This is a genomic window from Mesorhizobium sp. M0074, from assembly GCF_040322975.1.
Taxonomy (GTDB): Bacteria; Pseudomonadota; Alphaproteobacteria; order Rhizobiales; family Rhizobiaceae; genus Mesorhizobium.
Map to the genome: position 1 here is coordinate 1 of NZ_JAMYUM010000003.1, position 223,922 is coordinate 223,922.

General features: G+C 61.9%; 219 protein-coding genes, 3 tRNA genes and 4 pseudogenes (1 of these 226 running past the window's edge). 114 read left to right on the forward strand and 112 right to left on the reverse strand.

Annotation, left to right across the window (positions count from 1 at the left end; genetic code table 11):
* The 3 genes from NKJ73_RS05115 to NKJ73_RS05125 form a co-directional block, all read left to right on the forward strand.
* Positions 1-786 (forward strand): DMT family transporter (locus NKJ73_RS05115; RefSeq protein WP_352568578.1); only part of this gene is annotated, 786 nt, incomplete at its 5' end.
* A gap of 2 nt (positions 787-788) precedes the next feature.
* Positions 789-1,580 (forward strand): ATP12 family chaperone protein, encoded by a 792-nt coding sequence (locus NKJ73_RS05120; protein ID WP_352568579.1) that lies wholly within the window; start codon positions 789-791, stop codon positions 1,578-1,580.
* Positions 1,581-1,765: 185 nt separating this feature from the next.
* Entirely contained in the window at positions 1,766-3,652 is a 1,887-nt protein-coding gene (locus NKJ73_RS05125; RefSeq protein ID WP_352568580.1) for an MFS transporter, read from the forward strand.
* An 84-nt stretch (positions 3,653-3,736) separates the two neighbouring features.
* Here NKJ73_RS05125 and NKJ73_RS05130 read toward each other — a convergent pair whose 3' ends face one another.
* On the reverse strand, positions 3,737-3,931 hold the full coding sequence (locus NKJ73_RS05130; RefSeq protein WP_352568581.1) for a DUF2735 domain-containing protein: 195 nt from the start codon (positions 3,929-3,931) through the stop codon (positions 3,737-3,739).
* A gap of 317 nt (positions 3,932-4,248) precedes the next feature.
* Between NKJ73_RS05130 and NKJ73_RS05135 the strand changes: the two genes are divergently transcribed.
* Positions 4,249-5,289, forward strand: a complete 1,041-nt coding sequence (locus NKJ73_RS05135) for a glutamine synthetase beta-grasp domain-containing protein (RefSeq protein WP_352568582.1) — start codon at positions 4,249-4,251, stop codon at positions 5,287-5,289.
* A 120-nt stretch (positions 5,290-5,409) separates the two neighbouring features.
* On the opposite strand, the gene glnA is transcribed toward NKJ73_RS05135, so the two are convergent.
* Together glnA and NKJ73_RS05145 are read right to left on the reverse strand one after the other, a co-directional pair.
* The gene (glnA, locus tag NKJ73_RS05140; RefSeq protein ID WP_352457514.1) at positions 5,410-6,819 is read right to left on the reverse strand and encodes a type I glutamate--ammonia ligase; all 1,410 of its coding nucleotides are present in this window, start codon (positions 6,817-6,819) and stop codon (positions 5,410-5,412) included.
* Between the two features lie 54 nt (positions 6,820-6,873).
* The gene (locus NKJ73_RS05145) at positions 6,874-7,212 is read right to left on the reverse strand and encodes a P-II family nitrogen regulator (protein WP_019857988.1); all 339 of its coding nucleotides are present in this window, start codon (positions 7,210-7,212) and stop codon (positions 6,874-6,876) included.
* A 357-nt stretch (positions 7,213-7,569) separates the two neighbouring features.
* Here NKJ73_RS05145 and NKJ73_RS05150 point away from each other — a divergent pair, with 357 nt between their 5' ends.
* Complete coding sequence (locus NKJ73_RS05150) at positions 7,570-9,099, forward strand: NAD(P)H-hydrate dehydratase (protein ID WP_352568583.1); 1,530 nt, start codon at positions 7,570-7,572, stop codon at positions 9,097-9,099.
* A complete protein-coding gene (locus NKJ73_RS05155; protein ID WP_352568584.1) occupies positions 9,096-11,099 on the forward strand; it encodes a hypothetical protein in 2,004 nt (667 codons plus the stop codon). The genes NKJ73_RS05150 and NKJ73_RS05155 overlap by 4 nt, the downstream gene beginning before the upstream one ends.
* 44 nt (positions 11,100-11,143) lie before the next feature.
* Here NKJ73_RS05155 and NKJ73_RS05160 read toward each other — a convergent pair whose 3' ends face one another.
* Positions 11,144-12,214 (reverse strand): M48 family metallopeptidase, encoded by a 1,071-nt coding sequence (locus NKJ73_RS05160; protein ID WP_352568585.1) that lies wholly within the window; start codon positions 12,212-12,214, stop codon positions 11,144-11,146.
* A 7-nt stretch (positions 12,215-12,221) separates the two neighbouring features.
* Positions 12,222-13,754, reverse strand: coding sequence for an acyl-CoA carboxylase subunit beta (locus NKJ73_RS05165; RefSeq protein WP_352568586.1), 1,533 nt, complete (start codon positions 13,752-13,754; stop codon positions 12,222-12,224).
* Positions 13,755-14,141: 387 nt separating this feature from the next.
* Here NKJ73_RS05165 and NKJ73_RS05170 point away from each other — a divergent pair, with 387 nt between their 5' ends.
* Entirely contained in the window at positions 14,142-15,560 is a 1,419-nt protein-coding gene (locus tag NKJ73_RS05170) for a DEAD/DEAH box helicase (protein ID WP_352568587.1), read from the forward strand.
* Positions 15,561-15,698: 138 nt separating this feature from the next.
* Here the strand turns inward: NKJ73_RS05170 and NKJ73_RS05175 are convergent.
* Positions 15,699-15,815, reverse strand: a pseudogene (locus tag NKJ73_RS05175) (alpha/beta hydrolase); the annotation flags it as partial.
* 28 nt (positions 15,816-15,843) lie between these two features.
* Positions 15,844-16,665 (reverse strand): SDR family oxidoreductase, encoded by an 822-nt coding sequence (locus NKJ73_RS05180; protein ID WP_352457508.1) that lies wholly within the window; start codon positions 16,663-16,665, stop codon positions 15,844-15,846.
* A 215-nt stretch (positions 16,666-16,880) separates the two neighbouring features.
* On the opposite strand from NKJ73_RS05180, the gene NKJ73_RS05185 reads away from it, so the two are divergent.
* From NKJ73_RS05185 to NKJ73_RS05210, 6 genes are all read left to right on the forward strand, one after another.
* On the forward strand, positions 16,881-17,915 hold the full coding sequence (locus tag NKJ73_RS05185; protein ID WP_352457507.1) for a cysteine synthase A: 1,035 nt from the start codon (positions 16,881-16,883) through the stop codon (positions 17,913-17,915).
* Entirely contained in the window at positions 17,915-18,658 is a 744-nt protein-coding gene (locus tag NKJ73_RS05190; RefSeq protein ID WP_352568588.1) for an alanyl-tRNA editing protein, read from the forward strand. Before NKJ73_RS05185 ends, NKJ73_RS05190 begins: the two co-directional genes overlap by 1 nt.
* A gap of 35 nt (positions 18,659-18,693) precedes the next feature.
* Positions 18,694-19,545 carry a 3-mercaptopyruvate sulfurtransferase gene (gene sseA, locus NKJ73_RS05195; RefSeq protein WP_023675104.1) on the forward strand — a complete coding sequence of 284 codons (852 nt, stop codon included), beginning with the start codon at positions 18,694-18,696 and terminating at the stop codon, positions 19,543-19,545.
* A gap of 5 nt (positions 19,546-19,550) precedes the next feature.
* Complete coding sequence (locus tag NKJ73_RS05200) at positions 19,551-20,114, forward strand: GNAT family N-acetyltransferase (protein WP_352448953.1); 564 nt, start codon at positions 19,551-19,553, stop codon at positions 20,112-20,114.
* Between the two features lie 150 nt (positions 20,115-20,264).
* A complete protein-coding gene (dapB, locus tag NKJ73_RS05205; protein ID WP_352568589.1) occupies positions 20,265-21,071 on the forward strand; it encodes a 4-hydroxy-tetrahydrodipicolinate reductase in 807 nt (268 codons plus the stop codon).
* 76 nt (positions 21,072-21,147) lie between these two features.
* Positions 21,148-21,615 (forward strand): DUF1203 domain-containing protein, encoded by a 468-nt coding sequence (locus NKJ73_RS05210; RefSeq protein ID WP_352457506.1) that lies wholly within the window; start codon positions 21,148-21,150, stop codon positions 21,613-21,615.
* 248 nt (positions 21,616-21,863) lie between these two features.
* Here NKJ73_RS05210 and ald read toward each other — a convergent pair whose 3' ends face one another.
* Complete coding sequence (gene ald, locus NKJ73_RS05215) at positions 21,864-22,979, reverse strand: alanine dehydrogenase (protein WP_023675100.1); 1,116 nt, start codon at positions 22,977-22,979, stop codon at positions 21,864-21,866.
* 157 nt (positions 22,980-23,136) lie between these two features.
* On the opposite strand from ald, the gene NKJ73_RS05220 reads away from it, so the two are divergent.
* Entirely contained in the window at positions 23,137-23,610 is a 474-nt protein-coding gene (locus NKJ73_RS05220; RefSeq protein ID WP_352568590.1) for an Lrp/AsnC family transcriptional regulator, read from the forward strand.
* A gap of 13 nt (positions 23,611-23,623) precedes the next feature.
* On the opposite strand, the gene NKJ73_RS05225 is transcribed toward NKJ73_RS05220, so the two are convergent.
* Positions 23,624-24,280, reverse strand: coding sequence for a 5-formyltetrahydrofolate cyclo-ligase (locus NKJ73_RS05225; RefSeq protein ID WP_352568591.1), 657 nt, complete (start codon positions 24,278-24,280; stop codon positions 23,624-23,626).
* 180 nt (positions 24,281-24,460) lie between these two features.
* Between NKJ73_RS05225 and NKJ73_RS05230 the strand changes: the two genes are divergently transcribed.
* The 18 genes from NKJ73_RS05230 (at position 24,461) to NKJ73_RS05315 (ending at position 41,682) form a co-directional block, all read left to right on the forward strand.
* A complete protein-coding gene (locus tag NKJ73_RS05230) occupies positions 24,461-25,726 on the forward strand; it encodes an NAD(P)/FAD-dependent oxidoreductase (RefSeq protein ID WP_352568592.1) in 1,266 nt (421 codons plus the stop codon).
* A gap of 131 nt (positions 25,727-25,857) precedes the next feature.
* Complete coding sequence (locus NKJ73_RS05235) at positions 25,858-27,837, forward strand: bifunctional 2',3'-cyclic-nucleotide 2'-phosphodiesterase/3'-nucleotidase (RefSeq protein ID WP_352568593.1); 1,980 nt, start codon at positions 25,858-25,860, stop codon at positions 27,835-27,837.
* Between the two features lie 367 nt (positions 27,838-28,204).
* Positions 28,205-28,339, forward strand: coding sequence for a hypothetical protein (locus NKJ73_RS05240; protein WP_292655342.1), 135 nt, complete (start codon positions 28,205-28,207; stop codon positions 28,337-28,339).
* A gap of 103 nt (positions 28,340-28,442) precedes the next feature.
* Positions 28,443-28,730, forward strand: a complete 288-nt coding sequence (locus tag NKJ73_RS05245; protein WP_254817185.1) for a Dabb family protein — start codon at positions 28,443-28,445, stop codon at positions 28,728-28,730.
* A 96-nt stretch (positions 28,731-28,826) separates the two neighbouring features.
* Positions 28,827-29,714: a VOC family protein gene (locus NKJ73_RS05250; protein WP_352568594.1), complete on the forward strand. Its 888-nt coding sequence runs from the start codon at positions 28,827-28,829 to the stop codon at positions 29,712-29,714.
* Entirely contained in the window at positions 29,711-30,562 is an 852-nt protein-coding gene (gene kdsA / locus NKJ73_RS05255) for a 3-deoxy-8-phosphooctulonate synthase (protein ID WP_352568595.1), read from the forward strand. The genes NKJ73_RS05250 and kdsA overlap by 4 nt, the downstream gene beginning before the upstream one ends.
* A gap of 122 nt (positions 30,563-30,684) precedes the next feature.
* Complete coding sequence (locus NKJ73_RS05260) at positions 30,685-31,050, forward strand: PRC-barrel domain-containing protein (protein WP_352568597.1); 366 nt, start codon at positions 30,685-30,687, stop codon at positions 31,048-31,050.
* A 413-nt stretch (positions 31,051-31,463) separates the two neighbouring features.
* Positions 31,464-32,738, forward strand: coding sequence for a phosphopyruvate hydratase (gene eno / locus NKJ73_RS05265; protein ID WP_352568598.1), 1,275 nt, complete (start codon positions 31,464-31,466; stop codon positions 32,736-32,738).
* 135 nt (positions 32,739-32,873) lie between these two features.
* Positions 32,874-33,194, forward strand: a complete 321-nt coding sequence (locus NKJ73_RS05270; protein ID WP_352523806.1) for an FtsB family cell division protein — start codon at positions 32,874-32,876, stop codon at positions 33,192-33,194.
* Between the two features lie 170 nt (positions 33,195-33,364).
* Positions 33,365-34,405, forward strand: a complete 1,041-nt coding sequence (gene pdhA / locus NKJ73_RS05275) for a pyruvate dehydrogenase (acetyl-transferring) E1 component subunit alpha (protein WP_352568599.1) — start codon at positions 33,365-33,367, stop codon at positions 34,403-34,405.
* 15 nt (positions 34,406-34,420) lie between these two features.
* Positions 34,421-35,824 carry a pyruvate dehydrogenase complex E1 component subunit beta gene (locus NKJ73_RS05280; RefSeq protein ID WP_352568600.1) on the forward strand — a complete coding sequence of 468 codons (1,404 nt, stop codon included), beginning with the start codon at positions 34,421-34,423 and terminating at the stop codon, positions 35,822-35,824.
* An 18-nt stretch (positions 35,825-35,842) separates the two neighbouring features.
* Positions 35,843-37,219 (forward strand): pyruvate dehydrogenase complex dihydrolipoamide acetyltransferase, encoded by a 1,377-nt coding sequence (locus NKJ73_RS05285; protein WP_352568601.1) that lies wholly within the window; start codon positions 35,843-35,845, stop codon positions 37,217-37,219.
* Between the two features lie 17 nt (positions 37,220-37,236).
* On the forward strand, positions 37,237-37,656 hold the full coding sequence (locus NKJ73_RS05290) for a hypothetical protein (protein WP_352568602.1): 420 nt from the start codon (positions 37,237-37,239) through the stop codon (positions 37,654-37,656).
* Positions 37,653-38,291, forward strand: a complete 639-nt coding sequence (locus tag NKJ73_RS05295; protein ID WP_352568603.1) for an SGNH/GDSL hydrolase family protein — start codon at positions 37,653-37,655, stop codon at positions 38,289-38,291. Before NKJ73_RS05290 ends, NKJ73_RS05295 begins: the two co-directional genes overlap by 4 nt.
* A gap of 12 nt (positions 38,292-38,303) precedes the next feature.
* Complete coding sequence (gene lpdA / locus NKJ73_RS05300; protein ID WP_352568604.1) at positions 38,304-39,749, forward strand: dihydrolipoyl dehydrogenase; 1,446 nt, start codon at positions 38,304-38,306, stop codon at positions 39,747-39,749.
* A 98-nt stretch (positions 39,750-39,847) separates the two neighbouring features.
* Positions 39,848-40,105 (forward strand): GlsB/YeaQ/YmgE family stress response membrane protein, encoded by a 258-nt coding sequence (locus NKJ73_RS05305; RefSeq protein ID WP_023675081.1) that lies wholly within the window; start codon positions 39,848-39,850, stop codon positions 40,103-40,105.
* A 137-nt stretch (positions 40,106-40,242) separates the two neighbouring features.
* A complete protein-coding gene (gene lipA / locus NKJ73_RS05310) occupies positions 40,243-41,208 on the forward strand; it encodes a lipoyl synthase (protein WP_023675080.1) in 966 nt (321 codons plus the stop codon).
* A gap of 12 nt (positions 41,209-41,220) precedes the next feature.
* Positions 41,221-41,682, forward strand: coding sequence for a type II toxin-antitoxin system RatA family toxin (locus NKJ73_RS05315; RefSeq protein WP_023675079.1), 462 nt, complete (start codon positions 41,221-41,223; stop codon positions 41,680-41,682).
* On the opposite strand, the gene NKJ73_RS05320 is transcribed toward NKJ73_RS05315, so the two are convergent.
* Both NKJ73_RS05320 and NKJ73_RS05325 read right to left on the reverse strand, forming a co-directional pair.
* On the reverse strand, positions 41,658-42,167 hold the full coding sequence (locus tag NKJ73_RS05320) for a CinA family protein (RefSeq protein ID WP_352568605.1): 510 nt from the start codon (positions 42,165-42,167) through the stop codon (positions 41,658-41,660). The two genes, NKJ73_RS05315 and NKJ73_RS05320, sit on opposite strands and share 25 nt — an antisense overlap.
* Positions 42,164-43,384 carry a bifunctional 2-C-methyl-D-erythritol 4-phosphate cytidylyltransferase/2-C-methyl-D-erythritol 2,4-cyclodiphosphate synthase gene (locus tag NKJ73_RS05325; protein WP_352568606.1) on the reverse strand — a complete coding sequence of 407 codons (1,221 nt, stop codon included), beginning with the start codon at positions 43,382-43,384 and terminating at the stop codon, positions 42,164-42,166. The genes NKJ73_RS05320 and NKJ73_RS05325 overlap by 4 nt, the downstream gene beginning before the upstream one ends.
* A 180-nt stretch (positions 43,385-43,564) precedes the next feature.
* On the opposite strand from NKJ73_RS05325, the gene dusB reads away from it, so the two are divergent.
* The 8 genes from dusB to hflX all read left to right on the forward strand — a co-directional run bounded on the left by dusB (position 43,565) and on the right by hflX (position 53,686).
* On the forward strand, positions 43,565-44,590 hold the full coding sequence (gene dusB / locus NKJ73_RS05330) for a tRNA dihydrouridine synthase DusB (RefSeq protein ID WP_352568607.1): 1,026 nt from the start codon (positions 43,565-43,567) through the stop codon (positions 44,588-44,590).
* Positions 44,587-45,729: a two-component system sensor histidine kinase NtrB gene (locus NKJ73_RS05335; protein WP_352568608.1), complete on the forward strand. Its 1,143-nt coding sequence runs from the start codon at positions 44,587-44,589 to the stop codon at positions 45,727-45,729. Before dusB ends, NKJ73_RS05335 begins: the two co-directional genes overlap by 4 nt.
* Positions 45,726-47,186, forward strand: a complete 1,461-nt coding sequence (gene ntrC / locus NKJ73_RS05340; RefSeq protein ID WP_254817199.1) for a nitrogen regulation protein NR(I) — start codon at positions 45,726-45,728, stop codon at positions 47,184-47,186. The genes NKJ73_RS05335 and ntrC overlap by 4 nt, the downstream gene beginning before the upstream one ends.
* A 128-nt stretch (positions 47,187-47,314) precedes the next feature.
* On the forward strand, positions 47,315-49,600 hold the full coding sequence (locus NKJ73_RS05345) for a sensor histidine kinase NtrY-like (protein ID WP_352502927.1): 2,286 nt from the start codon (positions 47,315-47,317) through the stop codon (positions 49,598-49,600).
* Positions 49,590-50,951 carry a nitrogen assimilation response regulator NtrX gene (gene ntrX / locus NKJ73_RS05350; protein WP_023675072.1) on the forward strand — a complete coding sequence of 454 codons (1,362 nt, stop codon included), beginning with the start codon at positions 49,590-49,592 and terminating at the stop codon, positions 50,949-50,951. The genes NKJ73_RS05345 and ntrX overlap by 11 nt, the downstream gene beginning before the upstream one ends.
* Positions 50,952-51,039: 88 nt before the next feature.
* Positions 51,040-51,903 carry a D-amino-acid transaminase gene (locus tag NKJ73_RS05355; protein WP_352568610.1) on the forward strand — a complete coding sequence of 288 codons (864 nt, stop codon included), beginning with the start codon at positions 51,040-51,042 and terminating at the stop codon, positions 51,901-51,903.
* Positions 51,904-52,048: 145 nt separating this feature from the next.
* Positions 52,049-52,294, forward strand: a complete 246-nt coding sequence (hfq, locus tag NKJ73_RS05360) for an RNA chaperone Hfq (RefSeq protein ID WP_006202172.1) — start codon at positions 52,049-52,051, stop codon at positions 52,292-52,294.
* Positions 52,295-53,686: a GTPase HflX gene (hflX, locus tag NKJ73_RS05365; protein WP_352568611.1), complete on the forward strand. Its 1,392-nt coding sequence runs from the start codon at positions 52,295-52,297 to the stop codon at positions 53,684-53,686.
* Between the two features lie 6 nt (positions 53,687-53,692).
* On the opposite strand, the gene mazG is transcribed toward hflX, so the two are convergent.
* Together mazG and NKJ73_RS05375 are read right to left on the reverse strand one after the other, a co-directional pair.
* A complete protein-coding gene (mazG, locus tag NKJ73_RS05370; protein WP_352568612.1) occupies positions 53,693-54,517 on the reverse strand; it encodes a nucleoside triphosphate pyrophosphohydrolase in 825 nt (274 codons plus the stop codon).
* A 139-nt stretch (positions 54,518-54,656) separates the two neighbouring features.
* A complete protein-coding gene (locus tag NKJ73_RS05375; RefSeq protein WP_352568613.1) occupies positions 54,657-55,841 on the reverse strand; it encodes an amino acid aminotransferase in 1,185 nt (394 codons plus the stop codon).
* 218 nt (positions 55,842-56,059) lie between these two features.
* Between NKJ73_RS05375 and NKJ73_RS05380 the strand changes: the two genes are divergently transcribed.
* From NKJ73_RS05380 to NKJ73_RS05395, 4 genes are read left to right on the forward strand one after another with little or no spacing between them, the layout of a single operon-like run.
* Positions 56,060-56,593: a sigma-70 family RNA polymerase sigma factor gene (locus NKJ73_RS05380; RefSeq protein ID WP_502896622.1), complete on the forward strand. Its 534-nt coding sequence runs from the start codon at positions 56,060-56,062 to the stop codon at positions 56,591-56,593.
* Complete coding sequence (locus NKJ73_RS05385; RefSeq protein ID WP_352448928.1) at positions 56,590-57,363, forward strand: anti-sigma factor family protein; 774 nt, start codon at positions 56,590-56,592, stop codon at positions 57,361-57,363. Before NKJ73_RS05380 ends, NKJ73_RS05385 begins: the two co-directional genes overlap by 4 nt.
* Positions 57,364-57,387: 24 nt before the next feature.
* Entirely contained in the window at positions 57,388-58,095 is a 708-nt protein-coding gene (locus NKJ73_RS05390) for a Bax inhibitor-1/YccA family protein (RefSeq protein WP_352568614.1), read from the forward strand.
* Between the two features lie 32 nt (positions 58,096-58,127).
* Positions 58,128-58,682, forward strand: coding sequence for a DUF2076 domain-containing protein (locus tag NKJ73_RS05395; RefSeq protein ID WP_352568615.1), 555 nt, complete (start codon positions 58,128-58,130; stop codon positions 58,680-58,682).
* A gap of 102 nt (positions 58,683-58,784) precedes the next feature.
* Here NKJ73_RS05395 and NKJ73_RS05400 read toward each other — a convergent pair whose 3' ends face one another.
* The 9 genes from NKJ73_RS05400 to NKJ73_RS05440 form a co-directional block, all read right to left on the reverse strand.
* Entirely contained in the window at positions 58,785-59,375 is a 591-nt protein-coding gene (locus tag NKJ73_RS05400) for a hypothetical protein (protein ID WP_352568616.1), read from the reverse strand.
* Positions 59,376-59,570: 195 nt separating this feature from the next.
* Positions 59,571-60,389, reverse strand: coding sequence for an MBL fold metallo-hydrolase (locus tag NKJ73_RS05405; protein WP_352568617.1), 819 nt, complete (start codon positions 60,387-60,389; stop codon positions 59,571-59,573).
* Positions 60,390-60,392: 3 nt separating this feature from the next.
* Positions 60,393-61,187 carry a TatD family hydrolase gene (locus tag NKJ73_RS05410; RefSeq protein WP_352456774.1) on the reverse strand — a complete coding sequence of 265 codons (795 nt, stop codon included), beginning with the start codon at positions 61,185-61,187 and terminating at the stop codon, positions 60,393-60,395.
* Complete coding sequence (metG, locus tag NKJ73_RS05415) at positions 61,187-62,737, reverse strand: methionine--tRNA ligase (RefSeq protein ID WP_023675060.1); 1,551 nt, start codon at positions 62,735-62,737, stop codon at positions 61,187-61,189. Before metG ends, NKJ73_RS05410 begins: the two co-directional genes overlap by 1 nt.
* Positions 62,738-62,890: 153 nt before the next feature.
* Entirely contained in the window at positions 62,891-63,946 is a 1,056-nt protein-coding gene (locus tag NKJ73_RS05420; RefSeq protein ID WP_023675059.1) for a DNA polymerase III subunit delta', read from the reverse strand.
* The gene (gene tmk / locus NKJ73_RS05425) at positions 63,943-64,617 is read right to left on the reverse strand and encodes a dTMP kinase (protein WP_352448921.1); all 675 of its coding nucleotides are present in this window, start codon (positions 64,615-64,617) and stop codon (positions 63,943-63,945) included. The genes NKJ73_RS05420 and tmk overlap by 4 nt, the downstream gene beginning before the upstream one ends.
* Positions 64,618-64,681: 64 nt before the next feature.
* Entirely contained in the window at positions 64,682-65,812 is a 1,131-nt protein-coding gene (locus tag NKJ73_RS05430; RefSeq protein ID WP_352568811.1) for a D-alanyl-D-alanine carboxypeptidase family protein, read from the reverse strand.
* 131 nt (positions 65,813-65,943) lie between these two features.
* Positions 65,944-67,167: a septal ring lytic transglycosylase RlpA family protein gene (locus tag NKJ73_RS05435; RefSeq protein ID WP_352568618.1), complete on the reverse strand. Its 1,224-nt coding sequence runs from the start codon at positions 67,165-67,167 to the stop codon at positions 65,944-65,946.
* 273 nt (positions 67,168-67,440) lie between these two features.
* Entirely contained in the window at positions 67,441-68,172 is a 732-nt protein-coding gene (locus NKJ73_RS05440; RefSeq protein WP_352568619.1) for a hypothetical protein, read from the reverse strand.
* A 460-nt stretch (positions 68,173-68,632) separates the two neighbouring features.
* Here NKJ73_RS05440 and NKJ73_RS05445 point away from each other — a divergent pair.
* From NKJ73_RS05445 to rimO, 4 genes are all read left to right on the forward strand, one after another.
* Positions 68,633-68,722 (forward strand) — tRNA-Ser (locus NKJ73_RS05445).
* A 282-nt stretch (positions 68,723-69,004) separates the two neighbouring features.
* Positions 69,005-69,412 carry a DUF930 domain-containing protein gene (locus NKJ73_RS05450; protein WP_352456770.1) on the forward strand — a complete coding sequence of 136 codons (408 nt, stop codon included), beginning with the start codon at positions 69,005-69,007 and terminating at the stop codon, positions 69,410-69,412.
* A gap of 171 nt (positions 69,413-69,583) precedes the next feature.
* The gene (locus tag NKJ73_RS05455) at positions 69,584-70,243 is read left to right on the forward strand and encodes a TerC family protein (protein WP_352568620.1); all 660 of its coding nucleotides are present in this window, start codon (positions 69,584-69,586) and stop codon (positions 70,241-70,243) included.
* Between the two features lie 152 nt (positions 70,244-70,395).
* Entirely contained in the window at positions 70,396-71,709 is a 1,314-nt protein-coding gene (gene rimO, locus NKJ73_RS05460; RefSeq protein WP_352568621.1) for a 30S ribosomal protein S12 methylthiotransferase RimO, read from the forward strand.
* A 63-nt stretch (positions 71,710-71,772) separates the two neighbouring features.
* Here the strand turns inward: rimO and NKJ73_RS05465 are convergent, their stop codons facing one another.
* The 8 genes from NKJ73_RS05465 to NKJ73_RS05500 all read right to left on the reverse strand — a co-directional run bounded on the left by NKJ73_RS05465 (position 71,773) and on the right by NKJ73_RS05500 (position 80,048).
* Complete coding sequence (locus NKJ73_RS05465) at positions 71,773-72,840, reverse strand: BMP family ABC transporter substrate-binding protein (RefSeq protein WP_352568622.1); 1,068 nt, start codon at positions 72,838-72,840, stop codon at positions 71,773-71,775.
* Between the two features lie 47 nt (positions 72,841-72,887).
* On the reverse strand, positions 72,888-73,862 hold the full coding sequence (locus NKJ73_RS05470) for an ABC transporter permease (protein ID WP_352568623.1): 975 nt from the start codon (positions 73,860-73,862) through the stop codon (positions 72,888-72,890).
* Positions 73,862-74,974 (reverse strand): ABC transporter permease, encoded by a 1,113-nt coding sequence (locus tag NKJ73_RS05475; RefSeq protein ID WP_352568624.1) that lies wholly within the window; start codon positions 74,972-74,974, stop codon positions 73,862-73,864. The genes NKJ73_RS05470 and NKJ73_RS05475 overlap by 1 nt, the downstream gene beginning before the upstream one ends.
* A complete protein-coding gene (locus NKJ73_RS05480) occupies positions 74,971-76,563 on the reverse strand; it encodes an ABC transporter ATP-binding protein (protein ID WP_502905364.1) in 1,593 nt (530 codons plus the stop codon). The genes NKJ73_RS05475 and NKJ73_RS05480 overlap by 4 nt, the downstream gene beginning before the upstream one ends.
* A gap of 152 nt (positions 76,564-76,715) precedes the next feature.
* Positions 76,716-77,693, reverse strand: a complete 978-nt coding sequence (locus NKJ73_RS05485) for a quinone oxidoreductase family protein (protein ID WP_352456767.1) — start codon at positions 77,691-77,693, stop codon at positions 76,716-76,718.
* An 18-nt stretch (positions 77,694-77,711) separates the two neighbouring features.
* Positions 77,712-78,488 (reverse strand): phosphatidylcholine synthase, encoded by a 777-nt coding sequence (gene pcsA, locus NKJ73_RS05490; RefSeq protein WP_502896505.1) that lies wholly within the window; start codon positions 78,486-78,488, stop codon positions 77,712-77,714.
* Positions 78,489-78,523: 35 nt separating this feature from the next.
* Entirely contained in the window at positions 78,524-79,138 is a 615-nt protein-coding gene (locus NKJ73_RS05495; RefSeq protein ID WP_352471871.1) for a DUF1326 domain-containing protein, read from the reverse strand.
* A gap of 13 nt (positions 79,139-79,151) precedes the next feature.
* Entirely contained in the window at positions 79,152-80,048 is an 897-nt protein-coding gene (locus NKJ73_RS05500; protein ID WP_352456764.1) for a DUF2182 domain-containing protein, read from the reverse strand.
* Between the two features lie 103 nt (positions 80,049-80,151).
* On the opposite strand from NKJ73_RS05500, the gene NKJ73_RS05505 reads away from it, so the two are divergent.
* Together NKJ73_RS05505 and hspQ are read left to right on the forward strand one after the other, a co-directional pair.
* Positions 80,152-81,360, forward strand: coding sequence for a UbiH/UbiF family hydroxylase (locus NKJ73_RS05505; RefSeq protein WP_352568627.1), 1,209 nt, complete (start codon positions 80,152-80,154; stop codon positions 81,358-81,360).
* Between the two features lie 221 nt (positions 81,361-81,581).
* On the forward strand, positions 81,582-81,905 hold the full coding sequence (hspQ, locus tag NKJ73_RS05510; protein WP_023675043.1) for a heat shock protein HspQ: 324 nt from the start codon (positions 81,582-81,584) through the stop codon (positions 81,903-81,905).
* Positions 81,906-82,028: 123 nt separating this feature from the next.
* On the opposite strand, the gene NKJ73_RS05515 is transcribed toward hspQ, so the two are convergent.
* Positions 82,029-82,658 (reverse strand): invasion associated locus B family protein, encoded by a 630-nt coding sequence (locus tag NKJ73_RS05515; RefSeq protein WP_023675042.1) that lies wholly within the window; start codon positions 82,656-82,658, stop codon positions 82,029-82,031.
* Positions 82,659-82,889: 231 nt separating this feature from the next.
* Here NKJ73_RS05515 and NKJ73_RS05520 point away from each other — a divergent pair, with 231 nt between their 5' ends.
* Complete coding sequence (locus NKJ73_RS05520) at positions 82,890-84,710, forward strand: extracellular solute-binding protein (protein WP_352568628.1); 1,821 nt, start codon at positions 82,890-82,892, stop codon at positions 84,708-84,710.
* Between the two features lie 23 nt (positions 84,711-84,733).
* Complete coding sequence (locus NKJ73_RS05525) at positions 84,734-85,411, forward strand: DsbA family oxidoreductase (protein ID WP_352568629.1); 678 nt, start codon at positions 84,734-84,736, stop codon at positions 85,409-85,411.
* Between the two features lie 6 nt (positions 85,412-85,417).
* Here NKJ73_RS05525 and NKJ73_RS05530 read toward each other — a convergent pair whose 3' ends face one another.
* A complete protein-coding gene (locus NKJ73_RS05530; protein WP_352568630.1) occupies positions 85,418-85,852 on the reverse strand; it encodes a hypothetical protein in 435 nt (144 codons plus the stop codon).
* Positions 85,853-86,481: 629 nt separating this feature from the next.
* Here NKJ73_RS05530 and NKJ73_RS05535 point away from each other — a divergent pair.
* The gene (locus NKJ73_RS05535; RefSeq protein ID WP_352568631.1) at positions 86,482-88,371 is read left to right on the forward strand and encodes an ABC transporter ATP-binding protein/permease; all 1,890 of its coding nucleotides are present in this window, start codon (positions 86,482-86,484) and stop codon (positions 88,369-88,371) included.
* Between the two features lie 271 nt (positions 88,372-88,642).
* Entirely contained in the window at positions 88,643-90,007 is a 1,365-nt protein-coding gene (gene mgtE / locus NKJ73_RS05540) for a magnesium transporter (protein WP_352568632.1), read from the forward strand.
* A 57-nt stretch (positions 90,008-90,064) separates the two neighbouring features.
* Here mgtE and gor read toward each other — a convergent pair whose 3' ends face one another.
* The 3 genes from gor to rpiA all read right to left on the reverse strand — a co-directional run bounded on the left by gor (position 90,065) and on the right by rpiA (position 92,867).
* Positions 90,065-91,453, reverse strand: coding sequence for a glutathione-disulfide reductase (gor, locus tag NKJ73_RS05545; protein ID WP_352568633.1), 1,389 nt, complete (start codon positions 91,451-91,453; stop codon positions 90,065-90,067).
* A 117-nt stretch (positions 91,454-91,570) separates the two neighbouring features.
* On the reverse strand, positions 91,571-92,149 hold the full coding sequence (locus NKJ73_RS05550) for a DUF2059 domain-containing protein (RefSeq protein ID WP_352568635.1): 579 nt from the start codon (positions 92,147-92,149) through the stop codon (positions 91,571-91,573).
* The gene (gene rpiA / locus NKJ73_RS05555) at positions 92,136-92,867 is read right to left on the reverse strand and encodes a ribose-5-phosphate isomerase RpiA (RefSeq protein WP_352456755.1); all 732 of its coding nucleotides are present in this window, start codon (positions 92,865-92,867) and stop codon (positions 92,136-92,138) included. The genes NKJ73_RS05550 and rpiA overlap by 14 nt, the downstream gene beginning before the upstream one ends.
* Positions 92,868-93,011: 144 nt before the next feature.
* Here rpiA and NKJ73_RS05560 point away from each other — a divergent pair, with 144 nt between their 5' ends.
* Positions 93,012-93,695: a phosphoglycolate phosphatase gene (locus tag NKJ73_RS05560; protein ID WP_352568636.1), complete on the forward strand. Its 684-nt coding sequence runs from the start codon at positions 93,012-93,014 to the stop codon at positions 93,693-93,695.
* A 100-nt stretch (positions 93,696-93,795) separates the two neighbouring features.
* Positions 93,796-93,870 (forward strand) — tRNA-Val (locus NKJ73_RS05565).
* A gap of 277 nt (positions 93,871-94,147) precedes the next feature.
* Here the strand turns inward: NKJ73_RS05565 and NKJ73_RS05570 are convergent.
* On the reverse strand, positions 94,148-94,813 hold the full coding sequence (locus NKJ73_RS05570; RefSeq protein ID WP_156948025.1) for a hypothetical protein: 666 nt from the start codon (positions 94,811-94,813) through the stop codon (positions 94,148-94,150).
* 643 nt (positions 94,814-95,456) lie between these two features.
* Here NKJ73_RS05570 and NKJ73_RS05575 point away from each other — a divergent pair.
* Together NKJ73_RS05575 and NKJ73_RS05580 are read left to right on the forward strand one after the other, a co-directional pair.
* Entirely contained in the window at positions 95,457-95,708 is a 252-nt protein-coding gene (locus NKJ73_RS05575; RefSeq protein WP_023675031.1) for a PepSY domain-containing protein, read from the forward strand.
* Between the two features lie 125 nt (positions 95,709-95,833).
* Entirely contained in the window at positions 95,834-96,310 is a 477-nt protein-coding gene (locus NKJ73_RS05580) for a hypothetical protein (RefSeq protein WP_352568637.1), read from the forward strand.
* A gap of 11 nt (positions 96,311-96,321) precedes the next feature.
* On the opposite strand, the gene NKJ73_RS05585 is transcribed toward NKJ73_RS05580, so the two are convergent.
* Entirely contained in the window at positions 96,322-98,226 is a 1,905-nt protein-coding gene (locus NKJ73_RS05585; RefSeq protein ID WP_352568638.1) for a L,D-transpeptidase family protein, read from the reverse strand.
* 220 nt (positions 98,227-98,446) lie between these two features.
* Positions 98,447-99,193 (reverse strand): 3-oxoacyl-ACP reductase family protein, encoded by a 747-nt coding sequence (locus NKJ73_RS05590; protein WP_352568639.1) that lies wholly within the window; start codon positions 99,191-99,193, stop codon positions 98,447-98,449.
* A gap of 98 nt (positions 99,194-99,291) precedes the next feature.
* Here NKJ73_RS05590 and NKJ73_RS05595 point away from each other — a divergent pair, with 98 nt between their 5' ends.
* Positions 99,292-99,906 carry a TetR/AcrR family transcriptional regulator gene (locus NKJ73_RS05595; protein WP_352568640.1) on the forward strand — a complete coding sequence of 205 codons (615 nt, stop codon included), beginning with the start codon at positions 99,292-99,294 and terminating at the stop codon, positions 99,904-99,906.
* Positions 99,907-99,940: 34 nt separating this feature from the next.
* Here NKJ73_RS05595 and NKJ73_RS05600 read toward each other — a convergent pair whose 3' ends face one another.
* Positions 99,941-100,849: an alpha/beta hydrolase gene (locus NKJ73_RS05600; RefSeq protein WP_352568641.1), complete on the reverse strand. Its 909-nt coding sequence runs from the start codon at positions 100,847-100,849 to the stop codon at positions 99,941-99,943.
* A gap of 47 nt (positions 100,850-100,896) precedes the next feature.
* On the opposite strand from NKJ73_RS05600, the gene NKJ73_RS05605 reads away from it, so the two are divergent.
* Positions 100,897-101,349 (forward strand): MarR family winged helix-turn-helix transcriptional regulator, encoded by a 453-nt coding sequence (locus NKJ73_RS05605; RefSeq protein ID WP_352456748.1) that lies wholly within the window; start codon positions 100,897-100,899, stop codon positions 101,347-101,349.
* Positions 101,350-101,376: 27 nt separating this feature from the next.
* On the opposite strand, the gene NKJ73_RS05610 is transcribed toward NKJ73_RS05605, so the two are convergent.
* The gene (locus tag NKJ73_RS05610; RefSeq protein WP_023675024.1) at positions 101,377-101,988 is read right to left on the reverse strand and encodes a pyridoxamine 5'-phosphate oxidase family protein; all 612 of its coding nucleotides are present in this window, start codon (positions 101,986-101,988) and stop codon (positions 101,377-101,379) included.
* A gap of 159 nt (positions 101,989-102,147) precedes the next feature.
* Between NKJ73_RS05610 and NKJ73_RS05615 the strand changes: the two genes are divergently transcribed.
* Positions 102,148-102,576 (forward strand): nuclear transport factor 2 family protein, encoded by a 429-nt coding sequence (locus NKJ73_RS05615; protein ID WP_352568643.1) that lies wholly within the window; start codon positions 102,148-102,150, stop codon positions 102,574-102,576.
* A 24-nt stretch (positions 102,577-102,600) separates the two neighbouring features.
* Here NKJ73_RS05615 and NKJ73_RS05620 read toward each other — a convergent pair whose 3' ends face one another.
* Positions 102,601-102,954 carry a gamma-butyrobetaine hydroxylase family protein gene (locus tag NKJ73_RS05620; protein ID WP_352456745.1) on the reverse strand — a complete coding sequence of 118 codons (354 nt, stop codon included), beginning with the start codon at positions 102,952-102,954 and terminating at the stop codon, positions 102,601-102,603.
* A gap of 199 nt (positions 102,955-103,153) precedes the next feature.
* Between NKJ73_RS05620 and moaA the strand changes: the two genes are divergently transcribed.
* The gene (gene moaA, locus NKJ73_RS05625) at positions 103,154-104,149 is read left to right on the forward strand and encodes a GTP 3',8-cyclase MoaA (RefSeq protein ID WP_352568644.1); all 996 of its coding nucleotides are present in this window, start codon (positions 103,154-103,156) and stop codon (positions 104,147-104,149) included.
* Positions 104,150-104,729: 580 nt separating this feature from the next.
* On the opposite strand, the gene NKJ73_RS05630 is transcribed toward moaA, so the two are convergent.
* Complete coding sequence (locus NKJ73_RS05630) at positions 104,730-105,521, reverse strand: hypothetical protein (RefSeq protein ID WP_352568645.1); 792 nt, start codon at positions 105,519-105,521, stop codon at positions 104,730-104,732.
* Between the two features lie 135 nt (positions 105,522-105,656).
* On the opposite strand from NKJ73_RS05630, the gene NKJ73_RS05635 reads away from it, so the two are divergent.
* From NKJ73_RS05635 to NKJ73_RS05685, 11 genes and pseudogenes are all read left to right on the forward strand, one after another.
* On the forward strand, positions 105,657-106,013 hold the full coding sequence (locus NKJ73_RS05635) for a hypothetical protein (protein WP_023675018.1): 357 nt from the start codon (positions 105,657-105,659) through the stop codon (positions 106,011-106,013).
* A 122-nt stretch (positions 106,014-106,135) separates the two neighbouring features.
* Entirely contained in the window at positions 106,136-107,056 is a 921-nt protein-coding gene (locus NKJ73_RS05640; protein WP_352568646.1) for a DMT family transporter, read from the forward strand.
* Between the two features lie 58 nt (positions 107,057-107,114).
* Positions 107,115-107,744: a molybdenum cofactor guanylyltransferase MobA gene (gene mobA, locus NKJ73_RS05645; RefSeq protein WP_352568647.1), complete on the forward strand. Its 630-nt coding sequence runs from the start codon at positions 107,115-107,117 to the stop codon at positions 107,742-107,744.
* Complete coding sequence (mobB, locus tag NKJ73_RS05650; RefSeq protein ID WP_023675015.1) at positions 107,741-108,250, forward strand: molybdopterin-guanine dinucleotide biosynthesis protein B; 510 nt, start codon at positions 107,741-107,743, stop codon at positions 108,248-108,250. The genes mobA and mobB overlap by 4 nt, the downstream gene beginning before the upstream one ends.
* 213 nt (positions 108,251-108,463) lie before the next feature.
* Positions 108,464-109,246 carry an ABC transporter substrate-binding protein gene (locus NKJ73_RS05655; RefSeq protein ID WP_023717637.1) on the forward strand — a complete coding sequence of 261 codons (783 nt, stop codon included), beginning with the start codon at positions 108,464-108,466 and terminating at the stop codon, positions 109,244-109,246.
* A 118-nt stretch (positions 109,247-109,364) separates the two neighbouring features.
* The gene (locus NKJ73_RS05660; protein WP_352568649.1) at positions 109,365-110,078 is read left to right on the forward strand and encodes an ABC transporter permease; all 714 of its coding nucleotides are present in this window, start codon (positions 109,365-109,367) and stop codon (positions 110,076-110,078) included.
* Complete coding sequence (locus tag NKJ73_RS05665; RefSeq protein ID WP_023675012.1) at positions 110,075-110,902, forward strand: ABC transporter permease; 828 nt, start codon at positions 110,075-110,077, stop codon at positions 110,900-110,902. Before NKJ73_RS05660 ends, NKJ73_RS05665 begins: the two co-directional genes overlap by 4 nt.
* Before the next feature lie 58 nt (positions 110,903-110,960).
* Positions 110,961-111,836, forward strand: a pseudogene (locus NKJ73_RS05670) (NAD(P)-dependent oxidoreductase); the annotation flags it as partial.
* Positions 111,837-111,845: 9 nt separating this feature from the next.
* On the forward strand, positions 111,846-112,550 hold the full coding sequence (locus NKJ73_RS05675) for a DNA alkylation repair protein (RefSeq protein WP_254817259.1): 705 nt from the start codon (positions 111,846-111,848) through the stop codon (positions 112,548-112,550).
* Positions 112,510-113,091 carry a GNAT family N-acetyltransferase gene (locus NKJ73_RS05680; protein WP_352568650.1) on the forward strand — a complete coding sequence of 194 codons (582 nt, stop codon included), beginning with the start codon at positions 112,510-112,512 and terminating at the stop codon, positions 113,089-113,091. The genes NKJ73_RS05675 and NKJ73_RS05680 overlap by 41 nt, the downstream gene beginning before the upstream one ends.
* Before the next feature lie 68 nt (positions 113,092-113,159).
* Positions 113,160-113,732, forward strand: coding sequence for a DUF3299 domain-containing protein (locus NKJ73_RS05685; protein WP_352568651.1), 573 nt, complete (start codon positions 113,160-113,162; stop codon positions 113,730-113,732).
* Positions 113,733-113,743: 11 nt separating this feature from the next.
* On the opposite strand, the gene NKJ73_RS05690 is transcribed toward NKJ73_RS05685, so the two are convergent.
* From NKJ73_RS05690 to NKJ73_RS05705, 4 genes are all read right to left on the reverse strand, one after another.
* Complete coding sequence (locus NKJ73_RS05690; protein ID WP_023675006.1) at positions 113,744-114,235, reverse strand: Lrp/AsnC family transcriptional regulator; 492 nt, start codon at positions 114,233-114,235, stop codon at positions 113,744-113,746.
* A gap of 201 nt (positions 114,236-114,436) precedes the next feature.
* Complete coding sequence (locus NKJ73_RS05695) at positions 114,437-115,054, reverse strand: uracil-DNA glycosylase family protein (RefSeq protein ID WP_502905365.1); 618 nt, start codon at positions 115,052-115,054, stop codon at positions 114,437-114,439.
* Positions 115,055-115,067: 13 nt separating this feature from the next.
* A complete protein-coding gene (locus tag NKJ73_RS05700) occupies positions 115,068-115,679 on the reverse strand; it encodes a glutathione S-transferase (RefSeq protein ID WP_352568652.1) in 612 nt (203 codons plus the stop codon).
* A 41-nt stretch (positions 115,680-115,720) separates the two neighbouring features.
* Entirely contained in the window at positions 115,721-116,344 is a 624-nt protein-coding gene (locus NKJ73_RS05705) for a thermonuclease family protein (RefSeq protein ID WP_352568653.1), read from the reverse strand.
* 75 nt (positions 116,345-116,419) lie between these two features.
* On the opposite strand from NKJ73_RS05705, the gene NKJ73_RS05710 reads away from it, so the two are divergent.
* On the forward strand, positions 116,420-117,934 hold the full coding sequence (locus NKJ73_RS05710; RefSeq protein WP_352568654.1) for a sensor histidine kinase: 1,515 nt from the start codon (positions 116,420-116,422) through the stop codon (positions 117,932-117,934).
* A gap of 4 nt (positions 117,935-117,938) precedes the next feature.
* On the opposite strand, the gene NKJ73_RS05715 is transcribed toward NKJ73_RS05710, so the two are convergent.
* Positions 117,939-118,937, reverse strand: a complete 999-nt coding sequence (locus NKJ73_RS05715; protein ID WP_352568812.1) for a nicotinate-nucleotide--dimethylbenzimidazole phosphoribosyltransferase — start codon at positions 118,935-118,937, stop codon at positions 117,939-117,941.
* Positions 118,938-119,134: 197 nt separating this feature from the next.
* Between NKJ73_RS05715 and NKJ73_RS05720 the strand changes: the two genes are divergently transcribed.
* A complete protein-coding gene (locus tag NKJ73_RS05720) occupies positions 119,135-119,368 on the forward strand; it encodes a DUF1289 domain-containing protein (RefSeq protein ID WP_352568655.1) in 234 nt (77 codons plus the stop codon).
* Positions 119,369-119,381: 13 nt separating this feature from the next.
* Complete coding sequence (locus NKJ73_RS05725; protein ID WP_023674999.1) at positions 119,382-120,086, forward strand: TIGR02281 family clan AA aspartic protease; 705 nt, start codon at positions 119,382-119,384, stop codon at positions 120,084-120,086.
* Between the two features lie 8 nt (positions 120,087-120,094).
* Here NKJ73_RS05725 and dusA read toward each other — a convergent pair whose 3' ends face one another.
* Together dusA and NKJ73_RS05735 are read right to left on the reverse strand one after the other, a co-directional pair.
* A complete protein-coding gene (gene dusA / locus NKJ73_RS05730) occupies positions 120,095-121,087 on the reverse strand; it encodes a tRNA dihydrouridine(20/20a) synthase DusA (protein ID WP_352568656.1) in 993 nt (330 codons plus the stop codon).
* 196 nt (positions 121,088-121,283) lie between these two features.
* Positions 121,284-121,955: a GntR family transcriptional regulator gene (locus NKJ73_RS05735; protein ID WP_352568657.1), complete on the reverse strand. Its 672-nt coding sequence runs from the start codon at positions 121,953-121,955 to the stop codon at positions 121,284-121,286.
* A gap of 140 nt (positions 121,956-122,095) precedes the next feature.
* Between NKJ73_RS05735 and NKJ73_RS05740 the strand changes: the two genes are divergently transcribed.
* From NKJ73_RS05740 to NKJ73_RS05775, 8 genes are all read left to right on the forward strand, one after another.
* The gene (locus NKJ73_RS05740) at positions 122,096-122,683 is read left to right on the forward strand and encodes an amino acid synthesis family protein (RefSeq protein WP_023674996.1); all 588 of its coding nucleotides are present in this window, start codon (positions 122,096-122,098) and stop codon (positions 122,681-122,683) included.
* Positions 122,676-124,475, forward strand: a complete 1,800-nt coding sequence (locus NKJ73_RS05745; protein ID WP_352568658.1) for an alpha/beta fold hydrolase — start codon at positions 122,676-122,678, stop codon at positions 124,473-124,475. Before NKJ73_RS05740 ends, NKJ73_RS05745 begins: the two co-directional genes overlap by 8 nt.
* Before the next feature lie 5 nt (positions 124,476-124,480).
* Positions 124,481-125,539, forward strand: coding sequence for an LLM class flavin-dependent oxidoreductase (locus NKJ73_RS05750; RefSeq protein ID WP_023674994.1), 1,059 nt, complete (start codon positions 124,481-124,483; stop codon positions 125,537-125,539).
* Positions 125,536-127,011, forward strand: a complete 1,476-nt coding sequence (locus NKJ73_RS05755; RefSeq protein WP_352568659.1) for an aldehyde dehydrogenase — start codon at positions 125,536-125,538, stop codon at positions 127,009-127,011. The genes NKJ73_RS05750 and NKJ73_RS05755 overlap by 4 nt, the downstream gene beginning before the upstream one ends.
* A gap of 83 nt (positions 127,012-127,094) precedes the next feature.
* On the forward strand, positions 127,095-128,114 hold the full coding sequence (locus NKJ73_RS05760) for an ABC transporter substrate-binding protein (RefSeq protein WP_352568660.1): 1,020 nt from the start codon (positions 127,095-127,097) through the stop codon (positions 128,112-128,114).
* A gap of 66 nt (positions 128,115-128,180) precedes the next feature.
* On the forward strand, positions 128,181-129,041 hold the full coding sequence (locus tag NKJ73_RS05765) for an ABC transporter permease (RefSeq protein WP_352568661.1): 861 nt from the start codon (positions 128,181-128,183) through the stop codon (positions 129,039-129,041).
* Between the two features lies 1 nt (position 129,042).
* Positions 129,043-129,843, forward strand: a complete 801-nt coding sequence (locus NKJ73_RS05770; protein WP_023674990.1) for an ABC transporter permease — start codon at positions 129,043-129,045, stop codon at positions 129,841-129,843.
* The gene (locus NKJ73_RS05775; protein ID WP_352568662.1) at positions 129,840-130,916 is read left to right on the forward strand and encodes an ABC transporter ATP-binding protein; all 1,077 of its coding nucleotides are present in this window, start codon (positions 129,840-129,842) and stop codon (positions 130,914-130,916) included. The genes NKJ73_RS05770 and NKJ73_RS05775 overlap by 4 nt, the downstream gene beginning before the upstream one ends.
* A 587-nt stretch (positions 130,917-131,503) precedes the next feature.
* Here the strand turns inward: NKJ73_RS05775 and NKJ73_RS05780 are convergent.
* The 4 genes from NKJ73_RS05780 to NKJ73_RS05795 form a co-directional block, all read right to left on the reverse strand.
* Positions 131,504-132,541 carry a phosphatidylglycerol lysyltransferase domain-containing protein gene (locus NKJ73_RS05780; RefSeq protein ID WP_352456718.1) on the reverse strand — a complete coding sequence of 346 codons (1,038 nt, stop codon included), beginning with the start codon at positions 132,539-132,541 and terminating at the stop codon, positions 131,504-131,506.
* A 273-nt stretch (positions 132,542-132,814) separates the two neighbouring features.
* Positions 132,815-133,537: a glycosyltransferase gene (locus NKJ73_RS05785; protein WP_352568663.1), complete on the reverse strand. Its 723-nt coding sequence runs from the start codon at positions 133,535-133,537 to the stop codon at positions 132,815-132,817.
* Between the two features lie 89 nt (positions 133,538-133,626).
* Positions 133,627-134,418 (reverse strand): glycosyltransferase family 2 protein, encoded by a 792-nt coding sequence (locus tag NKJ73_RS05790; RefSeq protein ID WP_352568664.1) that lies wholly within the window; start codon positions 134,416-134,418, stop codon positions 133,627-133,629.
* 113 nt (positions 134,419-134,531) lie between these two features.
* Complete coding sequence (locus tag NKJ73_RS05795; RefSeq protein ID WP_210164203.1) at positions 134,532-135,587, reverse strand: glycosyltransferase family 4 protein; 1,056 nt, start codon at positions 135,585-135,587, stop codon at positions 134,532-134,534.
* Here NKJ73_RS05795 and NKJ73_RS05800 point away from each other — a divergent pair.
* Positions 135,504-136,901 carry a glycosyltransferase family 2 protein gene (locus NKJ73_RS05800; protein ID WP_156937290.1) on the forward strand — a complete coding sequence of 466 codons (1,398 nt, stop codon included), beginning with the start codon at positions 135,504-135,506 and terminating at the stop codon, positions 136,899-136,901. The genes NKJ73_RS05795 and NKJ73_RS05800 overlap by 84 nt on opposite strands.
* A gap of 30 nt (positions 136,902-136,931) precedes the next feature.
* Here NKJ73_RS05800 and NKJ73_RS05805 read toward each other — a convergent pair whose 3' ends face one another.
* The 12 genes from NKJ73_RS05805 to NKJ73_RS34210 all read right to left on the reverse strand — a co-directional run bounded on the left by NKJ73_RS05805 (position 136,932) and on the right by NKJ73_RS34210 (position 148,186).
* Positions 136,932-137,627 (reverse strand): sulfotransferase family protein, encoded by a 696-nt coding sequence (locus NKJ73_RS05805; protein ID WP_352568665.1) that lies wholly within the window; start codon positions 137,625-137,627, stop codon positions 136,932-136,934.
* Positions 137,628-137,641: 14 nt separating this feature from the next.
* A complete protein-coding gene (locus NKJ73_RS05810; RefSeq protein WP_352568666.1) occupies positions 137,642-138,436 on the reverse strand; it encodes a sulfotransferase domain-containing protein in 795 nt (264 codons plus the stop codon).
* Positions 138,437-138,737: 301 nt separating this feature from the next.
* Positions 138,738-139,916 carry a glycosyltransferase family 9 protein gene (locus NKJ73_RS05815; RefSeq protein WP_352568667.1) on the reverse strand — a complete coding sequence of 393 codons (1,179 nt, stop codon included), beginning with the start codon at positions 139,914-139,916 and terminating at the stop codon, positions 138,738-138,740.
* Complete coding sequence (locus NKJ73_RS05820) at positions 139,906-141,093, reverse strand: glycosyltransferase family 9 protein (RefSeq protein ID WP_352568668.1); 1,188 nt, start codon at positions 141,091-141,093, stop codon at positions 139,906-139,908. The genes NKJ73_RS05815 and NKJ73_RS05820 overlap by 11 nt, the downstream gene beginning before the upstream one ends.
* Positions 141,094-141,102: 9 nt before the next feature.
* Complete coding sequence (locus NKJ73_RS05825) at positions 141,103-142,284, reverse strand: glycosyltransferase family 9 protein (RefSeq protein ID WP_352568669.1); 1,182 nt, start codon at positions 142,282-142,284, stop codon at positions 141,103-141,105.
* 6 nt (positions 142,285-142,290) lie between these two features.
* Positions 142,291-144,003, reverse strand: a complete 1,713-nt coding sequence (locus NKJ73_RS05830) for an ABC transporter ATP-binding protein (RefSeq protein ID WP_352568670.1) — start codon at positions 144,001-144,003, stop codon at positions 142,291-142,293.
* A gap of 312 nt (positions 144,004-144,315) precedes the next feature.
* Complete coding sequence (locus NKJ73_RS05835; RefSeq protein WP_352568671.1) at positions 144,316-144,858, reverse strand: class I SAM-dependent methyltransferase; 543 nt, start codon at positions 144,856-144,858, stop codon at positions 144,316-144,318.
* Between the two features lie 465 nt (positions 144,859-145,323).
* The gene (locus NKJ73_RS34205; RefSeq protein ID WP_023674976.1) at positions 145,324-145,578 is read right to left on the reverse strand and encodes a DUF6894 family protein; all 255 of its coding nucleotides are present in this window, start codon (positions 145,576-145,578) and stop codon (positions 145,324-145,326) included.
* A 113-nt stretch (positions 145,579-145,691) separates the two neighbouring features.
* The gene (locus tag NKJ73_RS05845) at positions 145,692-145,916 is read right to left on the reverse strand and encodes a hypothetical protein (RefSeq protein WP_352568673.1); all 225 of its coding nucleotides are present in this window, start codon (positions 145,914-145,916) and stop codon (positions 145,692-145,694) included.
* A 263-nt stretch (positions 145,917-146,179) separates the two neighbouring features.
* Complete coding sequence (locus NKJ73_RS05850; protein WP_352568674.1) at positions 146,180-146,347, reverse strand: hypothetical protein; 168 nt, start codon at positions 146,345-146,347, stop codon at positions 146,180-146,182.
* Between the two features lie 452 nt (positions 146,348-146,799).
* On the reverse strand, positions 146,800-146,982 hold the full coding sequence (locus tag NKJ73_RS05855) for a hypothetical protein (protein WP_352568675.1): 183 nt from the start codon (positions 146,980-146,982) through the stop codon (positions 146,800-146,802).
* A 535-nt stretch (positions 146,983-147,517) separates the two neighbouring features.
* Entirely contained in the window at positions 147,518-148,186 is a 669-nt protein-coding gene (locus NKJ73_RS34210; RefSeq protein ID WP_502896931.1) for a DUF982 domain-containing protein, read from the reverse strand.
* Here NKJ73_RS34210 and NKJ73_RS05865 point away from each other — a divergent pair.
* From NKJ73_RS05865 to otsB, 4 genes are all read left to right on the forward strand, one after another.
* A complete protein-coding gene (locus tag NKJ73_RS05865) occupies positions 148,076-149,137 on the forward strand; it encodes a glycosyltransferase family 4 protein (protein WP_352568676.1) in 1,062 nt (353 codons plus the stop codon). The genes NKJ73_RS34210 and NKJ73_RS05865 overlap by 111 nt on opposite strands.
* Before the next feature lie 47 nt (positions 149,138-149,184).
* Positions 149,185-151,347: an amylo-alpha-1,6-glucosidase gene (locus NKJ73_RS05870; RefSeq protein WP_023674970.1), complete on the forward strand. Its 2,163-nt coding sequence runs from the start codon at positions 149,185-149,187 to the stop codon at positions 151,345-151,347.
* Positions 151,348-151,526: 179 nt separating this feature from the next.
* Positions 151,527-153,308: an alpha,alpha-trehalose-phosphate synthase (UDP-forming) gene (locus NKJ73_RS05875; RefSeq protein WP_023674969.1), complete on the forward strand. Its 1,782-nt coding sequence runs from the start codon at positions 151,527-151,529 to the stop codon at positions 153,306-153,308.
* Positions 153,305-154,066: a trehalose-phosphatase gene (otsB, locus tag NKJ73_RS05880; RefSeq protein ID WP_352568677.1), complete on the forward strand. Its 762-nt coding sequence runs from the start codon at positions 153,305-153,307 to the stop codon at positions 154,064-154,066. The genes NKJ73_RS05875 and otsB overlap by 4 nt, the downstream gene beginning before the upstream one ends.
* Positions 154,067-154,087: 21 nt before the next feature.
* Here otsB and NKJ73_RS05885 read toward each other — a convergent pair whose 3' ends face one another.
* The 3 genes from NKJ73_RS05885 to NKJ73_RS05895 are packed head-to-tail and all read right to left on the reverse strand — an operon-like array spanning position 154,088 to position 157,014.
* Positions 154,088-154,759 (reverse strand): ABC transporter ATP-binding protein, encoded by a 672-nt coding sequence (locus tag NKJ73_RS05885; RefSeq protein ID WP_352568678.1) that lies wholly within the window; start codon positions 154,757-154,759, stop codon positions 154,088-154,090.
* Positions 154,756-155,997: an ABC transporter permease gene (locus NKJ73_RS05890; RefSeq protein ID WP_352568679.1), complete on the reverse strand. Its 1,242-nt coding sequence runs from the start codon at positions 155,995-155,997 to the stop codon at positions 154,756-154,758. Before NKJ73_RS05890 ends, NKJ73_RS05885 begins: the two co-directional genes overlap by 4 nt.
* A 6-nt stretch (positions 155,998-156,003) precedes the next feature.
* Entirely contained in the window at positions 156,004-157,014 is a 1,011-nt protein-coding gene (locus NKJ73_RS05895; RefSeq protein ID WP_502898067.1) for an efflux RND transporter periplasmic adaptor subunit, read from the reverse strand.
* A gap of 145 nt (positions 157,015-157,159) precedes the next feature.
* Here NKJ73_RS05895 and NKJ73_RS05900 point away from each other — a divergent pair, with 145 nt between their 5' ends.
* From NKJ73_RS05900 to NKJ73_RS05910, 3 genes and pseudogenes are all read left to right on the forward strand, one after another.
* Entirely contained in the window at positions 157,160-157,843 is a 684-nt protein-coding gene (locus NKJ73_RS05900; protein WP_502898068.1) for a TetR/AcrR family transcriptional regulator, read from the forward strand.
* Positions 157,844-157,870: 27 nt separating this feature from the next.
* Positions 157,871-158,263, forward strand: coding sequence for an MmcQ/YjbR family DNA-binding protein (locus NKJ73_RS05905; RefSeq protein WP_352568681.1), 393 nt, complete (start codon positions 157,871-157,873; stop codon positions 158,261-158,263).
* Positions 158,264-158,458: 195 nt separating this feature from the next.
* Positions 158,459-159,909: pseudogene (locus NKJ73_RS05910) on the forward strand (NCS1 family nucleobase:cation symporter-1).
* Between the two features lie 30 nt (positions 159,910-159,939).
* Here the strand turns inward: NKJ73_RS05910 and NKJ73_RS05915 are convergent.
* From NKJ73_RS05915 to tpiA, 5 genes are all read right to left on the reverse strand, one after another.
* Complete coding sequence (locus NKJ73_RS05915) at positions 159,940-160,479, reverse strand: DUF1697 domain-containing protein (protein ID WP_352568682.1); 540 nt, start codon at positions 160,477-160,479, stop codon at positions 159,940-159,942.
* An 11-nt stretch (positions 160,480-160,490) separates the two neighbouring features.
* Positions 160,491-162,119: a CTP synthase gene (pyrG, locus tag NKJ73_RS05920; RefSeq protein ID WP_023674960.1), complete on the reverse strand. Its 1,629-nt coding sequence runs from the start codon at positions 162,117-162,119 to the stop codon at positions 160,491-160,493.
* 147 nt (positions 162,120-162,266) lie between these two features.
* On the reverse strand, positions 162,267-163,388 hold the full coding sequence (locus NKJ73_RS05925) for a L,D-transpeptidase (protein WP_352448838.1): 1,122 nt from the start codon (positions 163,386-163,388) through the stop codon (positions 162,267-162,269).
* A gap of 199 nt (positions 163,389-163,587) precedes the next feature.
* A complete protein-coding gene (gene secG / locus NKJ73_RS05930) occupies positions 163,588-164,040 on the reverse strand; it encodes a preprotein translocase subunit SecG (protein WP_352568683.1) in 453 nt (150 codons plus the stop codon).
* Positions 164,041-164,203: 163 nt separating this feature from the next.
* The gene (gene tpiA / locus NKJ73_RS05935) at positions 164,204-164,971 is read right to left on the reverse strand and encodes a triose-phosphate isomerase (RefSeq protein WP_023674957.1); all 768 of its coding nucleotides are present in this window, start codon (positions 164,969-164,971) and stop codon (positions 164,204-164,206) included.
* Between the two features lie 142 nt (positions 164,972-165,113).
* Between tpiA and NKJ73_RS05940 the strand changes: the two genes are divergently transcribed.
* The 5 genes from NKJ73_RS05940 to NKJ73_RS05960 are packed head-to-tail and all read left to right on the forward strand — an operon-like array spanning position 165,114 to position 170,544.
* Positions 165,114-167,006 carry a SurA N-terminal domain-containing protein gene (locus tag NKJ73_RS05940; protein ID WP_352448836.1) on the forward strand — a complete coding sequence of 631 codons (1,893 nt, stop codon included), beginning with the start codon at positions 165,114-165,116 and terminating at the stop codon, positions 167,004-167,006.
* Positions 167,003-168,013, forward strand: coding sequence for an anthranilate phosphoribosyltransferase (gene trpD, locus NKJ73_RS05945; RefSeq protein ID WP_352568684.1), 1,011 nt, complete (start codon positions 167,003-167,005; stop codon positions 168,011-168,013). The genes NKJ73_RS05940 and trpD overlap by 4 nt, the downstream gene beginning before the upstream one ends.
* A gap of 4 nt (positions 168,014-168,017) precedes the next feature.
* Entirely contained in the window at positions 168,018-168,830 is an 813-nt protein-coding gene (gene trpC / locus NKJ73_RS05950; protein ID WP_352568685.1) for an indole-3-glycerol phosphate synthase TrpC, read from the forward strand.
* 2 nt (positions 168,831-168,832) lie between these two features.
* The gene (gene moaC / locus NKJ73_RS05955) at positions 168,833-169,339 is read left to right on the forward strand and encodes a cyclic pyranopterin monophosphate synthase MoaC (protein ID WP_352448833.1); all 507 of its coding nucleotides are present in this window, start codon (positions 168,833-168,835) and stop codon (positions 169,337-169,339) included.
* Positions 169,339-170,544: a molybdopterin molybdotransferase MoeA gene (locus NKJ73_RS05960; protein WP_352568686.1), complete on the forward strand. Its 1,206-nt coding sequence runs from the start codon at positions 169,339-169,341 to the stop codon at positions 170,542-170,544. The genes moaC and NKJ73_RS05960 overlap by 1 nt, the downstream gene beginning before the upstream one ends.
* A 7-nt stretch (positions 170,545-170,551) precedes the next feature.
* Here NKJ73_RS05960 and NKJ73_RS05965 read toward each other — a convergent pair whose 3' ends face one another.
* Together NKJ73_RS05965 and kynU are read right to left on the reverse strand one after the other, a co-directional pair.
* On the reverse strand, positions 170,552-171,382 hold the full coding sequence (locus NKJ73_RS05965) for a hormone-sensitive lipase (protein ID WP_352568687.1): 831 nt from the start codon (positions 171,380-171,382) through the stop codon (positions 170,552-170,554).
* 96 nt (positions 171,383-171,478) lie between these two features.
* A complete protein-coding gene (kynU, locus tag NKJ73_RS05970; protein ID WP_352568688.1) occupies positions 171,479-172,726 on the reverse strand; it encodes a kynureninase in 1,248 nt (415 codons plus the stop codon).
* 447 nt (positions 172,727-173,173) lie between these two features.
* Between kynU and lexA the strand changes: the two genes are divergently transcribed.
* On the forward strand, positions 173,174-173,908 hold the full coding sequence (gene lexA, locus NKJ73_RS05975; RefSeq protein WP_023674949.1) for a transcriptional repressor LexA: 735 nt from the start codon (positions 173,174-173,176) through the stop codon (positions 173,906-173,908).
* Here lexA and NKJ73_RS05980 read toward each other — a convergent pair.
* Positions 173,902-176,367: a ComEC/Rec2 family competence protein gene (locus NKJ73_RS05980; protein ID WP_352568689.1), complete on the reverse strand. Its 2,466-nt coding sequence runs from the start codon at positions 176,365-176,367 to the stop codon at positions 173,902-173,904. The genes lexA and NKJ73_RS05980 overlap by 7 nt on opposite strands.
* 96 nt (positions 176,368-176,463) lie before the next feature.
* Here NKJ73_RS05980 and gltX point away from each other — a divergent pair, with 96 nt between their 5' ends.
* Positions 176,464-177,885 carry a glutamate--tRNA ligase gene (gene gltX, locus NKJ73_RS05985; RefSeq protein ID WP_352568690.1) on the forward strand — a complete coding sequence of 474 codons (1,422 nt, stop codon included), beginning with the start codon at positions 176,464-176,466 and terminating at the stop codon, positions 177,883-177,885.
* A 179-nt stretch (positions 177,886-178,064) separates the two neighbouring features.
* Positions 178,065-179,393, forward strand: a complete 1,329-nt coding sequence (gene gltA, locus NKJ73_RS05990) for a citrate synthase (RefSeq protein ID WP_352568691.1) — start codon at positions 178,065-178,067, stop codon at positions 179,391-179,393.
* A gap of 106 nt (positions 179,394-179,499) precedes the next feature.
* On the opposite strand, the gene lpxB is transcribed toward gltA, so the two are convergent.
* From lpxB to NKJ73_RS06060, 14 genes are all read right to left on the reverse strand, one after another.
* Positions 179,500-180,666 (reverse strand): lipid-A-disaccharide synthase, encoded by a 1,167-nt coding sequence (gene lpxB, locus NKJ73_RS05995; RefSeq protein ID WP_352568692.1) that lies wholly within the window; start codon positions 180,664-180,666, stop codon positions 179,500-179,502.
* A complete protein-coding gene (locus NKJ73_RS06000; RefSeq protein WP_352568694.1) occupies positions 180,656-181,555 on the reverse strand; it encodes an LpxI family protein in 900 nt (299 codons plus the stop codon). The genes lpxB and NKJ73_RS06000 overlap by 11 nt, the downstream gene beginning before the upstream one ends.
* A gap of 6 nt (positions 181,556-181,561) precedes the next feature.
* The gene (gene lpxA, locus NKJ73_RS06005; RefSeq protein WP_352474276.1) at positions 181,562-182,395 is read right to left on the reverse strand and encodes an acyl-ACP--UDP-N-acetylglucosamine O-acyltransferase; all 834 of its coding nucleotides are present in this window, start codon (positions 182,393-182,395) and stop codon (positions 181,562-181,564) included.
* A gap of 13 nt (positions 182,396-182,408) precedes the next feature.
* Positions 182,409-182,873, reverse strand: coding sequence for a 3-hydroxyacyl-ACP dehydratase FabZ (gene fabZ, locus NKJ73_RS06010; RefSeq protein ID WP_023674942.1), 465 nt, complete (start codon positions 182,871-182,873; stop codon positions 182,409-182,411).
* The gene (gene lpxD, locus NKJ73_RS06015; protein ID WP_352568695.1) at positions 182,866-183,924 is read right to left on the reverse strand and encodes a UDP-3-O-(3-hydroxymyristoyl)glucosamine N-acyltransferase; all 1,059 of its coding nucleotides are present in this window, start codon (positions 183,922-183,924) and stop codon (positions 182,866-182,868) included. The genes fabZ and lpxD overlap by 8 nt, the downstream gene beginning before the upstream one ends.
* A 181-nt stretch (positions 183,925-184,105) precedes the next feature.
* Entirely contained in the window at positions 184,106-186,469 is a 2,364-nt protein-coding gene (gene bamA, locus NKJ73_RS06020) for an outer membrane protein assembly factor BamA (protein ID WP_352568696.1), read from the reverse strand.
* 217 nt (positions 186,470-186,686) lie between these two features.
* Positions 186,687-187,829: an RIP metalloprotease RseP gene (gene rseP, locus NKJ73_RS06025; RefSeq protein WP_023674938.1), complete on the reverse strand. Its 1,143-nt coding sequence runs from the start codon at positions 187,827-187,829 to the stop codon at positions 186,687-186,689.
* Between the two features lie 104 nt (positions 187,830-187,933).
* Positions 187,934-188,767: a phosphatidate cytidylyltransferase gene (locus tag NKJ73_RS06030; protein ID WP_352474281.1), complete on the reverse strand. Its 834-nt coding sequence runs from the start codon at positions 188,765-188,767 to the stop codon at positions 187,934-187,936.
* Positions 188,768-188,770: 3 nt separating this feature from the next.
* On the reverse strand, positions 188,771-189,493 hold the full coding sequence (locus NKJ73_RS06035) for an isoprenyl transferase (RefSeq protein ID WP_352448819.1): 723 nt from the start codon (positions 189,491-189,493) through the stop codon (positions 188,771-188,773).
* A gap of 32 nt (positions 189,494-189,525) precedes the next feature.
* A complete protein-coding gene (gene frr, locus NKJ73_RS06040) occupies positions 189,526-190,080 on the reverse strand; it encodes a ribosome recycling factor (RefSeq protein WP_084640965.1) in 555 nt (184 codons plus the stop codon).
* 91 nt (positions 190,081-190,171) lie between these two features.
* A complete protein-coding gene (gene pyrH / locus NKJ73_RS06045) occupies positions 190,172-190,894 on the reverse strand; it encodes a UMP kinase (protein WP_023674934.1) in 723 nt (240 codons plus the stop codon).
* Between the two features lie 132 nt (positions 190,895-191,026).
* Positions 191,027-192,133 (reverse strand): aldo/keto reductase, encoded by a 1,107-nt coding sequence (locus NKJ73_RS06050; protein WP_352568697.1) that lies wholly within the window; start codon positions 192,131-192,133, stop codon positions 191,027-191,029.
* Positions 192,134-192,188: 55 nt separating this feature from the next.
* Positions 192,189-192,326, reverse strand: a complete 138-nt coding sequence (locus NKJ73_RS06055) for a nuclear transport factor 2-like protein (RefSeq protein WP_352568698.1) — start codon at positions 192,324-192,326, stop codon at positions 192,189-192,191.
* A gap of 59 nt (positions 192,327-192,385) precedes the next feature.
* Complete coding sequence (locus tag NKJ73_RS06060) at positions 192,386-192,616, reverse strand: nuclear transport factor 2 family protein (RefSeq protein WP_352568699.1); 231 nt, start codon at positions 192,614-192,616, stop codon at positions 192,386-192,388.
* Positions 192,617-192,730: 114 nt separating this feature from the next.
* Between NKJ73_RS06060 and NKJ73_RS06065 the strand changes: the two genes are divergently transcribed.
* Complete coding sequence (locus tag NKJ73_RS06065; RefSeq protein WP_352568700.1) at positions 192,731-193,669, forward strand: LysR family transcriptional regulator; 939 nt, start codon at positions 192,731-192,733, stop codon at positions 193,667-193,669.
* On the opposite strand, the gene tsf is transcribed toward NKJ73_RS06065, so the two are convergent.
* From tsf to NKJ73_RS06090, 5 genes are all read right to left on the reverse strand, one after another.
* Positions 193,670-194,593 carry a translation elongation factor Ts gene (tsf, locus tag NKJ73_RS06070; protein WP_352471655.1) on the reverse strand — a complete coding sequence of 308 codons (924 nt, stop codon included), beginning with the start codon at positions 194,591-194,593 and terminating at the stop codon, positions 193,670-193,672.
* 119 nt (positions 194,594-194,712) lie between these two features.
* Positions 194,713-195,510: a 30S ribosomal protein S2 gene (gene rpsB, locus NKJ73_RS06075; RefSeq protein ID WP_352568701.1), complete on the reverse strand. Its 798-nt coding sequence runs from the start codon at positions 195,508-195,510 to the stop codon at positions 194,713-194,715.
* A 203-nt stretch (positions 195,511-195,713) separates the two neighbouring features.
* Positions 195,714-195,992, reverse strand: a complete 279-nt coding sequence (locus NKJ73_RS06080; protein ID WP_352471792.1) for a DUF4031 domain-containing protein — start codon at positions 195,990-195,992, stop codon at positions 195,714-195,716.
* Positions 195,993-196,035: 43 nt separating this feature from the next.
* Positions 196,036-197,334, reverse strand: coding sequence for a lysophospholipid acyltransferase family protein (locus NKJ73_RS06085; protein WP_352568702.1), 1,299 nt, complete (start codon positions 197,332-197,334; stop codon positions 196,036-196,038).
* A 135-nt stretch (positions 197,335-197,469) separates the two neighbouring features.
* A complete protein-coding gene (locus NKJ73_RS06090) occupies positions 197,470-198,297 on the reverse strand; it encodes a cell envelope integrity EipB family protein (RefSeq protein ID WP_023674927.1) in 828 nt (275 codons plus the stop codon).
* Between the two features lie 138 nt (positions 198,298-198,435).
* Between NKJ73_RS06090 and NKJ73_RS06095 the strand changes: the two genes are divergently transcribed.
* The 4 genes from NKJ73_RS06095 to NKJ73_RS06110 all read left to right on the forward strand — a co-directional run bounded on the left by NKJ73_RS06095 (position 198,436) and on the right by NKJ73_RS06110 (position 201,450).
* On the forward strand, positions 198,436-198,900 hold the full coding sequence (locus NKJ73_RS06095; protein WP_023674926.1) for a RidA family protein: 465 nt from the start codon (positions 198,436-198,438) through the stop codon (positions 198,898-198,900).
* Positions 198,901-198,914: 14 nt separating this feature from the next.
* Complete coding sequence (locus tag NKJ73_RS06100) at positions 198,915-199,643, forward strand: glycerophosphodiester phosphodiesterase (RefSeq protein ID WP_023674925.1); 729 nt, start codon at positions 198,915-198,917, stop codon at positions 199,641-199,643.
* A gap of 40 nt (positions 199,644-199,683) precedes the next feature.
* The gene (locus tag NKJ73_RS06105) at positions 199,684-200,898 is read left to right on the forward strand and encodes a GNAT family N-acetyltransferase (protein ID WP_352568703.1); all 1,215 of its coding nucleotides are present in this window, start codon (positions 199,684-199,686) and stop codon (positions 200,896-200,898) included.
* A 120-nt stretch (positions 200,899-201,018) separates the two neighbouring features.
* Positions 201,019-201,450 carry an HIT family protein gene (locus tag NKJ73_RS06110; RefSeq protein ID WP_023674923.1) on the forward strand — a complete coding sequence of 144 codons (432 nt, stop codon included), beginning with the start codon at positions 201,019-201,021 and terminating at the stop codon, positions 201,448-201,450.
* Between the two features lie 95 nt (positions 201,451-201,545).
* Here NKJ73_RS06110 and clpA read toward each other — a convergent pair whose 3' ends face one another.
* The 3 genes from clpA to NKJ73_RS06125 all read right to left on the reverse strand — a co-directional run bounded on the left by clpA (position 201,546) and on the right by NKJ73_RS06125 (position 204,951).
* The gene (clpA, locus tag NKJ73_RS06115) at positions 201,546-204,014 is read right to left on the reverse strand and encodes an ATP-dependent Clp protease ATP-binding subunit ClpA (RefSeq protein WP_352466468.1); all 2,469 of its coding nucleotides are present in this window, start codon (positions 204,012-204,014) and stop codon (positions 201,546-201,548) included.
* A gap of 6 nt (positions 204,015-204,020) precedes the next feature.
* On the reverse strand, positions 204,021-204,347 hold the full coding sequence (gene clpS / locus NKJ73_RS06120) for an ATP-dependent Clp protease adapter ClpS (RefSeq protein WP_023674921.1): 327 nt from the start codon (positions 204,345-204,347) through the stop codon (positions 204,021-204,023).
* Positions 204,348-204,621: 274 nt separating this feature from the next.
* Positions 204,622-204,951 carry a phasin family protein gene (locus tag NKJ73_RS06125; RefSeq protein WP_352471661.1) on the reverse strand — a complete coding sequence of 110 codons (330 nt, stop codon included), beginning with the start codon at positions 204,949-204,951 and terminating at the stop codon, positions 204,622-204,624.
* Between the two features lie 298 nt (positions 204,952-205,249).
* Here NKJ73_RS06125 and NKJ73_RS06130 point away from each other — a divergent pair, with 298 nt between their 5' ends.
* Complete coding sequence (locus NKJ73_RS06130) at positions 205,250-206,638, forward strand: SPOR domain-containing protein (protein WP_352568704.1); 1,389 nt, start codon at positions 205,250-205,252, stop codon at positions 206,636-206,638.
* A gap of 47 nt (positions 206,639-206,685) precedes the next feature.
* On the opposite strand, the gene NKJ73_RS06135 is transcribed toward NKJ73_RS06130, so the two are convergent.
* The 4 genes from NKJ73_RS06135 to NKJ73_RS06150 all read right to left on the reverse strand — a co-directional run bounded on the left by NKJ73_RS06135 (position 206,686) and on the right by NKJ73_RS06150 (position 210,166).
* Positions 206,686-207,384, reverse strand: a complete 699-nt coding sequence (locus tag NKJ73_RS06135; protein ID WP_352448805.1) for a DnaJ domain-containing protein — start codon at positions 207,382-207,384, stop codon at positions 206,686-206,688.
* Entirely contained in the window at positions 207,384-208,115 is a 732-nt protein-coding gene (locus NKJ73_RS06140; RefSeq protein WP_352568705.1) for a vWA domain-containing protein, read from the reverse strand. The genes NKJ73_RS06135 and NKJ73_RS06140 overlap by 1 nt, the downstream gene beginning before the upstream one ends.
* Before the next feature lie 124 nt (positions 208,116-208,239).
* A complete protein-coding gene (locus tag NKJ73_RS06145; protein WP_023674916.1) occupies positions 208,240-208,677 on the reverse strand; it encodes a DUF1489 family protein in 438 nt (145 codons plus the stop codon).
* Positions 208,678-208,762: 85 nt separating this feature from the next.
* Entirely contained in the window at positions 208,763-210,166 is a 1,404-nt protein-coding gene (locus NKJ73_RS06150) for an L-serine ammonia-lyase (RefSeq protein WP_352448802.1), read from the reverse strand.
* 170 nt (positions 210,167-210,336) lie between these two features.
* Between NKJ73_RS06150 and NKJ73_RS06155 the strand changes: the two are divergent.
* Positions 210,337-211,079: pseudogene (locus tag NKJ73_RS06155) on the forward strand (DUF599 domain-containing protein).
* Here the strand turns inward: NKJ73_RS06155 and NKJ73_RS06160 are convergent.
* From NKJ73_RS06160 to NKJ73_RS06185, 6 genes are all read right to left on the reverse strand, one after another.
* A complete protein-coding gene (locus NKJ73_RS06160; RefSeq protein WP_352455738.1) occupies positions 211,028-211,822 on the reverse strand; it encodes a YdcF family protein in 795 nt (264 codons plus the stop codon). The pseudogene NKJ73_RS06155 and the gene NKJ73_RS06160 overlap by 52 nt on opposite strands.
* Before the next feature lie 30 nt (positions 211,823-211,852).
* Positions 211,853-213,418 (reverse strand): amidase family protein, encoded by a 1,566-nt coding sequence (locus NKJ73_RS06165; protein WP_352568706.1) that lies wholly within the window; start codon positions 213,416-213,418, stop codon positions 211,853-211,855.
* Positions 213,418-213,876: a GNAT family N-acetyltransferase gene (locus NKJ73_RS06170; protein ID WP_352448798.1), complete on the reverse strand. Its 459-nt coding sequence runs from the start codon at positions 213,874-213,876 to the stop codon at positions 213,418-213,420. The genes NKJ73_RS06165 and NKJ73_RS06170 overlap by 1 nt, the downstream gene beginning before the upstream one ends.
* Before the next feature lie 7 nt (positions 213,877-213,883).
* On the reverse strand, positions 213,884-214,171 hold the full coding sequence (gene gatC / locus NKJ73_RS06175; protein WP_023674910.1) for an Asp-tRNA(Asn)/Glu-tRNA(Gln) amidotransferase subunit GatC: 288 nt from the start codon (positions 214,169-214,171) through the stop codon (positions 213,884-213,886).
* Between the two features lie 76 nt (positions 214,172-214,247).
* Complete coding sequence (locus NKJ73_RS06180) at positions 214,248-214,664, reverse strand: hypothetical protein (RefSeq protein WP_352471669.1); 417 nt, start codon at positions 214,662-214,664, stop codon at positions 214,248-214,250.
* 24 nt (positions 214,665-214,688) lie between these two features.
* Entirely contained in the window at positions 214,689-215,396 is a 708-nt protein-coding gene (locus NKJ73_RS06185; RefSeq protein ID WP_352568707.1) for a metal-dependent hydrolase, read from the reverse strand.
* A gap of 116 nt (positions 215,397-215,512) precedes the next feature.
* On the opposite strand from NKJ73_RS06185, the gene ruvX reads away from it, so the two are divergent.
* Positions 215,513-215,998 carry a Holliday junction resolvase RuvX gene (gene ruvX, locus NKJ73_RS06190; RefSeq protein WP_023674907.1) on the forward strand — a complete coding sequence of 162 codons (486 nt, stop codon included), beginning with the start codon at positions 215,513-215,515 and terminating at the stop codon, positions 215,996-215,998.
* Here the strand turns inward: ruvX and NKJ73_RS06195 are convergent.
* From NKJ73_RS06195 to NKJ73_RS06205, 3 genes are all read right to left on the reverse strand, one after another.
* Entirely contained in the window at positions 215,965-216,276 is a 312-nt protein-coding gene (locus NKJ73_RS06195) for a DUF6105 family protein (RefSeq protein ID WP_352568708.1), read from the reverse strand. The genes ruvX and NKJ73_RS06195 overlap by 34 nt on opposite strands.
* Complete coding sequence (locus NKJ73_RS06200) at positions 216,276-216,830, reverse strand: hypothetical protein (protein WP_352568709.1); 555 nt, start codon at positions 216,828-216,830, stop codon at positions 216,276-216,278. The genes NKJ73_RS06195 and NKJ73_RS06200 overlap by 1 nt, the downstream gene beginning before the upstream one ends.
* A 159-nt stretch (positions 216,831-216,989) precedes the next feature.
* Positions 216,990-218,618, reverse strand: a complete 1,629-nt coding sequence (locus tag NKJ73_RS06205; protein ID WP_352455730.1) for a DNA alkylation response protein — start codon at positions 218,616-218,618, stop codon at positions 216,990-216,992.
* A 155-nt stretch (positions 218,619-218,773) separates the two neighbouring features.
* Here NKJ73_RS06205 and NKJ73_RS06210 point away from each other — a divergent pair, with 155 nt between their 5' ends.
* Genes NKJ73_RS06210 through NKJ73_RS06230 form a run of 5 tightly spaced genes read left to right on the forward strand, consistent with a single transcriptional unit; the run spans position 218,774 to position 223,231 of the window.
* Positions 218,774-219,736: an aspartate carbamoyltransferase catalytic subunit gene (locus tag NKJ73_RS06210; protein WP_352502370.1), complete on the forward strand. Its 963-nt coding sequence runs from the start codon at positions 218,774-218,776 to the stop codon at positions 219,734-219,736.
* Complete coding sequence (locus NKJ73_RS06215) at positions 219,736-221,022, forward strand: dihydroorotase (RefSeq protein ID WP_352568710.1); 1,287 nt, start codon at positions 219,736-219,738, stop codon at positions 221,020-221,022. Before NKJ73_RS06210 ends, NKJ73_RS06215 begins: the two co-directional genes overlap by 1 nt.
* Positions 221,023-221,080: 58 nt before the next feature.
* A complete protein-coding gene (plsY, locus tag NKJ73_RS06220; protein WP_352455728.1) occupies positions 221,081-221,668 on the forward strand; it encodes a glycerol-3-phosphate 1-O-acyltransferase PlsY in 588 nt (195 codons plus the stop codon).
* A complete protein-coding gene (gene dprA / locus NKJ73_RS06225) occupies positions 221,665-222,789 on the forward strand; it encodes a DNA-processing protein DprA (RefSeq protein WP_352568711.1) in 1,125 nt (374 codons plus the stop codon). The genes plsY and dprA overlap by 4 nt, the downstream gene beginning before the upstream one ends.
* 46 nt (positions 222,790-222,835) lie before the next feature.
* A complete protein-coding gene (locus tag NKJ73_RS06230; RefSeq protein WP_352568712.1) occupies positions 222,836-223,231 on the forward strand; it encodes a hypothetical protein in 396 nt (131 codons plus the stop codon).
* Between the two features lie 87 nt (positions 223,232-223,318).
* On the opposite strand, the gene NKJ73_RS06235 is transcribed toward NKJ73_RS06230, so the two are convergent.
* Positions 223,319-223,394: transfer RNA gene (locus tag NKJ73_RS06235), tRNA-Lys, on the reverse strand.
* A 308-nt stretch (positions 223,395-223,702) separates the two neighbouring features.
* Between NKJ73_RS06235 and NKJ73_RS06240 the strand changes: the two genes are divergently transcribed.
* Positions 223,703-223,922, forward strand: the 5' end (the start) of a protein-coding gene (locus tag NKJ73_RS06240) for a BA14K family protein (protein ID WP_352568814.1). The gene runs 257 nt beyond the window's last position; the window shows 220 of its 477 coding nt (coding positions 1-220); it begins with the start codon at positions 223,703-223,705; its stop codon lies beyond the right edge, outside the window.

Below are 223,922 nucleotides of genomic sequence, written 5' to 3' on the forward strand. Positions count from 1 at the left end.
GTTTTCCTGTCCATCGCCCGCTCGGACATAGCCGGCCTGTGTGTTTTCGGCTGGTGCCGCTGGCGCGGCATTGCGCTGTTCACGCCCGACAAGACCCTCCTCGCCGGCATCCTGGCAGGCGCGCTTTTCGGTCTCGAGTTCCTGTTTCTCTATGTCGGGCTCGAGCACACCACTGTCGTGCGCAATACCTTGCTGGTCAACACCATGCCGTTCTGGATGCTGGTCGGCGGCCATTTCCTGCTGGGCGAAAGCATCACGGCACGCAAGCTGGTTGGTCTTCTGCTCGCTTTCGCCGGACTGATCGCGGTGTTTTCCGATAAACTGAGCGCCAATGGCGGCGCAACATTGGGCGGCGATTTGCTCAGTCTCGGTGCCGGCATTCTGTGGGCCGTGACCAATATCGTCATCAAGCGGTCGAAGCTGGTGACGGCCAGCGCCGAAAAGCTGCTGCTCTATCAGCTGGCCGGGGCCGCCGTCGTCGGCATTTTGGTGATGCCCTTTGCCGGGCCGCCCGTCCGCAACTTTACCGTCTTGCCAACCTTGGCTCTGCTGTTCCAGGCCGTCTACGTTGTCGCCTTCACCTATGTGCTGTGGTTCTGGCTGCTGCGGCGCTACCCTGCATCTGGACTGTCGAGCTTCACCTTCCTGTCGCCGGTGTTTGGTGTGCTGTGCGGCGCCGTGTTCTTGAACGAGCCGCTGACCGTTCGTATCTTCCTGGCACTCGCCCTGATCGCCGCCGGACTCATCATCGTCAACCGGCCGGCCCGAAAACAAAGTCCCGGATGAGCATGCGCGATATATTGAACGACCTCGAAGCTGGAAAGCAGCTCTCCGATCCGGACCCGGTGCGTCGCGCCCAGATCCAAATGAAGACGCCGCTGCCGAAGCGCTTCTACAAGACCGTCGCGGTAGCACCGGTCGAAGACGGTTTTGCCGTCCATCTCGATGGCAAGCCCGTCCGCACGCCGGCCAAGGCGCTGCTGGCGCTGCCGACCGAAAAGGCGGCTGCACTCGTCGCCAAGGAATTCGCCGCACAGGAGGAGACCATCAACCCGGTGACGATGCCGGTGATGCGTCTGGTCGATACGGCAATCGATGGCGTCGCCAGTGATCCTCAGGCCGTGCTGGAGGACATCCTGCGCTTTGCCTCGTCCGATCTGCTCTGCTACCGCGCCGATGCGCCCCAAGGACTCGTCGACCGGCAGAACGAGCATTGGGATCCCGTCATCGACTGGGTGCACAGCGCGCTCGGCGCCCGGTTCCATCTCGCCGAAGGCGTGATCCATGTCGAACAGCCGCGCGAGAGTATCGCGCTGCTTGGCCAGCATCTTGCCCAACGTGCCGATCCGCTGCGCCTTGCCGCCATCCACGTCATGACGTCGCTGACCGGATCGGCGCTGCTGGCGCTGGCCGTCGATGTCGGCGAGCTAGACGGCGAGGCGGCCTGGGCTGCCGGCCATGTCGACGAGGACTGGCAGGCCGAGCAATGGGGCCATGATGCCGAGGCGCTCGCGCGCCGCGCGGCCCGCAAGCGCGACATGATGGCGGCAGTCGGACTGCTCGACGCTCTCAAAGGCTGACGGCACTACCTGCGATTTCGCACTGCACATTAGACCAAAGTCATAATCCCAAAGGCGGTCTGCCTCTGGGCACTGCTTTCTGTCATTTTTTGCACTGATGGCTGCACTGAGTCTGCGTTGCGAGGAAACGCGGACGATGAAGTGCCGCATCGAGGACTGGCAGAATCACACGGGAGGATACGCTCATGGCAATGGCATCGACCGCCGGCAAAACAAGCCGCGGCATGACGCGCGAGGAGAAGAAGGTCATCTTTGCTTCCTCGCTCGGCACCATTTTCGAATGGTACGATTTCTATCTCTACGGTGCATTGGCGGCCGCGATCGGCACCGCATTCTTCAACTCCTATCCGGAAACAACGAGAAATATCTTCGTGCTTCTGGCGTTTGCCGCAGGCTTCATCGTTCGCCCGCTTGGTGCCCTGGTGTTCGGCCGCATCGGCGATCTCGTCGGCCGCAAGTACACATTTCTTGTCACCATCATGATCATGGGTCTGTCGACCTTCCTCGTCGGCGTGCTTCCCGGCTCCGCCAGTTGGGGCATTGCCGCGCCGATCATGCTGATTGCGCTCCGTCTGCTCCAGGGTCTGGCGCTTGGCGGCGAATATGGCGGCGCCGCGACCTACGTCGCCGAGCACGCTCCAGATGACCGCCGTGGCTTCTACACCTCATGGATCCAGACCACCGCAACGCTCGGCCTGTTCCTGTCGCTGATCGTGATTCTGATTGTGCAGAATTCCCTCAGCAAGGAAGATTTCACAGCTTGGGGCTGGCGCATTCCGTTCCTGGTTTCCGCGGTCCTGCTCGCCATCTCGGTCTGGATTCGCCTGTCACTTGCCGAGTCTCCGACCTTCCAGCGTATGAAGGCAGAGGGCAAAGGCTCCAAGGCACCCCTGTCCGAAGCCTTCGGCCAGTGGAAAAACGCCAAGATCGCATTGCTGGCGTTGCTTGGCCTTACCGCTGGCCAGGCCGTGGTCTGGTACAACGGCCAGTTCTACGCGCTGTTCTTCCTGCAGAACGTGCTCAAGGTCGATCCGCAGTCGGTCAATATCATGATCGCGATCGCGCTGGCGCTTGGCACCATCTTCTTCGTCGTATTCGGCTGGCTCTCCGACAAGATCGGCCGCAAACCGATCATCATGGCGGGTTTGGCGCTGGCGATCGTCACCACCTTTCCACTGTTCAAGGCACTGACCCGCGCCGCTAATCCCACTCTAGCTACCGCGCAGGAAAATGTTCGAGCAACCGTCACCGCCGCACCGGGCGACTGCAGTTTCCAATTCAATCTTACCGGAACATGGAAATTCACCAGCTCGTGCGATGTTGCCACGGCATTCCTTGCGAAGAGTTCCGTGCCATACGATGTGGTCACGACAGCCGCGCCCGGAACTGCTGCAACGGTCAAGATCGGCAACGAAACGGCTGAAGCCTATGACGCGGTCGCGGCTGGCGACCAGTTGAAGGCCAAGGACACAGCCTTCGGCAAGGCAATCAATATCGCCTTACAGGATGGAGGTTATCCTCTAAAGCGTGCGGCATCGAAAGTGGCCGACCAGAAGCTCGACGCTTTTGTGGCTGCCAATCCCGAGCTTAAACTCGATGCCACCGCGATTCGTGCCGGCGAAAAAACGACCGTCCCGACAGACAAGGCAGTCGCTGACAAGATCCTGACCAAGGAAGAAGCGGCTGGCGCAACCGAGGTGACAGTCTACAACATTCCCGCGTCCGGCGCTTTTGCCATGTTCGCGGATCCGGCACAGATCAACTGGCCGCTGACCATCGGCATCCTGTTCATCCTGGTTCTGTACGTGACCATGGTTTACGGGCCGATCGCTGCGATCCTGGTCGAGATGTTCCCGACCCGCATCCGCTACACCGGCATGTCGCTGCCTTATCATATTGGCAATGGCTGGTTTGGCGGTTTACTGCCGGTGACCGTCTTCGCGCTGAGCGCGGCTAAGGGCAACATCTATTACGGCCTCTGGTATCCGGTCGCCGTTGCAGCGATGTCGCTGATCATTGGCATGATCTTCGTCAGGGATACCCTCGGAACAGACCTGCACACCAAGCAGTAGCCGACCTGTCCCGGCTCAAGCAAAGCCCGGCGCGAGCGATCGCGCCGGGCTTTGCCAATTTATCAAATACGCGGACGGAGAAGCCTAGCTCTTCCGATCCTGTTTCGCTTCCTCGATCGCTGCCTCATGATACCAGGCACTTCCGAAATCCGTGCGGTTGCGCAAAGAAGCAAGTTCTGCCGCGAACTTAGCCTTTCCGCTTAAATTTGAGGCAGACACGCGCGCTGCCACCGGGAACATCAGGATTTTGGCCGACTGACGAGTGGAAGTGATTTCCATTGTCGGTTTCCTTTCTTCGACAGAACCTAGCCGATTCAACCTTTTCCCAAGATAGGTTCAGCAATCGAATTAGGCAATATGATTATAAAAAGATCACTAGTTGCACATTATTTATGCAAACTATGCTTGTGAGTGATCCCAGCGCACCTTGCAGCGGCCCGGCAATTTTGCGCCGATGCGACCTCACTTTGCCGCACCCGTCGCCGGCGAGAATGGCACACGAATTGCTTTTTGATAATCCGGCAGGTCGGCTGCTGGATAGGCCGGCTCGCCCCGGCGCCATCCAGGGTTCGGTGATCAAGCAACGAGAGGCTAGAATGACGAAATACAAGCTCGAGTACATTTGGCTCGATGGATACACCCCGGTTCCCAATCTTCGCGGAAAGACGCAGGTCAAGGACTATGCCGAGTTTCCGACGCTCGACCAGCTTCCGCTGTGGGGCTTCGACGGTTCTTCGACCATGCAGGCCGAGGGCCACAGCTCCGACTGCGTTTTGAAGCCGGTCGCCGTCTACCCGGATCCGGCCCGCACCAATGGCGCGCTCGTTATGTGCGAGGTCATGATGCCCGATGGCGTGACGCCGCATGCGTCCAATAAGCGCGCCACCATCCTCGACGACGAGGGCGCCTGGTTCGGCTTCGAGCAGGAATATTTCTTCTACAAGGACGGCCGCCCGCTCGGCTTCCCCGAGAGCGGCTATCCGGCGCCGCAAGGCCCGTACTATACCGGCGTCGGCTACAGCAATGTCGGCTCAGTCGCCAGGCAGATCGTCGAGGAGCATCTCGACCTTTGCCTTGCTGCCGGCATCAACCATGAAGGCATCAACGCCGAGGTGGCCAAAGGCCAGTGGGAATTCCAGATCTTCGGCAAGGGCTCCAAGAAGGCCGCCGACCAGATGTGGATGGCGCGCTATTTGTTGCAGCGCCTGACCGAGAAGTACGGCATCGACATCGAATATCACTGCAAGCCGCTCGGCGACACCGATTGGAACGGCTCCGGCATGCATGCCAACTTCTCGACCGCCTATATGCGCGAAGTCGGCGGCAAGGGCTATTTCGAGGCGCTGATGGCAGCCTTCGACAAAAACCTGATGGATCACATCGCCGTCTATGGGCCGGACAACGACAAGCGTTTGACCGGCAAGCACGAGACCGCGCCCTGGAACAGGTTCAGCTACGGCATCGCCGACCGCGGCGCCTCGATCCGTGTGCCGCATTCCTTTATCAATAACGGCTACAAGGGCTATCTCGAGGATCGCCGCCCGAACTCGCAGGGTGACCCCTACCAGATCGCCTCGCAGATATTGAAGACGACCGCCTCCGTCCCTACCAGCGCCGAAGTTTCGGCCGCGGCGTGAGCAACGTTCACGGCGCGGGCCTCGGGTCCGCGCCGTAACATTCTTTCCCATCGCATTACATCAAAAAACCCCGGCGTCATCTCCGCCGGGGTATTTTCTGTTTGGCTGTAAGGATCCGGATCACACCGAATAATACATATCGTATTCGACCGGATGCGGCGTCATTTCGAAGCGCATCACCTCGGCCATCTTGAGCTCGATATAGCTGTCGATCTGGTCGTCGTCGAAGACGCCGCCGGCCTTCAGGAAGCCGCGGTCCTTGTCGAGGCTCTGCAGGGCTTCGCGCAGCGACCCGCAGACGGTCGGGATCTTCTTCAATTCCTTCGGCGGCAGGTCGTAGAGATCCTTGTCCATCGGCTGTCCCGGGTGGATCTTGTTCTTGATGCCGTCGAGGCCGGCCATCAACATGGCCGCAAAGGCGAGATAGGGGTTGGCACCAGGATCGGGGAAGCGGACCTCGACGCGCTTGGATTTCGGCGACGAGCCGAACGGAATGCGGCACGAGGCCGAGCGGTTGCGTGCCGAATAGGCGAGCAGCACCGGCGCTTCATAGCCCGGCACCAGGCGCTTGTAGGAGTTGGTCAGCGGGTTGGTGAAGGCGTTGATAGCCTTCGCATGCTTGATGATGCCACCGATGTAGAACAGGCAGCTCTCGGACAGGCCGGCATATTCGTTGCCGGCGAAAGTCGGCTTGCCTTCCTTCCAGATCGACTGGTGGACATGCATGCCCGAGCCATTGTCGCCGAACACCGGCTTCGGCATGAAAGTGGCCGTCTTCCCATAGGCGTTGGCGACCTGGTGCACGACATATTTGTAGATCAGCATCTTGTCGGCGTTGCGGACCAGCGTGTCGAACTTGATGCCGAGCTCGTGCTGTGCGGCGGCCACTTCGTGGTGGTGCTTTTCGACGCGCACGCCCATCTCGGCGAGCACGGTGAGCATTTCCGAGCGCATGTCCTGCGCCGAATCGACCGGCGGCACCGGGAAATAACCGCCCTTGATGCGCGGCCGGTGACCGAGGTTGCCGGTCTCGTAGTCGGTATCGTCATTGGACGGCAGTTCGGTCGAATCCAGCCTGAAGCCGGTGTTGTAGGGGTCGGCCTTATACTTGACATCGTCGAAGACGAAGAACTCGGCTTCCGGGCCGACGAAGATCTGGTCGCCGATGCCTTCGGCCTTCATGTAGGCCTCGGCTTTCTTGGCGGTGCCGCGCGGATCGCGGTTGTAGGATTCCCCCGAGATCGGATCGAGGATGTCGCACAGGATGACCATGGTCGACTGCGCGAAGAACGGGTCCATATGCACCGTATCGGAATCCGGCATCAGCACCATGTCAGACTCGTTGATCGCCTTCCAGCCGGCGATCGAGGAACCATCGAACATGACGCCATCGGCAAACATGTCTTCCTCGACCTCGACGACATCCATCGTAACGTGCTGCAGTTTGCCCTTCGGATCGGTGAAGCGCAGATCGACGAACTTAACGTCGTTGTCCTTGATCTGCTTCATGATGTCTTTGGCTGTCGTCATGTCCCTGCTTCCCTATGTGATGACGTTTTGAACATGGCCTTTTAACGGGAAAATTCAGACGGCGTCCATGCCGGTTTCGCCGGTGCGGATGCGCACCACTTCCTCGATATTGGAGACGAAGATCTTACCGTCGCCGATGCGGCCGGTCTGGGCCGCCTTGCGGATGGCTTCGATCGCGGCTTCGACCGCATCGTCGCCGAGCACGACTTCGATTTTCACCTTCGGCAGGAAGTCGACGACATATTCGGCGCCGCGATAAAGCTCGGTATGGCCCTTCTGGCGGCCAAACCCTTTGGCCTCGGTAACGGTGATACCTTGCAGGCCGGCCTCCTGAAGCGCTTCCTTCACTTCGTCTAGCTTGAACGGCTTGATGATCGCTTCGATCTTTTTCATGTAAAAAGTGGCCTCCACTGCCAAAAAAGACGGGTTGTGAGCCCCGCTTGCGCCTCAATCAAGCACGAACTGTGCCAATTGATGGGGTGCCGGGTGGGCTCACATGATTTGGATACCATGCTACGCGGAATGTACATTCGCGTCATTCCCTGCGTCGGATGCGCCATGAACGCCGCGAGCCTACACACCGCCGGTCCCGTCGTCCGCACAAAAAATGGGCAGATCGGATATTTCATGGGCAGCTGTGGACCTGCGCCTCGCCGCTCCGGGCATAGCCGGTGTGTTTCATAACCTTCGTAGTTTGCGTCGGATCAAAAACTGGACAATGCTTCGGCAGATGATGTGCATGTCGCCCGCATGAGCCACGAACTTCTTTCTCCGTCCGAAATGGCCGAGGCCGACCGGCTGGCGATTGCCGCTGGTCCATTCGACGGCATCGGCCTGATGCGCAATGCCGGCGCTGCGGTTGCTGCCGTGGTGCTCAAGCGCTACCCGAAAGCAACGCGCGTCCATGTGCTTTGCGGCCCCGGCAACAATGGCGGCGACGGCTATGTCGTCGCCCGCATCCTTCGGGAGAGCGCCGTCGACGTCTCGGTATGGGCGTCCGGATCGCCTAAAGGCGGCAGCGATGCGGCAGTCGCTGCCTCGGAGTGCCCGGTTGAAGCTCGGCCGCTGCCGGATTTCGTTGCCGAGACGGGCTCGATCGTGGTCGATGCGCTTTACGGGGCGGGGCTGTCCAAGCCGCTATCCGGCGACCCCGCCAAGGCGATCGACAATGTGGCGGAGTTGAATTCGCCGGTCGTCGCGGTCGACCTGCCGTCGGGCGTCTCCGGTGAGAGCGGCAATGTCCTCGGTCAGGCTTTCCACGCCCGAATCACCGTGACCTTTGCGCGAAAAAAGCCAGGCCATCTTTTGTTGCCGGGGCGCGAGCTGTGCGGCGAAATCGTGCTCGCTGATATCGGCATAAGCGACAGTGTTGTTGCGCAGCTTGAACCACGAACATTCGAGAACATTCCGGCGCTCTGGCTTGGCCGCTTTCCGGTTCCGGCCGTCGACGCCCATAAGTATAAACGCGGCCATGTCGGCGTCTTTTCCGGAGGGCCGTCGGCGACGGGTGCTGCGCGGCTGTCGGCGCTTGCCGCGGCAAGGAGCGGGGCAGGGGCAGTCACCATGCTGTCGCCGGCGAACGCCATCCATGTGAATGCGGCGCATCTGACCTCGATCATGCTGCGCAAGGTAGACACTGTCGCGGATGTGGACGAATTCGTCGGCAGTCGCCGACCATCGGCCTTCGTGCTCGGCCCGGGATTTGGCATTGGTGAGAAGACGCGCGAATTCGCCCTGGCCGTGGTGAATGGCGCCCATGGGCAGGGCGGCGGGATTGAGGGCTTGGTGCTCGACGCCGACGGCGTCACATCGTTTCGCGACGCGCCGGATGCCCTGTTCGAAGCCGCCAGCCGGCCGAGCGCGCCGGCTCTGGTGATGACGCCGCATGACGGCGAATTCGCCAGGCTTTTTTCAGATATCGCCGGGGACAAGGACCTGTCCAAACTCGCTAAGGCACGCGCCGCAGCCGAACGGGCCAACGCCATTCTCGTCTACAAGGGTGCCGACACTGTGATTGCGGCCCCCGATGGCCGGGCAGCGATCAACGGCAATGGCGCGCCTTGGCTGGCCACCGCCGGTTCGGGCGACGTGCTGTCGGGTATCATCGCCGCGCTGCTGGCGCAGGGCATGCCGGCCTTTGAAGCGGCCTGTGCGGCAGTCTGGATCCATGCCGAGGCCGGCAGCCGTTTCGGACCGGGGCTGATCGCCGAGGACCTGCCGCCGGCGCTAGTGCCGGTCCTGCGCGAGCTTATCGAAAGTCGCGGGATAGCTGCCGAATGAACCGCATGTTCACGCTGCTCGTTGCGATCGTCAGCGCCGTATTCATGGCGCAGGCTGCGAACGCCGAAACTCCGCTGACGATCGTCGACGACCCGGCCGTTCTCGCCGCCCTCGACAGCAACGGTTACGGGTTCGCCGGCATTTTCGGCGTCGATGGCAAGGGCGATTTGAAGACGCTTTATGACAAGGCTCCGGCCTATCACGCGATTGTCGAAACGATTGCAAGCGACGTCGCAGCATTGCGGGCCGAGATGAAGGCCGGCGGTCGGCCGCTCTACGAGGTGACCGACGGCAATGTTGGCCGTGTCATGGACATGCGCTGGCTGAGGACCGATGCCGCGCGCTTCCGCCTCGTCGGCATCGTCAACCGGCTCGACCGGCGCGACTTCGCCGCGTTGCAAGGCGACACGAGTTGCGGCGAAGTGCGCTTCATCTATCGCCTCGCCTACAGCTTCAAGAAGAACGGCAAGGTTTTGGCCTCGCGCCTGCCATTCAATTTCAGTGCCGTCTACGATGCCGCGCCGGATGCCGACGGCGGTTGTGTCGGCGTCGCCGGACGCTGGGCACCACAAGTCGACGAGAGCGTCGATGCCGGCTGGCTGACCGGTGGGCCGCTGGAAAGGACGGCGCTCACCTTCAAGCAGCTCGAGCTCAATGGGCAAGTGGTGCGCTTCCCCTCCGGCCAGGAGACCGAATTCGGCGGGCAGGCTGCCTATCTCATGCGAATTTTCGGCATGGACGGAGCGGCTGCCAGCGAAAAGCCGCTGGAAAACACGCCCGATACGGCACGTCTCGCCGAAGACGCTGCGCTGAAAGCAAGACTTGCCGACTATGTCCGCACCAATGTCGCGGCGGTCGATCTCGGCGTCTACCAGATTCCCGAGGAATTCCTGGCAAGGAAGGTCATCTCTTGGTCGACCTTCGGCAGTGCGAGGCAGGCCAACCACCTGTTCACGCCACTGTTCCAGTCCGCGGATTTCGCTGGTGTCGATTTCTCTGCAATGAAGCTGGTGCGCACGCCGGAGGCACTGGTCGAGCGGCTGGACAACGGCGCCTGCCAGGGCTGCCATCAGGCGGGCTCGACCGCCGGCTTCCATTTCATCGGCCTCGACGACAAGACGACCTCGCCGCTCAACCGCATCGAGGTCGGCATCTCCCCGCATCTCCACGCCGACATCCCGCGCCGCGTCGCCTGGCTGCGCGCGACTGCCGACGGCAAGGAACCGAACCGCTTTCGCCCGTTATCGTTCGCGCCGCCGGCGACCTGGAACGATGCCGGCGAAATCGCCTATTCGCCGGCCGAGATGGCGATGCCGTGCCTGATGCCGGCGGATGCGGCCCGCTTCGGCGCGACCTGGCAATGCGGCGCCGGCACCGTCTGCACGCCGCTGGCGACCTCGTCCGGCGTACGCACCAAGCTGGCGCAATGCCTGTTGCCCAAGCACAGCGAAGACATGTTTTCCGGCCACCCCTGTTTAACGGGATCCATCGCCAGTAACCCGGCACAGCCTTTCAATGACCGGTATACCATCACCGGTCAGTTCGCGGCGTTCGCGCCAAGCATTTCGCGCGCCGCCTACACCTGCCGACCGCCGAAGATCGGTGTGCCGGCGGGTATCGCCTATCGCGGCTGCGACGACCGGGATCGCAGCTTTGCCGCCTTCAAGACGGGCAAGCCGATGCCGAACGAGATTTGCGGACTGGTCGGCGGCAAGAAATTCGACACCTGCGTGGCGACCAATAACTTCGACCAGTGCCTCGGCGGCGCCGTCAATCGCGGTAATCGTCCCGCCTGTTCGGCCGACCATTTCTGCCGCGAGGATTACATGTGCCAGTCGCTGCCGCCCGATACACCCAGTATCGGCAAAGTGAAGGGCATCGGCTTCTGCTCGCCGACTTATTTTATCTTCCAGATGCGCATCGACAATCACGCCACGCCATGGTCGGGCGCTGTCCGCGCGACGAGGGGGGCCGGGTTCGGAGCGGCGGAAGCGGAATAGCCTGCGCCGACTGCGCATTAGCCGCTATAGTTTCAGGTGGATAGCTATCGATCGAGATAGTCGGCGATCTTCGATGTCCATTCGCCGTCGAAATGGCGGACATGTTCGGCGACGATCTCATCGCTCAGCAGGCTCGACAAGGCGGAAACCAGAACTGGTTCTATCTCTGGAGCCGAGCTAAATCCAAGAGCAGTCAAACGTTCGGACCAGGGCGGATGATCCGCGCTTTCCTTATCTGGCGCGTCCCAGGCCTTTTGCGCATATTCTTGCAGGATGGGAAGCCTCGACAGGTGACTGGCGGCCGCCAGAACTCTTTCAAGTGGTGGACGAGGCGGTACCATGGTGCCAAGCAGTTCACGTTTAAGCGGAATATACACTTGGTCATCGAAGAACGCACTGGCAGCACCGATCAGCAGCAGGGCGCGCGCCGTTTCATATGCATCGCCGGACATCGCTGCATGACGATCTGCGTCAATTTCCGCCCGCCGCGACAACCGTATTTCTTCGCGCTCCAGCGTGCGCGACAGCGGGCCAAGCATCCAGTAGAACAGGCTGCCCGAAACGGTTTTTCCCGGTGGGGCGAAGTCGAAGATTAGATCGAAGCTCTTTTCGAGTTCGGCCAGGTTGAGCCCGCCATTTGTATCTTTATTTTTCAGATGGGCGTCCTCATGGGCCAAGATCGCCGCAAACCCCTTTTGGTCGGTCGCTGCGAGCAGCGGCAGGCCCACGGTGAGAATTGCCCTGCGACCAAGCAGGCCCAGAAACGGCCGCTCTTCACCGATACTGGCGTTGAGATCGTCGCTCAGGATGATGCTCGTGCGGCTGGCGCGGTGTTTGCCGGCAATACTCTCCCAGACGGCCCACAATTTCGGGGCTGATTCCCGAGTAATCCCGTCCACCTTGCTGGGTCGAAAACCGGCGAACAATGTCCCGATCAACAGAACGATGGCCAGCATCGCGGCCGGGATTGCAACAACGCCAGTCGCGATGACAGCGAGCGGATAGCAATCGAGGAACCAGAACCACAGGAGTATTGGGCAAAACAGCGGCATGGCGAAGAGCAGGATGGCAAACCTGCCGAAACGCGCTCCTACATAGAGGACCAGGCGCGACATCAACCCCTCACAGCGGAATGTTGTCGTGCTTCTTCCAGGGGTTTTGCATATCCTTGTTGCGCAGCATCCTGAGCGCGCGGGCGATGCGGCGGCGGGTCGAATGCGGCATGATCACCTCGTCGACATAGCCACGCTCGGCGGCAACGAAGGGAGACAGGAAGCGATCCTCGTAAGCTTTTGTATGTGCCGCGATCTTTTCCGCGTCGCCGATGTCCTTGCGGTAGATGATCTCGACCGCGCCCCTGGCGCCCATCACCGCAATCTGCGCCGTTGGCCAGGCATAGTTCATGTCACCGCGCAAATGCTTTGACGCCATGACGTCATAGGCGCCGCCATAGGCCTTTCTGGTGATGACGGTGATCTTTGGCACCGTCGCTTCGGCATAGGCGAACAGAAGCTTGGCGCCGTGCTTGATCAACCCACCATATTCCTGCGGGGTGCCGGGCAGTAACCCGGGCACGTCGACGAAGGTGACGATCGGGATCGAGAAGCAGTCGCAGAATCGCACGAAACGAGCCGCCTTGCGGCTGGCATCCGAATCGAGCACGCCGGCCAGCACCATCGGCTGGTTGGCGACGAAGCCGACGGTGCGGCCCTCGATACGGCCGAAGCCGGTGACGATGTTTTTCGCAAAATTCTGCTGGATCTCGAAGAAGTCACCCTCGTCGGCAACTTTAAGGATCAACTCTTTGATGTCGTAGGGTTTGTTGGCATTGTCGGGGATCAGCCTGTCGAGCGACAGATCGTGATCTGTGACCGACTGGTAGCATTCGATCTCGGGAATTTCCGCCGTGTTGGAAGCGGGCAGCAGATCGACCAGCCGGCGCATCTGCAGCAGCGCCTCGACGTCATTGTCGTAGGCTCCGTCGGCGATCGAGGACTTCGTCGTGTGGATAGAAGCGCCGCCGAGGCTTTCGGCGGTGACCGTCTCGTTGGTGACGGTCTTCACCACATCCGGCCCGGTGACGAACATGTAGGACGTTTCGCGAACCATGAAGATGAAGTCAGTCATCGCCGGCGAATAGACATCGCCGCCGGCGCAGGGGCCCATGATCAGTGAAATCTGCGGGATGACGCCAGAGGCCAGTACATTGCGCTGGAAGATCTCGGCATAGCCGCCGAGCGCCGCCACGCCTTCCTGGATGCGGGCGCCGCCGGCGTCGTAAAGGCCGATGATCGGCGCGCGATTGCGCAGCGCCATCTCCTGGACCTTGACCACCTTTTCGGCATGGGCCTCGGACAGCGAGCCGCCGAACACGGTGAAATCCTTGGCGAAAAGATAGACCGGGCGACCGTTGACGGTGCCCCAGCCGGTAACGACGCCGTCGCCGGCGATCTTGGTTTTCTCCATGCCGAAATCGGTCGAGCGGTGCTCGACATACATGTCGAACTCCTCGAACGAGCCCTCGTCGAGAAAGACGTCTATGCGTTCGCGGGCGGTCAGCTTGCCCTTCTTGTGCTGGGCGTCGATGCGGGCCTGGCCGCCGCCCATGCGGGCGATCTCGCGGCGGCGCTCGAGTTCCTTCAGCACGTCCTTCATGACCGGTCCCCGAAACGGAAAGCTGCATTGTGGTAATCATGCCCGCGAGAGAGCGCAAGCGCCGCTTCCTCATGGCTTTTGCTGCGCTGCAGCATCGGGCCCCTTGCATTTCGATGCGAACTGGGCCATATGCGGCGGCATAGGCGCTTGGGCCGGGATAATCCGGCCTTCTCGACGAATGAGACTGGTTGCGTCTGTTTTCCCTCTTCCCGACAGGTCGGCAAGGTGGCGAAAAAGCCCCGTGGCATGAAGCCTGCGGGCACGACAGCGCAGCCGTGCGGACGATGACGTCCGCCCGCCTTGTCGTTTCATGACAGTTTTCGACGGCAGGTTGCGCCCTGCCGCCATTGATATTTGCGGCCAGGAGCCGCATGAAAGAAGAATATTTTGACTAATGAAAACACTTTGACCGGTAAGGACACTGGGGAACTGAACGGTTTCGCCGCACTTGGAATTACCGGCGCACTGCTCAAGGCTACCAATGCCGCCGGCTTTACCGATCCGAAGCCGATCCAGGCCCAGGCGATCCCGCCGCAGCTCGAAGGCCGCGACATTTTCGGCATCGCCCAGACCGGCTCGGGCAAGACGGCGGCGTTCGCGCTGCCGATCCTGTCGAAGATCATCGCACTTGGCACCAAGCGCCGGCCGAAGTCGGCCCGCGCGCTGATCCTGGCGCCGACACGTGAACTCGCGGTGCAGATCGAGGAGATGATCAAGCTGCTCGCCAAGGGCGCGCATGTATCGACCGCGCTCGTGCTGGGCGGCGTCTCGCGCTTCAGCCAGGTGAAGAAGGTTGCGCCCGGCGTCGACATCCTGATCGCAACGCCCGGTCGGCTGACCGACCTTGTGCGTGAAGGCGACCTGATGCTTGCCGACACCAAATGGCTGGTGCTCGACGAAGGCGACCGCATGCTCGACATGGGCTTCATCAACGACGTGAAGCGAATCGCCAAGGCGACGGCGCCGGACCGTCAGACGGTGCTGTTCTCGGCGACTATGCCGGCCGAGATCGCCGAACTGGCGAAAGGCCTGCTGAAGAACCCGATCCGCGTCGAAGTCGCTCCTCACAGCACCGCGGCAGCCGAGATCGTGCAGGGTGTCGTCTTTGCCCGCACCAAGCAGAAGCGCCAGGTGCTGGCCAACATGCTTGCCGATGAGGCGATGAAGTCCGTCATCATCTTCTCGCGCACCAAGCATGGCGCCGACAGGGTGACCAAGGATCTCGAGCGCGACGGCTTCAAGGCCGCCGTCGTCCACGGCAACAAGTCGCAGAACGCCCGCCAGAAGGCACTCAACGATTTCCGTGAGGGTTCGGTGCGCATTCTCGTGGCGACCGACATTGCTGCACGCGGCATCGACGTGCCCGGCATCAGCCATGTGGTGAATTTCGACCTGCCGGACGAGGCGGAGAGCTATGTCCACCGCATCGGCCGCACCGGCCGCAACGGCATGGACGGCATCGCCATCACACTCTGCGACCCGTCTGAAAACAGCAAGCTGCGTCAGGTCGAGCGCATCATCCGCACCAAGCTGCCGATCGTTGCCGACCATCTCGGCAGCCCCGATCCGCAGCGCAATCCCGCCGAGAAGAACGAGCGCAGCTTCGAACCGGCCAATGATCGCAACGACCACAATGGCCGTCGCGACGGCAGGCGGCCCGGCGGCGCAAACAACGGCTTCGGCAAGAAGCGGTTCGGCGACAAGCCGGCCTTTGCGGGCGAGCGCAAGCCGGAAGGCGCCAAGCCCTTCAAGGGCAATAACAAGCGCCGCTTCGGCGGCAAACGGCCAACAGCGCGGGCCGCATAATCTGACCGTGTTGCGGTCGGCCAAGCCTGGCTTGGTCACACACGATTGAAGAGGGCGACCGGAGCGATGCTTCGGTCGCCCTCTTGCTTGGGGACCTTTGGTTCACCTTACCACCGCCTCGATCCACACGACGGTCCGCTACGCGAGGAAAGCCGTGGTCGATGGCGACAGCGCGTCGCCGGCAATGACGTGGTTGTCCGGGTCGCCGGTATCGTCGACCGGCACCAATTCATGTGCGGCGCCCCAGCGACCCGCAAACACGATCGCTCGCCCATCACCGATCCTACTCGACTGGCGGCTTGCGGTCGAAATTCAGTGGCCGCGCATTCCAGCGGGTGACCGTGCTGATCACCCATCGGCAGAACGGCCTCGGCAGCATCCTGAGCAACTTCAGCGTCCAACTCAGGCGGCGTGGGAAAGTGACTTCGAAGCCGCCGTATTCGATGCCTTGCGCGATGCGGCGCGAGGCCAGATTGACCGGCATCAAGCCCGGCATCGGCAGGAAGTTCTTTTCGGTCAGCCGCGTGTCGACAAAGCCCGGATTAATCACCTGGATGCGGACGTTCATCTTGTCGAAATCGTATTTCAGCGACTCGGCCAGGATATTGACTGCCGCCTTGGTGCCACCATAGGCGGCGGTGGTGGGCCAGCCGAAATAGGCGGTAACCGAACCGATCAGCACGACATGGCCGCGCGAGCGCACGCGCATGCGTTCGATGACCGGCAGCAGGCCATTGATGATGCCAAAATAATTGACTTCGAAAGACCGACGGAAATTGCGCGCCACAAGATCCTCGCCCGGCGTTGCGATATAGCTTCCAGCGTTGAACACTGCCAACACGATCGGACCGAGATCTTTCTCGATCGCTGCAACCGTCTTTGCCATGCGTTTTTCGTCGGTCACGTCGCAAGGATAGGCTGCGACACGGCCCGCCATCTGCGCCGTTTCGACGATGAGCGTATCGATCGGATGGTCATCTGGCGCAGTCACCGCGACGACATAGCCCCGAGCGGCAAGATCCTTGGCCAGCGAACGGCCGATACCGCTGCTGCCGCCCGTAATCCAGGCGACGCCATGCTTCGGATTGGCCCGATAGAGTGTCATGTTGCGCCCCGCCGGCTCTTCTTAGCCTGTGCTCTACCGGTGAAGAAATCGAATGAAAAGAGTGCTTTTCGGTACATGGTTGAAATGAATACCGGTCGGGCGCTCCTGGCTGTAGGAATTGCAGTGTGCGAAATGCGACTGGACCAGGCAAATTCTTGCCTTGAAACCGAAGCTTCGGGTTTCTAGGGTTTCGCCGCACCCACAAAGGAATCTCCATGCCCCGTTCTGTGATCGACGTGATCGGCAACACGCCCCTGATCCGCCTCAACAAGGCCTCGGAAGCAACCGGCTGCGAGATCCTGGGCAAGGCCGAATTCATGAATCCCGGGCAGTCGGTAAAGGACCGCGCCGGCCTGTTTATCATCCGCGATGCGGAGCAGCGCAGGCTGCTGCGGCCCGGCGGCGTCATCGTCGAGGGGACGGCCGGAAATACCGGCATCGGATTGACACTGGTTGCCAAGGCGCTCGGCTACCGCACGGTGATCGTCATTCCCGACACCCAGAGCCAGGAGAAGAAGGATACAATCAAACTGCTCGGCGCCGAGCTGATCGAAGTGCCCGCCGTGCCTTACAAGAACCCGAACAATTACGTGAAGCTGTCGGGCCGACTGGCCGAGCAGATGGCGAAGAGCGAGCCGAACGGCGCGATCTGGGCCAACCAGTTCGACAATGTCGCCAACCGTGACGGCCATATCCGCACCACGGCCGAAGAAATCTGGAACCAGACCGACGGCAAGGTGGATGGTTTCGTGTCGGCGGTCGGTTCCGGCGGCACTCTGGCAGGCGTCGGTTTCGGGCTGAAGGCCAAAAACAACCAGGTCAAGATCGCGCTGGCCGATCCGCTGGGGGCAGCGCTCTATTCCTTCTACACCAGCGGCGAGCTGAAATCCGAGGGCAGTTCGATCACCGAAGGCATCGGGCAGGGGCGGATCACCGCCAACCTCCAAGGCTTTACACCCGATTTTGCCTTCCAGATCCCCGACGAGGACGCGCTGCCGATCGTATTCGACCTGATCCAGGAGGAGGGGCTTTGCGTTGGCGGTTCGACGGGCATCAACATTGCCGGCGCCATTCGCCTGGCGCGCGAGCTAGGCCCCGGCCACACCATCGTGACCATGCTTTGCGACTACGGCACGCGCTACCAGTCGAAGCTGTTCAATCCTGAATTCCTGCGCGAAAAGAAGCTGCCGGTGCCGGGGTGGATGGAGCAACAGAGCACGATTTCGGTACCGTTCGAAAGGGTTGCGTGATGGCGCACAAGACCGAAGCGCTGTTTCGTGACGACGCCTATCTGGGGACGGCCGACGCCACCGTCGTCGCAGTCAATAATCGCGGCGGCATCATTCTGGACCGGACGGTGTTTTACGCCACATCGGGCGGGCAGCCGGGCGACACCGGCAGCCTCGAACGCGCCGACGGCACCGGCATAGCGATTGCCGCTACGATCACCGGCGAAACCAAGGACGAGATCATCCATGTGCCGGCGCCGGAGCAGGCAGTTCCAAAGGTGGGCGAGCGCATGAGGCTCGCCATCGACTGGCCGCGGCGGCAGTTGCTGATGCGCATGCATTCTGCCTGCCACCTGCTTACCGTCGTCTGTCCGTTCCCGATCACCGGCGCCGCGGTTTCCGAGGACGACAGCCGTATCGATTTCGACATCCCGGACGCCGGCTTTACCAAGGAAGACGTGACGGCCAGACTGATGGAGCTGGTGCGAGCCGACCACCCGATCTTCACCCGGCTCATTTCCGACGAGGAACTGGCATCCAATCCGGGCTTGGTGAAATCCAAGAATGTGCGGCCCCCGGCCGGCACGGGAAGGATCCGATTGGTCTGCATCGGCGAGAACGCTTCGATCGACAGCCAGCCTTGCGGCGGCACCCATGTAAAGAGCACCAGCGAAATCGGCGAGATCCATATCGGCAAGATCGAGAAGAAGGGCCGCGAGAACCGGCGCTTCCGCATTCGCTTTGGTCCTATGCCGCCAGCCTGATATAGGACTGCGACGGACGGGACAGGAGAGAAAAGATGGCCGACGACAGTCCTTTCACCATCGATGCCGATTGGTTACAGAAGCGGCTCGGCGAACCCGGCCTGACGATTGTCGACGCGTCCTGGTATCTGCCGGCGCAAAAGCGTGACGCGCGCGCCGAGTACGACGTAGCGCATATTCCAGGCGCCCGCTTCCTCGACCAGGATGCGGTTTCGGACCCCGACGCGGCTCTGCCGCACACGCTGCCGTCGCCGCAGCATTTCGCGCAATATGTCGGCGCGATGGGTATTTCGGCCGATGACACGATTGTTGTCTATGACGGGCCAGGGTTCTTTTCTGCACCGCGCGCCTGGTGGTTGTTTCGCGTCATGGGCGTGTTCCAGGTCTATATACTCGACGGCGGCTTCGATCGTTGGAAAGCCGCCGGACGGCCGGTGACTGCGGAGCCGACGAAGATCGCGCCTTGCGTGTTTTATGCCAACTTCGATGCCGCCCGCGTCGCCAGCCTTGCCGACATGCGCCGGATCGTCGAGACGGGGGAGAGCCAGATCGCCGACGCGCGCTCGCCTGGCCGTTTTGCCGGCACCGAGCCGGAGCCGCGCCCCGGCATCCGCTCCGGCCATATGCCGGGCGCGCACAACGTGCCGTTTTCGGCGCTTTCGGAAAACGGCGAATTGTTGCCGAAGGACAGGCTGCGCAAAGTGATCGAAGGAGCCGGCATCGACCTGTCGAAGCCGGTCGTCACCTCCTGCGGGTCGGGCGTCACCGCGGCAGCCGTCACGCTAGCTTTGGAGACGCTTGGCCATGCCGACAACAGGCTTTATGACGGTTCATGGACCGAATGGGGCGGGCTTTCCGACACGCCTGTCGTGACGGGCAAGGACTGACGGTGATGGAAGACGGATCGCTGGAAGACATCGATGTCACCGTGACGTTTCTCGAAATGCATGTGCCGCCTGCCTATTCGCCGCCGCTGCCGTACAACCGCCAGATCGCGCTGCTCAAGACCAAAGACATTCCCCTGCATTTCTACCGCTATTTGATGGATCGGGTCGGCCGCAAATGGCACTGGGTCAATGTTTTGAGGCTGAGCGACGAGGAGCTTGCGGCGGGCATCCACCGCGAGGACCGCGACATCAGGGTGCTTTATCTGGATGGTGCGCCGGCCGGCTTCTTCGACCTCAAGCCGCATTTGCCGGAGGAAGTGGAACTCGCTTATTTCGGAATGATGGAGCACGCGACCGGGCAAGGCATCGGCCGCTGGTTCCTCGGTGCGGCAATCGCCGCAGCCTGGTCGCACGGGCCAAAGCGGGTGACGGTGCAGACCTGCACCCTCGATCACCCAGCAGCACTGCCGCTCTATCAAAAACTCGGCTTTACGCCAGTGGCGCAAAAAAAGGAGGTCGTACATCCGATGTCTTTTGCCGAGCGCGCGGCCAGCGTCATGCGGCCCTGATTTTCAGGCCCGTTCATCCGAGCTTCAGCTTGTCTTTGCAATGTCCCAGAGTCTCTGGATCAACACTCAAAGGCGAGCCCGACTTGAATGAGCTTGGCTCTTTCCATATCGCTATCGTCTAAAAACCGATGGGTGATGGAGGATCGCACGATGGCAATACGCGTGGTAATGGCCGGCGCGACCGGCTGGGTCGGCAAAGCGCTGGTTCCGGCGATCGGGGCGCAAGGCGACATGGCGCTGGCCGGGGCTGTATCACGCAGCGGCGCGGGGCAGGATTCCGGTCTGCTGGTTGGTATGCCGGCTAATGGTATTGCCGTTTCGGCCTCGCTGGCCGAGGCGCTGGAGGCGCCGTCGGACGTGCTGGTCGACTTCACCAAGCCGCATGTCGTGAAAGACCATGTGCTGCTCGCCATCGACAACGGACGGCACACGGTGATCGGCACGTCGGGACTGGGAGCTGCCGACTATGCCGAGATCGACGCCGCGGCGCGCGCCAATGGCGTCGGCGTTGTTGCCGCTGGCAACTTTTCCATCACCGCCACGCTGATGAAGCGGTTTGCACTTATGGCGGCAAAATACGTGCCGGATGTCGAGGTCATCGATTATGCTAGTGCAAAGAAGCCCGACGCGCCCTCCGGAACCGCACGAGAGCTTGCTGAAGCGCTGGCCGACATCCGCAAGGCCTCAACGGCAAAGCCGGTCTCCGAGGTCTCCGGCGTGCCGGCCACACGCGGTGGTGCGGTCGGCGCAGGCGAGGGGGTGCAAGTGCACGCGCTTCGCCTGCCGTCCTACATCCTGTCCTGCGAGGCGCTGTTCGGTCTGCCAGACGAGCGGCTGACCATACGCCACGACGCCGGCTCGTCCGCGGCGCCTTACGTGGCGGGCACGCTGCTCGCCATCAGACGGGTACAGCAGGTCAAAGGTCTGGTTCGTGGTCTCGACGCGCTGATGGATTGATCCATTTCGGCAGGAATCGGGTGGGAAGCTCTGTCTTGCGAGCATAATTCCGGTCGACGACACCGGAGATTTTGCCATGACGCTAAAATTCAAAGCCTTGCCAACCAATGCTGTCCGGGCACTTCAGCGCGGCGGGCCGGATGCTTATGGCTTGAAGCCAGAGCGGCAAATTTCGGATGGCGACGGCGTGCCTTGCCGTCATTGCTTGAAAAATATTGCTGTGGGAGAAGCCTATCTTGTTTTGGCCTATCGGCCTTTTCCGGAGCTGCAGCCTTATGCCGAAACGGGGCCGATCTTTCTGCATGCGAAAGAATGCGAACGCGCCGCCGAGGGGAAAATGCTTCCCGAAATGCTCGAAAGCAGCGATTACATTGTGCGTGGTTATGGCAAGGACGACCGCATCGTTTACGGCAGCGGCGGCGTCATTCCGACCGACGCAATTGCCGCACGGGCAGAGACGTTGTTCGAACGCGACGACATCGCTTACGTCCACATCCGCTCGGCGCGCAACAATTGCTATCAGTGCCGGATCGACCGCGCGTAACCGGACAGGCTGCACCGGCTTGGGACTGTCGTACTCCCGTCGCATACAAGCGGTAGAAACACACTGTCGATCGATTTGCCGACCGCGGATGAACCGGCGGGAATTTTCGACAACCGAGGAAGCGGGGCTTTGGCTCCACTTTTTTGTTGTCCGGTTATTCCGCGCGCCCGACACTTTTCAGTTTTTCGACATAAGAAAAAACCCGTCGGACGAATCCGACGGGCACTGGAGAGGCAGATTCGGACAGCTCAGGCGGCGAGAACGGCCTTCGGCTCGACCAGGTCGTAACCGAGCGCTTCGGCCACTGCGCGATTCGTGATCTTGCCCTTGTGGACGTTCAGCCCGTTGCGCAGATGGTGGTCGTCTACCAGCGCCTTGAGGCCCTTGTCGGCGAGCTGCAGGCCATAATGCAGCGTCGCATTATTGAGCGCGTGGGCCGAGGTGACCGGCACCGCACCCGGCATGTTGGCGACGCAATAGTGGATGACGCCATCGACCTCATAGGTCGGCTCGGCATGGGTGGTGGCGTGCGAGGTCTCGAAGCAGCCGCCCTGGTCGATGGCGACGTCGACCAGCACGGCGCCTTTCTTCATGCCCGACAGCATTTCGCGCGTCACCAGCTTTGGCGCTGCTGCCCCCGGGATCAGCACGGCGCCGACGACGATGTCAGCCGAAAAACATTCTTCCTCCAGCGCCTCGACGGTCGAGTAGCGGGTGTGGACGCGGCCGCCAAAGATGTCGTCGAGCTGACGCAGGCGCGGGATCGAGCGGTCAATGATGGTGACGTCGGCGCCAAGGCCGGCGGCCATCCGTGCAGCATGCAGGCCGACGACGCCGCCGCCGAGCACAGTGACCTTGCCGGGGAGCACGCCGGGCACGCCGCCAAGTAGCACGCCGCGGCCACCATTGGCCTTTTGCAGCGCCGTTGCGCCCGCCTGGATCGACAGGCGGCCGGCGACTTCCGACATCGGTGCTAGCAGCGGCAGACCGCCGCGCTCGTCGGTGACCGTCTCGTAGGCTATCGCGGTCACGCCGGAGGCCAGCAGGCCCTTGGTCTGCTCCGGATCCGGGGCAAGATGCAGATAGGTATAGAGGATCTGGCCGTCGCGGAGCTGAACCCATTCGTTGGGCTGCGGCTCCTTGACCTTCACGATCATGTCAGACTTGGCAAAAACGTCGGCGGCCGTTTTGGCAATCGTGGCGCCGGCGGCGCGATACGCGTTGTCATCGGCGCCGATGCCGGCGCCGGCGCCGGTCTCGATCAGCACTTCATGGCCATGCGCGACATATTCACGGACCGAACCCGGTGTCAGGCCGACGCGGTATTCATGGTTCTTGATTTCCCGGGGGCAACCGACGCGCATCTTTTTCTCCTGATCCGGCCCTTTTAGGACCTGTTCCCTGTCTAGAGATAGTGAACCACGAATCGTTCGGTAAGTGTTTGCGAATGCGCTTGCCAGAGAGGCCACTGTTCGATAATCGTTGCGCAAAACATTAGAATTCTCGCAGGAACCCGCAAAAATGCCGCTCGACAGGATTGATATCGCCATTCTCGGGACGTTGCAGAAAGACGGGCGGATACCCAACGCAGCGCTCGCCGAGAAGGTTGGCCTGTCGCAGTCGGCCTGTTCGCGGCGGCTGGACAATCTGGAGAAATCCGGAACCATCCGCGGCTATCATGCCCGGCTGTCCAACGCTGCGCTTGGGCACCAGATGACGGCGATCGTGCATATATCGCTGTCCGGGCAATTCGAGAAGACGTTGTCGGATTTTGAGGCAGCGATAAAGCGCTGCCCGAACGTCCTGTCCTGCCATTTGATGTCGGGCGAATATGACTACATCCTGCGCATCGCGGCAAAGGATCTCGTCGACTACGAACGTATCCACAAGGAGTGGCTGTCGGCAATGCCGCATGTGACGAAGATCAATTCGTCTTTTGCCTTGCGCGAAATCGTCGATCGCACGGCCGTGGGAATGAAGCCTGAACTCGCCTAGGCCCCGAACTCGCCTAGTCCTTGACTGCCTCGGTCACCACACGGTCCATCGGAATGTCGTGCGGCTGCGGGTAGATGGTGACGATGCGCTGCAGTTCGTAGCCGACGCCGATGACCAGCGGTTTGAAGGGCATCGCGGCAAGCGTGCGATCGAAGAAGCCGCCGCCATAACCCAGGCGAAACTGCCCAGGATCGATGCCGACAATCGGCGAAATGACGATGTCGGGTAACACCGGATCGCCGTCAGCCGGTATCGGGATATTCCAGACGCCCTTCTCCAGCCGGTCTCCGTGGGTATAGGCGCGAAAGACAAGCGGCCGGTCTTTCTCGACAACGACGGGCAACGCCGTGCGCCCGCCCCGCGCGTTAACGGTTTCCATCCACGGGCGCAGGTCCGGCTCGCCGCGAAACGGCCAATAGAGGCTGACCATGCGGCCGGCGATGTCGCCGATCACCGCGTCGAGCCCTTCGGCAATGCGCTGCGACATGGCTGCGCGCGTGTCGGCCGAAACGGCAAGGCGGGATACGATCAACCGCTCGCGCTCGGCCTTGCGCCAGCGCCTTACGTCGGTCCAGTCGGATAGCGGCGCTTGGAACTCCGGATCAAGCTCGTGCATAAAACAAGGCGGCGAGGCGTACTGCGCTGAGTCTTCATCTTCATTCCTAGCCATGCTTCACCTGCAATATACTGTTCCGACCAAGTCGTATCCGGGACGTAAGCTATATCCGGGAATGAGTCTGCAGCATGCGTATTCACGACATCAAGAGACGAGTCCCAGGCAGTTGCAGCGCAGGCATTGCTGCACTGCACAAGGATACTTACATCAGCCTTGGCGAAAGGGATGAGTGAGATGAACATAGCCAACCATCACGTCGTCGTCGTAGGCGCCGGTTTCGGCGGCCTCGAATTCACCCGCGCACTTGCCGGCGCGCCGGTGCGCATCACCATGATCGATAGGCGCAATCATCACCTCTTTCAGCCGCTGCTCTACCAGGTGGCGACGACGGCCCTGGCCACCTCCGAAGTGGCTTGGCCGATCCGCCATCTCCTGCGCAGGCGCAAGGACGTGACGACGCTGCTTGCCACCGTGACTGGCATCGACCGCACCGGCAAGCGGGTGCTGCTGCAGGACGGCGGCACGGTCGCTTACGACACGCTGGTGCTGGCCACCGGCGCGCGGCACGCCTATTTCGGCCATGACGAATGGGAGCCATTCGCCCCGGGCCTGAAGACGCTGGAGGACGCCACGACCATTCGACGGCGTATTCTTTTGGCTTTCGAGCAGGCCGAGCGGGAAACCGATCCCGCCCAGCGCCAGGCATTGCTGACGCTGGCGATCGTCGGCGGCGGGCCGACCGGCGTGGAATTGGCCGGCACCATTGCCGAACTGGCGCACGACACGCTGCGCGGCGAGTTCCGCAACATCGACACGCGGCAGACGCGTGTGGTGCTGATTGAGGCCGGCGACCGCGTTCTTGCCAATTTCGCGCCGGAACTCTCCGATTATGCAATGAAGGCGCTCGAACGGCTCGGCGTGACCGTCGAACTCGGCCGAGCGGTTACGCGCTGCGATGCTGAGGGTGTCGTCTTCGGCGACAGGCATTTGCCGGCCAGGACAATTCTTTGGGCGGCGGGCGTAGCCGCTTCGCCAGCCGCCGAATGGCTCGGCGCGGCAGCGGACCGCGCGGGCAGAGTGCTTGTCGAGCCCGACCTGAGTGCGCCGGGAAACCCGGAGATTTTCGTCATCGGTGACGCAGCGCACGTCCTGCGGCCGGATGGCCGGCTGGTGCCGGGCGTCGCGCCCGCCGCCAAGCAGCAGGGACGGCACGTCGCCACGGCGATCAAGGCAAGGCTTGCCGGTGACGCGACACCGCGTCCTTTCAGCTACAGGCATGACGGCGATTTGGCGACGATAGGCAAGCGCGCGGCGGCCATCGATTTCGGCTGGATCAAGCTTACCGGCCGGCTTGCCTGGTGGCTATGGGGCTTGGCGCATATTTACTTCCTGATCGGCTTTCGTAACCGGCTTGCGGTTTCCCTGAGTTGGCTATGGATCTACTTCACCGGTCAGCGCAGCGCGCGGCTGATCACCCAGGGCGACGACGATAAGGGCTGATTGTTCGCTGCCGGACATTCATCGGCGCGTCACCTCCTCTTGATGGAATCGGCTTCTGGACTCGGCTGGATTTCGGCGCGAAGCTTTGCTTCGGGCAGGACTTGTCACGTCGTGGAAGGAAGAGAGAACGAATGTCCCAATTGCGCCACCTCGTCTCACGCCGCGATTTCCTCGCCGGCGTTGCCGCCAGCGGAGCGCTGATCATGCTGCACCCGTTCTCCGCCCGGGCTCAAGCCAATCAGGCGCATCTGAGGATTATGGAGACGACCGACATCCACGTGAATGTGCTGCCTTACGACTACTACGCCGACAAAGCTAACGACACGATGGGGCTGTCGCGAACGGCATCGTTGATTGAAGCCGTGCGCAAGGAAGCAACCAACGCGATGCTGATCGATAATGGCGACCTTCTGCAAGGCAACCCGATGGGCGACTACATCGCCTACGAGAGGGGGATGAAGGATGGCGATCTGCATCCGGTCATGAAGGGCATGAACCTGCTCGGCTACGAATGCTCGACGCTCGGCAACCACGAGTTCAACTATGGCCTGTCGTTCATGGACAAGGTGCTGGCCGGTGCCAATTTCCCGTTTGTCTGCGCGAACCTGATCCGCGGCACGGAGCTCGCCGCGAACCCGCGCGACGACAAGCTTTATCTCAAGCCTTACGTCATCCTCGAAAGGAACATCAAAGACGGGTCGGGCGCCGAGCAACCGATCAGGATCGGCATCATCGGCTTCGTGCCGCCGCAGATCATGGTCTGGGACCTGAAAAACCTCGAGGGCAGCGTCAAGACGCGCGACATCGTCGAGGCGGCCAAGGCGTGGGTGCCGCAAATGAAGGAAGAAGGCGCCGACATCGTCATTGCGCTCTCCCATTCCGGCATCGATGTGAAGCAAAGCGAAATGATGGAGAATGCCTCCTTCTTCGTTGCCGGTGTCGAAGGTATCGATGCGGTGTTCACCGGCCACCAGCATCTGGTCTTCCCCGGCAAGAAGGACTTTCAGTCGCTGGACGCCGTCGATACGGCGAAAGGCACATTGCAAGGCAAGCCCGCCGTCATGGCCGGCTTCTGGGGCTCGCACATGGGGCTGATCGATCTGTTGCTGGAGCGCGACGGATCGACGTGGAAAATCGTTTCGACGACCTCTGAGGCCAGGCCGATTTTTGAGCGGGTCGACAAGACGAACAAGCCGACCGTCGCGGACGACCAGCGCATCGTCGACGCGCTCAAACAGGACCACGAGGCGACGCTTGCCTATGTGCGCCGGCCGGTCGGCAAAACCTCGGCGCCGCTCTATTCCTATTTTGCGCTGGTCGCCGACGATCCATCGGTGCAGATCGTCAGCCAGGCGCAGACCTGGTACTTGAAGGACATCCTGAAGAACACAGAGTGGAAGGATATGCCGCTGTTGTCGGCGGCGGCACCGTTCAAGGCGGGCGGGCGCAACGGCGCCGACTATTACACCGACGTGCCGGTGGGCGATATCGCCATCAAGAACGTCGCCGACCTCTACCTCTATCCAAACACGGTGCGCGCCGTCGAAATCACCGGGGCAGAGGTGAAGGAATGGCTGGAAATGTCGGCCGGCATCTTCAACCGGATCGAACCGGGCAAAGCCGACCAGGCGCTCATCAACACCGACTTCCCGTCTTATAATTTCGACGTGATCGACGGCGTCACATACAAGATCGATCTGTCGCAGCCACCGAAATATGATTCGAAGGGCGGGCTGGTGAATGCTGGCTCGACCCGCATCATTGACTTGATGTTCGACGGCAAACCAATTGGCCCCATGCGGAAATTCGTCGTCGTCACCAACAACTACCGAGCCGGCGGCGGGGGCAATTTCCCGGAGATCAATGCCTCGAAGATCATCTACGAAGCGCCCGACACCAACCGCGACGTGATCGTGCGCTATATCGTCAGCGAAGGCACCATCAACCCGTCGGCGGATGCTAACTGGTCGTTTGCGCCGCTGCCGGAAACCAGCGTCGTGTTCGAGACCGGCGCCAAGGCGAGAGAGTTTATTGCGCAAGTGAAGTCGCTGAAGATCGAGCCGGCGGGCGAGGGCGAAGCGGGGTTTTCCAAGTACCGCATCACTCTTTGAGGCGAGGATTTGAGCGTCGGCTCCAACTGTCTCAGGGTTAAGACAGTGTGCCGATACGGCCAATCCGTTTGAGACAGGGGGCCTCTTCAAGCAGGTGGTGCGAAACGCCGCTTGACGGCAGGCATGACCAGATCCAGCGCGTCCGTCGAAATCCCACCGGAATAATCGTGTGGCAGTTGGTCGATCGAGGCGGGAAGCGGTCGTCGAAGCCGAGCGGGGTTATCTTTCCAAGGCGCCCTGCAGCGGTAGCGCCATTCTGGCCAGCAAGCATCGCAGCGGACAGACCAAAGGCCGTTAAATTCGGGGAGAGTCCCAGCAGGGCCGGAATCGCTATGGTTGCAACCGTCCATATGCGCTAGTTTTAGTCATGCGTTATGTCATCGTCATCACGACCGTCACCTTTTTCCTGATCTGGGACGGCATTTACAACCAAGGCCGCTACCTCGACAGGACGGTCAGGGAGGTGACCCGCATCGTGCACTATGTAACCAGCATGGTGTAGTTTCTCTTCGCTGCTACGGTTCGCAGACGCGACAAACCTGCCGATTGACGGCACGCTCCCGCTGACACAAAAGAACGCCGGTCCAACGGTCGAGGAGGCTGGGTTGATCCGGCATATCGTTTTCTTCAGCGCACGGCACAAAGCGGATGTCGAGGCAGTGCGCACGGGCCTCCTGGCGCTTGGCAAGATACCTCATTCGCGTCATTTCGAGGTAACGCTCAACACCAAGGTCGACCCGCTCTCGGATGAGATCGATGTGGTCGTCTACGCCGAGTTCGAGGACGAAGCGGCGCTCGCCGCCTACAAGGCGCATCCGCTCTATGCAGAGACGACCAGCCGGGTCAAACCTCTGCGCGAATTGCGTTATTCGGCCGACATCGTTGCAAGTTGACGAGCCGCCGTCCCCTACGGGCTGAGGTGGTCTTGCCGCTGAGACGTCGGCCAAGCCCTTGAACCATTTTCAGGAATGAGGCACATCGCGCGGGACATGACCGAGAACACCCCCGCAAGGCCTCATCCGCTCGATCACCTGGTGCTGCCGACAGCGAGCCTCGATGTTGCGCGGGCGCGCTTGACCTCGCTCGGCTTTACCGTTGCGCCGACAGGTATCCACCCTTTCGGAACGGAAAACTGCTGTGTCTTCCTCACCGACGGCACCTATCTCGAGCCGCTCGCTGTCGCCGACAGACAGACTGTGGCAACGGCGATCGCGAACCGCAATGTCTTTGTCGGGCGTGATCTCACTTATCGCGAAAAAAACGGCGATGAAGGATTTTCTGCCGTGGCGCTGGGCACCGACAGCGCCGCCGCGGACCACGCGCGCTTCATCGAAGCCGAACTGTCGGCGGGAGACATGCTCAGTTTTTCGCGCGCCTTCGCTGATGCGACAGGAAAGAGCGACACCGCATCGTTCAAACTGGCCTTCGCGGCTACAGGCAAGACAACGGACGCTTTTCTCTTCGCCTGCGAGCGGATCAATGCGCCGAACGTCGACCGTACTGCGTTGCAGGCCCACGCCAATGGCGCAACCGGCATTGTCGAAATCGTGGCAGTCAGTGGCGAACCTTTCGAACAAGGCCATTTGATTTCGATCGTAGCCGGAATCGAGGCGCAGGGCGGCGGCACTGTCTATGAGTTGCCGAATGCCGTCGTGACCGTTCTGGATCCTGCAGCCTATTCGGCACGCTTTGGCATTCCTGCCGAGGCGCAATCTGAACTCCGCTTTGCTGGGATCGTCTTTTCGATTAGGCATGGCGATGCCGTCGCCAAGTTGCTTGCAGCCAATTCCGTCGAACACCACATGCGCGGCGGTGATACCATCGTGCCGCCGGCGCCAGGGCAGGGCGCAGCCTTCATTTTCCGGGAGATCGCATGAACAAGCTCAATCCCCTGATGCCGAACTCTTCCGTTGCGGTCGGCAAGGTCATTTTCGGCAACAGCGCGCCCCTGTCGCTGATCGCCGGTCCATGCCAGTTGGAATCGCGGCAGCACGCTTTCGACATGGCCGGTGCGCTAAAGGAACTGACCGAAAGGCTCGGCATTGGGCTCGTCTACAAGACCAGTTACGACAAGGCCAATCGCACCTCGCTTGGCGGCACGCGCGGTGCGGGACTTGAAGCGGCAATGCCGATCTTCGACGATTTGCGCAAGAATTTTTCGCTGCCGATCCTGACTGACGTCCATACCGAGGAACAATGCGCGATCGTCGCGCCGCATGTTGATATCCTGCAGATTCCTGCCTTCCTTAGCCGGCAGACCGATTTGCTGATTGCTGCGGCAAGAACCGGCAAGGTGGTCAATGTGAAGAAGGGGCAATTCCTCGCGCCGTGGGACATGAAGAACGTCGTCGCCAAGATCATCGGCTCCGGCAACGCCAATGTCTTGGTCACCGAGCGCGGCGCATCCTTTGGTTACAACACCCTGGTGTCCGACATGCGGGCGCTGCCGATCATGGCCGAGATCGGCGCGCCGGTGATTTTCGATGCCACCCATTCCGTGCAGCAGCCGGGTGGGCAGGGCGGTTCGTCTGGAGGTGACCGGCGCTTTGTCGAGACGCTGGCGCGCGCGGCCGTCGCGGTTGGCGTAGCCGGCGTCTTCATCGAGACGCACCAGGACCCCGACAACGCGCCTTCCGACGGTCCCAACATGGTGCCGCTGAAGGATCTTCCCGCATTGCTTGAACGGCTGATGGCGTTCGATCGCATCGCCAAAAGCGTGGGTTGAACCAGCAGTTGCGCCACAGCAGCGCGGCCAAGAAAACTTTGAAGAATTTCGAACCCGCCTGGAACCTTAGCCCGCGGCCCTCATTGTCAAAATCTAATGTCAACGACGACGAGGAGCACACCATGATGACCCAGACGGGACACACCGAAGCCATCGCCGCTTCGCGGGTTATCGGCACATCGGTCTACAATACGGAAGGCACTCATATCGGCGACATCGAGGACGTCATGCTCGACAAACTGTCGAACGGAATCATGTTTGCCGTGATCGGTTTTGGCGGATTTCTCGGCATCGGCGAGAAATACCACGCCATTCCGTGGGCAAGCCTAGACTATGATGAGAACAAGGGTGGCTATGTCGTGCCGTTCACCAAAGACCAGCTGATGGCCGCTCCTTCCTATTCGATCAACGAGCTGACCGGCGCCGACGGAGAGGCCGCGCGTGACGCCTCATACAACTACTACAAGGTCGAGCCTTACTGGCACTGACCTTACTGGCACTGACTAAGTCTCCTGGAATCAAAAAGGCCCCCGGAAATCGGGGGCCTTTCGATGTGGCGGGATGCTACTGCGCAATCTGCAGGGCCGGCAAAGGCGACGATCCCTGCGGGGGTTGCTGATTGTCGCACGACGTCAGGAACGCAGCCGCAATCAGGAACAAACTCACAATACCGCTCAACTGGGACATGGCGAAACTCCTCCTGTTTCGCCCCGCGCGACAACAGCCATAGACCAGAAACCGGCATGCGGCGCATGACAAATGATGACAGCGCTTCGTGCTTCGTGAATCCCAAGAGCGGCAATGGGCGCACGGGCAATATTTGCAAGTGCCCCGATTGCGTTTTGCAGCGCTTTGGCTAAGAGGTGCGCGACGCTTCAATCGATCAATCGGGGACATCGCAATGACGGCCATCATCGACATTGTCGGGCGTGAAATCCTGGACAGCCGCGGAAATCCGACCGTCGAGGTCGACGTCGTGCTCGAAGACGGCTCGATGGGTCGCGCCGCGGTGCCGTCCGGTGCCTCGACCGGCGCGCATGAGGCAGTCGAACTACGCGATGGCGGCCCCCGCTATCTCGGCAAGGGCGTGCTGACAGCGGTCGAGGCGGTGAACGGCGAGCTGTTCGAGGCGATCGGCGGCATGGAGGCGGAGAATCAGATCCATATCGACCAGACCATGATCGATCTCGATGGTACGGCCAACAAGAGCCGGCTCGGCGCCAATGCCATCCTCGGCGTGTCGCTGGCGGTGGCCAAGGCCGCGGCCGAAGCGGCCGACCTGCCGCTGTACCGTTATGTCGGCGGTACCAAAGCTCATGTGCTGCCGGTGCCTATGATGAACATCATCAATGGCGGCGCGCATGCCGACAACCCGATCGATTTCCAGGAATTCATGATCCTGCCGATCGGCGCGCCGACGCTGCGCGACGGCGTGCGCTGGGGCTCGGAGATCTTTCATACGCTGCGAAAGAAGTTGAAGGACGCCGGCCACAACACCAATGTCGGCGACGAGGGCGGCTTTGCCCCCAACCTGAAGAGCGCGCCGGCCGCGCTCGACTTCATCATGGAATCGATCGAGCAGGCTGGCTTCAAGCCCGGCGAGGAGGTTGCGCTAGGCCTCGACTGCGCGGCGACCGAATTCTTCAAGGATGGCAACTACGTCTATGAAGGCGAGAGGAAGACCCGCGACCCGAAGGCGCAGGCCAGATATCTGGCCAAACTCGCTGCCGACTACCCGATCATCACCATTGAGGACGGCTTGGCCGAGGATGACTGGGACGGCTGGAAAATGCTGACCGATCTCATCGGCAAGCAAACGCAGTTGGTTGGCGACGATCTGTTCGTCACCAACACGGCGCGGTTGCGCGACGGCATCCGCATGGGTGTCGCCAATTCGATCCTGGTCAAGGTCAACCAGATCGGCTCGCTTACCGAAACGCTCGACGCCGTCGAGACCGCGCACAAGGCCGGCTATACCGCGGTGATGTCGCACCGCTCGGGCGAGACCGAGGATTCGACCATCGCCGACCTCGCCGTTGCCACCAATTGCGGGCAGATCAAGACGGGCTCGCTGTCACGCTCGGATCGCATGGCCAAGTACAACCAGCTCATCCGCATCGAGGAGGAGCTCGGCAAGCAGGCGCGATATGCCGGCAAGTCCATCGTGAAAAGCTGATTTCCGAGAGAAAATCCGCGGCGGCGAGGGCGGGGACATTCCCGCCCTTTTTTGCTTCCTGGCTCTGAATCCAACAGTCTGTAACCGTCCATTAAGCACAATCGGGCGACAAAGGCGGCGCAGAGGATTCGGACCATGTGGACACGCCAGCACAAGCAAAGAAACACCGGCCGGCTTATCATCCCCTCGCTCTGCGTGGTGTTCCTGACCTATTTCGGCTTCCATGCCTATCATGGCGAGTTCGGCATCTATTCCAAGTATCGGCTCGAAGCCGAGACTGTCGAATTGCAGGGCAGGCTCGATGCCGTCAAGGCACGCCGGATCGACCTCGAGCGCCGCGTCCAGCTGATGCATGAGGGCACGCTCGAGAAGGACATGCTGGACGAGCAGGCGCGCAAGGCGCTTAATCTGTCCCATGCCGACGAGATCACCATCATGCTGCCGGCCGCAAGATAACTGGATTTCCGTTAATCGGCGATATTTGCAATGATTTTAATCGCTTAGATGCATGACAGCCATGCGTTTTCGGCATGGCGAAAGCCTTCCCTGCATGTTAGCCTGCCTCAAATCGGTGGGAGACTGATCTCCCTCGCTGTCCGCCAAGAGACGCCAACAGGGAGTGATGCATGGCCACCGCCGCCAGAAAAGCGCCTGCCAAATCCAAATCCGACGGCAAAACGCCGGGCCTTTCCACCCCAAAGCCTGTTGAATTCACCAAAGACCAGGAGCTTGCCGCCTACCGGCACATGCTGCTCATCCGCCGCTTCGAGGAAAAGGCCGGCCAGCTTTACGGCATGGGCTTCATCGGCGGTTTCTGCCATCTCTACATCGGCCAGGAAGCGGTCGTTACCGGCATGAAGATGGCGCTGATCGATGGCGACCAGATGATCACCGCCTATCGCGATCATGGCCATATGCTGGCCATGGAGTTGTCGCCGCGCGGCGTCATGGCCGAACTGACCGGGCGCCGTAGCGGCCTGTCCAGAGGCAAGGGCGGCTCCATGCACATGTTCTCCAAGGAGAAGCATTTTTACGGCGGCCACGGCATCGTCGGCGCGCAAGTGTCGCTCGGCACCGGCATTGCCTTCGCCAACCGCTATCGCGGCAACAACAATATGACGCTGACCTATTTCGGCGATGGCGCCGCGAATCAGGGCCAGGTCTACGAAAGCTTCAATATGGCCTCGCTGTGGAAGCTTCCGGTGGTCTATATCATCGAGAACAACCGCTATGCCATGGGCACCTCGGTCTCGCGCTCGTCGGCCGAGACGGATTTTTCGCATCGCGGCGCCTCCTTCAAGATTCCAGGCATCCAGGTCGACGGCATGGATGTGCGCGCCGTCAAGGCCGCCGGCGACCTCGCCGGCGAATGGTGCCGCGCCGGCAACGGGCCGCTCATTCTCGAAATGCAGACCTACCGCTACCGCGGCCATTCGATGTCGGATCCGGCAAAATATCGCTCCAAGGAAGAAGTGCAGAAAATGCGCTCCGAACGTGACCCGATCGAACAGGTCAAGGCACGCTTGCTCGACAAGAAATGGGCAAGCGAGGACGAGCTCAAGGCCATCGACAAGGAAGTCCGCGACGTTGTCGCCGACGCTGCAGAATTTGCCCAGAACGACGCGGAGCCGGATCCGTCCGAGCTCTGGACCGATATCGTACTTTAACGAGAGGGCAAGGACATGCCGATCGAAATTCTCATGCCCGCCCTCTCGCCGACCATGGAAGAGGGTAATGTTTCCAAGTGGTTGAAGAAAGAAGGCGACAAAGTCGCAGCCGGTGACGCCATTGCCGAGATCGAAACCGACAAGGCAACGATGGAAGTCGAAGCCGTCGATGAAGGCACACTTGCCAAGATCGTGGTTCCTGCCGGCACCGAAGGCGTCAAGGTCAACACGCTGATCGCTGTGCTGGCCCTCGATGGCGAAGACATCGACGAGGCGGGCGAAGGCATTGGCGAGGAGGCTGTCGAGTCGCAAGCGGCAGCGCCCGCGGCTGCTCCGGCCCCCGCGGCTGCTCCGGCCAAGAGCGAAGCGGTAACACCTGTTGCCGCCGCGCCCAGGCTGGAAATTGCCGCCGATCCGGACATCCCGGCCGGCACCGAAATGGTCTCGACCACGGTGCGTGAAGCCTTGCGCGATGCAATGGCTGAGGAAATGCGCCGCGACGGCGATGTCTTTGTCATGGGCGAGGAAGTCGCCGAGTACCAGGGCGCCTACAAGATCACGCAAGGCCTATTGCAGGAATTCGGTCCGCGGCGCGTGGTCGACACGCCGATCACCGAGCACGGCTTTGCCGGCGTTGGTGTTGGCGCGGCGATGGCCGGCCTGAAGCCGATCGTCGAGTTCATGACTTTCAACTTCGCCATGCAGGCGATCGACCAGATCATCAATTCAGCCGCCAAGACGCTCTATATGTCCGGCGGCCAGATGGGCGCCCCGATCGTCTTTCGCGGCCCGAACGGCGCGGCTGCCCGCGTCGCCGCGCAGCATTCGCAATGCTATGCCGCCTGGTACAGCCATATTCCCGGCCTAAAGGTGGTGATGCCCTATACCGCCGCCGACGCCAAGGGTCTGCTCAAGGCGGCGATCCGCGATCCGAACCCGGTCATCTTCCTCGAAAACGAAATCCTTTACGGCCACTCCTTCGACGTGCCGAAGATAGATGATTTCGTGTTGCCGATCGGCAAGGCGCGCATTCACAAATCCGGCAAGGACGTGACCATCGTCTCGTTCGGCATCGGCATGACCTACGCGCTCAAGGCGGAGGCGGAGTTGCGCGGCATGGGCATCGATGCCGAGATCATCGACTTGCGCACCATCCGCCCGCTCGACTTCGACACGATCATCGCCTCGGTCAAGAAGACCAATCGCCTGGTGGTGGTCGAGGAAGGCTTTCCGCAGAACTCGGTCGGCGACCATATCGCCAATCAGGTCTCGCAGCGCGCCTTCGATTTCCTCGATGCACCGGTCATTACCATTGCCGGCAAGGACGTGCCGATGCCCTATGCGGCGAACCTCGAAAAGCTGGCGCTGCCCAATGTCGGCGAGGTCGTCGAGGCGGTCAAAGCCGTCACGTATCGCTGAGCAGGGCGGGAGGACAAAATGCCGATCAACATCACCATGCCGGCGCTTTCGCCCACGATGGAAGAAGGCAGCCTTTCCAAGTGGCTGGTCAAGGAAGGCGACAAGGTCTCGCCGGGCGACGTGATTGCCGAGATCGAGACCGACAAGGCAACGATGGAAGTCGAAGCCGTCGACGAAGGCACGGTCGCCAAGCTGGTGGTTCCAGCGGGCACTGAAGGCGTCAAGGTCAATGCGCTGATCGCGGTGCTGGCGGCCGAGGGCGAGGATGCTGCTTCTGCCGCGAAAAGCGGTGACGGCGCTGCACCGGCAAAGGCTGAGGCTCCGAAAGCGGACGTCTCCAAAGCTGAAACACCAAAGCCCGAAGCGCCGAAGCAGGAGCCTGCCGCACCTGCAGCTAAGGCGGAAGCGGCGCCGGCCGCCAACGGCCATGTCAACGGTGAGCGCATCTTCGCCTCGCCGCTGGCACGACGCATTGCCAAGGAAGCCGGCGTCGATGTCGCGGTGCTGACAGGCACCGGCCCGCATGGCCGCGTCGTCAAGGCCGATGTCGATGCCGCAATTTCCAGTGGCGGCGCCAAGGCGGCACCAGCGGCAAAAGCGGCGCCCGCCGGCGCTCCGGCACCTGCGGCCGCAGCACCCAAGGCGATGTCGGACGAGCAGGTGCTCAAACTGTTTGCCGAAGGCTCCTACGAGCTGATCCCGCACGACAATATGCGCAAGACCATTGCGAGGCGGCTGGTCGAGGCCAAGACCACCATCCCGCATTTCTATCTGACGCTCGACTGCGAGCTCGACGCACTTCTGGCGCTCCGCACGCAGATCAATGCGGCCGCGCCGGTGAAGAAGACCGAGAAGGGCGAAACGCCGGCCTACAAGCTGTCGGTCAACGACATGGTCATCAAGGCTCTTGCCATGGCGCTGATGGCGGTTCCGGATGCCAATGCGTCGTGGACAGAAAACGCCATGATCAAGCACAAGCACGCCGATGTCGGCGTTGCCGTTTCGATCCCCGGCGGCCTGATCACCCCGATCATCCGGCGTGCTGAGGAAAAGACGATGTCCGTCATCTCCAACGAGATGAAGGATCTTGCCGGCCGCGCCCGCAGTCGCAAGCTGAAGCCGGAAGAATATCAGGGCGGCACCACGGCGGTGTCCAATCTCGGCATGTTCGGCATCAAGGATTTTTCCGCCGTCATCAACCCGCCGCATGCGACGATCCTGGCGGTCGGCGCCGGCGAGCAACGCGCAGTGGTAAAGAACGGCGAGATCAAGATCGCAACAATCATGTCGGTGACGCTGTCGACCGATCACCGCGCAGTCGACGGTGCGCTCGGCGCCGAGCTGCTCGTCGCCTTCAAGCGTATGATCGAAAATCCGATGGGCATGCTGGTCTAAGAGAGGGGAACAGGGCGGTGCGGAAATTCTTCACCAGCCTTTTTGCCTTCTTTCTTTCCGGGTTGGCGGGCGGATTGGTGACGCAGTGGCTCGCCGTCGCCACCAATGCCGACGTAGAGTACATCCTTGTATTCATGATCTCGGCTCTCGTCACCATCCTCGCGACGCTCGCGTTCTTCATCACACAATTCATGCCGGACCCACAACGGGCAACAAAACTGACGGCGATCATAGGGTTAGGATTTTTTGTGCTCATTGGAGTTGCCCTGACCGGCTGGACTTTCTCCCAGCCGCCGGGCAAGCGCCAGTGGTCGAGCGATCTTCCCATCGTCGCCGGTCTGGTCCTGCCGGGCATCGCTACGGTGCTGGTCCAGTGGCTTTTCGTGCGCTGGCGATTGGGGCGCTCGCAACCAGATTTCGGCGGGGCAGGCACATGAAGACGGTCCTCTGCTACGGCGATTCGCTTACCTGGGGCTATGACGCGGCAGGCCTTGGCCGGCACCCGCTGGAAGGTCGCTGGCCGAGCGTGATGCAGGCGGCATTGGGCAGCGGCGTCGAGGTCATCGCCGAAGGCCTGAATGGCCGAACCACCGCCTTCGACGATCATTTGGCCGGGGCGGACCGCAATGGCGCAAGGCTGCTGCCAACAATCCTGACGACGCATGCGCCGATCGACTTAATCATCATCATGCTCGGCGCGAACGATATGAAGCCGTGGGTTCACGGCAATCCTGTCGCGGCCAAGCAAGGCATGCAACGCCTGATCGATATCGTGCGCGGTCACGATTACCCGTTCGATTGGCCGGCGCCGCAGATCCTGATCGTCGCGCCGCCCGTAGTCAGCCGCACGGAAAACGCCGAGTTCAAGGAAATGTTCGCCGGCGGCGATGACGCGTCAAAGCGGCTGGCGCCGCAATATTCCGCCCTCGCCGACGAGGCCGGCTGCGGCTTCTTCGATGCGGGCAGGGTGGCCAAAACGACGCCACTCGACGGCGTCCACCTCGACGCGGAAAACACGCGGAACGTCGGGCAAGCGCTGGCGCCGCTCGTGCGCGTCATGTTGGAATTATGAAGGGAGAAAGCCGTGGCTGAGAACTACGACGTCATCATCATCGGCTCTGGCCCCGGCGGCTATGTCACTGCAGTGCGTTCGGCGCAGCTTGGCTTCAAGACGGCGATTGTCGAGCGCGAGCACTTGGGCGGCATCTGCCTCAACTGGGGCTGCATTCCGACCAAAGCGCTGCTGCGCTCCGCCGAGATCATGCACTATTCGGATCATCTGAAGGACTATGGCCTGAAGATTGACGGCAAGGTCAGCGTTGACACAGCCGCCGTCGTCGATCGCTCGCGAAAGGTCTCGCTGCGGCTCAACGGCGGCGTCGGCTTCCTGATGAAGAAGAACAAGGTCGACGTCATCTGGGGCGAAGCCAAGCTGACCAAACCTGGCGAGATCGTCGTGTCGAAATCGTCGAAGAAGCCGATGGAGCCGCAGCCGCCGGCGCCCAAGGGCGTCAAGGGCGAGGGCACCTATAGCGCCAAGCACATCATCCTGGCGACCGGCGCCAGGCCGCGCGCGCTGCCCGGCATCGAGCCTGACGGCAAGTTGATCTGGACCTATTTCGAGGCGATGGTGCCGAAAGAGATGCCGAAATCGCTGCTGGTGATGGGCTCGGGCGCCATCGGCATCGAGTTCGCCTCGTTCTACCGCACCATGGGCGCCGAGGTGACGGTGGTCGAACTGCTGCCGGCTGTGATGCCGGTCGAGGACGCCGAGGTCTCGAAATTCGCGCAGAAGCAGTTCGAGAAGCAGGGCATGAAGATCATCTTAGAAGCCAAGGTGACCAAGGTCGAGAAGGGCACTAACTCGGTCACCGCGCATGTCGAGATGAAGGACGGCAAGGTCGAGAAGATCACCGCCGACCGCATGATCTCGGCCGTCGGCGTACAGGGCAACATCGAGAATCTCGGCCTCGAGGCGCTCGGCGTGAAGACCGAACGCGGCTGCGTCGTCGTCGACGGCTACGGCAAGACCAACGTGCCCGGCATCTATGCCATCGGCGATGTCGCCGGACCGCCGATGCTCGCCCACAAGGCCGAGCATGAGGGCGTGGTGTGCGTGGAAAAGATCGCCAATTTCCCCGGCGTGCATGCCATTGACAAGCTGAAGATCCCGGGCTGCACCTATTGCAATCCGCAAGTCGCCTCGGTCGGACTGACGGAAGCCAAAGCGAACGCCGATGGCAAGGACATCCGCGTCGGCCGCTTCCAGTTCGCCGCAAACGGCAAGGCGATTGCGCTCGGCGAGGACCAAGGCTTCGTCAAGACCATTTTCGACAAGAAGACCGGCCAGTTGCTGGGTGCCCACATGGTCGGCGCAGAAGTAACCGAACTGATCCAGGGCTTCGTCGTGGCGATGAATCTGGAGACCACCGAGGAAGAGCTGATGCACACGATCTTCCCGCACCCGACGCTGTCGGAGATGATGAAGGAGAGTGTACTCGACGCCTATGGCCGCGCACTGAATGCATGATAAATTAGTTGGGCGAGTCTCACACGGAAGACACAAAGGAACTCGACGGCAGAGCAATTCGTTTCGCAGGCATCATCCATCATACAAGGAGAGGGCATATGGAAATGAACGGCGTGGGCTGGGTTGCAGCCATCATCATCGGCGGCCTGGCGGGATGGCTCGCCGAGATGGTCATGAAGAGCAATACCGGCATCCTCATGAACATCGTTCTCGGCATTGTCGGCGCAATCGTGTTGAATGCCATCTTGCAGGCCCTGAACATCGGCATCTTCGGCGTCGGCTGGATCGCCTATCTGATCACCGGCTTCATCGGTGCCTGCATTCTGATTGCGGTCGGACGACTGGTACGCCGCTAACCTCTGTCGGCACTTGCTATGCGAAAAAGGCCACCGCGGCATGCGTGATCGCGGCCTTTTTCTTTTCGCCGAAAAGTCCTAGATGACGTGGGTAGAGCGAGCGCTGGACAAGCGCTTGCCAATGAGCCGGGTTTCACATGGTCACCGTCCTCGACACGATTGCCAATGCGCCGCGCCTGCGGCATCCCGAAAAGGCGCACAAGCCGGATCAGGACGTACTGCGCAAGCCTGACTGGATCCGCGTCAAGGCGCCGATGTCGAAAGGCTATGCCGAGACGCGCGAAATCGTGAAGTCTCACAAACTGGTGACGGTTTGCGAAGAGGCGGGCTGCCCCAATATCGGCGAGTGCTGGGAGAAGAAGCACGCCACCTTCATGATCATGGGCGACATCTGCACGCGGGCCTGCGCCTTTTGCAATGTCGCCACCGGCATCCCGACCGCACTCGATCCCGACGAGCCGGCGCGTGTCGCGCATGCGGTCAAGCAAATGGGCTTGAGCCATGTCGTCATCACCTCCGTCGATCGCGACGATCTCGCCGATGGCGGGGCCCAGCATTTTGCCGATGTCATCCGTGCGATCAGGGCAGCAACCCCGTCGACGACAATCGAAATCCTGACGCCCGATTTCCTGCGCAAGGACGGTGCACTGGAGATCGTCGTGGCGGCCAAGCCGGACGTTTTCAACCATAATCTCGAGACCGTTCCGTCGAACTATCTGACTGTTCGGCCGGGTGCGCGCTATTTCCACTCGATCAGGCTCTTGCAGCGGGTCAAGGAACTCGATCCCTCGATCTTCACCAAGTCCGGTATCATGGTCGGCCTTGGCGAGGAGCGGAACGAAATCCTGCAGCTGATGGACGATTTGCGTTCGGCCAATGTCGACTTCATGACCATCGGCCAATATCTGCAGCCGTCGAAGAAGCACCATCCGGTGATCCGCTTCGTCACGCCGGAGGAATTCAAGTCCTTTGAGACGATCGGCAGGACCAAGGGCTTCCTGCTGGTAGCGTCGAGCCCGCTGACGCGCTCGTCGCACCATGCCGGGGACGACTTTGCTAGGTTGCGCGCGGCGCGCGAAGCGTTTCTCAGGAAGTCCGCCTAACACACTGGTTTCATGCCACAATTCGAAGCCCATAGCCGCGTTGCGCATACGCCGGAACAGATGTTCGCTCTGGTTGCCGATATCGAATCCTATCCGCAATTCCTGCCGCTTTGCGAGGCACTTACGGTTCGTTCGCGCAAGGAACGCAACGGACGCACCCTGCTCATCGCGGACATGAGCATCGGCTACAAGGCGATCCGCGAGACTTTCACCACGCAGGTGCTGCTGAAGCCTGACGAGAACGCCATCGACGTCAAATATATCGACGGCCCGTTCAAATATCTCAGCAATGTCTGGCGCTTCGACCCGGCGGACGGCGGCGGTTGCAACGTCTGCTTCTTTATCGACTACGAGTTTAAGAGCCGCATTCTGGGTGCGCTCATGGGAACCATGTTCGACCGCGCCTTCCGCATGTTCTCCGAGGCGTTCGAGAAACGTGCCGAAATCATCTACGGCGCGCCATCGGCAGCCTGATCCGCGGCGAGCGCGCGTAAACCCAGTTCAAGCGCACGTCGGACCGTCTCCCGGCGGATGAAATCACGGCCCTTGTCGGCGAACAGCTGGCATTCGCTGACTACCGGCCGGCCAGCCACGGCAACGCCGAACCAGACCAGGCCGACAGGTTTTTCCGCAGAGCCGCCGTCCGGACCGGCGATGCCAGTCACCGCCAGGGCGAGCCCGGCCGGCGAATGCGCCAAGGCTCCGGCCGCCATCTCCACCGCAGTCTCGCGCGAGACCGCGCCGTGCGCCTCGAGCGTAGCGGCCGAGACGCCGAGCATCTCGGTCTTGGCCTGGTTGGAATAGGTGATGAAGCCGCGATCGATCACCGCGGAAGAGCCGGCGATGTCGGTCAGCGCGGCGATGATCATGCCGCCGGTGCAGCTCTCCGCCGTCGCCAGCATGATGCCGCGCTGCTGGCAGGCCTGAAGCAGGGCATCTGCGAGATCGCTATTGCTCACTCGGGGACATCCCCTGGAAACACAACGCTGGCGGTCGCGATGGCCGCTATGCCTTCCTCACGGCCGACGAAGCCGAGCTTCTCATTGGTTGTCGCCTTGATCGAGATGCGATTGCGCGAAATTCGCAGCATTGCCGAAAGCGCTTCGGTCATTGCCTCGCGATGTGGGCCGACGCGCGGCGCCTCGCAGATCAGGGTGATGTCGGCGTTGGCAATGCGCCCGCCGCCCTCGCGCACCAGCTTCACCGCGTGTTCGACGAAGATGCGTGAAGCGGCCCCTTTCCACTGCGGGTCGGAGGGCGGGAAATGCGTGCCGATGTCACCGGCGCCGCAGGTGGCCAGCAGGGCGTCGGTCAAGGCATGGAGACCGACATCGGCATCCGAATGGCCGGATAACTTCCTGTCGTGTGGAATGGCGACGCCGCACAGGGTGACATGGTCGCCGGGCTCGAAGGCATGGACGTCATAGCCATTGCCGGTTCGGATGTCCGGAAAACGTGCCCCCCCGGAAAGCCGCTGATCCGCCATCGCAATATCCCTTGCCCAGGTCAGTTTGACATTGTCCGGCGAGCCGGGAACGATCTTCACCGGAATATGCGCCCATTCGGCGATTGCCGCATCGTCGGTAAAATCCGCCTTGCCCAGATGATGAGCCTTTTCGTGCGCGGCCAGGATCGGCCAGAACGGAAAGCCTTGTGGTGTTTGTGCGGCATGGAGCCCGGCCCTGGACACTGTTTCGCCGATCATGCCTTCGGCCGTTTCGCGCTTCAGCGTATCGGCAACGGGCAAAGCAGGCAGCGCTCCCTGGCGCTCTTCAATGGCGGCGATCGTACGGTCTATCAGTTCCGCATCGACAAACGGCCGAGCCGCATCATGGATCAGGACCCGGCCCGGCGCATGGCTTCTCAACGCCAGCAGTCCAAGCCGGACGGACTCCTGCCGTGACGTACCGCCGATCACCGCGACGACACGGTCGGCGTTCGCGCCGGCGGCGCGGCGGAAAAGCGCGTCGTCTTCGGCATGTATAGCAACGACGACAGCTCCAATTTTCGGATGCGTCAGAAAGGCGTCGAGCGTGCGTGCGATAACGGCGCCGCCGCCAATCTGCTGGTACTGCTTCGGCCCCTTGGCCTGTCCGGCGCGCGCGCCGCGGCCGGCGGCAACGATGACCACCGCGACCTTGTCGTCCGCAGCTTGCTTTTCGTTGACATCTCTCATGCCGAGACGCTTAGCGCATGATCCCGAAAAGTGGTATCGCTTTCGGAAGACCCAGGATTGATGCGGTGCGGCGATCCGTATTTTCCCAAATGCGCCTTAATATCACGACATTGCGCGTTGCACATTGCCATCATTCTGGCTAGAGAATGTGCAGCAACCGAAGGTGCTTGGTTTTTGTGCATGCCTGATGTGACCAAATTGGCTTCGCCGCTGGATGTGGGTGGCGTGAGAATCCGCAACCGCGTGTTTCTCGCGCCGATGTCGGGCATTACCGACGAACCGTTCCGGCAGCGCGCCCATGCGCATGGCGCCGGGCTGGTTGTTTCGGAAATGGTGGCGAGCGGTGAGCTTGCAAAGGGCAGGGCTGGTTCCGGCCTGCGCATCCGTCATTCCGGGCTGCCTGTCCACATGGTCCAGCTTGCCGGCCGCGAGGCGATGCACATGGCCGAGGGCGCGCGAATCGCGGTCGGCGAAGGCGCCGACATCATCGACATCAACATGGGCTGTCCGGCCAAAAAAGTGACGGGCGGCTATGCCGGTTCGGCACTGATGCGAGACCTCGACCACGCGCTGTCGCTGATCGAAGCGGTAGTCGGCGCGGTCGACGTGCCGGTCACGGTCAAAATGCGGCTCGGCTGGGACGAAGGCGCGCTCAACGCGCCGATGCTGGCGCGACGCGCCGAGCAGGCCGGGGTGATGATGGTGACGGTGCACGGCCGCACACGTTGCCAGTTCTATCAGGGCACGGCCGACTGGCGTGCCATCGCACGTGTCAAGCAGGCCGTCTCGATCCCGGTCGTTGCCAATGGCGATGTCGGCTCGCCGGCGGAGGCAGCGTCGATCCTCGACCAGTCCGGCGCCGACGCGGTGATGATCGGCCGCGCGCACTATGGCGCGCCTTGGACGGCCGGCAGCATTGTAGCGACCGCGCTGGCCGAGCCGGTATCTGGCATGCCGGCCAGCCCGCAAGCGCTGTCCGATTACGTCATTGCCCATTACGAAGACATGCTGACGTTCTATGGCGTGGAAAGCGGATTGCGCCAGGCACGCAAGCATCTCGGCTGGTATCTCGACCGCCACGCCGCCACAAGCGATGACCGGCGCAAAGCCATACTCACGTCTTTCGAGCCTGGGCGTGTCATTGCGTTGCTGCGCGACATGTTTTCAACCGCTCCCGAAGCGGCGAACCTGCGGAGTGCGGCATGAACGCCACCGTCACACAGAGCACGGATATGGCGGACGCCGCGCATATTGTGCTCAATACCATTCGCCGGCCGGTGATCATGGTCGATCCGCAAGGTTTCATCACCTTCGCCAATGCCGATGCCGAGGATTTTTTCCGGTCGAGCGCCACGGTGCTCGCCCGCAACACGCTGCACAAGCTCATTCCTTTCGGCAGCCCGCTGCTGACGCTTGTCGACCAGGTGCGCGAGCGCCGGGCGCCGGTCAACGAATACCGGGTGGACGTGTCGTCGCCGCGGCTCGGCATCGAGAAGGTGGTCGATCTCTACGTCGCGCCTGTGACGGAATTTCCAGGCTCCGTCGTGGTAATGTTCCAGGAACGCTCAATGGCCGACAAGATCGACCGGCAGATGACGCATCGCGGTGCGGCGCGCTCGGTCACCGGCCTCGCCGCGATGCTTGCCCATGAGATCAAGAACCCGCTGTCCGGCATTCGTGGTGCGGCGCAGTTGCTAGAGCTGTCGGCGTCCGACGAGGATCGCGCACTGACCAGGCTGATCACCGACGAGACCGACCGCATTGTCTCGCTGGTCGACCGCATGGAGGTGTTTTCCGACGAGCGGCCGATCGACCGCTACCCTGTCAACATCCATGTCGTGCTCGACCATGTTAAGGCAATCGCCAAGAACGGTTTTGCCAAGAGGATCAAGATATTAGAGGATTATGATCCATCATTGCCTCCGGTCTTTGCCAATCGCGACCAGCTCATCCAAGTATTCCTCAATCTGGTAAAAAATGCCGCCGAGGCGATCGGCAGCGATCCGCAGGGCGAGATCATGCTGTCGACCGCCTTCCGCCCGGGCATCCGTGTTTCCGTGCCCGGAACGCAGGACCGCGTGTCGCTGCCATTGGAATTCTGCGTGCGCGACAACGGTTCGGGTGTCTCCGAAGATATCCTGCCGATCCTGTTCGATCCCTTCATCACCACCAAGCCGAACGGCTCCGGTCTCGGTCTGGCGCTGGTCGCAAAGATCGTCGGCGAGCATGGCGGCATCATTGAATGCGAATCGACGCCGCGCGGGACCACCTTCCGTATCCTGATGCCGGCGTGGAAAGAAACTCAGTTTGGCACCGACGACGACGGTGAAGGAGACCGCAAATGACCGTTCGCGGCAATATTCTCGTCGCCGACGACGATGCGGCCATCCGCACTGTCCTCAACCAGGCGCTTTCGCGCGTCGGTCACGACGTGCGCGTCACCTCCAATGCCTCGACGCTGTGGCGCTGGGTGGCGGCGGGCGAGGGCGATCTGGTCATCACCGACGTTGTCATGCCCGACGAGAACGCCTTCGACATGCTGCCGCGCATCAAGAAGGCGCGACCGGAACTGCCGGTCATCGTCATGAGTGCGCAGAACACGTTCATGACTGCGATCCGGGCCTCCGAAACCGGAGCCTATGAATATCTGCCGAAACCGTTCGACCTGACGGAGCTGCTCAACATCGTCAACCGCGCGCTTTCCGAGCCGCGGCGGCCCAAGATCGATACGCGTGCCGACGAGCCGCCTGAAACGATGCCGCTGGTCGGCCGCTCGGCGGCCATGCAGGACATCTACCGCATGCTGGCGCGCATGATGCAGACCGACCTGACGGTGATGATCTCGGGCGAATCGGGTACCGGCAAGGAACTGGTGGCGCGCGCGCTGCATGAATATGGCCGTCGTCGTGGTGGCCCCTTCGTCGCCATCAACATGGCGGCGATCCCACGCGACCTGATCGAATCGGAACTATTCGGGCACGAGAAGGGCGCCTTTACCGGCGCACAGAACCGCTCCACCGGCCGTTTCGAGCAGGCCGAAGGCGGCACGCTCTTCCTCGACGAGATCGGTGATATGCCGATGGAAGCGCAGACGCGGCTGCTGCGTGTGCTGCAGCAGGGCGAATACACCACGGTCGGCGGCCGCACGCCGATCAAGACCGACGTGCGCATCGTCGCTGCCACCAACAAGGACCTGCGCACACTGATCAATCAGGGGCTTTTCCGCGAGGACCTGTTCTACCGTTTGAACGTTGTGCCGCTCAGGCTGCCGGCGCTGCGCGAGCGCTCGGAGGACATTCCGGACCTCGTCCGCCACTTCTTCAAGCTCGGCGTCAGTGAAGGCTTGCAGACCAAGCGCATTTCCACCGGCGGCATCGAGCTGATGAAGCGCTACCCATGGCCCGGTAACGTGCGCGAACTCGAAAATCTCATCCGCAGACTGGCCGCACTGTATTCGCAGGACGAGATCTCAGCGGAGATCATCGAGGCGGAGTTGAAGACCGGCGAAAGGCCTGTCGTTCCAGGTGGCGGCAACCTCATTCCCGACGACCTTTCCATCGGCCAGGCGGTGGAGCATTTCCTGCAGCGCTATTTTGCCTCGTTTGCCGGCGACTTGCCGCCGGCCGGCCTTTATCAGCGAATCCTCTCCGAGGTCGAGTATCCCCTGGTCCTCGCCTCGATGACCGCAACGCGCGGTAACCAGATCAAGGCCGCCGAATTGCTCGGACTCAACCGCAACACGCTGCGCAAGAAGATTCGCGAACTCGGCGTCAACGTCTACAAATCGTCCAGGCAGGTCTAGACGAATCCCTTTACGAGCGCTTTCCAGGGGATCGATTGCCGAAAGATTTCCGTCTCGGCCACACTTGTTGCATAATCGCCACAATGCGTTGCATACATCCGACGCAATCACTGGCTCTAGACGGCGACATGGCCCTGCACGCACCGACACTGAGCAAATCGCTTTTCAGCAATACGGGCGCGCGAGACGGTCGCCGGCTGCTTGCGCTGCCGGGCGTGATCGCCGTTGCCGGTGCGCTGGTGACGGCGGCGATCTCCTTCGCCATTCTGGTCGGCGCGACGCCGATCACGCCCGACGCGAGGACGACGCTGGCGCTGATTGCGCTTAATGCGGCGTTCGTCCTGTTTCTGATCTTGCTGGTCGGCCGCGAGGTGCATCGCATCCTGATGGCACGACGGCATGGCAAGGCTGCGTCGCGCCTGCATGTGCGCATAGTGGCGATGTTTGCGCTAGTCGCCGCCATCCCCGCGATCATGGTGGCGATCATCGCGTCGATCACGCTCGACATCGGCCTCGACCGCTGGTTCGAGATCCGCACCAAGACGATCGTCAATTCGTCATTGTCGATCGCCGACGCCTATGTGCAGGAAAACGCGCGAAATCTTCAGGGCACGACGTTGTCGATGGCTTACGACCTCGACGCTTCGCGCACGCTTTACGGCCTCGATCGTACCGGTTTTCTCGACCTCATGAACAAGGAGGCGGTGGGACGCTCGCTGGCGCACGCAGCACTCATCAAGCCCGATGGTTCCTTCGTTATGAGCGCCAAGACCGACGCGGACTTTGCCATGCCGGAGCCGCCTGAGGGCGCCGTGGCAAGCGCTGCCGACGGCAAGCCGGTGCTGATAGAACCGCGCACCCGCAACATCATGGGTGCCATCGTCAAGCTGCGCGAGATCGACGGCCTCTATCTCTACACCATTCGCCTCGTCGATCCCGAGGTGATCAAGGCGCGGCAGATCGTCAAATCCAACACCGCCGAATATCGCGGTCTCGAAGACAATCGCCGCACCTCGCAAGTGGCTTTCGCGCTTCCCTATCTGTCGCTGACGCTGATCATCATCCTGTCCGCCATCTGGACCGGCATTGCGGTGGCCGACCGCCTGGTGCGGCCGATTCGTCAGCTCATCGGCGCGGCCGACGAGGTCGCTACCGGCAATCTCGATGTGGCCGTGCCAGTCCGCCCCTCCGACGGCGACGTCGCCTCGCTCGGCGACACCTTCAACAAGATGCTGATGGAGCTGAAATCGCAGCGCAACGAGATCCTGTCGGCCAAGGATTTGATCGACGAGCGGCGACGCTTTTCGGAGGCGGTGCTTGCCGGCGTCACCGCCGGGGTCATCGGCGTCGATCCATATGGCATCGTCACCATCGTCAACCGTTCGGCCGAAACGATGCTGGCCATATCCGCCACGGCAGCGCTTGGGCAGAACCTTTCCGCCGTGCTGCCGCATGTCGGCCGCGTCTTCGAGATCGGCCGCAAGTCGGGCAAGCCGGTCTATCGCGAACAGGTCACCTTCTATCGTGCCGGCACTGAACGGACCTTCAACGTGCAGATCACGATTGAAGCCGGCGACGACGGTTCGGAGGATAAATCCTACGTCGTGACAGTCGACGACATTACCGATCTGGTCCAGGCACAGCGTTCCTCCGCATGGGCCGACGTGGCGCGGCGCATTGCCCACGAGATCAAGAACCCGCTGACGCCGATCCAGCTTTCGGCCGAGCGCATCAAGCGCCGTTACGGCAAGGTCATCACCGAGGACCGTGAGGTTTTCGATCAATGCACCGACACCATCATCAGGCAAGTGGAGGACATCGGCCGCATGGTCGACGAGTTCTCGGCGTTCGCCCGCATGCCGAAACCGGAAATGAAGGCCATCGATCTGCGCGATTCCTTGCGCGAAGCCTCGTTCCTGGTCGAAGTGAGCCGCGCCGACATCACCTTCGAGCGCGTCTTCGGCAATGAGCCGCTCAAAGGCACATTCGACAGCCGGCTGATGGCGCAGGCGTTCGGCAACGTCATCAAGAATGCTGCCGAAGCCATCGACGGACTTGATGCAGAGGATCGTCCGCACGGCATAATCCGGATTCAAGCCGGGCGTCAGAATGGCGCGATTCGAATCGACGTCATCGACAACGGCAGGGGCTTGCCGCGCGAAAACCGGCAGCGCTTGCTCGAGCCTTACATGACGACACGCGAGAAAGGCACCGGGCTTGGCCTCGCTATCGTCAAGAAGATCGTGGAGGACCATGGCGGGCGACTCGAATTGCACGATGCACCAGCGGACTTCCACGATGGGCGGGGTGCAATGATCAGCATCATCCTGCCGGTTGCCGCCACCGTTCCGGTACGCGGCGAGGGCAAGACGGAACACGAAAAAGAAACTGAAAAGGTCGGTAATGGCGTCTGATATTCTCATCGTCGATGACGAGGAAGACATCCGCGAACTCGTCGCCGGTATCCTGAGCGACGAAGGTCACGAAACACGCACGGCGTTTGACGCCGACAGCGCGCTTGCGGCGGTTGCCGACCGGGCACCCAGGCTGGTCTTCCTCGACATCTGGCTGCAGGGCTCGCGGCTCGATGGCCTGGCCTTGCTGGACGAGATCAAGACGATGCACCCGAACCTGCCGGTGGTGATGATCTCGGGCCACGGCAATATCGAAACGGCAGTCTCGGCCATCCGCCGCGGCGCCTATGATTTCATCGAAAAGCCATTCAAGGCCGACAGGCTGATCCTCATTGCCGAACGGGCGCTCGAAACCTCCAAATTGAGACGCGAGGTTTCGGATCTCAAGCTGCGCAGCGGCGAGACTTTCGACCTCATCGGCATGTCGTCGGCAATGAGCCAATTGCGCCAGACCATCGAGCGCGTCGCGCCGACCAACAGCCGCGTCATGATCATTGGCCCCTCCGGCTCGGGCAAAGAACTGGCGGCGCGCGCCATCCACGCACTGTCGGCGCGCAAGAGTGCACCGTTTGTGACGCTGAGCGCCGCCAACATCACGCCTGAGCGTATGGAGATCGAGTTGTTCGGCACCGAATCGAACGGCGTCGAACGCAAGGTCGGCGCGCTGGAGGAAGCCCATCGCGGCATTCTCTACATTGATGAAGTGGCCGACATGCCGCGCGAGACGCAAAACAAGATCCTGCGCGTGCTGGTCGAACAGCAGTTCGAGCGGGTAGGGGGCACCAAGCGGGTCAAGGTCGACGTGCGCATCGTCTCGTCGACCTCGCAGAACCTGGAAGCCATGATCGCCGACGGCCGTTTCCGTGAGGACCTTTATCATCGCCTGGCCGTGGTTCCGGTCATGGTGCCGGGACTGGCCGAGCGTCGCGAGGACATTCCCTATCTGGTCGACAATTTCATGAAGCAGATCGCTCGCCAGGCCGGCATCAAGCCGCGCCGCATCGGCGACGACGCGCTGGCGGTGCTGCAGGCGCATAACTGGCCGGGCAACGTTCGCCAGTTGCGCAACAATGTCGAGCGGCTGATGATCCTGGCGCGCGGCGACGATGTCGATGCGCCGATCACCGCCGATCTCCTGCCTGCCGAGATCGGCGACGTCATGCCGCGCACTCCAAACAAATCCGATCAGCACATAATGGCGCTGCCGCTGCGGGAAGCGCGCGAACAATTCGAGAAGGACTATCTGATCGCCCAGATCAACCGTTTTGGCGGCAACATCTCGAAGACGGCAGAGTTTATCGGCATGGAACGCTCTGCATTGCACCGCAAGCTGAAGTCGCTGGGCGTCTGACAGCCAAACCAGTCGTGGCCCACGCAATTATCGGTTACGGCGGTCTTGGAATCGCATAAGAAAGCTGGACTTCTCTCAGGGATTAGCCATGCCGCGCATTGCCTATGTGAACGGGCGCTACGTCGCTCACGCCGAAGCTTCCGTGCATATCGAGGACCGTGGCTATCAATTCGCCGACGGCGTCTACGAGGTCTGCGAGGTGGCACGAGGCTTCATCGTCGACATGCCGCGCCATCTCGCCCGATTGAACCGCTCACTTGCCGAACTCTCGATCGATTGGCCGATCACGCGCGGCGTGCTGCCGCTCGTCATGCGCGAGGTGGTGCGCCGCAACCATGTCGTCGACGGCCTGGTCTATGTCCAGGTGACACGCGGCGTCGCCAGCCGCGAGTTTTTCTTCCCGCCGGCGGACACGAAGCCGTCGCTGGTGGTGACCGCCAAAAAAGCCGATCCTGCAGCTGCCGCGAAGCGGGCCGAGAGCGGGATCCGGGTTATCACAGTGCCGGAGAACCGGTGGGATCGGGTCGATATCAAGTCGGTCGGCCTGCTGCCGAACGTGCTGGCCAAGCAGAAAGCCAAGGAAGCCGGCGCTCAGGAGGCCTGGTTCGTCGATGTCGACGGCACCGTCAAGGAAGGTGGATCGTCGAACGCCTGGATCATCACCGGGGATGGCGTGCTGGTGACGCGGCCGGCCGAGCACGGCATCCTGCGCGGCATCACCCGTACGACGCTGTTCGACGTGGCCGCCAAGCTCGGCCTGAAGATCGAGGAGCGCGGTTTTTCGGTGGCTGAAGCCAAGGCCGCGCGCGAGGTTTTCATCAGCTCCGCGACCACGATTGCCATGCCGGTGGTGGCGATCGATGGCACTCCCGTCGCCAACGGCCACCCGGGCTCGATAACAGTTTCATTACGGCAGGCCTTTTTTGACGTTGCGGAAAAAAGTCCAGCCTGATAACCGCACAGATGGAATGAACATCAATATATCTCGTTCTGCTTGTCGTTACTGACGGCAAGATGGTGTTTGCGTGCTTGACATGTGCCGGCTAATTTGGCGCATTGGCCTGCAAACCGAAGGGGATCGGCGAAAGACAAGAACAATGGCGGAACGATCGCAAAATCTTCAGGACCTGTTCCTGAATTCAGTTCGCAAGAGCAAAAATCCACTCACCATCTTTCTCATCAACGGCGTGAAGCTGACCGGCGTGGTCACTTCGTTCGACAATTTCTGCGTTCTGCTGCGTCGCGACGGCCATTCCCAGCTTGTCTACAAGCACGCTATTTCCACGATCATGCCGAGCCAGCCGGTTCAGATGTTCGATGGTGAGGAAAGCCAGGGCGCCTGATTGGCACGTGAGAAAGACGCGGACCGCAGCGTTCGCGGAAAACCAGCACATCAGACCGGGACAGAGGCCAACGGCCCGACCCGGGCGGTGGTTATCGTGCCGGTGCTTACCCGGCAGCCGCGTGGCGACGACGACACCAACCGCCCCCGCCTGAGCCGTTCCGCCGAGGCTCGTCGCGACGAGGCCGTCGGCCTCGCCAGCGCAATCGACCTCGACCTGGTCCACACGGCGGTGGTGACCGTCAACGATCCACGCCCGGCGACCTTGCTCGGCAGCGGCAAGGTGGCGGAGTTCGCTGAGATCGTCAAAGAGGGCCACGCGGAAGTGGTCATTGTCGATCATCCGCTGACCCCGGTACAGCAGCGCAACCTCGAAAAAGAGTTGAACGCCAAGGTGCTCGACCGCACCGGGCTGATCCTGGAGATTTTCGGCGAGCGCGCCCGCACCAAGGAAGGCACGCTGCAGGTCGATCTTGCCCATCTCAACTACCAGAAAGGCCGCCTTGTGCGGAGCTGGACCCACCTCGAGCGCCAGCGTGGCGGCGCCGGCTTTCTCGGCGGCCCTGGCGAGACCCAGATCGAGTCGGATCGGCGTGTGCTGCAGGACAAGATCACCAAGCTGAAGCACGAGCTCGAAACTGTGCGCCGCACCCGCGACCTGCACCGCGCCAAGCGCAAGAAGGTGCCATTTCCGGTGATGGCGATCGTCGGCTACACCAATGCCGGCAAGTCGACTCTGTTCAACCGGCTGACCGGAGCAGGGGTGCTGGCCGAAGACATGCTGTTTGCCACGCTCGACCCGACGCTGCGCCGCGTGCGCCTGCCGCACGGCACGCCGATCATCCTTTCCGATACGGTCGGCTTCATTTCCGACCTGCCAACGCATCTGGTCGCGGCCTTCAGGGCGACGCTGGAGGAAGTGGTCGAGGCAGACCTCGTCATTCATCTGCGCGACATCTCCGATCCCGATACGGCCGCGCAGGCCGAAGATGTCGAGCGCATCCTTGCCGATCTCGGCGTCGATGCCCGCGATAGCAAGCGCGTCATCGAAGTATGGAACAAGATCGACCGGCTCGACGAGGGCAACCGGGCGCGGCTGCTTGCCGATGGTGCTGACGGCAAGAAGGCACCGCCGATCGCCATATCGGCGGTAACCGGCGAGGGCATCGATGCGCTGAAGGCGATCATCGAGACGATGATGTCGGGCGAACTGGAGACGTTCACCGTCACACTCAAGCCCGACCAACTCGGCGTCGTCGACTGGCTTTACCGCAACGGCGACATCATCTCGCGCGACGACAATGAGGATGGCAGCGTAACCGTCGCGCTCAAGGCTACACACAGCGCTCGGCAAGAGATCGAAAGCCGATTGCGCCGTCAAAACAACGGGTAGAGGCGTTTACTTCGCGCTTTTTGCCTGCTGCCAGAGCGCTTCCATCTCGTCCAGCGTCGCCTCTTCGAGGCTGTTTCCCGACGCTTGCAGCGTCCGCTCGACATAGTGGAAGCGCGACCGGAATTTTTCGTTGGTGCCGCTGAGTGCCGCTTCGGAATCAATTTTGAGGTGCCGGCCGAGATTGACGACCGCAAACAGCATGTCGCCGAACTCGTCCTCGATCGGCGCAGTGTCGCCTTTGGCCAGCGCCTCGCGTAGTTCGCCGATCTCCTCCTCGATCTTGTCGAGGATCGGCGCCGCCTCGCTCCAGTCGAAGCCGACGCGGGCGGCCTTTTCCTGCAGCTTGAGCGCCCGGGTCAGCGCGGGCAGGGCGACCGGCACACTGTCGAGAAAGCCCTTGCCATGGTCTTCCGGGTCGAGCCCACGGGCGAGGCGCGCACTGCGCTTCTCCGCCTTTTCCTCTGCCTTGATCTTTTCCCACATGCCCTTGGCCATGCCGGCGCTGCGCGCCTTGTCGTCGCCGAAGACATGGGGGTGGCGGCGGATCATTTTTGTGGTGATGGCCAGGACCACATCGCCGAATGAAAATTCGCCGGCCTCCTCGGCCATTTGCGCGTGGTAGACCACTTGCAGCAGGAGATCGCCGAGTTCATCCCGCAGATCGTCCAGATCGCCGCGCGCAATGGCGTCCGCCACTTCGTAGGCTTCCTCGATCGTGTACGGCGCGATTGTCGAAAAGTCCTGCTCGATATCCCACGGGCAGCCGGTTTCCGGCGCCCGCAGCGCGGCCATGATCTCGATCAGCCGGGAAATGTCTTTCGAGGGTTTCATCAGGCGAACGCTATCCTGTACCCGGCCGCGCGGCCAACGGCTTCAGCCGGCGAGGGCGTCTTGTCCACAGATGGGCGGCCAGACCATGATCCGAAAGTGGAAGCCGGTTTCCGGAAAAGATACTAACTAGCAAAAAGTATCAGTCGAGCACGGAGACTATCGCCTTGGCGAGCGCATCCATGCCGTCCTCGGGCAGGCCGGCAACGTTGATGCGGCTGTCGCCGACCATGTAGATGGCATGCTCGGCGCGCAGCCGCTCGACTTGCGCTTCCGACAGGCCAAGCCGGGAAAACATGCCGCGATGGCTGGCGACGAAATCGAAACGGTCGGAGTTGGACTGCCGCCGCAGCGCCTCGGCGAACTGGACGCGCAGCCGTAGCATGCGCAGCCGCATCTCTTCAAGCTCTGCCTCCCAGTCGGAACGCAATGCGGGGTCTTCAAGCACGATGCGCACCGCCGCCGCGCCGTGGTCCGGCGGCATCGAATACATGGCGCGCGCCGCCGACAGCATCTGGCCCATCGCCAAATCCGCCTGCGCGCCACCTTTCGCCATGATCAGCGCTGCACCGACTCGGTCGCGATAGACGGAAAAGTTCTTCGAGCAGCTGGAGGCAACGACCATTTCCGGAACTTTTGCCGCCAGAAGGCGCAAGCCGGCGGCATCCGCATCAAGTCCCTCGCCAAAGCCCTGATAGGCGATGTCGACAAAGGGCAGCAGGCCGCGCTCAACGACAAGATCGGCAATGGCAGCCCATTGCGAGATGTCTAGATTGGCGCCTGTCGGGTTATGGCAACAGCCATGCAACAATACGACGTCGCCAGGATTGGCGGTTCTCAATGCATTCAGCATGTCGTCGAAGCGAACCGCACCAGAAGCAGCGTCGAAATAGGGATATTCGCGTGTCTGCAGGCCAGCGGCGCGCATCACCGGCATGTGGTTCGGCCATGTCGGATCCGACAGCCAGACCATCGCGTCGGTGCGGGTCCTTTTCAGCAGCTCTGCTACCAGCCGCAGCGCGCCGGAGCCGCCTGGCGCCTGCGCCGCACGAATGCGCGTCAGGTCGGGGGCTGGGCCGAACACCAACCTGGCCATCGCCGCGTTGAAGGCGGTATCGCCGGCAAGGCCGAGATAGGTCTTGGTATCCTGGCCCTGCAGCAGCCGCTTTTCGGCTTCGCGCACCGCGCGCATCACCGGCGTCTTGCCGTCGCGATCCCTATAAACGCCGACACCAAGATCGACCTTGTCGGGACGCGGGTCGGCGCGATAGAGACCGATCAAGGCCAGGATCTTGTCGGCAGGCGCGGGCTGGAGATTTTCGAACATCGATAAGGTTCCGTTGGCGGCGGAGTGATACGCAAACCGGCCGTACTTTGCCAGCAGTTTCATATGCGCCAACTCGGCGCCGGTTTGCCTCGAGGGCGGCCGATACTATCTGGCGGGCGAGAGCGGGCCCGATATCTCCCAGGACGAGAACGCGGCGAGCCGTAAGAAAATTTCGGGGAGAGCGGGATTAACATCCCGACCTGCTCCGTAAACAGGACATGAAACGGCCGATGCCACGCTTCGATATTCTGGGACAGCTCGGTTCGCTGCGCCGCTATGCACGCTCGCTGACGCGCGACAGCGCCGATGCAGAGGATCTGGTGCATGATGCGCTGGTGCGTGCCTATGAGCGACGCGGCAGCTTCCGCTCCGGCGGAAATCTTCGCGTATGGCTGCTGTCGATCGTCCATAATGCATTCATCGACGGTCTGCGGTCCCGCAAATCCGAAGCAATGCGCATCGAACAGGCCGGCTATCTCGCCGAGGCGAATGTCCAGGCTCCGCAGGAACATTCGGTCCGTCTGGCGCAGGTGCGCGAAGCGTTTTTCGAATTGCCGGAGGAGCAGCGTTCGGCGTTGCATCTCGTCGCCATCGAGGGGCTTAGCTACAGCCAGGCCGCTGAGGTGAGTGGCGTGCCGCTTGGCACGCTGATGTCGCGCATCGGCAGGGCGCGTGCGGCCCTGCGCGAGATGGAGGACGCGGTGCCGGCACGCGCGAAAGGCCATCTGAAGATCGTCGGAGGTGGATCATGAACCAACTGCGCGATCCCGTGACCGACGCCGATCTCGACGCCTATGTCGACGATCAGCTGGACGTGGCTCGTCGCATCGAGGTCGAGGCGTTCCTTTCGGCCCGCCCGGACGCGGCCGCGCGGGTGATGTCCGACTTACGGATGCGTGACGAATTGCGCGTGGCGCTTGCCGGATCGAAAGGCATGGCGCGGCCCGCGACGGCCGATGCTGCACGGCGGCTGGAGCGGGGATTGGCGCGCGGCCGCGTCCTTGGTGCTTTGCAGCGAGCTGCGGCAGTCGCTGTCTTCGTCGCTGCCGGCTGGCTTGCGAACGGGCTCATCGGACCGATATCGGTGACGGAAGTCGTCGCTTCGACCCATCCGCCGGCCTATGTGGAGGACGCGGTCCGGGCGCACCGCACGACGCTCGTGCGCGAGGCGATGTCGTCGCAACCCGAAGCACCCGGCTACAATGCCGACGAAATCCGCGCCGCGACGGCGATCGTGATGCCATCGCTGCCAGCGGACTGGACGGTCCGTGACGTGCAGATCTATCCATCGCAATTCGGACCGAGCGTCGAGATGGCTGTCGAGACGAAAGAGATGGGGCTGGTCTCGTTGTTCGCGATCAGGCCCGGAACATTCGACGTCGTCAAGCCGACCGTCGTTCCCTCGGGCGAAGTTTCCTCGGCTTATTTCCAGATCGGCGAGGTCGCCTACGCGGTCGTCGGACGCAGCGATGTCGGCGGTCTCGATCGCACGGCCGAAGCCCTCGCCAAAACGCTTTACTGATCGACCTGCAAGAAGGAGAACCACATGAACAATCTCGGATATATCGGGGCCGAAGCCCGAGCCGGAGCCGTCTACAATGAAGGCCTGCGCCGGCACATGCTGCGCGTCTATAACTATATGGGCCTTGGCCTCGTCGTTACGGGCGTGATCGCGTTCGTGGTGGCTTCCACGCCCGCTCTTTACGTGCCGATCTTCTCCACACCGCTGAAATGGGTGGTGATGCTGGCCCCGCTGGCCTTTGTGGTCTTGTTCTCGTTTCGGATGCAGGCGATGTCGGCAGCCGGCGCCCAGGCGATGTTCTGGGCATTCTGCGCGGTCATGGGCCTGTCGCTGGCTTCCGTGTTCCTGGTCTTTACCGGCACCAGCATCGCACGCACCTTCTTCGTCGCCGCCACCATGTTCGGCGCGACCAGCCTTTACGGGTACACGACCAAACGCGACCTGACGCAGTTTTCGTCGTTCCTGATCATGGGCCTGATCGGCGTGGTGATCGCCAGCATCGTCAATATCTTCCTGGGCTCGACCGCGCTCCAATTCGCGATCTCTGTGATCGGCATCGCCGTCTTCATCGGCCTCACCGCCTGGGATACCCAGACGATCAAGGAGCAGTATGCAGAAAACTTCGGCGCGGAATCACAGCAGAAACTCGCTGTCTTCGGTGCATTCTCGCTCTATCTGAACTTCATCAACATCTTCCAACTGCTGTTGAACTTCACCGGCGAGCGCGAATAGCCGGCGTTGAACCAGGACCGGAGTTGGACATCATGGACAGAAACGATCAGCAAGCGATCGGACAGCTCTTCGAGAAGTTGGCAAGCGCCGAGCGCCAGGCGCCGCCGCGCGATGCCGAAGCAGAGCGCTTCATCCAGGACCAGATCACCCAGCAGCCTGGGGCGCCATATTACATGGCCCAGACGATCGTGGTGCAGGAGCAGGCCCTGAACGCAGCTCAGGCGCGCATAGAAGAACTGGAGGAGCAGGCGCGGCAGCCGGCCGGCGGTGGACCGCTCAGCGGCTTCTTCGGCCGCAGCGGCGGCAGGCGCTCAGGCTCGGTTCCGCGGGTAGGGCGCACCGCCTCCGTTGCAACTGAAGGGCCGCAGGACACGCCACAGCGGGCAGGCGGCGGTTTTCTTGCCGGCGCCGCGCAGACCGCGATGGGCGTGGCGGGCGGCGTGCTGCTCGGCAACGCGATCACCGGCGTGTTTGGCGGCAGCGAAGCGAAGGCAGCTGAACAGCCGACGCCGCAGCCGGACGAAGCCGATCAGGCAGGCGATTCCAGCTCCGATAATGGCGGTGACTTCGGTGATATGGAGTTCTGACGAGCGACCCAGCCTGTGCCTGTGCTGGCGCTGGTGACGATTGCGGGTCAGCATAGGCGAGGTGGCGAGGGCAACATCCGGGAAGCGAGCCCTCGCCGGCGGCTAATAGCCCAGGCGCTTCAGTTCAGCCTTGACCGCCGCGATCGTCTTGAAGCGGAAGTGCTTCGTTGTGCCGTCGCGCCAATGGCAGTCGCATGTGGCGTCGAACTTCCGGCTCGCTTTCAATTGAGTCAGCGCCTTCTGGCCTGGCTTAGGGCCATCGAAGATGCGAACTTCGTAGAGCGTCCCTTCGACATCGTAGTGCATCTGAGCCCAGGAAAGTATCACGATCAGTTCCTTCGCCGGGTCGTGGTCGGCGTTGGCGAGGCCGAGCGCTATGTCCGGTGTGTCGCCCTCTTGTTCACCGATTGTGACCTGGATTGCGCGATATCTATTGTCAGCTAGCCGTTGCAGCGCGACGAGCGGGCGTTCCGGATAGTCCTCAGCGGTCTGGTAATCGACGAAGAGTGCCTGGAGGCCGTTCCAGCTCACTACTGCGGTGTGCGGATCAGCATTGTCGGCGAACCCAACAACACGTTTGGCGAAAGCCAGGTCGTTCTCGCCTGGCGCACGATCAAAGTCCTGCGCTCGCGCGCCAGTGAGGGCGCAGGCGAGGGTGAGGGCAAGACTTGCAAGCAGCGGAAGCGTTTTCATGATTCGCAACCCTAGCATGCCCGTTGCCGCTGTTGCGAATGTCTAAGAGTGACCGGCCTGATCTCGCCGCCAACGGATGCTATAGGCGTAGTCGCATAAGATAGATTATGGAACTAGTTGGCCGATTGGATGTGACGTGAAGATAGCACCTCGCGAGATCCAACTCGGGAACCCAGGCGGTAAAAACTTAGTCTTTCACGCTGATTCGTAAGGGATTTCGATCGTCATGCCGTCATAAGCAGGCTCGACGTTGGCCGGCGTCTCGGCCATTACCGTAGCGTAGTCGAGTGGCACATGCATATGCGTCAGCACCGCGTTCTTCGGCGCCAGTCTTTCGATCCAGCCAAGCGCCTGGCCAAGCGACAGATGGCTCGGATGGACGGTGTATTGCAGCGCGTCGATGACCAGCATGTCCAGCCCGCGCAAACGCTTGGCGGTCGCCTCCGGAAAGTCGCTGACGTCAGGGCAATAGGCCAGCCCGCCGATGCGGAAACCCAGCGAGGTGATGTCGCCATGGAGCTGCAGCAGCGGTTCGAGGGTGAGGGCGCCGCCCTCGCCTGCGACCACCACCGGCCTGTGGTGGTCGATGATATGGGCGTTGACGATCGGCGGATACGAACTGCCTTTCGGTGTTTCGAAACAGTAGCGGAACGCCTCGCGTAGGCGCAGCATGGTAGCCTGATCCGCATGGATGTCGATCCGGTGGCGCTGCTCGAGCACGAAGCCGCGCAAATCGTCGATGCCGTGGATATGGTCGGCATGCGGATGTGTATAGACCACCGCATCGATGCGCTTGACCGATGCCAGCAGCATCTGCTCGCGGAAATCCGGGCCGGTGTCGATGACGACCGTGGTCCGGGCGCCACTCGCCGCGATCCGCTCGACGAGCGCTGCGGTGCGCGTGCGCCGGTTCCGGGGGTCCGCGGGATCGCAATTGCCCCAGTCGCCGGTGATGCGTGGCGTGCCCGGCGATGAGCCGCAGCCGAGGACGGTAAGACGTAACCGGTCGCTCATGCGTCAGGCGCCCGGCGCGCTCGGGCGCGGCATTTTCCTGAACAGCCGGAAGAAATTATCCGTGGTGATATTAGCGATCTCGGCCTCGCTGAAGCCGATCGTCTCGGCCAGCACCTTGGCTGTATGCGCGACATAGGCGGGCTCATTACGCTTGCCGCGAAACGGGATCGGCGCAAGGTATGGCGCGTCGGTTTCGACCAGCAGACGGTCGCGCGGCACATCGGCGGCGACGGCGCGCAGCTCGGCGGAGTTCTTGAAGGTCAGGATGCCGGAAAACGAGACGTAGCCGCCGAGCGCCACGCCGATCTCGGCCAGCCGGCGCGCCGACGAAAAACAGTGCAGGATGAAGGGGAAGGCACCCTTCCCCGTTTCTTCTTCAAGGATATCAGCCATGTCGTCGTCGGCGTCGCGCGAATGGATGACCAGCGGCAGACCGGTCACGCGCGCCGCGGCGATGTGGGTGCGAAAGCCCTGCGCCTGTGCGTCGCGCGGCGCATGATCGTAGAAATAGTCGAGTCCGGCCTCGCCGATCGCCACCACTTTGCGATGAGCAGAGAGCCGCACCAGATCATCGACAGTGACATCAAGCTCTTCGGCCGCATTATGCGGATGGGTGCCGACCGAGCAATAGACCTCATCGAAAGTCTCTGCAATCTCAAGCACTTGGTTAAATCGCTTCACCCTCGTCGAGATCGTCACCATTCGGCCGATGCCGGCCGCTAGGGCGCGGGCGACAATGGCCGCCCGCTCTTCGGCGAAATCCGGAAAGTCGAGGTGGCAGTGACTGTCGACCAGCATCAGGCGTTCGCGTCCTGCTTTTCGTAACGCGGAAAGACCGCCTCCGGCGCGGGCAATGCCGTGCCGGGCACCAGCGCATAGTCGGCGTGGACATGCGCAAAGTCACGGTTGTCTGCCGGCACCGCCAGCAGGTCGAGCAGCTTAGCAGCCGACCCCGGAACAAAGGGCTGGCAGAGCAGCGTCACGCGCCGGACGACTTCGATCGTCGTCCACAGAACTGTCTTCATACGCTCTGGATCGCTTTTGCTTAGCGCCCAGGGTTGCTGAGAGGCGAAATAGCGGTCAGCTTCGGCCACCACTCCGAAGATCGCCGCCAGCGCCAAATGGATGCCCTGATCCGCCATCGCCTTTCGCGCGACGGCGAGTGCCCCCACCGCTTGGTCGAGGATGGCGCTGTCGGCTTCGGTCAGTTCGCCGCGCTTTGGCACCGCGCCGCTGCAGTTCTTGGCGACCATCTTCAGCGAGCGCTGCGCCAGGTTGCCGAGGCCATTGGCAAGGTCGGCATTGGTGCGGTTGACGATCGCATCATGGCTGTAGCTGCCGTCCTGGCCGAACGGCACTTCGCGCAGCAAGAAATAGCGCACCTGGTCGAGGCCGTAGTGCTCGATCATCGCGAACGGGTCGATGACGTTGCCGACCGACTTCGACATTTTCTCGCCGCGGTTGAACAAAAAACCATGCGCGAACACGCGCTTCGGCAATTCGATGCCAGCCGACATCAGGAAAGCCGGCCAGTAGACCGCGTGGAAGCGGACGATGTCCTTGCCGATGACGTGCGCGTTTGCCGGCCAGAACGACCATCTCTCATTGGCCGGATCCGGATAGCCGGCGGCGGTGATGTAGTTGGTCAAGGCGTCGACCCAGACATACATCACATGCTTCTCGTCGCCCGGCACCGGGATGCCCCAGTCGAACGTGGTGCGCGAGATCGATAGGTCCTTCAGGCCGGACCTGACGAAGCTCATCACCTCATTGCGCCTCTCGGCAGGACCGACGAAATCGGGCTGGTTTTCGTAAAGTGCAAGGAGCCTGTCCTGATAAGCCGACAGCCGGAAGAAGTAGCTCTCTTCCTCGACCCATTCGACCGGCGTCCCCTGCGGCCCATAGCGGACATTGTCGGCACGCACCTCGGTCTCTTCTTCGCCGTAATAGGCTTCGTCACGCACCGAGTACCAGCCGGCATAGCCGCCCTTATAGACGTCGCCATTGGCGGCCATCGCCTTCCAGATCGCCTGCGAGGCCTTGTAGTGCCGCTTTTCCGTGGTGCGGATGAAATCGTCGTTGGAGGCATCGAGCGCGACGGCCATGCGCTCGAAATCGGCCGAGTTGCGGTCTGCCAGCTCGCGCGCTGAAATACCTTCTCTCTTCGCCGTCTGCAGCATCTTTATGCCGTGCTCGTCGGTGCCGGTGAGAAAGAGCACGTCCTTACCGTCGAGCCGCTGGAAGCGGGCCAGCGCGTCGGTGGCAATCAACTCGTAGGCATGGCCGATATGCGGTTTGCCGTTCGGATAGGAAATAGCCGTCGTGACGTAGTATTTTTCGCGTGCCATGGATGAGCCGTCATGAATGTCTGAATGAAAGATGTCGCGGTGAGATATCGCATCGAAACGGCAATTGCCATCCGACGCCAATGTGGTGGCTTCGAAGTTCCTGCGATTGATTGGGATCAATACTCAGGGGCTTCAAAGCCACGCCAGCGGCCGTCACATTCGCATTGCAGAATTCAGGCGGTCGATCATGGTCAGGGCGTGCTGCTTTTTGTCGAGATTGTAGGTCTCGGTTTCAGATATAGCGTTCAAAGCCTCGTGCCAAGTATCCGACAGCGTTTTGGCCCGCGCGAGATCGCCGGCGAGCGCGGCCTGGCTGGCGCCGGCCGACAGCAGATCAAGCGCGCGGCGATTGAATATCTCGAACGGGATCGCCTGGTCGCGGCCGGCGACCGCCTCGGCAAGACGGTAGGCGCCTCCGACATCTATCTTCTTGGACATCACCAGGGCGTCGAGGGTGGCGGCGATTTCGAGCCCTCCATACTGCGTCAACAGGATCGCATTGCGCGCGCTGCCCCCTGCCCGCTCCGCCAGCGCCGCGCGCGCGCCAGGATCCTCCGGTGGCGGCGGCTCGATGCCTTCCAGAACCGTCATCAAGCTCTCGGCATCGAGCGGCGCCAACCGCACCATCTGGCAGCGCGACCGGATCGTCGGCAGCAGACTGCCCGGCGCATGGACGATGAGGATGAACAAGGTGCGCGCGGGTGGCTCTTCAAGATTCTTCAGCAAGGCATTGGCAGCATTGGTGTTCATGTCGTCGGCGGGATCGACGATAACCACCCGGTAGCTGCCGTCGTGCGAGGTCAGCGACAGAAAACGGCTGACCTTGCGGATTTCGTCGACCGTGACCACTGTCTTGAAGCTCTTGGTCTTGTCGTTCGCCGGGCGTGTAAGATGCAGCACCGAAGGATGCGCGCCGGTGGCGATCTGTCGAAACAGCGACGAAGCCGGATCTGGAACGGCAAGGCTTTCCGGCGCCTGCTCGAAGGCCGGGTGCTTCAACAGATGATGCGCCAGGTGAAAGGCCAGCGTCGCCTTGCCGATGCCAACCGGTCCGGCAAAGATCAGTGCGTGCGGCAGCTTTCCCGAGCGGTAAGCGGTGGCGAGCATGTTGGCCGCCTGCAGGTGACCGACAAGACGCGGCGTCTCGGATGGCTCGGGCACCCCGTCCAGCGTATCGTGCTGTTCGGGCGCGATGCGTTCGAAAATCATGCTGGCGCCGCCTGCCTTCTTTGCGCCGGCATCATCCTCTCGAGAGCCGCGAAGACCGCGGCGGTAACGACATCCTCCACCGCATCTAGGTCGGCTGAGGCATCGACGACAACGCAGCGTTCGGGTTCAGCTGAGGCGATCGCGAGAAACGCCTCGCGCCGGCGCTGGTGGATGGCCAATGTTTCTTTCTCGAAGCGGTCCGGTCCGTCACTGCTGCCCCGCCGGGCGGTAGCGCGCCTCAGGCCCTCGGCGGGGTCGATGTCGAAGATCAGTGTCATGTCCGGCACCATGCCGTTGATGGCGACCTTCTCCAATGCGTCCATGAATGCCGGGTCGAGGCCGCCGGTGACGCCCTGGTAGACGCGCGAGGAATCCATGAAACGATCGCAAAGCACGACCGAACCGCGCTCGACTGCCGGCCGGATGACCTGTTCGACATGGTCGGAACGCGCAGCGGCGAAAAGCAGCGCTTCCATCTTGGGGCCGAACGGCTCGGCTGCGCCTGAAAGCAGGACATGCCTGACCGCCTCCGCGCCCGGCGAGCCACCCGGCTCACGTGTCACCAGCACATCGTATTTCTTGGCGCGCATCTTCTTTGCCAGCCGCTCGATCTGCGTCGACTTGCCTGCTCCTTCGCCGCCTTCAAAAGTGATGAAAAATCCGCGCGCCAAAGCCTTTGTCCATACTTCGGGGACCGTATAGTCCCGGCGGGAAAAAAGGTCCACCGCGACGGTGCTAACGCAGCCAGCCGACGGCCAGTTCCTTGGCGGCGTCGAGCGCGCGCTGCGGCAGCGAACCGACACCGATCGACTCGGCGGCAAACAGCGGCGTCTCCTGGCTCAGCGTATCGCCGATCCAGACGCGCAGCGTACCCACCGGCTGCCCCTCCTCCACCGGCGCTGCCACCGGTCCGTCATAGACGATCCTGGCGGTGAGCTTGTCGCGGTTGGTGATCGGCAGGAAGATCTGCACCGGTCCTTTTGCCTTTAACGCGACACCGGACTTGGCGCCGCCAAAGACCTGGGCTTCGCCAACCACTTCGTCCTTGGCGAATACTTCAGTCTTCTCGAAGGAGCGAACGCCCCAGTCGAGCAGCTTTCGCGCTTCCTCAGCACGCTCACGGTCGTTTGCCAGGCCGCTCATCGCCGCGATGACCCTTTTGCCGTTGTGGCTGACCGAGCCGACAATGCCGAACCCGGATTGCTCGCTGGCACCGACCGCGAGCCCGTCGGCGCCTATGTCCATGGCCAGTAGCGGATTGCGGTTCCTCTGGGAAATCTTGTTCCAGGTAAAATCCTTCTGGCCGTAATAGCGGTAGAGATCCGGGTAGTTGCGCCAGATATGCAGCGCCAGAAGCGCAAGTTCGCGAACGCTCGTTTGCTGCTCATCGGCCGGCAGACCGGTGGAATTGACGAAAGTCGATTTCTGCAAGCCGATCTGGCGGGCACGCCCGGTCATCTGCGCTGCGAAGTTTGCTTCGGACCCGGCCATCCCTTCAGCGATGACGATACAGCCGTCATTGGCCGCCTGCACGGTCACGCCCTGGATCAGGTCTTCCAGCCGGATCGTCGACTTGAGCTTGGCGAACATGGTCGATGTCCCCGAAGGAGCGCCGCCTTTGCGCCAGGCGTTCTCGCTCACCACGAAGGTGTCATCGAGCGTCATGCGCCCTGATTTGATGGCGTCGAAAACCACTTCCATCGTCATCAGCTTGGCCAGCGAGGCCGGCGGGATCAACCTGTCGGCGTCCTTGGAAAACAGCACGGTTCCGGTTTCGGCATCGATCATGAAGGCCTGCGCGGCCTTGGTCTCGAAAAGCTGTGCTGAGGCCGGCGCAAGCGAGAGCAGCAGCAGGCCGAGCGCCATAAGCCCGGTGAAAGGGTGAAAAGATTTCATCAGGTTCGACCAGTGAGCCGGCGCTTTTGCAAGTTGGCAGAAGCTATCAGGCTTTTGCCTGGCGGATCAATCGCGCGCGAAAAAACCAGGCAGCCCCGAGCTCAGTTGCGTACAGCAAGCGCATCCGGCGCACCATGCGACCACGCTGCCTGCAGCATCTCGTCCAGGCTGCCACTACCGTCGGCAAAGAGGTTGACCGAGTACCAGTCCTTGCCTTCGAGTTCCGAGCGCTGGATCTCGGTCTTGCCGAAGCTGGAAAGCTGGGCCGCCACACGCTCCGCTTCGGCGGCATTCTCGAACGAACCCGCCGCGACATAGTCCGTGGGCGACCCGGTTAGAGGAGCTTGCCGCTTCCACGATTGAAGAATTTCGGCGGGCGACATGCCGGCGCCATCCAGCTCGGCAAACGCGTTGGAGGCGCGTTGCACGCGCTCGTCCGCGTAAGACAGCGACGCCACGGTGAACGGCGATTGCGCCGGCAGGTTGATCTCCGGGCGCTCCGGCACGATCGGGCCGAAATCGGGCAGTACAATGTCTCCCAAAACAGATGCTTGCACTGCCATGACAGGCCCTGCATCGGATCCCTGCCCGGAATTCGTCAGCTGACCGGGGAACGGCACGGCAGCAGCGCTCACCGGCAGGCTTGGCGACGGCCCATTCATCGCGACCATGACACCGCTGGGCAGGCCGTCCGACGGATCCGGCGCCCTGTAGCCTGGACGATACGAAGCCATAAGATACTGCCCGTCATTGCCTTCGAGCGGCGCACGGCCGACATATTCGACCTTCACCTCGGCCGTACCGATGTTGGCATAATCGAGCATTTCAGCAGCGCGCTTCGATACATCGATGATGCGTCCATCATGATAGGGTCCGCGGTCGTTGACGCGCACGATCACCGAGCTGCCGGTCTTCATGTTGGTGACCCGCGCATAGCTCGGCAGCGGCATGGTCGGATGCGCCGCCGTCAGATCTGCCATGTCGTAGACTTCGCCGTTGGCGGTCAACCGGCCGTGGAAGGCCTCACCGTACCAGGATGCGAGGCCAACCTTGGCGTAACGTTTGTCTTCCTTCGGATAATACCACTTGCCGCGCACCTGATAGGGCTTGCCGAGCTGGTCGCGTCCGCGAGACGTCTTGAACATGACGCGCGGGCTGGCTTTCACGCCGTATTCGGCTTCAGAAAAATATTCCTTGGAGCGAGGTTTCTTGTTGACCATCGCCTTTTGCTGCGGCCCGGCACATGCTGCAAGAAAGGCTGCCGACAAGGCAAACAGCGCGAAAGCGGAAGCGCGACGAAGACGCGGGCGCGCCGTGGTCTGCATATTTTGATTGTCCCCTATAGCATCGACGAAGGCACCGCAGCATGAACGTCAGCGATGCCAAAGCACCCACTCCAGAAACGCCGGCGACGCCCTACCCCAATCCTTTTTGTGCGCAGGAATTGTTTATCACCGTATTAACCGATTGTGGTCGGAACCGGGCGAGATTGTGGCACGGACCGCCTCGCTGATCGGCATGAAAATCATCGCTTATCGATCAGAAACGCCGTTCGTGGCGCACTTTGCCCCTGGCTTGGCGTGTCTGCGAGCGCAGATTCAGGGACCGAATATCACAAGTTCGGTGAACGTCAGATCTCCAGGTGCGGGTGGTCTGGGACCTTTGAAGTATTTCAGCCCCTTGTTGGGGCGGTACCATCCCACCAAGCCTGGAATCGGCTCCTTGGCGTCGACAAAGCAAACCAGGATTCCGCTTCGCAAGAGAAAGCGCCCCATCGCACCGGCGCAGCGGCTCAAATCCGCAAGCGAGCGGCAATAGATGACCTGATGGCATCGGATAACACCGTGCAACATTCGGCGCGGCATCAATACCAGGGGGAACGCTGCTCCATCGCAGATGCAGATCAACGACAGGCAGCCCAGCGCGGCGTGTTCCGAGAGTATGTATCTCTCACTCTCGGGCAGCATCGCCAATTCCGGAAGATCGGGACGCCCTTCGACCACGCGACATGACCGCTGCGCCGAACTCAAAGCCGGCAAGAAGGTAAATTGTCCGCTGGAGAAGAGCCGAAAGCCGAGCGCCCGGTTGGCTTTCAATGTCGCTTGTGCAGGCGAAATGTTCGTGTAGGTCACGTCCTTCCGCTTGAGAACCGCCGCAACCAACATGGCGCCATAGGGACGGAAATCTGCATCGACTGACCAGCTTGAAAGATTGCAGCGAATTTCCTCGCTCTCCGACCCCTGATAGCGAGCATAAAGGGTGAGCACAACGCCGACGATCCGACCGGCATGCTCCAAAGCAAAGCCATATTGTGGGAACTCGGCAACCACAGGCCGCTGCGACAAGCGGGTCAGAGCGTGTATCCAGTAACTCCGGTTACGCGCCGGAAAGCCCCTGCACAGGCAATCAACCACTCCCTCCCAGTCGGTTTCGCGGATTGGTCTACAGCGAAGACCGGGCGGGAGAGCGCCAAGTACGGCCAAAATCAACTCCAGAATACGATTTACTTACATGTGCCTAATGCGCTCCACATATCAGCGCTCAACGATTAATAGTCCGTGCGGGTTTTAAAAACGATTTTCCACACTCAGCACAAACACAGCTCGCCATGACGCTGCTCACCGTCCTGGATCGCGCCGAAAGGTGCGGCCGCCACGGTTGACTTGGCGTTGAATGCGGCTTTACAGGAATGGAGCGCGAACCGGTCGGGAAACGTCCTGGTGCCAATCCGGTACCGACAGCTCGAACCCGCTCCTCTCGCGATATCCTAAGTGATTGAAAAATCACCTTGGAGGGATGGCCGAGCGGTTTAAGGCACCGGTCTTGAAAACCGGCGTGGGTGCAAGCCCACCGTGGGTTCGAATCCCACTCCCTCCGCCATATCCGTCCAATTTCTTCAATCCTGCAGGCATGACGTCGAGTTTTCCGCTCGTCGGATTCTCGACTGCCTGGGTTTAACAGGCCGGTCCGGTTAGGGGAGAACCGCCGCTCTGCCCCATGCCGCGCGCCACCTCTCGCGTCGCTGAAATGCGACAGGTGCTGATCATGGCAACGATACCAAAGTACCGGTGATACTATTGCGTAATCAACAACCTGCCACAAAGCGAAGACTGTCACCCGCCGCGCAGCCGCGGTTCGTCGGGTTGATTTCTCCGCCCGAATATGGTGCTTCTCCCGCCCATGAATAAACTATTTTCTGCGGTCCTCGCATGGACGATAGTGGCTTGGCCGGCCAGCGCAATGGACAGCGCATTGCGCGCCGGCCTGCTGAAACTCGATCCGCAAACCCGGCTGGAGCAGCGATGCGACGCCGAAATTCTCGACCGGATTACCCGCGACGACCACAAATACAAAGCCGATCGTGTCGTCGCCTACGCTTTTGCGACGCCCGAAATGGGCGCCGATGCGATCAAGAGCCCGGGTGCTGCGTTTCGCAGCAAGGGACAATGGTACCGGCTGAAATTCAAATGCGAGACAGCGCCGGACCATATGGAAGTCCTGCAGCTGCGCTACCGGATCGGTGATGAAATTCCGGAAAGCGACTGGCCCAAATACAACCTCTATAACTAGGCATTCGCGACCTGTGGCCGCATTTTGCCGGTGTTTCGGGCCGATCGTCGCAAACTCTGTATATTGCCGACCTTGTTCCAACCAGTCCCTTGACGCGCGGGAACCATACACGTTAGGCCCTCCAGGCATTCGACGCGAACGGTCGGCCAACCAGCAAGGAACTTCCAGTCGATGGAAATTTTCACTGCCGCGGGCTTCTCTGCCCTGCTCCAGGTCATCGCCATCGACCTCGTGCTTGCAGGCGATAACGCCATCGTCATCGGCTTGGCCGCGGCGGGCTTGCCGGTCGAGCAGCGCAAGAGAGCGATCCTCATCGGCGTGGTGGCGGCGACGGTGCTGCGTATCGGTTTTGCTGCGATCACCGTCACCCTGTTACAGATTGTCGGCCTGCTGCTTGCCGGCGGCATCTTGCTGCTGTGGGTGTGCTGGAAGATGTATCGCGAGCTGCGCACGTCGTATGCCGACGAGGTGGAGGCGACCGAAGCGCTGTCCAATTCCGATATCAACAGGGATGATATGGTGGCCGGCAAGGCGCGCAAGAAGACCTTGGGTCAGGCGGCATTGCAGATCGTCATCGCCGACGTGTCGATGTCGCTCGACAACGTACTGGCGGTCGCCGGCGCGGCGCGCGATCACTTCCAGGTGCTGGTAATAGGCCTCGTCCTGTCGATCGCGCTGATGGGCCTTGCCGCGAGCTTCATCGCCAAGCTGCTGCACCGCCATCGCTGGATCGCCTATATCGGCCTTTTGATCATCTTCTATGTCGCACTCGATATGATCTACCGGGGCGCGGTGGAAGTCTTGCCGCATGTCAGCAGTGCGGTGAGCTGACACGCCGACTCGAATTCTCATCGGTCGGCCTTTCAGCTTCGGCGAGCCTTCGGCGACGCTGGCGGTTGCGTTTCGCCGCAGCCGCTGCCCATACCAATGCCGCGACAAGTGTGATACTGCGCCGCCAATCCTGAAAATCCGGAAAAGCTTAGATGTCCGCCCTTCGCGTCAGTTTCGTCAGCCTTGGATGCCCGAAAGCCCTTGTGGATTCGGAGCGCATTATCACCCGCCTGCGCGCCGAAGGCTACGAGATCGCCCGCAAGCACGACGGCGCCGACCTGGTCGTCGTCAACACCTGTGGCTTCCTCGATTCGGCTCGCGACGAATCGCTCAACGCCATCGGCTCCGCACTTTCGGAGAATGGCAAAGTTATCGTCACCGGCTGCCTCGGCGCCGAGCCGGACGTCATCCGTGAAAGACATCCGAACGTCCTCGCCATCACCGGACCACAAGCTTATGAAAGCGTGATGGCGGCGGTGCATGAGGCTGCCCCCCCGAGCCATGATCCCCACATCGACCTTTTGCCGCCGCAAGGGGTCAAGCTCACGCCGCGCCACTATGCGTATCTCAAGATTTCGGAAGGCTGCAACAACCGCTGCACCTTCTGCATCATACCGGCGCTGCGCGGCGATCTCGTTTCGCGGCCGGCGGCCGACGTGTTGCGCGAAGCCGAGAAACTGGCCAAGGCCGGCGTCAAAGAAATCCTGGTCATTTCGCAGGACACCAGCGCCTACGGCATCGACATCAAATACCAGACCAGCATGTTCGGCGATCGCGAAGTGCGGGCAAAATTCCTCGACCTGTCGGAGGAACTCGGCAAGCTCGGCATCTGGGTGCGCATGCACTATGTCTACCCCTACCCGCATGTCGCCGATGTCATCCCGCTGATGGCCGAAGGAAAGATCCTTCCCTATCTGGACATCCCGTTCCAGCACGCCTCGCCGCAGGTGCTGAAGAACATGCGCCGGCCCGCTCATGGCGAAAAGACGCTCGAGCGTATTCGCGGCTGGCGCGACGTCTGCCCGGACCTTGCTATCCGCTCCACCTTCATCGTCGGCTTCCCCGGCGAGACGGACGACGATTTCGAGATGCTGCTCGACTGGCTGGACGAGGCCAAGATCGACCGCGCCGGCTGTTTCAAATACGAGCCGGTCAGAGGCGCCCGCTCCAACGAGCTCGGCCTCGAGCAAGTGCCGCAGGAGATCAAGGAAGCCCGCTGGCACCGCTTCATGCAGCGCCAGCAGAAGATTTCGGCAACGCAGCTAACCAAGAAAATTGGCAAGCGCCTGCCGGTCCTGATCGACGAGGCGCATGGCAATTCGGCCAAGGGCCGGACCAAATACGACGCGCCCGAAATCGACGGTTCGGTCCATATCCAGTCGCGGCGGCCACTGCGCGCCGGCGACATCGTCACGGTCAAGATCGAGCGCGCCGACGCTTACGACCTTTACGGCTCAGCAGTCTGATATTCCGTCCAAAATGAAAAGGGCGCCGCGTGGCGCCCTTTCGTTCGATATGTTTCCGACCGCCTACTGCGGCAGCTTGTCGTCGACGCCCTTCACGTAGAAATTCATGCCGAGCAACGTGGCGTCGTCGGCGACCTCGCCCTCCTTCAGCCAAGGTGTGCCGTCCTGCTTGGCGATCGGCCCGGTGAAGGGGTTCCAGCCGTCGGCGATCTTCTTGGTGGTGGCTTCGGCCATCGCCTTGACGTCGTCGGGCATGTTGGTGAACGGCGCCAGCTTGACGGCGCCGTCCTTAATGCCGAGCCAGACATTGTCGGGCTTCCAGGTGCCGTCGAGCGCCGCCTGGACGCGGCTGATGTAGTAGGGACCCCACTCGTCGGTCAGCGAGGTCAGCTGCGCGTGCGGCGCGAACTTGATCATGTCGGAGGACTGCCCGAAGCCGTGCAGCTTGCGCTCCTCCGCCACCTGCAAGGCAGCGGTCGAGTCGGTGTGCTGGACGATGATATCGGCGCCCTGGTCGAACAATGCCTTGGCAGCATCGGCCTCCTTGCCCGGATCGAACCAGGAGTTCACCCACACGATCTTCGCCTTGAAGTTCGGGTTGATCGACTGTGCGCCGAGCATAAAGGAATTTATGCCCATCACCACTTCCGGGATCGGGAAGGAAACGATGTAGCCGGCGACGCCCGACTTCGATTGCTTGGCGGCGATCTGGCCAAGCACGTAGCGGCCTTCGTAGAAACGCGCATTGTAGATGCCGAGATTTTCGGCCGTCTTGTAGCCGGTGGCGTGCTCGAACATCACCTTGGGGAATTTCTTGGCGATCTTCACTTCCGGGTCCATGAAGCCGAAGGACGTGCCGAAAATGATCTTGCATCCCTCGCGCGCCAGGCGCTCGAAGGCGCGGTCGGCATCGGGGCCTTCGGAGACGTTTTCGAGATAGGCGGTCTCGACCTTGTCGCCGAGTGCCTTTTCCACCTCGAGGCGCCCTTGGTCGTGCTGGTAGGAGTAGCCGAAATCGCCGATCGGGCCGGTGTAGACCCAGCACGCCTTCAGCTTGTCCGCCGCCTGGGCGGATGCCGCCAGCGACAATGCGGCCGTCGTCGCCATCAGGGCAATAAGCAGTTTTTTCATTGTGTTACCTCTCTGAGTTAAGCCTTGGAGCTTCCGTCTTTTTGTTGTCAACGATCCGGAACGAATGGCTGGCCCAAGGAGGCCGGCGTGTTCATCATCGTCAAACGCTTGTTGCGCGAGATTAGAACGAGAACCACGACGGTTGCCAGATAGGGCAGCGAAGAAAGCAGTTGCGAGGGAAACGATTTTAAGAACGCAATTAACTTGTAGAGCAACCAGGGCGCGCCGACGAAGTCCTGCAGATTTATGGCTTGGACGTGAAGCTGGCCAACCCAGATCGCGCCGAAAATATAGGCGCCGGCCAGCACCCGCCATGGCCGCCAGGAGGCGAAGACGACCAGAGCCAGCGCGATCCAGCCGCGGCCGGCGGTCATGTTCTCCACCCATTGCGGTGTGTAGACCAGCGATAGGTGACCGCCGGCGAGGCCGGCACAAGCGCCGCCGAAAATCACTGAGAGATAGCGGTAGCGGATGACGTGGATGCCAAGCGCATGGGCGGATGCATGGCTGTCGCCGATCGAGCGCAGCGTGAGCCCGGTGCGGGTCTTGAACAGGAACCACATGACGGCGGCGGTCAGCGCGATCGAGATGTAGAAGATTGGATCCTGGCCGAACAGCAGCCTGCCAACGACCGGGATTGCGGTCAGGCCGGGAATATCGAGGTTTGGCAGCCTTTCGCCGGGCTGGCCGACAAAATTCGTTCCCATCATGCCGGAAAGGCCGAGGCCGAGCAGTGTCAGCGACAGGCCGGTGGCCACCTGATTGGTGGCCAGCGAGAGCGTCATGACGGCGAACAGCAGCGAGAACACTGCCCCCATGGTGATTGCCGCCAACAGCCCTATCCAAGGCGAGCCGGTGAGATAGCCGGCGCCGAAACCGCCGACGGCACCCATGATCATCATTCCTTCGACGCCGAGATTGAGCACACCCGAACGTTCGACCACCAGTTCGCCGATCGCCGCGATCAGCAGCGGCGTCGCCGCCGTCGCGATGGTCAAGAGGATGTTGACGGTGATGTCCATCAGCGGGCTTCCTCCAGCTTCGGCGCTGCCTTGAGCTTCGGCGCGGAAAAGCCGGTCAGGCGAATGCGGTAATGGATGAGCGTGTCGCAGCCGAGCACGAAGAACAAAAGCATGCCCTGGAACACGCGCGCCACCTTGTCGGAGATGCCGAGCGCGCTTTGCACTGCCTCGCCGCCCAGATAGGTCAGCGCCAGTACAAGGCCTGCGGCGACGATGCCGAGCGGATTGAGCCGGCCGAGAAATGCCACGATGATAGCGGTAAATCCGTAGCCGGGCGAGATCACCGGCTGCAATTGTCCGATGGCTCCCGAGACCTCCGAAATCCCTGCAAGTCCGGCCAGTGCGCCCGACAGCAGGAAGGCAAAGAAGACCATGCGGTTAAGGCCAAACCCGGCGAAGCGCCCTGCCCTCGGGCTTGAGCCGAGCACGCGGACCTCGAAGCCTTTCAGCATACGGCTCATCAGGATCCAGATCAGTATCGCCGCGATCAGCGCGAAGACAAATCCCCAGTTTGCCCGGCCGGATTCCGGGAGGAGTTCCGGCAGTATGGCCGAGTCGTTGAACTGGATGGTCTGCGGGAAACCGTGGCCCTGCGGATCGCGCCACGGCCCGCGTACGAGCCAATCGAGGAAGAGCTGGGCGACATAGACCAGCATCAGGCTGGTCAGGATCTCGTTGGTGTTGAAGCGCGTCTTCAGCAGTGCCGGGATTGCAGCATAGGCGGCCCCACCGACCATGCCGAGCAGAAGCATCAGCGGCAGCACCAATGGGCCTTCGAACTGCGGAAACAGCACGGGAATGATCGAGCCGACAATGCCGCCCAGGATGAACTGGCCTTCGGCGCCGATGTTCCAGATGTTGGCCTTGTAGCAGACCGACAGTCCGACCGCGATCAGGATCAGGGGGGCGGCCTTGATCGCCAGCTCATGCAGCTGCCAGACCTGGCTGATCGGTTCGATGAAGTAGATGCGGAACGCAGTCAACGGGTTGACGCCGAGCAGCGCGAACATGATGGCACCGGCAATGATCGTCAAAACGAAAGCGATGAAAGGCGAGAGTGCCGAAAACAGCATCGAGCGCTGCGGGCGTTTTACAAGTTCGAGGCGCATCAAGCCGTCTCCAGCGTATGTTCGGCATGCCCGGGTTCGGCGCCGCCCATCAGCAGCCCGATCTTCTCGAATGTCGCTTCAGCTATCGGCAGCGGCTTCGATAGTTCGCCATTGTGCATGACCGTGATCGCATCGGAAATCTCGAACAGCTCGTCGAGGTCCTGGCTGATCACCAGCACCGCCGAGCCGCTGCGTGCCAGTTCGATCAGCGCCTGGCGGATGTGGGCCGCCGCACCCGCGTCGACGCCCCAGGTCGGCTGATTGACCAGCAAGACGCTCGGCCGGCGGTCGAGTTCGCGGCCGACGATGAATTTCTGCAGATTGCCGCCCGAAAGAGCCGCAGCTTCCGGATCCGGCGCGCTCTTGCGCACGTCCATCGCCTTTATGATGCGCTGGGCAGCGGTATGGATCGCATCGCCCTTGACCATTCCACCGGCGCCGACAAACATCTTGCCATCGGTGGCGTGGCGCGACAGAAGCAGGTTCTCCGAAAGCTTCATGCGCGGTGCTGCGCCATGGCCGAGCCGCTCTTCCGGGACGAAGGCAGCGCCCATCAGACGCCTGCCGGTGATGGTGAGGCCGCCGGCATCCTTGCCGCGGATGCGGACCGAGCCGGCATCCTGCTGCAGCACCTCGCCGGAAACGGACTCGAAGAATTCGCCCTGGCCGTTGCCGGCGACACCGGCAATACCGATCACCTCGCCGGCGCGGACGTCAAGATTGATGTTCCTGAGCGGGATCGAGAACGGGGTCGCCGGCTTGCGGGTGAGTTCGCGGATTTGAAGCAGCACCGGCGCGGTCTCGATACCCTCGGCCGGCGCCCGCACCACGGCCAGCACCTCGTTGCCGACCATCATCCGCGCCAACGAAGACGCGGTTTCCTGGCGCGGATTGCAATGGCCGACCACCTTGCCGTGACGCAGCACGGTGGCGCGGTCGCAGATCCGTTTGACCTCTTCCAGCCGGTGCGAAATGTAGAGGATGGACTTTCCTTCCGAACGCAGCCGTTCGAGCGTCTCGAACAACTTATCGGCCTCCTGCGGCGTCAGCACCGAAGTTGGTTCGTCGAGGATGATGAGTTGCGGGGTCTGCAGCAGGCAGCGGATGATTTCGATACGCTGACGCTCGCCGACCGACAGATCACCGACCAGCGATAGCGGATCGAGAGGCAGGCCGTAACTGTAGGAGAGCGCCCTCGCCTTGGCCGCGATCGTGCTGATCGGCGAGCCGTCATCCAGCGACAGCGCGATGTTCTCCGCCGCCGTCAGCGCTTCGAACAGGGAAAAATGCTGGAAAACCATGCCGATGCCGAGCTTTTTTGCGGTGCCGGGGCTGGTGATCCTGACCGCCTGGCCATTCCAGAAAATCTCGCCGGAATTCGGTTCCAGCGATCCAAACAGCATTTTCACCAGGGTCGACTTGCCGGCGCCGTTCTCGCCAAGCAACGCATGGATCTCGCCCTTGGCGATGTTGAGATCGACATGGTCGCACGCCGTCAACGTGCCGAATATCTTTGTGAGGCCGCGAACCTCAAGCAGGTTTGCGCCGTCCTGATCTGCACTCACGGTGCCTCCATCTGGTTTGCCAGACATGTTCTGTGTTCCCGCAAGCATCGTATGCGCGGGCTGCTCTCTACGGTAAGCGCCTCACGACTTGAAAGAGCTTCAAGAATTTCAGCGGAAACTCAAGCGGTAAAGAGCAGTTCGCAAGAACGGCGGCGTCGGCGGCCCGAAACGGCGGGCGCCTAAGGGATAAGTATTGTTGTCCCGGTGGTCCTGCGCCCTTCGAGATCGGAATGCGCCTTGCCGGCCTCGCTGAGCGCGTAACGCTGGTTTATCTTGATCTTGACGGCGCCGCTGAGCACCACGTCGAACAAGGCGGCGGCGGAAACCTCGAGGTCTTCGCGCCTGGCATTATAGACGAACAGCGTCGGCCGCGTTGCGAACAGCGAGCCCTTCTGCGCCAGCAACGAGATGCTGAAGGGCGGGATCGGCCCAGACGATTGACCGAAGCTGACGAAAGTGCCGAGCGGCCGCAGGCAATCGAGCGAGGCTGGAAATGTGTCGTTGCCGACTGAATCGTAGACAACGTCGCATTTCTTGCCACCGGTGATAGCGGCAACGCCGGCCACGAAATCCTGTTCGCGATAGTTGATCACGTGGTCGAAGCCATGCGCCTTGGCGAGCTCGATCTTGTCGGTGGAACTCGCCGTGCCGATCACTGTCGCGCCGAGATGCTTGGCCCATTGGCCGAGGATCAGCCCGACACCGCCGGCCGCCGCATGAAACAGGATCGTGTCGCCGGCTTTCACCTTGAATGTACGGCGCAACAGATATTCGGCGGTCATGCCCTTTAGCATCATGGCTGCAGCCTGTTCGTCGCTGATGCCGTCCGGCACCTTCACCACGCGGTCGGCGGCGATCACGCGCTGCCCGGCATAGGCGCCGGTCGTCACGGCGTAGGCGATGCGATCGCCGGGTTTGAGCCAGTCGACATCCGAGCCGACATCCAAGACCACGCCGGCCGCCTCGCCGCCAGGGATCAGCGGAAATCCGCCCTGCGGCGGATAAAGGCCAGAGCGATAATAGACGTCGATGAAATTGAGACCGATCGCGGTATGCTTGACCAGGATCTGTCCCGAGCCCGGCTGCCCGGGATCGGCATCCTCATAGGTCAGGACCTCCGGGCCCCCATGGGCATGGATGCGGATCGCTTTGGACATTTTCTGGCTCTCTTGGGATCAGGCTTTCTTATCCGGCTTGGCGCCGAGATTTGGGAAGAACTGCATGATAGCGCCGATGCAGGCGAGGTAAAGCCCGGTGAACGTAATCCCGAACTTGATGAAATCGCTGACCTGCTCGCCCAGCACGCCGATCTGGTCGTAGAAGGAGGCAAGTGCGGCCTGCGCCAGCGCCAGCGCGCCGAAAGCGCACCAAAGCAGCGTCATGCCGAGATTGATTGGCCGCAGCCGCTTCACCCGCACCGGATGGATGAAATTGATCGGCACGAAGGTGAGAATGCCGGCCACCACGACCACGGCGAAAGAAACCCATTGTCCGGGCTCGATGACGAACAGCGTGAACACCACCATGTTCCAGACGACCGGAAAGCCCTTGAAGAAATTCTCCTTCGTCTTCATGCCGGTATCGGCATAGTAGATTGCGCTCGACACCACGATGATCGCCGCCGACAGGAACGACAGGCGCTCGCCCATGAAACCGCGCTGATAGAGCGCGAAGGCCGGAATCAACACGTAGGTCACGTAGTCGATGATGTTGTCGAGCAGTTCGCCCGACCAAGTCGGCAGGATTTCCTTGACATCGAGCTTCCTGGCGATCGGCCCGTCGATGCCGTCGACGAAAAGCGCCAGCCCCAGCCACCAGAACATCGCCGTCCAGCGCTGCTCGCTTGCTGCCACTAGCGACAGAAACGCCAGGAATGAGCCCGACGCGGTCAAGAGATGGACCGAGAACGCCCGCGCCTGAGGCCATGTGACTTTCTTCTTCGGCCGCGGAATCCGGTCGGCGATTTTCCTGGCCGTCGTCTTCTTGCTCACGGGCCCCGCCAGTCCAGCTTGCAGATTTCGGCCGAACGGCCAGCAAAGTTCCAGTTGCGGCCAAAGGCCCGCATTTTGCTCTTGTCGGATTTGGCGACGATGATTTCCGGCGCAATCCAGTATTCCGAATTGCTGATGACCGTATCCTTATCGCGATCCTTGCCGGTGATTGGCGTCACCGCACCATCGATGATCTTCGGTATCTGAAAGATGCGTGTTTTTTCACGCGTCTCGTAGGTGATCGGCACCTGCTCGGCGCCGAGGAACTGTCCGACCAGGATGGAGAGCAGCGATGTGGTTCCACCGGCCTTGCCGGTGAATATCTTCGTCAGTCCCTTCACAGCGTAAACCGAGGCGCGCTTGTCGATGAACAGGCCCGCTGTCCAGTTGCCGCGGCTCATATAACCGGGGATTTCCATGACCAGCCCAAGATTGAGACCGGACAGGTCGACCTCTCCGAAATGGCCGGCATCGATCCGGAACCCCGCCCAGGTTTGGCAATAGCCTTCCGTAGGCGGATGATTGCCGAGCGACAGAACGCAAGGGCAAAAAACCGTGCAATTGCAGGAAAGGATGAGCTCTCCCTTCATTGCCCAGTTTTGATCTGTCATCGAATTCTCCCCCTCATGCCGAGACTACTAGTAGCGCGGCTGCCCAGACAAGAAGTATCGCACCGCCCAGCCGCGTCGGCAGATTGCCTGCCGTCTGTTTTTCGACCAGGCTGAACAAGCCGATCAGCGCCATCCAGAACACGTTCATCACACCGACGGCAAACATTACCAGCATCAGCGCCCAGCAGCATCCAAGGCACCACAGGCCCTGCTCCATACCGAGCCGGAAAATGCGAATGGGCCTGGCGCTCCAGTTGGCGAACAGGACCGAGAACGGATTTCTGCACTTCTCCAGACAGGCTTCCTTCAGCCAGCTGAACTGATAGAGACCAGCGATCGACAGCGCGGCTGCTCCGGCAATTCCAAGCAGCGGATCGAGCATCTGCCCGGATGACACGAATGCATGGACTGCGAGCGTCAGGGCAGCGAATATTGCCGAGGCGGCAAGCCAGACGCTCAAATATCCAGCGACAAGGATCAGCGGATGGGCAACGGGTTCCCCCTTGATCCTGGCGGTATCTGCGATCTCGCAATAGGTGCGGATCATCGGCGCCGCGGAGGGCAGCATGGTCGCGATGGCCATCAACAGCCACATCGCGGTGAGTGCCCCGCCTTGCGCGCCTACGCTTGCGCGAAGCGGCGCCGGCGCAAGGCAAAGGGCGAAGAAACGCGCAAGGAAATCCGGCAGCGGCAGTTGCGGCAGGTTCCCCAGCATCGTGTCGCCGGGTGCATCGGTGCCCGGGAGCCGGCTTACGGCACCACGAACTGCCATTGCGCCGAGAAGGAGCCAGGCAAGGGCGATGCCCATGCCGGCAACGACGCTCACCGTCAGTCGAGGGCTGCGCGCAACGCTCGCCATCGCGCGGCCGGTGCCGTCGAGGTGGCTGAAATCGTCTTGTTGGCCGGTCATGGCAACCGAATGGGCCGAATCGCCGCGTTGATCAAGCCGCATCACCTGACCTATATGGACCAGCAGGTCGGACGGGCCTCACCTCGCAATTCGGAAGCCGAATTTGAACCATCGGGAAACAGCACGGATACTGGTCGCCGGCAGCGGCCCTGCGGGGCTGATCGCGGCGCTTGGCTTTGCCGAGGCGGGCTTTCCCGTGACGCTCGTCGGACCCGATGCAGCCGGCCCCGACGGCCGGACGACAGCCTTGATGAACCCTGCCCTGAAGATGTTCGAACGGCTAGGGATCTTCGACGGAATCAGGCCGCACGCAGCGCCGCTCAAGGTGATGCGTATCGTTGACGCAACCAACCGGCTGATCCGCAGCCCGACAGTGACCTTTCGCGCCAGCGAGATCAACGAAGAGCAATTCGGGCTGAACTTGCCCAACAGCGTTCTCAACCGCACGCTAGCCGAGGCTGTCGCGCATTCGGGCATCGAATGGCGAAAGTCGATGGTGGAGGCATGGCGCCTCGATGCCGACCATGCCCATGCCGTTCTCGCCGACGGCAGCGAGGTTGAGGCATCGTTGGCAGTTGCCGCCGATGGCCGTCAGTCGCCGGCCCGCGAGGCAGCCGGCATCCGGACCTCGATCCGATCCTATCCGCAGGCGGCGTTGGTGCTCAATTTCGGTCACCGCAGCGACCATGCCTTCACCTCGACCGAATTCCACACCGAGACCGGTCCGTTCACACAGGTTCCCCTGCCCGGCAACCGGTCCAGCCTTGTCTGGGTGCTCGAACCCGATATCGCCAAGGACCTTGCAGCACTCGACGACGCCGAGCTTTCGACGCGGGTCGAACAGCGAATGCAATCGATGTTGGGCCGCGTGTCGGTTGAGCCCGGCCGGCAGATCTACCCACTTTCAGCGGTGAGCCCGTGGCGGTTTGCGCATCGCCGCGTGGCACTTGTCGGTGAAGCCGCCCACGTGTTTCCCCCAATCGGCGCGCAAGGCCTCAATCTCGGCATCCGGGATATCGACGACCTGATTGGTGCCGCAAGCAGAAACCGCTCGGACCCGGGCGCCGCCAAGGCGCTTGCAGCCTATGATTTCAAGCGGCGGCCGGACATTCTGGCGCGCAGCAGCGCGGTCAACCTGCTCAACATGTCGTTGCTTTCCGACATGCTGCCGGCTCAGATGGCGCGCAGCGCTGGCCTTGGCGCGCTTGAGAGGTTTGCGCCGTTACGGGCGTTTTTCATGCGCGAGGGTCTTCGACCCGGCAGCGGTTTTGCGGCGTTTTTTGGCGGATTGCGAAAACCGGCTGAGCGATAGCGATCTTGGCCACCGCCCTTGATCCGCATCTCGCGATGCTCAACCCGGCATCACGGGGATCGGGATTGAATTGACGCGGCGTCTGCGCCAAATAATGACGATGTCGACCTTAAGGTCCGGGCCAGTCTTTACCGGACCGATGCGTAAGAATCTAAAGTCCTGGAGCGTTCCTTGCGTGTTCCAGCATGCGTGGCGTTCAAGAAGTTCAAGTGGTGAGTGCGATGAAGACAGCCAAATTCTCGATCGGACAGGTGGTTCGGCACCGGCTGTTTCCGTTCCGCGGCGTCATTTTCGACGTCGATCCGCAATTCGCCAATACCGACGAATGGTACGAGGCGATCCCCGCTGACGTGCGGCCGCGCAAGGACCAGCCTTTCTATCATCTGCTCGCCGAGAATTCCGAAACGGAATACATCGCCTATGTGTCCGAGCAGAATTTACTCGAGGACCGGTCGGGCGAACCGGTCCGGCATCCGCAGATTGGTGAAATGTTCGACAAGAAGCCGGACGGGCGCTACGAGCCGAAGCACCAATTGAGACATTGACTTAGTCGGGATCTGGCTGGACTGGGACAGGCTTGAGACATGCTGGACCCGACAAACGGCCGGTCCAAACGAAAAAAGCGGGGTATGAGCCCCCGCTTTTTGTTTTGTTCGAAAACCCGTCGATTAGTTGGCGGCCTTGGCCTTTTCCTGCTCTTCCTTGAGCTTCTTGGCAAAATCCTGATTGTTCTTGGCGACGAACTCCTGGAGCTTCTTCTGTCGGTCCTCGATGTCCGACTGCTGCAGCGGCGGGCCGTCGAAGGCGCCGCTGAAGCCGGTCAGCGCGATCTTGATCGGGTTCGGCTGGTTCTGGAAATTGACCGAGGTCAGCGTCAGGTTCGAACCTTTCTTGAAGGACGCGACGAGCTGATCGGTCAGCGGCACTTCCGCCACGCAGCGATCCGGAAAACAGATCACATAGTCGAGCTTCTGCGCCTTGCCGCCGTCGATCTGGAGGCCGATGCCGGGAGGAACGAGACGGCCGGTCGGAACCGTCACCTGGAACACCTTGCGGTTCACCTTGCCCTTCAATTCGATCAGGCTGACGCCAGTGATGAGCTGGCCGTTGCCGGCGGTGGTGATGTTCTGGACATTGCAGATGTCGACGTCTTCCTGCTTGGTGCAGGCCTTGAACCAGCCTTGCGGAATCTGCTGTTGCTGCTGCGCGGAAGCAGCGGGAATCCCGGCGCCCAGAATGCCGACTACGCCAGCGGCCATGACCGACAGGCGGTACGCGTTGCTGTTCAGGCTCGTCATGTCGTGCATTCCTCTCAAATGATCCCGGAACCGGCTTTTTTCATGCCGTGTGGTCCAGCTACCTGTTGCCGAAATGAGGCAACAGAATGACTTCGGACGGCGTGTTACACTGCAAGCGGTGCCGAATCCAGCCCGGGTCTCGCGAATCTTGGCCGAGGGATAGGCTCAAGGGGTTGGCCGGTGCACGACCGGCTCATGTATGCTGCGCATCGAATCGGGAAGGAGACAGTCATGGGCCGCGTTGTCGTTTGGCTGATCGCCACAATGTTGTTTGTCGGCCTTTCCCTGCAGCCGGGCCTGTCGGAACCGAAGCACGCGCTTGCCATGCAGGGCGAGCCGGCGCTGCCATCCGACTACAAGCATTTCAACTATGTGAATCCCGACGCGCCGAAAGGCGGCAGCATTACCTATTGCGTCGTCGGCAGCTTCGCAAATCTCAATCCGTTCATCCTGAGAAGCCTGCGCACCACCGCGCGCGGCATGATGGATCAAGCCTTTGGTAATCTTGTCTTCGAGCCGTTGATGCAGCGCAACTACGACGAGGCCTTCAGTCTCTACGGCCTGCTCGCCGATACCGCCGACATGGATCCCGAGCGCAAGAGCATCGAATTCCACCTCGATCCCAACGCCAAATGGTCGGACGGCGAGCCGGTGACGCCGGAAGACGTGTTGTTTACCTATGACGTCTTCACCGAGAAGGGCCGCCCACCTTACAGCCAGCGAATGAAAGCGATTGCCAAGCTCGAAAAGACCGGCGACCGCAGTGTGCGCTTCACCTTCAACGACAAGGCCGACCGCGAATTTCCTTTGATCATTGCGCTGACGCCGATCATCCCGAAACACGCCTTCAACAAGGACACCTTCGACAGGACGACGCTAAAGCCGGTGATCGGCAGCGGGCCTTACACGGTGGCGCAAGTCGTGCCCGGTCAGCGCATCGTGTTCAAGCGCAATCCGGACTATTGGGGCAAGGACGTGCCGTCCAAGCGCGGCTTCGACAATTACGACCAGATCACCATCGAATATTTCCTCAACGCCAACGCCAAGCAGGAAGCGTTCAAGAAAGGCATCTGCGCCATCGACGACGACAGCGACCCGGTCAAACGCGAGCGCGATCTCGATTTTCCGGCCTTCCACAGGGGCGAGGTCATCGCCGAAACTTTCGATACCGGCATTCCGCCGGTGGTCAACGGTTTCCTGTTCAACACGCGGCTGCCGAAATTTTCCAATCCGGTCGTGCGGCGCGCGCTCGGCATGCTCTACGATTTCGAATGGGCCAACAAGAATCTGTTCGGCGGCAAATACACGCGCACGATGAGCTTTTGGCAGAATTCCGAACTGTCCGCGCTCGGCCACCCGGCCAGCGAAAAGGAAAAGGCCCTGCTGGCCCCCTACCCCGGCCGCGTGCCCGCAGATGTCATGGACGGCACCTACAGGCCGCCCGTTACCGACGGCTCCGGCCAGGACCGCAAGGTGCTGAAGGCGGCATTCGAGCTGCTGAAGGGCGCGGGCTATACGGTGCAGGACGGCGCGATGCTCGATCCCGAGGGAAAGCCGTTCGGTTTCGAGATCCTGACCGCCTCGCAGGACGAAGAGCGACTTGCCGCTATCTATCAGCGCACCCTTGAGAAGCTCGGCATCGATGTCGGCATCCGCAGCCTCGACGGTGATCAGATCCAGTCGCGCAAGCAGCGTTTCGATTTCGAGGTGCTGGTCGGCTCGACCGGTTTCAACAACTCGCTGTCGCCCGGTATCGAGCAAACCGGGCGCTGGGGATCCGCTGCCGCCAAGGCCGAAGGATCGTTCAACCTCGCCGGCGTCGCCGATCCGGCGGTGGATGCGGCGATCGAGGCGATGCTGAGAGCTCGTTCGAAGGAGGACTCCGTCGCCGCCGTCCGCGTTCTCGACCGGCTGCTGATCTCCGGCAACTACATGGTGCCGACGCAGCACAACAACCAGCAATGGCTCGCTTATTGGAAGTATCTGGAACATCCGCAAAAGACGCCCATATACGGTTATCAGTTGCCGACCTGGTGGCGCAAACCGAAGTGACCTCTTCAGAACAGGAGATCAAGATGAACGACGAGAACTCGATTACCGTCGATGTGGTCTCCGACGTCGTGTGCCCCTGGTGCTTTATCGGCCAGAAACGGCTCGACAAGGCGATTGCCGCCGTCGATATCGACGTTCACATACGCTGGCGGCCCTTCCAACTCGACCCAACAATCCCGCCCGAAGGCAAGAACCGCCGCGACTATATGGTGGCGAAATTCGGCAGCGAGCAACGCATCCGCGAAATCCATGCCCGGATCGAGCCGCTGGGCGAGGCTGAAGGGATTTCCTTCGCCTTCGACGCTATCAAGGTCGCGCCCAATACGCTGGATGCGCACCGTCTCATTCGCTGGGCCGGGACGGCCGGCGAGGCCATTCAGAACCGGCTGGTGCGCCGGTTGTTCCAGCTGAATTTCGAGGAAGGCGCCAATCTCGGCGATCATGCCGTGCTGATCGAAGCCGCCCGCGAAGCCGGCATGGATGCCTCCGTGGTCGAAACGCTTCTGCCGACCGACGCCGATGTCGAGGCGGTGCGCACCGAAATCGCCACCGCTTCGCGCATGGGCATATCGGGTGTGCCGTGCTTTCTGCTTGAAGGCAAATATGCGGTGATGGGAGCCCAGGACGCCGATACGCTTGCCGATGCGCTCCGCCAGGTCGCCGCGGCCAAGGCGCGCGGCGAACTGGAAGCAGCGAACTGAGTCGGACTACTTCACCGTCACCTTGGCCTTGCTGACGAAAAAGCCATGGCCATGCTTGCCGGTGCAGGTCAATCCCTTGGTGGATGACTGGCAGGAAAACGGGCCCTTACTCCAGCTGGCGCCGTACGCCAGCCTGGTGACGTCGCCGCAGCAGCCTTGCTCGCCCGGATTCTTGATCAGCGTCGCCGGACCTTTCGGGCCGAGGATGACGGTGACGTAGCTGGGCTCGACGCGCGAACAGCTCAGTTCCGGTCCGCCATCCTGCGGCTCGTAGGTGCTGGTGCCGCCCTTCGGCGTGTAGATGCAGCCAATATTGCCGGACGGCGTGTTGAACTCGATCTGTCCCTCGGCGTTTGCGGGAACGGTCTGGCTGCCGGCATATGTTTGCGGCAGCCAGAAAAATGTTGCGAGCGTCGCGACAAAAAATGTCCGTGCAAGCATGGCGAACTCCCCCTGGTTCAAACCTGGATGCGTCCGGCCAGGTTCAATCCGAAGCGCGTGTTTGTCAAACGCGGTTTGTGCGCGCTCTTAAAACGGCACGGGCCAATTGATATTGATCTTCATCCTGGACTGTGTCGGCAAAGTCATTGCTTGGCCGACTACGGGGTCCTGACAAGGCGGCTTCAACCACGAATCATACGGTCACGTTCTGGCCGCCGACGAGGCCGGACTGGCCGTGAAGGCGATTCAGGCTGTGAAAGATCGACCGCTGGACGGCGCTTCTATGTTCACAAAGCTGTGTGAAGACCTTCCCTTAGGGAAGGTCACTGCTTGCTCCGGCTCAGGCAAGTAACTATTTGAAATTGCGTTGGTATTCCGCCCCTCGAAGCATGACGGCATAGCGCCATGATCATTCATTCTGTTGCTCCACTGCAACGGCCGGCGAGCTAAGCCACCTGCGACTGGTGAAAAGCTAATGGAAAATGATCAATTGGTGTTACTGTCCGTAACAAAAGAAAAATCGTTTGGGCGGGATAGTGATTCGGGTCGATAGACCAACGCGACATTCAATATCGGAAAAATGGCTCCGCGGTGCCGCAAGGCCGTCGCCCCTGACGCCCGTATCGTCGATGCGCAGCTTCTGGGGACTGATGCGGGCCTACTGGTTCTCGGACCGGTGGGTGGAAGCCTGGACGTTGACGCTGGTGATTGCGCTGGTCATCGCCCTGTCCAGCAAGGCTGAGGTCTGGTTTACAGTGGCTGGGGCAGAGCTGGCGACTTCGATCGCTTTTTTCCACGATGCCGCGAATACCACGCCACTCAAGACAGTACTGACCAATGCCGGTTTGCTCGTGCTGCTGGTCGTGCTCAAGGACGCGGGTATTGCAGGCGTTCGCAACCTTGTTTCCAAAACACTGCATCGCAAATGGCGTGGATGGCTGGACAGCCGCTTCAACGAAGCCCTGCTCGACAGCAATCATACCCACTTCCATGCCCAGCATGGGTCTTCCGGGAACGCAGCTCCTGACAATATCGACCAGCGCGTGCAGGAATCCATCAAGGGCATGACCGGTGGGGCCATCGGGCTTGCTACGGGTGTGCTAGGTGTCTTCACCTCGCTCTATTTTGTCGGTGGCGCTTTGCTGGCAAATTCCGTGGAAGTAAAAGGACTGGAGTTCCTCGGCAGCTACGGCAGTGCCGTCCTCGCGCTCCTGGCGGTCGCTATCTACGTGCCGTTCAACACCTGGATCGCAGTCAAACTCGGCGGAATGCTGGAGTGGCTCAACATCAGGATGCAGCAGGCAGAAGGCAACTACCGCAGCGAGTTGATCACGTTGCTCCGCCGCAGTTTTCACGTCGCCGCACTGCAGGGCGAGAATGTGCAGAAGACTGTGCACAGCCAGCGTTATGCCGACATTGACCGCACCTGGGCAAGATTGAACGTCGTCAATACCGGCTACGCCTCGTTCGAGCTGATCTACAATTTCATCGGCGCCAAAATTGTCGCTTTCGGACCTGGGCTAGTGCCCTTCATCCACAACGGCCTCGACCTCAAGGGCTATTTAACCGCCTCCGGACAGGTCGATTCGCTGATCAGCAAGTGTTCGTGGTTCATCCATGTGATGCCGGATCTCGCCACGTTGCGTGCCAACAGCCAGCGCGTCGTCGAATTGGCGCAGGCGATCGAAAACGTCCAGCATCCGCAGGAATTCTATAGCCTGACCGGCCGCTCCGACTTCCGCTACGATCATCAGAACCCGGTCTTCGGCCTGACCATCCAGAAGCTCGAACTGGCGCATCAGGGTGAGGACGCAACGCCCTTCCTGAGTGCCGCGAACTTGCGCTTCCGGCGTGGCGAGTGGACTTTCCTCAAGGGCGAATCCGGTTGCGGCAAGACCTCGCTCGTCAAGGCGATCAACGGCCTGTGGCCTTACGGCCGCGGCACCATCGTCTTCCCGGAAGGGGTCAGGAGTTTCTACGCCGCCCAGGAGGTGAAGCTGCAGCAGGTTTCGTTGAAGCAACTGGTCTGCCTGCCTGGTTCCGAGCATGATTACGCCGACATGCAGGTCGCATCCGCCCTGCACAAGGCCGGCCTCGGCGACTTCATCGAGCATCTGGCTGATGAGAGCCGTGAAGGAAAGATCTGGGATCAGGTTCTCTCGGGTGGGCAGAAACAGAAGCTGGTTGTCGCCCGCATCGTGCTGCAGCAGCCGGGATTGCTGTTCCTCGATGAAGCCACCGGCGCGCTCGACCCCGATGGACGGATCGCCTTCCACCAGGCGATCAAGGACAATTGCCCTGATGCAACTGTGATCTCGATCATGCATGAGGCGACACCGCCGAGATCGCTCGCGGGCACCGAATTCTACCACAGCGTGGTTGCGATCGCCGACGGCGTCGCCACCAAGAAGCCGCTGGTTCCGAGCTTGCCGGTAGAGCTCACCACCATCCTCACGCAGCCGACGCGGCCGGCCGAGGACAAATGGCTGCGCTTTCCCCGCCGGCTGAAGCAGAGATAGCTGCGGCACCATTGCCAGCGTCCAGCCAGCCTGCCACGTAGCCCGATCACAGTCTCGCGATCCAGTCGGTTTGCCGCCGCTTTAACCCGCTCTCGCGATTGACTCGGCAAGGCGCGCTCCTATGTTGCGCCGGCTTGCAGAATCTCAACTCGAACCCGCGAGCAGAAAGGTCACCGCGCCATGCCTGGCGACAGTCACAGTCGAACGCAACCGCCGTCCGCTTGACGTGACCTGACAGGCTCACGTCCTGCCGGACGGCAAGGAGTGAGCCATGAACGAGTTTTCCCCTGTCGCGGGCGGCGATGCCATCGCCATCGCTCGCGTACTTGCCAACGAACACGTCGCCGACATCGTCGAGGCCTTGAACCAGGAGCCCCGCGAGACGGCATCGGAGCTGCTTTGCGAAGTGCCGTTCGGGCGGCTGGTCGAGATCTTCGACCAGCCTGAACTCGACGGCGCATCCGAACTGGTCGAGGCGCTGCCCCGCATCAAGGCAGGCAGACTGCTTGCCGCCATGTCGGTCGACCGCGCCGCCGACATACTGCGCGATCTGAACGAGCCGGCTCGTTCCGAACTGCTTGGTGGCCTGGCGCCACCGCTGCGCGCGACGCTGCTTGCCATTCTCGGCTATCCCGAAGGCAGCGCCGCCTCGCTCATGACGACCGAATATGTCAGCGTGCCGCCGGACTGGAGCGTGGCCCGCACGCTGGATTACATCCGCAAGGTGGAGCGGACGCGCGAAACCGTCTACGCGATCTACATCGTTGATCCGCAAACGCATGTCCTGTTGCGCTCGACCAGCCTGCGTCGACTGATCGCTGGCGGGCCGGATCAGCTGATCATGGCGGTTGCGCCGGATCGTGCGCCTGTCACCGTTTCACCGCTGACCGATAGTGAAAAGGTTGCTCAGTTGATCTCGAAATATGATCTGCTCGCCGTTCCGGTCGTGGACAACGGCAAACTGCTCGGCATCGTTACCATCGACGATATTATCGACACGATGATCGAGGAAACGACGGAGGATGTGCATCGTTTCGGCGGCATGGAGGCTCTCGACGAGCCCTATATGAAGATGGGCTTTCTGGCGATGATCCAGAAACGCGCCGGCTGGCTGTGCGCGCTGTTTGTCAGCGAGATGCTGACCGCAAACGCGATGCAAAGTTACGAGGGCGAGCTGGAAAAGGCGATCGTGCTGACGCTATTTATTCCATTGATCATGAGCTCCGGCGGAAATTCCGGCTCGCAGGCGACCTCGCTCGTCATCCGGGCGCTGGCGCTGCGCGAGATCGGCCTTGGCGACTGGTGGCGGGTGGCATTGCGCGAGCTGCCCACCGGCCTGGTGCTTGGCTCGATTCTTGGCGTGGTCGGCGTCTGCCGCATCGCGCTCTGGCAGTATCTCGGCTTCTACGACTACGGCCCGCACTGGCCGCTGATCGCAATGACGATCGGCGCCACGCTGGTTGGCATCGTCACCTTCGGCTCGCTGTCTGGATCGATGCTGCCGTTCGCCCTGAAGCGCATGGGCTTCGACCCGGCCAGCGCATCGGCCCCGTTCGTCGCCACGCTGGTCGACGTCACCGGGCTGGTGATCTATTTTTCTGTGGCGCTGGTGATCCTGCGCGGAACGCTGCTGTAAGAAAACGCACGCACTTCCATCGCGGCAATTTCGTTGCCGCGATGGGTTGATGTCGCCTCAGACGCGCTCACCATCTCTCACCCGGTAAGTCGGCTTGTACATGGTGACGAGTTCTTCCGCGGCGGTCGGATGCACCGCCATGGTGCGATCGAAATCATCCTTGGTCAGGCCGGCCTTCAGCGGTATGCCGAGAAGCTGCGCCATTTCGCCGGCATCCGGCCCGAGGATGTGGGCGCCGAGGACCTTTTTCGAGGCGCCGTCGACGACCAGCTTCATCAGCATCTTTTCGTCGCGGCCGGAAAGTGTGTGACGCATCGGCCGGAAGGTGGCGCGGTAGATTTCGACATCCGAAAAGCGCTTTGCCGCCTCATCCTCCGACAGGCCGACCGTACCGATCTCGGGCTGCGAAAAGACTGCGGTAGCGATCGTGTCATGGTCGGGCGCCGTCGGCTTGTCCTTGAAGGCGGTCTCGACGAAGCACATCGCCTCGTGGATTGCCACCGGCGTCAATTGCACGCGATGGGTGACGTCACCGATTGCCCAGATGTTGTCGATGTTGGTGCGGGAGTATTCGTCGACGTGGATTGCCCCGGTTTTGGTCATCTCGATGCCGACGCCTTCCAGGCCCATGTTCTCGGTGTTGGGAATGCGGCCGATGGCGAGCATGACCTGGTCGACCGTCAGCACCGTGCCGCCGGTGACAAGCGCGTCGAGCCGGTCGTCAGGCCGCTTCCTGACCCACTCGGACACGGCGTGGCAGAGGATTTTTATCCCCTTCTTTTCCATCGTCTCGTGCAGCATGCGTCTGAGGTCCATGTCGAAACGGCTGAGGATCTCCTTGCCGCGGTAGACCAGCGTCGTGTCGACGCCGAGGCCGTGAAAGATGTTGGCGAATTCGACGGCGATATAGCCGCCGCCCTCGATCATGATTGCCTTCGGCAGTTCCTTGAGGTCGAAGGCCTCGTTGGAAAAGATGCAGTGCTCATGGCCGGGCAATGCCGGATGCGGCGCCGGCCGCCCGCCGGTAGCGATCAGGATCTGGTCGGCGGTAACGGTGCGATCCTCACCAAGAAGATGCACCACATGCCGATCGACCAGGGTGGCGCGCGAATGAAAGACCTCGCCGCCGGCGCCCTGCACGTTCTTCTTGTAGATGGCCTCCAGCCGGCTGATTTCGCGGTCCTTGTTGGCGACCAGCGTCTGCCAGTCGAAACGCGCCTCAGGTACCGTCCAGCCATAACCGGCGGCGTCGGCGAAATGCTCGGGGAATTGCGAGGCGTAGACATAGAGCTTCTTCGGCACGCAGCCACGGATCACGCATGTGCCGCCATAGCGGTATTCCTCGGCAATGCCGACCCGCTTGCCGAGTGCGGCCGCGACGCGCGCCGCCCTCACCCCGCCGGAGCCGCCGCCGATGACGAAAAGATCGTAGTCGTAACCGGCCATGGCTGAACTCCTTGCCCCTCAAACCCCGAGACAGGTAGGCTGCCGACTATCAAAAGAAAAGCCCGGACTTGCCGGGCTTTTGGTCCAGTGGCGGTCAGGCGGCTCGGAAGTCCGCAATCAATTCGGTGTAGCGTCCGCGGGAGCTGCGCCATCGGCCGGAGCGGTACCGTCGGCAGGTGCAGCCGGCGCCTTGGCATTCGCCGCTGCACCCAGGGTCTCGCCGACCTGCTGGGCGAGATCGCGAGCCAGGCCGTTCTGCCAGATCTCGGCAGCCTTCACCAGTTCGCGCGTCACGATCGGGCCGTTGTCGAGCAGCTTCTTGCCGGAATCGGAATTGTAGAAGGCGGCGATTTCATTGAGTTCCTTTTCCGAGAACACCTTTGCATAGGCGAGCGCCGCTTCCTTTTCCAGGTCGGCGCGGCGCGATGCCAAGGCCATCGCCTTCTCGTTGATCGTCTTGGCGATCAGTTCCTGCATGTCCGGGTTCTTCTGGATCAGCTGCTGCTCCAGTGCCGCGGCCGCTTGCGGCAGGATGCTGTCGAACGTATCCGTCGCATGGATCGCCGCGACGGCGGCGCGCGCCGCCTTCAGATGCGCATCGGTGACGTCCTGCGAAGACGCAGGCGACGAAAACGCGAAAACGGCCGAGGCCGCCAGAATGGCAAAAAAGCGGCCAACCCGGTTATGCAACATCATGATCGGTAAAACTCCCTGATTTTCGGGCGGCATGGACGGTTTGGATGCCGTCGCCGCCGGCTATGATGGCCGTTGATGCCAGCCCGATGAAAAGACCATGCTCGACCACGCCCGGAATGGCGTGGAGAGCATTCGAAAGCGCTCTTGTATCCGGAATGCGGCCAAAAGATGCATCGAGGATAAAATGGCCGCCGTCTGTAACAAATGGCTGGCTCCCCGTCATCCTCAATGTAACAGGGCCGGAAAGGCCAAGGTTTGCAGCCGCCGCGCCGACCGCAATTTCGGTGGCGCGCAGGCCAAACCGGTTGACTTCGATGGGCAGCGGAAAACGGCCGATCATCTCGACCATCTTGGAGCTGTCGGCGATGACGATCATGCGGGCGGAGGCCGCCGCGACGATCTTTTCGCGCAGCAGCGCGCCGCCGCCGCCTTTGACCAACGTCAGCGCCGGATCGATCTCGTCGGCGCCGTCGATGGTGAGGTCTAGCTCGGGGGTTTCCTCGAGGGTAGACAGCGGCACACCAAGCTCGGTGCAAAGGACGGCGGTGCGCTCCGAGGTCGGCACGCCGATGACAGTCAGGCCGGTGGCGACCTTGTCGGCGAGCAGCCGCACGAACTCGTCCGCCGTCGTGCCGGTGCCGATGCCGAGCCGCATGCCATCCGTGACATGGGCAAGCGCTGCCCGCGCGGCCTCAACCTTCAATTGCCTCGCATCCATACCGGGTCCCGAGATTTGTTTCGGCGCTCGTAGCATTTTTGCCGGGCTGGTCAAAGGACCTTGCCCGCGGTGGATAAGCCGGCTTGCCTGAACGGGCCGCAGCGGTTATCGCCTGCCGGCAATCAAATCGTCACAGGACAGGCCATGACCCGACCGATCATCGTGTTCGACCTCGACGGGACGCTGATCGACACGGCGCCGGACCTGCTCGACAGTCTCAACCACAGCCTTGCCGCCAGCCAGCTCGCGGCCGTCGACGAAGCCGGCTTCAGGCGCTTCGTTGGCCATGGCGGCCGGGTGATGATCGAGCGCGCCCACGCAGCGCAGCACAGGTCGCTGGCAGTGGAGGAGCACGATCGCCTGCTCAAGCTGTTTCTGGACCATTACACCGTTAACATCCCCGGCAAATCGCGCCCCTATCCCGGCGTCCCCGGGGCGATCGCGCGGTTCGAGGCGGCCGGCTACCTGCTGGCCATCTGCACCAATAAATACGAGGCCAATTCGGTGGCGCTGATCGAGGCGCTCGGCATGACCAGGCATTTCGCGGCGATCTGCGGCCAGGACAGTTTTCCGTTCCGCAAGCCCGACCCGCGCCATCTCACGCAGACCATCGCGCGCGCCGGCGGCGACCCGCATCGTGCGCTGATGGTCGGTGATTCGCAGACCGACATCGACACGGCAAAGGCCGCCGGCATTCCGGTGGTGGCAGTCGATTTCGGCTACACCGACCGCCATGTGCGAGAGTTCGAACCGTCGGCGGTGATCTCGCATTTCGATTCGCTGACGCTTGATCTGGTCCAAGGGCTGATGGCCGCGGCAGAAGGCTGAAGCCGGACCTCAGGCGGCCGCAGATGCCGACCGACAAGTGGTTGACTTCGCAGGCCGGCCTCCCTTATATCGCGGCGCGCTTGGCCTTCGGGCAACGAGCGGGCGATTAGCTCAGCGGGAGAGCACACCCTTCACACGGGTGGGGTCGCAGGTTCAATCCCTGCATCGCCCACCATCTGCTTTCCTGAATCAATTCCAAGTCAGAGCGGCTAGTGGTCAAAATCTGACGCTTGGTGCCGAAGCAGTAGGCCCGCTCTGGGTAAACCTGCCTTTCGCTCCGGCTGCTGAAGCGGCTTTATCGCGCCTACTGCAAGCATATTGCCCATTCGGCAAACTCGCGCGTCGAGGCCGTTTTCAGCGGCGCGAAGCAATCCCCGCCGCCTCGGAGCGGCTGGAGCGCCCGTCGCGGTCATCAAGCGGTCGCTCGCTACGCTCCCGCTACGGACTCGATGTCACCCATTGTGAGGCCGCAGCCCGATCACGGTCCGCGCTAAACCCAACCCGAACCAAAGTGTCCACAGGGACATCACCAGTGATGCCACGACCCAGACGAAGCTGCCCAGGGTGACTCCGAGCCACATGCCCAGGGGCCAACCGAGGAAGGCTCCAATTCCGGCCACGACTGCGATGTACGATGCCCAGACCGGCGTGGCTCGGTGAGTGGTCTGCGCCTCGTTGCCAGCGATCACGGCAACGGCCAACGCCAAAAACATGAAGCCGTTAGCCTTTCCTTCGGAAAATGCCCACCAGGCCTCGAAAGTTGCCGTGTCCCCGGCGGCAGCAGCGGCGGAGACCACTGTGGCCTCGGCCACCGCGGTCGTCATGGTCCAGAGCGCGCCGACAGTCAGCACACCCCAGGCAGACAACGTCCACCACGCCTCGGTGAGGCGCGATCTGGCCGCCAGCACGATCAGACCTGTCAGGACGAACAGTGATAGCGCTACCGCGGAAACCCAATGGATGATCGCCCATCGGACAGGGTCGTCGGTGATGACTCCCATCTGGCGACCCATATCGGGATCGATCGGACCATGGCCGACCAGCGCGCCTGCCAGCAGGATAGAGGCGATCGCAAGCCAAACTCCTGCTACGCGCGTTCCTTCTTCTGTGTTTGCCATAGAGACCTCGCACAGTAATGGTCCCATGTCCCATCTAGCGCCAGATTTCAAACGGTTGCAAGATGGCCAATGATCGGAACGGGTCAACTGACGCCGTAGCATTGCCACGTCTGTACGACCGGAAAGGGTCGGAACAGATAATCCGCATCGGGCACCAAGCGTCAGATTTTTACCACTAGCAGCTGCAGGTCGCCCCCTCGCCGCCAAAATTCTTTGGGCGAAATTCAAGGCGCTGCTGTAGCTCGTATAGCTTTGGAACTGGCAAACGTTGGAGCCGGCCCGCACCTCATCTGCTCGATATCCCAGAACGAAACCTCGATGCGGTCGTCGGCGCAATAGACCGTATAGCGTTCAGGTTCTGGCGCCTCGGCTTTCTGGACAGGCATCGAAATGGCCGGAATGGAAAATATGAAAAGTACAAATATGATGGCATGACGCATTTGCATGTAAAACCCGAATGACCACCGGCACTATTACGGCCGCGATGTTGAGGCGACGCATCATGATTTTAAGCATTCGCCGTGTTCTTTCGGCAGCCATAAGTCAGGCACGGCCGGCGCCTCCTTGTAGCGCAACGGTCCGCTATCCCGGAACAAACCTACATAGAAACGAGTTTCTGCTGATCGAGATGTGAGGGAAAGCCATGTCCAGACTTGTTTTGGCGGCCGCCGTGCTGCTTGTCGGCGGATCGGCCTTTGCCGCGGACGAAAATCCGGTGCCGCCGCAGAATGCCAAGAAGCTGTCGGAAATCATCGCCAAGGTCGAGCAGCGCGACGACTTCCGCTACATCAAGGAAATCGATTGGGACAGCGATGGCTACACCGTCATTTATTACACGAGCGACAAGGCGAAAGTCGAAATCACCTACGATCCGGTGACAGCCGCGCCGAAATAGTCGCTGCCTGCAAAGGTTAGCATTCGAAAAAGGCGCGCCCGGAGGCACCCGGCCTTGGGCATGCACTTGCGCAGATATGACTTTGATGGCTGACTGCGGTGCTATCATTGCGCGCGGGGGTGGGCATGGCGACGGTAAAGCACGTATTGAAGCGCTTTCTGATGATGCTCGCGGGTTATTTCATAGCGGTACTGGTTGGGCTGATCGCGGTGGCGGCGATCTATGGCGGGCTGAGTTCGCTGCCAAATGCGCCGAATTATTTCGACGTCATGGGTGTCACCCCCGTTGCGGTGCTGCTGTTGCCGCCGCTCGGCATGTTCATCTATTTTCTGACGATCGTGCTGACCGGCCTGCAGACGCTGATCTTCGCACTGATTGCCGAGTTTTTCTCGCTGCGCAGTTTTTGGCTGCACATGGTCTTCGGCGCGGCGGCCGCGGTTGGCGGCTTCGCCTTGATCTGGCCCAATGTACCGGATGACACGAACCCGGAGCGCTGGGCCGATATCGGCATCATTGCCGCCGCAGGCGTTGTCGCGGGCCTGGTCTATTGGCTCATCGCCGGACGCGATGCCGGTTTCCGGCGTCCACTGTTTCAGCGCTAGAACCGCATTCGTCAGCTTGCCGGCGAACGCACCGCTTCCGTGCTGTCGAGCGCCTGCTGCAGCCTTGTATCGCGGCCGTAGACGTCGTTGAAGTATTCGACCTTGCCTGACAGGTCCGGCCATGCGGTGAAATAGGCGACATAGACCGGGATATTGCGTGTCACGTCTTCGGTCGAATGGCCGTGTTTCAGTTTGTCCTCGATGTAGTCGACCGAGGTGCCGAGCACGGCAGCGGCCATGCCGCGCGGATCCTGCAAGCGAACGCAGCCATGGCTGAGCGCGCGCATGTCGCGCTGGAAAAACGACTTCTGCGGCGTATCGTGCATGTAGATGGCATGCTTGTTGGGGAACAGTATCTTCAGCTCGCCCAGCGCATTGGCCTCGCTCGGCAGCTGGCGCACGCCGTAGGGTATCTTTGCGCCGTAGGCGCCCCAATTGACCGAGGACGAGGGAATGCGCTTGCCGCGGGCATTGACCACCTCGTAGCCGGCGCGATCGAGATAGCCAGGATCCCGGCGCAGCCGCGGCAGCATCTCGTTGACCAGGATCGACTGCGGCACGCCCCAGTAGGGATGGAAGTCGACCTGCTCTATCTGGTCATAGAAGAAAGCAGTCTGGTTGGTGGGCCTGCCAACCACGGCGCGGGTCTTCAGCTTCTCCTCGCCATCATCGATATAGCTCGCGGTGAAAGCCGGCTGGTTGATGAAGACGCGCGGGCTGCCAAGGTCGGAAGGCAACCAGCGCAACTCTTCGAGCGCAACCCGAACCTTCTGAATTTTGTCGGCCTTGGACGTTCCGGCCAACGATGCAACGGTACGCGGGCCGATGACGCCGTCGCCTTTCATGCCGGCCCGTTTCTGCACCGCCTTGATCACCGGCACCAGCTCCGGATCGTAGACCTCGCTGGTAGCGAGCCTCGCCAGGACCTCGCCATAGGCGCCGCCCATCTCGTCATCGAGATTGCGCGCGATCTTTGTCAAAAGCTTCGGCAGCTCGGGGCTGGTCTGCCCCGGCTTCAACAGCAGATTGGGATCGATGGTGATTTCGTCTTCGGCGCTGGCCTGGAGCGCTTCCAGTTCGACGCGCAGCGCCTGATACTCGGAATTCTGTGGATGCCGTGACTGGAGATAAGTGCGCACTTGCTGGGTATGGGCCAGCGTCTTCAGCACCCCTTCCATGTCGAGCGGCTTCGGCGGAAAATCGTAGTAGCCGGTCATGCGGTTGGGATCGACGCGGCCGCTTTGTGCGTCACGGGCGTAGCGCAGGACACGCGCCGACAGCGCCATCTCGAAGCGGACCAGCTCTTTCAGGCGTTCATCGGCATTGCCCACCGATGTGCCTGCTGCCGGAACTTCGACGGTGTAGTCGGCGGGCGTCAGGCCGTAGCTCGCGGCCTCGCCCAGCACCCGCACCGCATCCTGGGCGCGGCTGCTGGGACTGATTCCCGTCACCCAGATGAAATCCGGATTGGCCGAGTAATAGGCGATCAGCGCCTTGGCGATGTCCTTCTCGGCGTAGAGGTCATAGCCGTCGAGGCCGGCAATGGCTTCGCGGAATGCAGCCCCGGTGGCCGCCGGCTCGAAAGCAGCGTCCTGAGGCGTTGCCGGTTCAGGCGCTGCCGACAGTGCCGAAAAATCGACGCGCACCAGCGGATCGCTCTTGTAGGTATAATAGGACGGGCCGCTGATTTGCGCACCACCACCGCCCCCACCACCGGAAGCGGCCGGCGCCCTGGGCTTCGGCTTGTATTTTGACGGTGGCGGCGGAAAGTTACCTTTCGGCGGTGCGTGTTTGACGCCGCCGCCGAAAAGCATGTCGAAGAACCCTTGCGCTTCAGCCTTCGGCGCCGCGAAGGCCAGCATTGCCGCGGCCAGCGCAAACGGCAGCACGGTTGCTTTGTTTCCAAGGAATTTCATGGATCACCCGCTCCGGTTGAACCGGATCCCGTTCCGCACCGCTTTCACGGTCTCGCCCACCCCATGGCGGATGTAAGGCGTGACTACACTGATTCATACTGATTTCGTTAAGCTTTCATAAATTTCGGAACGTCTGTTGCAGAACGGTTTCACAACGTCGTGACGGGGGGAGCGAATCCGCCGTCGCTCCCGACCAATGGTAGTGCCCGTGAGCCAAACCTCAAGCGTTGGCGCCGCCGTCGATGGTCAATGCCGCGCCTGTCACGAAGCGCCCTTCGGGGCCGGCAAGCCACGCAACCATGCCGGCGATCTCGTCGGCCGTGCCGAAGCGAGGCATCGCCATCTTCTGACGCTGATGCTCGGCGTGCGGGCCGCCTGCCGGATTCATGTCGGTATCCGTCGACCCCGGATGGACGACATTGGCGGTGATGCCGCGCGGACCGAGATCGCGTGCAAAGGCCTTGGTCAGGCCAACCAAGGCAGCCTTGCTGGCCGAATAGGCGCTCAGGCCGGCGTCCGTGGCACGCTCGGCCAGATTGCTGCCGATCGAGATGATCCGGCCACCCTCGCCCATATGCGCTGCTGCCGCCTTGGCGGCGACGAACGGGGCCCTGAGGTTGACCTCCATTGTCTCATCGAAATCGGCAAGCGACAGGACATCGATCGGCGCAGCGCGCCAGACGCCGGCGCTATTGACCAGGATGTCGAGCCGTCCGAAGGCTTTTGCTGCCTCATCGACTGCCGCCTCGATCGCCCCAGCATCGCGATTGTCGGCCTTGATGGCAAAGGCCCGGCCGCCGGCCGCCTCGATTTCCCTGACCACCGCACGCGCCCCTTTCTCGCCATTCACATAGGTGATCGCCACGCCTGCGCCGTCGGCCGCGAGCCTTCTTGCGATCGCCGCACCAATGCCGCGGCTGCCGCCGGTGACGAGGGCGGCCTTGCCGTTCAAGCTTCTGGATGACATCTGCTTCTCCATTTTGTAGTGATTGATACATAAATATCTGCCAGTCTTGCTGAACCACGTCAACGGAATTATGTATCGATCAATACAGAAAGGATGCCATGCCGGAACGAGGCCGCCCCCGCACCTTCGATCGAGCCGCCGCCTTGCGGCGCGCAATGGAAGTGTTTTGGGCCAAGGGTTATGAGGGCGCGTCGATAAGCGACCTGACCGCTGCAATGTGCATCAACTCACCCAGCCTCTATGCCGCCTTCGGCAGCAAGGAAGCGCTGTTTCTCGAGGCAACCGAGCTTTACACGCGGGTCGAGGGAACCGAGATCTGGTCCGCGCTGGAAAAGGCGCCGACCGCGCGTCAGGCGGTCGAGCGGTTCCTGCGGCAGACGGCCAGGGCCTATTCACAGACCGGTCGCCCGCAAGGCTGCCTGATCGCGCTCGGCGCATTGCACCAGGACTCAAGCCGCGGCGCCATCTGCGATGATCTGCGCCGTCGCCGCGCCGAAAACCGCGAAGCCTTGCTGAGACGCCTTGAGCGTGGCGTGGCCGAGGGAGAGTTGCCGGCCGATTTCGACTGCGGTACGGCCGCGACCTTCTACGCGACCGTGCAGCACGGCATGTCGATCCAGGCGCGCGACGGCGCGTCGCGCTCGGCTCTTCTGGCGACGGTGGACGGGGCAATGGCGGCTTGGATAGCGATGGCCAGCACCGGGGCGGCATGACGGTCGAAACCGGCTGACAAGAACGATATTCAGGTCACTGCAGAGACGGCTCCAGCCTGCCGGCAACGAAGCCAACGGCACGCTCCACCACACCCCTGTCGGCGAGAATGCGGCGGTGGCCGAGCCCGTCGGCCCAGTAAAGCCGCACATGGTCTCCGGCGCGCGTGTAGAGCCTTGCATGCTCGGCGGACACTTCGCGGTCGTCCGGCGCGTGGATCACCAGCGTCGGCAGCGGCGTGCTTGCGAGCTGGCGGTCACCGGTGAACTCGTGCAACGGCCGGCCGGCGATGCGCTCGACCCGGTCGGCCATGGCGGCCTGCGAGCGCGAGCCGACATTCAGCATGCGGCTGAAATCAGCGAAGATCGCCGGCAGCGAGCTCGGCGCGGCGATAAGCACCAGCCGCCCGGCCGCCAATCGCGGGATGTTCCTGATCGAACCGGCGACGGCGTTGGCGGCAACGGCACCACCGAAGGAATGGCCGACAATGGCCGCGAACGGGCCGAACCATTCGCCGGCAACCCGTGCCGCATCGACCGCACTGACCAGGGTAAGCCGGCGGCCCTGCGACTGGCCGTGGCCCGGCAGATCGAGCGAGACCACCTTGTAGCCGGCATCGCGATAGGCTTCGATCAGCGCGCGCATGTATTCGGTGCGCGAACGCCAACCATGGATGACGAGCACGGTGCCGGCAGTCGCCCTGCCCGGCTCGGGCCGGAATTCATGCACCATGACGCAGCCGGTTCTGGTCTTTAGCCGGTGATGGCGTGCCTGGGTCATGAAATCGGCGGCGCGATCGATTGCGCGGCGCTCGCCTTCGCTCAAGCTCTTCTCGTGCGGCGTGCGGCAGAACAGCTCGAATGCAGCACGCCCGGTGAGTCGCGGTGCCACATGCTCAGCCACGCCGAACGTGCCGCGGATGACCTTCAGTCCAAATGATGCCATAGTGGCGATCCATTCATTGGTTCAAGCATGAACATAATAGTTCAAACATGAACATTAAGCAAGACCTGCCCTGGGACAACCCGCGTTTTCGCAACTGGGTCGCGGTGGCGCGCGCCTGCCATGTGGTGGAACGCACCCTGGCGGTGAAGCTTGCGCCGCTCGACCTGAAGCCGGCGCAGCTCGACGTGCTGATGAACCTCTACCGTCATCCCGGCATGTCGCAGCACGACCTTGCTCGTCGGCTGCTGGTCGGCCGCTCCAACATCACCATGCTTTTGCCTCAGCTGGAGACCCGTGGCCTGCTGCGCCGCGAGGGCGACGAGAAGGACAAGCGCGTGCTGAGGCTGACGTTGACAGAGGCCGGCGAGGCACTGCTGATGCAGGCGCTGAAGGTCCATATGGCGCTGATCGAGAAGGCGATGAGCCAGTCGACGCCGGAACAATGTGACATGATCGGCGAACAGATGCGTAGGGTTGCCGAGGTTTTGAAGACCGCCTGACAGCCCAGTGCTCCACCACCAAATGCTTCACCACATCGATTTTTTCGCGCGCTCGGGCCATTCCTTGTCGTAGACTTCGCCGTCAATGTTCTTGCGGCTGGTGATTTCCAGGATTTGGCCGGGAGTCGGCAGCGATCTCGGGTCGACATGCCTTGCCGGATTCCACAGTTCCGATCGGTGGATGGCGCGGGCGCACTGGAAATAAACCGCATCGATCTCGATGATCGTCACCGAGCGCGCCGGCTTGCCCTCGACGGCGAACGAGGCGCAGAGCCCGGTGTCGGTGGTGATGTGGGCGCGGCCATTGACGCGCAGCGTCGTGCCGGAACCCGGCACGAGGAACAGAAGTGCGACGCGCGGATCGCGAAGGATGTTCCTTAGCGAATCGGCACGGTTGTTGCCGCGCCGGTCCGGCATCATCAGCGTTTTCGGATCGTGGATGCGGACGAAGCCGGCGAGATCGCCGCGCGGCGAGCAGTCCAGCCCTTCTGGCCCGCAGGTTGCGAGCGCGGCAAACGGCGAAGCCTCGATGATAGCTGCGTATTCGCGAATCAGCTGGTCGAGTTCCTTGACCACCGACGCCTCGCCGGGCAGGCCATAGAGCGCTTCAAGCTGTTCGATGCTGGTGATCATGGACATGTTTTCGTCTCCAAAGCTTTGCCGGCGCTACTCCATATGGATGACGTTTTCACGACAAGTGCCCGTTTGCCGGTCATCAGGAAACGGGTGTCGAGGCAACGCAAACAAGGGCAAACCGCTTTACCTGCATGATCGTGCCAACGGATACGGAGGTCAAAAATGGATAAACCGCTCGACCGGCGACGCACCGCCATGGAACTTATTGAAAACATGTTCAATGTTGAAATGCGTTTCCTGCAATCAGGGCCGGACAGCCTCGATGTGCTTGCCGGCGCATTTCATGCCGACATTGTCGTGCATGAGCCGCGCTCCCTGCCCTATGCCGGTGACTGGAACGGCCTCGACGGCGTTGGCGCCCTTTTCCGCAAAATGCGGGAAATCTGGAGCGACGTGGCGGTGGAGGACCTTCAGGTCGCCCAAAACGATGACACGGTGTTCATGAGCTGCTCGCTTTCGCTGACATCGCGGGCCAATGGTGCAACCATCAAACAGCCGTTTGCCGAAGTCTTGCGCTTCAAGGATGACCGGCTGATCGAAGGCACGCCGTTTTATTACGACACCAGCGAGATACTGGCGATCTTGCGTTGACCTGAGAGTCCTGCGGGATGCATTTCAACGGTCGCGGCTCAGCCCCTTCTCTTCCAGTTCGGCGAGATAGGCGGCCCAGCGTGCATCCTTCTCATGACCCAGCGTATGCAGGTAGTTCCAGGTGAAGATACCGGTGTCGTGGAAATCGTCGAAGGTGATGCGCACGGCATAGTTGCCGACCGGCTCGATCTTCAGAATCGCTACATTGCGCTTGCCGGGAACGGTGACGCGCTGTTCGGGCGAATGGCCCTGCACCTCGGCCGATGGCGAGGCGACGCGCAGCAGCTCGGCCGACAATTCGAACGGCTGATGGCCCGGAAAGGTGACGGAAAGCAGCTTGCGGTCCTTCGAGACCCTAAGTTCTTTTGGCGCTGTCATGGTGGTGGATCCTGCGGAGAACTGCCCTTCCCTACGCCGCTTCGCGTCGAGGGAAAAGGCCGCATGGAAAGTTCCGACATGATCTGTCGGCGTCGGAATGTTACCGATGATCGCGAGCTTCTATCTTGAATGCCAAGTTGGCTCGTATCACATAGCCATATATAACGAAGCCGTTCACGCCCACGGGAAGCGCACAAGCATGGATATGATCGATCCTTTCGGTCGCACGATCACCTACCTGCGCGTGTCGGTCACCGACCGCTGCGATTTCCGCTGCACCTATTGCATGGCCGAGGACATGACGTTCCTGCCGAAGAAGGACCTGCTGTCGCTGGAAGAGCTCGACCGGCTCTGCACGGTCTTCATCGAAAAGGGTGTGCGCAAGCTCCGCCTCACCGGCGGTGAGCCGCTTGTGCGCAAGAACATCATGCACCTGGTACGCCAGCTTTCGCGGCATCTCGAGAGTGGTGCACTGGAAGAGCTGACGCTGACCACCAACGGATCGCAGCTTTCCCGCTTTGCCGCCGAGCTCGCCGACTGCGGCGTCAAGCGCATTAACGTCTCGCTCGATACCCTCGATGCCGACAAATTCCGCCAGATCACCCGCTGGGGCAATCTGGACAAGGTCATGGACGGCATCGACGCCGCGCAGGCGGCCGGGCTAAAGGTAAAGCTCAACGCCGTGGCGTTGAAGGACTTCAATGACGCCGAATTGCCGGAAATGCTGCGCTGGGCGCATGGCCGCGGCATGGATCTGACGGTCATCGAAACCATGCCCATGGGCGAGATCGACGCCGACCGCACCGACCAGTATTTGCCGCTGTCGCTGCTGCGCGCAGCACTCGAGCGCCAGTTCACGCTGAGCGATATTCCCTACAAGACCGGTGGCCCGGCCCGCTATGTCCAAGTCGCCGAGACCGGCGGACGGCTGGGCTTCATCACGCCGATGACGCATAATTTCTGCGAAAGCTGCAACCGGGTCCGGCTGACCTGCACCGGCACCCTTTACATGTGCCTCGGCCAGGAAGATGCGGCCGACCTGCGCGCGCCGCTGCGTGCGTCGGAAGGCAACGAGCTGGTCGCCGATGCCATTGACGAAGCAATCGGCCGCAAGCCCAAAGGCCACGACTTCATCATCGATCGCCGCACCAACCGTCCGTCGGTGTCGCGGCATATGAGCGTCACCGGCGGCTGATTTTTCGCCGATTTCGTGCAAGAATAATCGCCTTGGTATCGGCGCGAGGCAAGGCGTGCAGCGGTTTTTTGCAGTCCTGAGGTTTTTCGGAGTGATGGCGGGGACCACGGCAGTTGCCGCGCCATTTACCTACACGAACGAGCGCTTCGGTACCATCTGCACCTTTCCGGATGAAATCTTCACTCTTCGCCAGCCTGAGCCGGACAATGGCGATGGACAACAATGGCTCACTGCCGATGGCGCCAGCCTGATCTGTTCGGGTATCCTCAACATCGATGATGACACCCCGACAGCCTTCGTCTCCGCCGAGAGGGCCAGCAAGGAACCTGGCTACAGGATCACCTACAGCAAGACCGGCAAGGACTGGGCGGTGCTGTCGGGCATCAAAGGTGGGAACATCTTCTATGAACGCCGCCTGTTCGGAAAAGACGGTGTCATCCGCACGGTCTGGATCGACTACCCGCCAGCCCTGAAATCGAAATACGACCCGCTCGTCGATGCGATCGCCGGCAGCCTCAGGGGACCGCGAGCATCCGGCGACGTCAGAACTTATTGGCAGCCTATTGTTTTTGCTAGCAAATCACGGTTGTTGGCGCGTGTAATCATATCGTACGGCAAGCCATTTTTTGCCGCTGCCATTGGCCTGGAGGAAATGTTGCTCGGCCACTTCGTGATTGTCGCCGTCCCTGGAAATGACGAAATCGGAGGCCGTGAACCGCCCTTCGACCTCGGGGCCGAAGCCGACGAAACCAAGCGGCTGGAACAGCAGTGAAATCTTGCCGTCCTCCTCACCACCAAAACTCCAGGCGGGCATGATCCCTGCCGGGAAACGGGTGTCCATGGAGACATACTTCCAGCGGCCCTCCACCCGGTCATAGCTCAAATAGGCTATCCGCTGGAAGTCCGGCATTTTCGACCCGGGCGCCGGGCGCATCACCTCCTGCATGAAGGGACCGATCATCGTGCGCTCGGCCACCAGCCCCGTCATCACGATCGGCTGGGCGCCGGGCGTTGGCCAGATCGTGTTGACGACGGACCATTTCCCGACGCGGCGAGCGAGCTCATCCGCTTCGTGACCCGACGTGGACATCCGTTCGACTGCCGACGCCGAAGCGCCGTTCTCGGCGAACGCAGGCGCTATCGCCATGAGGATAACCGCCAGGGCAGAAGAGAACCGGAAAGCCGACGAAACATGCCGCCTGCTGCCTGTGCCAAGCCAGTCCGCATTGCCTCGTGCATTCATCATGGACCATCTCCCCAACACGATCAGAAGCTTACAATGACCAATTTGGTGAATCTTGCCGAGCAAATTTGATCTCGTCGAAAAATTTTCCTCGAGCCGCAGTGTGACAAATTTGCCCTCCGAACCCATCCTTTAGAACGGCACCTTTTTTGGGGTCACACCCAGAAAAGGTCTTGTCCGCAAACGGTCACCGGATTTACCGGAAGCCCATTCGGGCCTAGCCTCTGCTCTGGAGCGGTTCTTCGCCCAGTGGGGGAATACGATATGCGCAAACTCATTCTTTCTCTTGCATTGCTCAGCCTCGCGGCCCTGCCCGCGGCGGCTCAGTCGATCGGCGGCACCTATGCCGTGGCCGGCACCAATTTCGATGGGTCGTCCTATGGTGGCGACGCGACGATCACGCTGACCAGCGAGACGACCTGCACGATCCATTGGGAGACAGGCGGCTCGTCCTCGGACGGTATCTGCATGCGCAACGACGATGCCTTCTCCGCCGGCTATGTCATGGGCAAGGCGGTCGGTCTAGTCGTCTACAAGGTGCAGGAAGACGGCTCGCTGCATGGCCTGTGGACGATTGCCGGCAAGGAAGGCAACGGCACCGAGGTACTGACGCCCAAATAAGCCCTGCCGCTCTTGCGCGGCAGATGTCACGGGCCACAGAAAGGCTGTGGCCCAGCCCTTTGACGTTGCTGTCTTGTGGGTGCCTGCTAGACGCTTGCTGCAGGACTCACCCGGTAATCGCCTTGCCTCTTTCGCCAAACCTCCGCGGCGCGTTGTTCATGATGGTGGCCATGGCTGGTTTCACTCTCAACGACGCGATCACCAAATTCTCATCGGAATCGATGAACATGGCGCAGGTCATGCTGATCCGCGGCGCCTTCGCTTCGCTTTTCGTTGGCCTGCTTGCGTGGCAACGGGGCGCGCTTGCCCGGCCAGGTTCGATGCTGCAGCCGACCGTTGCGCTGCGCGTCGCCGGCGAGGCCGGCGCCACCGTGTCGTTCCTGGTTGCTCTGGCACATCTTCCGATCGCCAATGTCTCCGCCGTGCTGCAGGCGCTGCCGCTGGCGGTGACGATGGGCGCCGCGCTTGTGTTCAACGAGGGCGTCGGCTGGCGGCGCTGGCTGGCTATTGCCGTCGGTTTTGCCGGCGTGCTGATCATCGTGCGGCCCGGCTTCGAAGGGTTCAGCGTCTTTTCTCTGCTGGCGCTGGCCAGCGTCGCATGCTGCGCGGTGCGCGATCTCGCTACCAAGCGGATCCCGCAGGCAATTCCGACATTGCTGGTGTCGACCGCCACCGCACTTGCCATGACAGTTCTGGGCGCGGCACTGCTTTCGCCGATGGGCGGCTGGACACCGATGACAGGACAAAGCACGGCGTTCCTGGCGCTGGCGGCGGTGCTCGTGCTCATCGGCTATCACTTCATCATCACGGCGATGCGGGTGGGCGATATCTCCTTCATCGCGCCGTTTCGCTACACCGCCCTGCTCTGGTCGATCTTGCTTGGCTTCACGATCTTCGGCGATGTCCCCGATCTGCCGATGATCCTCGGTGCCACGATCATCATCGCGTCAGGCCTCTATGCACTCTACCGCGAACGGATCGTCGGACGGCGAAAAACAGCCGCCGAAAGCACTGGACCGGACATGGCGCCGGACGGCATATAGAGTGACTGTCGACGACTGTCTGATTTGAAAACTGGATTTTGGGCCTAGGCAGCAAACGATGGGCCGACATATCGCAGGGATCATTCTGGCCGGCGGCCGATCGAGCCGGATGGGTGGCGGCGACAAGACGCTGCTTGCGCTTGGCGACGGTACCCTGCTCGACCGTGTCGTTTCGCGCCTTGGCCCGCAGGTCGGACCGCTTGCGCTAAACGCCAATGGCGATCCGACACGGTTTGCCGCGACGGGGCTTCCGGTGCTTGCCGACACAGTCAAAGGTTATGCCGGGCCGCTTGCCGGGATCCTGACCGGCCTCGAATGGGCTTCCGACACGACCTGCCAGGCGCTGGTCACGGCTGCCGGCGATACGCCTTTCCTGCCCAGGGATATGGTCGAGCGGCTGCTCGCGGCAGCCGACGAACGCCCCGCCTCGATTGCGGTCGCCTGTTCCGGCGGCAAACGGCATCCGACCTTTGCACTCTGGCCGCTAGGGTTAGATCAGGCCTTGCGACAATTTCTCGTCGAGGAAGACAACCGGCGCGTTGCGGCGTTCATCGACCGGCACGGTTTTGTCGAGGTGGAATTTCCCATCCTGAAATCCGGCGGGGCCGAGATCGATCCGTTCTTCAACATCAACACTCCCGACGACCTTGCCCAGGCCGCGCATCTGTTGCAGAGCATCGAGCCATGAAAAGACGTATCTTCGGCATCACCGGCTGGAAGAACTCCGGCAAGACGACATTGACCGAAAAGCTGGTGGCGGAACTCGTCCGGCGCGGCTGGAAAGTGTCGACGGTAAAACACGCCCATCATGATTTCGACATCGACAAACCCGGAGCGGACAGCTTTCGCCACCGGCAGGCGGGAGCGATGGAGGTCGCGGTCGTGTCGGGCAGGCGCTGGGCGCTGATGCACGAATTGCGCGGCGAGGACGAGCCGACACTAGACGCGATCCTGTCACGGCTGGCACCGTGCGACATCGTGTTGGTCGAGGGGTACAAGCGCGAAGCGCACAAGAAAATCGAGACGAGACGGCTCGAGGCCAAGGACCGGACACCGCTCTCGGCAGGCGATCCACACATTGTCGCCATCGCCTCCGACTTCCCCATTGTCGGCGAAGACCTGCCGGCCTTCGATCTCGACGACACGAATTCGATAGCTGACTTCATCGAGCGCGCCACAAGCCTGTCGCGCTGAAAATGCGGCAGAAGACAGTTTCCGCCCACTTGCTTCCCAATTTAGGCGTCTGACCCAGCGTCATCGCTTTCTGAACATGACCTTCCCTCAAGCGACGGTTTTGCAGTTGCTTTTTCTTGGGAAAGAATGGGAATATCGCATCAGCGGGCGGTCAAAAGCACCGCCCACAGAGCCGTTCGGGAACGACGGCCGGGACCAACAGAGAGGACCATTATGCGTATTGCACTGCGTATCGCGCTTGCCGCTTCGGCTGCGCTGCTGACGCTTGGCGTTGCCCAGGCCCAGGAAAAGACCTTGAGGATCGGCACCGAGGGAGCCTATCCCCCATTCAACAATCTGACAGCCGACGGCCAACTCGTAGGCTTCGATATCGACATTGCCAAGGCGCTCTGCGACGAGATGAAGGTGAAGTGCACCTTTGTCGCGCAGGACTGGGACGGCATCATTCCCGCCCTTCAGGCAGGCAAGTTCGACGCCATCGTCGCGTCGATGTCGATCACGCCGGAACGCGCCGAGAAGGTCGACTTCACCCACAAATATTACAATACGCCGCCGGCGATTGCCGCGCCCAAGGACACCGACATCAAGGGTGTCACCAAGGAAGATTTGGCCGGCAAGACGATCGGCGTGCAGGCGTCCACCACGCATTTCAACTATTCGACCAAGACTTATACCGACAGCACCGTCAAGCCGTACCCGACCGCACAGGAATACCAGCTCGATCTGGCCAATGGCCGGCTCGATGCCGCCAATGACGACATCGTCGTGCTGCAGCAATGGCTGGATTCGCCGGACGGCGCCTGCTGCAAGCTGGTCGGCACAATCAAGCCGGTCATCGAAATCCACGGTCCGGGTGCCGGCATTGCCGTGCGCAAGGGCGAGACCGATCTGGTCAACCAGTTCAATGCGGCGATCGACGCCATCCGAGCAAACGGAAAGTACAAGGAAATCAACGACAAATACTTCAAATATGACGTTTATGGCGGCGAGTCCTGATCGACCGACATACGAGGACTTGAACGGCGGGAGATTCCCGCCGTTCTTATAAGGATGCCGCGCACGAGGGGTGACGCGGCACGGGTCTCAAAGAGCCTCAAGGAGAACAGGCAGGCGGATGCAGAGCGCACTGACGCTTCTCAGTTGGGGACCCGAAGGCTGGCTCGACGACATCGCCGCGGGTGTGTTTGTCACGGTATGTCTTGCGCTGGCCACTCTGCCCTTCGGGCTAACGCTCGGCTTTTTCGTGGCGCTGGCCAAACAATCGGAAGAGCCGTCGCTGAGACTGGCCGGGAACATCTACACCACGATTTTTCGCGGAATACCCGAGCTGCTCACGCTGTTTCTGATCTTCTTCGGCGTCCCATTGATCCTGCAGTACATTGTCCGGCTGGTGAGCCCCGGAACGTCCGCCGACGTCAACAGCTTCGTCGCCGGCATGATCGCGCTGTGCTTCATTTTCTCCTCTTATTCCAGCGAGGTGTTTTTATCCGCCTTCCGCGCGATTCCAAAAGGGCAATATGAGGGAGGCTATTCGGTTGGCCTGTCCAGCGGCCAGACGATGCGGCTGATCGTGCTGCCGCAGTTGATCCGCATCGCGTTGCCCGGACTTGCCAATCTCTGGCTTATCCTGCTCAAGGACACCGCGCTCGTCTCGGCCGTCGGCCTCAACGAGATCCTCCGGCAGAGCGGGGTTGCCGCTCGCGTCACCAAGCACGCGTTCCTGTTTTACGGTTTCGCCGGCCTCATCTATCTCCTGCTGGCGATCGTCTCCTCCTTCGGCATCAACGCGATCGAACGAGCGGTCGGCGGCAGCGAGGTCAAGAGATGAGCCTTGCCACCGACACGCTGAAAGTCGACCGGCCGCCGCCGCCCGCACGCGGCTGGTCGCGCCAACGCATCCTCGGCCATGTCCTAGTCGGCCTGTGGATCGCTCTCGGCATTGGCATGGTCGTCTACCTGGTCGCTGCGTGGAACCCGGAGTTCTTCCAGAAATATGCACCCGGCTACATATCCGGCCTCGGCATCACCCTGTTGCTGGTTGCCATCTCGATTGTGCTTGGCGCGATCCTGTCCGTGCCGATCGCCTATGCACGCATGTCGAAGAACCCGATCCTTTCGGGGTTCGCCTATGCCTATGTCTATTTCTTTCGCGGCACGCCGCTGTTGGCGCAGACCTTCCTGGTCTACTATGGGGTCGGCTCCTTCCGGCCGGAGCTCGAGATGGTCGGACTGTGGGGCTTCTTCCGCGAAGCGTTCAACTGCGCGATCTTCGCCTTTTCGCTGAATACGGCCGCGTACCAGGCCGAGATTTTGCGTGGCGCGATCGAGAGCGTGCCAAGGGGCCAGTGGGAAGGTGCCGCCTCGCTCGGCCTGCACAAACTGCAGACGATGTGGAAGATCATCCTGCCGCAGGCGCTGATCGTCGCGTTGCGCCCGTATGGCAACGAGATCATCCTGATGATCAAGGGCTCGGCAATCGTCGCCATCATCACGGTCTACGATTTGATGGGCATCACCCGGCTCACCTATGCGCGCACCTTCGACTTCCAGTCGTATATCTGGGCGGCGATCATCTATCTGATCATCGTGGAAACATTGCGCCACGGCGTCGAGTGGATCGAACGGCGCATCACCATCCATCTGCACCGCTGACTCCCATCGCCTTGCCTGATCCGGTAAGAAGACCGCAAAGCAGGCTTCTAAGGGATTCGAAAACATGGCTTCGGTGGCATTTCTTGGTCTTGGCGTCATGGGCTATTCGATGGCCGGACATCTCAAGAACAAGGGCGGTCACGACGTCACCGTCTACAACCGCACCAGGGCCAAGGCCGAGCAGTGGGTTGCCCAGCATGGCGGCAGCTTCGCCGCGACACCAGCAGAGGCGGCCGCGGGCAAGGACTTCGTCTTTTCCTGCGTCGGCAATGACGACGATCTGCGCTCGGTGACGACCGGTGCCGGAGGCGCCTTCAATTCCATGAAGAAAGGCGCCATCTTCATCGACAACACCACGGCATCGGCGGAGGTCGCGCGCGAACTGGCGCAGCAGTCGCAAGCGCTCGGGTTTGCGTTCCTCGACGCCCCGGTCTCCGGCGGTCAGGCAGGCGCCGAGAACGGCATGCTGACCGTGATGGTCGGCGGCGAGCCCGACGCCTTCGACAGGGCCAGGCCAGTCATAGATGCTTATGCCCGCATGGTCGGATTGATGGGATCGGCCGGGGCTGGCCAACTCACCAAGATGATCAACCAGATCTGCATCGCCGGCCTCGTTCAGGGCCTGGCGGAGGGCATCCATTTCGGCAAGAAGGCTGGGCTCGACATCGAAAAGGTAATCGAGGTTATCTCCAAGGGCGCCGCCGGTTCCTGGCAGATGGAGAACCGCCACAAGACGATGAATGCCGGCAAATATGATTTCGGCTTCGCCGTCGACTGGATGCGCAAGGATCTTGGCATCTGCCTCGCCGAGGCCGACCGCAACGGCGCCAAACTGCCGGTGACGGCACTTGTCGACCAGTTCTACAAGGACGTGCAGGCGATGGGCGGCAAGCGCTGGGACACGTCCTCGCTGCTGGCGCGGCTGGAGAAATAGGATTTCACTGTGGCCGAGCTTTCGCCTCAATCCAGCGCCGATGAAATCGTCGCTCATCTGCGCTCGATCGCCTCAGAGGAAAATCGACTTGGCATGCTGCGCTACGGTATCAAGATCGAACGTGCGCTCGGTATCTCGCATGGCGTGCAGCGGCAGATTGCCAAGAAAATCAAGCGCAACCATGAGCGTGCCTTCGAGCTTTGGCAGACAGGCATCATGGAGGCGCAGTTCATCGCTTCCGTGACAGCCGATCCGGAGCGGTTCTCCGCCGCGGATGCAAGACGATGGGCGGCGACTTTCGACTCGTGGGATATCGTCGACGGGGTCTCCGATCTCTTTGTCGATACGGATTGCTGGAAGGAATTGATCGCCGAATTCGCGGTCGACGAACGGGAATTCGTTCGACGCACGGCTTTTGCGATGATGGCCTGGTCGGTGGTCCACCGGAAGAAGGAACCCGAGACGACCTTCCTCGAATTCCTGCCGATCATCGAAGCGCATGCGACCGACGGCCGCAATTTTGTGAAGAAGGCCGTGAACTGGGCGCTTCGTTCGATCGGCAAGCGATCGATGAATTTGCACGGCCCTGCCCTTGCCGTGGCGCTAAAACTGGCGGCCTCGACAGACAGGACCGCACGCTGGATCGGCAAGGACGCCGTGAAGGAACTTTCCGATGCCAAGACGCTCGAGCGGCTCGCCGCCAGAAAAGCTTGACCTGAGCGAAGTGCGCTTCACGGAGGTGACGCAATCGACGCGCGCCGATTTCGAAAACCTGTTCGAGCAACCCGGCGGGCCGAAATACTGCTGGTGTATGGCTTGGCGCAATCTCGACCGCCGCGAGCATGTCGAGAACGACGAGAAGAAACGCGCGATGATGACGCTGATCGACGCCGGCACGCCGGTCGGCATTGTCGCCCAGATCGATGGCCGGACCGTCGGCTGGTGCTCGATTGCGCCGCGCGAGACCTACCGCAAGCTGTCACGGCAGCAGGACGATAGCGAGATGGGCATCTGGTCGATCGTCTGCTTCTATGTACCGAAAGCGCTGCGCGGCGGCGGGCTGGCAAGCGCATTGCTCGACGCGGCCATCGATCACGCCTTTGCCAAAGGCGCCAGGACGATCGAAGCCTATCCCGTCGACCAGGCTTCGCCGAGCTACAGCTTCATGGGTTTTCGCGACATGTTCGTCGCCCGCGGCTTTCGCGAGATCGGCATGACCGGCTCGCGCCGGCATGTGATGCGGCTTGAGCGTTGACCTGTGGGGCAGCGGCAGCTTTACTTGCTGGCATAGGCCGCAGATCAAGGCTCAACAATGGAGCAGCAATGAGCAACCGTCTCAAATCAGGAGCGATCCTGGCGGCCGCGGTGTTCGTGTCCATTGTGGCAGACAGTGCTTGCGCCGGGACGATGCATATTTTCTGGAAGGATCTGCGCCCGGCGACCCAGGCAGCCGCCGAAAGCGTCGGACTGCCGATGATCGCGGCCAAAATGCCCGATCATGGCGAGACGCTGTCTCTCAATCTGCAGGACAAGATCGTGCAGCTCGCGGGCTATGCGCTGCCAGTCGATCGCGACGGCGATCTCGTCTACCAGTTCCTGCTGGTGCCGTGGACGGGAGCCTGCAGCCACATGCCGACGCCGCCGCCCAACCAGATCGTCCTCGTCACGCCTGCACACCCTTACAGGATGTCCGAGGCCTACCAGCCGGTTTCGGTGACCGGCGCCTTGCAACCGGGTATGGAGAAGAGCCAGCTTTTCATTCTTGACGGCGTCAGCGTCATCCAGTCGGGTTACACCGTGCACAAGGCCGAGGTGGTCAACGTCGATACGGTGCCGGACACGATCACGCTGCCGGTCAACTCGCCATGGACTTTCCTGAACAAAAAGAAGAACTAAACAGACGAATCTCAGGCGGCGTTGGCGCCGGATTCCTTGTCGAGCATCATGTAATCCAGCGGCATCTCGGTCGTGTATTTGATCTGCTCCATGGCGAAGGAAGACGACACGTCGCGGATCTCGATCTTGGCGATCAGCCGCTTGTAGAAGGCGTCGTAGGCGGCGATATCGGGCACCACGACGCGCAAGAGATAGTCGACGTCGCCGCTCATGCGATAGAATTCGACCACTTCCGGGAATTCCTGGATGACCTCCGAAAAGCGCCGCAGCCATTCATGGCTGTGCGAATTGGTGCGGATCGAGACGAACACCGTGACCCGCACATTGACCTTTTCATGATCGAGGATGGCGACGCGCCGCTTGATGACGCCCTCTTCCTCGAGCTTCTGGATGCGCCGCCAGCACGGCGTCGTCGACAGGCCGACCTTCTTGGCGACGTCGGCGACTGCAAGCGTCGCATCCTCCTGCAGGAGGCGGAGAATTTTTCTATCAAGGCGGTCCATTGGGTGCTCCCCTGATGCAAGTCGTCCAAGTGCGCAGCGGCCTTGGCACAACGACATGCATAAAAACAAGAATTTAACGCGCGTCCCCTCATGCGCGGCGCGCTTCGAGGAATGGATTACCATAATCCCTCTTGCTCGAGCCTATTACAAGAAAGAAATTCTGCCGCATAGTGCGAAAGCGAGTGATTTCTTGCTGAATGCCTAGCCGAGGCGATAGCGGATTTCCGATCTCAGAAAGGGCAGCAAATCCATTTCAAACCATGGATTGCGCTGCAGCCAACCGGTGTTGCGCCAGGACGGGTGCGGCAGCGGCAGGACTTTCGGGTCGGTTGCCGCCGCCCAGATGGCACGCCAATCCATGACCGTTTCCGTCAGCGAGGGACGGCGCGCCGCGCCCATATGCCAGCTTTGCGCGTAGATGCCGATCGTCAGCACCATATCGACTTGCGGCATCAGCGCCATCAGCGATGTGCGCCATGCCGGCGCACATTCGCGGCGCGGCGGCAGGTCGGCGCCCTTGGCGTCCTGACCGGGAAAGCAAAAGCCCATCGGCACGATGGCAAACTTGTCCGTGTCATAGAATTCCTCGCTGCCGACGCCCAGCCAGCTTCGCAGCCGGTCGCCGGAGGCGTCGGTGAACGGCATGCCTGACACGTGGACCTTGGTACCCGGCGCCTGGCTGGCGATCAGGATGCGGGCGCTCGAAGATGGCCTGAGCACCGGACGCGGCTGGTGCGGCAACGGCTTGCCGGCCGGGTTATCGACGCAGATGCGGCAGGCGCGTACCCGCGCCGTCAAGGCTTCCAGCTCTTCGCTCATTCGGAATTCATTGTCAGGCGGCGGCACTCGGCCGGCTCGAGATTGCCTGATGCCAGCGCAGCACGTTGGTGCACTCTTCGGGTACCTTGATGCGAGCCGGCTTCATGAAGTCGATGGCGACCAGCCCGGTGATGTCGGCGATCGAATAGGCATCGCCGGCGACGAATTCCCTGCCGGTGAGCTCAGTGTCCAGAAACCTCAGGAATTCGATCGCCTTCGGCTTGTTGGCCTCGCCCCATTCGGGGATTTGCGGGATCTCCCATTCCCTCATTGCGGGGTGGATATGCCGGAACGCCGCGGCGACGCAGCCGAACAGATTGAACTCCACACGTCTTTGCCACATCTCGACGATTGCCTTGCCGAGCGCCCCATCCCCGAACAAAGCCGGCTTGGGGTGCAGTTCCTCGAAGTAACGACAGATTGCGACGGATTCGGTGATGATGGTGCCGTCATCGAGCTCGAGCACCGGCAGACGCTTCAGCGGATTGCGCGAGCTGACCGGCTGCTCTTTGTGCTCTAGCGCGCCCATGTCGACGGGCACCAGCGGAACCTGAAGTCCCTTTTCGGCCAGAAAAATCCGAACCCGACGTGGATTGGGCGCGCGCCCGCCGTCGAACAGCTTCATCTCCATCCTCCTCGTCCGTCCCGACGAACTATAGGCACAACTCACCAGAAGCGAAAAATTTCACGCAAGGCATCGCCGATCGACGCCAAGGTGCCGTGCTTTCTTTCGACCAGCTCGTGGCCGTGGTTCTCGCGCCAGTTCTTGGGCTCGTCAAAAGTTCCGCCCCAGATGCCGGCTTTGCCCGCGCGCGCAGCAGCTTCCTCGGTCTCGAAATCGCCAAAGGCGACCGCCCAGCCGGCCTCGACCTGTGCGCGGTTGAGATCCTTGCCACCGGCCTTGCAGTCGCCGAGCAGCCTGCCGTAGCGGTCGCGCTGCCAGCCGCTGCAGGAGACGGCTTTGCCGCCGATCAACCGCACCAGGGACTGCCGCGCGAGCTTGCCGCAAGGATAGTCGGCACCGTCCTTGCGGCAGATTTGCGAATATTCCGGCGCGTCGATGCCACGCATGCGGATACGCTCGCCACTGAGCGTGATGCTATCGCCGTCATTGACGGTGGCCGCGCCCTCCGTCTTGCGCGTCTCGATCCGGTCGAGGCGCGCCGCCAGGAGGATCGCCAGGCCGAGCACGATGAGTATCAGCCCATAGTCCATTAGTCGGCGCCACAGGCTTCGCGGACGTGGCGCATAGTATCGCTGGCGCGGCCATCGCGACCACGAACGGCTCATATGGCAAACCGTTGGTTAATCATTCGAACGTAGCTTAACGATTTGAAATTGCTGCCCGCGTAAATTGAAGACTTCATGCCCCTGCAACGCTCGACCACGGCGGACAAGTTTATTGTGGACCGCAGGAAACGCCATCGCAACAGCGATGTCGCGCGCGCGGTGCGCAAGACGCGCGACCGTCTTTCGCAGCAAGCCGGAAATCCCGACTTCGACCGCGAGCTGTTGAAGCTCCACGCGCTTTCGATGACCGGCGGCGTGATCGTCATTCCGCTGCTCGTTCTGGCAACGGCCGCGGCAGGCTTGCTCGCGGGCATCGGCAAGGAGATCGGCGTCTGGGCGCTGTTCACATTCATCTGCTATACCATCGTTGCATTCATGGCCAGACGCGTCACGCAAGCGTCCGAACTCAACCCGCTGGAAACGCATAGGGATTTCCTGATCGGCCATTTTCTGTGCGGGCTTGGCTGGGCCTGGTTCGCATGGCTCGGCTGCGAAACTTGCCAAATGGATCAGTTCCAGGTCGCCAAGGCGGTGGTGCTGCTGCTCGCCATGTCGGCAACCGCGATCCTGGCCTCGTCCCTGCGCGGTGCGCTGTTGGCGACCTTCGCCCTCCCGGTCGCCATCTATGCTTATGCCAGTGCGAAATTATGGATGCCGGTCGAAGTGATCATGGCAGGCTTGCTGATCTCCTCGTTGCCGTTCTTCGCCTATGTGGCGCGCCAACTCAACCGTTCCTCGCTGATGCTGCTGTCGTTCCGCTCCGAAAAGGATGCGCTGATCGCCGAACTGGAGACGGCGAAATCGATGTCGGACGAGGCACGGCGGCGGGCGGAAGACGCCAATCTGGCGAAATCGCGTTTCCTGGCCTCGATGAGCCACGAACTGCGCACACCGCTCAACGCCATTCTCGGCTTTTCCGAAGTGATGGCCAACGAGGTGCTCGGCCCGATGAGCAACCCGACCTATCGCGACTATGCCCGTGACGTGCACGACTCCGGACAGCATCTGCTCGACCTGATCAACGAAATCCTCGATTTGTCGCGCATCGAAGCGGGCCGCTACCAGCTCAACGAGGAGCCGATGATGCTGCTCTCCGTCGTCGAGGATTGCTGCCACATGATGGAGCTGAAGGCGCGCAACAAGGACATCCGCATCGTCCAGGATTTCGAAAACGCCTTGCCGCGCTTGTTCGCCGACGAACGCGCGGTGCGGCAGATTGCGCTCAACCTGTTGTCCAATGCCATCAAGTTCACCGCCACCGGCGGCGAAATCCGCGTGCGCGTCGGCTGGACGGCGGGCGGCGGGCAATATCTCTCCGTCAAGGACAATGGGCCGGGCATACCGGAAGACGAGATTCCGATCGTGCTTTCGGCCTTCGGCCAGGGCTCGATCGCCATCAAGAGCGCCGAACAGGGCACCGGGCTTGGCCTGCCGATCGTGCAAGGCTTGCTGGCCATGCATGGCGGCGAATTCCAGCTCCATTCCAGGCTGCGCGAAGGCACCGAGGCGATCGCCATCTTCCCGCTGAGCCGGGTGATGGAGGAACTGCCGGCGCTGCCGACCAAGGCGGTTGCCTCGCGCCGGCGCTGAATGCTTAACCGCGGACCGCGGCTGCCATGCCGGAGCTGGTCAGCGCGGCCGCCTTGACCAGGCCGGCGGCAAGAGCCGCCCCTACCCCGTCGCCTTGACTGACGCCCAGATCGAGCAGCGGGCGAAGGCCGAGGCGCTCGGCGGCCTTGGCATGACCAGGCTCCGGCGACAGGCTTGCGAGGAGACAATGATCGAGCGCGGCGGGGTTGGCGGCATGTAGGACACCAGCGGCGGCAGTCACCGCAAACCCATCGAGCAGCACCGGGATCTTCTGCATCCGCGCCGCCAGAATGGCGCCGCAGATCGCGGCGAATTCCCGCCCGCCGACCCGGCGCAGCGCTTCCAGCGGGTCCTTGAGGCTCGCGCCGTGAAACGCGACCGCGGCATCGACCACCTCCGCCTTGCGCCTCTGCATCGCCGCGCCCGCCCCTGATCCAGGACCGACCCAGTCGGCGCCGGTGCCGCCGAACAGTGCCGTGCAAAGGGCCGCAGCGACAGTCGAATTGCCGACGCCGAGGTCACCAAGGCAAAGCAGGTCGGTGCCGCCGGCAATCGCTTCCATGCCGAAGGCCATGGTAGCGGCACAACCGCGCTCGTCCAGTGCCGCATCCTCGGTAATGTCGGCTGTCGGGATGTGCAGAGCCAGATCGAACACCTTCAAGCCGAGATCGTTGGCGATGCAGATCTGGTTGATTGCTGCACCGCCGGCGGCGCAGAGCTCGACTGCATTTGCCGTGGCGGCGGCGGGGCGCGGCGAAATGCCGTGGCGGGTGACGCCATGATTGCCGGCAAAGATCGCCACCAATGGCCGCGTCACCGCCGGCGGCGCGCGGCCGCTCCACCCGGCAAGCCAGGCGGCGATGTCCTCGATGCGGCCAAGCGAGCCTTCGGGCTTGTCTGCCTTGGCAAACAACTGGCGCACGCGGGCCTTGGCCGCCATATCTCCCGGCGGCAGGCTCACCAGGAGGTCGCGAAAATCGTCGAAAGGCAGCGCGCTGGTCATATCGATGGCGATCGTCCGTGTGAATTGGTGAGCGGCATAGCCGCCTTGGCCAGCCGGCACAACCTCAAGCCGGCACAACCTCCAGGCCTGGTACAACTTGGCGGTATTGACGCGAAAGCATTCGTTGGCGGCGCTTCCCGGAGGGCTTGCATTGACTTTGTCGTTGCACCATGTGGAGGCTAGCCAAGGAAATCCTTATGACGGCCATTGAATCCCCGTGCATCCTGGTCTGCTCGATCGATATGAAAACCGGCTTCTGTTTCGGTTGCGGGCGCACGCGCGAGGAAATCGCCGCCTGGATCGACATGTCCCCGCAAACCCGCCGCAGCGTCATGGCCGAGCTGCCGGCAAGGCTGGAAACGGTCGAGCGACGCCCCCGCCGGGAAACCCGTCGCAGCCGCATGGCACGCGAACGCGACGCCCTCTCGTGAACCGGCCGCAGAGATGAACCGACTGTTGTGGATTCTGATCGTCGCGATCGGGGCGGGTGTGCTCCTGCTCATGCTCAACGATTCCGCCGGCAGTACGTTCGGCATTGAGAATTACGATTTCAGCCAGTTGATCTGGCTTGGCGCCTTAGCGGCACTCGTCGGCGCCGGCCTGGTCAGATCGGGCAGGCCGTTGGGCACCATGGCCCGCAGCCTCGGCGCCTGGGGTGCCATCGTGCTGGCGCTGATCGCCGGCTATCAGTACCGCTATGAGTTGCAGGATTTCGCCAGCCGCGTCACCGCCGGCCTTGTTCCCGGCAGTCCGCTGGCGCTGGGCGTGGAAGAAGGCCATGCCACCGTCACCCTGGACAAGGCCGGCAGCGGCCATTTCGAAGCGCGCGTCACGATCAACGGCACGCCGATCCTGACGGTTGTCGATACCGGCGCGACCAGCACCGTGCTGACCGCCGAGGACGCTCTGGCGGTCGGGTTCAATTCGGCGGCTCTCCGCTTCACCATACCGATCTCTACCGCCAATGGCATGACACGCGCGGCGGCGGTGCGAACCGACGAACTGTCGATCGGCGGCATCGTACGCAAGGACATGCCCATCATGATCGCCGCACCAGGCACGCTCGGCCAGAGCCTTCTCGGTATGAATTTCATCGGCTCGCTATCGGGTTTCGACGTACGCGGCGATCGCATGATTTTGCGGGATTAAGTTTTTCCTCAGGCCGCCTCTGCGGTCCGGCCGAAATCGACCTCTGCGAAAGCCGTCTTGATCACCTCCGGTCCGGCACCGGGCTTTGTCGCCTCGGTGGACAGGATCTGCCGATAGCGGCGTGCACCGGGCAGGCCGTGAAACAGCCCGACCATGTGCCGGGTGACATGCCCGAGCCGTCCGCCCTGCTCGATATGGCGTGACGCGTAATCCGCCATGGCATCGATCAGTGCGGCAAAATCGAACGACTCAGCTGTGCTGCCGTAAAACGCGGCATCGATGCCGGTCAGTATCCCTGGCGTGTGATAGGCGGCGCGGCCGAGCATGGCGCCATCGACATGGTCGAGATGCGTCAGCGCCTCTGCGAGATATTGAATGCCACCGTTGATGCCGATGAATTTGTTTTGTTTTCTGGCTTTCAGCCGATAGACGCGGTCATAGTCGAGCGGTGGGATGTCACGATTTTCCTTTGGGCTCAGTCCTTCCAGCCAGGCCTTGCGGGCGTGCACCCACAGCGCGTCGGCGCCGGCCGCGAAAACAGCATCGGCCAACGCATCGAGTGCCGGTTCCGGATCCTGCTCATCGACGCCGATGCGGCACTTGACGGTAACCGGTATTTTCACCGCCGCCTTCATTGCCGCGACGCAATCCGCGACGAGCACGGGCGTCTTCATCAGGCAGGCGCCGAAGGTGCCCGACTGGACGCGGTCGGACGGGCAGCCGACATTGAGGTTGATTTCATCATAGCCGAAGGTTTCGCCGATGCGCGCCGCCTCGGCCAGCTTTCCCGGATCGGCGCCGCCGAGTTGCAGCGCAACCGGATGTTCGCTGTCGTCGAAGCCGAGCAGCCGCTCGCGTGCGCCGTGGATGACCGCATCGGCCACCACCATCTCGGTATAGAGTAGCGCCTCGCGCGTCAGCTGGCGATGGAAGAACCGGCAGTGCCGGTCCGTCCAATCCATCATCGGCGCCACGGCAACTTTGTGGCGTAACATATTCATTTTACTATTTTTTCTGTCTCAGTCCGTCCGATACTCCGTTCGAATGACAGAGCAATTTGGCAAGAGATGCACACCTAACTGACCCGATATACGATTTTGCCGCCGCAACTGAAAGCAAATTGGCATGTCACACATGTCACTGTACGCACCAGTTAGATGCCTGCCGTGGAACGATGGACCGCCGGCGGCATACCAGTCAGCCAAGGCGAAGCGTGTTGCGGGCGATCTGCCACGCGGATTCGACATGCCGCCGCGCCGCCTCCTCCGCCTCGTCCGGCTTGCGCGACCGGATTGCATCCATGATTTCGGTCATTTCGGCGATCGCCGGCTCGCGGCGGTTCTCCGACGCGATCGTCATTGAGCGGAGCTGGTTGATGCGGACATTCAGCCCCGTCACGATTTCCCAGGCAATGCGCTTGTCCGCCGCCTCGAACAGCGTTTCGTAGAACTTGGTCGTTGCCCGCATCACCTCGACAGGCGCACCGGACGCCCACGCCTCAAGCAGGTTCCTCAAGGCGGCATCGAGCAAAGCGATCTGCGCGTCCGTGGCCGTTAGGGCGCAAGCCCGCGCCGCGATGCCCTCGAGCAGCGCCCGCAATTCATAGATTTCGTCGGTGCGGCCGAGATCCGGCTTGGCCACGGCGGGTCCGTGGCCCGGTATCATCTGCACCAGGCCTTCCGCCTCCAGCTGCCGCAGGACCTCGCGCACGACGGAACGGCTCACCCCGAGCTGATCGCATAGCGGCCGCTCGACCAGCCTTTCACCAGGCTGGAAATAGAAGCCCATGATCGCTTCACGCATGCGCTCCAGCGCCAGCGTTCTCAGCGTCTTGGCAGAGCGGTCGATCCGCAGCGTATCGCCTGACATTTTCTCTCCCTACCCCGATCCGGCCACAAAACAGATTCCATAGCCGATTGACAAGGCTTCTGGTGCTCCATAGTATGGTATACCATAAGATGATGTAAAGATTTCGGCGTTGCACAGCGCCGTGGCGACCGAGGACTTTCATGAAACCAGCCATTCGAAAGATCGTCACGTACATCGAGAACACGTTAATCGAGGGCGGCAAGGAAGCCCCAAAACCGCTGCGTCTGATCGGTGTCGCGGCTGTGCTGACAAATCCCTGGGCCGGCCGCGGTTTCACCGACGACCTGTCGCCGGAGATCCGCGCTATTGCTCCCGTCCTCGGTGAACTGCTGACCCGCGAAATCATCGCCGTCGCCGGTTCCGGCGAGGCGATAGAGGGTTATGGCAAGGCCGCGGTCTGCGGCACGGCGGGCGAGATCGAGCATGCATCGGCGCTGATCCATACGCTGCATTTCGGCAACCATTACCGTCGCGCGGTCGGCGCCAAGACCTATCTCGCCTTCACCAATCTGCGCGGAGGGCCGAACACCCCGATCATGATCCCGCTGATGGACAAGAACGACGAAGGCCGCCGCTCCCACTATCTGACCGTACATTTCCAAATCGGCGACGCGCCAGCGCCCGATGAGCTGGTAGTGGCGCTTGGCGCTTCGATTGGTGGCCGCCCGCACCATCGTATCGGCGACCGCTATCAGGACCTCAAGGAGGTCGGAGACCTGCATGGCTGACGTCGCTGCCACCGCATGGGTCCGGGACACGGCTCCGGACGGCACCGGCTTCATCCGCGCCGGCTCCGGCGCGCCGGTTCTGCTCATTCACGGTGTCGGCATGAACGCCGCGATCTGGCACGATCAGATCGCGGCGATGAAAGACCATCATGACCTGATCGCCATCGACATGCTCGGCCACGGCGTTTCACCGCTGCCGCCGGAAGAAGCCAGCCTGTCGGATTTCGCCGATCAGGCGGTTCGCCTGCTCGACCATCTTGGCGTGGCGTCGGTGTCGATCGTCGGCCATTCGATGGGCGCGCTGGTCGCACTGGAAATCGCCCTTCGCGCCCCTTTGCGCGTTCGCGCCATCGTGTGCCTCAACGCGGTGTTCCGCCGCCCCGCGGCCTTGACGCAGGCCGTGCGCGAGCGGGCGGCCGCGCTTGGCCCTCGTGGCAACCCTTCCGCTATTGCGGCTACGCTTGCCCGCTGGTTCGGCGACCCGCTGCCGGCGAACCTTATCGGGGCGGCCACCACAGCGCGCGCCGCCCTTGAAAGGGTCGAACCCGAAGGCTACGCGCGCACCTATCGCCTCTTTGCCCGTGCCGATGCCGAGCATGCCGATGCTCTCCCCGGTCTTGCCGCACCAGCCCTGTTCATGACCGGGTCGCAAGACAGCAATTCGACCCCGGCCATGTCGGCGGCGATGGCGAGGCTTGCGCCGCACGGTCAATGCCTCGTGCTCAATGGAGAAAGGCACATGATGGCAATGGCTTCACCTGAAAAAGTGACCAAACACATCATGGAATTTCTCGACACGGAAGGAGACGCTGGCGTGAAGCCGGAGACGGATGCAGTCTTTGACAGCGGCGAATTCCGGCGCGCACTCGGCTCGTTCCTGACCGGCGTCACCATCGTCACCACGATCAGCGCGGAAGGCGAACCGCGCGGCTTCACCGCCAACTCCTTCACCTCGGTCTCGCTCGAGCCGCCGCTGGTGCTTGTCTGCATCGCCAAGAGGGCGCTGGGGCACAGTGCTTTTTCGACGTCGAGAGGTTTCGCCATCAACATCCTGTCAGAGGACCAGAAGGCCCATTCCGGCATCTTCGCTTCCAAAGCAGCGGACAAGTTCGCGGCCGTGAGCTGGCAACCGGGCCGCACTGGCAATCCGCTGATCGACGGCTGCGTTGCGGTGTTCGATTGCGGCATGGAGCAGCTGGTCGATGCTGGCGATCACTCGATCCTCATCGGCCGCGTCCGCGACTTCAGCCACAACGGAGCCCAGCCCCTCGGTTATTGCAGAGGCACCTACGTCACGCCTGGCCTCAGCCAGGAGGCGCTGGCGGCGGCGCCCCCCGATACGGAGGTCGGCGCCATTCTCGAGAACGAGGGCCGTGTGCTGTTCTTCGCAACGGCCGACGGGATTTATGAATTGCCTGCGGGGCGCGGACTGGGCACGCCCAACGATGCGCGCAGCCTCAAGGGGCGCCTTGCCGCCAGGGCCATAGACGCCCAGCTCGGCTTCCTGTTCGCGGTGTGGGACGATGCCGCCGAACCCTGGCGCACGCATGTTTATTATCGCGGAACGGTCGAGGGATCCTATTCCGACGATCGCCAGATGCGGCTTGTCGACATCGAGAAGATCGCGGATCTGAAGATCGCCGATCCCGCAGTGCGTTCGATGCTTGCCCGCTATGCGCGCGAACGTACGGAAGATGCATTCGGCGTCTATGTCGGCAACGAGGTCGAAGGTGAAGTCCGGCCGCTCGCCAAGCCCTCGCCTTCTCAAATTCCTCTTTCCGGCCGCGGGTGAAACCGATGAAGTTTTCGCTTTTCGTGCACATGGAGCGATCGGATCTGGCAAAGCCGCATTCCGAGCTTGTCGGCGAGCTGGAGGAGCTGGTTCTGCAGGCGGAAGAGGCAGGATTCGAGACTGCCTGGATCGGCGAGCATCACGGGATGGAATTCACCATCTCGCCGAACCCGTTCATCAACATCGCCTGGCTCGCCGCCAAAACCAGGCGCATCCGGCTCGGAACAGGAACCATCGTCGCGCCGTTCTGGCACCCGATCAAGCTTGCCGGCGAAGCAGCGATGGCCGACGTCGTCACCGGCGGCCGTCTCGACATCGGCATTGCGCGCGGCGCCTACGCTTACGAATACCAGCGACTTTTCCCGGGCCTCGAGGCCTGGGGTGCCGGCCAGCGTATGCGCGAGATGGTGCCGGCGATCCGCGGCCTTTGGGATGGTGATTTCGAACTCGCCGGCGAGTTCTGGTCGTTTCCGTCGACCACCTCGTCGCCCAAGCCGCTGCAAAAGCCTTATCCGCCGATCTGGGTGGCCGCACGCGATCCGAACTCGCACGACTTTGCGGTTTCCAGCAAATGCAACGTCCAGGTGACGCCGCTTGCCTCCGGCGATGGCGAAGTGGCCAGCCTGATGGAGCGTTTCAACGCAGCGTGTAATGCCCACCCCGACGTACCAAGGCCGGAGATCATGCTGCTGATGCATACTTTCGTCGCCGAGGATGCCGCGGAGGCTGACCGGCTCGCGCAGGATCTGTCGCAGTTCTACTGCCAGTTCGGCGCCTGGTTCCAGAACAAGAAGCCGGTGCACCAGGGCATAATGGAAGCGCTGACCGAAGACGAGATCGCGGCCATGCCGCAATATGCGCCTGACAAGATCAAGCAGAACCTGGTCATTGGCGAAGCCGACGAGGTGATCGCCAGGCTGAAAGCCTACGAAGCGCTCGGCTACGATCAGTATTCGATCTGGATCGACAGCGGCCTTTCCCATCGGCGCAAGAAGAAATCGCTGCAGCTCTTCATCGACAGGGTGATGCCGGCCTTTTCCGAGCCGAAAGCTGGGTTGCGATGAGCACCACTCAATTCAGGAACTATATTGACGGCAGCTTCGTCGAAGTGGCGGCGACCTTCGACAGCATCGATCCCTCGACGGGCGCGCCATGGGCGAAGATGCCCGCTGCATCGTCTGATGACGTCGACCGCGCCGTCGAAGCTGCTCACCGGGCGCTTGGCTCAGGCACGTGGCCGGCAATGACGGCAACGGCACGCGGCAAGCTTCTGGTGCGGCTCAGCGATCTGGTGGTCGCCAATGCCGACCGGCTGGCGGAACTCGAGACGCGCGATACCGGCAAGATCATCCGCGAGACCCGCGCCCAGATCGCCTATGTCGGCGACTATTACCGCTATTATGGCGGGCTGGCCGACAAGCACGAGGGCTCGTTTGTCCCCATCGACAAGGCCGACATGGAAGTGACCATCCGGCCGGAGCCAATTGGCGTCGTCGCCGCCATTGTGCCGTGGAACTCGCAGCTCTTCCTGTCCGCCGTCAAGCTCGGGCCGGCGCTGGCGGCCGGCTGCACCATCGTTCTGAAAGCATCGGAAGACGGCCCTGCCCCGTTGCTGGCCTTCGCCGAACTCGTCCATGAGGCGGGATTTCCCGCCGGGACCGTGAACATCCTGACCGGCTTCGGCCACGATTGCGGTCACCGGCTGACCAGTCATCCGCTCGTCGCCCGCGTCGCCTTCACCGGCGGTCCCTCGACCGCTCGGCAGATCGTCAGGAATACGGCGGAAAACCTCGCCTTCACGACGCTCGAGCTCGGCGGCAAAAGCCCGGTCGTGGTGTTTGCCGATGCCGATCTGGACAGCGCCGCCAACGCGGTCGTTGCCGGCATCTTCGCTGCCACCGGCCAGAGCTGCGTCGCCGGCTCGCGGCTGCTGGTCCAGCGCTCCGTGAAGGACGAATTCCTCGCCCGGCTCAAGCGCAAAGCCGAGGCGATCAGGATTGGCGATCCGCAGGATCCCGCGATCGAAATGGGACCGCTCGCCACCTCGCGCCAGCGCGAATGGATAGAGAAGATCATTGCTGAAAGCCTGGCCGCGGGCGGGCAACTGGTCACCGGCGGCATCCGCCCCGCGGGCATGGCGGACGGCTTCTATTACGCGCCGACGATTATCGACGCGCCTGATCAGACCCTTGCCTGCGTGCGCGAAGAGCTCTTCGGCCCGGTGCTCTGTGTGCTAGCCTTCGACAGCGAAGCTGAAGCGCTTTCGCTCGCCAACAACACGAAGTTCGGCCTGGCGTCCGGCGTGTTCACCACCAATCTGGCAAAAGCCCACCGCATGGCGCGCGGCATCCATGCCGGCGTGGTCTGGATCAACACCTATCGGGCGGTCTCGCCGCTGGTTCCGTTTGGCGGCTACGGCCAATCCGGGCTCGGCCGCGAGGGCGGCCTCGATGCGATCCGCGACTACACGCGTTCGAAATCGGTGTGGATACGCACCTCCGACGACCCGATTCCCGATCCTTTTGTCATGCGGTAGCCGCCGCTGGCCGGAGATGCGCGATCAAGGCGAAAACGACCGATCGCGAACAGACAACAACGAAAACAACAGAGGAGAACGACATGAAACTGATCATCACCGGCTTCCTTGCCGGATTTATTGCAACGACAGTTCTGGCAACGACGGCCGCAAAAGCCGAGGACATGGTGTTCACCAGCTGGGGCGGGACGACCCAGGAAGCGCAGACCAAATCCTGGGCCGAGCCGTTCACCGCTGCATCCGGCATCAAGGTCATGCAGGACGGCCCGACCGACTACGGCAAGCTGAAGGCGATGGTCGACAGCGGCAGTGTCAACTGGGACGTCGTCGATGTCGAGATGGATTTCGCCATCAAGGCGGCCAAGGACGGTCTGCTCGAGCCGATCGACTTCAAGGCCGTGCCGAAGGCCGACCTCGATCCGCGCTTCACCACCGATCACGCCGTCGGCAGTTTCTACTATTCCTTCGTGCTCGCCTGGAACAAGGGCGCCGTTTCGGGTGAACCGGCCGGCTGGGCCGACATGTTCGACCTGACGAAGTTCCCGGGCAAGCGGACCTTCTACAAATGGTCGGCGCCCGGTGTCATCGAGATCGCGCTGCTGGCCGATGGTGTCCCGGCGGACAAGCTCTATCCGCTGGATCTCGATCGCGCCTTCAAGAAACTCGACACCATCAAGTCGGACATCGTCTGGTGGAGCGGCGGGGCGGAGTCGCAGCAATTGATCGCATCCGGCGAAGCGACGTTCGGCCAGCTGTGGAACGGCCGCGTCTTCGCACTGGACAAGGATGGCGCCGATGTCGGCGTCTCCTGGAATCAGAACCTGACCGCCGCCGACGTTCTGGTGGTACCGAAGGGTGCCAAGAACAAGGATACGGCGATGAAATTCCTCGCCGCGGCGAGCAGCCCCGCCGGCCAGGCCAAATTTGCCGAAACCAGCGGTTATGCGCCGATCAACACCAAGGCCAAGGCAGAGATGCCGGCCGATGCCGTGAAATCGCTGCCGGACGCTCATGTCGACGGACAGATCAATCTCGACATGAACTACTGGGCCGCCAATCGCGACACCATCGCCGCGCGCTGGTATGCCTGGCAGGCGAAATAAGCCCGCCCTTGAACCGCAATGGACGAGACGGTTCGCTCCGTCTCGTCCCGTAGCCGGGTCGCTGTCATGTCGGTCGAAACACGCCGGAACCTTGGAACGGTGCGGGTGCCGGCAGGTCTCAATGGCCTGCTGCCGGCCCTGATTCTGATTGTGCTGTTCTTCGTCGTCCCCGTGCTGGCGCTGCTTTTGCGCAGTGTCACGGAGCCCGAGCCAGGCTTGCAGAACTATGCGGCCCTGCTTGGTGACGGCACCTATGCGCGGGTGTTCTTCAACACATTCCTGGTCGCGGCGTTGGTCACCGTCGCCACGGTCCTTGTCGCCTTTCCGGTCGCCTGGATGCTGGCGATCATGCCTTCGGGACTGGCCTCGATCATCTTCGGCATCATCATTCTGTCGATGTGGACGAACCTGCTCACCCGCACCTATGCCTGGATGGTGCTCCTGCAGCGTACCGGCGTGATCAACCGGACGCTGATGACCATCGGCGTCATCGACCACCCGCTGCCGCTCATCAACAATCTCACCGGCGTCACCATCGGCATGGTCTATATCATGCTGCCCTTCATGATCCTGCCGCTGGTCGGCACGTTACGGGCGATCGATCCGATGACGCTGCGTGCGGCGTCGCTGTGCGGCGCAAGCCCTTTCCAGGCGTTCCGCCGCATCCTCGTGCCGCTGTCGCTGCCCGGCGTCGCGGCCGGCGGCCTGATGGTCTTCGTCATGTCGCTCGGCTACTTCGTAACGCCGGCACTGCTCGGCGGCACGTCGAACATGATGCTTGCCGAAATGATCGCGCAAATGGTCCAGTCGCTGCTCAACTGGGGGCTCGGCAGCGCCGCTGCCTTCATCCTGCTTGTCGTCACCATGGTTCTCTACGCACTGCAGCTGCGCCTTGTCGGTGCCAGGCGCACGAGCGGAGGCATCTGAGATGCTGCTCGACTATGACCGCATGGGTTGGCTACGGGTTGCCCTGCTCGGCTTCACCGCGCTGGTCGCCGGCTTTCTTCTGTTGCCGGTGGTTTTCATCGTCCTGCTCTCCTTCGGCTCGTCGCGCTGGCTGGCTTTTCCGCCGCCCGGCTGGACGCTCAAATGGTACCAGGAGCTTTTTGCCGATCCGGCTTGGCTCAACGCCGCGCTGACCAGCGCCCGAATCGCCACCATGACGGCGATCCTGGCAGTAGCGATCGGCCTGCTCGCCTCCTTTGCCCTGGTTCGCGGACGGTTTGCCGGACGTGAGATCCTGCGCGGCCTGCTGCTGACGCCGATGGTGCTGCCCGTCGTTGTCTTCGCCATCGCCATCTACGCCTTCTTCCTTCGCCTTGGCCTCGGCGGCACCACCATCGGCTTCGTCATCGCCCACACCGTGCTGGCGCTGCCCTTCGCCATCATTCCGATCGCCACCGCGCTCGAAGGGTTCGACAAGTCGATCGAGGACGCGGCAATCGTCTGCGGGGCAAGCCCGCTCGAGGCCAGGCTCAGGATCACCTTGCCGTCGATCCGGATCGGCATCTTCTCCGCCGCGATCTTTTCCTTCCTCGCCTCGTGGGACGAAGTCGTGGTGGCGATCTTCATGGCCAGCCCCAGCTTGCAAACCTTGCCCGTCAAGATCTGGGGCAGTCTGCGGTCGGACCTCAGTCCGGTGATCGCCGCTGCCTCCAGCCTGCTGGTCGGGCTGACGCTTGCCCTGATGGTGATGACGGCGCTGCTGCACCGAAAGTTCCGGACATGACCCACCCTTTCCTCTCCATCCGCAATCTGCGCAAGGCGTTCGGGGCGATCGTCGCCGTGCACGACGTCACGCTGGACATTCCCAGGGGCGAGTTCCTGACCTTCCTCGGGCCCTCCGGTTCGGGAAAATCGACGACGCTCTACGCGATCGCCGGCTTTCAGGACCCGACTTCCGGCGATGTCTTGCTGGAAGGAAAATCACTGCTTGCAGTGCCTTCGCATAAGCGCAACATCGGCATGGTCTTCCAGCGCTACACGCTGTTTCCGCATCTGACGGTGGCCGAAAACGTCGCTTTTCCGCTGCGGGTTCGCCGCCGGCCGGACGCCGACGTGAAGAAAAAGGTCGCCGACATGCTGGCCCTGGTGCGGCTCGAAAGCTTTGCCGGACGCTTACCCGGTGCGCTGTCGGGCGGCCAGCAGCAGCGCGTCGCGCTGGCCCGGGCGCTGGCCTACGATCCTCCGATCCTTTTGATGGACGAGCCATTGTCGGCGCTCGACAAGAAGCTGCGCGAGGAAATCCAGGGCGAAATCCGCCGCATCCATCGCCAGACCGGCGTCACCATTCTCTACGTCACCCACGATCAGGAAGAGGCGCTGCATCTGTCGGACCGAATCGCCCTGTTCAAGGATGGCCGCATCGAGCAGACCGGCACCGGCGAGGATCTCTATCTCAGGCCGGCGACCGATTTCGTCGCCGGCTTCATCGGCAATTCGAATTTCCTCGCCGCCGAACATCTCGGCACCACCAACGGCACGACAACGATCCGCATGACAGACGGTTCGGTGATATCCGGAGTCAGGGCCAACGGCACGTTCGGCAAAGGCCAGAAGACCAGGCTGATGATCCGGCCCGAAGCCTTTAGCATGGAGCGGAGCCCGGCGAGCGCGGAACTGAATGTCGAGATCGTCGACATCGCATTTTACGGCGAGCGCCGGCGGATCGTCGCGCGCATCGCCGCTGGACAGGAGGTTGACATCAGGCCGACCTCCGCCGCCATGCAATCGCAGGATGTGTGGCCCTGCAGCCGGCAGGTCTTTTTCGATCCCGCTGCTGCATTCCTGTTTCCGGCCTGACTAAGCCGCGGTGGATCGCCGCCCTTCAACGCTTCGCAGCGATGGAAGCGTGCTTGGGGACAAGCTGTGGTTAGGTCCATCATCAGCTTCGGTCAGCAACGCGCAACGTGATCGACGCTGCAGTCGGCTGATTGGATGGCGGGCGCAACTCCCGTATCCATTGACAGTCGTCATGCTCGGTTGGAAGATGAAGAAGGTCAGCGGCGATAGCCATACGGGAAGGCAATGGTCCAACCGCCAGATACCGGACACCATCCTGGCAGCGTCGTCGCGGTCATCGTCATTTGTTTGATCATCGTTGCTTTGTTCTTCATAGGCTTCAGATACTCAAGGCCAGGCCAGGGTACCCTCGTTATTCCCGGCGGTACGCTGCAGCAACCGTAAATCCGACCCCTTGGCGCTGACGCGAAGCCGTTCTCAGGCTGCCAAACGTGCCCGGCGGGACTGGGGGACGCCGCAGAATGGGCCGGCGATTCGCAGCCGGTCTTTTGCTTCCCGCCGCGGCATTCCTTTCCCACCTAAACAACGAGCCTGACCGGTGTGAGGTCGACGATACTAGGAGACGACGAGCGCTCAGCCACTAGGCACTAGACGGCCCTGATCAGCCGGAGCAGAGAAAGCGCTTCGAAAAAGGTCCCCTTGCGAAAGGCAAGATAGGTCGGCTCTTCGACACCATGGAACCGGCGCTTGAAGGCCGCCTGCCCCTGCAGATTGAAGCGGGTGCGATTGACCCAGAGGGAGTCATAGGCACGCTGGAAGGCGTGCCGCCAGAAATCGCTTTCGGCAAACCCGCTAGGTCCGATTTCGACAAGCGGCGACAGGCCTAGGGTGACGACGGAAACACCTTCATCGCGAAAGCGGTCGACCGCGAATTTGGTCAGGCCGATCTCGGCATGCGCCGAGGCATCGATGTGCTTGCGCTTGAACGAGGTGGTGTAGCCGATGACCTTGCCGTCGCTGAACAGCGGATCGAAATCCAGCAAGGCCACGAGCTCCCCATCCGGACCGTGCAGGACGAAACGGCGCATATCGACGCCAAGGTGATCGGCAAAGGGCCTGTTGAGAAATCTCATCTCCCAGCGCTTGACGATGCGGTCGGCCCGCCAATTCTGGGAGAGCCTGGCAATCTCGTCGAGGAAGACAGTCCCGTTGTCCTCTGCGAAGGAAAAACCCTTCTTCAAGAGCCAGCGTTCGGAATAGCGCACTGTCTCATTGCGCTTTCCGGAAAAGTCGTGTCTGGGCAGGACAAGCCTGGTGTCGACGCCGAGGCGGTTGACCTGATAGCCAAGCCCGGCAAGCACGCGCGCCGTCTGGTCGCCGATCTGCACGAACCACGGGCTGCCGGCAACCTCGATGAAACGTCTGATATAGTCGCGCCGATCGGCCGGGGCAGCCACTGGATCACCGAGCGCGAAATGATGTCGCGTTTTGCTGCCGTAAGCGATGTAGCCCTGGGCATCGCCGAAGTAGTGAAGCCCCTTCTGCACGGCGGTCGAATAGGCAAGGGAAAAATCACCGTGGCGACGGACCAGCGCCAGGCGCTCGACATGGTTCAGCTGCAGCCGCGGTATTTTAGGCCCGCGGTTCTCCAGGAAACGATCGAGGCGTCTTCGCAGTGACGGCATGGTCGACTTTCGCGTGCCGGCTAGGCCGATGAAAGAGCTGACGGACCCCAAAACCGATCATATTGCCGCGAGCTGATCCTTATCTCAGCGCGGCATGTTTACCCGGCCGGAGCCGCCAGATTCGTAGGCGCAATCTGCCTCGGTCCCGCCCCCAGGCGGCAACATGCATTGTTGTCGACGCCCAGCGCCTGACGGCTGGTTGCTGCGCCCTTGGCGACACGAAAATCAATGCCACTTTCGGAAGCGCCCAGGTCACCTGCCAACACGATGTTCTTATCGAACGGCGCTCTGCGAAGATTCCGCTTGATAGGAAGCCAGGAACTCGTCGCGTTCTGCTATCCACAAATCAGCGTAGTCGACATTCTGCCATTCGGCAAACCACGGGCCGCCGCTGGTATAGTGGACCGCCTTAGGTGTGCCGACCGCAGGCTTTTCATTCCAACCTTCGAGCCAATTCCACTCTACCGGCAATGAGCCCAAATCTTTGTCGGCAACCCACTGCATTCGGTGAAGATAGGCGCCACTTTCCTGATTCACGACCTCTGGCGTGAGCGATCTGACCGAAGGATGCGCGCAATTGAACAGCATCAGCGACGACCAGTTTTTCCGAGGATAGGACGTCTGGACCACACCATCCATCTTGGTTGTGGCCTTCGGCGTATAGTCATGCTGGACGCAATAGACCGCCTTGTCCGAGTCCGTATATTTCAGCAGGCCTGCGACATCACCAAGCCACAGGAAATCGCAATCGCAAAACAGGGCCCAACCCGTGTAGTCGGCGAGAAAGGGCGTGAGGAAGCGCGTGTAGGTGAACTCCGTTGAGGCGAGCGGATCTTTTTCCCGCCAATATAGCCCGCGGGCACGCATCTCGTCCTGTTTGATCGGAATGACGGAGACAGGCGCCGACGCATGTTTGAGCAGCGAGTGTCGCGCGACGTCGTACGCGATCGGCTCACGGCTGTCCCATCCGATAAATACCCTAAACGCATCAGTCATATTCACTACCCTGGCTTTCGATTTTTACGGTCGTACACTAACTAGTTGGCGATGGCTCGGCAACATTTGCGGTCAACCAAGCCGGTTTCTCACAGATTTGTCCTGGCCTCAGCGTTGCTTTTTGGGTGGACCGGGCCTCGCATTCCCAATGCGACACGGGCCCATTTCTGATAGGTGTAGCTGGCCGAATACGCGGCCACCATCGCACCAATGGAACCGTCCAGAAATCCCAGCCGGAAAATATAGCTGCGCACATAGGCCCAGACCGAGCGCAAAACCGCCTTGCCTATCGAGCTTTTTTTGCCCTCGGCAAGCAGTTGCGCGGCGGACGCTTCTGCGTACCGGCCGATCTTGTCGTGGGCATCTGCCAAGTCGGTAATGGAATCGTGCTCGATCGGCTGAGACAATCGGCTGACCTTCCCGTTCACCAATACCTTCTCGTGCACGGTGTCGTCGCTGAACCGCCCGGAGCGGCGACGGAAGAGCCTGAGCACCAGATCGGGCGACCAGCCGCTATGGCGGACAATGTGCCCGCAAAAGCGCGATCTTCTCGGTATTTCGAAGCCGTCATTGGCTTTTGGGTCGGCGATTGCGGCCCTTATTTCCGCGCCGAGCGGCGCCTCCACCCACTCATCGGCATCCAGCGAGAGGATCCAATCCCCCGTTGCCGCGGCCAGCGCACGGTTTTTTTGCGCACCAAAACCGGGCCAATCAACGGTCATCAGAACCTTTGCTCCCAGAGCACCGGCAATCTCCCTGGTTCTGTCGCTGCTGTTGTTGTCGAGAACGACGATCTCATCGGCAAAATGGACCGACCGAAGGCATTGCGCGATGGATGCCTCCTCGTTGCGGGTGATGATAATGACCGAGAGCGCCGGCACGGTCAGAATGCTCCGGCATCAAAGCTGCCACTGTCATTCGAATGCATCTGCAGCATCGGCTCCCGGCCCGTTAGCACACTGAGGGTACTAACCTAATTCAACAAAGTCGAAAATCATTTCAGATCAAGGCCTTCATACAGCGCCATCATTCGCTTGATCATGACATTGAAATCATAGTGTTCGGCCGCCGCTCTCACCCGGGCTGCGGTCTCAGGTCGTGACGACAACTGCAGCGCGTGCGCGAGCGCTGCAGCGAGGTCGCTTTCGCTGGCCGCATCGCAAACGAGCGTCGGCTCGAACCGCTCGACAAGCTCGCGCGCTCCACAGCCGGTGCTTACCACGGCGGGCAAGCCGCTGGCCATCGCTTCGATGACCACTGTGCCGAAAGGATCATAGATGGAAGGCAGCACGGCAATATCGGCCGCGCCGTACCACGGCAGCATGTCTTTCTGCGGCCCCAGCATCTTGAGCCGTGCGCCGAGACCGAGCCTGTCACCGGCCTGCCTGAAGGCGTTGGCGCGCGAATCATGGCCGATGACCCACAATTCAGGCTCGCCATCGAGCCTAGCGACCGCCTTCATCAGTGCAAGAAGTCCTTTTCGCGCAAAGCCCGAGCCGACAAACAGGACGACCGGCCTGTTTTCGTCGACGTCGAGCCGCGCGCGGATTGTCGCCCGATGCTGCTGGCGCAGCTGCGGGTTGAAGCGGTCGAGATCCACCCCGTTGGGAATATGGTGCACATTTTCCGCCGGATAATCGTAGTGACGGACAATGTCCTCTGCCACCATCTTCGAAATGGCAATGACAGCTTTGAGCCTCGGGCTGGCGTAGGTTGCACGTTCAAGGCGCAGCGTCTGGCGGTGAAAGGGGCTCAGCGCCATTGCCGCCCTGCCAAGCCGCGTCTCGAAACGCCGCCGCTCGGCAAGATAGGCGGCATGAACGCCCTCCCCGGCCCGGAAGACATCGCAGCACGGGAGGCGATCGTTGCTCTGCACCAGCGCCGGCGGCATCTCGGCGATCTTGCGGCAGGCAGCTTGGGCAAAGGACGTCGCCCGCAGCGAACGCGGAAACCGGCGGCCGGCACAATGGATGAACTCGATGCCTTCATAACGCGGCCAGTCGCCGGACAGCACGGCCACCCGCCGCTGACGCGCGGCGAATGCGGCCATGATGTTTTCCAACATGATCTCGCCGCCACCGAAAGGCGCATAACGCTGGCGCACGAACAGGAGCGGCCTGTCGAATTGAATTTCGGTGCCACGAATGCCGGCGTACATGGGGTCTGGGCTCCGGCCTTGTTGCCATCTGACGATGTCTATAGAGGCCAGCTCGCATCGGCAACACTTGGAAAGCTCACCCGCCGGAACTCAGAACAGGCCTGTGTCCATTGTCCGCAACTGCTTGCGATTTGCCTAACGGTGCTGCATGTAGAAATTAACTGCAAACAGCGGATCAGCGCCAGCTCCAGCCGGGCGGTGACCGCCATGAGGGGAATCGATGGCTTGAGCAAAGCAACCTGGCCCGCCATTGTCCGCCGGACGATTACCGACACCGCCATATATCGGCTGAGACACACCTTCGGAAGACGGGCAGAAGTGTCATCGCTGCGGCCGATAACGCCCCTTAAAGCGAATGACCTGCCTTTGATCCTCGTCATCCGCAACGAGGCGGACAGGCTACGCCCGTTCCTGAAGCACTATCGCGAACTCGGCGTCACCAGATTCGCCGTCCTCGATGACCGCTCGACAGACGGAACAGCTGAGCTTCTGGCCGAGCAGCCAGATGTCGATCTATTCAGCTCGCCGATCACCTATTCGCAGTCGGACCTGGGAAACCTTTGGCGTCAGCGGATTGTGCAGATCTATGGTCAGCCTCGCTGGTATCTGACCGTGGATGCGGACGAATATCTTGTCTATGACGGTATGGATCAGCATCCGCTCGGTGCGATGGCCGACTGGCTCAAGCGGCGCGGAATGACACGCCTGCTGGCGCCGATGATCGACATGTATCCGAGCGGAAACATCTGGGACGTACCCTTCGATCCCATCGTGCCGCCATGGCAAGTTGCGGACCATTTCGACGGCAGCGGCTATGAGGTGACGAGGAGCCCCCGGCATCTCAAGATCACAGGCGGCCCGAGAACCCGGCTTTTCGCCAGGCAGCACAAGTTGACCAAGTTTCCTCTGATATATGTTGATCGCCAGACGATTTTTACGTCGATTCACTCACCGCTGCCCTACTGGCGAAACTATATAAAGGGATTGGCTGGCCTGCTTCATTTCAAGTTCTTCGCCGATTTCAACGACAAGGCGCAGGTCGCGGTGGCGGAAGGTCAGTATTGGAACGGCGCTTCCAAATATCGCCAGTATCATGAGGTATCGAGCGGTAAAGCCGCTCTCAGCGCGATGAGCGAACAGTCAATGCTGTACGAAGGAGCTCACAGCCTGTTCAAAACGGGTTTGATCGACAAAATTGATTGGTAGACGGCATTTCAAGCAGATGCCGAACCGACATCATGCATAACCGAATGCTTTCATAAGCTGGGCACCTCGTCCTTGGACCAGGTCCTGTAGCTCGGCGTTTCCAAGTTCGGAGCGCCATCTTCCGCTCCCGTCATAGATCGGCTGATTGACCTGTTGGTTCCGGAGCACCGCATGCGGCGTCTCGCCGCTGGCGTCGGTCGGCTTGAACCACTGCTGCGGGTTCTTGTGATAGTCGAGGAGATCCGGGCTGAAGGTTACATCGAGAAAGCCGCATATCTGCTCGACGACTTTGGCCGGATTCTCGACCAGGTCCTCATAGCGATAGATCAGCACATCCGGCTTTCCCCGTTCCGCAAGAACCAGCGCATTGTCGTTGATCCAGCGGTCGAGAGCCTCCGTTGGGTCGCCAAGTCGTTTGATCAGGGACGCTACGACGTCGCGCCCATCTCGCACCGGCATGACGAAACGCGCACCGGGCACGAGCCGGCGAATGCGGGCGACACGGCGGATATGCCGCGGTGTCTTTTCAAGCAGCAGGTTCTTTCCAGCATCGAGCGCCGCCCGCTTCAGTTTCCAGAAGCGGAACATGGCCAGTGGCGTCCACTTGAAGAAAATGTTGGTTTCCTGGAGCGGCAGGTAGACGTCGGGATGCGACGCAAGGATCGTCGCAATCAACGTCGTCCCGCTATGGCCGCAGCCGCAAATGAATCCGGTCCGCATCACCATGTCGGCAATGCTCCCTAACCCAAGGCGACCCGGGCGCGGTTATCGACGCGAGCGTAGCACAAGCCGTTCGTGCTAAAAACCTTGTCCAGCTTCTCCCAATATTCGAACTTAGCCAACTGCTCGTCACAATAGGCCACGTCGTCCTCGGAAAGATATTCCCCGTAACCGCCTATCTTGCCCTTGCGCACCTTGAAGCTTTCGGGATCATTCGCATCGCGCGGCTGTAATATCTTGCCGTATCGATCGGACAGATCACCGGTCGATTCACTCACTTTCATCTTGTCGAACGTTCGGTTGTTCGCCACCTCGACAAGCGTCCGATCGTCAGCCTGCTGGTTCAGGAATCCAAGGATCGCGCGAAGGACACCAGCCGTATCCCGATGCATATCTTCATATTGAAGATACCGGATTTCGCGCATCCGGGGCATGGCCGCGAACCAATGCAGATTAAATCTGATGATCTTTTCAATCCCATGATTGTCGCTTCTGATAAAATCGCTGAACGATCCCGCTGGAAGCATGTGGCGCTTCTGAACCTGAAAGTACCCTGAGACCACCGTATCTCTTGGATCGCGAACAAGCATTATTGTTCTTCTCTTCTTGTATCGAGATTTATTCTCCTTGAGGCCCGATATCGGTCGAAGTAACTTGTGGTCGGTTCCGTCGTGAATGTATTGAACTTCAACTCCGAGATCGTCCAGCATGACACGCAGCCACGTGCGCCCCGATTTTGGAAAGGATACGATAAGAGGAAGAGGCGGCTCTTTGGCCTGGAAAAATTTTAGAAAGGACATGTTTAGAAAGGACATGGAGAGACCTCCTTTAGATTATCAGAGCTGGCGCCCGAACCGCTGCCGGCCAGACCAACCCCATTACTGGGCGCCTAAGCCTACGGCTAATTCGAACACAAGGCAGAAATGCCGGCAAGAATTGCGATCCTCTGCGGGGCGAATTGGCCTTTACTATATCCCGGTTCGGAATGCCTTATGTTTTTTGGCCTGTTGCGACGACTGTTCGACACGGGCGCTCCATTCCGCGGTCCGTCGGCCGAACTCCTTAATGCGCATCGCGTCGAAGCGTATTCAGTGACGCGCTTTTGGACGACATGCATTAGCCACTCACTTTTGTGAGCCATGGCGCCAGAATGGACTCGGCCTCGCCCATCACCACGGACCAGGGGCGTTCCCGTTTCGAGACCAGCACGGCCGATGGATAGTAGGGCGTGCGGTCGCCCTCGACCGGCCAGGAGCGTTTGAAGCCGTCGCCCAGAATGAAAACCGAGGGGATGCCGAGCGCGCCGGCCAGATGCGCTCCGGTATTGCTGATGGTCACCACGGCGTCCATCGCGGCAACCTGCGCGGCGAAAAGATCCATGTCGACGAGCTGATCGACCGATCTGTCATGAAGAATTCGCTCCGGCTCACCGTCGGTCAGGATCTTCAGATCGGTCTCGATCTGGCCGTACTGCAGCGAGACGAACCGGAGGTCCGGTCGGCCGATCAGGTTTCGCCAGGCGGCAAGCGGCGGCAGGTCTTTGCCGGGATTGGAGCTGCCCCATGCGATACCGACCAACGGCCGTCCTTCCTTCCGGTAGCGGGCGCGAAGTTCAGCGACCCGGGCCGGATCCGGCTTAAGGGGCACGAAATGCTCGCGGATCGTCGCCTCGTCGGTTTCGAAAACGGCAGTCAGATGCTGGACGCCGGCGAAGGCCTGCGCCTCGGCATAGGCGGCCTTGCCGCCAGCGCCGACCGGCCGCACATCGGCGGTCGGAAAAGTGCGCTGAAAGAGCGGTACCAGGCGGCGCTCGACCAGCACGATCGAGCGGGCGGCGCGCGCCAGGGCACAGCCGACGGAACTCGCATGATGGATCGCGGTGGCCAGACCCTGCTTTTCGGTTTCCATCAGATCAATCAGCAGTGTCTGGCCAGAAATATCCTGGCCCAGCCACTCGCCATCGACGCGGCCGTTGACGATGTGGCGTCGGGCGATCCTGAGTTCGGCGGCTGCGCCATAAGCGCCCATCCGCATCAGCGCCTTGCTGAGCTCGTCGATCAGGTGGACCTCGCCCCTCGACTTCGCAATGGATCCAAGAGCCAGGGCTTTCGGCAGGGCCGCCGGCCAATCGCGGGACTCGACGCTTCGCCGATAATCCGCCATCTGATCGGCAATGTCGCCGTCGCGCCAGCGAAGGAAGAGCTGCCGGCGGTGACGTCGGAACCAGACCTTGTATTTGTAGCCTGCAAGCGCGACAGCGCGGCGCAACCGGCCGAGAAGTAGGCTACCTTCCATCGCCAGCTCCGCTGATGATTTGCATGACCCGTCCGCCTGCTTCCTGCACTGCCGACGCCCAGGCTCGGCCGCCTTTTCGGGCCAGTCGAACGCTCGGATATGCGGCGACGGTCTCGCCGAAGGCAGGCCAGGACAGTCGAAACCCGTCGTCGAGCATGACAATCGTCGGCACGCCGAGCGCTCCGGCCAGGTTGGCGCCGGTATTGCTGATCGTCACCACCGCGTCGAGCGCCGCAATTTGGGCGGCAAAGCGGTCCATGTCCGTCAACTGGTCGACGGAAGCGTCATGGATGATGCGCCCCGGCGCGTGGCGCTCGAACTCGGAGAGGGCCGGCCCGACATCGCCATATTGCAAGCTGACGAGGCGCCCCGGCAGACTGCTGAACAGCGTCCGCCAATCGTCCAGGGCCGGCAGATCCTTGCTCTTGTTGAGGCTTCCCCAAGCAAATCCGATCAGGGGACCTGGGCCGCCATCGAGATAGGTGCCGCGCAGCTCGGCAACCAGTCGGCGGTCCGGCTCCAGCGGAACGAAGGGCGCGCGTGCCGCCGGGTCGTCCGGCCAGAAATGCTTTGCGAGCGTCTCGAAACCGGCAACGACATCGGCGTCCACCGCCGCCATGTCCTCTTCCCCTTCAATCCTGACATCGAGCGCAGGATATGTTCTGCGATAAAGCGGTGCCAGTCGCGGCTCGACGAAGACGATGCATCGACCGGCAGCCGCAGCTGCTGGACCAAGCAAAGACGCGAACTGGAAAAAGATCGCCAGGTCGCCTTCGCGACGATCGACGAGAAGCGTGCGACCCGCAAGATCACTGCCATCCCAATCGGGCCTGCCGCGCAGCTGCTTGCTCGCCGCCATCAACTGCCAGATGCGATTTCCTCCGTCGAGACGCCTCAGTCCACGCCCCGCTTTCTTGATCAGGCCGAGATCGCCAAGCTGCTCACCAAGCACGCCAAGCGCCAGTGCATGGTCGCGAGCAGTTTGCCAATCACCACGCTGCACGCTTTCCTCCATCAGCCTCATATGCCGTTCGGCGCTTTCGTCGGCGTGGCGCGAAGGACGTCTAAGAAGTTCCTTTGCCCGCTCGAGAACCTTCTGCAGCCGCTTGCCGACGGCGCCTTGCGGGCGCAGATCGGCGGTTTTTGCCTTCTGAAGGATGGTTCGTCTGTTCTGCACGGCGATGTTCTATCGTCCCCGGGGAGCGTCGGAAAGCGTCGTCAGGATCGACGAGAGCCGCCGGCCGGCCTCGTCGAGCACCAGCGACCAAGGGCGCCCCTCCTTGCGAATGACAATGCCCTTCGGATACCAGGGTGTCCGGTCGCCAGTCACTGGCCATGCCGTCTGAAAATTATCGTCGATGAGGAAAACAGTCGGCACGCCAATGGCTCCCGCAAGATGGGCCGCCGTATTGCTGATCGTCACGACAGCATCGAGTGCGGCGAGCTGTGCGGCGAAACGGTCCATGTCGACCATCTGGTCGACGCTGTCGTCAAAGATCAGACGCGCGTCGTTGCCGTTGCGAAGGCGCCGCAACGCCGGCTTGATCTGCCCGTACTGGAGCGAAACGAATGTCGCTGGCGTCTGGGCGATGAACCGTGCCCATTCAGGAAAATCAGGCACGTCCTTGGTATGGGACTTGCTGCCCCAGGAGAGACCGACCAGCGGCAGATCCGTCATCGCCCGATAGCGCTTGCGGAATGCCTCGACGAGTTCAGGATCTGCCCGCAGCGGTACGAAGTCGGCAGCAAGCTTTTCGGCGTCGCGTCCGAACACCCAGGCGAGATCTTCGAAAGTCGCGTGTTTGTCGCCGACCACATCCCGCTGCGCCGGGACCACGGTCGCCTTCGGGAACGTTCGCTGCAGAATTGATACCAGGCGCGGCTCGACCCGAATTGTTGCACTTTGGGCATAGGCAGCGGCAGCGCCGGCCAGTCGCGCGTGGCGGATAACCCGGCCAAGGCTGCGCGGGTCATCCTCCACAAGATCGATCAGCAGTGTATCCGATCCGAGATTCTCGCCGGTCCACTCGTCGGCGCTTTTCCCTTTCCGCAGCCGGCGAGCGGAAAGCCGAAGCTCAGCTGCCCGCGCAAAGTTGCCAAGGCGTTCGAACGCCTGGCCCGCCTTCTGCATCAGCTCCGGGTCGCGATTATGATCGGCCGTGACAGCCATCTCATTGGTACCGGCTTCAAGGCCTTTCCAGTCCCTGCGCACGATCAGGGCCTCAACCTTGGCCTGCAGCTCAAGAATGGAACGAGGCTGCTTGGGACTGAAAAACAACCTGCGCACCGCCTTTTTGTACCGGCGCACCTGAAGGCCCAGTCCACCAATCACATACCGGACATAGGAACCGTGATAAAAGCTGGTCATCGGCCTTCAGCGCAATACGCTCTGCCGCAGCTTTTTGCCGCTTTCGACCATCGGATCGGGCGTCTCCAGGTGGAATATCGAACGATATATCTCGCTGTGCTTGGCAAGCTGGTCATGCGTTCCAGCATCGACAAGCTGTCCGGCGTCAAACACGAGAATACGATCGGCCGCCTTGATTGTAGACAGCCTGTGCGCAATGCAGATCACCGTGCGCTGAAATGTGTTGTCGAAGGCTGCCTCCATGACCGCCCGTTCGTTTTCACCGTCGAGCGCGGATGTCGCTTCATCATAGACGATTACCGCAGCATTCTTGAGCAGGGCGCGTGCGATGGCAACGCGTTGTTTCTGCCCGCCCGACAGGTTGGTGCCGCTCGGCCCGACAAGCGTGTCGAGCCCGTTTTCGAGCGCAGACGCAAAGCTGGTGACCCGGGCGAGATTCGCAGCGGACTCGATTTCCTGATCGGTGGCGTTTGGGCGACCGTCGCGAATGTTGTCGCGGATCGAGCCTTCGAACAGGAAGACGTCCTGAGATACCAGTGCGATGTTATCGCGAACGTCGGCCAGGCTGATCTTCGAAATGTCCTTTCCGTCGATCAGGATCCTGCCCTTGTCCGGCTCCATCAGGCGCAGGATCAGATTGACGATGGTGGTCTTGCCGGCGCCGGAGCGGCCGACGATCGCCAGCTTCTCACGAGGTCGCACGTCGAAGGAAACACCCTCGAGCGCGGGGCTGTTGCCGTCATAGGAAAAGGCCACATCTTCAAAGCGGATACCACCATCGACGTCGGTCAGACGCTCGCCCGCAATCGCGAGTCGCCGTTGCTCGGGCGTGTCGATCAAATCATACATCTGCTCGACGGCGACCATTTGCTTCTGGATGTCGACATTGACCCGGGCCAACCGCTTGGCAGGCTCATAGGCAAGCAGGAACGCGGTAATGAAGGCCATGAATTCGCCGGGCGTCTTGCCGTTGCCGAGGGTCTGCCAGCTGGCGTACATAACGAAAAGCCCGATGATCACGCCGCCGCCGGTCTCCATCAATGGGCTCATCAATGCTGACGTCCGGTTGATCTGGATGCCACGTCTTTCCATCTTGCGGACGGCCTTTGCAAAGCTGGCAACCGCCTTGTCCTCGAGCTGGAAGGACTTGATGGTGCGGATGCCTTCGACGGCTTCCGTGCCGATCGACTGGACTTGTGCGGCCAATTCCGTCTCGCCCCTCGCCAGCGCCTTGAGCTTCCTTGTTATCGCGCCGACTGACAGGAACAGCATCGGCAGAACCGCCACGGATATCAGCGACATCACCGGGTCCTGCTTGACCATGACGCTGGCCAAGGCAATCAGGGTCAGCAGATCAGAGACGGCGCTGCTCGTGAGGGTGAGAATAACGGTCGCCCCGGCGCGCGCGTTGAACATGATTTTGGAGATGAATTTTGCCGGATGCTGGTTCGCGAAACGGCTGATGTCGAAATACACCATTCGGGAAAATTGCCGGTTTTGCAGGTCCGAAACGATAGCCCGGCGAATCTTTCCCGTCGTGATGGTCTGGCAGTAGGCAGCTATGCCCTTGACCAGGAAAATGCCGATGATGACGGCGCTGATACCCGATACAGCGGCAGCGTCTCGCTCGACATAGATGGTGTTGATCATGACTTTCATGATCCAGGCCGCCGCGCCGGTCGCCGCAGCAGCGGCGATCGAGCACAGCAAACCTGTCACATACAGCATCTTGTGCGGCGGCAGATTTTCGCCAATCAGACGCTTGATCAGCGGATATGCTGGGGCCGTTGACACTCGTTTCTTTGTAATCATCTCGTCGCCGCCCGTTGCGATCCCGTCCGGTCTTCACGTTATCTTGAAGCGCGAGACGGTTTCGATCACCTGTCTGTGGCTTCGTTCCCGACCGCAGTCAATGCCGAACCGGATCCTTGCACGTCATCGGCCTATGACCGTCGGTTCCTCGCATGCGAGCATAGCGGACCCCAGCCACGCGGCTCTTGCGCCATTCGTCGTCGGCCGCGCTATGCCTGGTCAGTGTTTCGCGAGGACCATGAGATGGCTTCCAAGAGGCGATGTGTGATTGCTTTTGATTGAAAAGCCCACATCCGAAAGCACCGCGATCATCTCCTTATCCTTGCCAGGAGGGACGCGGGCAACGATCGTTTGAGCACGCCCGGCGATATCGCACAGCACGCGTCGCGCCTTGTCCGCGCCGAGGCTCCACTGCATGTGATGGTAGACCGCCAGCAGCATGACGATGTCGTACTGCGGTTGGAGAACATTTTGCAGCTTCCGGCTGCCAAGATCGAGACAATCGAACCGGCTTTGGACCGGACAACCCAGGAAGATCATCCTGGCCGTCTCGATATGCGGCTTGAGAATGTCGATCCCATGGATCGAACTCGGTCCTAGCTTGGATATCTCATAGGCGACAACACCCATGTTGCAGCCAACATCGAGAATGGATTTCCCGGCGTAGTCGACCTCTGCTGAGAATAGGCCGTCCAGTCGGTCGTCCCACGTTCCCTTGAATCTCTTTTGCTTATTTGACCACCACAAATCATTGTTCTCCAAAAACGGCGCCGGACTGGTTACCTTGACGGAGGGGGACTGTGCGCCCGGCCTAACTCGGTCCAGTTGCTGGCGCGCAAACGACACTGTCCTGAGCGTCCTGTAAACGCAACCGCGGGAGAAAGGAACTCCTGATCACAGCATCCTGCGAAGACGTTTCGGTAAGTTGACGAACACCCGGCCCGACAAATCGACATACTGGTTGGAAATGGCAACGTCGCTTGGTGCCCCCTACCCGTGCCTGCCCTCGAGTTCCTGAAACGCACGATAGCCCGGGCCGGCACACGCAGGGACATAAGTAATGCCCCGTAGGCAAGGCAAGCCCATATTTGTTCTTGCTTTGTGCCGGCAGCTATGCTACTAATTTGCCTATGGTGCTGATTTGCACCAACGACCGTCTTGCCGCGACATGCGGTTTTTCAGCCAGGCTCGATCAAAGCTCGCCCGCATCGCGGGGCTTTTGGCCAATCACGGCCGAGTGCCGGCCTTTTCGGCAGCTTCCGAGAATGGAAATCGGAAAAGCAGGTTCCGGTTCTCGTCGCAGATTTCGAAGGAAAGGCCTGTCAGGACCGGGCTGCCGCTGAGCAGGCCCTCGGCCAGGATTTCCTTGGCCGAAGCCATTGCGTTATCCTGAGCCGCGGACAAACCGTCCAACTCCTGACCCTCGAAATCTTCCGTCAAGCGGCCGTCATTGTTTCGGAAATGAAAAAAATATCTCGGCATGCCTGCTCCGGTTGGTTGGTTTATCTAGTCGCAAGCGGTCTCAGGAACAGCGTCGGATTTGTGCACGACAGCACCGTGCGATTTTGGCGTTGGGATTCATGGCGTTTAGGCCTTCATGCGTCAGGTCGATCGAACAGTACCCCCAGCCCGTGTTCGAACGCACATGCCGCAATCATGTCGTCCAGGGCTTTTCCGGAGGCCGGGCAATTCGGCATGACAGCCCTGATCGCGATCTCAGCCGCTGCGGTGGAAACCGCATCGTGGCGCCTCTTCCTGGTCTCCATGTATTGCTCGAGCTGACTTTTCAGGCGCCGCGCGGCAATCTCGTCAACGACCATCGTTCTCCCTCGATTCGGCACAATGTCCGTCTTCCGGGTCTGTCCTCCGGATAAAGGTCCGCTGCCATCGGGTAGCAGCGGACCACTCGGCCGGGTGAGCCAATGACCCGAGGCGGGGGTGTCTCGGACCGCCACCACAATAGCTTCGGCAGGCCACTCGTTCCACAGAACGCTGTCGTTGGTAATTTTCGTACACTGAGCATTGCCGCAGACAGTCTGCGACCGTGGGATTTTTGCGCTATGCCCGTAGCCTGATAACCGGATCAGCTTCGGCTTCGATCGACATAGGTGTAGATGCCCGCGCCGATCGCGACCGCTCCTACAGTGATCAGAATCGATGGCACCCCCATCGACGTGGCGACGATCCCCCAGACAATGGCGACGGCAATTGCGCCGGCCGTTCCCAGCACCAGTCTAAGCCGTTTCGACATTATCCATTCCCCCAAAAGTGCATCTTTGGCCTTTTCCGGTCGAAATACCGCAATGCGGCACCATTGTCTGCGTTTCGTCCAACTTTTTATGCCGCCCCTGAGCCCCGACCGCTGAGGCGTAAGCGATCCGTATGCGGCCTTGTCGCAAACATCCACTCGACAACGAGGAAGCTTGGGCGCGAGCCCGAGAAGCGAGGCGTCAGAAAGCGAGGTATCTATGCAAAATTTTCGGAATTTACTCCGGTTCACGATCACGGGCATGGCGGCCACGACAACCGCACTAGTCATCACGGGCCTTACCCCCGAGACAACCGAAGCGACGTTGATTTGCCATGGGTTGGTCTGCCAGAAGGCGAGCAATGAAGGCAGTGCCTTCGGCGCCAAATATCAGCGCAAATGCACCTGCGAAAATGTAAGCGAGGGCGCTAACAATCATCCCTCCCCGCACAATGTCAACAAGGGGCCCATCGGCGGCTCAAGCAGCAGAGCGGATCGAGCGGCGCCAGCGGCTCAAGCGGCACCACCAGTTCGAGCGGCAGCAGCGGTTCGAGCGGCAGCAGCGGATCCAGTGGCGGCAACGACGGAACAAGCAGCGGCGGGTCTAACGGCAGCGGCGGAGTGTAGCGGCTGCTCAAGCGGCTCCGGTGGCGGCGCCACTCGAGTTGAACCGTGGCGGCGACCACGCGGCCGGCAACGACGATCGATCCTCACGACAACGGGAGTAGTAGTATGACGCTCCGACCGAAATCGGCGACCGCGCCCCTCACCGGCCTTGCAGGATTGCTTGGTCTTGCGCTCACCGTCGCGATGCTCGCCGACAGAAGCTGGCCTGTGCATTTGCAGGCCATGACTGTCATTGCAGCTACTACTGCAGCAATGATCGCGGTCGACACGGCTTATTTCCAGACGTTTCGAAGGCGTTCAACGGGATTGCAGGCGAAGCCGATGCGAGCGCTTGAAGTCGAGCGTGTCGTGCGCAAGCTCATCGGCTTCATCGTTACGCTCACGACCATTGCCGCAGTCTACTGGATAGTGCCGGAATACCGGCGTGAGTTTTACGCCCCCTACTGGGCAGCGCTCTACGACACCTTGCCGGCGCTGCTCGTCGGTCGCCGATCGGGCGCTCCGGCTGAATGCCACCCTTGCTCGGACCATCTGCGGCAGTCGGCGCTATCGCCTCAAGGCGTGATCGCGATGCCGATCCTCGCCGCTCATCGGCAACGGCCGATCGCCCTCGAGCAGGCGGGTGATCCGGGCGAAGCCGGCAAAAGCCTTTCTCGCTTCCTCGGCCGACATCCGGCCGGCCATGGCCGCAGCGCAGCAATTCACGGCGCACTGGTAAACCGGCCCGCGCCGCCCCGCCGGCCATTTTCGCAAGAATGCCATTGCTTCGGCAACGCTGTCGATCTCCTCCACAGGCTGTCCCTGTCCGCGCAAAACCCGCACGGGCGAAAAGAATTGCAAGCGGTCCATCATTTCCTCCCCGTCGACCGGATGCGTGCGATCGAACCCCACTAAACTCGCGAACCCGACTTTGGTTCCCGGCAAAAGAGGGCTTGGCCTGAAAAATGTTGGCTGCACGAGACGAGCAGCGGTGGACGCGCCCGGCAGCTCCAATTGGGTGACATCTTGCCCCAATTGGGTGACATCTTGCCATTGTACGGGAACGTTAGCGCGGCTGATGCATTTCGATGCCACGAGCAGTCTTTTTGAGGGAAATGCCAAAACATGAGAATAGCCCATGTGGCGCCGCTCCATGAATCCGTGCCACCCCGGTTCTATGGAGGGACGGAGCGCATCGTCTCCTATCTGACCGAAGGATTGGTCGAGCTTGGCCATGACGTGACCCTGTTCGCCAGCGGCGATACCAAGACGTCGGCGAAATTGGTGGCGTGTCGCGAGCGCGCGCTCCGTCTCGATCCGCGCCCGCACAAATCCGAAACCGCGGCGCATCTCTCGATGCTCGCCGAGGTGAGGAGCCGTGCGCAACAGTTCGACATCATCCATTTCCATCTCAGCCACTTCCTGCATTTTCCTTTCTTCGAACACATGCCCGACCGGACGGTGACGACACCGCATGGCAGGCTCGACTATGTCGACCTAGCCCCGGCCTACGAACATTTTCCGCGCTTTCCGATGATCTCCATTTCCCGCAGCCAGAGAACCGGGCTACCCAGGGCCAATTGGCTGGCGACCATCCATCACGGGCTGCCGATCAATATGTACGAGCCGACTTTCGAGACGAATGCGGACGAGCCGTATCTGGCCTTTCTCGGCCGGCTGTCGCGCGACAAGCGCCCGGAGCGTGCCATTGAGATCGCCTTGCGCTCCGGGCTGAAACTGAAGCTTGCAGCAAAGATCGGCGACGACGACCGCCCTTTTTTCCACGACACGGTCGAGCCGCTGATCGACGGCGACCGTGTCGACTATATCGGCGAGATCGAAGAGGACAGAAAAGCGGAATTCCTCGGCAAGGCGGCCGGCCTGCTGTTTCCGATCGATTGGCCGGAGCCGTTCGGTCTTGCCGCGATAGAGGCTATGGCCTGTGGCACGCCGGTAATCGCCTGGAAATGCGGTGCCCTGCCGGAGATCATCGACCACGGCGTGACCGGTTTCCTTGTCGATACGGTCGATGCCGCAGTCACCTCGATACCGGAATTGCTGCGCCTCGACAGGCGACAGGTGAGAGCCGTGTTCGAAAACCGTTTTTCTGCCACGAGAATGGCCCACGACTATGTGGCTGCCTATGCGCGCCTGATCGGTACTCCCGGTGAAGCGAGAGCGTCCTGATCGGCGTCATTGTGGACGTTGGAACGAAACGACAGAGCTTGTGACGTATGAATCAACTCGACGAGCGTAAGCTTGATCCCGCCGTAGCCCTTGCCTCCCTCGACGAGGTTGCGCCCCGGGAGCCGCACCGGCTGTTCGCCCTCAAGCAAGCCGACTGCTTCGCGGTGGCCGACGCCTATGGCGACATCCGCGGCGCCGGCGATGGCTTTTTCCGAGACGACACGCGTGTGCTTTCGGAATTCCGGCTGACGGTCGGTGGCCGGCAAATGTCGTTGCTCGGCGCCTCGCTCAGCCAGGACAATGTGCTTTTCACCTCGAACCTGACCAATCTGCCGATCCAGAGTGTCGGTGGTCGCGACATTCCGCAGGGCGCGATCCACATAGAACGCGTCAGGCTGCTTTGGCAGGACCGGCTGTTCGAGCGCATCACCCTTTCCAACTACAGCCAGGAATCGTCGGCCATTCGGGTTTCCTTGCATTTCGCAGCAGATTTCCGCGACATGTTCGAGGTGCGCGGTTCGACCCGGCTCAAGCGCGGAATAGCCCACGCCGCCGAGACCAGTCCGACATCCGTGGTGCTTCGATATGACGGGCTGGACCAGCTCGTGCGCCTGTCGGCGATCTCGTTCTCGCAGGCGCCGGACAATTTGACCGCCAGCCGCGCGGATTTCCTGGTTGCGGTGACGAAGCGCAGCAGCGAGGTCCTCTATATCGAGGTCGGCCCGGAAGTGGCGGAGACACCCGACCGCGACCGTTTTCGGGCTGCTGCCGCCCGCGCTCGCTTCGGCATGCGCGCCAAACGCCGCCACGGCGCGACGGTGCACAGCTCCGGCCGCGTCTTCAACGACTGGATCGAACGCGCGCGCGCGGACGTGGCGTTGCTGACCACCGAGCTTTCAACCGGACCTTACCCCTATGCCGGCATACCCTGGTTCTCGACGGCATTTGGCCGTGACGGGGTGATTTCCGCACTGCAGATGCTGTGGTTGAATCCTGGGCTGGCGCGCGGCGTACTCGCCTTTCTCGCCCAGCATCAGGCGACCGAAACGTCGCCGTTCAGCGATTCGCAGCCGGGCAAGATCATGCACGAGACCCGCAAGGGCGAGATGGCGGCACTGCGGGAGCTCCCGTTCGGCCGCTATTACGGCGGCGTCGATACCACGCCGCTCTACATTCATCTCGCTTGCGCCTATGCGGATCGTACCGGCGACATGGCGTTCGTCGACAGCCTGTGGCCATCGCTCTGTGCAGCGGCCGAATGGACGGAGGAGACAAGCCGCGCGACCGGCTTCGTTACCTACCAGCGCGGCGCCGAGACCGGCCTTGCCAACCAGGGCTGGAAGGACAGTTTCGATTCCGTCTTCCATGCCGATGGCCGCATGCCCAAGGGGCCGATCGCCCTGGTCGAGGTGCAAGGCTACGTCTTTGCCGCGTTCCGTGGGCTGGCGGCGCTCGCCCGCCGCCGCGGCGAGGACGACAAGGCCGATCATTGGGAGGAACGCGCCGAAACCATGCGCGCCGCGGTGGAACGCCATTTCTGGATGGACGATCTCAATTTCTATGCACTGGCGATCGATGGTGCAGGCGAGCTCTGCAAGGTACGGACGTCGAATGCCGGCCATCTTCTCTTTGTCGGGCTGCCCGAGCCGGAACGGGCGCAGATGGTCGCCGATCAGCTGCTCTCTGCGTCGTTCCACTCTGGTTGGGGAGTGAGGACGCTGGCCGACGATGCGATATTCTTCAATCCGATGTCCTACCACAATGGTTCGATCTGGCCGCACGACACCGCCATGTGCGGTGCCGGCCTGGCACGTTATGGCGTGCGCGACAGCGTAGTCAGGCTGATGAGCGGCACGTTCGAATCGGCTGTCCATTTCAACATGCGGCTGCCGGAACTGTTCTGCGGCTTTACCCGGTCGCCGGGCGAAGCGCCCATCGCCTATCCCGTCGCGTGCCTGCCGCAGGCCTGGTCGGCGGGATCGGCCTTCATGCTGATGCAGGCCTGCCTTGGGCTCGAAATCGACGGCTGGAACAGCGAAATCCGGGTCACCCGCCCAAGGCTGCCGATCGGCATCGACACGCTGACATTGCGGCATCTAGGTGTCGGCTCGACAGTGGTCGACCTCACATTCCAGCGTGTCGGCGACCGGGTCGTCGCCTTTCTCGCCGATCGGTATGAGGGGATGGTGCCGCTCATCGTGCGCACTTGATGCCGCCGCACTGCGGCGCGTCGAAAATGACGCGCGGCATTGCAATCGTCCGGAACCGATAGCCTCTTTGTGCGTTGCAAAAATGGGCGGCGCGGGAACGCTGCCGTTGTTATACGGCGGCGAACCAGAAAACAAATAAAAAAACGGCTATCGGCCGGCCGGAGGCGAGATCACATTCCATGTCAGATTATACTGTAAACCTGCTCTGGGTTTTGCTGATTGCAAGTTTTGGCTTTTCCGCTTTTGCCATTCTCCTGTCGATATCCCGCCAGCGTCGCGGCCGCGCAACGGCGGCCGCATACACGCCGAGCGAGGATGTCGCGTCGGAAGCGGCACGCAAGGTGCTGCGCGAGTTCGAAAAGAACGGCCAGTCGGCCGATGCGGCACTGGTCACATGGTCGCCCGACACTTTGCGCAAGATCCTGGCCGACGACCTGCCGGACGCACAGGTTATCGTGGTGTCCAACCGCGAACCCTACATCCACAACATCAAGGATGACGGGGTCCAACTTTTGGTGCCGGCCAGCGGCCTGGTTTCGGCACTCGAGCCCATCACCCGCGCCTGTGCCGGCACCTGGATCGCCTATGGCGGCGGCACGGCAGACCGCCTCACCGTCGACAAGGACGACCGGGTGCAGGTACCGCCAGGCAATCCGTCCTACACGCTGCGCAGGGTCTGGCTGACGGAGGAGGAATATCAGGGTTATTATCTGGGCTTCGCTAATGAGGGCCTATGGCCGCTTTGCCATATCGCCTTCACCCGCCCCGTGTTTCGCGCCTCGGACTGGGACGCCTACGAGGCCGTCAACCGCAAATTCGCCGATACGGTGGTTGCCGAAGCCCGCAACGAACGGCCGATCGTGCTGGTGCAGGACTACCATTTTGCGCTGCTGCCACGCATGATTCGCCAGCGCCTGCCGGACGCGATAGTCATTACCTTCTGGCACATCCCTTGGCCCAATTCGGAAGTGTTCAGCATCTGTCCGTGGCGTGAGCGGATCCTGGAAGGACTGCTCGGCAGTTCGATCATCGGCTTTCATACCCAATTCCATGCCAACAACTTCACCGAAAGTGTCGACCGCTTTCTGGAGAGCCGGATCGAACGGGCAGACGCGGCAATCTCCTATGGTGGGCAGACCACATTGGTCCACGCCTATCCCATTTCCATAGAATGGCCGGCCCAATTGCTGGCAAAACTGCCGTCTGTGGAGGAGTGCCGCGCCAGCGTGCGCGACAGATTCGGCCTGTCTGCGGATACCAAACTATGCGTTGGCGTCGAGCGCCTCGACTACACGAAAGGCATTCTCGATCGCTTCCATGCCTTGGACGAATTGTTCACGAGATATCCCGAATGGATAGGCAAGGTGGTTTTCCTGCAGATCGCCGCGCCGAGCCGGGGGACATTGCCCGCCTACCAGCAACTCCACGACGAATGCCGCCGCTGTGCCGAGGAGCTCAACCGGCGCTATGGCAGCGAGACATACAGCCCTATCCTGATGGTCGCCGAACATCATCGGCAGGAGCAGGTCTACGAGGTCTATCGCGCCGCCGACATCTGTATGGTCACCAGTCTGCATGACGGCATGAACCTTGTCGCCAAGGAATTCGTCGCAGCGCGCGACGACGAACAAGGCGTGCTTTTGCTCAGCACCTTCGCCGGTGCCTCGCGCGAACTGCTGGAAGCGCTGATCGTCAACCCCTACGATGCGGCCATGATGAGCGAGGCGCTGTTGCAGGCGCTGACGATGACGCCGGAAGAGCAGCGCGAACGTTTGCGGCCGATGCGCGAGATGGTCCGCGACAACAATGTCTACCGCTGGGCCGGCAGTATGCTGCTGGACGCCGCGCGCCTGCGCAAACGCGGCGATCTCGACAGGGTGACCGGGACCGGCGAGCGCCCGCCATCGAACACCAACAACGTCATCTCGATGTTCGAGCGGGCTCGGAAGGCAGCGTCGTGAAAAGCTTTGAACAACCGCCGGCGTTGAACCTGTCGGAAGGGCAATGGGCGCTCTTCCTCGACATCGACGGAACCCTGCTGGAACACGCTGCCCATCCCGACGCGGTGTTCGTCGGCGAGGAATTGCGCAATCTGCTCGAACGCATCGAGCGGCGGCTGGATGGTGCGGTCGCCTTCATCACCGGCCGATCGATTCCCGCCGTGGACAAGCTGTTCCATCCGCTGAAGCTGCGGATCGCCGGACTGTATGGGCTGGAGCACCGGCTGACGCCGAGCGGTCCGATCGATGCCGCCGACGCGCCGGCCGACATCGCCGCCCTTGCGGACGAGATCGAAGCCGAACTGGGCAGCGGCAAGGTCTATGTCGAGCGCAAGGGGCCGGTCCTTGCCGTTCATACAAGAGCAGCACCGCAACTGCTTGCACCCGCAATCCAGCTCGTCGAACAGGCATTGGCCCGGCTTCCGAAGGGTTATCGGGTGCTTCCGGGAAACGCCGGCGTCGAGCTCATGCCTTTGGAAGCCGTCAAAGGTGCTGCCATCCGGCGTTTCATGGACATTCCGCCCTTTGTCGGCCGGCGGCCGATATTCCTCGGAGACGATACATCGGACGAACACGGTTTCGAGGCGATCAATAAAATTGGCGGCATCTCCATCCGCGTGAAGCCGGACGGACCGACGGCCGCAACCTATGTCCTCGACGACGTGACCGGCGCAATAGCCTGGCTCGAGGCCAATTTCGAGGCCTTGCCGGTCTCTTGATCATCTGAATATCAACACGCCTTATTCGATCTTGCCGTCCACGATGTGAATGCGGCGATCCATGCGCGCCGCCATGTCGAGATCGTGCGTAACCGCCACGACGGTCTTGCCGCGCTCGCGCACCAGATTCTCCAGGATCGTGAAGACCTGCTCGGAGCTCTTGCTGTCGAGGCTCCCCGTCGGCTCATCGGCGAGGATAAGCGGCGGGTCGTTGGCGAGCGAACGTGCCACCGCGACGCGCTGACGCTGGCCGCCGGAGAGCTGGTCAGGCCGCTTGTCGAGATGCTCGCCGAGCCCAAGAGATGAAAGCAGCTCCCCGGCCCGCTCACGCATGTCGGGCCGCGTCAGCCGGCCGAGCTTGCGCATCGGGATTTCGACATTTTCGCGCGCCGTGAACTCCGGCAGCAGAAAGTGAAACTGGAAAACAAAGCCCAGCATCGAAAGCCTGGTCCGCGCGCGCTCCCTTTCATTCATCGGCTCGGTGTCGCGTCCGCCTATCCTCAAGGTCCCGCCTGTCGGCCGGTCGAGCAACCCAAGCAGATACAGCAGCGAGGACTTACCGGAGCCGGAGGGACCGGTCACGGCGACGAATTCGTTGTCGTTGATCGTGAGCGTGATGTCCTTGACCAGCGTAACGGGGACCGTCTCTGGCAAGATGCGGGTCAGTCTCTCGGTCTCGATGAGTGCGCTCATGTCGCGCCTCGGATAATCTCGACGGGGTTCAGGCGCGCCGCACGGCGCGCCGGCAGGTAGCCAGCCACCGCCGCCGAGCCCAGTGCGAAGGCCGAGGCGATGATATAGTGGGTCAGGCTCCAGGCTATCGGCAGCCGGGTCATCTCCTGGCCGGTCGCGGCGATCTCAAAACGGATGAGCGAAAGCGCATAGGTCATGGAGAAGCCAAGCACCCCGCCGAGCACAGAGCCGGCAGCGCCGATCGCCACGCCTTCCAGCAAAAAGAGCCGGCGCATGTCGGACTCCGGGAAGCCGAGCGACTTCATGATGGCGATGTCGCGCGCCTTCTCGTGCGTGATGGTGGAGATGATGTTGTAGATGCCGAAGCCAGCAACCAGCATGATCGCGCCGACCACCGTGTACATGATGACGTTGCGCACAACGAGCGCTTCGAGAATCGATTCGTTGGCTTCTTGCCACGCTACGGCCTTGTAGCCCAGTTCAGCCTCGGCTCGATGCGCCACCGCCGCAGCGCGGTTGGGGTCGTCGAGCTTGATGCGGATCTCGTTGATGGCATTCGGACGCGCGGAGAGGATTTGCGCGTTCTTCAAAAGCACATAAGCTTCGCCTTCGTCGCGCGCGGTAGTGCCGGTGTGGAAAAGTCCGGCGATCTTGAAATTGCGCGTCAGCCCTTCGGAGGAAACCGCCGTTATCGTGTCGCCGAACCCGGCGCCGAGCCGGTTCGCCATCGTGTCGCCGATGAGCACGTTGTTGCCGCCCGCGGCAAGTGCCGAAAAGCTGCCTTCGACGAACTCTCCGACGATCGGTGAAACGCCGGTCTCGCGCTGCGGATCGACCCCGATGATAGCTGCGCCCACTTCGCGGCTGGAATAGCGGATCACGCCCTGCGTCTTTAGGCTTGCTGCGAACCGGCCGGGAATCCAGCTCTCCAGCCAGGAGGTCGCGGCGGTCGGGTTGATGATGCCGCGCCGATCGTCGCGTGGCCGGAGCCCCGAGATGGCGGCGGTCTCGAAGTAGTCCTCGGCCGGCTGCCGGCGGGCGGTGCGCTGCTCGTCGGTGATGTCGACATGCGGCATCGTGTCGACGAGCTGCCTGACGAAATCGTCCTGCCCGCCCTGCATCAGCGCCGCCATCGCAATTGAGAAGCCGACACCCACCGCGACGCCGACTATGGCGACCAGCGTCTGGCGGCCGCGGCCGGCGATATGCGTTACGGCAATGTCGACGATCAGCGCCATCGTTGCCTATCTCTCCTGCGCGGCGGCGATGTTCACGCGCGCACCGTCGCCGAGGTCAGCGGGATAGGGCGAGATGACGCGAGCCTTCTCATCGACACTAGAGATAACTTCGACGCCATTGGTGCCGCGAATGCCCGTTCGGATTTCACGCCGCCAGGCCTTGTCGCCTTCGACTACGAACACCTTGTTCCCATCCACCGCAACCGACGGGATCAACAGCGCATTTTTCGAAACGCGGATGACGATGTTCACGTCGGTCGACATGCCTATACGAAGCGGCGTATTGTCCGGCAGGCGGAAGCGGACGCGATAGGTCTTCGTCACCGGATCGCCCTTGGGCGTGATGCTGTCGACCACCGCTTCCAGATTCTGCCGAGGGAACGCATCGGATTTAAGCAGCGCGCGCTGGCCGATCTCGACCCGTGGAATGTCCTCCTCGTTGACCTCGGCGACCACCAGGAGCGGCTTCGGCTCGCCGACCCAGAACAACACGGCGCCGAGTTCGGCGATCTCACCGACCTCGCCGTCCTGCCTGAGCACGATACCGGCGCTCGGCGCTCGTAAGACGTAGGTGTCGAGCCGCGCTTTCTGTCCGGCAACCAGCGCTTCGATCTGGCCAAGCTCGCTTTGCGCGCGATCGAGCGCCTGCTGGCTTGCCGCACGCCTTTCGGCAAGCACGGTCAGCCTCCGGAGCTCTTCCTGGGCAAGTGCTTGACGCGCTTCGATCTCGCCAAGCACGGCCCGGGCCTCGCTGTCGTCGAGCTTGGCGAGCACATCGCCTTGTGCAACCCTCGACCCCTCGCAATTACACTGCTCGACGATCCTCTCGCGGACAACGGGAGTCACCTTGGCCCAGGTTCGCGGCTCGACTGAGCCACTCGCGTAAACGATCTCCGCCGCGTCGCCGCGTTGTGGCGTCACGATCGAAACCTTGGCCGGCTGCCACACATACCAAGCGCCGAAAGCAGCAGTCGCCGCGACAAGAACGATGCCGACAGTCCAGCGTATCCGTCGCAAGAAGCTCTCCTTCCACCATCGAATGCGAACGTCGGAGCGGTGGCAGACATAGCATTAGACCGACCGTCGGTCTATAAAAGTTGCATAAAGAAACGGTTCGTGCTCCTCTTGCCCCCTGTACTTTGTGAGGTCGATTTTGCCCCGAGTGATAAAGCCCCCGGAGATACGATCCACCGAGCTCCTCGACTGTGCCCAGCGGCTTTTCTTCGAGCATGGCTACGACAACACGACGGTGAACGACATCATCCGCGAGGCCGGCTTGTCGAAGGGTGCGTTCTATCACTATTTCGCGTCGAAGGAGGCCCTGCTGGAGGCGCTCGCCAGACGTCTCGCACGTGACAGCCTTGCCGAGCTGCAACCCCTCCTCGACGATCCGTCACTCGATGGGATTGGCCGGCTCAATGCACTCTTTGCCGGCTCGCGACGGCTGAACGTCGAGCTTGCCCCGCAATTGCGAAAAACGTTCTTCGTCGTGTTCCGGCCCGAGAACCTTGCCCTCTTCCATCGGGTCGACCAGGCGGCCAGGGAACTGGCCGAGCCGATAATCACAAATCTGCTCAGGAAGGGAAGCGAGGAAGGCATTCTCGACGTGCCCGACCCGCAAGCTTTTGCCGAGATGTTCCTGCAACTCCGGCTGACCTTTCGGGACGTGATGCACCGCGCCCTGCTACAGGCCGAACAGGGTAATATCGACGAAGCAGCGCGGCTGCTCGAGGGCCGATTGCGGCTCTACGGCATCGCAATCGACCGGCTTTTGAAGTTGCCCGATGGAACGATAGAAGCCGTGCAGCCCGGTTTTGCCCGGGCTTTTCTCGAAGCCGGACCGTAAACCGCTGACAGCGATGGAGGAGAGTTGATGAGTAGGAAATCGCGCGCTTCGACCGATGCCGTTCTCAAGGAACTGCGCGCCTTCGGCCTCACCTATCCGGGCGCCGAGACAAAGACTCCGTGGCCTGGTCACGACGATCTCGCGGTGAAAGGAAAGACCTTTGCTTATTTGAGCCTTGAAGGCGAACCGTTCAGCATCTCCCTCAAACTCCCCTACAGCGGCGACGAGGCGAGAAAGCTCCACTATGCGTCGCCGACAGAGTATGGCCTTGGCAAGAGCGGATGGGTGACGTTCGAACCAGCACCGGACGAACTGCCACCGATCGGACAACTGAAGTCATGGCTCGATGAGAGTTATCGCGCACAAGCGCCCAAAAAGCTTGCCGCCCTGATCACGCACAAGGTGGACTCGCGAGCTTAGGTCGAGCGATCGGTGTCACCCCACGAATCGTCGGCGCTAGAAGCTCAACGACGCCACGCCGATAAGCGCCTTTTTCATTGAATGTCTTTAAGTCCAAAGCCGGCAAATCGTCTGCTTGCCGGTTCCCCTGCGTCAGGCTTAACCTGCGTGCCATGCGTGGAGGCGCGTGCGGTAACAAGGGGAGGACATAGCAATATACAAGGCGCATCACCGGACCTGTACAATGAGGATCTCGCACCGGCGAAGGTTCGAAACTGGGGACCGTTCTCGATCTTCAACGTCTGGACGTCGGACGTCCACAGCCTGTGGGGCTACTATCTCGCTGCCAGCTGTTCCTGTTCTGCGGCGGCTTCGTCAACTTCATCATCGCCATCGGTATCGGTTCGCTGATCATCTATGCGTTGATGAACATGGTCGGCTATGCCGGTATGAAGACCGGGGTGCCCTACCCGGTCCTGGCGCGTGCCTCCTTCGGCATCTGGGGCGCCAACATACCGGCGCTGGTGCGCGCCATCGTCGCCTGCTTCTGGTACGGCGCGCAGACGGCGGCCGCCTCCGGGGCGATCGTAGCCCTGCTGATCCGCTCGCAATGGTTCGCCGACTTCAACCAGAGCACCCATTTCCTCGGCCACTCCGGGCTCGAGGTGATCTGTTTCGTCATCATCTGGGCGCTGCAGCTCCTGATCATCCAGAAAGGCATGGAAACGGTGCGCCGCTTCCAGGATTGGGCCGGACCGGCGGTGTGGGTGATGATGCTGATCCTGGCGATCTATCTTTGCATCAAGGCAGGCACCTTCGCTTTCACCAGCGACATCCCGATGGATGTGCTGCTGGAAAAGACAAAGGACGCGGGCGTGCCGGGCACGCCAGGCTCCTGGACCTCGCTGTTCGCGGTGGCCGCGATCTGGGTGACCTATTTCTCCGCGCTCTATCTCAACTTCTGCGATTTCGCGCGCTACGCCCCGGACAAGGCATCGCTGCGCAAGGGCAACATCTGGGACCTGCCGGTCAATCTTATCCTGTTCTCGCTGGTCGCCGGCGTCACGACGATCGCCGCCTTCGACGTCTATGGCGAGGTGCTGCTGCATCCCGACCAGATTTCGGCGAAATTCGACAGCTGGTTCCTGGCGGCGCTCGCAGCCCTGACCTTTGCGGTGGCGACGCTCGGCATCAATGTGGTGGCGAACTTCGTGTCGCCGGCCTTCGACTTCTCCAATGTCTTTCCACGCCAGATCGACTTCAAGAAGGGCGGCTACATCGCGGCGCTCATCGCGCTGGTGCTCTATCCATTCGCGCCCTGGGAAGGCAGTGCCGCCTCCTTCGTCAACATCATTGGCGCGACGATGGGGCCTATCTTCGGCGTGATGATGGTCGACTACTATCTGATTCGGAAGGGCGAGGTCGACGTCGAGGCGCTCTACAGGGAGAATGGCGAATTCCGCTTTCAGGGCGGCTGGCATGTCAATGCCTTCATCGCCGCCGGTATCGGCGCGGTCTTCTCCTCGATCCTGCCCAACTTCACCAGCCTGCTGCCGTCATGGTGGGGCGTCTATGGCTGGTTCTTCGGCGTGGCAATTGCCGGCGTCATCTACTACGTGCTGCGCACGATGGCACTCGGTGCCGAAGCAAGGATAGCCAAGGCCTGAACAGACTCGGGGCGGCGCGAGCCGCCCCGTTTATTCTGCGACCATCTTGGCCAGGCGGCGCACTGTATTCCAGTTGCGCGAGGTGCCGATGCCGAGACGTTTGTGGCTCACCGCCGCAAGCAGCCGCGAACTCGGCATCTGGCGGGAAAAGACGATCCAGATGTCGCCGCCGACAATCCGCAGCTTCTCGTCCTTGCCGGCATAGGTCTCAAGCGCCGCGGCGGTCTCGGCGGGAACGGGCGCTCGCATCACGCGCACCGCCACCTGGTCCGCGGTCTCAGCCGATTCAGCTGGGAACGGATTGCCGGCCGCCAGCCTTAGCCAGCCGTCGGCGCGGCGCACGATGATGTCGACGTGGCGGCCGAAAGTCTTTGCGAACGCCGCCTCCAGCCGCTGCTCCAACGCCGCAAGTTCTGTTTCTTGCGCCTCGAAGACCAGATTGCCGGTCGCTACCAGCGTGCGCGGGTTATTCAGACCCAGGCCTTCGGCCATCGCCTTCAGATCGGACATGACGACCCGCTGCCCCTCGCCCAGGACAATGCTGTAGAGCAGCGCGACGTAAGTTTGCATGGGCGGCTAGTCTAGACCAGCCGCGACTGCTCTACCGCCGCCTCGATGAAGCTGGCAAACAGCGGGTGCGGATCGAGCGGCCGGCTTTTCAACTCGGGATGGTACTGCACGCCGATGAACCAGGGGTGGTCGGGATATTCGACCGTTTCCGGTAGCACGCCGTCCGGCGACATGCCGGCAAACACCAGGCCGCAATCCTCGAGCCGCTCCTTGTAGTCGACATTGACCTCGTAGCGGTGGCGATGGCGTTCGGAAATCTGGGTATCGCCATAGATCTCGGCGATCTTCGATCCCTTGGCGAGGTCGGCCTGGTAGGCACCGAGCCGCATGGTACCACCAAGGTCGCCGGTTTCCCTGCGCTTTTCCAGCATGTTGCCCTTCAGCCATTCGGTCATCAAGCCGACGACCGGCTCCTCGGTTGGACCGAACTCGGTCGATGATGCGCGCTCGACGCCGGCCAGCGAACGCGCCGCCTCGATGCAGGCCATCTGCATGCCGAAGCAGATGCCGAAATACGGCACCTTGCGCTCGCGCGCGAACTTCGCCGCCAGGATCTTGCCCTCCGAGCCGCGCTCGCCAAAACCGCCGGGGACGAGAATGCCATGGACCTTCTCAAGCCACGGCGCCGGGTCTTCCTTCTCGAATATCTCGCTTTCGATCCAGTCGAGCTTGACCTTGACCCGGTTGGCGAGGCCGCCATGCGACAGCGCCTCGATCAGCGATTTGTAGGCGTCCTTGAGGCCGGTATATTTGCCGACGACGGCAATGGTCACTTCGCCTTCCGGATTGTGGATGCGGTTGGACACCGCTTGCCACCGTTCCATGCGCGGCTTCGGCGCCGGATCGATGCCGAAGGCGGCCAGCACTTCCGAATCCAGCCCTTCATTGTGATAGGCCATCGGCACGTCGTAGATATGCGGGACGTCGAGCGCCTGGATGACGGCGCTTTCGCGGACATTGCAGAACAGCGACAGCTTTCTGCGCTCTTCCTTGGGGATCGGCCGGTCAGCGCGGACCAGCAGTATGTCGGGTGCAATGCCGATGCCGCGCAACTCCTTGACCGAATGCTGCGTCGGCTTGGTCTTCAGTTCGCCTGCCGTCGGAATGTAAGGCATCAAGGTCAGGTGGACGTAGACGGCGTTGTTGCGCGGCAGGTCGTTGCCGAGCTGGCGGATCGCCTCCAGGAACGGCATCGCTTCGATGTCGCCGACGGTGCCGCCGATCTCGCACAGCACGAAATCGTAGTCGTCATTGCCGTTGAGGACGAAATTCTTGATCTCGTCGGTGACGTGCGGAATGACCTGCACGGTAGCGCCGAGATAGTCGCCGCGCCGCTCGCGCTCGATGATGTTCTTATAGATCCGGCCGGTGGTGATGTTGTCTTGCTGGTTGGCCGAGCGGCCGGTGAAGCGCTCATAATGGCCAAGATCGAGATCGGTCTCGGCCCCGTCATCGGTCACGAAGACTTCGCCGTGCTGATAGGGCGACATCGTGCCGGGATCGACATTGAGATAGGGATCGAGCTTTTTGATGCGTGCGCGATAGCCCCGCGCCTGCAAGAGAGCCCCAAGGGCCGCTGCAGCAATGCCTTTTCCAAGTGAGGAAACCACGCCGCCTGTGATGAATACATATCGCGCCATGGGAGTCATCGCTTAACGCGGCCGAATTGATTCCGCCAGAGAAAAAACCGCCGCGAAGGCTTTTTCCCAAGAAGGCGCTCTGGTCGTTGGCGTATCAAAACAAAAGGGCCGGCGAGGCCGGCCCTTTTGGCACGATCTGTCAAAGCGTCAGATGATGACGACTTTGGTGCCTACTTTCACCCGGCGGTAAAGGTCCATGACGTGCTCGTTGATCATGCGGAAGCAGCCATTGGAGGCGCTGGTTCCGATCGACTGCGGCGCGATGGTGCCGTGAATGCGCAGGTGGGTATCTTTCTTGCCGTCGTAGAGATAGATGGCGCGCGCACCGAGCGGATTGTCGCCGCCGCCGGGCATGCCGTCCTTGTACTGGCCATAGTGCTTGGGTTCGCGCTTTTGCATATCCAGCGTCGGAATCCAGCGCGGCCATTCCTGCTTGTCGCCGACGGCAACCGTACCCTTGAACTGCAGGCCTTCCCGGCCGACCGCGATGGCATAACGGCGGGCGGTTGACGATGATTCGACGAGGTAGAGACGACGGGCGCTGGTATCGATGACGATGGTGCCGGGGTTGTAGCCGGTGAATTCGACCTCCTGCGGCACGAATTCCGCCTTGACCTTGAACTGCCGCTTGGCCTGCTTCCTTTCGAGCGCGGCGTCGAGCGCGCGTGTTTCCGGAAGCAGCGACATCGACGAAGAGGATGTGCCGCCGAACAGTCCCGCGAACAGCCCGACGCTTTGCGGCTTCTGCCCGACCGGTTCGCTGCGCAACTCGCCATTGTTGCCGGTCAGCGCAACGTTCATGGCCTCGGCCGGGATCGGCTCGGCCGACTGGATCGGCGCAATAGGCGTAATCGGTTCGATGATGTTGACGGTCTTCTTCTTGGCCGGCGTGGCGTCAGCCACCTTGGCCGTTGCGAGCGGCTGGCTCTTCTTGGCAAGGAACGCCTGCCGTTCCGCATCGGCTTTGGCTTTCGCCGCCTCACGCATCGCCAGCTTCCTGGCTTCGAGTGCCTTGGCGCGAGCGGCTTCCTTGTCGGCTGCGATCTTGGCTTCGATCTTGCGGATCTGCGCAAGGTCGTCCGGCGTCGGATCTTTCTTCTTCTTGAGAAGCTTCAATTGCGCTGCATCGCTTTTGGCAGCGACCTTGACGACGTCGGTTGTTGTTGCGGCTTTGTGGGCCGAGTTTGCCGTCGGCATGGCCGCGTAAGCGGGCGCACCTAGGCTGAGCACGGCACAAAGGCCGGCAAAAATGAAGCTGCGAAGCTGCATGGGGAAGATCCGATCGTTCAATGCTTGTTGCCCACGGCGTCGCCCGGCGCCCCCCAAGGACGCCGAGAATGCCGCGTGCAACGTATAATCGATTAGCCGGAAGCGCCTCAAGCGTGAGGCGCAGTCGAATCTTCGTGATCGTGCGGCATTTGCCGCGACTGTGTTCAAACGACAACAGATCGCGGCATAAGTTGCCCTATTACTGGTTGGGGACCTGCGGCGTGGCCGGCGCGGTGGCGCCGTTTGTCGCTGGCGGCGTCGCCGGAGCGGTTGCCGGCGGCGGCGTTGCCGCGCCATTGCCGGACGGCGGGGTCGGCGCCGTGGTGCCCGAAGGCGGCGTCGGCGTCGTGGTTCCAGGCAATTGGTTGAGTACGCCCTTGCCAACTCCGTCCGAGGTCGCCGGCACGCGATCGAGAATGTCGATCGGCTTCTCGCCATAGCGCGCAACGATCGACAGTGTCAGCGAAGTGACGAAGAAAGCGGCAGCCAGGATCGCCGTCGCCCGCGTCAGCGCATTGGCGGCGCCACGCGCGGTCATGAAGCCCGATCCGCCGCCGATGCCGAGGCCGCCGCCTTCGGAGCGCTGCAGCAGCACCACGCCGACAAGCGCGAGCACGACCATGAGGTGGACGACGATCAGTACGGTTTCCATAATTTACCCTGGCAAGGCCTTGTGCGGCCGCTGATTTGGAGGCGGCTCAATACAATGCTTTGACGGCATTTCCAAGCCCGTGGCCGGAATATGGGAAGCAATGCGTCCTTTGCAACGATTTCGGCGCCGGCCGTCCGCTCAAATGCAGCAAGCAGCCCTTGTATCAAGCAATGTTTCGATAGGCTTCCGCGATGCCGAGGAAGTCCGCCGCCTTTAGGCTGGCGCCGCCGACCAGCGCGCCATCGACATTCCTGACGCCGAGCAACTCGACGGCGTTGGACGGCTTGACCGAGCCGCCGTAGAGAATGCGCATCTTGGCCGCCGTATTGCCGAGCTTCCGTGCCAGTTCTTCGCGGATATGCGCATGTGCCTCGGCGACGTCGGCGGCGGTCGGGGTCAAGCCGGTCCCAATCGCCCATATTGGCTCATAGGCAATGACGGTGTTGGAGGCCGTGGCGTTTGGCGGGACCGAGCCAGCGACCTGGCGCGACAGCACGTCGAGCGTGGCTCCTGCTTCTCGTTCGGCTCTTGTCTCACCAATGCAGATGATGGCCACCAGCCCGGCGCGCCATGCGGCGGAGGCCTTGGCCTGGACCAAGGCATCGTCCTCCTTGCGATCGGCGCGGCATTCGGAATGGCCGACGATGACATGGCTGGCACCTGCATCCTTCAGCATCTCGGCCGAAATGCAGCCGGTATAGGCGCCGCTTTCCTCGGTGTGGCAATCCTCTCCGCCGGCCCGCACCGGCGTGCGCGACAGAATCTCGGCGGCGTGCGCAAGCAAGGTCGCCGGCACGCAGACCACCGCTTCGGTCTCGGCGTCGAGCCCACTCATGAAGCCGTTGCCGATCATCCTGAGCTCGTTGAGCGAGGCGCTAGTGCCGTTCATTTTCCAGTTGCCGGCGACGAGCGGGCGGATTCCAGGCGTCATGGGATTTGTTTCTCCGGGCAATTTCCAGCTGGCCCTCACTATCAAAATCAGGCCACAAAGCAATCGACAGTGGGCAGGAAGGGCGCTATTGCGCTTGTTTCAGACTCGGCGCATGCGAAATGCGCAAAAATCGGAAGTACACATGCTTGGTATGTTGAGAAGCGCGGCGGGGACCTGGGTCGCTAAACTGCTGCTGTCATTGTTGGTGTTGAGCTTCGCCGTCTGGGGCATCTCGGGCCGCCTGATGGGCGGTCTTGCCGGCCATGATGCCGTGATCACGGCCGGAGGCACCAAGGTCTCGATCAACGAATACCGCCTCGCCTACGATCGCCAGCTCAGCGTCATGTCGCAGCAATTCGGCCAGCGCATCAGCCGTGAGCAAGCGACGGCGCTCGGCATCGACAACCAGGTGCTGGCGCAACTCGTGTCGGGCGCTGTCCTCGACGAGCAGGCCCGCAAGCTCGGACTCGGCCTGTCCAAGGACCGGCTCGCCGAACTGACGCGTGAAGACCCGGCGTTCAAAGGGCCTGCCGGAAGCTTCGACAGGAGAACCTTCGAGTACCTGCTTCGGCAGATCGGCATGCGGCCGGAAGACTATTTGAAGAACCGCGCCCAGGTCGCGGTCCGCCAGCAGATCGTCGAGGCGGTTTCGGACGGCCTCAAGGCCCCGGATACATTCTTCAAGGCGGTCGCGCTCTATCGCGGCGAAGATCGCACCATCGACTACCTGACCTTGCCGAAATCGCTGGTCGAACCGATAGAAGCGCCGTCCGACAGCGCGCTTTCGGCCTATTTCGAGGAAAACAAGAAAACCTACGCCGCGCCCGAATACCGTAAGTTCTCCTATGTCAGGCTCGAACCGGAAGACATCATGGATTTGAGCGCGGTGACCGACCAACAGGTCAGCGACGACTACAATAAGAACAAGGCGCGCTACACCACGCCGGAGATGCGCACCATCGAGCAGCTTGTGTTCAAGACACCTGATGCCGCAAAGGCGGCGCTCGATTCGCTCAGGACCGGCGCGACCTTCGACAAGATCGTCGCTGCCGAAGGCAAGACGCCGGCCGACACGCTGCTCGGCACGCTGGCCAAGGACAAGATCGCCGACAAGGCGGTCGCCGATGCTGCCTTCAAACTAAACGTCAATGAGGTCAGCCCGGTCGTACAGGGCGCCTTTGGTCCCGTTCTGCTGCGCGTCACCGAGATCAAGCCCGAAGTGGTGAAGCCGCTGGCCGAAGTGTCCGAGCAGATCCGCAAGGACCTGGCACTGGGCGAGGCAAGCCGCATCTTGCTGGACGTGCACGACAATTACGAGGATACGCGCGCCTCGGGCAGTTCGCTCGCCGAGGCAGCCGCCAAATTGAAGCTGAAGGTCGTCACCATCGATGCCATCGACCGCACCGGCCAACGGCCGGATGGAAGCATCGTCAAAGACCTACCGGAATCGCCGGCACTCATCAAGGCGGTGTTCGAATCCGAACCCGGAACCGACAATGAAGGCCTCACCACCGCCGATAACGGCTTCGTCTTCTACGACGTGAGCGCGATCACGCCTGCCCGCGACCGCACATTGGACGAAGTCCGCCAGAAGGTCGTGGCCGACTGGACCGCGGCGGAGACCACCAAACGGCTCACCGCAAAAGCACAAGAGCTCGAGAAGCGTCTCAAGGCCGGCGCCACGCTCGAGGTGATCGCCGGTGAGCTCAAGCTCGAAAAGCAGACCAAGCGCGGCGTCAAGCGCGATGCTGACGACGTCGATTTCGGCAAGGAAGGGGCCGCCGCGATGTTCGGCGTCGGCGAAGGCGGCACCGGGCTGATCCCCTCGCCCACGGGCGACGGACAGATCCTGTTCAAGGTTGCCGAGGTATTCGAGCCCGCCGGGGCCGACGCCAGCTCAGTACCCGAGGACGCACAGAAGTCCTTCACATCCGGCATGTCCGACGACCTGCTCGACCAGTTGGTGGCGCAGTTGCAGACGCAATATGACGTCCGCATCGATCAGACGGCCGTAACCCAAGCCCTGGCCAGATGAGCGCGCTGAAGATCCACATCGCCAAGGTCGCCGCCGGCAGCGCTCTTTCTTTCGAGGAGGCGCGCGAGGCCTTCGACATTATCATGTCGGGCGATGCTACCCCCGGCCAGATCGGCGGCTTCTTGATGGCATTGCGCGTGCGCGGTGAGACCGTCAGCGAGATCGCCGGCGCCGTCGCCACCATGCGCGCCAAGATGCTGCGTGTCGAAGCCCCCGAGGGCGCCATCGACATTGTCGGCACCGGCGGCGACAATTCGCACAGCGTCAACATTTCGACCGCATCCGCTTTCGTCATCGCCGGCAGCGGCGTGCCCGTCGCCAAGCACGGCAATCGCGGACTGTCCTCGCTGACCGGCGCCGCCGATGTGCTGATCGCATTGGGCGTCAAGATCGACATCCCTCCGGAAACGATCGGCCGCTGCATCCACGAGGCCGGCGTCGGCTTCATGTTCGCGCCGGCGCATCATCCGGCGATGAAGCATGTCGGCCCGACCCGGGTCGAGCTCGGCACCCGCACCATCTTCAACCTGCTGGGCCCGCTTTCCAATCCGGCGAGTGTCAGACGGCAGATGGTCGGCGTGTTCCTGCCCGAATGGATCATGCCCGTGGCAGAAACGTTGAAGGAACTTGGTGCCGACCATGCCTGGATCGTCCATGGCGACGGCTATGACGAGATCACCACCACCGGCGAGACACTTGTCGCCGAACTGGCCGGCGGCGAGATCCGCAGCTTTACGCTGACCCCGGAAGCAGTCGGGCTGACGCGTCACACCAAGGACGAGTTGCGCGGCGGCGACGCCGCCCACAACGCCCAGGCACTGCGCGACATGCTGGGCGGCGCCGCCGGCGCCTTTCGCGATACGGTGCTGATGAATGCCGGCGCCGGGCTGGTGGTGGCCGGCAAAGCGACGACCCTCGCCGACGGCATGGTAACGGCGGAGCAGGCCATCGACAGCGGCCGCTCGCTGAAAGTGCTCGACAGGCTGATCGAGATTTCGAACGGTTAAAACCATGTCCGACATCCTGCGCAAGATCGAGGCTTACAAGCGCGACGAGATCACGGCGGCCAAGGCGCGCGTGCCGCTCGCCGAGATCAAGGCACGGGCGACGGATGCCGACGCGCCGCGCGGCTTTCTTTCTGCCCTTGAAGCAAAGCGCAAATCCGGCAGGTTCGCGCTGATTGCCGAAATCAAGAAGGCTAGCCCATCCAAAGGCCTGATCCGCGCCGATTTCGATCCGCCGACGCTGGCCAGGGCCTATGCGAAGGGCGGTGCCGCCTGCCTTTCGGTGCTGACCGACGCACCCTCCTTCCAAGGCGCGCCCGAATTCCTCACCGCTGCGCGCGCTGCCGTCGAGCTGCCTGCATTGCGCAAGGATTTCCTGTTCGACCCCTATCAGGTCTACGAGGCCAGGGCATGGGGCGCCGATGCCATCCTGATCATCATGGCCAGCGTCGACGACGCGTTGGCAAGAGAACTCGAAGCGACAGCGTTCGGTCTCGGCATGGACGCGCTGGTCGAAGTGCATGACGAGGCTGAAATGGAACGCGCGCTGCAGCTGTCGTCGCGGCTGATCGGAATCAACAACCGCAATCTCCGGACCTTCGAAACCAGCCTGCAGACCTCGGAGCGGCTGGTACCGATGGTGCCGGCCGACCGCCATCTGGTCAGCGAGAGCGGTATCTTTTCGCACGACGATTGCCGCCGGCTGGAGCAGAGCGGCATTGCGACTTTCCTGGTCGGCGAGAGCCTGATGCGCCAGCAGGACGTGGCCGCGGCAACGCGCTTGCTGTTGACGGGCAAGGCGCCGGCAGAGGCCTTTTGAGGATGGCGGCCGCCCTCACCCATCTTGGCGCGCAGGGCGAAGCCAACATGGTCGATGTCGGCGACAAGGCTGAGACGGTGCGCACTGCAGTCGCAGAAGGTTTTGTCGCGATGCGGCCCGAGACGCTGGACATGATCCTCGCCGGCGACGCCAAGAAGGGCGACGTGCTGGGCACCGCGCGCATTGCCGGCATCATGGCGGCCAAGAAGACGCATGAACTGATCCCGCTTTGCCATCCGCTGCTGCTGACCAGGATATCTGTCGATATCGAGGCGGACGCCGCGCTGCCCGGCCTGAAGGTGACAGCATTGACCCGCGTCACCGGCAAGACCGGCGTTGAGATGGAGGCTCTGAGTGCCGTCTCGGTCGCTTGCCTGACCATCTACGACATGGCCAAGGCGGTCGACCGCGCCATGGTCATCTCCGGCATCAGGCTTGTTGAAAAGACCGGCGGCAAATCCGGCGACTACAAGATCACCGGAGACGGGGCCACCGAGGCAGGCCGATAATGGCGCTGGTCCCAGTTGCCGAGGCGCTCGAGCGCCTGCTGGACGGCGCAGCAGCGCTGCCGGGCGAACGCGTCGCACTGCTGGATGCCGCCGACCGCGTGCTGGTGGAGCCGGTTGTGGCGCTCCGCACCCAGCCGCCGTTCAACGCCTCCGCCATGGACGGCTATGCCGTGCGGGCGGCCGATATCGCGTCCGTACCGGCAAGGCTTTCGGTGGTCGGCATGGCGCCGGCCGGACGCGGCTTTGCCGGAACGGTGCAGCAGCGGCAGGCCGTGCGCATCTTTACCGGCGCGCCGCTTCCCGAAGGCGCCGACACTATCGTCATCCAGGAGAACGTCCGCGATCTCGGTGGCGGCAGCGTCGAAGTGACGGAACCGACGGTGCAGGGGCGCAACATCCGCCGCCTCGGGCTCGATTTCGCCAAGAGCGATGTCCTGCTGCCCAAAGGCCGCCTGCTCGACCCGGCGGCCTTGTCGCTGGCGGCATCGGCCAATCACCCCGAGGTGCGCGTGGTCAAACGGCCGCTGGTCGCCATCATCGCCACCGGCGACGAATTGCTGCCGCCGGGCAGCGATGTTGGCCCCGACCAGATCATCTCCTCCAACGCCTATGGTGTCGCCGCTGCCGCACAGTCGGTCGGTGCGCGCGCGCTCGACCTTGGCATCGCGCCGGACCGCAGGGAGGCGATCGCTGCGCTGGTTGAAAAGGCCGTGAAGGCTGGCGCGAACGTCATCGTCACGCTGGGCGGTGCCTCGGTCGGTGACCACGACTTCGTCCATGACGTGCTGACCGGGCAAGGCATGACGCTCGATTTCTGGAAGATCGCCATGCGGCCGGGCAAGCCACTGATGTTCGGGCGGCTGGGAGACATTCGCTGCATCGGCCTGCCCGGCAATCCGGTGGCAAGCCTGGTCTGCACTCAGCTCTTCCTGAAGCCGCTGCTGGCGCGGCTCGGTGGCCGCGCCTTTCAGCAGGATATACGTCGGGCACGGCTCGGTGCTGCCATGCCGGCCAACGATCTCAGGCAAGATTATGTGCGGGCTGTTGTCATAGATGACACCGGTACGCTCGTGGCGACGCCGTTCGGCATCCAGGACTCCTCGATGCTGAAAATGCTGGCCGATGCCAACGGGCTGATCGTTCGCGCGCCGTTCGCTCCTGCCGCGGCGGCGGGCTCCCCCTGCGACGTACTGATGCTACGCTGAACCTGCCTCACTCCGAAATCAAGGTCCGGGTCAGCGGATGGTCTGGATCGGCCAAACCGTCGATGATGTTGAAATGATGCCGGTCAGGCTCGACCACCGAGCTGGTCGCGGTACCCAGGCCGATCCAGATGTTGGCCAGCAACGCGCTCTGACGCAGGAATTCGGCGCGCTCGCCGCCGCCGGCCCAGCAGGTCAGGCGGGCCTTGTCCATCGGGCGCAGCAGCACCGGACTTTCGGCCTGCGCCTCGGCCTCATCGATCGCCAGCGTCTCGTTCATGCCGGTGCGCATGATCGGGCGCAAATCGTGCACCCCCGAGATCGACACCACGTGACGAACGCGCCGGACCACTTCGGGCGCCAGCGGCGTCGTCGCCGTAACCATCCGGCTAACAAGATGGCCGCCGGCCGAGTGTCCGGTCAGCATCAGCGGCCCTGGAACCATCGCCGCCGCCTTGCCGATCGCCGCGCCGACTTCCTTGACGATGCCGCCAATGCGTATCTGCGGACAGAGCGTGTAGGACGGCATCGCCACCGCATAGCCGCGATCAACAGGGCCAGTGGCAAGATGCGACCAGAAACTCTTGTCGAATGCCATCCAGTAGCCGCCATGAACGAACACCACGAGTCCCTTGGGCTTGATGGCCGGCAGGAAAAGATCGAGCCGGTTGCGTGGGTTGTCGCCATAGGCCATGTCGAGCCGCGCCCTGCCCTCGGTCGAAAGCACGTCGCGGAAAACCCGCGCGGGCTCGATCCAGGCCGCCGGCCAGCGATCGCTGCCGGCTATGTTGGCGCCGTTGGCATAGGCGTTGTCCCAATCGGCAATGTGACGTTCGAACACCCTGCGCCCTCCCTGGCAATATAGCCTTGCAACGTAGCCGTGAGCATCGCGCGGCGCGTCGTCGCCAGCCTCACGATTCCAGCTCTCGCATCAATCTCAAGTGACAGCCGCCTTGATGGCGAAGCGCGCTTCCTTCCACGCACCGGTGCGCAGGATGTCCTCAAGCACTTCGACGGCCTGCCAGACATCGGCATAGCCGACATAGAGCGGGGTGAAGCCGAAGCGCATGGTCGATGGCGCGCGAAAATCGCCGATCACGCCACGTTCGATCAGCGCGCGCATGACCTGGTAGCCATGCTCATGCATGAATGAAATCTGGCTGCCGCGTTTTTCCCCATCGCGCGTGCTTTCGAGCGTGAGCCCGTAAGTGCCGCACTTTGCCTCGACAAGCTCGATGAACAGATCCGCCAGTGCGATGCTCTTCTTGCGCACCGCCGTCATGTCGACATCGTTCCAGATGTCGAGCGCGCCCTTCAGCGTGCGCATCGACAGGACCGGCTGCGTGCCGCACAGAAACCGGCGGATGCCGGTGCCGGCCGCATAGCCTGGCTCGAAGGCGAAGGGCCGTGCATGGCCCCACCAGCCGGTGAGCGGCTGCTGGATGTCGGAAAGATGCCGCTCAGCCGCATAGATGAAGGCAGGCGCGCCCGGGCCGCCATTCAGATATTTGTAGGTGCAGCCAACGGCAAAATCGGCGTTTGCCTTGTCGAGTTCGACTGGCATCGCGCCGGCGGTGTGGCAGAGATCCCAGACGATCATCGCCCCGGCTTCCTGAGCCCTGCGCGTCAGCGCCGGCATGTCGCGCAGTTCGCCCGACTTATAGTTGACGTGGTTGACCAGCACCACGGCGGTGCGTTCGTCGATCAGCTCTTCGATGGTCGGCGCGTCGACCCCCGAGAGGCGCAGCAGCGTATCTTTTCGCGTCGAAACCACACCCTCGGCCATGTAGAGGTCCGTCGGAAAACTATCGCCCTCGGCGACGATGACCTGCCGCTCCGGTCGCATGGCCATGGCGGCGTGCAGCAGCTTGTAGATGTTGACCGATGTCGTGTCGCAGACCACCGTCTGGCCGGCCGCGGCACCGATCAGGCGCCCGAGCTGGTCGCCAAGTTCAAGCGGCATGTTGAACCAGCCGGCCGTGTTCCATGCGCGGATGAGATCATGCGACCATTCTTCGGTCGCGGCCTTGTGCAGTTCATCGAAAGCGGCACGTGAAGCAGCTCCTAGCGAATTGCCGTCGAGATAGATCACTCCTTGCGGCAACACAAAGCGGTCGCGCATCGCGCGCAACGGATCCGCGGCATCCATCGCCTTTATGGCCACGAGATCGGGAATTCCTGTCATGATTTGTCTGCTCCCCCAAGATCCAACGCAACGCCGGACACGCATCGACTGTTCTTCCATTACCTGGTTGCGCGCAGCAAGGCTCCACCGGCGAGAAGCAGCCTGACCAGGCGGTGGAAACCGGGACTTAACCCGAGGTTGGCGTTTTGAATTCGTTTCGTTCACGGTGCATTGACCAAACCGCACAGTCGATACGGGTTCAATTCCGTGCCTTTTGCCGACCGACGGCCGATGCCAGTGCCGCCTTCTAGGAGGCCAGAAGGGCGCAAACGAAAGCAGAATCAAGGCGATGAGGCTCGCGGCGGTGAAAATGCGGTACGCCGGTAGGGGACGTCGTTTGTTTCCCGAGCCTTAACGCATTCATTAAACTTTAAACAGTTGCGGAACACAACTGGAACAGATAGTGTTTGTTCTGGGTTTGTTTTTCTGATTCTGTTGGGGGTCGCTATGCTGACACGCAAACAACACGAACTGCTTATGTTCATCCACGAAAGGTTGAAGGAAAGCGGTATCCCGCCTTCATTCGACGAGATGAAGGAAGCGCTCGATCTGGCTTCCAAATCCGGAATCCACCGGCTGATTACGGCGCTGGAGGAGCGCGGCTTCATTCGCCGTTTGCCCAACCGGGCCCGTGCGCTGGAGGTGCTACGCCTGCCTGACTCGATCGCCCCCGGCCTCAATGCGGCACGCAAGTTCTCGCCGAGTGTCATCCAGGGCAGCCTTGGGCAAGGCGCCCCTCGGCAGGGCAAGCCGACATCGTCGCGTGTCCCTGCAGCCGGCAATGACGACGATGTCGTCGCCGCCGTTTCGATCCCGGTAATGGGCCGCATCGCGGCCGGTGTGCCGATCGATGCCATCCAGCACCAGACGCATTCGATTTCGGTGCCGCCGGATATGATCATGGGCGGCGAGCATTATGCGCTCGAGGTCAAAGGCGATTCGATGATCGAGGCTGGCATTTTCGACGGCGACACGGTGATCATCCGCAATGCCGATACGGCGAGCCCCGGTGAGATCGTGGTGGCACTGGTCGACGAGGAGGAAGCGACGCTGAAGCGGTTCCGCCGCAAGGGCGCCTCGATCGCCCTGGAAGCCGCCAATCCGGCCTACGAGACGCGCATCTTCGGACCAGACAGGGTCAAGGTGCAGGGCAAGCTCGTCGGACTGATCCGCCGCTACTGAGCTCCGCCCTTGGCGCCGGCTTTGGGGTTGTCGGCCCTGCGGTATGGCGGCAGGCCCCGTGCCGCGCGTGAAAATTTCCGCTGCACGTGCCAGGGCCGGTATGATTTTTCGACGGCGAAGCGGATCTCGGCGCGTGTTGCCGCTTGTGGATCGAAATAGACGGCGGCACTTCCCGCGCGCGCCAGTTGCCGTTTGGTGACGACGAGGACCAGCCGGTCGTAGTAGCAGGGGTTATGGGCGGTGGCGTCGTCGATGACGATCAAGCTGGCAAAGGCGCAGGCTGGCCGCGCAGTATCGCGGTCCTTGGCTTGCGCGATGATCGCGCCGGATGGATGCCTGGCAAGGCAGAGGCCGTCCGTGCAAATGAACGGCATGCCCGGCGGTAGGTCGGCCGGATCGGCAATGTCGAATTGCGGGTCGTTCTTTCCAGGCGTTTCCGGCGCGACGATGGCCTCTGATGTGAGCGCGCGTTTCCAGTTGTCGATGGTGAACTCATTCGGGCGTGCCCGGTTGACCGCGAGTTCACCGCTGCCGATCGGCAGCGCGACCAGCCGCGCGTCCTCCGAGACCAATACGTCGGGTATGCGTGTCTGCGTTGTCGTCAGCAAGCCGGCGAGCGCAAAAGGAAGTGCCGCCAGCCGCAACCAGGTCGTCGCCATGCTGGCAATGACGAGGGCGATCGTCACCAGAAGGACGGATCTCAGCGAAATCAGCCCGACCGCATCGATCGGCGAGCGCTCCGAGATCCACCCGGACAGGGCGATCATCGCCGTCAGCCCCTTGCCCATGACATAGAGGAAAGGGCCATCCGCACCGAACGGCATCGCCAGCGCGCTGAGAACGGCGAAGGGCATGACGACCAGTGAGACGATGGGCATGATGGCCAGATTGGCGAACAGGCTGAGCGGCGCCACGCGCTGGAAATGCCATATGGCGAAAAGCGCCGTGGCGCTCCCTGCAATGATCGAGGTCATCGCCAGACCGCACATGCCCAACAGGACCTTTCGAGTGGCAAAGCGTAGCGGCGACCGCCGCGGTGGCGGCGTGGTGGCCCTGCCGGCGCGGTAATCGGACCAGCCTGCATAGGCGCCGACAAGGGCCGCCGTCGCGGCGAAGGACATCTGGAAACTCGGACCGACCACCTCGTGCGGCGACACCAGGATGACCGCGATGGCCGAGATCGCCAGGTTGCGCATGGTGAGCGCGGCCCGGTCGAACAGCACGGCGATAAGCATCACCGCCAGCATGATGAAGCTGCGTTCGGCCGCAACGACAATGCCGGAAAAGACGAGGTAGGCCGCAATCGAAAAAAGCGCGGCGGCCGCGGCATATTTCTTGACCGGCCGTCGCGATGAGAAATCGGGAAACAGCGCAAAGGCACCCCGCAGCAGCGCCATGATGGTGCCGGCGACCAACGCCATATGCAGCCCCGAGATGGAGATGATGTGGTAGATGCCGGTGCGCCGCATCGCTTCGTTGATCTCCTCGGGAATGCCGGCGCGCACGCCGACGATCAGCGCAGCAGCAATCTCGCCCTCGGCACCGCCGATGCGGCTGCGGATATGGTCGGCGATCGATTCGCGCGCGTCTTCGATCGCGGAAGAAAGCTGCGCGGCAAGCGGCATGCTGCCCGACGACACGACTTTCGGATTGCCGAGAAAAAAGCCGCTGCCGCCGATACCGGCGAAATAGCTGTCGAAGGAGAAATCATAGCTGTCGGGCCGCACCGGGCCGGTCGGCGGCAGCAGCCGCACATAGCCGGTGATCTCGGAACCGGCGGTCAGCTCAGCCGGTATCTTCATCGCCGAAACGCGGACCCGTTCCGGCATGTAGCGCAGTGTCGGCCTGGCCGTTGAGATCACATCGATTGTCAGCCTGATGCGGCCGCTCGCCATGGGCTCGTACGATACGACGCGACCCGTCAGCCGCGTCGAGATTTCGGAGCCGAGCATATGCGTTCCGACACGCCATGTCTCGAACTTGGCGGCAAGTACGCCAAGCGCGCAGAGCAGCGCCACCATGAAGCACAGGCGCGTCCTGGGCCATGACCGCGAGACGACGGCACAAAGGGCCGCGAGGAGCGCGATTGCGATCGGCTGTGGAAAGGCCGGCTCCACCGACAGCCCGAAATATACGACCACCCCGCATGCGAGGAACACCGGCACCAGCAGGAAGGCGATGCCGCGGTCGAGTTCCAGGCCGGCTGCCGAGGTTACGCTGTTGCGGATACGGGACGGTGACGGGAGGCGGAAACGCCTAGGCAGGCGTACGATGGGCTCGCCCGCGGGCACGAGAACCGTTGCTGGGTCGCTGGCCGGCAGCGACGGAGCATCGAAGCGCGGAGCGGGTAGCAATGCCGGTGCCGGCAGGACAGGCGGGGGTGCGGCAAACAGCAAGCGTTCGCTGACGCCGCTGCCAACGTCCTCGCCCTCGCCCGCACCACGGCCTCGCACAGCCATCGGGTCTGCCCCTTGCGCCCTCGACCTCCTATGCTACATGAACGCGCAACGCGCGAAAGTCCGCAAACCCACTTCCTTCGCCCGCCTGAGAGTTCCATGCCCGATAAGGTCGTCACCCGTTTTGCCCCCTCGCCCACCGGCTATCTGCACATTGGCGGCGCGCGCACGGCGCTGTTCAACTGGCTGTATGCCAAGCACACAGGCGGCACGATGCTGCTGCGCATCGAGGACACCGACCGCGAGCGCTCCACCGATGCGGCAAGCGCGGCCATTCTCGACGGGCTTTCCTGGCTTGGCCTGACATGGGACGGCGAGCCGGTGTCGCAGTTCGAGCGTGCGCCGCGCCATCGCGAGGTGGCCGAGGAACTCGTTCGTATGGGCAAGGCCTATTATTGTTATGCGACGCCTGCCGAGCTAGAGGCAATGCGCGAGAGCGCACGGGCCAAGGGGCTGCCTCCCCGCTATGATGGACGCTGGCGCGACCGCGACCCGTCGGAGGCGCCGCCCGGCGCCAAGGGGGCGATCCGCATCAAGGCGCCGACAGACGGCGAGACGGTGGTGCATGACCGCGTCCAGGGCGACGTGCGCTTTCCCAACAAGGATCTCGACGATTTCATTATTCTGCGCTCGGACGGCAATCCCACCTACATGCATGCCGTCGTCGTCGACGATCACGACATGGGCATCACCCACATCATCCGCGGCGACGATCATTTGACCAACGCCGCACGCCAGACCGTAATCTATCAGGCCATGGGCTGGGAGGTGCCGTCGATGTCGCATATCCCGCTGATCCACGGTGCCGACGGCGCCAAGCTGTCGAAGCGGCACGGTGCGCTTGGCGTCGAAGCCTATCGCGCCATGGGCTACCTGCCGGAGGCGCTGCTCAACTATCTGGCGAGGCTTGGCTGGAGCCACGGCGACGATGAGATCATGTCGATCGCCGACATGATTGCATGGTTCGACATTGGCGACGTCAACAAGGGCGCCGCCCGTTTCGACTTCGCCAAGCTCGAGGCGCTTAACGGCGTGCATATGCGCCGGATGAACGACGCGGCGCTGCTCGACATCTTCATCGCCACTCTGCCCTATCTTGAAGGCGGCCCGGCAATCGCGGCGCGCCTCGACGACAGACGCAGGGCGCAACTGCTTGCCGCTTTGCCGGGCCTGAAGGAGCGCGCCAAGACGCTGGTCGAACTTGTTGAAGGGGCTGCATTCCTTTTCGTCGAGCGGCCGCTGCCGGTCGACGAGAAGGCGGCGGCGCTGCTCAGCGGTGAGGCGCGCGCGATCCTGCGGGGCGCTCATGCGGCACTAGCCACGGTTTCGGAGTGGTCTGCCGCCTCAGCCGAAGCCGCGATCCGCGACTATGCGCAGGCCGCCAGCCATAAACTCGGCGCCGTGGCCCAACCTTTGCGCGCCGCGCTCACCGGCAAAAGTACCTCGCCAGGTGTCTTCGATGTGCTGGCCGTGCTTGGCCGCGAGGAAAGCCTGGCGCGGATCGCTGATCAAATCGATTAGCAAACTGGCCCAAGAAGATTGGCATTGAAAGGTGTGTTTCGCAGTGCAACATTGGGTCTTGGCCTAATCTGCCGCGCAGATTTAATTGCGGGCGCAAATGTGCGTATTCCGATGTTTTTGACGTGTTGGGTTCAGATATTTTGCCTTTGCCGGCCTGAGGAAACAAAAAGGAGTTTGCTATGACCGAACCTGCGACAAAAATGGAATTTGGCGGCAAAACCCAGGCATCGACGGCCAAACTGGAACTCGGCGGCAAAATCCATGAATTCAAGATACGAAGTGGTTCGGTAGGACCTGACGTCATCGACATCGGTTCGCTCTACAACACCGCCGGCGTCTTTACCTACGATCCCGGTTTTACGTCGACGGCGAGCTGCGAATCGGAAATCACCTTCATCGATGGCGATGCCGGCATTCTTTTGCACCGCGGCTACCCGATCGACCAATTGGCCGAGCACGGCGACTTCCTCGAAGTCTGCTATCTCTTGCTCTATGGTGAACTCCCGACCAAGGCGCAGAAGGACGATTTCGACTACCGGGTGACGCGCCACACCATGGTGCATGAGCAGATGTCGCGCTTTTTCACCGGCTTCCGCCGTGATGCGCATCCGATGGCGGTGATGTGCGGCGTGGTCGGCGCGCTGTCGGCCTTCTATCACGATTCCACCGATATCTCGGACCCCTATCAACGCATGGTCGCGTCAATGCGGCTGATCGCCAAGATGCCGACGATCGCGGCGATGGCCTATAAATACCACATCGGCCAGCCATTCATTTACCCGAAGAACGAGCTGAATTTCGCAGCCAATTTCCTGCATATGTGCTTCGCCGTGCCTTGCGAGGAATACAAGATCAATCCGGTGCTGGCCCGCGCGATGGAGCGCATCTTCATCCTGCACGCCGATCACGAACAGAACGCCTCGACTTCGACCGTCCGCCTGGCCGGCTCGTCGGGCGCCAATCCTTTTGCCTGTATCGCTGCCGGCATCGCCTGCCTGTGGGGTCCCGCACATGGCGGCGCCAACGAGGCAGCCCTGAACATGCTGGGCGAGATCGGTCATGTCGATCACATCCCGGAATTCATTGCGCGCGCCAAGGATAAGAACGATCCGTTCCGATTGATGGGATTTGGCCACCGCGTTTACAAGAATTACGATCCGCGCGCCAAGATCATGCAGAAGACCGCGCACGAGGTCCTGGGCGAGCTCGGCATCAAGGACGATCCACTGCTCGACATCGCCATGGAGCTGGAAAGGATCGCACTGACCGATTCCTATTTCATCGAGAAGAAGCTCTATCCGAACGTCGATTTCTATTCCGGCATCACGCTGAAGGCGCTGGGCTTTCCCACCACCATGTTCACCGTGCTGTTCGCGGTCGCCCGCACCGTCGGCTGGATCGCGCAGTGGAAGGAGATGATCGAGGACCCGCACCAGAAGATCGGTCGCCCGCGCCAGCTCTATACCGGCGCGCCGGAACGGGACTACGTGCCAATCGCGAAGCGGTGAAGGTGGTGAATGGTGAATGGTGAATGGTGAATGGTGAATGGGAGTAGCGAAGCGTCGCTCCCTGTCCATAGAAACCACTATTCACAATTCACTATTCACAATTCACTCACTTCCTCACCATCCCCATCACCACACCCGCGGCTATCTCGCCTGACGGCTCGTCGGTTGCCATACGCCTGGCGATTTCGGCAAAACCGTCCTTCTGCCAGGTGCGGTAGGCGGTATCGGAGAACAGCGCTTCCAACTGCCGCGCCAGATAATGCGGCCGCACATATTGATTGTAGTGTTCCGGCACAACCGGCCGGTCGGCAATGAGATTGGGCAAGGCTGCGCTCCATACTTTGATCAGCGGCTGCGCCATGCGCATGACCGGATCGAGCCGGTAGCAGGAGATCATCGGCACACTCGCCAGTGCCAGTTCCAGCGATACTGTCCCCGATGCGATCAGCGCCGCATCGGCCTTGCCGAAGGCCTGCCATTTGCGTTCGGCATCGAGTATGATCTCCGGCTTCTCGTCCCAGCTCGCGACCGAGGTCCTGACCAGGTCGGCGACGTGCGGCACCGTCGGCAACAGCAGGCGCAAGCGGTGCCCGCGCGCCCGCAGGATCGACACCGTCTCGCCGAACGGCCCGACCATGCGTCGCACCTCACCACGACGCGAACCAGGCAGTACAAGCAACGTTTTGACGTGATCTGCGGACAGGTCACGCGGCTGCGCCTGCGCCCTGGCGGCACTGATTATGCCCGGATCGTGTGCAAGGCGATGCCCGACATAGGTGCCGGGCGGCCCGCCCAGGCGAGCGAGTTCCTTCACCTCGAACGGCAGGATGCAAAGAATGTGATCGACATATGGCTTCATCGCCGCCGCCCTGCCCGGCCGCCACGCCCACACGCTCGGGCAGACATAGTGGACGATCGGGATAGTCGGATCGGCGGCACGCACCTTCTTGGCGACGCGCAGCGAGAAATCCGGACTGTCGATGGTGATAAGGCAATCGGGCTTTTCACCGGCAATCGCGTTTGCCGTCTGGCCGATCCGCCGCATCAGGCGCGGCAGGTCGCGCAGGATGGCGCTAAGCCCCATCAGTGCGATCTCGCTGCCGTCGAACAATGGCGCCAGGCCGAGCGCCTGCAAATGGCGGCCGCCGATGCCGACAAGCCGAACTTCGCGCCCGGTCATGCGCTTGAGCGCCTGCACAAGGTCGGCGCCAAGTAGGTCGCCGGACTCCTCGCCGGCGACGACGGCTATCTTCAACGGCCGCTCATTCGCCATGCGCCGGCTCCGCAGGCAGGCCAATCACGAACAGGCCGAGCGCATTGGCACGTCCGATGGTGGCGGGACCTTCGAGCACCAGCGAGCGACCGGCTTCGACGGCAATGCCGGCCAGTCCGGCGGCATGCGCCGCCTCGACGGTCAGCGGGCCGATGGAGGGCAGATCGGCACGCAGTTCCTGACCGGGCTTGGCGCATTTGACCAGAACACCGCGGCTCCCGCCGGCCAGCCTGCCGTGCCCGCGCAACTCCCTTGTCCGCTCGAGCAGCCCGTCGGTGCCTTCGACGCCTTCCAACGCAATGGCGCGGCCGCCGACCGCAACAGCCGCTTGGCCGATATCCAGCGCGCCGATGGCTTTTGCCGCCGCGTGCGCCGCCTCGATGTCGCGCCAGTCGGATCTGCGTGGCGCCGCCTTGGTCAGCAGGCCTTCGGCGGCGACCAGCTCCGGCACGATCTCGTCAGCGCCGACGACCTTGATGCCGCTGCGCTCGATCCTGCGCACGAACAGTTTCAGAACCGTATCGTCCCCCCGGGTTACACCGACGAAGAGGCTGGGTAGCCACGCGAGCAGGCCCAAATTGAGGCGCATGGCGCTCAGCCTGGGGCGGCGCGTGATATGACCCGCGGTTACGAGATGCGTAACGTGATGCCGCTTAAGGATCGGCAGCAGCGACCCGACGTCTTCCAGCCTCAAGGTTGCCTGCTCATAGGGCTCGAAATCGGCTATGCGATCGACCTCGCCGGCCGCCATCACGACGAAGGGCAATTTGCCTTGCCGGGCGAGCGCTCGGGCAATTTCGACCGGGAGACTGCCGCCGCCGGCGATGATGCCGACCTTGGCATCTGGCGCGAGATCAAGGCCCTTTCCGGCAGCCTCAATCTTCGTCATCTGCCCTCAGTCTTCATCATCGGTATCGTCGCCGTCGCTACCCTTGAGCGACGGCACGGCGTAGTGCCGCTTGCCGCGACCGGCGATGAAGTCGACGATCTTCATGGCAGTCGGCGACGAGGCGAATTCCGCCTTGGCGAATTCGATGTTCTCGCCGACGGTCCGGGAGCGATCGAAGATCGTCTTGTAGGCTTTGCGCAGCAAGTGGATCTCCGAACGCGGCAGGCCGGCGCGCTTCAGGCCAATGATGTTGAGGCCGCGAAGGCTGGCACGGTTGCCAACGGCGATGGCGTAAGGAATGACGTCGCCGACGATCGCCGAGCAACCGCCGAGAAAGGCGTTATCGCCGATGCGGACAAACTGATGAACCGCGGTAAGGCCGCCGATGTAGACATTGTCACCGACTTCGCAATGCCCGCCTAACGTCGCTTGATTGGCGAAGGTGGCGTTCTTGCCGACCACGCAGTCATGGGCAATATGGGCATAGGCAAGGAAATTGCCGTTGTCGCCGATCGTCGTCTCGCCGCGGCTGGAATCGGTGCCGACATGCATGGTGACACCTTCGCGGATCGTGCAGTTCTCGCCGATCACTAGCGTGGTACGGCCGCCCTTGTGCTTGGTGTTCTGCGGCGGCCCGCCCAGTATCGCCATCGGATAGACCTTGGTCGATGCACCGATGGTGGTCGCGCCAATCACCGAGACATGGCTGACCAGTTCGACGCGGTCGCCGATCACGGCGTCGGGGCCGACGTGACAGAAGGGCCCGATGCGGGCGCCTTCGCCGATTTGGGCGCCTGCCTCGATGACCGACGATGGATGGATGACTGTCTGGATTTTCATTAGCATTCGTTTGTCAGCCGCTTGCGACCATCATCGCCGAGATCTCGGCTTCCGCCGCCTTGGCGCCATCGACGAGGGCCTCGCAAGCGAATTTGAGAAGATTGCCGCGTTTCTTGATTTTCTTCACATGAATTTTCAGCTGGTCGCCTGGAACGACCGGCTTGCGGAACTTGGCATTGTCGATGGTCAGGAAATAAACCAGCGACGGCTTTTCCGTACCAAGGCTGCGGATGCAGATGGCGCCGGCCGTCTGCGCCATCGCCTCGATGATCAGCACGCCGGGCATGACCGGCTGGTCGGGGAAATGACCTTGGAAATGCGGCTCGTTTATGGTGACGTTCTTGATGCCGATGGCGGATTCGTCGCCATCTATGTCGACAATACGGTCGATCATCAAGAACGGATAGCGGTGCGGCAGGAGCTTCATCAGCCGCATTATGTCAACCGCTTCGAGCGTCGCCGCTGCGATGTCAGCCATTTCCCCCCTCACCCTGTTTGCGCGTCCGTGCAAGTCTGCGCAAGGCCGCTATCTCGCGCATGGCTTCCGCCATCGGCTGCGCCGGATATCCTCCCCAAATCTCACCGGCAGGCACATTGCTCATAAACCCGCTTCTTGCCGCAAGCTTGGCCCCGGACCCGATGGTCAAATGATCCGCAAGGCCGACACCGCCACCCATGGTGACGTTGTCGCCTACCGTCACGGAACCGGAAATACCCGAAAGCCCGGCTATTATGCAATTGCGGCCGATGCGAACGTTGTGCGCGATCTGCACCAGATTGTCGATCTTGGTGCCCTGGCCGATGATCGTGTCGGACATGGCGCCGCGATCGACGGTCGTATTCGACCCGATCTCGACGTCGTCCTGGATGATGACGCGGCCAATCTGCGGAACCCGCTCCGGACCCTTGGAGCCGGCCACGAAACCGAAGCCATCCTGGCCGATCCTGGCACCGCCATGGATGATGACGCGATTGCCAATCAACGCATATTGCACGCTGGCACCTGGACCGACATAGCCGTCGCGGCCAATCTGCGAGGACGGACCGACGACCGCATGCGGGGCAATGACGGTCCCGCTGCCGATGGCAGCGCGAGGTCCGATGATCGCACCCGCTTCGATGATCGCACCGGCCTCGACATGGGCGGTCGCATCGATATGGGCGTGCGGCGAGATACCGGTTTCGCCGGTCATCGGTCCAGGCGTTGCAGCCGCCGGAAAAAGCAGACGCCCGACCATTGCGAAGGCCTGCTGCGGGCGCGGATGCACCAGCACCGCGATGCCCGCCGGCGCCTTGCCGGCAAATTCGGCAGGGCAGAGAACCGCCGCCGCCCGCAGTGACTGCATCAGGGCGAAATTGCGCCTGCCATCGACGAAGACAAGGGCGTTCTCGCCGCCTTCGTTGGCGGGTGCCAGAGCCTCGATCGATACATCGGAGAGACCGGAATCAACAAGCGTCGAACCGGTCAGATTCGCGACTTCGCCGGCCGTATACCGGCGTGAGGGCGCGAAGAACACCGGATCGGTCATTCCAGAAGCAATATCCAGCTAGCGCATGACCCCGAAAATCGGAAATCGACCCTCGGAAAGGATCATGCGCAAATCAAAGTGCTACAACGTCCTTTGCGCGTCCGATAGGACGCGCTGCGCTGTAGTGTCGGATCACTGCCATCCGGATCCAAACGAGCCGGAAGCATCATTGCCCGCTACATCAGAAGCGGGTCGATATGCCGAAGTTGAATTCCTGCACGTCGTCGGTCTTTTCTTTCTTGACCGGGATCGCATAGTCGATGCGGATCGGGCCGAAAGGCGATGCCCACATCAAACCGACACCGACGGAAGCGCGCCATTCCATGCCGGTTGTCGAAGAATTGACAAGGCCACTTGCGATTTTGCTGCCGTAGAGCGTTGCCGCATCGGCGAACACAGCGCCACGCAAACCGAAGCTTTCGGGGATGACCGGCAGCGGGAACTGAGCTTCCGCCGAGGCATTGAAGTAGGTAGTGCCGCCGAGATGGTCATTGCTGTTGTCCGAAGCAACCGGGCCGATGCCGCCATATTCGAAACCGCGGATCATACGGTCGCTGCTCTGGAAATGGTCGAAGACGCGCAGATCGCCGTTGCCATATCCCTGGACATGGCCAGCGCCGCCCGAAACGAGGCCCACCAGGTCCAATTGTTCGGACAACGTCTGATAAATGCTGCCGCGCGCCGTGACCTTGATGAACTTGGCATCGCCGCCGACGCCGGCCACTTCGGTGCCGACATTGGCATAAATACCGTCATGCGGGTTCTTCATGTCGTCGATGGTATTGTAGATCAGGCCGAGGCTGACCGAGGACTTGAGCCATGGGCTCTCTTCAACGCCGTTTACGATCGCCTGGGAGACGTCGCAGGTGCCACCATTGATAACGGGAACGCAGCCCTCGTCGAACTCGTACTTCTCTTGCGCAATATTATAAGCCAGCTGCGTTGAGATGTTGTCGGTGATCGGCAGACCGAAGCGGACGGTCGCGCCTGTCGTGTCGCTGTCGTAATGGTCGTAGTTTCGGCTCTGCTTGTAGATGTCGAAGCCGGCCGCGATCCGGCGGCCGAGGAAATAGGGTTCGGTGAAAGAGAAGCTGTAGTCGCGCGAGTTCTTGCCACCGCCCGCCGCCACCTTGATGAATTGGCCGCGACCGAGGAAGTTGCGCTCACTGACGGAACCTTCGACGGACGGACCTGACGTTTCACCGCCGCTCGAATAACCGGCGCCGACCGTGAACTCACCGGTCGATTTCTCGACCACATCGACCACCAGCACAACCTGGTCCGGCTCAGAACCCGGAACGGTGGAAATTTCGACTTTTTCAAAATAATCGAGCGCTTCCAGCCGCCTCTTCGCGCGCTGGATGAGCACCTGATTGAAAGCATCGCCTTCGCTGACATCGAACTCGCGGCGAATGACGTAGTCGCGCGTCCGATCGTTGCCGCGAATCTCGATGCGCTCGATATAGGCCTTGGTCCCCTGATCGACCGTATAGACGACCGAGATCGTGTGGTTCTCGAAGTTGCGGTCGCCGCGCGGCGTCACCTGGGCGAAGGCATAGCCGGATCCAGCGACCTTTTCGGTCAAGGCGATGATCGTGTCCTCGACGTTCTTGGCGTTGTAGACATCGCCCTTGTGGGTCTCGACCACCGATTCAAGCGACTTGGCGTCGACCTCGGGGATCGTGCTTTCGACGCTGACATCCCCGAACGTATAACGCTCGCCCTCCTGCACCGTGATGGTGACGGTGTATTTGTTGGTTGTGTCGTCGAGTTCGCCGACAGCCGAGACGACCTGGAAGTCGGCATAGCCGTGATTATAATAGAAGCGGCGCAGCAGCTCCTGGTCGGCGCGCAGCTTGTCCTCGTCATAAACATCGTCGCGCAGCACGAACGACAGGAAGGACGAACGCTTGGTGGAGATGATGTCCGACAGACGGCGGCTCGAATAGGCGCTGTTGCCGACGAAATTGATCGCTGCGATCTGGGTGCGGCCGCCTTCGTTGATGTTGAAGACCACGTTTACCCGGTTGTCGCCGAGATCCATGATCTGGGTGGTCACGGCGGCATCGTCGCGGCCGATACGCCGGTATGCGGCCTTGACCGCCTCGACATCGGCATCGAGCTGCTGTTGCGAGAAGGTGCCGCGCGGCTTCAATTGCACCGCGGCCTCAAGCGCGTTGTCCTTGAGCTTCTTGTTGCCCTGGAACAGCACCTGGTTGACGACCTGGTATTCGGACACCTTGATGACCAGCGTCGATCCGACCTGGTTGATCTGCACATCCGAAAACAGCCCGGTGCCAAACAGCGCCTTGACCGCATCGTCGATATCCGAACTGGAAAACGCCTTGCCGGGCTTGATCGCCACGTAATTGCGGATGGTGTCCGCGTCGACACGCTGATTGCCGGTGACTTCGACTCTGGAGACGACAGCCGCCTCGGCGGCCGATGTGGCAACGAACTGCACTGCGAGCGCGCCTGGTACAACCAGAGCGGCGGACATAGCCACCGCGGACGCGGCGCTCAGAAACTTGGATGCTGCCTTCATCGGGCTTTTGTACCTTTTCTCGAAGTCCCCACGGCGAGAAAACCGGACGTGCGGTAATTTCCCCTACCGTATTAACCGGATTTTCCCTACACGCAAGGCTTCTGGTTAATTTGTATTTACTTAACCCTGAGGCGTGGCTTTCGCGTCACGCATATCCCCACGCATGGTAAACGGCGTCTCAACATTGCTCGTGCCGAAGCCAAATTCCTTCATGATTTCAGCACCCAAACAGATCGTTCCAGAAAACAAAGCCCATGAACCCGAGCACCAATATGAGGCCGCTTCGGTAAGCCATTTCCATCATGCGTTCGGACACCGGCCGCCGGATGACAGCCTCCACGCCGTAGAACAGAAGATGCCCTCCGTCGAGGGGGGGAATCGGCAAAAGGTTGAGAATCCCTATCCCGACTGACAGGAATGCAACAAGCTGCACGAGCCATTCAAAGCCGAGCTTTGCCGCCTGACCCGACATCTTGGCGATCTTGATGGGGCCGCCCAGCTGGCACTTGTCCTCGCGACCGACAACGAAACGTTGCAGGAACTGGCCGGTACGCTGGATGACGTGTCCGGTTTCCTGGACCGCTGCCCCGACCGCCCCGGCCGGACTATAGGTGATCAGCCGTGGCTGGCCGAGTTCCTTGTTGTTGACGACGCCGATCACGGCCACCTGGACCTTGTTGCCCAGTGCGTCTTGTTGTTCCATCAAGCGCGGCGTCGCCGTGACGGTGATTTCCTTGCCGGCGCGTAACATGACGAAGGTGATGCTGTCGCCGGCGCGGCCAGAGACCAGACGCTGGACGTCGGCAAAGGTCTCGACCTTGCTGCCGTCGACGCTGACGAATCGGTCGCCGGGCATGATGCCGGCCGCGGCGGCCGGACTGCCGACGGTGACCTCAGCCACCATCGGCTCCAGCACGGGCCGGCCATGGACGGAAAACAGCACGGCAAAGACGGCGATCGTCAGCAGGAAGTTGAACAGCGGCCCCGCCACGACGGTCGCCGCCCGCTTCCAGATCGGCTGCGTGTGGAAGGCAACCTTGCGTTCTTCGTCGCTCAGCGCCTCGATCTCCTCCGAGCTGGGCTGGCTCGACGTCGCGTTCATGTCGCCGACGAACTTGACGTAGCCGCCGAGCGGTATGGCGCAAAGCTTCCAGCGCGTGCCGCGGCTATCGTTGAAGCCGATGATCTCTGGGCCGAAACCGATCGAAAAGGCTTTTGCGCCGATACCGCACCAACGCCCGACGAGGTAATGGCCCATTTCGTGGACAAAAACGACCACGGTCAGCACGAACAGGAAAGGCACCAGCGTGCCGAGGACAAAGCCCTCTGTGCTGAAAACCGCGTGAAAAATCTCGTTCAATTCATGCCCTCAAATTCATCCACGGCACAGATCACGCCGCGACTGTGACATCAATCCAGGCGAATCCATGACGCAGCCCCGCGCCGGCCCACCGACGATGCCGTTCAAACCGGAAACAGCCCCTGTGCCGGATGGTCGGCGGTCGCGGAAATCCAGCCGATGACGTATAGGGCGAAAGCCGCCGCGACAAGCCCATCTACCCGATCCATGATGCCGCCATGGCCGGGTATCAGCGTGCCGGAATCTTTACGGCCGTGGCGTCGCTTGACCCATGATTCGAACAGGTCGCCGGCCTGCGCGACAATCGAAAGCACCAGTGCGACCACGCCAAGCACGACGAGGTTGCCCGTTCCGGCTACGGCGGCCAGAAGCAGCCCGGCCACGACGCCGCCGACCACCCCACCGAGCGCCCCGCTCCGCGTCTTGCCCGGCGAGATCGACGGCGCCAGCCTTGGACCACCGATGGAGCGGCCGACGAAATAGGCAAAGATATCGGTCGCCCAAACCACGGCGAATAGGAACAGAATGGCCAGCAGCCCTGAATGGTCGCCGTCACGCAAGAAGGCCAGCGACAAGCCGGACACGGCCGCATAGGCAAGGCCGGATGCTTCCCACGGTCCTGCCCTGCGCATGGAAGAAGCGACGGCAGTGACAGCAACCAGAGCCGCGACGAGCGGCAGCAGCAAAGACGCAGGCAGGCCGGCGACGAGGGCACCAATAAAGACCACGATCAGCGCCTCGGGCAGAAAGCCGAGACCTGCCGTAGCACCAGCACCTGCCGGGGCAACGGGGCGGCTCATCCGCGTCCACTCGTAGAAGATCACCGCCGCCATGGCGGCGCAAAGCAACCGGAAGGACAGTCCGCCGAGCCAGGTCAGGGCAAGCGTGACGATGGCAAGCACGACGGCCGAAATGACCCGGAGTTGGAGGTTGCTCATTCCTCAGCCTGAGGCGACATCTTGGGCGGCAAGTCCGCCGAAGCGGCGCTCGCGGCCGGCGAAATCGCGCAGTGCATCGGACAGGTGCTCGCGACTGAAGTCGGGCCAGTAGCAAGGCAGGAAAACGAGTTCGCTATAGGCGGCCTGCCATAACAGGAAGTTGGACAGCCGAAGCTCGCCGCTGGTGCGGATGACCAATTCCGGGTCCGGAATGCCCTCTGTATCGAGCGAGCTGGCAAAGGAATCGGCCGTGATCGCCTCGCTCTCGATCTCACCGCGCGCCACCGCCGCTGCGAGCTTGCGCGCGGTGCGCACGATCTCGTCGCGCCCGCCGTAATTGAAGGCAATGACCAGTGTCAGCGCCTCGTTGCCGAGAGTGAGCGTTTCGGCTTCCTCGAGCAGCCCCCTTATGTCGGGCTGCAGCCCTGCCCTGTCACCGATGACCCTGATCCGCACCCCACTCTGGTGCAGCTCGGCGAGGTCACGTCGGATGAAAAGCTTAAGCAGGCCCATGAGGTCGCTGACTTCGGATTTCGGCCGTGACCAGTTTTCCGACGAAAAAGCGTAGACGGTCAGGAAGGAGATGCCGAGGCCGGGGGCGGCGCGCACTGTCTTGCGCAGCGCCTCGACGCCGGCGCGGTGACCGGCCAGCCGCGGCAAGCCGCGCGCCTTGGCCCAGCGTCCGTTTCCGTCCATGATGATCGCGACATGCGCGGGCGTTGCCATATTCTCGCTTCCGGGCCAGGCGTGGCCAGACCCTAGACCTGCATGATTTCCGCTTCCTTGTCGGAAAGCAGGTGGTCGATGGTGCTGATTGTCTCGTCGGTCAGTTTCTGAACCTGGTCGGCCCGTTTGCGGTGGTCGTCCTCACTGATGTCGCCGTCCTTTTCCGCCTTTTTCAGAAAGTCCATGCCGTCCCGGCGAACGTGGCGTGCGGCGACGCGGGCATTCTCGGCATAACCGTGCGAGATCTTGACCAGCTCCTTGCGGCGCTGTTCGTTGAGCTCGGGCAGCGGAATCCTGAGATTGGTACCGTCGACGATAGGATTGAAGCCGAGATTGGCTTCACGGATGGCGCGGTCGACTGCGCTGACCATCGACTTGTCCCAGACCGAAACCGAAATCATGCGCGGTTCCGGCACCGACACTGTTGCCACCTGGTTGATCGGCATGGTGGTGCCATAGGCCTGCACCTGGACGGCATCGAGCAGGTTGCTCGACGCGCGGCCGGTGCGCAGCGAAGCCAGATCATGCTTGAACGCGGCGATCGCCCCGTCCATGCGCCGTTTGAGATCGTCGTACTCGCCACTCATCATCGTCTCCTCGACCCGTTAACCCGGGTTCACTGCTTAGGCCCTGTTCGAGCCTCATCCGCAACCGGTCCCTTTCGGGTTCATGGTCCGGTCAATCGTCTGCGACAACCGTGCAACGGCCACCGCCCCTCAGGATATCGCCGAAGCCACCCTTCTCGTGGATCGAATAGACGATTATCGGAATGTTGTTTTCGCGCGCAAGTGCAATCGCCGCCGTATCCATGATCGAAAGCCCGCGTTTGATGACTTCGTCATGGCTGATCCGCTCGAAACGTGTCGCATGCGGGTCCTTCTTGGGATCAGCCGAATAGACACCATCGACCTGGGTGCCCTTGAACAGAGCATCGGCGCCGATCTCGGCGGCGCGAAGGGCTGCAGCCGAATCGGTGGTGAAGAACGGATTGCCGGTGCCGCCGGCGAAGATGACGACCTTGCCCTGGTTCATGTAGGCGGTCGCCTGACGCTGCGAAAAACTTTCGCAAAGCTCGGGCATGGCGATCGCCGACAGCACCACGGCGTCGACGCCGATCTTGTTGAGCGAGGTGCGCAGCGCCAGCGAATTGATAACCGTGGCAAGCATGCCCATATGGTCGCCGGTGACGCGGTCTCCGCCTTTTGACGCAACCGCGACGCCACGGAAGATGTTGCCGCCGCCTATGACGACACCGACTTCGATGCCCAATGCGCGGGCCTCGGCGATGTCGGCGGCGATGCGGTCGACCACCGATACGTCGATGCCGAAATGCTGCTCGCCCATCAACGCTTCGCCCGACGCTTTCAGCAAGACACGTCGGTAGAGGGGCTTCACCGTCATCTGGTCCTCGTCATCGTGCGTGTGACGCGTTTCGGTGCGCCCCGAAACACTGGGCGTTCCGATACACGAAGGGCACCGCGATGTCACGCGGCGCCCGAGCCGGAAAGTTGAGATCGTGGACCGGGATAGCCGTCAGCTCACGCCGGCAAAAGTGCCTCGCATGAGCAGATCCGGCAGATAGCTTGCCGGCTTACCGCCAACCGCCTGCCCACCGGTCAGGCCGCCTTGTATTTCAGGGCCGAAGAACGAATACGGAAAGGGCGTGACCGGCCGGCTCACCGCATCGAGCCGTGCCCGAAGATCTTCGGGAATGTCGAAATCAAGCGCGCCGAGATTGTCCTTGAGCTGGTCAAGCCTGGTGGCGCCGACGATGACGGACGCAATGCCTGGCCTGTTCGCCGTCCAGTTCAGGGCGACCTGGGCCATGCTGCGGCCAAGCTGGCCGGCAACCCTCTCCAGTTCGGCGACGATTTGCCAGTTGCGGTCGGTGAATTTCTGGAAACCGGGATTGGTCGAACCACGCATTGTCTCCAGCCGGCCACCATCCTCGACGATTGTATCGAAACGGTATTTTCCGCTGAGCAGGCCGCTGGCCAATGGACTCCAGACCATGATTCCGGCGCCATAGCGCGTGCCGAACGGCACGAACTCGTGCTCGATGTTGCGCTCGGCCAGCGAATATTCGAGCTGAAGCGCCGAAACCGGTTCATAGCCGCGATGCTCGGCGACGGCCTGCGCCCGGCTTGCGTACCAGGCCGGCACGTCGGACAGACCGACATGCCGGATCTTTCCGGCGCGCACCAGATCGTCCAGCGTCCGCATCACCTCCTCCGGCGGCGTCAGCCTGTCCCAGGTATGGAGGATGTAGAGGTCGATGTAGTCGGTGCCGAGCCGCTTCAGCGAACCGTCTATCGCCCGCAGGATGTTCTTGCGGCCGTTGCCCCCGGCGTTCGGGTTGCCCGGTTCGGCGTTGTAGGTGAATTTGGTACTGATCACCGCCTTGTCGCGCAGCCCACGCTCGGCGATGAATTCGCCGAGCCAGGTTTCGGCCGTGCCACCGGTATAGAGATCGGCGGTATCGAAGAAATTGCCACCGGCTTCGACATAGGCATCAACCAAGGCGCGCGCGGTTTCCTTCTCCGCGCCCCAGCCCCATTCCGTGCCGAACGTCATGGTGCCGAGCGCCAGGCGGGTGACACGCAGCCCGCTGTTGCCGAGCGTGTAGTAGGACATGGTCATGGATTTTCTCCTGAAGTTTGAAAAGCGGGATTGAGGTCTTGCCTGGGATACGCAGTCAGGCCTTGGCCAGCGCATCGACCACCACCTGGAAGCGGCGCGGATCGAAATAATCGTGGTAGGCGCTGATCAGACCGCTCTTGAAGTGGAAAATTGCGATATTGCTGTTGGTGTATTCAGTGCCGCCGATCAGCACCGCGCGGTTCTTGTACTCACCGACGATCGCGTCCGAATCCGCTGCCGGATAGATGGCTGTCAGCTGCGAATCGAAGGATTCGAAATTACGAAGAGGCCTCGGAAGGCCGCCAGGATCGCGGCCTTACCATCGATGCTGTTTCCAAATCCTGCCGGCGGGTAGAAGACAAGTATACGGCCATCTTCAGCCCAAAGGTCGCCCCATGCCTCAATGTCCTTGCGGTGCATCAGATCAAAGAATTTACGCACGGTCTCGAGATTACGGATTCGTTCGGAATCGAGGTCGGTCATTAGACGTCTCCTTGGCTGCTCGGCGATTGCCGTGTGATGCAGCCAAAGATGCACCCTCCTTTCCCCATCGATAAGATTGCATTATCCGAATGGACTATGCGATATCATGCATGAATGGACCGCGATCTGCTTAGCCACCTACCTATAATCGTTGCCGTCGCGCGGCGTGGCGGCTTCGCGCCGGCAGCCGCCGAGCTCGGCATGAGCCCGTCAACAGTCAGCCATGCGGTTCGGCTGGTAGAGGAGCGAATTGGCCAGCCGTTGTTTGCCCGCACCACGCGCAGCGTCTCGCTGACCGAGGCTGGCACCGCGCTTGTCGCTGCGGCGGAGCCGGCGCTGGAAGACATTGCCGACCGGATCGAACGTATCCGCTCTGTCAAAGGCCGGGCAAGCGGACTGCTCAGGATCAACGCGCCGCGTTTGGCGCTGCCTCTGGCGCTCATGCCCATCCTGACGGCGATGGCGGGATGTTACCCTGACGTGACGGTGGAGATCGTCACCGACGAACGTCTGAGCGATATCGTCGGCGAGGGTTTCGACGCCGGCATCCGGCTGGGCGAGATGATCGCCGAGGATATGGTGACGGTGCGACTGACAGGGCCTTTCCGCAGCATCATCGTTGCCTCGCCGGCCTATGTCGGCCGGCGCGGGCGGCCATGGGCGTTGGCCGATCTCGCCGCGCACAACTGCATCGGCTATCGGCTGTTGCGATCACGTGCGCTCTATCGCTGGGATCTGTCCGATCAGGGCAAGGATATCAGCGTCGAGACACGCGGCAGCGTGGTCGTCAGCGATCCGCTGTCGGCAAGGGAAATGGCGCTTGCCGGCATCGGCCTCGCCTATCTGTTCGAGCCGCTTGTCAAGCCCGACATCGAGGCAGGCCGGCTGGTCGAAGTCCTTGGCGAGGCATCGATCGAGGAACCGGGACTGTTCCTCTATTTCCCGCGCCGCGCCGCAATGGCCCCGAAGCTCCGCGCCTTCATCGACACCGCGCAAGAAATCGGCCGGGCATCCTCGCGGATACCCGGCCGAAAAAGCCTTTCAAACGAATAGTTACTTCTTGACCGCTGCCGCGACTTCCGCCGCGAAATCGGTCTCTTCCTTCTCGATGCCCTCGCCGAGCGCGAAGCGCAGATAGGCAGCGATTTTGGCTGGCGCGCCGATTTCGCTTTCGGCATCCTTCAGCGCCTTCTCAACGGTAATGTCGGGATTGAGCACGAAAGCCTGCTTGAGCAGCACGACCTCTTCATAGAACTTGCGCAAACGGCCTTCGACCATCTTCTCGATGATCGCTTCCGGCTTGCCGGACTGGCGCGCCTGGTCGGCGAAGATCGCCTTCTCGCGTTCCACTGCGGCCGGATCGAGCTCTTCGGTGGTCAGGGCCATCGGATTGGTGGCAGCGACATGCATGGCAACCTGACGGGCGAAGGCGTTGGCGGCATGCGCGTTGCCTGTCGTCTCGATGGCCACCAGCACGCCGAGCTTGCCAAGGCCGTCGGCGACCGCATTGTGAACGTAGGTTGCGACAGCGCCGTGCTCGACGGTGAGCTTGGCCGAGCGGCGGAAGCCCAGATTCTCGCCGATGGTGCCGACAGCGTCCTTGATGGTCTCGGCGACCGACTTGCCCGAGCCCGGATAGGGAGCGGCGGCAACGGCCTCGGTCTTGCCGCCATAGGCAAGCGCGACCTTCGCGACATTGGCGACGATCTCCTGAAACGCAGCATTGCGGGCAACGAAGTCCGTCTCGGAATTGACCTCGACGATCGCTGCCTCGCGGACCCCGGAATCTACGCCGATCAGGCCTTCGGCAGCGGTACGGCCAGCCTTCTTGTCGGCCTTGGAAATGCCCTTCTTGCGCAGCCAGTCGATGGCTTCTTCCATATTGCCGTTGGTCTCGTTCAACGCCGCCTTGCAGTCCATCATGCCCGCGCCGGTCAAGTCGCGGAGTTCTTTGACCTGTGCAGCCGAAATGCTCATTGTCGCCTCTTTGTCTAAATGCACTGACGCACCATCGATTTTCGATGATGCGCCTGGTGCCGGTAGCGCTTACCGCGCCAACATATTGGAAAGATGAAGGCCGCAGCCGGCCTTCGCTACTATGCTTCCGGGGTCTGGGCTGCCGGGCTCTCGGCGCCCGGGGTCTGATCGAGCGCCGGCTCGACCGGAGCCTCGACCGATGCGCCGATATCGACACCGAGCGCGCCCTGCTGACGGGCGATGCCGTCGATAGCTGCCTTGGCGATCAAATCGCAATACAGCTGGATGGCGCGGGCCGCGTCGTCATTGCCGGGGATCGGGAAGTCGATCTTGTCCGGGTCGCAGTTGGAATCGATGATGGCAACGACCGGGATGCCGAGACGCTTGGCCTCGAGAATGGCGATCGCTTCCTTGTTGGTGTCGATCACGAACATCAAATCGGGCGTCGAACCCATATCCTTGATGCCGCCCAGCGCCTTGTCGAGCTTCTCACGCTCGCGGTCGAGGTTGAGGCGCTCCTTCTTGGTCAGGCCCTGAGCCTCGCCGGCCAGCATTTCGTCCAGCTTGCGCAGGCGCTGGATGGAATTCGAGATCGTCTTCCAGTTGGTCAGCATGCCGCCGAGCCAGCGCGAGTTGACATAGTACTGGGCCGAGCGCTGCGCGGCATCGGCGACGATGTCGGAGGCCTGGCGCTTGGTGCCGACGAACAGCACGCGGCCGCCCTTGGCAACAGTGTCGGAAACCTGCTTCAGCGCCTGGTGCAGCAAAGGCACCGTCTGCGAGAGGTCGATGATGTGTATGTTGTTGCGGGCGCCGTAGATATAGGGCGCCATTTTCGGGTTCCAGCGGTGGGTCTGGTGGCCGAAGTGAATGCCAGCTTCCAATAGCTGGCGCATGCTGAAATCAGGCAGAGCCATTCTTATTTCCTTTCCGGTTAGCCTCCACGGACACAGGCATTTTTGGACTTTGTCCTCGAACGCCACCGGAGGTTTCAGCCGGATTTCTCCCGGGCAGACACCAAAGTCCGTGTGTGGAATGAGCGCGCATATAGAGGGGAAGCGCGACAAACGCAAGCGTTGTGGCGTCTGTGTTTCAGCGTGCGGCGATCAGCGCACCGGTGTCATCGCCGCATCTTCCCCTTCGGCACCCGCACACGCCGGAAAACAGCGACGATCTCCTCGCGGCTGCATTCGATGGCGCCTAGCCGCACTGCGCGGTCGCGCTCGAACCCGGTTATGTCATAATGCGGTGCCGATGTCTTCGGCGGTCCTTGGTAGGACGCGCGCTTGATGCCGAGCTGCCCGGCAAAGCGATGCAGTTCGTCGGTGTCGTCTGCCAGCAGATGACACCAGCGGTGGCCGACCCATTTCCAGATCGCCGCATCGACATAGACCGCCATGAGGTTTGCCGCACTCCTTCATCTTGCGCTGACCAACACGCCGCTAACGATGATAGAAGGGATTGGCATAGAAAATGAAGGCGCCGCCGGCCTCGAGTTGCGTCATCGTCCTGGTGACGGTCTCCTGCATCCGGCCGTGCAGTTCGGCGAGTGCCTCCTCGACGGAGCCTTGATAGGCGTGCAAGCCTAGCGGCTCCGGTACCCGGACATAGGCGCGGCGTGGGCCTGCCGGCTGCGGCACGAAACGGTTGATCGTATCGCGCATCGTACCCTTGCAATAGTCGTTGCGGATCCGCTTCAAATGTTCGGCGATCTCCTCCTGCGTGATGCGCGGGTTGGCTGAAGCCCACGGCCCGACACGCTGCACGCGCTGGATTGTATCCGCCAGCATTCGGACCTGCTTCTGGCTTCCATTGCCATCCGTGTTTTCCCGCAGCCAGCGCCGCGAACGGCGCAAAAGGTCGGCATTGTCGAGCGTGCCGGCGTCGACCGAGACAAGTTCGGCAAGGCGACGGCCGAGTTCGGTCAGCAGGTCCTTTTGACGTGCGTCATACGAAGCCCGCTCATCGGACCGCAGGCCATATGCAGCCTCATCGCGCGACAGCAACGTCGCATAGGTATGATGGATGCGCTCCGGCAGCGAATCGGCGGCACGGCGTTCGATCTTCAGGCTGTGCTCGACATAGGCGCATTCCTTTGCCAGCGCTGCCTCGACATTCCCCGTGAAAGCAAGCTTCCAGATCACGGGCGCGATCCAAACCTTGAAATCCGGATCCGTCAGGCGGCCGCGCTTCAGCGCCTCGAACCCCATTTCGACCGCGCCCGGCAGCAGCGGGGCAATGATGTTGGCATGCCAGCCGACACCGCCTTCGGGATGCAGGAGCACGCCGTGCCCCTTCAGCGCCCAGGCCACCGAATGTTCCTTGGCCGCCGCGCTGTTGCCCGGGATTTGCGCGATCAGATTGTTGGCCAACCAGAATTTCTGCATCAGCCGGCCAAGCCCGTTGACGACGCCGTGCGTGGCCCAGGATGCCGCCAGCGGGCTTACCCGCGAGACGACCTCCTTGTCGATCATCCAGTCGGTAAAGAATTCGGGATGGTTGGGCGTGATGAACGTCGCCTTGCCCGCGCCGCAACAAGCCTTCAGCCTTTGCCGGTCATCCTCCGGAAAATCGATGTGGCGGACATTGGCGACGCCGCGCAAACCGGCCAGACGGTTGAATGGCAACAGGTCGCGAAAGCCTGGAATGCCGTGCAGCATGACAATCCGGTTGACGAATGTCATAGCGTTGATCAGCGTCGCATTGGGCCGCGGCGCCACAAAAACGTCGATCCTGCTCAACCTGCTCCCCCGCGGCGCATACCGTCATAAGACGTTGATAGGCAATTGCGGCATGCTCAAGTCGATGCGACTTGCCCCGCAAGATTAAGCGCTACTATCCCGGATAGCGGCCGGCGGCTTGCCGTTCACTCGAGCTTATTTAGACGGGCAGGTCTTTGGCTGATCGAACAGCGACAGATTGACCAGTTTGCCGGTCATCGAGAACTCGCCATAGTCCATGACGAGATCGCGCGTGATGCCGTTCTTGTGCAGCTTGAAGCTGATCCGGTATTCCGGCACCTCCTCGCCGCCTTTGTCGGCATCATCGAAATAGGCGATGTCGACCGGCCAGTATTTGTCGGTGGCGAGCTTGGCCAGCGCCGGCGCTTCCGGATCGGCATTGTCGGCATCGGCTTGCTTGCCGACGACGACGGTGGTGGTCACCACCTTGTTGGCATCCTCAGAGCCGTCGAACAGGTTGGTTTCGTAGAAACGCTCGCCCTTTTCCGCCTTGCCGATCATTTCGACCATTTGCTGGGTCGGGAACTGCGTCGGCGCGAGTTCCAGGCTGTTCTTCTCGGGCTTGTCGATATCGACCTTGAGACCGTTGGCTTCCTTCGTTGCGGTACCCTTGACCTCCTTGTCGAGGTTCTGGTCGACAAAGGATTTGTTCACGAAGGAGAAGGTCTTGCCCTCGGCATCCTCGAAGGTGGTCATCTGCTGGTCGGTCAGCCTGGTGTTGTCGCTGGTTACGATCTGGGTCACCAAACGGAACTTTACCGTATAGCCCTCGCAAGGCGAGCCGTTGAACTCGTAGACCATGCGGCCGGTGATGCCGGTAATGCCGGAACGGTCTGAAGCCTTGTCGAGTGAAATGTCGTAAACAGCACGATGCGCCTGCAGCGCAGGCACCGCAAAAGCGGGAGCCGCCCAGGAAGCCGCTGTCAAGAGAACGGCGTTGAATGCGAGGCGCGTTGCGCGCATGGGGTGCTCCGATCATCGCGGCTAATGGCGAGCCGCATGGAAAGATGGTCCAGCTTAAAAAAAGTCGTGGCGGAAGCGAGGCAAAAATAGCAATTTCGGCCCGGCCTGCGCGGCACCTTCAAGCAATAGGGAAATAGCATGAGCGAAACAATCGAAAAGCGGCTAAGCGATCTCGGCGTGACGCTGCCGGCCGCCGCCGCGCCCGCCGCCAATTACGTGCCCTATTGCCGGACCGGCAATCTGCTGTTCACCGCCGGGCAGTTGCCGCTCAAGGAGGGCAAGCTCCAGGCGAGCGGACTGCTTGGCCGCGATGTCGACACCGCGACCGGCAAGGAAGCCGCAAAATACTGTGCAATCAACATATTGGCCCAGGCTCACGCGGCACTTGGCGATCTCGAGAAAATCCGTCGCTTGGTGAAGATCACCGTCTTCGTCGCCTCGGCACCGGATTTTGTCGAACAGCATCTGGTTGCCAACGGCGCCTCGGATTTTCTCGCCGCCGTGCTCGGCGATCGTGGCAAGCACGCTCGCTCCGCCGTCGGCACCGCCTCCCTGCCGCTTAATGCCGCAGTGGAAATCGAAGCGATCTTCGAAGTCGAATGACCGGGACTGCAACCATGACCGATCTTTCCTGGCTGACCGCCCGGCCCGTCGCCCATCGCGGCCTCCACGACATGAACAAGACGCGCTGGGAGAACACCCTTTCCGCCTTCGCTGCGGCGGCCGAGCGCGGCTACGCGATCGAATGCGATGTGCACCTGTCATCCGACGGCGTCCCCGTCATCATCCACGATGGCGATCTGCGGCGGCTGACCGGCGAGGACGGCTTCGTCTGGCAGCGTACGGCTGCAGAGATCACGGCGCTGAAGGTCGGCGGCACCGCCGACCATTTGCCGACGCTGCAGCAGGCGCTTGATCTGGTCGACGGCCGTGTGCCGATGGTTGTCGAGCTGAAAGGTGCTGCCGGGCACGACGAAGGCCTGGTCGAAAGCGTCGGCAAGATGCTCAAGCATTACAAGGGCAAGACCGCGATCATGTCGTTCGACCATTGGCTGATCCGCGAGTTCCCGAAATATGCACCCGGCATACCCGGCGGGTTGACCGCCTACGGCAACGACAACCACCTGATCGAGGCGCATTTCGCCATGCTGGCGCATGACATCGCCTTCACCTCCTACGCTGCCGGCGACCTGCCGAACCGGTTCGTCTCCTTCGTGCGAGAGAGACTCGGTATGCCGGTGATCACCTGGACCGTGCACGACCAGCCTGCCGTCGACCTGACCTTCAAATATGCCGACCAGATGACGTTCGAAGGATTCGAGCCCGATCTGGTACGGCTTGCCTGAGCGGGCTTGTATGGGTCCGCAGCGAGCTTAAGTAAGCCTCATGGATCAAGGGGACGACTGCGAAAGACAAACGGCGAATGCGGAGCTGTCGATCCGCATCGCCGCGGGCATCGGCGCCTTTACCAGCGCTGAATGGGACAGCCTCGGCGGCACTACACGCGGCGATGCAGAATACGGCTACAACCCGCTTGTCTCATTCGCTTTTTTGAGCGCGCTGGAAGATTCCGGCTGCGCTGTTCGGCGCACCGGCTGGCAAGGCCATCACCTCAGGCTGGAAACCGCGCGAGGCAAGTTGCTCGGAGCGGTCCCCTGCTATCTGAAGTCGCACAGCCAGGGCGAATATGTCTTCGACCATGGCTGGTCGGACGCGTTCGAACGCGCCGGCGGGCGCTACTATCCGAAGCTGCAATGCGCGGTGCCGTTCACGCCCGTCACCGGCCCTCGCCTGCTGGTCGGCAGGGGCGAGGACACCCCCGCCGTCAAGGCCGGTCTTGCGGCCGGCCTGAAGGCGGTGACGGATAAGCTCGGCGTGTCTTCCGCGCATGTTACTTTCGCGCCGGAGGACGACGTCCAGATATTGGCGGCGGCCGGCTTCCTGCATCGCACCGACCAGCAGTTTCACTTCTTCAACGAAGGCTTTTCGAGCTACGACGATTTTCTCGCAACGTTAGCCTCGCGCAAGCGCAAGGCAATGAAGAAGGAGCGGCGCGAGGCCCTCGCCGACGGCATCTCGATCGACTGGCTGACCGGCAAGGATCTGACCGAAAAGGCCTGGGACGACTTTTTCGCGTTCTACATGGATACCGGCAGCAGGAAATGGGGCCGGCCCTACCTCAACCGCGATTTCTTCTCGCTGATCGGCGAGCGCATGGCCGACGACATCCTGCTGGTCATGGCCAAACGCAACGGGCGCTACATTGCAGGTGCCATCAACTTCATCGGTTCAGACGCGCTCTACGGCCGCAATTGGGGCTGCATCGAGGACCACCCGTTCCTGCATTTCGAGGTCTGCTACCATCAGGCGATCGATTTCGCCATCTCGCGCAAGCTGAAGGTGGTTGAAGCCGGTGCGCAGGGCGAGCACAAGCTGGCGCGCGGCTACCGGCCCGTGACGATGCACTCGGCGCACTACCTCGCCCATCCAGGTCTGCGCAATGCAGTGGCCGACTACCTCCAACGCGAGCGGCGCGAAGTCGAGCGGATGAGCGAATATCTGGAAGAGCGCACCCCGTTCCGCAAGGACATGGCGGAGTAGAGCAGCGAGACCCACTCGCTCAGCCGAGCGGGCCGGCACAGCCGATGTCGACCGATCGTCTTGCCCGCCCGGAACAGCTTCGCTACACGAGACAGCGAGCCAAGAACCGGAGCGCGCGCCATGGCCGAAGCAACCTATGACAGCAGCAACATCTTCGCCAAAATCCTGCGCGGAGAAATCCCTTCGCATCGCGTCTACGAAGATGACGCGGTCATCGTCTTCATGGATGTGATGCCGCAAGGGCAGGGTCACACGCTGGTGGTGCCGAAAGCGCCGTCGCGCAACCTGCTCGACGCGGATCCGGCGGTGCTTGGCCCGCTCTTCGTTCACGTCCAGAAAGTTGCGCGGGCCGTAAAGAAGGCCTTCGATGCCGATGGCGTCACGGTCATGCAGTTCAACGAACCAGCTTCGGGGCAGACCGTTTTCCACCTCCATGTCCATGTCATTCCGCGCTTCGACGGCATTCCCTTGAAGCCGCACAGCGGACAGATGGAAAAGCCTGAAGTCCTGGCCGAAAACGCCGGCAAGATACGGATGGCGCTGGCAAGCTGAACCGGCGCAACCGCTCTGGCGGACGCCGGGCGGTTAACCGGAAGGTGTCATAAAAAAAAGCCCCGTTGCCGGGGCTTTTTTGACTTGCGGATTCGTCAGTTCTTACGCGGCAGTTGCGGCACAAGGCTGCGCTTGCCGCCGTCCTTACCTTTGGGCTCCGGCTTCTGCGCCACCGCCTTTTTCGCGGCGGACTTCTTCGCCACCGCCTTCTTGGCCTTCGGCACGTCGTCCGGCTCTTCCTTCTTCGGCTTCACCGGCGCCTCGTCGGCGAGCGATTCGAGCTTCAGGCCGGTCTCGCCGGTTTCCTTCTTCTCGACGGTGACACGCACCGTGCCGCCCTTCTTGAGCTTGCCGAACAGCACTTCGTCGGCCAGCGGCTTCTTGATGTGCTCCTGGATGACACGGCCAAGCGGCCGGGCGCCCATGCGCTCGTCATAGCCCTTGTCGGCCAGCCATGCGATTGCATCCTGCGACAAGTCGAAGGTTACGCCACGCTCGGAAAGCTGCGCTTCCAGCTGCATGACGAACTTCTGCACCACCTGATGGATGACCGGCACCGGCAGCGAGCCGAACGGAATGATCGCATCGAGACGGTTGCGGAACTCCGGCGTGAACAGCCGGTTGATCGCCTCGACATCGTCGCCTTCGCGCTTGGTCGAACCGAAACCGATCGCCGCGCGCTGCGCATCGGATGCGCCCGCATTGGTGGTCATGATCAGGATGACATTGCGGAAGTCGATCTGCTTGCCGTTATGGTCGGTCAGCTTGCCGTGGTCCATGACCTGCAACAGGATGTTGAACAGGTCCGGATGCGCCTTCTCGACTTCGTCCAGCAACAGCACGCAGTGCGGATGCTGGTCGACGCCGTCGGTCAGAAGGCCACCCTGGTCGAAGCCGACATAGCCGGGAGGCGCGCCGATCAGCCGTGAAACGGTGTGGCGTTCCATATATTCCGACATGTCGAAGCGGATCAGCTCCACGCCGAGCGAGGCGGCGAGTTGCTTGGCCACTTCCGTCTTGCCGACACCGGTCGGACCCGAGAACAGGTACGAGCCGATCGGCTTTTCCGGTTCCCGCAGGCCGGCCCGCGCGAGCTTGATGGCCGAAGTCAGCGCGGTGATCGCGGTGTCCTGGCCGTAGACGACGCGCTTCAACTCGATGTCGAGACCTTGCAGCACCTTCTCGTCGTCGGCGGAAACCGTCTTCGGCGGGATGCGCGCCATGGTGGCGATCGTCGCTTCGATCTCCTTGATGCCGATGGTCTTCTTGCGCTTGGCTTCCGGCACCAGCATCTGCGAGGCGCCGGTCTCGTCGATCACGTCGATCGCCTTGTCCGGCAGCTTGCGGTCGTTGATGTAACGCGCCGAGAGCTCGACCGAAGCCTTGATCGCCTCGCTCGTGTAGCGAACCTTGTGGAACTCCTCGAAATAGGGCTTGAGGCCCTTCATGATCTCGATGGCGTCCTCGACGGTCGGCTCGTTGACGTCAATCTTCTGGAAGCGCCGCACCAGCGCGCGGTCCTTCTCGAAGAACTGCCGGAACTCCTTGTAGGTGGTCGAGCCGATGCAGCGGATCGCGCCGGACGACAGCGCCGGCTTCAACAGGTTCGACGCATCCATGGCGCCGCCGGAGGTGGCCCCTGCCCCGATCACGGTGTGGATCTCATCAATGAACAGCACGGCGCCGGGATAGTCCTCGAGCTCCTTGACGACCTGCTTCAGTCGCTCCTCGAAATCGCCGCGATAACGGGTGCCGGCCAGCAGCGTGCCCATGTCGAGCGCGAAGATGGTGGCATTGTGCAGCACTTCGGGAACGTCGCCTTCGACGATGCGCTTGGCGAGGCCTTCGGCGATCGCCGTCTTGCCGACGCCGGGATCACCGACATAGAGCGGGTTGTTCTTGGAGCGGCGGCACAGCACCTGGATGGTCCGGTTGATCTCGCTCTCGCGACCGATCAATGGATCGATCTTGCCGGCCTTGGCCTTGTTGTTCAGGTTGACGCAATAGGCAGTCAGCGCGTCCTGCTGCTGCTTCTTCTTGCCGCCTTCCTCTTGCGGCTCGGCCCCGCTCTGGCTGCCTTGCTCGTCGTCGGCGCCGCGCGGCGTCCGCGTCTCGGAAGCGCCGGGGCGCTTGGCGATGCCATGCGAGATGTAGTTGACCGCGTCGTAGCGGGTCATCTGCTGTTCCTGCAGGAAGTAAGCGGCGTGGCTCTCGCGCTCAGCGAAGATGGCGACGAGCACGTTGGCGCCGGACACCTCCTCGCGGCCTGACGACTGCACATGGATCACCGCGCGCTGGATGACGCGCTGGAAACCGGCAGTCGGCTTGGAATCTTCATCGTAGCCGGTGACGAGGTTGTCGAGCTCGGTGTCGATATAGGTGAGGACCGTATGCTTCAACTCGTCGAGATCGACGTTGCAGGCACGCATGACGGCCGCCGCCTCGGTGTCGTCGATCAGGGCGAGCAGCAAATGTTCAAGGGTTGCATATTCATGGTGCCGCTCATTGGCGAGCGTCAGCGCTTGGTGAAGCGCCTTTTCCAGGCCTTGGGAGAAAGCCGGCATGTTACCTCACTTCTTCTCCATCACGCATTGCAGCGGATGCTGATTCTGTCGGGCGAAATCCATGACCTGAGCCACTTTGGTCTCGGCCACCTCGAATGTATAGACCCCGCACTCGCCCACCCCATGATTGTGAACATGAAGCATTATGCGTGTGGCGGCTTCGCGGTCCTTCTGGAAAAAGCGCTCCAGCACGTGGACCACGAATTCCATGGGTGTGTAGTCGTCGTTAAGAATGAGGACCCGATACAGACTGGGCTTCTTGGTCTTGGTTTTTGTGCGCGTGATGACGGCCGTGCCGCGACCGGCCTCATTGCCGTTGCTGCCGTTCTGCATTCGCACCACGTAGCTCGTGGCAGTCAAACCTGTAGTCACGTAGTCCTGCCTCTTTCGAATCCTCATGCATGCTCGACATGTAGGTGTTCGATGGACGATTTTAAGCCCTTCTGTTTAGCTGACAATATGGCTAGGTGGCCAAACTTGACCGATTTTTCAAATCGTGAAGACCGCAGGCCCCCGATTTCGAGCTGGCATGAAAAAACCCGGCCGCGCGTTCGCGACCGGGTCTGTCTTTGCAAGCCCAGGGGCCGGCTCGGAATGTTCGTCGAATTTACTTCGCCTTGGCGACGATCGATTCGAACGGCTTGTAGGCTTCCTTGGCGAGTTCGGCATAGAGATCGCCAAGCTTGGTGGCTTCGGTGACGAAGCTCTCATAGGACTGCTTGGCATAGTCGGACTGGATATCGATCGCCTTGTCCAGCGACTTGGCGGAAAAGAGCTTCTCAACAGCGGCGCTACCGGCTTCGAAGCTTTTCTTGGTGTACTCGCCCGCCTCGGCGGCGATAGCCTGCGCACCCTTGGACAGCGATGCGAAGCTCTTCAATCCGGTGTCCGCAAATTCCTTGCCGTATTTGCTGAAATCTTCATAGGTCTGGGTCATTTCACGCATTCCCTTGAACGGTTGCCTTGGACGATAGACGCGGCTTGTCCGGGCCGCGTTGTGCAATGCGTGTAAATATATTGTGCAGTGCACAAAAGTCAAGATTCCCGCGGCAATGCGGATCGTGAGCTGCCGGCAATCGCTAAGATTCGAATAAAGAGAAGCTCAATCCCACAGAAAATGGTGAACGCGGCGGTTACCATAAACGGATTGGTAACGCTGCCCGCGTTAGCGTGGCCGGAGGTGAGGCAGGACCCTTTGCCGCCTCCAAGGCAACGGAAATTCAAAGGAACTATCAGTGCGTAAGGCGTTGTCGGGCTTCGTTTCTAAATCCGCGTCCCCCTTCAAAACGATCATGATCCTCGCCATGGCGATGAGCTTCGTCGTCGCGGACGCGGCTTCATCCATGGCGGCCAAGTCGGCGGCCATCGTCATCGATGCCAAGACCGGCAAGGTGCTTTATTCGTCGGATGCCGATGGCCGGCGCTATCCGGCTTCGCTTACCAAGATGATGACGCTCTATCTGACGTTCGAGGCGTTGGCGAAGGGCAGGATCAGCAAGAATTCCCCGGTCGTGTTCTCGGCCAATGCCGCTGCCGAACCGCCGACGAAGCTCGGCGTCAAGCGGGGCGGCTCGGTCACGGTCGAGACCGCGATCCTGTCGATGGTGACCAAATCGGCAAACGATTCCGCAACGGCGCTTGGCGAGATGCTTGGCGGCAATGAAGCCAATTTCGCCCGCATGATGACCGCCAAGGCGCGGGCGCTGGGCATGAGGGGAACCGTTTTCCGCAACGCCAACGGCTTGCCTGATCCCGGCCAGTTCACGACCGCGCGCGACATGGCGATGCTCGGCATCGCCCTGAGAGAGCATTTCCCGCAATATTACGGCTATTTCTCGCAGCGCTCCTTTCTTTACGGGCGGCAGCGCATCAACGGCCACAATCGTCTGCTCGGACGCATCAAGGGCGTCGACGGCATCAAGACCGGTTACACCCGCGCCTCCGGTTACAATCTGGTCTCCTCGGTCTCGGATGGCGATCGGCGTATCGTAGCGGTGGTCATGGGCGGCAGGTCCGGCGGCAGCCGCGACAGCCAGATGGCCGGGTTGATCAATGCCTACATGCCGAAGGCGTCGTCGCGCGGCGGCGGCGTGCTGATTGCCAAGGCCGGCGGCGGCAATCCGATTTCAGCCTTGGCCAAGGTGCTTCTACCGAAGCATGACGCGCCGACACCGGACAGTAAGCCGGACGACGATGCCGTTGCCTCCCTTGTCGAGGAAAATGCGCCCGTCGTTGAAGAAACCACTCCGGTCGTTCAGGCCAAGAGGGTCAAGACGACGGCTGTGTCGACGGTGGACGACGTGGCGACAGCCCGGGTCGCCGCAGCCTATGCCGAACCGGCGGCAGAGGTCGATCCTGTCAGCACGGCGTCGGTGCCATCCGGCTGGGCAATACAGGTCGCCTCTTCGCCAAAACAGGCCGAAGCGAAGGCTTTCCTCGACAAGGCGACGAAGCAGGCGCCCTCCGTTCTGACCGATGCCTCCGGTTTCACCGTCGCCTTCGACAAGGACGGTGTCACCTACTACCGCGCCCGGTTCGGTGGTTTCGGTTCGAAGACGGCTGCCTGGAAGGCCTGCAACGCTTTGAAAAAGAAAAAGATCGAGTGCTACGCCGTCCAGCAGTAAGCGGCGCGCAAAACGATATCTTTCCCGAAGTTCTGCGTCGAAGGAGACTAGTTGTGATTGGAGAGCAAGACGTCCTTGGCTTCATTGATCCGCGCCGCCAGGAAAGACGTGCCACCGATATCGGGGTGCAGGCGCTGCATCAGGCGGCGGTGCGCCTTGCGGACATCCGCCGCGGCAGCCCCCGCTTCAAGACCAAGGATCTTGTAGGCCTCCTCCTTAGTCATGGCGCCAGAACCTGGCGCAACACCCAGCCCTTCGCCACCATTCGCATCAGCGTCTTTGCGCCAGATGGGAAATCTGCCGTCAAGATACGTCTCTAGCAATTGGCGGCTCTCCGGATCGCCGGAGAGTTCGCGATAGAGTTGCTGCAATTCGGCAAGCCCCATCGAGCCAAGCATCTTGCCTTCATGGCGCCCGGCCAGCACAAGGCCTTCGAGGCCGCCGGTATCGTGATCGAGTTCCATCTCAAGCGCCGCCGTACGAACTGTCGAACGCTTGCCTGCCGCCAGTTTGGCTGCCGGCCGATTCATGCGCATGGAGCCGTACCAGGCGAGCGCAGCCGACAGGATCAAGCCGCCGATGCCCTCGCGCCCGACCAGCAGCACGGCGACGCCGACCAGCCCGAGCAGCACAGGTCCAAGCGTCCTCATGCCGCCTGCAAGCTTCGCCGGATCGGCGCGCAGGAAGATGGTGAGCATGCCGAGAAACACCAGAAGCAATGCTACGAAAGCGATAATCGCGCCCATCAGTTTCCGCCGCCCCGCATATGCTCGATCATCAGCCGGTCCTCCGGCCTGCCCCGGGCCTCCAGTGCCTTCAGCCCGCCGGTCGCAAACACGGCGACGGACGAAAGCAGGCCGGCCAACGTCGCGGCAGCCCGCCGATCGAACCGGAACCAGGCCCCTTTCGACAGCCGCGCAATTTCCTTGAACGCCTTTTCCGCAGAGGCATCATGGCCCTCCTGAAAGACGAAGACAGGAACGCCGTGCAGACCGAGGCTGCCGGCCTTTTCGGCCAGATCATCTATGTTTTCTTCCATCGCGTCGCCGATATAGACCAGCGCGTTGACCTTGGCCGCCGCCGTCTGTTTCAGCGCGTGGGCGAGCACCTTGCCGATCTGGGTATGGCCGCTGCGGCAGTTGATGCGCGTCATCAGCTGTTTCAGAGCTGCGGTATCGGTGACGAATGCGGATGAGCGGCACTCGCCAAGGCCGCGAAAATAGACAAGTTGAACCTTGAGCGCCCCGGCCTTGCCGACGGCGTCGAACATCTCGGCCTGCAGCGCACAGGCGAGATCCCAGGTCGGCTGGCGGCTCATCGTCGCGTCGAGGGACAGGATCAGCCTGCCTGAACCGGTGGCGGATGCAGCGAGCGTCCTTGCCTGACGGAGAAACGCGTCGATCTCGCCGGTGCTCGATTGTGACTCGACCGGCGCAGGATTGGCCCTTGCAGGCACGGGCTGCTTCTTGTCGCTCATGACATTCAAGATGTGGCGTTGTTCCCCGGCTTGCAAGCCCAGATGAGGCGACCTGGAGGACCTGTGATGATGGCACCTGCGGACAGCGCTTCGGCTGGTGGTCTTGGCGTTGCGTTTCTCGGCGTCAGAGCAGGCCGAGATCGGCAAGCTCACGCCTGAGCTTCGGCGGCATCTCGATCAGCCCGGCTTTGCCCTTGCCGAGATCGGCCGGCGCGTCCGCCGGCTTCAGGTAGCGCCACCCCTGGAATGCACGGCGCGGTTGCCAGTCAGTGCGCACGACCTCGGGATCGAGGATCAGATGGCAACGGCCGATGCCCTCGTCATCGGTGAAGGGCCGGATTTCGGTGATCAGCTGGCGGCATTGGACATTGCCCTTGATCACCCAGTAGAGCGAGCCGCCGCCGGTAATCTCGGCGCCACGCGTCGGCACCATGCGGGTGGTGTGGTAGTGCTCGGCCGGTTCGCCGGCGCGGCGCCGCTCGTCGAGACGGAAGGCAATCCACTCTTCCAGATCCTCGACGCTGTCACAGCCGACGCAAAGCTTTATGAGATTGAGAGACATCGTTTAAGGTTTAGTCCAGCACGCGAACGCGTCAACGGCCTGATCGACTTCTCCACAGTGGTGGTCCAGGCCGCCAGATTGGCGCTCAGCACTCCACGACATTGACTGCCAATCCGCCAAGGCTGGTTTCCTTGTACTTTTCGTTCATGTCGAGGCCGGTCTGGCGCATCGTCTCGATCGCGGCATCGAGCGGCACGAAATGAACGCCGTCGCCCTTGATGGCCAGCGAAGCGGCGGTCACCGCCTTGACGGCACCAAGCGCGTTGCGCTCGATACACGGCACCTGCACCAGCCCGCCGACCGGATCGCAGGTCATGCCGAGATGATGTTCCAGCGCGATCTCGGCAGCATTCTCGACCTGCTCGGGCGTGCCGCCCATGACGGCGCACAATCCCGCCGCAGCCATTGCCGAAGCCGAACCGACCTCGCCTTGGCAGCCGACTTCCGCCCCCGAGATCGAAGCATTGGTTTTGATGATGCCGCCGACGGCCGCCGCCGTCAGCAGGAAATCGCGGATGCTGGGCTGGTCGGCTTCGGGATGGAAATGCAACCAGTAGCGCAGCACTGCGGGCAGAGTGCCGGCCGCCCCATTGGTTGGCGCGGTGACGACACGGCCGCCGGCAGCGTTCTCCTCATTGACCGCCATCGCATAGATCGACAGCCAGTCGTTGGCGAGCAGCGGGTTGGGCCGGTTCTGCTGCCATTGCTCCTGCAGCTTGTCGTGCAGCATCCGGGCACGGCGGCGCACCTTGAGTCCGCCCGGCATGATGCCGTCTTGCGACAGGCCGCGCTCGATGCACCCCTTCATGGCGCTCCAGATGCCATCGAGGCCGGCGTCGAGCTCCCCGCGCGACATCTGCGTCTCCTCGTTGACGCGCTTCATCTCGGCAATGGAAAGCCCGCTTTTCGCTGCCATGGACAGCATTTCGACGGCGTTCTTGAACGGATACGGAACCTTCTTGCCTTCGGTTGTCGCCGAGCCCCTTGCTTTCATCCGCTGCAGTTCTTCCTCGGACACTACGAAGCCGCCGCCGATCGAATAATAGACGCGCCTCAGCAGCAACCGGTCGCCGGCATCATGGGCAGAGAAGGCCATGCCGTTAGCGTGACCCGGCAGCGGCGTCTTGCGATCCAGCACAAGATCCGTTGCCGGGTCGAAACGGTAGGACGGATGGCCGGGCGGCGAAATCCGCTTCTCGGCGGCGATGCGAGCGACGATGCCGTCTGCTAGGTCGGGATCCACCGTCTGCGGCGTCTGGCCGGCGAGGCCGAGCACCACGGCACGATCGGAGCCATGGCCGATGCCGGTATAGGCGAGCGAGCCATGCAGGCTGGCCGCGATCCGGTCGACCTTGGCGCCGGCCGGGCGCGGCCAGTCGTCTCCCGCAATCTCGTCGAGAAACCGCCGCGCGGCCGTCATCGGCCCCATCGTGTGCGAACTCGATGGGCCGATGCCGATCTTGAACAAGTCGAAAACCGAAAGGAACACGTGGGCGTTTTCTCCTGGGACCCTGTTGAGGTCTACATATAGGAATTCCCATGATGTTTTCCGCTGTTTTAAGGACCGCGGCGCTGCACCTGCCGACCTTGTTTGCTCCGGCAGCGACATTCCAGCTTCGGCCATCGAAGCGTTACCGCCGCCTGTGGTAAAAGCAACGCATGAGCGATTCCTTTCACCTATCGACGGCCGACCTTGCGGCGCTGGGGTTCTTCCTTACCGCGTGGGTGCTGCATACGCTCGCCGCCGACGGAATGCTGGTCAGCCGCATGTCGCTGACGAGGGCTATGAACGCGCAGCGCGAGGCCTGGATGCGGACCATGGCCGAACGCGAGATCCGCATCGTCGACACCGCTATCATGAGCGGGCTGCAACAGGGGACCGCCTTCTTTGCCTCCAGTTCGCTGATTGCGATCGGCGGCTGTTTTGCCCTGCTCGGCGCCTCCGATCAGGTTCTGACCGTGCTGAGTGACCTGCCGTTTGGCGCCACGTCCTCACGCGCGGCCTTCCAGACGAAGGTGTTCGGGCTGGTGCTGATCCTGGCCTTTTCCTTCTTCAAGTTCGGCTGGGCTTACCGGCTGTTCAACTATTGCTCGATCCTGATCGGCGCCGTGCCGATTCCACATGGCGAGGCGTCGCGCAATCCGGTCACCGAAACGGCGGTGTGGCGTGCCGCGCGCATGAACATGCTGGCCGGAAAGCATTTCAATTCGGGCCTGCGCGGCGTGTTCTTCTCGATCGGCTATCTTGGTTGGTTCGTCGATCCCACCGTCTTCGTGCTATCGACGCTGCTGCTTCTGGCGGTACTGGTGCGCCGCCAGTTTTTCTCGGCGGCGCGGCAGGCGGTGCTCGTCAGCCGCCCGGTCCGGGGAAAGGCCGATCGATGCGGCCCGACAGCCAATAGGCGGTGAGCCCTATCCATTCGCGGATCGCAACAGTGGTGACCTCCAGCCAGTCGCCGGGATAAGGCAAGGTGCCGATGCTTTCCTTGCCGGAAGTGCGATAGTCGACCGGCCACGGAACGGTCGAAAAACCGGCTTTGTCGAACAGCGCCTTGGCGCGTGGCATGTGGAAGGCCGAGGTCACCAGCAACCAAGTCTCGCCCGGTTTCGGCGTCACCAGTTCCCTGGTAAAGACAGCGTTCTCGTAGGTGTTGCGGGATTTGTTCTCGAGGATCAGCCGATCGGCCGCCACGCCGAAAGCGGCAAAAAGACGCGGCGCGGTATCTGCATCGCCTTCGCCGCCGCGGAACGTTTCGATGCTGCCACCGGAGATAACGACTTTCGCTGTCGGGAACCGCCGCGCCAGCACGGCCGCCTCGACCATCCGGTCGCCGCTGGAGTTCATTTCATAGCCGCCACGCACCAGATTGACGGCGCCATCCAGACTGCCGCCAAGCACTATGATACCGTCAACCTTTTCCGGCAGCGGCGGCCTGGGGAAACGTTCCTCCAGCCGATTGAGCATCATGGGGCCGAGTGGGCTCCATATCGAAACCGCCAGAATGAGGAAGGCAAGAGCGCTGCCGGCGGTCGCCAACCGTCGCCGCCCGAACATCGCCGCGATCAGCCCCGCCAGCAGCAGGAAGATCGCGAGATTCAACGGCTCGACGAAGAACCCGAGAACCTTGGAGACATAGAAGAACATCCCTCACCCCCCTCAAGATGAGAAACGATCCTACCACCATTTTTCCGGCTGAAATGTGCCCGCCGCCTGTTCGATGACATGGGCGGTCTGGAACAGCGTTTCCTCGTCGAAGGGCCGGCCGATCAGCTGCAGGCCGAGCGGCAGCCCCTTGGCGTCGAGCCCGGCCGGAACCGCTATGCCGGGCAGGCCGGCCATGTTCACCGTCACCGTAAAGATGTCGTTGAGATACATCTTGACCGGGTCGGCGGCCATGTCCTCGTCGGCGATGCCGAAGGCGGCGGAAGGCGTTGCCGGCGTCAGGATGACGTCGACGCCTGCGGCAAACACATTTTCGAAGTCACGCTTGATCAGGGTTCGAACCTTCTGCGCCTGTAGATAGTAGGCATCGTAGTAGCCGGCGGAAAGCACATAGGTGCCGATCATGATACGGCGCTTGACCTCCCGCCCGAAGCCGGCGGCGCGGGTCTTTTCATACATATCGACAATGTCCTTGCCGGGCACGCGCAAGCCATAGCGGACGCCGTCGTAACGGGCGAGGTTGGACGAGGCTTCGGCCGGCGCCACGATGTAATAGGCCGGCAGCGCATATTTGGTGTGCGGCAGCGAGATATCGACGATCTCGGCACCAGCATCCCGCAGCCAGGCAATGCCTTTCTGCCACAGCGCCTCGATCTCCGCGGGCATGTCGTCGACACGATATTCCTTGGGAATGCCGACCTTCATGCCCCTGATCGGGCGGCCGATCGCCGCCTCGTAGTCCGGCACCGGCAGGTCGACGGACGTCGTGTCCTTCGGGTCGACCGAAGCCATCGACTTCAACAGGATCGCGGCGTCGCGTACGTCGCGCGCGATCGGCCCGGCCTGGTCGAGCGACGAGGCGAAGGCAACGATGCCCCAGCGCGAACAGCGGCCATAGGTCGGCTTGATGCCGACCGTGCCAGTGAAGGCGGCGGGCTGGCGGATCGAGCCGCCGGTATCGGTGGCGGTGGCGCCGGCGCACAGGAAGGCCGAGACCGCTGACGCGGAGCCTCCGGACGAACCGCCCGGCACCAGTTGGGCATTGTCCAACGTGCGCGCGGTCCTGGTGCCGCCCGCCGAAACGAAGCCACCCTCGCCCTGATGCGTCGTCGGCATTACCACCGTGTCGAGGCGCGAACGCCGCCACGGGTTGATGACGGGTCCGTAATACGAGGTCTCGTTGGACGAGCCCATGGCGAACTCGTCCATGTTGAGCTTGCCGAGCATGACGGCGCCATCCGCCCACAGATTGGCGGTGACCGTCGATTCGTAGCGCGGCTTGAAGCCGTCCAGCACATGGCTGCAGGCCTGGGTGTGGACGCCTTCGGTGCCGAACAAATCCTTGATGCCGAGCGGGATACCCTCGAGCGACCCGCCCTCGCCCTTGGCCAGTTTCGCGTCGGAGGCCTTGGCCATGTCGCGCGCCTTGTCGTCGGTGACCACGACGTAGGCATTGAGCGCCGGATTGGCTCGCTCGACCGCCGATAGATAAGCCTCGGTGATTTCGGTGGCGGTGATCTCCCTGGAGCGCAATTTGGCGCGGGCCCGCGAAATCGTCAGTTGGGTAAGGTCGCTCATCAGGCAAGGCTCTTTTCGTAAAACACCGACCACTCGGAATCGGGATAATCCAGTACCGGGCCGCAACGCGAAAAACCGGCGCGTTCGTAGACGGTCCAGGCGGCGGGATGACGGTCGCCCGTCTCCAGCACCAGACGCTTAAGCCCTTCTTGGCGCGCCAGCGCCTCGATACGCTCGACAATCTTCGCGCCGATCTTGTGGCCGCGATGCGAAGGTCGCGTATACATGCGCTTGACCTCGCCTACGACAGCATCGTGGCGCTTCAGTGCGCCGCAACCGATGGCAAGGCCGTTGTCGCGGGCGATGAAGACGGTCGTGTCGCGGTCCGCCATCTGCTCGACCGTCAAATGGTAGCAATGCTCCGGCGGCGTCAGCTCCAGCAATGTGGCGTTGAGCTCCTCGACCAGCCCACGCACATCGTCCTGCAGCGGCGTCTCAGCCGCGATGTCGATTGCCATCGGCCTGCTACTCCACGACCTTCGGCACAAGGAAGAAATTCTCTTCGGTCGCCGGCGCGTTGGCGACGATGTCGGCTGCCTTGCCGCCGTCGGTGACGACGTCCTGGCGCTTTTTCATTGCCATCGGCGTGACCGAGGTCATCGGCTCGACGCCGGAAACATCGACCTCGTTCAACTGCTCGACAAAGCCCAAAATGGCGTTCAATTCGCCGGTCATGCGCTCTGCATCCTCCTCGCTCACCGCAATACGGGCAAGATGCGCGACGCGCTTCACGGTTTTTATATCAACGGACATGTTCGTGCCTCGGGGAAAACCAGCGCTATAGCGGCGCGGCGCGTGCCGCGCAACATGCATCGTGCCTTCAACTGCCCTATGGCATCGCCACGCCGTCGCAGAGGAAATAACTGCCGCCGTTGCCGCTCTGCTCGCCTTCGTCGGCGGCAGGCCGAACCGATACCAGGTCGATCTGCTTCGGGCTCATCTGTGTCAGTGAGAGAACATCGGGAAAGACGTAGCCCGGCTCCTGGCATATAGCGGTCACCGCCCAGCTTGGTGAGCGTGTCGCTTTGGTGATCTGCAGGAATTCACAATTATATTCGATGCTTTCCAGGCCATTTGCCGACAGCACGATATTGCCGCCCTCGATCACCGTCTGCAGCGTATCCTTTTTGGCCTGCGCGCAGAGGTCCTCCGATTGCAGATAGACGCCCTCGATGAAATTTTCCGCGGCCAGCGTCGGCGACGCGGCAACCAGCATGGAAATGCAAAGAGAATTTCTCAAGCGCATCGTATCGTTCCGGACCGGCTTTCTTTACACCGTAATCGTCTCGCCGATCTTCGGCAACGCAACTTTCACACCCGATCCATCCAGCCCGGCCACGAATTTGTCGGCGGTCTGATCGATCATCGGAAATGTGCCGAAGTGAGCGGGAACGACCGTCTCGAACTTGAAGAAACGCTGGCAGGCAAGGGCTGCTACCGCGCCACCCATGGTGAAGCGGTCGCCGATCGGCACGATGCCGATCTTCGGTTCGTGCAACTCGTTGATCAGCGCCATGTCGGAAAAAATATCGGTGTCGCCCATATGGTAGAGCGTCTTATCCTCGGGAAAGTGCAGGACGAGCCCACCCGGATTGCCGAGATAGGTATTCTGGCCACCCTCGCCCGGAAAGGACGATGAATGCAGAGCCTGAACGAAGGTGGTGGTGAAGCCGCCGCAATCGACGGTGCCGCCGATATTGCCGGGATTGATCTGCTTGTCACCGACACCCTTGCCGACCAGGTACATGCAAATCTCGAAATTGGCGACCAGCATCGCGCCGCTCTTCTTGAGCACTTCGACGGCGCCGCTGACGTGGTCGCTGTGGCCATGGGTGAGCAACACGTGCGTGATCCCTTCGGCCGGCCCTTCCCAGCCGCCCGTCCATGACGGATTGCCGACCAGATAGGGGTCGATGAGGATTTTCGCGCCTTCGATTTCGATTCGGAATGCCGAATGTCCGTACCAGGTCAGTCTCATCAATGCTTTCCTCGATTTTTGCTTCGGTAGAGGATAGAACGCCGACGGCGAAATTAAAGTGCCGCGCACGCTTTGCGCGTATAGGACGTGCGGCGTCGCGGTCAAAGGAAAAGCCGTTGGGCATCATCACCATCGAGGAGTTGCCGGCCCGGCTCGGCGGCGGCAAGACCCTGGCCGGTCTCGACCTCGGCGACAAGACGATCGGCGTGGCGGTTTCCGACCGCGGCTTGTCGTTCGCCCACCCGCGCCCCGTCATCATGCGCAGGAAATTCTCGCTCGATGCCGCAGTGCTGCTCGCCCTGTTGCAGAAGGAGAATGCCGGCGCCGTGGTGATCGGCCTCCCCATCAACATGGACGGCTCCGAAGGCCCGCGCGCCCAAAAATCCCGCGCTTTCGTGCGCAATATGGCTGGATTGACCGATCTGCCCTTCCTCTTTTGGGACGAACGGCTGTCGACGGTGGCGGCCGAGCGGACGCTGATCGAGATGGATTTTTCCCGCAAGAAACGCGCCGGCAAGATCGATTCAGCGGCGGCCGCTTTCATCCTCCAGGGCGTTCTCGACCGGCTTCAGGCGCTCGGCGTCGATGCCTGGTCGAAATAGCGGTTGCGCATCGCCGTGATCCAGCCACCAATCGTCTTGCGGCGGCGAAATGCCCAGAACGCCACCAGCAGCACCCCATCGAACACGCAAGCTTTCGCCACCATGCCCGGAATGAGCGCCGGATCGACGCCCAGCATCTGTCCATAGAGCTGGAAGACGAGATCGTGTAATTGGCGGCTCAGCACGACATAGCCGAAATTGATGTCGTTGAGCGACAGAAAGAACCAGCCCCAAAACAAGAGGAGCGGAGCCGCCCACAGCGCGAACAAGGTGCGCATCAGCGGTCATCCCTCGAATCCAGCCGGCCGGAAATGCGGGCAAGCGAGGAATTATGCGCCGCTGCCTTGGCCATGACATGCGCGGCCGCTCGGATTTCGCCGGTCCCTGGAACTGCCGCGGCAACGGTCGACCGCCGCTCCGCGAGCATCGCGACATAGGACGCCAGAAGTGCCGCCAATTGCACCGCGACAATCATGAACAGCCCATTGATGCCTTGCGCGGCGCCGCCGATGACGATCAGCGACAGCACGCCCAAGGCGGAAATGAAGGCGATTCGCGTGACGCTATCGGCGGAATCCGGGTTGGTCCTGTCGCTGGTCAGTGCTTCAACAAAGGCCCAGCAGAACAGCACCGCGACGACAAGCAGTGCCACGGCGAGCGGCGCCACAACGACGGCGTTTTCGAGATCGGCAAATCGAGTGTTCTGGACGGGAACGCCCAGTACGCCAAGGGCCGTCGCCACGCCTCGATTCCCGTCGATGCAAATGAACGCCAGCAGGGCGAAAACGGCCGCCCAATGCAATGCCAGAAAAGAGCTCAGAATATGCCGCATGACGCTCCTGCTTCGCAGGGCAAAGCCGCTCAAGCTGAACAATCCTTGCCTTAACCATAACACTGGGCTTTGCCACCGGCCGCCGCAATGGAAACCATTCGTTAAGGTTAACGGCCATCCACAGGGTCGCGAGAGCGGCAGCGAATTGGGCGACGGCCCTTAGTTGATCGGCGGGTAGAGCGTATCGATGATCATGCGCGCATCATGGCGGGAATCGATCATGCCATAGGTATTGCGCCACTGGCCGGCGAGGCGCGTTTCGACGAAGGCGTCGGCGATCCGCCCTGCCCCGAGCCTGCGAAGCTCTGCCGCCGCCGCCGACAATGCCAATTGCTCGGTCAAGAGCCGCGCCGAGCCCTCGTCGGTTGCTGCGACCTGCATTGCCGCCTTGAGCACGCCGACGGTGCCGCGTCCGCCGGCGCCGAGATCGCGGTCGATGCCGGCCAGCACATCATCGAACAGGCCGGGTGCACGCCCCAGCACACGTAGCACATCGAGCGCCATGACGTTGCCGGATCCCTCCCAGATCGCGTTGACCGGAGCTTCGCGATAGTAGCGGGCGAGCGGCCCCTCCTCGACATAGCCGTTGCCGCCGAGGCACTCCATCGCTTCATAGAGCAGCGGCGGCGCAATCTTGCAGACCCAGTATTTGACGACCGGCGTCATGGCGCGCGCGAAGGCCGCCTCGCCGCGGTCGCCGGCCGCCTCGTCGAAGGAGCGCGCCAGCCGGAACGACAGCGCGGTAGCGGCGGCAACGTCGAGCGCCATATCGGCCAGCACACGCTGCATCAGCGGCTGCTCGATCAGATTGGTTCCAAACACCTTGCGGTGGCGCGTGTGGTGGACGGCCTCGGCCAGTCCGGCCCGCATGATCGCCGATGAGGCGACGGCACAGTCGAGCCGCGTCAGGGTCACCATGTCCATGATCGTCTTCACGCCCGCGCCGGGCTCGCCGACCATCTCGCCGATGGCATTGACGAATTCCACCTCCGACGAGGCATTGGATCGGTTGCCGAGCTTGTCCTTCAGCCGTTGAAAACGGAAGCCGTTGCCGGATCCGTCGCCGAGCAGGCGGGGAACGAGAAAGCACGACAGTCCCTCCGGCACCTGTCCGAGCACCAGGAAGGCATCCGACATCGGTGCCGACATGAACCATTTGTGGCCGGTCAGGCGATAAAACCCGCTGCCGGCGCGCTCGGCCCTGGTGACGTTGGCACGGACATCGGTGCCGCCTTGCTTCTCGGTCATGCCCATGCCGAGCGTCAGCCCGGCTTTTTCGACCGGAGGCTTTTGGCTTTGATCGTATTTGCGCGTTGTCACCCGAGGCGCCCATTCGCGAAACAGCTTCGGGCTGGCCATCAGCGCTGCCAGCGAAGCGCTGGTCATGGTGATCGGGCAGAGATGTCCGGTCTCGAGCTCAGCCGTGAGGTAAAAGCGTGCAGCGCGCACCTGGTGGCGGCGGCCGATCTCGGCGTCGCCATTCTCCCAGACCGACGAATGCAGCCCGTTGGCAACAGAGCGGCGCATGAGCGCGTGATAGGCGGGATGGAACTCGACCTGGTCGATGCGCCGGCCCTGGCGGTCATGGGTCCTGAGCTTCGGCATCTCGACATTGGCAAGACGGGCCAGTTCCTGCGCCTCATGGGTCAGAACGAAACGGCCAAGCCCGTCGAGGTCCTTGCGCACCGGATCGGAAAAGCGCTCGGCAAGCTGGATCAGCAACGGATCGCCCCGCCAGGCGTTGCCGCCGGCCAGCGGCGGCGGCTGGTTGGTCACGTCGTCAGTCACGCTTCGTCCTTATCACCTGAAGGCTGCGAATCCAAAGCCAAGGCGGTTTATAGCCTATGGCCAGCGGCGCGCGACGAAAATACCGGGGAGAACCAATCCAATCCCAAGCCGGTGCTTGCAGCCGCGGAGCCTCCCCCCTATAGCAGCGACTTGAGATGACCGACGCATCGTCCCTGCCGCTTTATCCCCACCGCCATCTTCTGGGCATCCGCGATCTTTCCCCTGCCGACATCGAGCTTCTGCTCGACCGGGCGGACAGGGCCGTTGCCATCTCGCGGCAGTCGGACAAGAAGACATCGACGCTGCGCGGCCGCACCCAGATCAATCTCTTCTACGAAGCCTCGACCCGTACGCAATCGTCATTCGAGCTGGCCGGCAAACGGCTCGGCGCCGACGTCATGAACATGTCCGTAGCGAGTTCGTCGGTGAAAAAGGGCGAGACGCTGATCGATACGGCGATGACGCTGAATGCCATGCGTCCCGACATATTGATCATCCGCCATCAATCGGCCGGCGCGGCAGCACTTCTCGCCCAAAAAGTCGGCTGTTCGGTGGTCAATGCCGGCGACGGCGCCCATGAGCACCCTACCCAGGCGCTGCTCGACGCACTGACCATCCGCCGCGTCAAGGGTCCGTTGTCGAAGCTGATCGTGGCGATCTGCGGCGACATCCTGCATTCGCGCGTGGCCCGCTCCAACATCATCCTGCTCAACGCGCTTGGTGCCCAGGTCAGGGTCGTCGCCCCTTCGACGCTTTTGCCCGCCGGCATCGAGAGGATGGGCGTCATCGTCACCCGTTCCATGGCCGAGGGTCTGAAGGACGCCGACGTGGTGATGATGCTGCGCCTGCAGCGCGAACGCATGGAAGGCGCTTTCGTACCGTCGGTACGCGAATATTTCCGCTATTTCGGCCTCGACGCGGAGAAGCTGAAGGCGGCCAAGGACGGTGCGCTGGTCATGCATCCCGGCCCGATGAACCGCGGCGTCGAGATCGCCTCCGAGATCGCCGACGGCCCGCAAAGCGTTATCCAGGAACAGGTTGAGATGGGCGTCGCCGTGCGCATGGCGGTTATGGAAGCGCTGCTCGACCCCCGTCGAAATCACGAGGGCCGCGCCTGATGAGCATAACGGTCTTCCGCCGGGCCCACATCGTCGACCCGTCGCGCGGCGTCGATGAGGTCGGCACCGTCGTCGTTGAAGGCCGCAAAATCGTTGCCGCCGGCAAGGCGGCCTTGAACCAGGGCGCGCCCGAAGGCGCCACCATCATCGACTGCGCCGGCAAGACTATCATCCCTGGATTGATCGACGCGCGCGTCTTCATCGGCGAACCCGGCGGCGAACACCGGGAGACCATTGCTTCGGCGAGCATCGCTGCGGCGGCCGGCGGCGTCACCTCAATCGTCATGATGCCCGATACCGACCCGGTGATCGACAATGTCGCACTGGTCGAGTTCGTGCTGCGCACCGCCAAGGACACCGCAATCGTCAACATCTTGCCGGCAGCAGCGATCACCAAGGGGCTGGAAGGCCGCGAGATGACCGAATTCGGCCTGCTGCGCGAGGCCGGCGCGGTCGCCTTCACCGATGGCCGGCATTCTATTGCCAGCGCGCTGGTGATGCGCCGCGCGCTGACCTATGCGCGCGATTTCGGTGGCGTCATCGCGCATGAAACCCAGGACGCCGACCTCGCTTTGGCCGGCGTGATGAACGAAGGCCTTTACGCAAGCTGGCTTGGCCTTGCCGGCATTCCGCGCGAAGCCGAATCGATCCCCCTGGAGCGCGATCTCGCGCTGGCTCGGCTGACCGGCGGCGCCTATCACGCTGCCAAGATTTCGACGGCTATGGCGGCAAACGCGGTAGCGCGCGCAAAAGCCGATGGCGCCAACGTCACCTCAGGCGTGTCGATCCACAATCTGTCGCTCAACGAGAATGATGTCGGCGAGTACCGCACCTTCTTCCGGCTGACGCCGCCGCTGCGCGCCGAGGAAGACCGGCTGGCGATGATCGAAGCGATCAAGGACGGCACCATCGACCTCATCGTCTCCTCCCACGACCCGCAGGACGTCGACACCAAGCGCCTGCCCTTTGCCGATGCCGCGGCCGGCGCCATCGGCCTGGAAACCCTGCTAGGCGCAGCGCTGCGGCTCTATCACAATGGCGACCTGACGCTGCTCCGGCTGGTCGAGACACTCTCGACCGCGCCGGCAAGATTGTTCGGCCTGCCCGGCGGCACGCTGAAACCGGGGGCATTGGCCGACCTTTCGCTCGTCGATCTGGACGAGCCATGGGTCGTCAGCGAGAGCGGCATCCGCTCACGCTCGAAAAACACCTGTTTCGAAGGCGCACGACTGCAAGGCAAGGTCTTGCAAACGATGGTGGCGGGCCGCACAGTGTTTTCGGCCTAGGACGAAAACAGGCGTCACGGCTTAAAATCCGCTCAGCCAAGGAAAGTTCGGGGGAACAATGGCTTACAGTCCCGTCTTGGCATTGGTGTTCGGCTATCTTCTCGGCTCGATCCCGTTTGGCCTGCTGATCACCCGTGCCGCCGGCCTCGGCGACGTGCGCAACATCGGCTCCGGCAACATCGGCGCCACCAATGTGCTGCGCACCGGCAACAAGAGCTTGGCCGCGGCCACGCTTCTGCTCGACGCCCTTAAAGGCACCGCGGCGGTGCTGATCGCAGGCCGCTTTGCGCCCGAGCTCGGACTTTGGGCCGGCTTCGGCGCGTTTTTAGGTCATCTCTTTCCGGTCTGGCTCGGCTTCAAGGGGGGCAAGGGTGTCGCCACTTACCTTGGCGTGCTGATCGGCCTTGCCTGGCAGGCGGCGCTGATCTTCGCCGTCGTCTGGCTGGCGGTGGCCTTCCTGTTCCGCTTCTCCTCGCTTGCGGCACTGACGGCAGCAGTCGTGGTGCCCATGGCGCTGTATTTCCTGAGCACGCCGCAGATTGCCGGGCTTTTCGCGGCGATGAGCCTAATCGTCATCGTAAAGCACCGCGCCAACATTGCGCGGCTGCTTGCCGGCACCGAGGGTAAGATCGGGGCCAAGGAGTGAGCGAGCCCGACGCCGGGCCGCGCCTCAGCGACCGGCAGCGGCTGAGCTGGCTTCGCCTGATCCGCACGCCGAATGTCGGCCCGGCTTCCTTTCGCGACCTGATCAACCGGTTTGGTTCGGCCGAAGCAGCGCTATCGATGCTGCCCGAACTGATGATTTCGGGTGGCGCCAAAAAAATCGTCCGCATCCCGTCCATTGCCGAGACCGAGGCGGAGCTGGAAACCGCCCGGCGGGCTGGCGCCCGCTTCGTCGGCATCGGCGAAGCGGATTATCCGCCGCTGATGAAAAGCATGGATCATCCGCCGCCGTTGCTCGCGGTCAGGGGCAATAGCGCGGTGTTCCGCTTGCCAGCGGTCGCCATCGTCGGCGCTCGCAACGCATCGCTGGCCGGCATCAAGATGGCGCGGATGCTGGCGGCGGATCTCGGCCGCGACGGCTATGGCATCGTCTCCGGCCTGGCGCGCGGCATCGATACAGCCGCGCACCAGGGCAGCCTTGCGACTGGCACAATCGGTGTGCTCGCCGGCGGCCTCGATTTGCCCTATCCGCCCGAAAATGCCGGCCTGTGCGACGAGATTGCCGAGCGCGGCGGCGCCATCATCTCCGAAATGCCGTTTGGCTGGCAGCCGCGCGCGCAGGATTTCCCGCGCCGCAACCGGCTTGTCGCGGGTGCTGCATTAGGGTTGGTAGTGGTCGAGGCCGCACAGCGCTCCGGCTCTCTGATCAGCGCCCGGCTTGCCGGCGAGATGGGCCGACTGGTCTTTGCCGTTCCCGGTTCGCCGCTCGATCCGCGCGCCGCCGGCGCCAATGGCCTGCTCAAGGACGGCGCCACCCTTGTCACCGAGGCCGCCGATATCACCAGTGCGATCGCCCCGCTGGTCGGCGCCTGGTCGCCAAGGACATCGCCGCTTGAGGAGCCGCCCGACTTTTCGGCAACACCGCCGCCGCGCGAGGACGACCGCGACCGCGTCGTCGAGGCGCTCGGCCCGACGCCAGTGGCGGTAGACGAGATCATCCGCCACACCGGCCTGCATCCCGCTCAAGTGTTCATGGTGCTGCTGGAGCTCGACCTCGCCGGACGGCTCGAACGCCATCCCGGCGGCAGCGTCTCACTGATCTGACCGAGAGCTTGCGCATGTCACGGCAAGCAATCCCGACGTGATCCCGATGGCCGATCGGAGCAACAAACCAAAGCAGACGCTGTTCACTCGTACGACGGCGCTCGTCTGGTCAGCGCTGAGCGTCATGCTGGCGCTGCAATGGTCCGCCGATCTCGGCATGCTGGGTTTTCCCGACGGCTACATAACGCCCTTCGCAAGAGCGACCAGCACGCTTCTGGGCATTCTGACGGCAGCCTGCATGGCCCAGGGTCTCTACTTTTTCCTGGCCGGCGTATTCGGCAGAAAGGTAAGCGCCGTCGGTCTGTGCCTGCAAATCCTTGCCGCAGCGGTTCTTACCGTGGCGCCAGTGCTTATCGTGAAGGATTGTCCGGGTTCTCAGCTGTGCAGCAAAGCCTATGAGGCACTCACAGGCACGATGATGGACGATGGGGCGGGCGGCTAAAGCCACTGCATGCGTTCGGCACGAGGTTGTCACCCATGTCTTAGGTACAAACTGTTACCCATGTCTCCGGGCCGTACATCTTGATTTTGGTGAGCGCGATGGGATTCGAACCCATGACCTACTGATTAAAAGTCAGTTGCTCTACCGGCTGAGCTACGCGCTCCCGCGGGCTCAGAAAGGCCGCCCTCGAAATTGCGCGGAACATAGGGAGAGTGCCTCTGCCGGTCAACCGGAAAAAGACGGCTCGCAAACCGGACTGTCCTGCAATGTCATCATGCCTTGCGGAGCGCTTCGGCGTCGACGGAACGGCCTCGTTCTCGCGCAAGACCGAAGCTCGCCCTCTATGCCGACAAAGGCAAGCAGCAAATCGGAAGAACCTTTGCGGATCAGCAACTTGGGATTTTTGGCGGAACAATTTGCGCAGCCTGCCCGTTTCCCGCGATAAGGGACATGCGTTTCAAGGAGAAGACCATGAATAGGATCATGTCGGGCCTGCTGGCGACCACTCTTTCGATCTCATTCGCTGCCGCGGAGATCGTGCCAGTCAACGCTCAGCCCAGCTATGCGCCCCCCGCCCAGGGGCTCACCTCGAATGTCCAGACCGTCCAGTACGAGCCGTGGCGGAGGCACCGGAGTTTCAATCGCGATTTCTCGCGTCGCGATTTCTCCCGGCGCAGTTTTGCGCGTAACG

What these genes read in the sequence shown, in the direction of transcription:
- NKJ73_RS05420 (WP_023675059.1), bottom strand. Translation starts at nt 63,946, where the DNA reads ATGATTTTCGAACGCATCGCGCCCGAACAGCACGATACGCTGGACGGG.
- NKJ73_RS05825 (WP_352568669.1), bottom strand. Translation starts at nt 142,284, where the DNA reads ATGACCAGCTTTTATCACGGTTCCTATGTCCGGTATGTGATTGGTGGA.
- bamA (WP_352568696.1), bottom strand. Translation starts at nt 186,469, where the DNA reads ATGAAGGCAGCATCCAAGTTTCTGAGCGCCGCGTCCGCGGTGGCTATG.
- NKJ73_RS05720 (WP_352568655.1), top strand. Translation starts at nt 119,135, where the DNA reads ATGACGGCCATTGAATCCCCGTGCATCCTGGTCTGCTCGATCGATATG.
- sseA (WP_023675104.1), top strand. Translation starts at nt 18,694, where the DNA reads ATGGCCGACGACAGTCCTTTCACCATCGATGCCGATTGGTTACAGAAG.
- NKJ73_RS05620 (WP_352456745.1), bottom strand. Translation starts at nt 102,954, where the DNA reads ATGACAGCGCCAAAAGAACTTAGGGTCTCGAAGGACCGCAAGCTGCTT.
- NKJ73_RS05230 (WP_352568592.1), top strand. Translation starts at nt 24,461, where the DNA reads ATGAACATAGCCAACCATCACGTCGTCGTCGTAGGCGCCGGTTTCGGC.
- lpxB (WP_352568692.1), bottom strand. Translation starts at nt 180,666, where the DNA reads ATGGCGAATGAGCGGCCGTTGAAGATAGCCGTCGTCGCCGGCGAGGAG.
- NKJ73_RS05785 (WP_352568663.1), bottom strand. Translation starts at nt 133,537, where the DNA reads ATGACTGATGCGTTTAGGGTATTTATCGGATGGGACAGCCGTGAGCCG.
- NKJ73_RS06030 (WP_352474281.1), bottom strand. Translation starts at nt 188,767, where the DNA reads ATGAGCAACCTCCAACTCCGGGTCATTTCGGCCGTCGTGCTTGCCATC.
- NKJ73_RS05805 (WP_352568665.1), bottom strand. Translation starts at nt 137,627, where the DNA reads ATGGTGATGCGGACCGGATTCATTTGCGGCTGCGGCCATAGCGGGACG.
- NKJ73_RS06110 (WP_023674923.1), top strand. Translation starts at nt 201,019, where the DNA reads ATGGCCGAAGCAACCTATGACAGCAGCAACATCTTCGCCAAAATCCTG.
- mobB (WP_023675015.1), top strand. Translation starts at nt 107,741, where the DNA reads ATGAAAAGACGTATCTTCGGCATCACCGGCTGGAAGAACTCCGGCAAG.
- NKJ73_RS05160 (WP_352568585.1), bottom strand. Translation starts at nt 12,214, where the DNA reads ATGTCGCGCCTGGTCCTCTATGTAGGAGCGCGTTTCGGCAGGTTTGCC.
- dusA (WP_352568656.1), bottom strand. Translation starts at nt 121,087, where the DNA reads ATGAATATGTTACGCCACAAAGTTGCCGTGGCGCCGATGATGGATTGG.
- NKJ73_RS05635 (WP_023675018.1), top strand. Translation starts at nt 105,657, where the DNA reads ATGCGCAAACTCATTCTTTCTCTTGCATTGCTCAGCCTCGCGGCCCTG.
- lpxA (WP_352474276.1), bottom strand. Translation starts at nt 182,395, where the DNA reads ATGAAAATCCAGACAGTCATCCATCCATCGTCGGTCATCGAGGCAGGC.
- gor (WP_352568633.1), bottom strand. Translation starts at nt 91,453, where the DNA reads ATGGCCGGTTACGACTACGATCTTTTCGTCATCGGCGGCGGCTCCGGC.
- trpD (WP_352568684.1), top strand. Translation starts at nt 167,003, where the DNA reads ATGAGCGCGCTGAAGATCCACATCGCCAAGGTCGCCGCCGGCAGCGCT.
- NKJ73_RS05570 (WP_156948025.1), bottom strand. Translation starts at nt 94,813, where the DNA reads ATGGCAAACACAGAAGAAGGAACGCGCGTAGCAGGAGTTTGGCTTGCG.
- dapB (WP_352568589.1), top strand. Translation starts at nt 20,265, where the DNA reads ATGGCAATACGCGTGGTAATGGCCGGCGCGACCGGCTGGGTCGGCAAA.
- NKJ73_RS05940 (WP_352448836.1), top strand. Translation starts at nt 165,114, where the DNA reads ATGCTTGGTATGTTGAGAAGCGCGGCGGGGACCTGGGTCGCTAAACTG.
- NKJ73_RS06035 (WP_352448819.1), bottom strand. Translation starts at nt 189,493, where the DNA reads ATGGCAACGCCCGCGCATGTCGCGATCATCATGGACGGAAACGGACGC.
- NKJ73_RS05390 (WP_352568614.1), top strand. Translation starts at nt 57,388, where the DNA reads ATGAACAATCTCGGATATATCGGGGCCGAAGCCCGAGCCGGAGCCGTC.
- NKJ73_RS05150 (WP_352568583.1), top strand. Translation starts at nt 7,570, where the DNA reads ATGAGCCACGAACTTCTTTCTCCGTCCGAAATGGCCGAGGCCGACCGG.
- NKJ73_RS05305 (WP_023675081.1), top strand. Translation starts at nt 39,848, where the DNA reads ATGGAAATGAACGGCGTGGGCTGGGTTGCAGCCATCATCATCGGCGGC.
- NKJ73_RS05915 (WP_352568682.1), bottom strand. Translation starts at nt 160,479, where the DNA reads ATGCAAACTTACGTCGCGCTGCTCTACAGCATTGTCCTGGGCGAGGGG.
- NKJ73_RS05130 (WP_352568581.1), bottom strand. Translation starts at nt 3,931, where the DNA reads ATGGAAATCACTTCCACTCGTCAGTCGGCCAAAATCCTGATGTTCCCG.
- NKJ73_RS05685 (WP_352568651.1), top strand. Translation starts at nt 113,160, where the DNA reads ATGAGCAACCGTCTCAAATCAGGAGCGATCCTGGCGGCCGCGGTGTTC.
- NKJ73_RS05875 (WP_023674969.1), top strand. Translation starts at nt 151,527, where the DNA reads ATGTCAGATTATACTGTAAACCTGCTCTGGGTTTTGCTGATTGCAAGT.
- NKJ73_RS05335 (WP_352568608.1), top strand. Translation starts at nt 44,587, where the DNA reads ATGAACGCCACCGTCACACAGAGCACGGATATGGCGGACGCCGCGCAT.
- NKJ73_RS05190 (WP_352568588.1), top strand. Translation starts at nt 17,915, where the DNA reads ATGGCGCACAAGACCGAAGCGCTGTTTCGTGACGACGCCTATCTGGGG.
- NKJ73_RS05595 (WP_352568640.1), top strand. Translation starts at nt 99,292, where the DNA reads ATGCCGGAACGAGGCCGCCCCCGCACCTTCGATCGAGCCGCCGCCTTG.
- NKJ73_RS06210 (WP_352502370.1), top strand. Translation starts at nt 218,774, where the DNA reads ATGACCGACGCATCGTCCCTGCCGCTTTATCCCCACCGCCATCTTCTG.
- NKJ73_RS05495 (WP_352471871.1), bottom strand. Translation starts at nt 79,138, where the DNA reads ATGACAGATCAAAACTGGGCAATGAAGGGAGAGCTCATCCTTTCCTGC.
- NKJ73_RS05465 (WP_352568622.1), bottom strand. Translation starts at nt 72,840, where the DNA reads ATGAAAAAACTGCTTATTGCCCTGATGGCGACGACGGCCGCATTGTCG.
- NKJ73_RS06060 (WP_352568699.1), bottom strand. Translation starts at nt 192,616, where the DNA reads ATGACCGACCTCGATTCCGAACGAATCCGTAATCTCGAGACCGTGCGT.
- NKJ73_RS05765 (WP_352568661.1), top strand. Translation starts at nt 128,181, where the DNA reads ATGTCGGTCGAAACACGCCGGAACCTTGGAACGGTGCGGGTGCCGGCA.
- rpiA (WP_352456755.1), bottom strand. Translation starts at nt 92,867, where the DNA reads ATGGATGCGAGGCAATTGAAGGTTGAGGCCGCGCGGGCAGCGCTTGCC.
- NKJ73_RS05450 (WP_352456770.1), top strand. Translation starts at nt 69,005, where the DNA reads ATGGTGCTTCTCCCGCCCATGAATAAACTATTTTCTGCGGTCCTCGCA.
- NKJ73_RS05660 (WP_352568649.1), top strand. Translation starts at nt 109,365, where the DNA reads ATGCAGAGCGCACTGACGCTTCTCAGTTGGGGACCCGAAGGCTGGCTC.
- tsf (WP_352471655.1), bottom strand. Translation starts at nt 194,593, where the DNA reads ATGAGCATTTCGGCTGCACAGGTCAAAGAACTCCGCGACTTGACCGGC.
- NKJ73_RS05590 (WP_352568639.1), bottom strand. Translation starts at nt 99,193, where the DNA reads ATGTCATCCAGAAGCTTGAACGGCAAGGCCGCCCTCGTCACCGGCGGC.
- NKJ73_RS05270 (WP_352523806.1), top strand. Translation starts at nt 32,874, where the DNA reads ATGTGGACACGCCAGCACAAGCAAAGAAACACCGGCCGGCTTATCATC.
- gltX (WP_352568690.1), top strand. Translation starts at nt 176,464, where the DNA reads ATGCCCGATAAGGTCGTCACCCGTTTTGCCCCCTCGCCCACCGGCTAT.
- NKJ73_RS06050 (WP_352568697.1), bottom strand. Translation starts at nt 192,133, where the DNA reads ATGACCATGTCCTACTACACGCTCGGCAACAGCGGGCTGCGTGTCACC.
- NKJ73_RS05810 (WP_352568666.1), bottom strand. Translation starts at nt 138,436, where the DNA reads ATGTCCTTTCTAAACATGTCCTTTCTAAAATTTTTCCAGGCCAAAGAG.
- rimO (WP_352568621.1), top strand. Translation starts at nt 70,396, where the DNA reads ATGTCCGCCCTTCGCGTCAGTTTCGTCAGCCTTGGATGCCCGAAAGCC.
- NKJ73_RS05690 (WP_023675006.1), bottom strand. Translation starts at nt 114,235, where the DNA reads ATGGACCGCCTTGATAGAAAAATTCTCCGCCTCCTGCAGGAGGATGCG.
- gltA (WP_352568691.1), top strand. Translation starts at nt 178,065, where the DNA reads ATGACCGAACCTGCGACAAAAATGGAATTTGGCGGCAAAACCCAGGCA.
- NKJ73_RS06230 (WP_352568712.1), top strand. Translation starts at nt 222,836, where the DNA reads ATGGCCGATCGGAGCAACAAACCAAAGCAGACGCTGTTCACTCGTACG.
- NKJ73_RS05525 (WP_352568629.1), top strand. Translation starts at nt 84,734, where the DNA reads ATGAACGACGAGAACTCGATTACCGTCGATGTGGTCTCCGACGTCGTG.
- ntrX (WP_023675072.1), top strand. Translation starts at nt 49,590, where the DNA reads ATGGCGTCTGATATTCTCATCGTCGATGACGAGGAAGACATCCGCGAA.
- NKJ73_RS05745 (WP_352568658.1), top strand. Translation starts at nt 122,676, where the DNA reads ATGGCTGACGTCGCTGCCACCGCATGGGTCCGGGACACGGCTCCGGAC.
- NKJ73_RS05780 (WP_352456718.1), bottom strand. Translation starts at nt 132,541, where the DNA reads ATGCCGTCACTGCGAAGACGCCTCGATCGTTTCCTGGAGAACCGCGGG.
- NKJ73_RS05760 (WP_352568660.1), top strand. Translation starts at nt 127,095, where the DNA reads ATGAAACTGATCATCACCGGCTTCCTTGCCGGATTTATTGCAACGACA.
- NKJ73_RS05225 (WP_352568591.1), bottom strand. Translation starts at nt 24,280, where the DNA reads ATGGCTAGGAATGAAGATGAAGACTCAGCGCAGTACGCCTCGCCGCCT.
- NKJ73_RS05185 (WP_352457507.1), top strand. Translation starts at nt 16,881, where the DNA reads ATGCCCCGTTCTGTGATCGACGTGATCGGCAACACGCCCCTGATCCGC.
- NKJ73_RS05615 (WP_352568643.1), top strand. Translation starts at nt 102,148, where the DNA reads ATGGATAAACCGCTCGACCGGCGACGCACCGCCATGGAACTTATTGAA.
- eno (WP_352568598.1), top strand. Translation starts at nt 31,464, where the DNA reads ATGACGGCCATCATCGACATTGTCGGGCGTGAAATCCTGGACAGCCGC.
- NKJ73_RS05885 (WP_352568678.1), bottom strand. Translation starts at nt 154,759, where the DNA reads ATGAGCGCACTCATCGAGACCGAGAGACTGACCCGCATCTTGCCAGAG.
- NKJ73_RS05905 (WP_352568681.1), top strand. Translation starts at nt 157,871, where the DNA reads ATGAGTAGGAAATCGCGCGCTTCGACCGATGCCGTTCTCAAGGAACTG.
- NKJ73_RS05870 (WP_023674970.1), top strand. Translation starts at nt 149,185, where the DNA reads ATGAATCAACTCGACGAGCGTAAGCTTGATCCCGCCGTAGCCCTTGCC.
- NKJ73_RS06165 (WP_352568706.1), bottom strand. Translation starts at nt 213,418, where the DNA reads ATGAGCGACCTTACCCAACTGACGATTTCGCGGGCCCGCGCCAAATTG.
- NKJ73_RS05250 (WP_352568594.1), top strand. Translation starts at nt 28,827, where the DNA reads ATGACCGAGAACACCCCCGCAAGGCCTCATCCGCTCGATCACCTGGTG.
- NKJ73_RS06095 (WP_023674926.1), top strand. Translation starts at nt 198,436, where the DNA reads ATGAGCGAAACAATCGAAAAGCGGCTAAGCGATCTCGGCGTGACGCTG.
- lpxD (WP_352568695.1), bottom strand. Translation starts at nt 183,924, where the DNA reads ATGACCGATCCGGTGTTCTTCGCGCCCTCACGCCGGTATACGGCCGGC.
- frr (WP_084640965.1), bottom strand. Translation starts at nt 190,080, where the DNA reads ATGAGTGGCGAGTACGACGATCTCAAACGGCGCATGGACGGGGCGATC.
- NKJ73_RS05725 (WP_023674999.1), top strand. Translation starts at nt 119,382, where the DNA reads ATGAACCGACTGTTGTGGATTCTGATCGTCGCGATCGGGGCGGGTGTG.
- secG (WP_352568683.1), bottom strand. Translation starts at nt 164,040, where the DNA reads ATGGAAACCGTACTGATCGTCGTCCACCTCATGGTCGTGCTCGCGCTT.
- NKJ73_RS05355 (WP_352568610.1), top strand. Translation starts at nt 51,040, where the DNA reads ATGCCGCGCATTGCCTATGTGAACGGGCGCTACGTCGCTCACGCCGAA.
- gatC (WP_023674910.1), bottom strand. Translation starts at nt 214,171, where the DNA reads ATGTCCGTTGATATAAAAACCGTGAAGCGCGTCGCGCATCTTGCCCGT.
- hfq (WP_006202172.1), top strand. Translation starts at nt 52,049, where the DNA reads ATGGCGGAACGATCGCAAAATCTTCAGGACCTGTTCCTGAATTCAGTT.
- NKJ73_RS05585 (WP_352568638.1), bottom strand. Translation starts at nt 98,226, where the DNA reads ATGAAATTCCTTGGAAACAAAGCAACCGTGCTGCCGTTTGCGCTGGCC.
- NKJ73_RS05750 (WP_023674994.1), top strand. Translation starts at nt 124,481, where the DNA reads ATGAAGTTTTCGCTTTTCGTGCACATGGAGCGATCGGATCTGGCAAAG.
- NKJ73_RS05200 (WP_352448953.1), top strand. Translation starts at nt 19,551, where the DNA reads ATGGAAGACGGATCGCTGGAAGACATCGATGTCACCGTGACGTTTCTC.
- NKJ73_RS05925 (WP_352448838.1), bottom strand. Translation starts at nt 163,388, where the DNA reads ATGCAGCTTCGCAGCTTCATTTTTGCCGGCCTTTGTGCCGTGCTCAGC.
- NKJ73_RS05500 (WP_352456764.1), bottom strand. Translation starts at nt 80,048, where the DNA reads ATGACCGGCCAACAAGACGATTTCAGCCACCTCGACGGCACCGGCCGC.
- NKJ73_RS05715 (WP_352568812.1), bottom strand. Translation starts at nt 118,937, where the DNA reads ATGACCAGCGCGCTGCCTTTCGACGATTTTCGCGACCTCCTGGTGAGC.
- NKJ73_RS05470 (WP_352568623.1), bottom strand. Translation starts at nt 73,862, where the DNA reads ATGGACATCACCGTCAACATCCTCTTGACCATCGCGACGGCGGCGACG.
- mobA (WP_352568647.1), top strand. Translation starts at nt 107,115, where the DNA reads ATGGGCCGACATATCGCAGGGATCATTCTGGCCGGCGGCCGATCGAGC.
- NKJ73_RS05315 (WP_023675079.1), top strand. Translation starts at nt 41,221, where the DNA reads ATGCCACAATTCGAAGCCCATAGCCGCGTTGCGCATACGCCGGAACAG.
- NKJ73_RS06065 (WP_352568700.1), top strand. Translation starts at nt 192,731, where the DNA reads ATGGACCGCGATCTGCTTAGCCACCTACCTATAATCGTTGCCGTCGCG.
- metG (WP_023675060.1), bottom strand. Translation starts at nt 62,737, where the DNA reads ATGGCACGCGAAAAATACTACGTCACGACGGCTATTTCCTATCCGAAC.
- NKJ73_RS05295 (WP_352568603.1), top strand. Translation starts at nt 37,653, where the DNA reads ATGAAGACGGTCCTCTGCTACGGCGATTCGCTTACCTGGGGCTATGAC.
- NKJ73_RS05960 (WP_352568686.1), top strand. Translation starts at nt 169,339, where the DNA reads ATGGCGCTGGTCCCAGTTGCCGAGGCGCTCGAGCGCCTGCTGGACGGC.
- NKJ73_RS05605 (WP_352456748.1), top strand. Translation starts at nt 100,897, where the DNA reads ATGAACATTAAGCAAGACCTGCCCTGGGACAACCCGCGTTTTCGCAAC.
- NKJ73_RS06135 (WP_352448805.1), bottom strand. Translation starts at nt 207,384, where the DNA reads ATGGGCGCGATTATCGCTTTCGTAGCATTGCTTCTGGTGTTTCTCGGC.
- NKJ73_RS06125 (WP_352471661.1), bottom strand. Translation starts at nt 204,951, where the DNA reads ATGACCCAGACCTATGAAGATTTCAGCAAATACGGCAAGGAATTTGCG.
- lipA (WP_023675080.1), top strand. Translation starts at nt 40,243, where the DNA reads ATGGTCACCGTCCTCGACACGATTGCCAATGCGCCGCGCCTGCGGCAT.
- NKJ73_RS05285 (WP_352568601.1), top strand. Translation starts at nt 35,843, where the DNA reads ATGCCGATCAACATCACCATGCCGGCGCTTTCGCCCACGATGGAAGAA.
- kdsA (WP_352568595.1), top strand. Translation starts at nt 29,711, where the DNA reads ATGAACAAGCTCAATCCCCTGATGCCGAACTCTTCCGTTGCGGTCGGC.
- NKJ73_RS05345 (WP_352502927.1), top strand. Translation starts at nt 47,315, where the DNA reads ATGGCCCTGCACGCACCGACACTGAGCAAATCGCTTTTCAGCAATACG.
- dusB (WP_352568607.1), top strand. Translation starts at nt 43,565, where the DNA reads ATGCCTGATGTGACCAAATTGGCTTCGCCGCTGGATGTGGGTGGCGTG.
- NKJ73_RS05405 (WP_352568617.1), bottom strand. Translation starts at nt 60,389, where the DNA reads ATGAGCGACCGGTTACGTCTTACCGTCCTCGGCTGCGGCTCATCGCCG.
- NKJ73_RS05145 (WP_019857988.1), bottom strand. Translation starts at nt 7,212, where the DNA reads ATGAAAAAGATCGAAGCGATCATCAAGCCGTTCAAGCTAGACGAAGTG.
- NKJ73_RS05155 (WP_352568584.1), top strand. Translation starts at nt 9,096, where the DNA reads ATGAACCGCATGTTCACGCTGCTCGTTGCGATCGTCAGCGCCGTATTC.
- NKJ73_RS05560 (WP_352568636.1), top strand. Translation starts at nt 93,012, where the DNA reads ATGACCCGACCGATCATCGTGTTCGACCTCGACGGGACGCTGATCGAC.
- NKJ73_RS05125 (WP_352568580.1), top strand. Translation starts at nt 1,766, where the DNA reads ATGGCAATGGCATCGACCGCCGGCAAAACAAGCCGCGGCATGACGCGC.
- trpC (WP_352568685.1), top strand. Translation starts at nt 168,018, where the DNA reads ATGTCCGACATCCTGCGCAAGATCGAGGCTTACAAGCGCGACGAGATC.
- NKJ73_RS05845 (WP_352568673.1), bottom strand. Translation starts at nt 145,916, where the DNA reads ATGGTCGTTGACGAGATTGCCGCGCGGCGCCTGAAAAGTCAGCTCGAG.
- plsY (WP_352455728.1), top strand. Translation starts at nt 221,081, where the DNA reads ATGGCTTACAGTCCCGTCTTGGCATTGGTGTTCGGCTATCTTCTCGGC.
- NKJ73_RS06090 (WP_023674927.1), bottom strand. Translation starts at nt 198,297, where the DNA reads ATGCGCGCAACGCGCCTCGCATTCAACGCCGTTCTCTTGACAGCGGCT.
- NKJ73_RS06185 (WP_352568707.1), bottom strand. Translation starts at nt 215,396, where the DNA reads ATGAGACTGACCTGGTACGGACATTCGGCATTCCGAATCGAAATCGAA.
- rpsB (WP_352568701.1), bottom strand. Translation starts at nt 195,510, where the DNA reads ATGGCTCTGCCTGATTTCAGCATGCGCCAGCTATTGGAAGCTGGCATT.
- NKJ73_RS05180 (WP_352457508.1), bottom strand. Translation starts at nt 16,665, where the DNA reads ATGACACTCTATCGGGCCAATCCGAAGCATGGCGTCGCCTGGATTACG.
- NKJ73_RS34210 (WP_502896931.1), bottom strand. Translation starts at nt 148,186, where the DNA reads ATGGCCAAGCTCGACCAATCCTTCGGTCAGATAGGAGACGATGCGCTC.
- NKJ73_RS34205 (WP_023674976.1), bottom strand. Translation starts at nt 145,578, where the DNA reads ATGCCGAGATATTTTTTTCATTTCCGAAACAATGACGGCCGCTTGACG.
- ald (WP_023675100.1), bottom strand. Translation starts at nt 22,979, where the DNA reads ATGCGCGTCGGTTGCCCCCGGGAAATCAAGAACCATGAATACCGCGTC.
- NKJ73_RS06000 (WP_352568694.1), bottom strand. Translation starts at nt 181,555, where the DNA reads ATGACGAAGATTGAGGCTGCCGGAAAGGGCCTTGATCTCGCGCCAGAT.
- NKJ73_RS05770 (WP_023674990.1), top strand. Translation starts at nt 129,043, where the DNA reads ATGCTGCTCGACTATGACCGCATGGGTTGGCTACGGGTTGCCCTGCTC.
- NKJ73_RS05135 (WP_352568582.1), top strand. Translation starts at nt 4,249, where the DNA reads ATGACGAAATACAAGCTCGAGTACATTTGGCTCGATGGATACACCCCG.
- NKJ73_RS05210 (WP_352457506.1), top strand. Translation starts at nt 21,148, where the DNA reads ATGACGCTAAAATTCAAAGCCTTGCCAACCAATGCTGTCCGGGCACTT.
- NKJ73_RS05535 (WP_352568631.1), top strand. Translation starts at nt 86,482, where the DNA reads ATGCGCAGCTTCTGGGGACTGATGCGGGCCTACTGGTTCTCGGACCGG.
- NKJ73_RS05680 (WP_352568650.1), top strand. Translation starts at nt 112,510, where the DNA reads ATGCCAAGACGCTCGAGCGGCTCGCCGCCAGAAAAGCTTGACCTGAGC.
- NKJ73_RS05430 (WP_352568811.1), bottom strand. Translation starts at nt 65,812, where the DNA reads ATGGCGCTCGGCCTGCTGCTGCTCTCGCTTGCGCCGGCCTCAGCACAG.
- NKJ73_RS05800 (WP_156937290.1), top strand. Translation starts at nt 135,504, where the DNA reads ATGGATGAACTCGATGCCTTCATAACGCGGCCAGTCGCCGGACAGCAC.
- NKJ73_RS05575 (WP_023675031.1), top strand. Translation starts at nt 95,457, where the DNA reads ATGTCCAGACTTGTTTTGGCGGCCGCCGTGCTGCTTGTCGGCGGATCG.
- NKJ73_RS05775 (WP_352568662.1), top strand. Translation starts at nt 129,840, where the DNA reads ATGACCCACCCTTTCCTCTCCATCCGCAATCTGCGCAAGGCGTTCGGG.
- NKJ73_RS05980 (WP_352568689.1), bottom strand. Translation starts at nt 176,367, where the DNA reads ATGGCTGTGCGAGGCCGTGGTGCGGGCGAGGGCGAGGACGTTGGCAGC.
- NKJ73_RS05520 (WP_352568628.1), top strand. Translation starts at nt 82,890, where the DNA reads ATGGGCCGCGTTGTCGTTTGGCTGATCGCCACAATGTTGTTTGTCGGC.
- NKJ73_RS05600 (WP_352568641.1), bottom strand. Translation starts at nt 100,849, where the DNA reads ATGGCATCATTTGGACTGAAGGTCATCCGCGGCACGTTCGGCGTGGCT.
- NKJ73_RS06215 (WP_352568710.1), top strand. Translation starts at nt 219,736, where the DNA reads ATGAGCATAACGGTCTTCCGCCGGGCCCACATCGTCGACCCGTCGCGC.
- lexA (WP_023674949.1), top strand. Translation starts at nt 173,174, where the DNA reads ATGCTGACACGCAAACAACACGAACTGCTTATGTTCATCCACGAAAGG.
- pyrH (WP_023674934.1), bottom strand. Translation starts at nt 190,894, where the DNA reads ATGACGGTGAAGCCCCTCTACCGACGTGTCTTGCTGAAAGCGTCGGGC.
- NKJ73_RS05165 (WP_352568586.1), bottom strand. Translation starts at nt 13,754, where the DNA reads ATGAAGGACGTGCTGAAGGAACTCGAGCGCCGCCGCGAGATCGCCCGC.
- NKJ73_RS05735 (WP_352568657.1), bottom strand. Translation starts at nt 121,955, where the DNA reads ATGTCAGGCGATACGCTGCGGATCGACCGCTCTGCCAAGACGCTGAGA.
- clpS (WP_023674921.1), bottom strand. Translation starts at nt 204,347, where the DNA reads ATGCAGAACGGCAGCAACGGCAATGAGGCCGGTCGCGGCACGGCCGTC.
- NKJ73_RS05530 (WP_352568630.1), bottom strand. Translation starts at nt 85,852, where the DNA reads ATGCTTGCACGGACATTTTTTGTCGCGACGCTCGCAACATTTTTCTGG.
- NKJ73_RS06195 (WP_352568708.1), bottom strand. Translation starts at nt 216,276, where the DNA reads ATGCGCACCTTGTTCGCGCTGTGGGCGGCTCCGCTCCTCTTGTTTTGG.
- NKJ73_RS06100 (WP_023674925.1), top strand. Translation starts at nt 198,915, where the DNA reads ATGACCGATCTTTCCTGGCTGACCGCCCGGCCCGTCGCCCATCGCGGC.
- NKJ73_RS05850 (WP_352568674.1), bottom strand. Translation starts at nt 146,347, where the DNA reads ATGTCGAAACGGCTTAGACTGGTGCTGGGAACGGCCGGCGCAATTGCC.
- tpiA (WP_023674957.1), bottom strand. Translation starts at nt 164,971, where the DNA reads ATGACGCCTGGAATCCGCCCGCTCGTCGCCGGCAACTGGAAAATGAAC.
- NKJ73_RS05480 (WP_502905364.1), bottom strand. Translation starts at nt 76,563, where the DNA reads ATGTCTGGCAAACCAGATGGAGGCACCGTGAGTGCAGATCAGGACGGC.
- NKJ73_RS05865 (WP_352568676.1), top strand. Translation starts at nt 148,076, where the DNA reads ATGAGAATAGCCCATGTGGCGCCGCTCCATGAATCCGTGCCACCCCGG.
- NKJ73_RS05580 (WP_352568637.1), top strand. Translation starts at nt 95,834, where the DNA reads ATGGCGACGGTAAAGCACGTATTGAAGCGCTTTCTGATGATGCTCGCG.
- NKJ73_RS05610 (WP_023675024.1), bottom strand. Translation starts at nt 101,988, where the DNA reads ATGTCCATGATCACCAGCATCGAACAGCTTGAAGCGCTCTATGGCCTG.
- NKJ73_RS06170 (WP_352448798.1), bottom strand. Translation starts at nt 213,876, where the DNA reads ATGGCAATCGACATCGCGGCTGAGACGCCGCTGCAGGACGATGTGCGT.
- pyrG (WP_023674960.1), bottom strand. Translation starts at nt 162,119, where the DNA reads ATGGCGCGATATGTATTCATCACAGGCGGCGTGGTTTCCTCACTTGGA.
- NKJ73_RS06105 (WP_352568703.1), top strand. Translation starts at nt 199,684, where the DNA reads ATGGATCAAGGGGACGACTGCGAAAGACAAACGGCGAATGCGGAGCTG.
- NKJ73_RS05695 (WP_502905365.1), bottom strand. Translation starts at nt 115,054, where the DNA reads ATGAGCGAAGAGCTGGAAGCCTTGACGGCGCGGGTACGCGCCTGCCGC.
- NKJ73_RS05630 (WP_352568645.1), bottom strand. Translation starts at nt 105,521, where the DNA reads ATGGGTTCGGAGGGCAAATTTGTCACACTGCGGCTCGAGGAAAATTTT.
- ntrC (WP_254817199.1), top strand. Translation starts at nt 45,726, where the DNA reads ATGACCGTTCGCGGCAATATTCTCGTCGCCGACGACGATGCGGCCATC.
- NKJ73_RS06080 (WP_352471792.1), bottom strand. Translation starts at nt 195,992, where the DNA reads ATGGCGGTCTATGTCGATGCGGCGATCTGGAAATGGGTCGGCCACCGC.
- NKJ73_RS05260 (WP_352568597.1), top strand. Translation starts at nt 30,685, where the DNA reads ATGATGACCCAGACGGGACACACCGAAGCCATCGCCGCTTCGCGGGTT.
- glnA (WP_352457514.1), bottom strand. Translation starts at nt 6,819, where the DNA reads ATGACGACAGCCAAAGACATCATGAAGCAGATCAAGGACAACGACGTT.
- mazG (WP_352568612.1), bottom strand. Translation starts at nt 54,517, where the DNA reads ATGAAACCCTCGAAAGACATTTCCCGGCTGATCGAGATCATGGCCGCG.
- NKJ73_RS05455 (WP_352568620.1), top strand. Translation starts at nt 69,584, where the DNA reads ATGGAAATTTTCACTGCCGCGGGCTTCTCTGCCCTGCTCCAGGTCATC.
- NKJ73_RS05485 (WP_352456767.1), bottom strand. Translation starts at nt 77,693, where the DNA reads ATGTCCAAAGCGATCCGCATCCATGCCCATGGGGGCCCGGAGGTCCTG.
- NKJ73_RS06145 (WP_023674916.1), bottom strand. Translation starts at nt 208,677, where the DNA reads ATGTCTCTCAATCTCATAAAGCTTTGCGTCGGCTGTGACAGCGTCGAG.
- NKJ73_RS05815 (WP_352568667.1), bottom strand. Translation starts at nt 139,916, where the DNA reads ATGGAAGGTAGCCTACTTCTCGGCCGGTTGCGCCGCGCTGTCGCGCTT.
- hspQ (WP_023675043.1), top strand. Translation starts at nt 81,582, where the DNA reads ATGAAGACAGCCAAATTCTCGATCGGACAGGTGGTTCGGCACCGGCTG.
- NKJ73_RS05325 (WP_352568606.1), bottom strand. Translation starts at nt 43,384, where the DNA reads ATGAGAGATGTCAACGAAAAGCAAGCTGCGGACGACAAGGTCGCGGTG.
- NKJ73_RS05515 (WP_023675042.1), bottom strand. Translation starts at nt 82,658, where the DNA reads ATGACGAGCCTGAACAGCAACGCGTACCGCCTGTCGGTCATGGCCGCT.
- NKJ73_RS06140 (WP_352568705.1), bottom strand. Translation starts at nt 208,115, where the DNA reads ATGAGCGACAAGAAGCAGCCCGTGCCTGCAAGGGCCAATCCTGCGCCG.
- NKJ73_RS05375 (WP_352568613.1), bottom strand. Translation starts at nt 55,841, where the DNA reads ATGTTCGAAAATCTCCAGCCCGCGCCTGCCGACAAGATCCTGGCCTTG.
- NKJ73_RS05280 (WP_352568600.1), top strand. Translation starts at nt 34,421, where the DNA reads ATGCCGATCGAAATTCTCATGCCCGCCCTCTCGCCGACCATGGAAGAG.
- NKJ73_RS06200 (WP_352568709.1), bottom strand. Translation starts at nt 216,830, where the DNA reads ATGCGGCATATTCTGAGCTCTTTTCTGGCATTGCATTGGGCGGCCGTT.
- NKJ73_RS05710 (WP_352568654.1), top strand. Translation starts at nt 116,420, where the DNA reads ATGCCCCTGCAACGCTCGACCACGGCGGACAAGTTTATTGTGGACCGC.
- NKJ73_RS05410 (WP_352456774.1), bottom strand. Translation starts at nt 61,187, where the DNA reads ATGCTGGTCGACAGTCACTGCCACCTCGACTTTCCGGATTTCGCCGAA.
- NKJ73_RS06160 (WP_352455738.1), bottom strand. Translation starts at nt 211,822, where the DNA reads ATGTTCTTCTATGTCTCCAAGGTTCTCGGGTTCTTCGTCGAGCCGTTG.
- NKJ73_RS05740 (WP_023674996.1), top strand. Translation starts at nt 122,096, where the DNA reads ATGAAACCAGCCATTCGAAAGATCGTCACGTACATCGAGAACACGTTA.
- moaC (WP_352448833.1), top strand. Translation starts at nt 168,833, where the DNA reads ATGGCGGCCGCCCTCACCCATCTTGGCGCGCAGGGCGAAGCCAACATG.
- NKJ73_RS05890 (WP_352568679.1), bottom strand. Translation starts at nt 155,997, where the DNA reads ATGGCGCTGATCGTCGACATTGCCGTAACGCATATCGCCGGCCGCGGC.
- NKJ73_RS05550 (WP_352568635.1), bottom strand. Translation starts at nt 92,149, where the DNA reads ATGATGTTGCATAACCGGGTTGGCCGCTTTTTTGCCATTCTGGCGGCC.
- NKJ73_RS05665 (WP_023675012.1), top strand. Translation starts at nt 110,075, where the DNA reads ATGAGCCTTGCCACCGACACGCTGAAAGTCGACCGGCCGCCGCCGCCC.
- NKJ73_RS05755 (WP_352568659.1), top strand. Translation starts at nt 125,536, where the DNA reads ATGAGCACCACTCAATTCAGGAACTATATTGACGGCAGCTTCGTCGAA.
- NKJ73_RS05400 (WP_352568616.1), bottom strand. Translation starts at nt 59,375, where the DNA reads ATGAAAACGCTTCCGCTGCTTGCAAGTCTTGCCCTCACCCTCGCCTGC.
- clpA (WP_352466468.1), bottom strand. Translation starts at nt 204,014, where the DNA reads ATGCCGGCTTTCTCCCAAGGCCTGGAAAAGGCGCTTCACCAAGCGCTG.
- NKJ73_RS05380 (WP_502896622.1), top strand. Translation starts at nt 56,060, where the DNA reads ATGAAACGGCCGATGCCACGCTTCGATATTCTGGGACAGCTCGGTTCG.
- NKJ73_RS06180 (WP_352471669.1), bottom strand. Translation starts at nt 214,664, where the DNA reads ATGCGCTTGAGAAATTCTCTTTGCATTTCCATGCTGGTTGCCGCGTCG.
- moaA (WP_352568644.1), top strand. Translation starts at nt 103,154, where the DNA reads ATGGATATGATCGATCCTTTCGGTCGCACGATCACCTACCTGCGCGTG.
- NKJ73_RS05385 (WP_352448928.1), top strand. Translation starts at nt 56,590, where the DNA reads ATGAACCAACTGCGCGATCCCGTGACCGACGCCGATCTCGACGCCTAT.
- NKJ73_RS05395 (WP_352568615.1), top strand. Translation starts at nt 58,128, where the DNA reads ATGGACAGAAACGATCAGCAAGCGATCGGACAGCTCTTCGAGAAGTTG.
- NKJ73_RS05235 (WP_352568593.1), top strand. Translation starts at nt 25,858, where the DNA reads ATGTCCCAATTGCGCCACCTCGTCTCACGCCGCGATTTCCTCGCCGGC.
- NKJ73_RS05700 (WP_352568652.1), bottom strand. Translation starts at nt 115,679, where the DNA reads ATGAAGCTGTTCGACGGCGGGCGCGCGCCCAATCCACGTCGGGTTCGG.
- NKJ73_RS05795 (WP_210164203.1), bottom strand. Translation starts at nt 135,587, where the DNA reads ATGGCCGCATTCGCCGCGCGTCAGCGGCGGGTGGCCGTGCTGTCCGGC.
- pdhA (WP_352568599.1), top strand. Translation starts at nt 33,365, where the DNA reads ATGGCCACCGCCGCCAGAAAAGCGCCTGCCAAATCCAAATCCGACGGC.
- mgtE (WP_352568632.1), top strand. Translation starts at nt 88,643, where the DNA reads ATGAACGAGTTTTCCCCTGTCGCGGGCGGCGATGCCATCGCCATCGCT.
- kynU (WP_352568688.1), bottom strand. Translation starts at nt 172,726, where the DNA reads ATGACAGGAATTCCCGATCTCGTGGCCATAAAGGCGATGGATGCCGCG.
- NKJ73_RS05655 (WP_023717637.1), top strand. Translation starts at nt 108,464, where the DNA reads ATGCGTATTGCACTGCGTATCGCGCTTGCCGCTTCGGCTGCGCTGCTG.
- NKJ73_RS05120 (WP_352568579.1), top strand. Translation starts at nt 789, where the DNA reads ATGCGCGATATATTGAACGACCTCGAAGCTGGAAAGCAGCTCTCCGAT.
- fabZ (WP_023674942.1), bottom strand. Translation starts at nt 182,873, where the DNA reads ATGGCTGACATCGCAGCGGCGACGCTCGAAGCGGTTGACATAATGCGG.
- NKJ73_RS05435 (WP_352568618.1), bottom strand. Translation starts at nt 67,167, where the DNA reads ATGCAGACCACGGCGCGCCCGCGTCTTCGTCGCGCTTCCGCTTTCGCG.
- NKJ73_RS05705 (WP_352568653.1), bottom strand. Translation starts at nt 116,344, where the DNA reads ATGAGCCGTTCGTGGTCGCGATGGCCGCGCCAGCGATACTATGCGCCA.
- NKJ73_RS05220 (WP_352568590.1), top strand. Translation starts at nt 23,137, where the DNA reads ATGCCGCTCGACAGGATTGATATCGCCATTCTCGGGACGTTGCAGAAA.
- NKJ73_RS05240 (WP_292655342.1), top strand. Translation starts at nt 28,205, where the DNA reads ATGCGTTATGTCATCGTCATCACGACCGTCACCTTTTTCCTGATCTGG.